Here is a 229,579-nt window from a genome sequence, read left to right as displayed (position 1 = left end):
TATTCAATTGCGTGGCGAGCCCCCGAAGCGCGGGCACCCGATCGCCGGGACGCAGGTGCCCGGCCGCGATCGCTGTCCTGAACCGCTCGCAAATCTGCAGATAGATCGGCAAGCGGTTCTGGCGATCGATTTCGATGGCCAATGGGGAAGTCAGTGCGGTCATGATGAGTTCGGGCAATGTCGGCAGAACAATGTCGGCAGAAAGGACTTGGCCTAGTCATTTCGACAATTCTTGGCCCTTATCCCTGGGGCATGATTGTTTCACAATGGTCTCACACGATGCGACAGGGACAGGCACCTACATGCGATGCCGCCCGACCAGCCGCACCGCGCATTTCACTACTCTCATCTGGAGAATCTGCCATGAAGATCGTTGTAATCGGTGGTTCCGGCCTGATCGGCTCCCAACTTGTCGCGCTGCTCACCAATGCTGGCCATGCGGCGGTCGCGGCGTCTCCGCGTACCGGCGTGAACAGCGTGACGGGCGAAGGATTGGATCTGGCGCTCAAGGACGCAGACGTCGTTGTGGATGTGGCGAACGCACCATCCTGGGAGCCACAGGCGGTACTCGATTTCTTCCGCACCTCCGCGCGCAATCTCGGAAAGGCCGAAGTGGCCGCGGGCGTGCGCAATCATGTCGCGCTATCAATCGTCGGCACCGACCGCATGCCGGGGAATGCATATTTCACGGCCAAGGTCGCCCAGGAAGAGGCGATCGAAGCTGCCGGCGTGCCGTACACGATCGTGCGCGCCACCCAGTTTATGGAGTTTCTCGGCGGTATCGCGGACTTTGGCACGGACGGCACCACCGTGCGCATGGGCGATGGGCTGTTTCAGCCGATCGCTTCGCAAGACGTCGCGGCATTCCTTGCGCAAGTCGCACTGGAAGCACCGCGGAACGGCACCATCGAGATTGCCGGCCCGGACCGCGCCCCGTTCGCGGAGATCGTTGCGCGCTATCTGAAGTCGACAGGCGACGCCCGCTCGGTCGTGACGGACCGCGACGCCCTGTACTATGGCGGCCACGTCGAAGAACTGTCGCTCGTACCGCTCGGCGACGCGCGGATCGGTCGCATCAGCCTCGGCCAGTGGCTCTCGCAAGCCAATGTGGAGTAATGCCATGAAAGCAATCGTGTCATTTGTGGCGGCGCTGATGCTGTCGTGCCTGATGGCGGCGCAGCCTGCGGTGGCCGCACCGGAAGCGAAAGTCACGCCGCTGCGGACGGAACCGTTGCCTGAGTATCCGGGCAAGGAAGTTCAGATGATCATCGTAGAATATCCGCCCGGCTCGGTCGACCCTGTGCATCGACATGATGCACACGCCTTTGTCTATGTGCTCGAGGGGAGCATTGTCATGGCGGTCAAGGGTGGCAAAGAGGTGACACTCAAGGCCGGGGATACCTTCCACGAAGGCACCAATGACATCCATACCGTCGGGCGCAATGCCAGTTCCACACAGCCGGCCAGGTTTGTTGTGTTCTTGATCAAGAATAAGGGAGCACCAATTCTGACTCCCGTGAAGTGAGACAGCTGGTCCACCGCTGCTCGGCGCGCTGCATCTGATCCTGAAGGAAGTGTTCGGCCTGGCGGCCGCACGCCTGCGCGCGCGGGCCCGAGTGGGCGGCGCAGGCCGATGTCCTGGCCGGTGCCTCGGCCCACTGGCTGCGCCACACCGCCGGCTCGCACATGACCGACCGGCAGGTTGATTTGCGCTATGTCAGGGATAATTTTGGGCATTCGTCGATTTCGACGAGCGGGTACCTGCGCAGCGAGGAGGATGCTCGGCACGAAGCCCGAGCGGCATCGGAACCGCTGGGCCAGCAAGACGTAAGGTGCGACCCGCGGCTTATTCACGGGCTTCAGCTAATGAACGCCGCATCACTCCACAGTGACAACCGCCCCAGATCGACGGGCTAGAGGGAATCGGCTTGCGCGCCGGCAGACCGCCAAGTGCAGCACTTTCCAAGGTCCCTCCAGTTCAGTCGGACGCTCCATCTCAGCGAAGTGCCTTCCCAAAATGACCCCTTCCACGGCGCAACACTCGCTGGCAGGCAGGCGCTACCCCCTACCTGCGTCGCACTTGCACCGACTGGATCGTGCCAATTCGAGGGGCAGGATCTTGGCGATCCGAGGCGGGACCGGCGGGCGAAGGAATTGCTCAAGCGGTTTGCGGCCAAGCCGACGGCCAGCATACCAGGCGCATGCGATGGATGGTCGGAGACCATTGCGGCGTATAGATTTCTGGGTTACGAAGAGATCGAGTGGACAGACGTGATGCAGCCTCATTGGGAGCGCACTGCGGTCAGGGCAGGCCAATTCCCGGTGGTGTTGTGCATCGCCGATACGACCGAGCTCGCTGGTGCGCGTCCGCACCGAGATCGCGGCGTACGCCGATCCGGTCGGGGCAATGCGCGAGCACATGGCTTCGGCCAACCACCAGCAGCCCGGCGATCCTGCCAAGCTGGCTACGGCCCTGCTGACCCTGGCCGACAGCGAAACCCCGCCGGTGCGCCTGCCGCTGGGCTCGGACACGGTCTACCGCATCACCGAGAAGAACCGCCAGGTAGAAAGCGAACTGGCCGCGTGGCAGGCGCTGGCGGTGTCGACCGACCACGACGACGTGCGCCACTGATCTTGCTGCAATGCACCAGCGCACGGTTTGGTGCAGTTGCAGGCAAGCCGGGCCGACCAAGCGCCGGCCTCACCACTTGCAGCCTATCCTGCGTCAGGCATTGCACCAAGTCGGGCATCCGCATATGTCACTTCCGGCGAATTTCGCCAACAATGCCCTGAGAGTCATTGCCGGACGTGCCGTGGCTCCCCGTGTTGTGCGCGGCGACCGTAACGAAATCATTCTCCAGCGTCGGCTGGCCTATCTTTGCATGTAGCGCCTTCAGGTCCACGGGCGACTCGACCGCAGTCTTGATTTTGCCGCCCGCCGAACACGGCCGCGGCATGCGCCGCCAACTGCTGCTTCCACTCCGTGATCTGGCTCGGGTGCACGTCATACTGCAGGCCAGCTCCGCCAGAGTCTTGTCGCCCTTGAGCGCGGCCATGGCCAACTTGGCCTCGAAGGTTGCCGAGTGGGTCTGCTCAGGATCCGGCCGGTCGGACTCAGGAGTCTTGGGCGTGGCGCAAGCTCAAGCTGTTCTTTCGGTCCTACGACAGCCTGCCGGTAGTGGCACGGCTGCTCGTCGACCACGTGTGCCCATCGGCCCGTACGGCGGCAAGCTCCGCCAGCCCGCGCCCGGACTAGTCGACGGTGGCGCCGGCCGCCTTGACGATTGCCGACCAGCGCGGCAACTCGTCACGAATTAGCGCCTCGAACTGCGGGGCGCCGGACGGAAACGGTTGACATCCCTGGCGTGCAAGGGTGTCGCGCACATCTGGACTGTCAAGTACCTTACTCAATGCGGCCTGCAGGCGGGACACCACGGCGGGTGGCGTTCCAGCGGGCGCGAAGAGTCCATACCAAGGCGTGGCGCCAAAGCCGCGGAGCGTCTCTCCCACAGTCGGCACCTCCGGCATGGAGGCCAGGCGCTTCTCGTTGGTCACCGCAAGCACCTTCAGTTTGCCTGCTCGAATGAAGGAAAGTGCGGATGGAAGGCTCTGCACCGACAAGGGCACCTGACCGCCCACGACATCCGCCACGGCAGCGGAGGCGCCTTTGTAAGGAATGTGGACGAGCCGGATGCCGGCGCTGTGCTGTAGCATTTCACCGATCAGATGATTGAGGGTGCCGTTGCCTGCCGACGCATACATGATCGTGTCCGGCTTCGCGCGCGCCGCGTCAACCAGTTCCTTGACATTGTTCGGCCCGAACGAAGGATTGGCGACGAGTACGTACCCCGCGGTCGCAACGCTGCCCACCGGCGCGAAATCTCGTACGGGGTCAAAGCCCGTGCGTTTGTAGAGAGCAGGATTGATGACATGGGCGCTACTAACGGTGAACAACAGCGTGTAGCCATCGGCGGCCGACTTACCCACGTAGGCCGTGCCGATGTTGCCGCCGGCGCCCGGCCGGTTCTCGACGACGAACTGCCGCCCGAATTGTCCGGACAGCTTTTGGGTGACGATACGGGCGATGGCATCGTTGGCTCCGCCTGGCGCCTGGGGAACCACCACGGTCACCGGCTTAGACGGATATGATTCCTGCGCAACCGCTGCCGTTGCCACACTGAACGCAAGGAAGGTTTGCAAGAGTTGTCTGACTGCCATTTTTTTGTCTCCTTTCATGGAAATGGTCACCGGTTGTACCGTCATACGGCATACCTGAACGCCTTCTTTGATGGTGACTGACTGGCAGGCTGTCGCAAAACAGCATTTCGCGATTCCACCATCGCGAATTCAGATGGCTAGCTTGTACGTCAGATGCCATCGGCCGGAAACTGCGCTACTGAATTCGCGATTGAACACATCGGGCACGACGGCCAGTACAGCTAGCCTTCGCCGGCCCAGACGTAGGTCATGCCCGCAGCAGGCGGCATGAAGTTGCATGGAGCCGGCTTGGCGCGCTCGGCAGCGTCCTATCCCCATACCGCGCCACCAGAGCAACTCTTCGCGGCATCGAAATTGGCTTTGAACTGCCTTCTGGTGCCGGGAGCGATGAGACCAAGACTGCTTCCGTGCCTTCCCGCCTCACGTTTGAGCGGCCCTGGCTCTGGTCGGAATGCCCACGAGTCCCGAGGCGAAGACCACACCCAGGATGACCGCCACCGCTCCGACCAGTTGCCATGCGTTGGGAGGTACACCCAGCACGGTCGAGACCAGCATCGTGAAGACCGGGGCGAGATTGAAGAAGATCGAGGTCCGTGCCGCGCCGATCTGGTGGATGCCGCGGAACCACAGCAGGTAGGCCAGCAACGATCCACCAACGGCGAGGTACAGCACGGCGGCATGGATGTTGCCGGGTGTTGCGGCAATGCTCGCCAGCGGACGCTCGAACATGAAGCCGAGGACGATCAGGCCGATGGTGCCGAACAGCATCGAGAACGTGGTGTTTTCCAGTGGCGTGGCCTGCTTGACGAAGCGCCGGGTGCCCACCATGTTGGCGGCCCACGCGAGACTGCCGGCGAGGATGATCGCATCGCCCCGCGCCACCTTGAGCGCGAGCAGCATCTGTACGTCGCCGCGCGTGATGACCAACCCCACGCCGAGTAGCCCGAAGAACAAGCCGATGGCGCGCGCGGTATCGATGCGCTCGCGCTCGAAGACCACGGCAAGAAGCATGGTCCACAGCGGCGTAGTGGCGAGAATCAGCGCTCCATTGATCGGCGTGGTCGTTTGCAGGCCAAAGAAGGTGGCGAGATTGAAGGCGGTAAAGCCAAGCAGCCCGAGGCCCACGTATGCCCACAAGTTTTCGCGCAGCACGCTGAGCCGAAGCTTGCCTTGCAGCCCGAAGATCAACAACAGCAGGGTCGTCGAGATCAGGAAGCGCTCGATCGATGCGCTGATTGGCGTCATATGCCGGATGATCAATGCGCCGGCGTTGAAGTTGGTACCCCAGAAGAAGGTCGAAACAATGATGCCGACATAGGCGAGGCTGTCTGGCTTGCGCATGGCTGACTCCTTGTCTTTGCGTGCGCCATGCAGGCCTCGGGCCGGTCTGGGCAAACATGGTGGACGATGGCCGGCGGCAAGGCGGAGGAACCGCTTGGCAATTCCCGCCCCGCGACGGCATGGGTGCCATTTTGCGAGTTTTCTAACTTGTGTAGAATTCCCTATTTATTCACATCATCTGTGAAAAATTAACCATGTTCGACTGGGAGGATCTTCGCCATTTCAGCGTCTTTGCGCAGGAAGGCTCACTGTCCGGCGCGGCGCGGCGGCTTAAGGTGGACCACGCCACGGTGGCCCGGCGCATCTCGGCGCTGGAGGCAGCGCTTTGCCTCAAGCTGGTTGACCGGCGTCCGCGTGCCTATCTGCTGACCGGCGAAGGCGAACGCGTAGCCGCGCTGGGCGCCCGCATGGAGCAGGAATCGTTCGCGGTGGAGCGTACGGCGGCGGCCGGGCAGACCGGCGTCAGCGGCGATGTCACGATCAGTGCGCCGCCTTCGATGGCCGCGGCGGTGATCGCGCCCCAGCTAGGCCGCTTGCGTGAACAGCATCCGGCTCTGCGCATCTGCCTGACGGGGACCACGCACATGGCCTCGCTGTCGCGGCGCGAGGCCGATCTGGCCGTACGGCTGACTCGACCCAGCGAAGGCGATCTGGTGGTGCGCAAGCTTGGTGTCGTCGTGTTTTCACTCTATAGCTCCGCCAGCTACCTGAGTGCCACCACGCCATCCGACTATGGCTTTATCGCCTACGACGACAGCATGGAGGGCTCGCCCCAGCAGAATTGGCTGAAGCAGCAGGCGGGAACCCGGCCGATCGTGATGGTCAGCAACGAACTGGAAATCCAGGCCGCGGCGGCACGCGCGGGTGTCGGCATCGCCGCGCTGCCGTACTTCCTGGGCGACCGGGACGATGGTCTCCAGCGCGTGAGGAGCAAGGGCAAGCGCTTCGAACGCGAGATCTGGCTCGCCGTGCACGCTGACATCCGACGTGCGCCGCGGATCCAGGCTGTCATGCAGTTCCTGGGATCATGCTTCACGGAGAACGCCAGCCTGGCGTAGCGACGGCCGCCAAGATGTTCAATCAACATGGCGCCCAAGAGGGCGTGGACAGCCCGGCTATCGGCGTGTCTGCGTTCCCAGTGGAGACTTCCTTGGCATTGCGCGTGATGTCGTTAGATAGGAGCGCCCCCGCGCGCGCTTTCGTAAGCGACGCATGCGACTTCGCTGGGCTTCCCGTCGCCACGAATCCGCCCAGGCCCGCACGATCCTGATTTTGCATTCGCACACGATCGACGAACTGCCACTCGCCAGTCCCCCCGGAGGAGTTTTCGAACTCGTGATCACCCACATGACTGGCCATGGGCCTCCGCAGCCAGTAGCTGACTTCGCGCACCGCAATGCAATAGGTCCCAGCAGCGAGTCGGATGGGCATGCAGCCCCACCCTCACCATCATCCTCAGTCAGTCCACCACATTGGTCAGTGCAATCATCGAGAGCGAGCGCGGCATGGCAATCGATGAAATCCGACAGATCGTCACTGCCGTGGTGATCTCAGAGCCTTTGGCCGATAGGCTTGGCGTAGCAGCTAGATCAGCCGGTCTGCACCTGGTTCGTCACTATAAACGGGCCGGCAAGATTCTCGAGATTTCGGGCACAATTTATCCGGCGGATCGCGTATCCGTGGCGTTCCAACTCAAGCGAAACATTGTTTGATGGCTGCGCTCGACTCAATCATGGAAGCGTCCGCTGCCGGTGCGTGCATTTGCCCATGGGATGCGAACCCGACATCGTGTCTTCGAGACCCGAAGACGCAACAGCCTGATCGTCGGCGGACATGTCGGTCGAATGCCACGCGCCGTGCCATCGCCATCGGCGATGGCAGGCTCTCGATTCACTGATTTCCTGGCAGCGGTTCCGGTGCCATCATCTGGCTACCTTCCCTACCTTCACGAGGATGCCAGATGGAAAACACCGAGCCCAAGCGCTACCGCTTTACCGGACATGAGCGGGTCATCCACAATGTTTCGGCCATCGAGGCCTTGCCTGACGTCTTGACGCTGTTCGGATACCATCGCGTCTTTGTTGTGTGTTCCCGCTCAATCCGGACAAAGACCGCATTTATCGACCGGTTGCAGGCGCGGCTTGGGGAGATGATCGTCGGGCTGACCGACGAAGTGGGCGAGCATTCTCCGCTGTCCAACGTCCTGCGGGCTGCCAGGCAAGCGCGCGACGCCCGTGCGGATGTCATTGTCTCCGTCGGTGGCGGCTCGGTCATGGACATGTGTAAGGCGATGCAGTTGTGCATCTCGGAGAATGCCTACGACCGCGATAGCCTGCTCAAGCTGCAGTTCGTCGTGTCAGCGGACGGCACTGAGATGCTGACGACATCGCAGGCGCCTGCTGCCATCCGCCAGATCGCGATCCCGACGACACTGGCTACGTCGGAATGGACCCCGGTCAGCACGCCGATCGACGACGAAACCCGGCTGAAAGCCCGTTTCGTGGTGCCCGACGGATCGCCCGTGGCCGTCCTCTATGACCCGGACCTGTTGCACCAGACACCGGTGCGGCTGTTGTGGTCTACCGGTATTCGCGGCCTGGACCACGCCATCAACACGGCCTGCTCGTCGTCGCCGCATCCCTTTACGAGCCTGCTGGCCGAGCGAGCCATCGCGCTGTACGTGCAAAACCTGCCAAAGCTCGGCGACGCGAGCGCGACCGAAGCCTTCACGCAGTGCCAGTTGGCCACCTGGTACACTGGCATGGGCCAGATGTCCGTGCCGCACGGCTTCAGCCACTGGATGGTCCATATCATCGGTCCCTATGGTGGCATTGCGCACAGCGATGCGGCATGTGTGCTGATGCTCGCCCAGTCCAAATGGCTCGAGGGTTGGATCAAGCCGCAGCACGAGCGCCTGGCCGCCGCCATCGGCCAGCCAGGCATGCCGTTTCATGCCATCCTTCACAACTTGCTGGTTCGCCTGGGCATGCCAACCACGCTGGACGATCTGGGCCTGACGCGGGCACAAGTCGATGCCATGATCGGGCCTGCGCTCGAGCATCCGATGGTGACGCGCAACAACGTCAGGCCAATCACGACCGAAGCCGACCTGCGCGCTATCCTGGAACTTGCGTGGCGCGCATAATGCCAGCTATCTGTCGCCCGGTCCGCTGACGTCATGAAGATAGACCCCCTTTCGCTGCGGCTATTCCTTGCAGTTTCCGAACTCGGTACGATCGCGGCCGCCGCGGAACGGGAGCATATCGCCGCCTCAGCAGTCAGCAAGCGCATCAGCGATCTAGAGGATACCTTGCGCACACAATTGCTCGAACGCAGCAACAAGGGCATCGTGCCGACGCCGGCCGGCATCGCCCTGCAGAACCTGTCGCGCGGCATCGTCAACGACCTCGAGAATATCGCCGCGATGATGCAGGACTACGCCACCGGCACCCGCGGCCTGGTTCGCATCTATGCCAACGTCTCCTCGATCGCCCAGTTCCTGCCCGCGGATCTGCATGGCTTCATTGAGAAGTACCCTGACGTACAACTGCAGCTCGAGGAGCGCATCAGCACCGCGATCCTGAGGGGCGTCGCAGAGAACGCGGCAGACATCGGCTGCTTCGCGGACCTCGGCACGTCGCCGCAAGGCGTGATCACGCTGCCGTATCGCGAGGACGACCTCGTCGTGGTAGTGTCGCGGCGTCATGCGCTAGCCTCGCGCAAGAAGCTGACCACAACAGAGGTACTCGATCACTACCTGATCGGACTGCAAACCGGCAGCTACATCAATATGCAATTGCTGCGCTTTGCCAGCGAGAACGGCGTCCCAGTGAAATTCCGCATGCAGGTCAACAGCTACGATGCCGTCTGCCTGATGGTGGAAGCTGATATGGGAATCGGCATCTTGCCCATCAGCCTGGCCCGGCGCTATGCCAAGACACTGGCCATTCGCGTAATCGCATTCGATGCGCCCTGGGCGCATCGCAAGTTGAACCTTTGCATACGGTCCTATGAGGGCTTGCCCGTCGCGGCACGGCAACTCGTCGATCACCTGTGCTCGTCAGCGCGAGCCATTGTCGGTTGCAGCGGGTAGTGAGTGAAGTCGGTAGAAAGACCCGGAAGGTCGGCGCGCAGCAGAGCCTCACAATTCCGATCAGCCATGCAGGTTCTGTGGGCCGATCATCTACGCCTTGCTCGCTTCCACCAGCTGGTTTCAAAGCGCGCGCCTTCTCGAGGTGGCGATAACCCAGCATCATGGATGTAGGCTGTTGGCGATTAATTGCATTTTCTAAACATCCGGTCTGCTATTCCGTCAAGAATACCTTGTAGGTATGGAAGAAGACCTAATCGGTCTTGGACACGAGAAGGTTTGCCTGCACATACTCCGAGGCCAAGTATGCCTGCAGCGAACGGGCAGGAACGGCTCACGACAGATCCAGCAGGGTCCGGGCTTTCGGATGCCGCGCCGGTAGGCGCATTATGGCAGCGGGTCCGCTCTATAAACCTGCTTGAAAGCCCTCTTTCAGAACGCAAAATTGGCGCAAAGCCGGATATCGCCGATCCTTTGCGCCTGGCGCCGGGATGGCTATGCCGTATGAGCCACGAACGGGGCTCGCCATCCATATCTGGGAGACAAGGCACATGATGCAATCACGCACCCTTGGTGACATAAAAATCACCCGAATTCTCGAGTACGCTGGGCCGACGCATGATCCGGCCTTTCTCTTTCCGGACCTCGACCGGTCCGTGCTCGATGCGAATGTGGACCTGATGGCGCCACACCACTGGATCCCGCACATGAACAAGCTGATTGTGACGATCCAGTTCTGGATCGTGCATGCGGGCGACAAGGTCGTCGTCGTCGATACCGGCGTGGGCAACTTCAAGCCCCGCGCCGGTATTGCGCGCATGCACATGCTCAACACGCTGGTGCGTGAATGGATGATTGCGGCCGGCGCCGCACCGGAGCAGGTCACCCATGTGGTGATGACGCATCTGCATGCCGACCACGTCGGCTGGAATACCACCTGGCAGGACGGCCGCTGGGCGCCGACCTTCCCCAATGCGCGCTACTACATCCCCAAGGACGACTTTGTTTTCTGCGACGCGGGGCGCAACAAGGAGCCCGGCGTGGTGGACGTGTTTGGCGAGGCGTTTTTCGACAGCGTGATGCCGGTCGTCAAGGAAGGCCTGGCGGAGATGATCGTGCCAGGGCAAGAAATCGCCGGGTGCCTGCAGGTAGAACCGGCTGCGGGACACAGCCCGGGACAGGTAGCCTTCCGCGTGCGCTCGCGGGGCGAGGAGGCGGTGTTCTGCGGCGACATCCTGCACAGTCCGTTGCAGATCGTGCGCCCGGATGTAAACTCCGGCTACTGCATCCGTCCCGACCTGGCGCGCACCACGCGGCTGGCCTTGCTCAATCAGGCCGCCGACAGCGAAGCGCTGGTCTTGCCGGTGCATTTCGGCCAGCCCCACTGCGGCTACATCAGGCGAGAGGGCCAGGGTTTCCTCTTTGAGCCCGCCACCTGGTAACGGCCCGCGGGCGGCCGTGCCGCGGCACGGCTTGACGCTGCCCGTCTCGGCCGACCGCTTCCCCGCCGCTGTTGCGCCCTGCCATAGCGGCTCTAACATCTCGCCGCGAGATCCGCAGCATGGCCGTCCCCTTCGACATCACCGATTTCCGCCTTTTCGTCAATGTCGCGGAAACGCACAGCCTGACCCGGGGCGCCGAGCGTTCGTTTCTCTCGGTCCCAGCGGTCAGCAACCGCATCAAGAACCTTGAGGATACGCTGGGGGTCCGCCTGCTGGAGCGCTCGCCCCAGGGCGTAACGTTGACGGCCGCCGGCGACGTCTATCTCCAGCATGCGCGCGTGGTGCTTGCAGAACTGGAACGGCTCACCGGCAATCTCCAGCCTTTCACGGCGGGCCTGAGCGGACAGCTCAAGCTGGTGGCCAATACCACGGCTATCACTGAGTACCTGCCGCCAGTTATCGGCGACTATCTCGCGACCCACCCCGACGTGCGCATCGACGTGCGCGAGCGGCTCAGCGACGACATTGTCCGCCTCGTGCGCGAAGGCGGTGCCGACCTGGGCATCATCTCCGGCAATGTGCCCACCGCCGGGCTGCAGGCTGTGCCCTTCGTCAAGAGCGGGCTGATCCTGGTCGCTCCGCTGGGGCATCCCTTGCTGGCAGAGGAAGAGGTCTGGTTCGAGCAAGCGCTGGAATATGCCTTTGTCGCCCTGCTCGAAGGCAGCGCGTTCCAGGTATTCATGACGCGCGCTGCAGGCGCCTTGCACAAGCCCATGACCATCCGCGTCCATGTGGCCAGCTACGATGCCATCTGCCGCATGGTAGCCGCCAACGCCGGCATTGCCATCATGCCTAAGGCCGCTTTCGCCCGCCTCAAAGGCAACCAGCCCATCGGAGCCTGCAATCTGCGCGATGACTGGGCCGTTCGCACCTTCCAGGTCTGCGCGCGCGACATTGAAGGCTTGTCCAGCTTCGCAAGGGAGTTTGCGAACCGACTGATCGGCCGCTACGCCCCCGGTGGTGATGGCTCGTAGAGCCGTGCACGTTCTGCCCTCTTACCCTTTCTCCGATTCACCTTGCTGCATCGAATGAGCAAGGTTGTCGCTCTCAATGAGAGAGCGACGAGCGCTGGTCTCATCACTCAATGAGACCGCGGTCACCCCCGAATTAACCCAGCGCTAAGGGCGCTTGCAAAAGGCAAAATTGAGCGCCCACAGGCTGCGTGGCAATCTAGCTTCGCCAGACAACAATCGAGCGAAACATGATCGACAAGCTTTACACAACGGCGCGCGATGCCATGGACGACGTCCAAGACGGTGCCACGATCGCGATCGGGGGCTTCGGTGGCGCCGGCATGCCTGACGAACTGATTGACGCCCTGATCGAACAGGGCGCCAAGGAACTGACAGTGATCAGCAACAACGCCGGCAATGGCGACACCGGGCTGGCGGCGCTGCTCAAGACCCGCCGGGTGCGCAAGCTGCTGTGCTCCTTCCCGCGCCAACGCGATGCGTACGTATTTGAAGAACTGTACCGCGCCGGCCAGATCGAACTGGAAGTCGTGCCGCAAGGCACCCTGGCGGAGCGTCTGCGTGCCGCGGGCAGCGGCATCGGCGCCTTCTACACCCCCACCGGCTACGGCACGCTGCTGGCGCAGGGCAAGGAGACTCGCCAAATCGACGGTCGCGGCTACGTTCTCGAACACCCCCTCCATGTCGATGTCGCGCTAATCAACGCTGCGGCCGCCGACCGCTGGGGCAATCTCATCTATAACAAGACCGCGCGCAACTTCGCGCCCGTCATGGCGATGGCGGCAAGCCAGACGATCGCCGCCGTGGCTCGCGTCTGCGAACTGGGCGAGCTTGACCCCGAGGACGTCGTGACGCCTGGAATCTTCGTCAACCGCGTGGTGCTGCGCGGCGCCGTAGCACAAGCTGAAGCCATGCTGGCAGGGTGAGCGTAATGGATCACGTGGCAAGAAGCCTGCTGGCCGCGCGCGTGGCGCGCGACATCCCGAACGGGTCCTATGTGAACCTCGGTATTGGTTTGCCCACCCTGGTGGCCAACCACCTGCCCCGATACCGGGAAGTCATCCTGCACAGCGAGAACGGTGTGCTCGGCCAATGGTCGGCTGCCGAACCCGGGCAGGAGGACTGGGACCTGATCAACGCGGGAAAGGAGGCGATTCGCCTCGAAAAGGGCGCCGCATTCTTCCACCACGCCGACGCGTTCGGGATGATGCGCGGCGGCCATCTCGACATCTGCGTGCTTGGCGCATTTCAGGTATCGGAGCGCGGCGACCTGGCCAACTGGCACACCGGCGCGCCGGATGCCATTCCCGCCGTGGGCGGCGCGATGGACCTAGCCATCGGGGCCAAGCGCGTGTTCGTCATGATGGACCATCTGACCAAGGACGGGACGAGCAAGCTGCGCCGCGAGTGCAGCTATCCGTTGACAGGTCTCGCCTGCGTGAGCCGCGTGTACACCGAACTCGGCACCTTCGCCATCGGCCCACACGGCGTTTCGGTCATCGAGATTGTCGGCGACATGTCGCCGCAATCGCTTCAGTCCCTCACTGACGTGAAGCTCGAGTTCACCTCCATGGTGATCGGCGAATACGCCTAGCCTCTCACATCCCACTGCCGTCCTGGCGCAGATCCAGCGAGCGTTGGCAAAGCACACACAATATTCGACAGACAAAGGAGACAGGTATGCTTGATTGGTACAAGAATGGGACACCCCAGCAGAAAAAGACGTTCTGGGCCTGCTATTCGGGCTGGGCGCTGGACTCGTTCGACATGCAGATGTTCAGTTTCCTGCTGCCCGCCCTGACGATTGCGTGGGGGCTGACCAAGCCGGAAGTTGGCGTGCTCGGCACCGTGGCATTGATCGTCACGGCCATCGGTGGCTGGGGCGCCGGCATCCTCAGCGACCGATACGGCCGCGCCCGCATCCTGGTGCTGGCCATCATCTGGTTCACGTTGTTCGGCGTGCTTGCGGGCTTCGCCCAGACGTATAACCAGCTGCTGATCGCTCGCACACTGCAAGGCCTCGGCTTTGGCGGTGAATGGGCGGTGGGCGCGGCGCTGATGGCCGAGGTGATCGATGCCAAGCATCGCGGCAAGGCTATGGGCTATGTGCAATCGGGCTTTGCCCTGGGCTGGGCGCTATCAGTCGTCGTGGCCACCCTACTGCTGGCGTGGCTGCCCTCGGAAATGGCGTGGCGCGTAGCGTTTTGGAGCGGCATCATTCCGGCCTCGAGCGTGCTGTTCATCCGGCGCCATATCAAGGACGCGCCGATGTTCGAGCGCGCCCGGCGGAGCTGCGCACCGCGCGCTTCGCTGGCCTCGGTGTTCAACCGCAAGTACGCACGTTCACTGATCCTGTCAAGCGTGCTGGTGATCGGGCTGCAGGCAGGCTGCTACGCCATCCTGATCTGGCTGCCTTCCTTGCTCAGCCAGCGGGAGGTCGCTGCCGCATCGAAAATCGTCACAGTCTTCATCATGGCCTTCGGCTCGTTCTGCGGTTTCGCAGTGGCGGCCGATCTTTGCGATCGAATCGGTCGGCGGCCCACGCTGATTCTGCTATCGGTCTGCGCATGGATCGTTACGGTCAGCTATATGCTGCTGCCGCTGAACTCCACCCTCACCGCCATCCTGGGCTTCCTGGTCGGCTTCTCGGCGATTGGCATGTTCGCTGCCCTGGGGCCCTTCCTCAGCGAACTGTTTCCCACCCATGTGCGCACCACGTGTATGGGCTTTTCCTACAACGTGGGCAAGTCGGTAGGCGCAGGATCCGTCGTCGGTGTCGGCGTGCTGTCTACCCACATCGGCTTGGCCAATGCCATGGGCGCATTCTGCCTGGTTGCCTATACTTTCGCGGTGTTCGGCATCCTGCTACTGCCGGAGACGCGCGGCATTGCCATCGAGAACATCGGGGAAGAAGACAATCACTATGAGGCCGGAGCGCTGGCACACTCGGTGCGGGCGCAAACCTGAAGTACGGCGCTATCGCAGTAGAAAACGCAGAACCAAGATACCAACCTATTCAGAGACAGGGGAGCCAACATGATTCGCATGCTGTACCTGCTAGTCAAGCCAGAGGGCATGTCCGACGATACCTTCCGCGCGGAATGCCTGCGCCACGATGAAATGTCGCGCGGAGTGCCGGGCCTGCACAAGTATGAAGTCCGTCTTGTCGCCGAGCAGCCAACCGACACCCATGTACCCTTCTTCGACATCGGGCACGTCGATGCCATTGGCGAATGCTGGTTCGAGAACGAAGCGGCTTACGAAAGCTATCTTGCGTCCGACATCCGCAAGGAATGGTTCGAGCATGGGAAGACCTTCATCGGCCAGCTCAAACCCTTCCGTACCGCGCCGGTTTCCGGCGACGACAACGTCGCTGGCTGAGCGCCGATCCGACGGAAAGCGCCACCACAGCAGGCCTGTTCGGGACCGGACTGGCCTCGCCACAACAGTCGACAGACAAGGAGACACCATGCTTTACTGTGTTCAAATGGACGTAAAGATTCCTGAATCCCTCCCGGCAGACCGGGTCGACACCCTCAAGGCAGCAGAGAAAGCCCGTGCCATCGAGATCCAGAAAGCGGGCAAGTGGCCGCACCTCTGGCGCGTCGTTGGGCGCTATTCCAACGTCAGCGTTTTTGATGTCGAGAGCAACGACGAATTGCACGAATTGCTCTCATCGCTTCCGCTGTTTCCCTATATGACGATCCAGGTAACGCCGCTGGCGAAGCATCCGTCTGCCATCTGAACGCCGCGCTTTCTACCACTGTTTCAGAATGGTAGTGGCCGTAATGGCGCGCGCGTCCACAGGTGCGTATATGGTCTTCCCGGGCGAGGCGTTCGACGTCGTTGCAACCATGTCGGCGGTGCGCGAGGAACGCAGCACGGCCCTGCAAGACGTGCCGACGATGTTCATCGCCCCAGGTCGATCACCCGGAAGTTGATTTCTCTTGCCTGCGAATCTGCGTCATGGCGCATTACAAAATCCCGCGCTACATCTGCTTCGTCGCCGAGATGCCGATGACCATCACGGGAAGGTGCAGAAGTTCGTCATGCGCGAAGCGATGTCGAGGGAACTCAGTCTCACCGAAAATGGGACCGCCTGACCAAAGGCCGCGTCAACCATTGAGCATTGGCAGGATAACGCCGGCGTATACATCTAGCGATCTGCAGGTAGAGAACGGCGCGTCGCCTACGCTCCTGGCGTGGGCGCGGCTACACGCGGTTGAGATAACCGTAGATGTATATCTTGCGCAGTACCGCTCTGTCATGAACAGACATTCCGGCACAGAGAAAAACCCGCCTGCCCTAAGGTATGGAGACACGGAGGTAGAAATGGGCAGGCGGGGGTGAAAAAAAAAGCTGCTGCTCCTATCCGGCTACGGCGTGGGCGCGATGCAAATGAATTGAAACCAGGGGCAATGTGGCGGGCAGATACCCTTGCAGATCACCATTACTCGGGCACCAGTTCTGCGGCGGGCTGCGCGGTCTCGTGCCGATCGCGCTGCGCATCGGCCGCGTTGCCGGGCCGGATCCTGAACCAGATGGAGTACATGGCCGGCAGGAACACCAGGGTCAAGATCGTCCCCGCAAACGTCCCGCCGATGAGCGTGTAAGCGAGTGCCCCCCAGAACACCGAATGGGTCAGCGGGATGAAAGCCAGGATGGCGGCCAATGCGGTGAGAATCACAGGACGCGCACGCTGGACGGTGGCTTCCACGACGGCCCTGAACGGATCCAACCCTTCCTCCTTGTTGTGCTGAATCTGCCCGATCAGGATCAACGTGTTGCGCATCAAGATGCCCGACAGGGCGATCAAGCCGACCAACGCGTTGATGCCGAATGGCTGCCCAAACAGAATCAAGGTCGGCACCACGCCAATCAAGCCGAGTGGGCTGGTCAGGAAAACCATCACCAGCGCCGGGATGGACCGCACCTGAAAGATGAGGATCAGCAGGGTCACCGCCAGCATGATCGGGAACAGCGGTAGCATGGCTTTCGTCGCCTTGCCCGACTCTTCAATGGAGCCCGCTTGCTCAATACGATATCCGCTCGGCAGTTTCTCGATGATGGGCTGAAGCTGCTTGCTGATCGCCGTCGACACGTCGGGCGGCTGCAGCCCATCGGCAATATCGCCGCGCACCGTGATGGTCGGCATGCGGTCGCGCCTGCGCATGATGGGCTCTTCCATGCGCACATCGATCTTTCCCACCTGTGAGAGCGGAATGCGTTGCCCGTTGGCGCCTGCCAGCGTGAAGTCGCCAATCTTGGCGGGGTCGAGTCGAACGTCGCCAGCCGAGCGGGCCGTCACCTGCACGGTACGGATGTCCTCGCGCACGGCCGTCACCGGAATGCCGTTGAGCAGGAATTGCAGTTGTTGCGCGACGGCGCTGGAGCCCAACCCCACGGCCTGCAAACGATCCTGCTGCAAGGTGAAGTGCAGCGTGGGCACACGCATGCCCCAGTCGGTATTGACGGTGCGCATCATCGGGCTTGCGTCCATCACCTGCTGGACATCGGCCGCGATGCGGCGCAACGTCTGCGCATCCGGTCCGCTCACGCGGTAAGCAACCGGGAACGGCGAATATGGACCGAACACGAGTTGCGTGACCCGCACGCGCGCCTCGGGGGCAAGACCGTCGGCAATGGCCTGGCGCAGGCGCTGCTTCACCGCGTCGCGCTCTTCCTGGCTATCCGTACGGATCACGATCTTGGCGAACGACGGATCGGGCAGTTCCGGCCCCATCGCCAGATAGAAGCGCGGCGCGCCCTGGCCAACGTAAGCCGTCACGATTCTGGCTTCCTTCTGTTTGGCCAGCCACGCTTCCAGCTTGGCCGTGGCGGCGCTGGTCTGGTTGATCGACGCGCCATAGGGCATCTGCACTTCGACCAGCACTTCGGGTCGATCCGAAATCGGGAAGAACTGTTTCTTGACCACCGCCATGCCGAGAATAGCCAAGGCGAAGAGCCCCACCACCGAGCCAGCGACCAGCCATTTGCGCGCAATCACGCGCCCGAGCAGCGCACGGAAGCGGTTGTAGCGCGGGGTGTCGTAAATCGCATCGTGGCCGCCTTCGACCTTCTTGAAGTCGGGCAGCATCTTCACGCCCAGATAAGGCGTGAACACCACCGCGACAACCCACGACGCGATCAGCGCAATGCCGACAATCCAAAACATGTTGCTGGTGTATTCACCCGCGGTGGAGCGGGCAAAGCCGTTGGGCATGAAGCCGACGGCGGTCACCAGCGTGCCCGACAGCATGGGCGCGGCGGTGTGGCTCCACGCATAGGCCGAAGCGGCCACGCGGCTGTAGCCCTCTTCCATCTTCACCACCATCATTTCGATGGCGATGATGGCGTCGTCCACCAGCAGGCCCAGCGCCAGAATCAAGGACCCCAGCGTGATGCGGTCGAAGTTCTTGCCCGTTGCGGCCATCACCACGAAGACCACCGCCAGTGTCAGCGGAACGGCTGCGGCTACCACCAAGCCGGCGCGCCAGCCCATGCTGACGAAGCTCACCAGCATGACAACCAGGAGCGCGGCGAAGAACTTGAGCATGAACTCGTCGACGGCAGAACTGATGTTGACTGCCTGGTCCGTCACCTTGGTCAGGCTCATGCCGAGCGGCATGTCGGCATTGACGGCGCCGACCTCCTTGTCGAGCGCCTTGCCCAGATCCAGACCGTTCCAGCCTTCGCGCATGACGATGCCCAGCAGCAAGGCAGGCTGCCCACCATTGCGCACCATGAGCGTGGCCGGGTCTTCATAGCCGCGTTTGACCGTGGCAATGTCCGACAGCTTCAACGTGCGGCCCTGCGACACAACCGGCGTATCACGAATCTTCTGTAGCTCGTCGAACGCACCGTCCAGACGGATGAAGACCTGCGGACCTTTCGTTTCTACCGAGCCGGCCGCCGTCAGGGCATTCTGGCTGTTGAGCGCGGCAAACACCTCTTGCGGACTCAAACCAAGGGTTGCGAGGCGCTCATGCGAAAACTCGACATAGATGCGCTCCGACTGCTCGCCGATGATGTTGACCTTCTTGACGCCGGGCACGTGCAGCAACCGCTGGCGCAGTGTCTCCGCGTCGCGCACGAGCACGCGTTGCGGCTCGCCCTGTGCCTTGAGCGCAAACAGCGCAAAGGTCACGTCTGCATATTCGTCATTGACCATCGGCCCGATCACGCCGGGCGGAAGGTTGGCCACCTCATCGCTGACTTTCTTGCGCGCTTGATAGAACTCCTCCTGGACTTCCGACGGCGGCGTGCTGTCGAGCAAGGTCAACGTTGTGAAGGCCAGGCCAGGCCGGGTATAGGTCTCCGTGCGGTCATACCAGCGCAGCTCCTGCATGCGCTTTTCGATCTTCTCGGCCACCTGGTCCTGCATTTCCTGCGCGGTGGCGCCAGGCCACGCGGTGATGATGGTCATCACCTTGACCGTAAACGCCGGGTCTTCCGCGCGGCCCAGCTTGAAGAAGGAAATGAGTCCCGCCAGAGAGATCAGGCAGATGAGGAACAGAGTAACGGCGCGCTCGCGCACGGCGAGTGCCGATAGGTTAAAACGAACTTGGCTCACGGGCGCACCCCCGCGATGGCAGTGCTGGCGCCCTGGCCTGCCACACGGACTTGTTGGCCTTCACGCAGCAGTTGTGCGCCAAGCGCGACAATCCGGTCCCCTTGCTTGACTTGGCCGGCAACCCGTGCCCCTTCGTCGCCGAGGCGCACGATGGTGACGGATCGCCACGACACCTTGGCCGGATCCCCCTGGATGACCCACACGCCGGGGCCCTTGCCCGCATCGAACACGGCGCCCAGCGGCACCTGCAGATCGCCTTGCGCGATGGCAAGGCGATCGGGAATCTGGATCGTCACGGTGGCGCCCAGCGGCGCATTGGCCAGTTCCCCATCCAGCACATAGCGTGCTTCGAAGGTGCGGGTAAGCCGATCGGCGGCATCTGACAGCTGCCGCAGCTTGGCAGGTACGCGCGCGCTTTCCCCACCGAAAAGCGTGGCCTGTGCGAGAGAGCCGATCGCTGGCCGCAACGTTTCCGGCAACTGGACCACCGCTTCACGGCGGCCAGCGTGGGCCAGGCGCACAACCGCCTGCCCCGCGTTGACCACCTGGCCGGGCTCGGCCAGCGTTTCCATGACCACGCCTTCGCCATCGGCAACAAGCTCGGCGTAACGGCTGGCGTTACGCGCAACATCGGCCTGCGCTTCTGCCGCGCTCAACTGGGCTTTGGCCGCGTCCGCCGCGGCCTTGGCCTGGTCATAGGCCGAGGCAGAAATCGCGCCCGTTCCGCGCAGATCACGGTAGCGGGCTTCGTCTTCCGCCGTCTGTTGCGCGCGTGCCCGTGCAGCGGTCACGGCTTCTTGCTGCGCATGCGCGGCGAGCTTCAGATCGACAGGGTCGATGCGCATGAGCGGCTGGCCGCGCTTGACGCTTTGGCCCGCGTCCACAAGCCGTTCCAGCACCTTGCCGGGCACGCGGAAGCCGAGGTCGCTCTGCACCCTGGCAGCGACGACCCCAGTGAATGAACGCGATGCGGAAGCGACTGGCTGGACGAACGCGGCCCGCACCAAGGGCGCCTCGGTGCGCGGATCGGCAGGGGCCTTTTCGCCGCAAGCGCTCAATGCGAGCGGCAACGCACAAACGGTAGAGGTAACAAAGCGACGCGAAAGCATGAAAGCCCCATCGACAGGATGATCTGGCTTTCATTCTGGTTCGTGTGACCATTTTAGTCAATAGTCACAAAGAGAAATCCGCGCGTCAGGGGGAAAGACTCCGAAGCACGAGGCTGGAGAGCAGCCCGGGCGCACTTTCCGTGTAGTCAAAGCTGTGCTGCAAAAGCAACGGATTCAGGTACGGGCGCATGACAAGGTAGATGGCCGTCGTGGCCTCGTCCAACGGCGTCTTGCGCTCGAAGTCTCCCGTCTCCCGACCTTCCTGCAGCACATCGCGCAGCACCTTCTGGATGCGCTCTTCGTAGGCGATCACCGCTTGCCAGCGCTCAGTCGCTGCCGAGGCGGCGATCTCGTACAGCTTGCGGTCGTGGGAAAACAACCGGAGGCTGGCCTCCGTCAAGGCTTTGAACATGCGCCGGAGCTTCTCCGGCGGGGAGTCGGCCTCGGCCAGGGCGGCACTCACGTCGGCCTCGATCTCGCGCAGGCAGTTGGCGCAAATCATCTCGCCAATGGCCTGCTTGGACTCGAAGAACTTGTAGATGTAAGCCTTGGAATAACCAATGGCCTTGGCCAGATCGGAAACGGCGGTCTTCTCGTAGCCGTAGCGGCTGAAGTGCTCGGTGGCGGCAGCGACGATCTGGTCTCGCACGTCATGGTCCGCCGGGCCGCGGGCGGGAACGGGGTAAGGGGTGGTCTTCATGGGCTCCAGCTTACGCGAGTCGCGATAGTTGAACAACTTGTGACCATTTTGTACTATAGTCACTTGAGATTCAGATGGAAGAACCCATGTTGCCAAAGCGCTCCCTTGCGGCCCTCTTCGTTGCCAGCCTGGCAACCGGTTGTGCCGTCGGCCCAGACTATGTGAAGCCCGATATGCCGGTTTCCGAACGATTCCAGGGCCAGGCCGCCGTTGAGCAGCGCATTGCCAATGCCGAAGCCGATCTGTCCGCATGGTGGGCTGGCTTTGGCGATCCGCAACTCACGCGGTTCGTGCAGATCGCACTGGAACAGAACCTGGACCTTGCACAGGCCTTCGCCCGCGTCACGCAAGCCCGTGCGGGCTTGGGCGCTGCCAATGCCGCGTTGCTGCCCTCCGGAAATATCACTGGCCAGGCCGCGCGTGTGTATCAGTCCGTCGAAACCCCTTTGGGCCGCGTCTTGAATTCGAGGCCCGGCTTCGATCGCTACGGCAGCGCTTTTGAGGCCGATGTCAACGCAAGCTGGGAGTTGGACGTATTCGGCGGCCTGCGCCGTGGCCGCGAGGCGGCACTTGCCGATTACCAAGCCTCCCAGGCGGGCGCAGTCGCCACACGGCTGGCCGTGGCCGCACAGACTGCCGATATCTACATCACCATCCGCGGCTTGCAGACGCGCCTGAAGGTGGCCCGCCACCAGGTACAGACGCAAGAGGAATTGCTCTCCACCATCAAACTGCTGTACGGCAAGGGCCTGGCCGCTGAACTTCAAGTCAGGCAGGCCGAAGGCGCGCTCGCTCAGGTTCGTGCGTCGATCCCTCAGCTTGAAGCCGGCCTGGATGCGGCAATGAACGCGCTAGACGTGATGCTGGGCTCGCTGCCTGGCACGCACCGAGCCGAGCTTGCGCAAGGCGGTGATGTCCCGGCCGCTCCGCAGATTGCGATCAGCGGATCGCCTGGCGAATTGCTGAGGCGCCGTCCCGACCTCATCGTCGCCGAGCGGCGCCTTGCGGCCTCCAACGCACGAATCGGCGTCGCCATTGCGGAGTACTACCCGAAGTTCTCGCTCAGCGGGCTCCTTGGCAGCGCAACGTCGGTGGGCGCCGGAAGTCTGTTCGGCAGCGGCGCAAGTCAATTTGCCGGCGTGCTCGGTCTGCGCTGGCGCCTGTTCGACTTCGGCCGCATCAACGCGCAAATCGATCAGGCCAAGGGTCAAGAGGCTGAGATGCTCGCCGCGTACCGGCTCGCCGTGCTGCGCGCAACAGAGGACGTGGAAGACGCTTTCTCCGCCCTGGTCAAGCGCGAGGAGCAAGCGGCCGTGCTCGCGCAAGGCGTGGATTCGCTCAATCGCGCGAGAAATGCTTCGTTTGCCGCCTACCAGAAAGGCGTCGTCAGCCTGATCGAAGTCCTGCAAGCCGACGAAAGCCTGCTGCGCGCATCGGACGCGCGAGCGCAGGCACAAACGGAAGCGGCACGCGCTGCGGTCTCGGCATTCAAGGCGCTCGGTGGTGGTTGGCAACCCGATGAATCCGCCGTCGTGGCAACCAAGCCGCCAGAGTTCGCCCAATAGCGCCCTGTGCCTCTCATGAACCGGAATGAATGAGGTCGCTCATCAAGCAGGCCTCATCGGTAAAGCTGAACTGCCGCCATCTCAATTCCCGCATACAGAAAGGAACTGCCGTGTCGAATTCCAAAGTTGTCGTGATTACCGGCGTGTCATCGGGCATCGGCCGCGCCACCGCCGCGAAGTTTGCCCAGCAAGGCTACCGGGTATTCGGCACTGTGCGCAACTCCGCAAAAGCGCAGCCGATATCGGGTGTTGAACTGGTCGAGATGGACATCCGTGATGAAGCGTCGGTTCAACATGGAATCCAGGCCATCATCGCTCACGCCAAACGCATCGACGTGCTGGTCAACAGTGCAGGCGTGACCCTGCTCGGCTCGACCGAAGAAACGTCGATTGCCGAAGCCCAGTCGCTGTTCGACACCAACGTTTTTGGCATCCTGCGCACAACCCAAGCCGTTCTGCCGCACATGCGCGCGCAACGTTCGGGAAGAATTGTGAACATCAGTTCGGTGCTCGGCTTTCTTCCGGCTCCGTACATGGGGCTCTATTCGGCATCCAAGCATGCCGTTGAAGGGATGTCCGAGACCTTGGACCATGAAGTGCGCAAATTCGGGATCCGCGTGGTGCTGGTCGAACCTTCCTTCACCAAGACCGGCCTGGATACCAACGCGCCCCATGCGGCTTCCAAGATCTCAGCTTATGACGATGAGCGCAACATCGTTCTCCAAGCCATTCAGAAAAACGTCAAGGACGCACCGGACCCCGATGGTGTCGCAACCACGATTGTCGATGCCGCCGTGGGTGCATGGGGAATGCGACGTCCTCCGAAAGGCCAAGCCTATCTGCTGAGCAAACTGCGCCGTTTCATGCCTGCAGGCCCGGTCGACGCAAGTCTGAGGAAGACATTTGGACTCTCCTGAAATCGATCTCTGCTCTCACCTCACGAGCGAAAAAGCTTTGTCCAGAGGGATCCGTGCACACCGATATTCGGAAGAGCCCCATGACCAATCCTGACCGCCCCGCAACCGCGCTCTCTGCCAGCGTTGCTCTGGCTCTACAAAATGCGCACCCCGCATCACCGTGGCCGGTGTTCTGGGTGGCCAGCGTTGCGGTGTTTCTTGTCTCAATGGACGGCACGATGCTGTTCGCGGCCTTCAGCGCCTTACGCGCGGGTTTTCCTCACGCAACTGCGGCAGACCTCTCCTGGGTTCTCAATGCCTACACCGTCGCCTATGCTGCAACACTCATCCCGTCTGGCGGATTGGCTGATAAGCATGGGCGCAAGAAGATATTCCTGGGCGGTGTTGGGCTATTTCTGGCGGCGTCCGTTGCATGTGGTTTAGCAGTTAGCGTAGGGTGGCTCGTTGCGGCAAGAGTACTGCAGGCCATAGGCGCCGCATTGTTGACACCCGCATCTCTCTCGCTCGTGCTGGCGGCGTTTCCGACAAGCAAGCGTGCTGTGGCTATCAGTCTATGGGGAGCGGTCGGTGCCCTGGCTGCAGCGGTGGGCCCCAGCCTCGGGGCATTCGTGATCGCATCGGTCGGCTGGCAATGGGCTTTCTACCTGAACTTGCCTTTGGGCATTGTTGCAATGTGGCGCGGCGCAACACTGCTCACCGAGACAAAGCAGCAAGCCAGCACTCGCCCACTGGATCTGTTCGGTATGAGCCTATTGATTGTTGGTACTGGCGCCTTGGCACTATCCATTGTGCAATCGGAGTCGCCTGCCTGGTCACGCCATGAACTGCTGGGTGTTGCGGGCGTCGGGTTAATGAGCATAGTCGGATTTGTGGCTTGGGCTCGGGTCGCCACTTCACCGCTGGTGGACTTGGCCTTATTTCGCAACCGAGCTTACCGTTACGCCAATCTCGCAACGTTGAGTTTCGGCATCGCGTTTTCGATGATGTTTTTCGCCTTCTTTTTCTACATGAGTTCAATCTGGCACTACTCGCTGCCACTGGCGGGTCTTGCCATAACGCCGGGGCCGCTGCTGGTGATCCCGGTCGCCGCCATGTCAGGTCGAATCGCGAGTCGGCACGGCCATCGCCCGCTGTTAGTGGCGGGCAGCCTGCTCTACGCGACCAGTGCACTGTGGTTCTTGCTGGTGCCAGGAATTGAACCCGCTTATCTCTCGCAGTGGCTGCCGGGCATGCTGCTCAGTGGGGTCGGCGTGGGCATGGTGTTGCCGTCGCTGGCGGGCGCTGCAGTCAGCCGCTTACCCGCAGACCATTACGCTGTCGGCGGTGCTATCAACCAGGCGATACGGCAAATTGGTTCAGTCATGGGGGTCGCCCTCACGGTACTGCTGCTCGGCAGTACCGGTTTGCAGCGTGCCGACTTCAATGCAGTCTACCTGTGCCATATGAGCTTGGCACTGGTGACCGCAGCCTTGTGTCTGCCCGTCAACACGTTGTCCGCAGCCATCGCCAAAACCAAAACCCGTGACGCCGGGTCCAGTCCAGAAGCCACAGCGTGAAATTCGCGCATACCGTGTTGGAGACATCGATGGAAAACAATCAAGAATCACTTGTTTGGATAAGCCAGCAGTCAGACGCAAAGCAGCGCATACGTAAAGGCGGTGGAGCGCCTGGCCTCGCCCGAATCGATCAGGTCGCCGGCAAGAGCGGGCTAGAGATTCTCGAGGCCATGATGTCTGGCCAATTGCCATATCCACCCATGAACGAAACCATGAACATGACGTTGCTGGAAGTGGACAACGGCCGCGCCGTGTTTCAAGGCATCCCGCTGCGGCAGCATTACAACCCACTGGGGACGGTGCACGGGGGCTGGTTTGCCACGCTTCTGGACTCAGCGCTTGGCTGCTCAGTGCAAACTATGCTGCCAGCCCGGCGTTCCTACACGACGGCCGAACTTAGCATCAATATTGTGCGGGCGGCTTCTCACAAGACCGGTCCGTTGCGCGGGGTCGCCACGGTTGTCCACTCGGGTCGTCAGATAGCGACTGCGGAGGCGCGTGTCGAAGATGCGAAAGGCAAGCTCTACGCTCATGCGACCACCACCTGCTTTGTCTTCGATGTGCCAGCGGCTTGACAGCAAGGCGCAGCAAAGCCGCTTTTGAAAAAGCCGGAGGGTCATGTAATGAAATTCGGATCATTGGAACTGGCAACATCGGCGGCACGCTTGCCACCGCAAGCTCAGTGCCGTTGGACATCAAACGCGTGCGGCGTTGAAGGCGTCCGCGTGCTTGCTCGAGAAATCGGAGCAGAAGCCACGGGATGGAATTGAGCTCGTTCCGATGCGCCGCGCGGGACCGCGCCAACATGACGCCCGCAGCGGGATGGGGAACGACGGTGGCGAACTCGGCGTTCATTGCACAGATTCGGGTAAGCCCCCACAAGGCAAAACCCCAGGATTGTCGTCGCAAGGACAATCCGGCGTCAAACTCGTTGCCAAACTGCACTGCGGACAGTTTGGCGCGCGCCATCTTGCTTAACGGCTTCAACTTTTGACGCTTCATTCACAGCGTCTTGCCGGTCATGGCCGGCGCAAGGAGACAGACATGAAAGTAGGCAAAGCGAAGTGCGACGACGTCAACGTCGGAGCGGCATCCGGGACGGCGGACCTAGCAAGGGCGGCGTCTTCCGGGCACCGCAAAGGGTGGCGCGGTTGCAGGGCTGCCTTTCTGATGGTCGCGCTTTCCATTGGCGTCGTCACGGCGTCATCGGCCCAGATCATTCCGCAGGACTACTTCTACGTGCCGCCGAATCCCCTGCCGCCCGGCAAGCCCGGTGACGTGATTCGAACCCGCACGATCACCGCGCCGCTTTTCCCGAATGCGCTCATACAGCAGATCATGTATCTTTCGTCGACCGCCTCGGGCAAGCCGGTTGCCGTGACCGGCGTTGTCGCCACGCCGCTACTCCGCGCGGCCGGTCAGCCCCTCGTGGTCATGACGCCCGGGACACGCGGGACTGGTGATCAATGTGCACCGTCCAGGCAGTTCGGCGTCACGAGCGCTTCGCCCGATGGGCTCGATTACGAATCCGGAACAACCCAGCAATTGCTGGCTCGCGGCATCTCGGTCGTCCTGACCGACTACGAGGGCCAGGGCACACCGGGTCTGACGTCGTACCTGGTCGGCCGGTCCGAGGGATACAACGGCCTCGACGCCTTGCGGGCTGCGCAACGACTGCCCGGCGCGGGCGTGCCCGCGGGCGCGCCCGTCGGTGTCGTCGGCTACTCTCAAGGCGGGCAGGCGGCCGGCTGGGTCGCAGAACTGCAACCAACCTATGCGCCAGAACTGAACTTCCGCGGCGCGCTGGTCGGCGGCGTGCCGACCGACATGCTGGTGGAGGTCAACCACTTGAACGGCAACCCCACCGCGGGAGCCGGATTCGGCCTTGCCGCCCTCTCCGGTCTCGACCATGCGTTCCCCGAATTGAACCTCGATGGGCGTCTCACTGACTTCGGTCGCCAAGTCATGCAAGACGTCCGCACGTCGTGCTTCGACAAATACCTCACAGCGTATGGAACCACATCGGCGGCCGACGTGACGCAACCAAATGCCCTCTCCGACTCCCAATGGCAGCAGCGATTCAAGGCCTCTTTGCTCGGCACCAAGGTTCCGGGAGCACCCGCCTTCATCTATCACGGCACCGCGGACCAGGTCGTTCCGTTCGCGCTGGGACAATTGCTGTTTAGCAGCTGGTGCTCGCGCGGCGCCGACGTGACGTTCAAAGGGCTCATCGGGCTTGAGCACGGAACCGGCAACTTTGCAGGACCGCCGGACGGGATCGACTGGATAGCGCAACGACTGGCCGGCGTCGCTGCAGCGCACGGTTGCTTCGATGTGACGCTGCCCTGAGCGGCTCGGGGCCGGCGCCAAGCCTGTGTGGGTACGTGCCCAGCGCGCCCACGGCATTCAGACACGCATTGGGATTTGGTTCTGGCCCGACCTTCTGGCAGTGTTTGCGCGACTGGCAGAGGGCGGGCGTATGGGTCCGACTACATGAGTTGCTGCTCGCGAAGCTGCGCGAGGCCGGCCAACTCGATTTCTCACGAGCGGCCGTCGATTCGTCGTCGGTGCGAGCTGTCGGGGCGGGCGAAACTGGGTGGTCGAACGCACTCATGCGTGGTTCCACAAACTCCGTCGTCTTCGCATTCGCTTCGAGCGTCGGGCTGATATTCACGAAGCATTCCTGAAGCTTGGCTGTTCCACGCAGTGATTCACACCCGGCGCCGTGAAGTACTCGACGAACTTGTCCGCTTCCGCCTGCCCCCCAGCTTGAGCCACGACCTTCGTGTAGTAGTCCGTTGGGCCTGCGGGGTTGCCATGGAGGTGCTGTCCGACGGCGGTGGCGCTGCCGCGCCCTTGCCTTCGTCGGATCCGCCGCAACCGGCAAGACTGCCGATGACGGCGGCACAACCTACAGACAGGAACAACGAACGCGATATTTCGGTACGGCGCACAGTAGTCTCCTCAGATGTCGTGAGCAGGGATGCACCCTACTCGGTTCGGTAGCCCCTTTTTGGCAAAGGCTAGACATTGAAGTGCAGGACAACTGTCATATGCGGGACATTTGTGCGCGGACGTGTGCCGGTGGTTGCGCGGCGCTAGCATGTCGGCCCGGCCGGGCGTGGCATAATTGGCCGCAAAGGTGCCCACGCGTTCAAGGCGGGGAAGGGCCCTAGGCAAGCGGACTGAGATGCATGATCTACTGACTTCTCCCAGGGTACGCCTTCGTCGACGGGGCGCCGACAAGCATCCCCTTATCCTGAAGGCCGCACGCACCCTCATCGCGCAGTCGGGGTTCAGGGAGGCCCAGATGACGGCGATCGCGGAGGCGGCTGGCCTAGCGATTGGGACGCTGTATCGGTATTTCCCGTCTAAGACCGAACTGCTTGTCGAGGTCGTCAAATTCACGGCACAGCGGGAAGTTGATGTCGTGGCCGGCATCGCCATGCGAGACGGCACCGCTTGCGACCGGCTGGGCATTGCAGCGTGGACTTTCGCGAGCCGGGCCTTGCGTGGCCGGCGGCTGGCGCACGCGTTGGTGGCCGAACCGGTTGAACCGGAGGTCGAGGCAGCGAGGCTGACCTATCACCGTGCGCTCTCGCGGGTGTTTCGCACCATCATTGAACAGGGCATTGCTGCAGGCGAGTTTCCCGAACAGGATTCGACTGCCTCGGCAGACTGTATCGTCGGGTGCCTTTTCGAGGGCCTCGTCGCTCCCTTGAGCAGCGAAGCAGCGTTGGCGGGCGTCCCAATGCAGAGTCAGGCCACGTCCATTATTACTTTCTGCCTGCGTGGCGTCGCAGGAACCTCCGTCACGTTCGTTCCACCGGCGTGAAAATCTGAATGTGATGAAGAAGGCGTAAATAAGTAGAAGCGCAATTCATGTTCGGGCCCATTGGAAGATGTTGTCACTTCCTATGTCAGGTCGGTAAGTAATTACCCTGCCGAGTCAGTCCTTGACTTCTCGAGGCGGCCATCTTAGCCTTAAGTGAATCATGATTTCACTTAAGGCTGGAGCCAACCGGCCACCGTAGTAGGAGACGGTCGCCGTGGAAATCCTTTCCCCTTTAGCCGAGTTGGGCGAGCGCGTCAGCGAGCTCATCGATCACTATGCCGATTCTTCGGCGAGCCTGGCGTGGATGTTGTGCGACCGGCATGATCCGGCCAGTGTTGCCTACGATATCGTCGATGCGAATCTCAGGGTCGAGCGGCTGACATACGGTGAGCTGAGAGTCCAATCCGAAGCCTTTGCCGCCGGCCTGCTCGACCTGGGTGTCAGATCCGGCGATCGTGTGGCGACGCTTGCGGGCAAAAGCTTGGAATACCTCGTCGCGCTGCTTGGCATATGGCGGATCGGTGCCGTGCACGTGCCGCTGTTCACCGCGTTTGCGCCACCGGCGGTCGCGCTGCGCCTGGAGGGCAGTGGGGCGAGGGTCGTGGTCTGCGATGCCTCACAACGCAGCAAGCTTTCTTCTTCCGAGGACGGGGAGCCGGCGCCGAGGTACGACATTGTGGTGATAAGCGATGATGAGCTTAGCCTCGAAGAGCCCGCGCTGCATCGATATCAAGACGTTCTGAAGGCCGGTCATCGCGTAAGTCCCGCTGCGCTCGGCGGCGATGCCCCCTTCATTCACATTTATACCTCCGGAACCACAGGCAAGCCGAAGGGCGTGGTTGTGCCGTCGCGGGCGATTGCAGCCTTTCACGCCTATGTCGAATTCGGCATCGGCCTGCGCGCTGATGATGTCTACTGGTGTGCCGCCGATCCTGGCTGGGCTTACGGTCTGTACTTCGGCGTGGTGGGGTCTCTGTGCACCGGGGTCCAGAGCGTCTTTCAGAAGGGGGGCTTCGATCCTGCCCTTACCTACGACGTCCTGCGTCAGTGTGGCGTCACAAATTTCGCGGCGGCCCCTACCGTCTTTCGATCGCTGATGTGCGCTGACGTGACGGCGCCTGCTGGCCTGCACCTACGCTCGGCATCGAGCGCAGGCGAGCCGTTGACCCCCGATGTCAACGAGTGGGCCGCGCAGGCGCTCGGCGTCAGTGTCTACGATCACTATGGTCAGACCGAAGCGGGGATGTTGATCAATAACCATCATGACCCCCGCCTCGTGCGCCCCATACAATCTGGCTGCATGGGAATTTCGATGCCTGGCTGGAAGGCTGTGGTGCTGGATCGGACCGAAGACGTCGAGGTGCCCCCTGGTACGGTCGGGCGCATCGCTTTCAAGTTAGCAGACAGCCCGCTTGCCTGGTTCGCGGGGTACGACGGCTTGCCGGAAAAGAGTGCCGAGAAGTTTTCCAGAGACGGCCAGTACTATCTTTCCGGGGATCTAGCGCGGGCCGATGAGACCGGGGCCTTCTTCTTCTCATCGCGCGAAGATGACGTGATCATCATGGCTGGCTATCGGATAGGTCCGTTCGAAGTGGAATCCGTGCTCACGGCCCACCCTGCAGTCGCAGAATGTGCGGTCATCGCAGTTCCGGACAAGGTGAGGGGAGAGGTGATCGAAGCGTATGTCGTGCTACGTCCTGGCTTTGAGGCGACTGACGAAGCGGCTGTGGAACTCCAGCAATGGGTGAAGACCCGATACGCCGCACACGCCTACCCGAGGCGCGTCACGTTCATCTCGGAGCTACCGAAAACACCGAGCGGCAAGGTTCAACGGTTTGTGTTGCGCGAGGCGCGAAAAAACGCGGACTTGGACGGCAAGGGCGATGAAAAGCACTAGCCCAGACACTATGCAAAGCCAAGGAGTTGCCATGCGGACGATTTCCTACGCTGAAGCAAGCAGCGCGGTCCATGTCCACACGCTCTACGGCTCGACGCGGTCACGCCATCGCACGCTTGAGGACTTCCTGCAGGCGTCAAGCTGGTTCGCCATATTGACCGACGAAGAGAAGGCGCGCGTCAAAATCGAGACGTTCGAGCGTTACTGCGCCGCGGGTGGCATGGCATGTCATCGAGGCGATCCGGCCGATCACTGGCTGGGCGTGATCGAAGGCATCATCAAGGTAGACACGGCCTCGGCTTGCGGCCGCGCCGTGACCTTTGCCGGTGTGCCGGCTGGTTCCTGGTTTGGCGAAGGGGCAGTGCTGAAGTCGGAGATGCGGCCGTATTCGGTGGTGGCAATCAAGGACAGTCGCATTGCCTATGTGCCGCGCGAGACTTTCCTATGGCTGCTTGGGCGCAATCATGGCTTCAGCCGCTATGTCATTGACCAGCTCAATGCACGCTGCGGTTACTACGTCGGGCTGGTGCATAACTTCCGGCTCCACGAGGCCGCCGCCCGCGTCGCTTTCTGTGTGGCCGAGTTGTTCCATCGGCAGCTCTATCCTGCCACGGAGCGCACCCTCGCGCTGTCGCAGGAAGAGCTAGGCAGGCTATCCGGTCTTTCCCGCCAGAACACCAATCGCGCACTCCGTGAGTTGGCTAAAGCGGGCATGATCGAGATGGAATATGGTGCCATTGTGGTGATTGACCTGGATGGACTGCGCCGGTACGCGCATATTGGTGACTAGCCCACCCCAGGATCCCTTGCGGCCATGGCAAGGTGGCAATCGCCATGGCGCCCACCTGCTACAGCATCTCCACCGCCATCGCGGTTGCTTCACCACCCCCGATACACAGGCTTGCGACGCCGCGGCGGCCCCTGGTCTTGCGCAGCGCACCAAGGAGCGTCACCAGAATCCGAGCACCCGAAGCGCCAATCGGATGCCCGAGCGCACAGGCGCCGCCGTGAAAGTTGACGCGAGCGAGGTCGAGGGACAGGTCCCGGATGGCAGCCATCGTGACCACGGCAAAGGCCTCGTTGATTTCCCAGAGATCGACAGAATCCGTGTCCCAGCCAATGCAATTCAGCAGCTTCCCTATGGCACCGACGGGAGCGGTGGCAAACTTCGCCGGAGCCTGTGCATGAGTGGCATGGCCAACCACGCGGGCGATCGGGCTCAAGCCAAGGCTCTCAGCGATGGAGGCCTTCGTCAGCACCAACGCTGCGGCACCGTCCGAAATCGAACTGGAGTTGGCCGCGGTGACAGTGCCATCCTTTCTGAAGGCGGGCTTCAGCGACGCAATTTTATCGACATTTGCCTTGAGAGGTTGCTCATCATCGGCAACGACGGACGTCGCGCCCTTCCGGTCCACGATCGGTATCGAAGCGGTCTCCCACGCGAAGCTCCCATCCCGGATTGCCGCCTGGGCACGCTGCGTGGAAAGAACCGCCCATTCGTCTTGCGCTTCACGAGAAAATTGGTACGCCCCTGCACAGTCCTCGGCGAAGGTCCCCATGAGCCGGCCCCTTGTCTCGGGACTGTAACGGTCTTCGAGGCCGTCAAAGAACATGTGGTCGAGCATGGTGCCGTGTCCCAGCCGGTAACCGCTGCGCGCCTTGGGTAGGAGATAGGGGGCGTTGGACATCGATTCCATACCGCCCGCCACCATCATGTCGTTGGTGCCAGCAGCGAGCAGGTCGTGCGCCAGCATCACTGCCTTCATGCCGGAGCCGCACACTTTGCTGACGGTGGTGCAGGCCGCCGAGAGCGGCAGCCCACCATTAATGCTTGCCTGGCGAGCGGGCGCCTGGCCAACGCCTGCAGGCAGTACGCATCCCATCAACACTTCCTGCACTGCATCGTTCGCAATGCCTGAACGTTCGACTGCCGCCCGGATGGCAGCGCCGCCCAAATCCGGGGCGCCCAGGCTGGACAGCGCGCCCTGGAATCCACCAATGGGAGTCCGGGCAGCCGAGGCAATGACGATCGGGTCTTTCGTGGTCATGGTTGCTCCTGAATCATTTCGGCGGCATCCGGATCGCGCCATCGAGACGGATCACGTCGCCATTGAGGTAGGCATTGCCAAGGATGTATTCAACAAGTCCGGCAAACTCGTCGGGCTTGCCCATGCGGGGCGGAAATGGCACCGCATCGCCGAGCGCCTTCTGCACTTCTGGCGGCATGGCCAGCAGCATCGGCGTCTCCATGATGCCCGGCGCGATGGTCATCACGCGGATGCCGAAGCGGGCCAGTTCACGGGCTAACGGAAGCGTCATCGACACGATCGCACCTTTCGATGCCGCGTAGGCGGTTTGTCCGATCTGGCCATCGAAGGCTGCGATTGACGCCGTATTGATAATGACGCCGCGCTCGCCGGTTTCCACCGGATCCTGGCTTGCCATGATGTCGGCCGCAAGGCGCAGAAGATTGAAGGTGCCCCCGACATTGATTTGCATCGTTCGCATGAACGAAGACATGGCGTGGATGCCGCTCTTTCCGATGATCTTTTCCGCGGGGGCAATGCCGGCGCAATTTACCAACCCCCGCAATTTTCCGAGTCCGCAGGCAAAGGCATACATCTCTTTGACGCTCGCCTCGTCGGAAACGTCGGTCCTCCAGAAGACGCCACCCGTGTCCTTGGCGATGGCTTGGCCCTTCGTGGCGTCGAGATCGACGATGACGACTATTGCACCTTGCTGTGCGAGTACCTTCACTGTGGCGGCGCCGAGTCCGGATCCGCCGCCGGTTACGATAAATACATTGCCGGAGATATTCATGATGGTCGAGCTTCAGTTTTTCAGTGGTTTGTCGGCTGATGAGCGGCTACCGGCGCCAGCGGCTCTTGCGAGACCACCTGACCTGGGCTTTGTCGCGCGGCGGCGCTCTTGCGATGGTCGACCAGGATGACGGCGAGCGTACCGACGAGGCCGGCAACGCCGATGGCCAGGAAGTTCTGTTCCAACGGCAGCTTCATTCCCACCAGCGTACCGATGAGGACCGGGGCGATGATGGCACCCAGTCGTCCGATCCCGGAGGCAAATCCCACGCCTGTCGAGCGAATGGGACCGGGGTAGAACTCACCCGCGTACGCGTAGGCCAGCAACTGCGTACCGAGGGTAGAGGCGCCCACGACAAATACGAGGACAAAGAGCAGTTCGGTCGACTTGGTGTGGCCCATCAGGGCGAGGGAGACGGCTCCGGTGGCATAGAACGCCACCAGCACGTGCTTGATATTGAATCGGTCCCCCAGCCATCCGCCGCCAATGGCACCGCAGACCGCACCGATGTTGAAGACGAGCACGAAGTTCAGCGCCGAGCCCAGGCTGTAGCCGGACAACGCCATCAGTTTAGTCAGCCACGAACTAAGCGCGTACACCATGAAGAGGCCAGTGAAGAACGCCACCCAGATCATCAGCGTGCTAAGCGCTCTCCCCTGCGAGAAGAGCGCAGCCACCGGGGCATTGGAGGCGAGTGCCTCGGACGGAACAAAGAACTGATAGCGCTCACCCTGCTTCAACGCCGGTGCCAGGCGACGCGCTACACGCTCCAGTTCGGCATGGCGTCCCTTTTTTGCGAGGAAGGCGAGGGACTCCGGCATGGTCCACAGAATGAACGGGATGAAGAAAATCGGAAGGCCCGCGACGAAGAACACCGCTTGCCATCCGTACGTCCCGATCAGTTGCTTGCCGGTCAGCGCCACGAGGATGCCGCCGATCGAATATCCGGCAAAAACGAGGGTGACCAACCGGGCACGCATCCTGCTTGGTGCGAATTCGCCCATCTGGGCCGTGACAACGGGCAGCACGCCGCCGATGCCCAGCCCTGCGAGGAAGCGTGTCGCGCTGAATGTGACGGGATCCGTGGTGAGCCCGGCCGCGGCCGTAAACAGGCTGAACAGCGCGACACAGATGCAGATGGACAGCTTGCGCCCGATCCTCTCGGCCATTGTGCCGAGGTAGATCGCACCGACCATCATGCCGAACAGCGCGGAACTGGCCATGAAGCCGGCCTTGGTGGCGTCCACGCGCATTTCTTTCATGATCGAGGGCAAGGCCGCCCCGACCACTGCAAGGTCATAGCCGTCGAGAATCAGTATGGCGACACACCAGAACAGGATCCCGGCGTGGAATCGAGAGAATCGCGCGTCTTCCGCCAACTTGTGTACATTAATTTCGGTTTTCATCTGTCTCCTCCATGCGGTGATGGATGGGTTGCTTTGTCAGTAAGGCTTCATGCCTGTTTATGTGTGGACGACGGTGAAGCTGGATGCGGGCGCACGGTCCGACACCAGTTGGTTTTCCACACGCTCGTCGTCGGCGTACCCCAGGCTCATACCGACCAGGAACTTCTCCTCTGCCCCCAATGAAAGCTCCCGGCGAATAATGGCGTGGTACTTCATGAAGGCAGCCTGCGGGCAGGTACTGAGACCATATGTGCGTGCCACGACCATGAGGTTCTGAAGGAACATCCCGTAGTCGATCAGGCTGCCTTCATTCATGAGCCGGTCGACGGTGAAGAACAGGCCAACGGGTGCGTCGAAGAACTGATAGTTCCGACCATGCTGGGCATGCATGCGCGCCTTATTTCCCTTCTCGATGCCGAGCAGGCCATAAAGCCTCCACCCAACTTCACGGCGCCGATCCAGATACGGTGCCACCCACTTGTCCGGGTAGTACGCCCACTCGTCAGAATGGGCGCCGGACTGTGCGGGGTCATCGTCGACCTGCTTGATTGCCGCGCAAATGCGGTCTCGTGCCTGCCCGGTCACGACATGCACTTGCCACGGCTGGATATTCACGCCCGTGGCGGCAAACCGGGCGACATCGAGGATCTTGTGGACGGTTTCCACGTCGACGGGCTGCGGACGAAAGGCTCTGACGCTGCGGCGGGTGACGATCGCCCATTCAACAGCCTCGCGGACAGACTGGAGTTCTGCGGGTGGGGGTGCAACTCTGTTCATGCTTGCTCTCTCGACATGTCGTAGACATCTGACGGACTCAGGGAAGAGAGTAGGAGCAAGACAGGAGGCGCACTGTCATGTGCGAGACATTCACCCCTGGGAAGCGATACGCAATTGGGAAATCGGGGCATTGTCTCGTGCGAGACATTCTCGACCGTGGCCAGTCGCTACATTTTTATTTCCACAACTAGCGATAGCTGATGAACCAGCTGCGGCACGTCAGGCAGGAGACAAAAGATGAACGCCAACATTTACCAGACACGACTTGAGCGCAACGCGGCCAACCATGTGCCGTTGACGCCTTTGCAGTTTCTTGATCGGTGCGCCGAGCAGTATCCTGAACGCACGGCGATCGTCCATGGAGGCCTTCGTCAATCCTGGCGGACGACTCGAGACCGTTGCCGCCGCCTTGCCAGCGCGCTCGTGAAGCGCGGCGTCCGGGGTGGCGATACGGTTTCCATTCTGGCGCCAAACACTCCCGCCATGGTCGAGGCCCATCATGGTGTCCCGCTGAGCGGTGCGGTGCTCAACGCCATCAACTGCCGGCTGGACGCGGAGGGCGTGAGATTCATCCTGGCCCATGGCGAAGCCAGAATCCTGTTGGTAGATAGCGAATTTGCCGCGCTCGCTGCAACCGCTCTGCAGGGCTTGGACAATCCACCCTTGGTGGTCGACATTCTCGACACTGAAGGCCCGACAGGGACCCGACTGGGAGCGCTCGACTATGAGCAGCTTCTCAGCGAAGGCGATGTCGACTTCGGCGGCATCTGGCCCGATGACGAGTGGGATGCGATCGCACTCAACTACACATCCGGCACGACTTCGGATCCCAAGGGTGTGGTGCCGAGTCATCGAGGCGCATACCTGATGAGCATGCTTCAGCTGACCGACTGGGGCATGCCGCGTGCGCCGCGGTATCTCTGGACGCTTCCCATGTTCCACGCAAATGGCTGGTGCTTCGCGTGGGCCATTACTGCTGCGGCGGGCACGCACGTCTGCTTACGCAAGGTCACTGCGGAAAACATCTTCCACGCCATCGACGCGCATAAAGTGAACCACTTCTGTGCCGCGCCCATTGTCCTGGCATCTCTTGCGACGGCATCGGAATCCGAGCGTCGCCTGTTTTCACATGCGGTCAGGGTACGCACGGCCGGATCGCCGCCGCCCGCAAGTGTCTTGAAGGCCGTGATGGAAATGGGCTTCGATGTGGAGCATGTCTACGGCATCACGGAGGCCTCTGGAACGCCGGTCAGCTCGTATCGCGATCCGGCCTGGGATGACAAGCCTATCGAAGAAAAAGCCCGACTGATGTCGCGCCAGGGCAATCGGGCCGCCGCCCTGGAAGGGCTGCGCGTTGCCGATCCCGACACCATGGAACCGGTACCTTGCGATGGCAAGACGCAAGGCGAGCTGCTGCTACGCGGCAATATCGTGATGAAGGGTTACCTGAAGAACCCCCAGGCGACCGTAGCCGCATTTAGTGGCGGCTGGTTTCACACTGGTGACGTCGCGGTCATGCATCCCGATGGATATATACAGATCACGGACCGATCCAAGGACGTGATCATATCGGGAGGGGAAAACATCTCATCGGTGGAGGTTGAAGATGTCTTGCATCGACACCCCGCGGTATTGATTGCCGCCGTTGTCGCCCAGCCTCATCCGAAGTGGGGGGAGTCGCCCTGTGCCTTCATCGAACTGAAGCCCGGAGTCGACGCACCCACAGAAAAGGAAATCATTGACTTCTGTCGTGATCGGTTGGCCCATTACAAATGCCCGGTCAGGGTCGTATATGGCCCGCTGCCAAAGACGGGCACTGGCAAGATCCAGAAGTATCGCCTGCGAGAACTCGCGAAGAGCCGCGAGGCCATTACCGAAATTGATGGACAGCGGCGGACTCGGGGTTCATTGCACAGACTCGGGTAAGCCCCCACAAGCGAAAACCCGAGGATTGGCTACTCGTCGCTCTGCTCGCGCCAGGAAAGTGCGAACACATCGATAACGGTGAGCCAATTATGCCACCGGATCAGGGCAAGCCGCTTTCGCCGGTTTGCACCATCGCGACCGCGGTCAGAACCCGTGGGCCGAACAGGTGTTAGCAGTAGCTGACATTCCAGGGGCGCGAGCCGGGACGTTAGCGTTCGGCAATGTCACGTGCGAGACATTCTGGGGTGTAGTGAGCCGCTAGATTCGGCAGTCTATGGCGACAGTCAGCCGGACCAAGGCTGGTATGCAGGAGGAGCGACGATGTCCACAAAGGGCCGTTCCGGTTCTGATCAGCCCGGCTGCACCAAAAAAACCATGTTCAAGGAGACATCATGACCTTCGCTCGTAACACGTTCGCTGGCCTTCTAGATCGATCACAAAAGAGCCGGCAGGCCATAAACCCAAGGACGCTCACTCGTTCAACCCTGATCCTGACTGCAACTGCTGTGTTGCTCGCTTCCTGTGGTGGTGGTGACTCACCGCCGAAGACGGCTGAGGCAGCTTGCAACGAGCTATTGAATCAGGAGTTTGAAGGGGCCAGGATTACACGGGCAACGCTCGCGCCCGCCAGGGGTAATGTGCCAGAGTCCTGCGTAATTCGCGGTGAGATGCCTAAGGAACTCGCATTCGAAGTGAGAATGCCAACGACCTGGAACCATCGTGTTCTCTTCATGGGCGGAGGCGGTTTCGACGGTGCCATATATCAGAGCGCGTATAGCCCGGGCGTTGCGGAAAGCGGCTACGCCACCATCGCAACAAATCATGGGCACGATGGGGAGAAACATCCGCAGGGTTCATTCGCGCTTGACCCTCAACTGTTGCAAGACTATGCGGATGGCGCTGTACCGAAGGTGCTCGCATCCGCCAAGGCAATTCTACGCAAGCGCTATGGTGATTCCATCAGCAACTCCAAATTCGTTTATGAGGGATGCTCCGGTGGTGGTCGACAAGCCCTAATTCAAGCGCAACGCCATCCCGACCTTTTCGATGGCATCATCGCGAGAGCCCCTGCGAACGCATACACAGGCCAGTTCCTCTGGTATCAAAAGATCCTCAAGCAAATGGCCAAGCCTGGGGCTGGTCTCAGCGTCGGCAAGGTGCGAACAATCGCCAAGTTCTCGCAGGCTCAGTGCGACGAGCTGGATGGCCTGAAGGACAACATCATCAGCAGGCCCGCATCATGCAACGTCGACCTAACGGCCCTGCGGTGCACCGGTGCGGAATCGGATTCCTGTCTGACGGACGCGCAGTTGGAATCGGCGAAAGCCCTATATGAGCCAACAAGCGTCGCAGGTGGGCGCTACACCTGGGCCGCATTCCCGCATGTTGGCGGCGAAACGGCAGATGACTCTTCATGGCAGGCTTTGGGGGGGACGACCTACCAGATCCTGGGGAGCGACTACATGAGGTACTTTGTTGCTCAGGATCCGTCGGTCGACCCGCTTAATGTGGACCCGCAACAGTACACAACTCGGCTTGACTATCTAGCTAACCTCATCGATGCAGTGAATCCGGATCTCAGTAAGTTCAGCGCCCGCGGTGGCAAGCTGATTCTGTTTCATGGAACTACGGATTGGCTGATCACATTGAATAACACGACGGAGTACTACAATAAGGTCGTTGCTTCGGCAGGAGGACAGCCTGCTGCGGACCGGTTTGTCGAATACTTTGTTCTTCCCGGCAACGATCATTGTGCTGCCACACCAAATGGTGGGAATGGGCCGGACATGGTTGATCTCGTAAGCCCAATGTTTGAGTGGATAGAAAAAGGCGCAAAGCCGTCGAGCCGAAAGATCGTGGCTACCCGGAGCGTAGAGCCTGGAACGGGCATGCAACGCCCTCTTTGCAAGTATCCCCAGTATCCCAAGTACAACGGAACTGGTGATCCCAATGCAGAGACCAGCTTCACCTGCGTATCTGCAGAATAGCCGGTGCTTCAGGGCCGCTGGCCCGTGCTGGCGGCCAACTGACGACATGGCGGAATTGCTATCCGAGGGGGACGAAAACAAGGTGGGGAAAATGAGGCGTAGCGGTCGATGCAGGATAATCGCGAACCTCGTCCCACGAAGCCAATTCTAGCGAGCCGGTGTTCGATTGTCGGCGCTGCTGCACCGTGGGCCGCAGCAAGGCGGTAGGCTTCCGTTCTGCCTTGGTAAGCAATCGCCGCTGACGATTGCTGGGGGCTACTAGAGGATTGCAGGGACGCCAGTAGAAATCGAAACGCGCTTGCCACTACTCCATCGGTAGGTGACCGATTCCAGCTGACACGATGAAGTAGCCAAAACGCAGTCGGATCGTCGGACCGCACGTCTACTGGAAGCGCCGTTGGCAAAACGGGCACATAAACCGCTCGGTGGGCTACCTGCTGGATCTGCAGCCGCACAGCCGATAGATGCAACGACCGATCTTCTAATCCAATCAGGCGGCTAGCGGAGATGTGGCGGACTTTTTTCTTTTTCCCGGTCAACCCTCAAGAGCCAAGCACGCTGTACACCCAGGAACAGCGCTGCCCGCCTGGCTACACCATATCACCGCCACCCTGGACGGCAACCTATCGACTTAGAGACTGTTTCAAAAAGACGGCTCAGCGCGCCTGAAGATGTTCCAGCAGACGAGAGAGCAGCCGAGTTTGAGGAACGCTTCGTGAATGTCGGCTCGACGTTCGAAGCGAATGCGAAGACAACGAAAGTTGAAGCCACGCATGAGTACGTGATGGGGACGCATTGCATCGACGAGGATGTGATGCTTGGAACCTGGTCGCGAGCGATCCGTGGGGTTCGGACCAGTTTTTCGCCCGCCCCAACGGCTCGCACCGACGATGAATCGACGGCTGCTCGGGAGAAATCGAGCTCGCCGACCTCGCGTAACTTCGCCAGCAGTAGCTCGTGCAATCGCTCCAAACGCCGGCCTTCTGCCAATCGCTCTCCGCTTGCTTACGCGTAAGAGCAGCCATCCCAAGCGGACGTAAGACCCTCGCAATTGCCAGTTTGCGCTTCGTTGCAACCCTCATCGCAAGCTCAGGGGTAAGTGTCTTACCTACATTAGGCGAATTACTGGACAAGCGACCCACGTTGGCGGACTTAGTGAACGCGATGTCCAAAAATTCGTTGCCTGGGAATAACAGTGGTAGAAGTCACAATGGAATATAAATCACTTACGAATAAGTAGGTTAGATCATGTGATCGTTAGCGAATATAGCGGCCACCGTTAGCCGAATTGGCGATCTGCAACAGCTACTGCTGTGTGCCGTGCTGCAACTGGGCAAGCCGTTGTCGTCGTTGACGCACGAAGATCTGCTCATTTATGAACGCTTCCTCGTCGACCCGCAGCCCGCGGCGCGCTGGGTGCTCGCCAGCAGCAAGAAGCTTGCGCGCGGCCACTTCGACTGGCGGCCGTTTGCCGGGCCCCTGTCGCCGGCCAGCGTGCGCCACGCGCTGGTGATCCTGAACGCCCTGTTCGCCTGGCTTACCGAAGCCGGCTACCTGGCCGGCAATCCGCTCGCGCTGGCGCGCCGGCGGCGCGCGCCGACGCAGCCACGCATCACGCGCTACCTGAATCATGAGTTGTGGGACCCCGTCAAAGACGCCGTCGCAGCGATGCCGCGTATGACCGACACCGCCACCGCGCGCGAGCGGCTGCATGCGGCGCGCTGCCGCTGGCTGTTGAGCGTGCTCTATCTGGGCGGATTGCGCGCGGCGGAAGTCACCGGCACGGCGATGGGGGCGTTCTTTTGCCGGCGTGATGCCCAGGGCGTCGAGCGCTGGTGGCTGGAGGTGACCGGCAAGGGCGACAAGACCGGGCTGGTGCCGGCCACCGACGAACTGGTCGCCGAACTGGCACGCTATCGCCGCGCCCACGGGCTGGCGCCCACCCCGCGACCCGGCGAGACGCGCCCGCTGCTGCTGCCGGTGATTGGCCGCAAGGACCGGCAGCACGACGAAAAAGGCCTGTCACGCGGCGCGCTGCACTTGATCCTGAAGGAGGTGTTCGGCCTGGCGGCCGCGCGGCTGCGGGCGCGTGGGCCCGAGTAGGCGGCGCAGGCCGATGTCCTGGCGAGCGCCTCGGCTCACTGGCTGCGCCACACCGCCGGCTCGCACATGACCGACAATCAGGTCGACCTGCGCTATGTCAGGGACAATTTTGGGCGTCGATCTCAACGACCAGCGGCTACCTGCACAGCGAGGAGGATGCCCGGCACGAGGCCACGCAGGCGCGGCACCGCATCGGTTGGGGCCGCTCATAAGAAGGAAGGCCGCTGATTCCCCAACTTCCCCGCGTGCGTGTCGGGCGTGCAAGAGGTTCGCGCCGGCGCATGGGCACCTTTAATGGGTTTCAGTATGAAATTGCATATTGCCGTTTTATACTGAAACCGATGAATCCGTGGATCGAGTTGGATGTGGATGCTCTGCGTCAGTACATCGCTGTCCTCGCGGCACCAGGTCTTGATCGCCTCGCGCAATTCGGCCTCAGGCTCGACGTCCGCCATAGCTCATGAACGGCGAGCAAAATCCCTGCACAAGACTCAGGTTGTTATTCGCCAAGTCGCTGGTGGAGGGAATCATGTGTGAACTCAGCAACATCCGGACGTCGCCCGCCAATGAATAGTCAATCAGTTAAGGGTCGCACCTGCCTGCTTCACGATTTTGGCGTGCTTATCCAATTCCGCCTTGAAGAACGAGGGAGCACCCTCAGCGCTCGACGTCGAGATGATCACGCCCTGCTGCGCAAGTTGTTCCTGGACGTCCTTTTCTTGCAGAGTCGTCTTAATCTTCGACTGCAACTGTGTAACGTTTTGGGGTTGCATGCCGGCCGGGCCCACAATCGCAAGCCAGGCGTCAAAGTTGTACTGAGGCAGTCCAGATTCTGCGAGCGTCGGCACGTCGGGCAAGCCAGGCACGCGCCGCGCCGTCGACACTGCAATGGCCTTCAGCTTGCCGCTCTTAACTAGAGGCAGGACGGTCTGAAGAGTCAAGAAGCCGAACTGAACCTGACCACCGACCAAATCAGTCGTATAGTTGCCCGCCCCCTTGTACGGGACGTGGCTGACATTGACCTTTGCCTCGCTCGCGAACAGTTGCCCAGCAAGGTGCAGAACCGTCCCGTTACCCGACGAGCCATAGTTGTATTCGCCCGGGTTGGACTTCAGCACTGCAATGAGTTCCTTTGTGTTGTTCGCGCGTACCGACGGATTCACAACAAGGACCAGCGGCAACGTGCCGATGACGGTGATAGGAGTTATGTCCTTCAACGCGTCATACGGCACGTTCTTGTATATGAACGGATTGATGACGTGGTTCGAGGAGATCAATCCTAGCGTCGAGCCGTCTTTCGGCGCACGAACAAGTTGCTGCGTCCCCGGCACGCCTCCAGCTCCAGGCAAATTCTCGATCACAACGGAGTGACCCAAATTCTTGGACAGTGACTGGCTCATAGCGCGGGCAACAGCATCTGCTTGTGAACCAGCCTGTGTAGGAACAATCAAGCGGATGGGTGTTTGCGCAGTTACAGGAGAAAAGATCCCTGTAACGAGCGCACACGATGTCACCACAACAAATGCATTGCGCACTTGCTTCAGAAGCGAGATGGGCATTTATGTCTCCGTCTACTGTGTGGCACCGCGTGTCCGCGATGACCTATTGGACGGAGTTTAGTGCGGTAGTCTGCCGTAGCAGAGTGCTAATGCGGTAGACCCGCTATCGCACCCGAGCATATCCACTGTTACCCTTGCTGTTTCAGCGCCTCAACCAACGCTGACACCGCGCGGAGCCGCGGATTCTTATAGGGGGCGTAGATAAGTAAGCGGCGGTTACTCCACGTTTCTTGCAGCGGTATTCTGACGAATCTGTCCGAGCCGGCATATGCCGCACTGGCGCTATTTGGCAGCACGGCTATGCCCAATCCGGCCTCCACCATTCGACAGCCGGCTTCAAAGCTGGAAACAGCAACGCTTTGGTTAAACGGCACCCGAAGATTTGTTGCCTGTTCACGGAGTTCCTGCGCCAATGCACCTCCAGGCTGCACGACTACCAAAGGATGGTCGAGAATCTCCGCATACCGAAGTCGCTTGCGTTTTGCCAGCGAGTGATTCACCGGCACTACAACGTTGAGCGGATCAATGGCGAAAGGCCACGACTCTAAACCAGGCGGAGCGTTAGCTGCGACGCCAATGCCCACATCTACGACATCGTCCAAACAGGCGCGAATCGACTCGGACGTCGATCGTTCAAACAGCGCAATTTCGACGAGCGGATGCGCCTGCTTGAACCCATGCAAGCGCTCAGGAAGAAAACCGATAATAGCCGAAGGACTTGCAGACAGTCTTACGACGCCTGCGACCTTGTCCCCAAGGTCCTGCACCTCACGAGTGAAGGCAACGATGTCCGCATTGAGCTTCCTACCCAACTCCAGCGCACGCTCCCCTGCGTCTGTAAGCGCCACGCCGGTGGTGGAACGGATAAACAGCCCGACCCCCAAGTTGCGCTCCAGTTCCGCAATTCGTCGGCTCAGGGCCGACTGGGCGATGTGCTCGAGCTCCGCCGCACGCTTGATGGAACCTTCTCGCGCGACGGAAAGGAAAAGTTGAATACTGACAGGGTCTATGCGGTGCATTGTTTGTGAGCGCAAGTGCAGTGTCGGACAGCCGTGCACGGCTAGGGTTTTCCCGATATCTTCTGCCGCGATACCGGGAATGCTACATCAGCGCTTGGTCTTAGGGAACAGACCGACTTAAAGTCCAATGAAATCCCACAGGAGATCCCCATGAACGTCCTCGAGCCGAATGGCCGCGTCTTGTATCTGGTCCACTCGACGGCGGCAATGGAAAAGCAACTGCAAGGGGAGAGACTGACTCCCGCCGACTGTGAGCCGCTTCGAAATGATGTTTCCACCGACGAAATTACGCCGGTGCCCATTCTCACCCACTACGACGACGCACTAGGACGGTATCCGTACACTGGATATAAGGTCGGTGCGACGCTGCCGTTTAAGCCCGATTCCGTTCGGCAAGGTAAGTTCTACATCACCGTCGCCGGCAATCGCTACGGCAAAGGCTCCTCCCGTGAACACAGCCCGGCGGCCGAAAAACTCGCCGGCATCCGGCTAGTCATCGCGAAAAGCTTCGAACGGATTTATCGCCAGAACGCGGACAACATTGGCCTTTACACGTCCACGGACTTCAGCCTGGTTCCGCGCCTTGAAGCTGGGGAAGCAATTCCACTTGATGAACTCGTGGGAGGTCGAGATGCGCTGGCAGCTTCCATTTTGAAGCATGGCGGCCTGCTCAAGTTTGGCCAGCAGTACCTTACCAACGTCACGCCGGCCGCGAAGGTCGACGCACAGCGTCCCCAAACACTTTTCGAAAAGATTGTTCGACGCAACTTGCTGGCGACGCCAGTTACGTCTTCCGACCCCAAGCCTGGCGACGGTATCTTTGTTCAGGCCCACTGGCGATTCATTCACGAGTATTACACCGGCATGTGCGCTCATATGCTGCACGCGACATTCGGCAAGCCAGTGAAGTTGAAACATGCTGACCATATTGTCGTCTTCGAAGACCACACTTCGTACGTGACAGAAAGCCCCGCTCACGTTCGCAATGGCCTCGTCGAGAACGTCGTGCAGATGCGATTCGCGCAGCGCGACTTCGTGAAGACCTATGGGCTCACGTTTCACCGTACCCTTACGGATGAAGAGCTATCGAAGGACGATGGAAACAACGTCGCCGGCATTTCCCACGCCATGATGGCCGAGCAGTATGCCCTGCCCGGTCAAGTGGTTGTTGGCACGGATTCTCATACGCCTCACAGCGGCGCCCTGGGTTGCGTAGCCTTCGGCGTTGGCACCACCGACATGGCCAACGCCTTCGTTACCGGTGCTGTGCGCATGACGCTGCCAGAGTCGATCCGCGTGCATCTCGGTGGCAAGCTGCAGGCAGGCGTCACCGCCAAAGACGTTGTTCTCCAACTGCTGGCCCAGCCCGCAATCAAGGCGGGTGCCGGCGTTGGGAAGGTCTTCGAATTCGCCGGCCCGGTAGTTTCCGCCATGAGCGTGGACGAACGGGCAACGCTTACCAACATGTGCGCCGAATTGGGTGGGTTCACTGGCATCGTCGCGCCAGATGCCGAGACTGTTCGCTTCCTCCTGGAACGGCGTGGCGTCGAGTTCCAACTCGAGCCCTGGATGCACAGTGACGAAGGAGCGAAGTACGCCGCAAATCTTGAGGTCGATTGCAGCGTTCTGTCTCCGATGGTTGCACGTCCTGGCGACCCTGGCAACGGCTTGCCGCTCGCTACACTCGATGAGACTGTGAAAGTCGACATCGCCTATGGAGGCTCTTGCACTGCAGGTAAGCGCGAGGACTTCGACCAGTATCACGCGGTATTCCAATGGGCCGCCGAACGTGGCCTGAGAATCCCCGAACACGTGACCCTCTATCTCCAGTTCGGCACGACCGACGTGCGGGACTATTGCCAGAACAAAGGCTACCTTAAGGCCTTTGAAGCGGTAGGTGCACGCATTCTGCAGCCCTCATGCGGCGCATGTGCAAACTGCGGCCCGGGATCATCCACGAGCCCTGAGCAGGTAACCGTGAGCTCAATCAACCGAAACTTCCCTGGACGTTCGGGCCCTGGCCAAGTCTGGCTGGCGAGCCCTCCTACTGTGGCTGCCAGCGCCATCGCAGGCAAGCTCGTTTCGTTCAAAGAGCTGCAGCTGAACCAACCCGCTTCATCTCACTGAACACGTACAGTACGATCTCGAAGTGCTGGAGTCTGTCGCCCATCTCGTAACGGTAAAGTATTAGGCCCGAACGTATGTTGTGCCCCGATCTTCCTGCGCTGATTCTCACTGCAGCGGACCACTACTTTAACGACGAGCGTACTGGTCATGATCCGTGGAGTCTCGTGGGCTCTGCCAACCATGTTCTGTCGGAGCGCACGGACGCGTTCCTGAATGTTGGGTATGCCCGCAACAAGGAAGGTTCGAGGCGCGGGTTGAATGGATTTGATACAAACATTACGCCGGGAAGCAATCAAACCGGCGTAATGCTTGGGCTGCGCCACAAGTTCTAATCGTGGTACGCGGCCGCCGTGCTAGCGACCACAGCGTAGCGACACTCGCACCTCGACCGGCCGGAGACTTGCTTGGCCGCCGGCAGCTGCTGCCGTTCCTGACGGATTTGCCCCCCGCTTTTTTGCCACTCCCCCAGCAAGACGTAAGGCGTGTCCGCGTTGCAAGCAACCCGCATTTTCGAACCGATGCAGGTTACAACGCCCCCAGCAGTTCATCGCTTGCCTTTCCAAATTAACTCGGAAAATGCCATCAAGCGCTCGTAGTCAGCGTCGAATAGCGGTTCGGTGCGGTAAGCGTTTAGACGCCTTTCACCAACTATCGCGTGGACGCGTAGCCCCCGCTCACTCCGCGACGATCTTGCGGTCCGCCGCGATCCGTTTCCACTGCGCAAGATCCTGCCTGATCCGGACGCCGAATTCGGCAGGCGACGCTGCCAGCGGATGCGAGCCATCCGGCTCCAGCACCACGCGCACGTCATGCGATGCAGCGATCTCGGCGATCTCGCGATTGAGCCGCTGTACCAGCGCAGCCGGCGTGCCGGCCGGGGCCAGCACACCTACCCAAATCTCGATGCCATAGCCCGGCACCGAAGCCGCCAGTGGCGGCAGGCCAGGGAACGCGGGGTTCGGCGTGACAGAGGTAACGGCCAGCGGCTTGACTTTGCCGGCCTTGATCTGCGTGGCGATTGAACTGTAGTTCGACATCATCACGTCAATCTGCCCAGCGGCAAGGTCGATCAGCGCATTGGCCGCGCCTTTGTACGGCACATGCATCATCTGCACCTTCGCTGTGTCGCACATCAACTCGGTCGCGAGCTGTCCAAGCGAGCCCACGCCCGCCGAGCCATAGGTGATGGTCCCTGGCTTCGCGCGTGCGGCTGCAATCAGATCTACCGGCGTGTGGATCGATTTCGACGATGCAATCGTAGACGACACCGCCAGCAATAGCGGCCCGTCAGCCACTAGCGCCACCGGAGCAAACGCGGACAGCGGATCATAGGGCGAGCGCGCCTGCGTCGCAGCCGCGGTCAGGAAGGTTGACGACGTCAGCAGCAGCACTGAGCCGTCTCGCGGCGCTTTGGCGACGTAGTCCGCACCGAGCACGCCGGCCACGCCGGGACGGTTTTCCACGATCACCGTGTTGCCAAGGCGCTTGGCCAGCGCCGGCGCGATCGCGCGGGCGATCACATCATTGCTGGCCCCTGCGGAGAACGGCACCACAATCCGCATCAGCGGCGGCACGGCGGTTGCGCTCTGCGCACGCGCCGCGCCCGCCGGCCAGGGCGCAACGGCAAGCGTCGCCAAGATGACCGTCCCAGGCAGGCTACGTGCCAGCAGGGTCCAAATGCGCTTGAGAAAGGTCTTGTCCATATGTGGATCCGAATTCATCGTAATGCAGGAAAACTGCGGGACGCAACTGCGGAAGCCGCAATGCGAAACGGTGCGCACTTCCGGGCATCTGGCCGCGGCCGGCCCTTGGGGGCGGGCCGCGGTAAGGTGCACTCGTATCAGGCTGGGATCTCGAGTTCCAGCAACGGCGCGTACTGCTGCGCGCCGAAGATGTCGCCATCGCCCGCGCTGCCGCTCGGACGCTTGCGGTACATCGTGAACTTGATCGCGAAGGCCGGATCGTATTCGACGAAGTCGGAGATGCGCTCCACCGGAACATGGAACAGCGCGGCCATGCTTTCTCGGCTCAGCACGCGGGACCGCTTGACGCGTTCATATTGCGCTGCCTCGCGGAAAATAACGTCGAAGGTGATCTTGTTGACCCCGGCGTTCTTGCTGCGGATGGTCTTGGCCAGCTCGTGCAGCTTCTGGGTCGGCGCCAGGCTGGGTGCGGATGGATTGGCAGTGGTCATGATGGGCTTCCTAAGGAACGGTGGCGCGTCAGACGCCGGCCTCTACGAGATGCGTGGGAAACAGCGCTAGCGGATCGTGCACCTCCACAGTGTGATTTAGCGTCCAACGATAGGCCGAGCTGGCGTGCAGTACCTCGTCGAGCGGAAACGACACCGAGCCGGCGGTGCCTTTGACGTCCGGCAAGCGCGCATAGAACATCTGGCGAAGGCCAATCATCGCCACCTCTTCTGCCATCTCGCGGGTGGGCGCCACCCCCTGCACCATGACGCACAGCTCATGGCCGGGGCGGTCGCGCAGCGGCTCCAGTTCGCCCATCACGCCATCGCGCCCATAGACGTTGTAGTGGAGCTCATAGCCGGTCTCGCCGAAGCGCGCGCGCACCTGATCTTTGGCCCAGGCGATCACGCGGTCCACGTTGGCGATCGTGTACGGATCACGGATGCCGCACAGCCCCACATAACGCTCGCCGACTTTGCCCGACCCCTCCAGCTTGACGCGGATGACCTCGTCGGGCTCAAAGCGGGAGCCGGTGATGCGGGTGGTGCGCGGATCCACCTGTTCGTAGTGGCATTGGCTCATGTCGAGTCTGCCGCCCGCGACGAATTCCTCGAACGGGTTCGAGCGTTCATACATCGCGTGCCCGGCCACCGACGCGACGGTGCAGCGCTGCTCCGGATGCATCGCGGTGACGCGCACGGCGTCGCGTGAGATCTCGCCCAGCACCGTCTCCTTGCCACCGTAGGGCTCGGCGCAGAACGAGGCGCATTCGAGCACCTTGCCCAGATAGTAGGCATGATCGGCGGCGAACCCGTGGTGCAGAGCCGGCGCTGCGAACACCGCTGCGTCGGAGCTGCGCCCGCCGATGATCACGTCCGCACCTTGGGCCAGCAGTTCGAGATAGGGATGCACGCCAGCCATTGCCACGATGCGGTCGGTGCCGTCCAACTCCGACAGCGTCAGGTCGGCAAAGCCGTCCAGCCCGCGGATTGTCTCGCCCGCGCCGAGCTTTTCACGCAACAGCGACTTGGGCACCTCGGAGTAGAAGTAGCCGATGCGAAAGCGCTTCAGCCCGTGCTTCTGCGCAAGCTCACGGATGATGTTCACGTAGAGGTCGACCCGGCTGTTGGTGCCAGTATCGCCGGCCGAGCCGATGATCATTGGCACGCCCAGCCGCCGAGATGCCAGCAGCATGTGCTCAAGGTCGTGGCGCTGCCACGCCTCGGGGCTGGTCGACGTATCCGAGCCCAGCGGCACTGGGCCCACGTCATCGCTGCCCGAATCGGCCGCGATATAGTCCGGCCCGGCGGCCACTCCGATCTCAAAGCTTCCCGTGCGCAAGGGAGCAAAGCCGAGGTGGCCATTGGGGCAAATGATCTTCAGCGACTGCATTCAACGTTCTCCAGTTAGGTGACGCTTCCTTAAAGAGAGTCACACGACACATACTAAGCAGAAGCTGTGCCAGGAGAACGGGTTGATTTTTTCCCTTTTAAATCAATGACTAACAATCGACACCTCTGGGAATCGCGTGACTAGCACGCGTATATGCGGCGGCCCGCGTGAGATGCACACTACGGCGCGTGATTTTCACGCGAATCAGTTCGAGGCTAGTCCCAACTTGATCATCTGGTGCCGCAGAGCGTGGCGGCTTAGGCCGAGTCGCTGCGCAGCCCGCGCGACATTGCCTTTGCAGGCGGCCAGGGTCTGCTCGATGAGTTCTGCCTGAAAGCGGGCCGTGGCAGAGTAGTAATCCAAGCCGTCATCCGTCGCTGCAGTTGCTAGCGACGCGTTGACTTCGACAACGGTTGCCGCTGCGTCAGCCGGGTCTGCCGGCGCCGCCGCCATTACTCCCACTGCCCGGAGGATGCGTGCGGGCAGATGCACAGGAAGCACGCAATCGCCCTGCTCCAGCAGGCAGATCCGCTCGAGCAGATTCTCAAGCTCGCGCACATTGCCCGGCCAAGGGTACGCGCGGAATATCCGCTCGACCTCCGGGTCCAACTGCTCCATCCGACTGCCGTACTGGAGGTTGTAGCGATGCAGCGCGCTATGCGCGAGCAGCAGGATGTCGTCGCCGCGCTCTCGCAGGGGCGGAATATTGATCGCGATTACCTGTAGCCGGTAGTACAGGTCTTCGCGGAACTTGCCGGCATTGACCTCGCTAAGCAGGATCTTGTTGGTGGCGGCGATGAAGCGAACATCCACGCTGATGGGCTTGACCGCGCCAACGCGACGGAAGCGCCGGGTATCTAGCAGTGTCAGCAGCTTGGACTGCATCACCAGATCCAGCTCGCGCACCTCGTCGAGAAAGACGGTGCCGCCATTTCCGGCCTCGATTAACCCCTCTTTCTTCCCGACCGCGCCGGTGAAGGCGCCGCGTTCGTGGCCAAACAGTTCCGATTCAAGCAATTGCGCCGGAATCGCCGCGCAATTGATATCGATGAATTCTGCCCAGGCGCGGCTCGATTGCTGGTGCAGCATGCGAGCCACCAAGCTCTTGCCAGTACCGGTTTCTCCATACAACAACACTGTGCGCGCTTGGCTCGCTGCCACGCGTGCGATCAGGTCGCGCAGAGCGGCGATCGACGGATGGTCTCCGACAAGTTGCAAGGGTGCATTCATCGCGACGCACCCAAGTAGCCGACCGCACCCAAATAGTCCGACACATCGTAGCCCATGAATTGTTGATTTACCGGATTTGCGAGTGCCGTGTGTGAGAGGCCAAGAACGGTTAGCCAAGATGGCTCGCGGGCGGCGCATCTCGTTGTCATGGCTGCTCCCATGCAGCCAACTCGCCGGTCTTGAGCGCATGAGCCGCTGCCTGTTCGAGCCAAGGCGCATGAGTCTTGGGAACGACCAGCATCGTCAAGCCTAGTCCGTCCATCACACGCAGGGCGCGCTCGAGATTGACGCCCTTGCCGTTCTCCAGCTTGGACAGCATTCCAATGGAGACACCGCAATGCCTCGCCGCCTGGTCAATGGGCATCCCTTCCCCTGCGCGGGTGGCTCTGGTTGATGGCATTGGAAAGTCCGGATCTCAGGGAATCATCATGCTGCGCTCAAAGCACGCTCACCCCCATCTGAAGCAAGCTGTCGTCCTCGGCGTAATCGCCCTTTTGCTGCATGTATGGACTCGACGCCTGCGGTCGTACGTTGAATGAATGGGCGCGGGCTCAAGCGATAGGGCTATCTAGGGACATCGTCGAGCATCCCGGCGCTGGCCATGAGCGTTGCTAGGCCGGTCTCCTCGAGCGCATAGACCCCACGGGCCGCGCGCCATACAAGCGCCTTCTCCTGCAGCGCCGCAAGCGCTTGCTGAGCGCCAGATACGTCGATCTTAGCGTCGACATTGGGTGATGTCGCTTGCAACACAGCGTTGTACGACTCAATGGTCGCGGCTTCGAATGGCGCAAATTTCTCACCGCGGACCGCCATGACGCGAAGAACCGTCGATTGCGGTGGCGTCAAATTATGCACCACTCGCAATTGCTCGCGCTCGCTCTCTGCGATCTGCTCGTCGATGGCCTCGGCGAAGCGCGTGCTTACCTGATCCGGCGGCAACCCAAACTCAAAGCGTACCGCATCCGCTGCGGCCCCGAGTAGCTCAGGACGGAAGGAAGCGCGCTTAAAGAGTTCGTAGACTCGGGCAGGGTCAAGGGGGGCGCCGAGGTTCAGCCGATGGCAGAACCACTGCACGTAATCCATACCGAGGGTGGGAAAATTAATGAGCGGCGCGCCCATGAAAGCCTGATCGCGACCGGCACGCAGCATCGCCAACTTGTCGCGGTTAGAACCTGTGGCCACGACACGAAGGCCGAAATGGCGGCTGCTATTGAGCTCGTCCCTCGCAGCTTTAAGCGCAAACAACGCATCGTTGCCCTTTTCGCTCGCGATAGCTTGCTGTGCTTCATCGATGACCAATGCGATCGGGCGCTTCACCTCGTCAGACAATTCGGCCAGCGCGGTCGACAATGAAATGCCATCGCCAAGACCGATGCGATCCAGCGAAAACGAAAGTCCCCCCACGGCGACCTTCTCCATGCCAGCAGATCGCGCGAGTCGGGTAATGACGCCCTCGTGCTTCGCCAGCTCTGCGCGCACCATGTGCACGATGGTTTCGCCAGGATCTGCGCTCCGGTCTTCCCACAGATCAACGTAAAGAACCAGCGCGCCTTCCTTTTCGAGCGCTGGCCGCAGATCCTCTCGCAGGAACGTTGACTTGCCCGTGCGCCGCGGAGCCGCCAAAAACAGCCCCGAACTTGAAGCGGATGTCGGCGACACTTCCAAAACTTTCTTGGCGAGGTTGGTTGCAAGCTCCTCGCGCCGGAAGAATTCCATGTTGCTTTCTCTGCTCTATTATCAACTATAGGAAATTATAGACAATTATAGAGCCGCTATCTGATGAATCTTCCTCGCCGCTACAATACATCGCCAAGATAGGTTTGATGCACATCTTTGGCGGTGTTGCGGTGGCGCAGCCTCCTTCCTATCGGGCTTCACCGTACTCCGGGCAAAATCTCTGGCAGCGAGCAACTGGAGTCCGCTGCTGTACCGCACGCTGGCCTTCGACGCCCCCGCGTGGCCAGCGCGCTCTCTCTTATACCCGGTAAAACTCCGCGCTCTGCCCCGCATTGACCGCCCGCCGCAGCCAGTCCGGCATCTCGCCGGCCCCGTCCCAGCTCGGCCCGCGGCGTTGCGGTAACAGACCACCGGCGGCGGCGCTGGCGGCGCTGGCGGGGGTGCGGGCGGCACCGGCGCCAGCGGCGGTGGTTGGGGGCGGCCGATCAAAGCACCCTGCCGCCCGCAGTTTCTCCATGGTCAGGTCGTAGTCGGCCATCCGGTCCTGGATCCAGCGGACCGCCGCCGCCCGCTCAATTTTTGCTGTCATCGTTTTCGTTGTCGTTGCGGTCGCTGCTGTCGCTGCCATCTTCCGGGTTCGAGCCGGTCGGCGCCCCGTGCTCGTCGGCCGGCTTTTCGTCTGGTGCTTCGCTATCGGTCGATGCCGGGCCGCCGAATTTGTGCCGCCGTTCCTGCTCGCGCGGCAGGCGCAGTTCTGCCAGCAGCTGGCGCGCCAGCACGGCTTCCGCCTCGGCGCGCTCGGCCCGGCGCTGTGCTGCCGCCAGTTCCGTCTGCGCCGCGTCCCGCTCGCCGGCGGCCTGGCGCTGCGCCGCCTCGGCGGCCGCGAGCCGCTCGTTGAGCCGCTCCGCGAGCGCCGCCGCCTGGGCTTCGAGTCGGGCCCGGACCTCGGCCTGCGCGACTGCGGAGTCGCGGGCCTCCTGGCGTGCCGCTGCCAGTTCGCCGCGCAACTCTTCGGCGGCGCGCTCGCTCTTCTGGCGCGCGGTACGCTCCGCATCCAGTCCGCGTAGTGCCCGCCGCTCGCTGGCCTCGGCCCGTTCCTGGGCAATGGTCACGTGCTCGCGGGCGCGTTCCAGCCCGGTCGAGAATTGGGTACGCAGCTCCGTCAGCTGGCGGCCCGCCGCCTTTTCTGCCCGCCCCGCTTCCAGCCGGGCCTGGGTGGCGGCGTGCGCCTGCCGCTTGCTGCCCTTGCGCACCAGGCTGTAGAGCTTGTTGGCGGTGGGCGTGACGCCATAGCGGAAGAACAGCAGGCCGCAGACCTCGCGATACAGCGCGCGGGTCTCGGAGAAGCGCCCGCGCAGTTCAGCCAGGTCGGCCTGCAGCGCGGCGCCGGTCAGAGCTCCCGATCACCCCCCTGGAAAGCTTGGCGGCCCCGCTGCCCAGCCCGCTCGAACGCCTGCAGCTGCCGCCGGCGCTCTCCGGCGCCGCCGGCAGCAAGAAGCTCGGCCGCGGCCACCGCGACTGGCGCCCCTTTGCCGGGCCCCTGTCGCCGGCCAGCGTGCGGCACGCGCTGGTCATTCTGAATGCCCTCTTCGCCTGGCTGACCGAAGCCGGCTATCTGGCCGGCAATCCGCTCGCGCTGGCGCGCCGCCGGCGCGCGCCGAACCGGCCGCGCATCACGCGCTACCTCAGTCACGACTTGTGGGACGCGGTCAAAGAGACCGTCGCGGCGATGCCGGTCGCGACCGAGCGTGAACGCCTGCACCCGGCGCGCTGCCGCTGGGTGCAGACGGTGCTCTACCCGGGCGGGTTGCGGGCCGCCGAGGTGACGGGCACCCCCATGGGGACGTTCTGGACCCGCACCTCAGGGGTTCTTCACTTCTCGACCCACTTACTGCGACAGAGCCTCTTTTCGCACCGGGTGGAACTTGGCGCGGCATTCAATGGCATCGTATTTTTCCAGAGTCACCTGCAAACGCCCCTCTCCACCTATTCCAGCCTGGATCAGTATGCACGGCAGTATGTCGAGTCGGTCAGCGCGCGCAGCGGGCAGACGGCGGACGAGAAAGTGCGTCAAATGATTGTCGCGTTGATGCCCTCGGGGGAATGTTCCCTCGCCCGTATTGCTGGCCTGCTCGGCGTGGATGTACGGACCATCCGGCGCCGGCTCGGGGCACGTCGTACAACGAGCTTCTGAACGAGGTACGCAAGGATCTGGTGGTGCGATACCTGAGTGAGGTGTCGCGCAAGCATGCGGAAATTGCGTTGCTCCTTGGTTTCAGCGGCCCCAGTTCATTCTCGCTCTCGCGCTGGTTCAGGCACGAGTTTGGGTACAAGGTCCAGGACTGGACCGGCGGCAGCACGCCCTCTGTCTGAGCAGCCGCCCCCCCCCCGAGCATTCTGCTCGGCGTGTCAGTTCGGAACGGCAGAGCCGGCAGGGAGGTCTGCACCGCGTCGCGATCCGCGAGGGTGCCAGTCACATCGGGCAACTGACATAGAATGATAAATGCCTGTCACGTATTGACAAGCGGGAGAAACTCGCGACGCCCAAACTCTCAATGATCGATCGGCCTAATCGACAATAGGAGACAGGGTTCATGATTCAGCGCCTCAAAGCGGCACCCGCAGTGGTCCGCGCAACCTCTCTGGGCAATTCGATCCAGGTCGAGCAAGTCACTTGCACGATCGGTGCGGAGCTCAGCAACGTCAACCTCGGTGCGGCTGCCGAAGACGACCAACAGATGGCGGAAATCCGTGCCCTGCTCCTGAAGCATCGCGTGCTGTTCTTCCGCGACCAGGACATCACGCGCGCGCAGCACGTGGCCTTTGCACGCCGCTTTGGCGAGTTGGAGGACCATCCGGTGGTGGGCAGCCATCCCGATTACCCGGGACTGGTTCAGATCTACAAAACCCCGGACAGTCCTCCCGATCGTAACGAGAATTCCTGGCATACCGATGCCACCTGGCGCGAAAAGCCACCGCTAGGCTGCGTGCTGCGCTGTATCGAGTGCCCGCCCGTGGGCGGCGACACGATGTGGGTCAACATGGTCGAGGCCTATAACCAGTTGCCCGAGGAGATCAAGACGAAGATCGCCGCATTACGCGCGCGCCACGGCATCGAGGCGAGCTTCGGTGCCGCCATGCCGATCGAAAAGCGTCTTGCACTGAAGGCTCAGTTCCCGGATGCCGAGCACCCGGTTGTGCGCACCCATCCTGAAACCGGAGAGAAGATCCTGTTCGTCAACGGAAGCTTTACGACGCACTTCACCAATTACAACGTGCCGGCCAACGTGCGCTTCGGCATCGACAAGGCGCCGGGTGCCGCCAATTTGCTTAGCTACCTGGTCAGCCAGGCCACCATCCCCGAATACCAGGTGCGTTTTCGCTGGAAGAAAAACAGTGTTGCGTTCTGGGACAACCGTTCGACCCAGCACTACGCAGTGATGGATTACCCCCCGTGCCACCGAAAGATGGAGCGCACCGCCATCATCGGTGACGCACCTTATTGAAAGACCGATATGACCGCTACGGCACCGACCGTCCTCATCGTCCCTGGCCTGCGTGACCATGTGCCGGAACACTGGCAGACCCTGCTGGCGGCGAAGCTGCCTCGCGTCGTTAGCGTCGCCCCGCTTGAGCAAGACAAGCTGAGTTGCGCGGCCCGCGTCGACGCGATCGATCGCGCCCTGGCCACCATCGAGGGGCCAGTGATCATCGTGGCGCACAGCGCTGGCGCGATGATGGTCGCCCATTGGGCGGCTCGGGGCGCCACCCGCGAGATCCTCGGGGCACTGCTTGCAGCACCGGCGGACCTCGAGACGCCCATGCCGCTAGGCTACCCCACAACCGACACACTGAGCGACCACGGCTGGCTGCCGATCCCGCGCGGGCCATTGCCGTTTCCGAGCATCGTTGCGGCAAGCAGCAACGATCCGCTGACGCGTCTCGATCGCGCCCGCGACCTGGCGCAGGCGTGGGGCAGTCGCTTCGTCGAACTCGGCGAAGTCGGGCATCTGAATCCCGCTTCAGGCTATGGCGAATGGCCCCGGGCCGAAGCCTTCATTCGCGAACTCTCCTGACCGCACCACGGCCGATTGCCATCGGCCGGGAAGACGCAACGAGCACGATCCGCATGACTGCCTGACGGACGTGCCGTAACGGTAGACACCCGGTCGGGTGACTACCGTAGCGCCGGCGACCGGCGCACACGCTGAAACAATATCGCGATGTCAGCCCGGAAAACCGGGACTGGTATCCAACCAGCTCTTTCTCTTATGGAAGGGCTTCCATAGTCACCAGGCATGGCTCCTTGCAGGGGTGATGCTCACACGCAGCGCCCGTGACGTCGAGCCATATGCGTACCTGCACCGCTTGCTCACCGAGCCGCCGCAGCGTGCGCGTTGCGGACGTCCGCTCTATCTTGCAACTCCCCTATCCGCGTTATCCGGCAACAAGCCGCGCTGCAACATTACGGGTAAGAACCGGCTCCTCGAGGTGTGTTGAATTTGGCACTAGGTGATCCGGTGCTCCCTGCGCCAGCGGATGACTGTCATAAAAGGCCAAGTTCATGGCGTGCAAGGTAAAGCGGGATGTCGCGCCAGGCTAGATGATCCGATGCAAGAGTCCCATATCAGGGATCGTGTCGCCGAACGTGATGCAACCTTACTCGTCGGCCGCGATCTGTTCACGCACCTGCCTGGAGGTTGCCCGCCTTTTTCTGCGCAAGCAGACCTGTGATGCTTGTTCCGCAACTGTGCGCCGATGCATGGCGAAATCGAGACGATAAGCCATGGCGCGGCAGCTGGCATCAGCGACCACGGCCTCTCATGACCACTGCCAGCCCTGCCTGAAGGCCTTGCCTCACAGGGGTCACACGACAACTGGCGGCACTACTAGTCATGAGTTTCAAGAATCATTAGAGGAGACAGAATTGAGCACGTATACAAGTAACGCGATGCCGGCTGAGCCGGCTGCGGCTACCACTGGCGCCCGCCCCTACGCGTGGGTGGTATTTTCATTGATGTTCTGCCTGTTACTGTCTGACTACATGTCGCGGCAGGCGATCAATGCCTTGTTTCCGCTCTTGAAGGTGCAGTGGCAGATTTCCGATACGCAGCTCGGCTCGATTAGCAGCGTGGTGCCGTTGATGGTCGGCGTACTGACCCTCCCGTTCTCCATACTCGCCGACCGCTGGGGACGCGTCAAAAGCATTGCCCTAATGGTTTCGGTGTGGAGTGTTGCCACGCTCGGGTGCGCTATCGCCGCTAACTACCACGAGATGTTCGTCGCGCGCTTGTTCGTTGGCGTCGGCGAGGCTGCCTACGGCAGTGTCGGATTCGCTATGCTTGTGAGCATCTTTCCAAAGCATATGCGGTCTACCATTGCCGGCGGCTTTACATCTGCCGCTGCTTTTGGGTCCGTGCTCGGTGTCTCGCTTTCCGGCCTCATTGCGACGCACTTGGGCTGGCGCTGGTCGATGGCTCTGATGGCGATCATTGGCTTTGTGCTGGTGATCATTTACTGCTCCGTGGTTACGGAAAAAAAACTCGCAAGTGTCCGACTGGACAATGGGAACAGAACTCCGGCATACGGGCATGTGAAACTGACACCGCGTGCGTTCTTCTCTGGCCTGTTTCCGTCCCCTTCTGTCTTTTGTGCGTACCTCGGCTGCGCCCTGCAGATCTTCGTCCAGGGCACTCTTTTCGTGTGGCTGCCCAGCTACCTGAACCGCTACTGGGGCATGCCGGTCAGCGAGGCGGCCGTACTGGCTGCCGGCCTTGTCCTTGTCAGCGGCCTGGGCCAACTCCTGTGCGGTGTGATGACCGATCGGATCAGCGGGGATTCGTTGCTCAAGAGGTGGAACATGGCCATTGGCTATTGCCTCGTGCTAGGCACGCTGCTGGCGATCGCGTTCCGCATGCCACAGGGCAATCTGCAACTCGCGCTCCTTGCGCCCGGGGTGTTCTTCCTTGCCAGCTCGTTCGGCACTTGTAGCGCGATCATTGCCGGTGCCACACCGCCAGCCATTCATGGCTCGGCATTTGCCACCCTGACGTTGTTCAACAACATACTGGGCCTCGCAGCAGGCCCATTTATCACCGGCATGGCAGCGGACGCGGTAGGTCTTCAGGTCGCCTTGCGATGGCTACCGCTCGCGGCAGTTCTTCCCTTCACCGTGTTCCTCATTGGCAGATGGTGTTACCTCGCGGAAACGCGACGCGGCTGAGCGCGCTGCCCGCGTGTCACCTGCAGGAGAGCGACCTGACGATCGGCGAGGTCGCGCGCCTGATGGGACCTTCAAGCCAGAACAGTTTCGGCCATTGGTTCCGTGCTGCTTTTGGCTGCACCATGACGCAATAGTGCAGGCAGCCGGCCGATCATTCTCGCCAACGTGACAATGCCCTCAGGAGGGAACGCCCTTGACCGTATCGAAAGCCATCTATCTGGAGCCACCCGGAGGGCTCGACCGCCTGGTCCCGGGGACGGTAGAAACCCGCCCGCCCGGCCCCGCTGAGATCACGGTGCGCATCCATGCAAGCTCGCTGAACTATCACGACTTCGGTGTCGTCAGCCGCGGGGTGGGGCCTGTGCGGTGCATCCCGATGTCAGATGGTGCGGGGGTCGTCACCGAAGTGGGTGCGGGGGTGAAGGAGTTCTCGGCCGGCGACCATGTGGTCAGCACGTTCTTCCCGACGTGGCTGGACGGTGAGCCGAGCCTGTCCGACTTCGCCACGGTTCCCGGCGACGGTATCGACGGCTTTGCGCGCGAAACCGTGACACTGCCCGTGACGGCTTTCACGCATGCGCCGGCTGCCTACAGCCATGTGGAAGCGGCGACGCTGACGACCGCGGGGCTGACTGCCTGGCGGGCACTGTTTGTCGATGGCGCGCTGAAGCCCGGAGAGACCGTGCTGATCCTGGGAACGGGCGGTGTCTCGGTGTTCGCCCTCCAGTTTGCCAAGGCGGCAGGTGCCACCGTGATCGCGACGTCAGGCTCGGGCGACAAGCTTGCGCGCCTGCGCAGTCTGGGCGCGGACCATGTGATCAACTATCGCGACGACCCACGGTGGGGCCATACGGTACTCACGCTGACCGGCGGCGCCGGCGTGGATCACGTCATTGAAGTCGGTGGCGCGGCAACGCTGGAGCAGTCCGTTGCCGCCGCGCGCACGGGAGGGCACGTGGCGATCATCGGCGTCTTGTCGGGCGCGGATTCGCCGTTCAATGTCAGGCAGATCCTGCGCAAGCAGCTACGCATTACCGGCCAGCTGGTGGGCAGCCGGCGCCACCAGCTCGACATGGTGCGGGCGCTGGATGCCACCGGCATCCGTCCCATTATTGACCGGCACTTTCCGCTGGACGAGATCGCCGACGCTTTCCGCTACCAGGCGGCGCAGAGGCACTTCGGCAAGATTGTGCTGAGCATCTGATGCCTGGGCGAGCGGACAGGCCAAGGCCCCGGCCGCCGCCACACTCGACGGTCGCGCGTATCGCTGCGATGACGGCCCTCAACCGCCAACGTGACAATGCCGTCTACGGTGGCTGGTCGATTCCTGCAACGTCACGACGACGTCAATATATTGATGTCGACACCAAAAATGCGACTGCTATGATCGGGCTCACGATAGCACGAGGCGGCGTCCAGAACGATCTGCAAGTCTGGACGAAGATCGCCAACGACGCGGGGATCAGGATCGATGAATATGATGTGTCGCGCGCGGCATCGCGGCCTGCCTGGGACAAAGCCGCCATTTCTCAGCCTGATAGCAGCCAGCCGTCACGGAGCCCTGGCCAGGTTCGGACGGCGCATTCAATTGGCGGGGGACCGGGGTGCTCGGCTTGTCGGCCTTGGGCATGTCGGTCACTTCGACCTTGCATCCGAATACGGCCCCTGGCCGACCACTAAGGAATGATTGCGTGAATTGCTCTGAACTTTCGGGTGCGGTCCCTGCCCCTGCACCGTCGCAAACTCTGCGCGTTGATTTTTACCTTGACCTGATTTGCCCCTGGTGCTGGATTGGGTTGCGAAATCTGCGTTCGGCATGGGCAAGCCTGCGGCAGCAGCACCCCGGATTGGCGCTGGAGACGGTATGTCATGCCAATGCACTGCTGCCGCAGATTCCTGCCCAAGGCATTCCCTACCAGGCATTTTATGAGGCACGGCTTGGTGGCCAACGGGCGGTGGCGATGCGCCGCGCACAGATTCGCGCCGTGGCAGAATCGGTTGACCTGTCGTTGAACTTCGAAAGCATCGCGACCTTTCCGAATTCGTCGCTGGCATGTGCCTTGGTCAATGCGGCCCAGTCCAGGCTGATGCCGGAGGCCATGTACCAGTTGGTAGAGTCCATCTACTGCGCTTTCTTCTCTCAAGGGCAAGACATCGGTTCAGCGCAGACACTGCAGGCCCTGGCTCAAGCGTCTGGGTTCAGTTGGGACGCCAGGGCGTCCTCTGCGCTCCAGTCCTCAATGGGCGCCGACCCTGCAGAAGGGGTTCCTCATCTCGTCTTCAATGGGCAGTGGCCGGTCACTGGCGCCGTACCGGCCAGCGAGTTGGTTCGCGTCATGCAGCAAGCCGTGTTGACCGGGCGTTTGCACAGCGAGTGCAAATCCAATGCCTGATCCCGGATGGATTCTGCTCGGGCCTCCGGAGTCACTGGCTCCAGGCGCCCGCAAACTGGTCTTCTTGCCAGACGGTCAATCGGCAATCGTGCTCAACCTTGGCGGCCAATTCTTTGCCATGGAAAACAGTTGCCCCCATGCCGGAGCCTCCCTCGCAGGAGGTTCGTGTGTGGAGCACATGATCAGCTGCCCTGCACACGGCTTGCGATTTGACATTCGCAACGGCCAGTGCACCGCATCTCCGAGCTTGCGTATCCGCACCTATGAAGTCGTGATGGAGGACAAGCAACTTTGGCTACGCCCGCCAGGGCTCAATTGCTGAGAGTTCCCTGAAACAGGGCGACTGCTTCCGCGGTGACATGAGAAGGAATGAAGATGAGCAATGGCTTTGACACGGAGTTTTTCGCCGAGCGCTTCGGCCTGCGCGGACTGACGGCAATCGTTACCGGCGCTGGCTCGGGACTTGGGCGGCAGGCGGCAAGGACGCTGGCCGCCACCGGCGCGCATATCGCCCTGCTGGGCAGGCGGCCGGAGCCGCTGCAGGAAACTGCAAAACTGATCGCACAAGCCGGCGGTACAGCGCGGGCCGTTCCCGTCGATGTTGCCGATCAGGAAGCCGTGCGGCTTGCCTTGGATGACATCCAGCAAAGCATGCCGCCGCTATGGGCGCTTGTGAACAATGCGGGCGTCGGCGGGCGCGCGGCGCTGTTCGACGTGGACGAGAAGATGTTCGACCGGGTATTCGACGTGAACACGAAGGCCGCGTTGCTGATGTCTACCGCCTTCGCACGCCGGCTCATCGACAGGCAGTTGCCGGGACGCATCATCAACATATGCTCCCTGGCCGCGCAGACGCACTCGCCGCACCTGGGCATCTACGGCTCCAGCAAGGCAGCGCTGGAGCACTTGACCCGCACGATGGCCCATGAATGGGCGTGCCACGGCATCAACGTCAACGCCATCAGTCCCGGCTACATCGAGACTGACATCAACCGCGCCATGTTCCAGAGCCCCGCGGGCAGGAAGATCGTCGAGGGCCTGCCTCGCCGGCGCCTCGGCACGCCCGAGGCGCTCGATGGCGCGCTGCTGACGCTCGCTTCGCCGGCCAGCGCATTCATGACTGGCTCGACGCTCGTCGTCGATGATGGGCAAGGCTTCAGCATCTGCTAAGTCCGGTCTCTCCGTCCATTTCGTGACGCTGCTATCGAAGCGGTCGCTGAGCCATCTGGAGAAGGTGCTGAGAGAGGCGAACCGCCGCGGCGTGCCCGACGCACTCTCACTTCGTCATCAATGCGCCTGCTTTGGTAGTCGATGGTCCAGTGCTCCTGCGCCAGCCGATGACTGTCATAAAAGGGAAAGCTCAATGCGTGCAAGGTAAAGTGGGAAGTGGCGCCAGGCCAGATGATTCAATCGTCGCAAAGGACAGCCGTTCCCGCTCAAGCATCCCTGCTACCCGGGAGAGGCCACAGGCGGCTTGAGCAAGCCGCCTGTGGCAATTTTTCTATCGCCTGACCAGCTTGCCGCGACATGGATTTGTCCCTTGGCGAGCCGCGGGCGTATTGTGATAGTTGATACCGAACAGGAGACAACATGGCGAAGGCCGTTAAGTTCTATGAAACGGGCGGACCCGAGGTCCTTCGTTTTGAAGACGTTGGCGTTGGTGAACCGGGACCGGGAGAGGTCCGCGTCCGCCACGTGGCGGCAGGCCTGAACTTTGCCGATACCTATTTCCGCAGCGGCACTTACAAGGTTCCGCTGCCCAGCGGTATCGGCAACGAGGCTGCTGGCGTGATCGAGGCCGTCGGTGCCGGCGTCACCCATCTGGCGGTCGGCGACCGTGTGACCTATACGGGATTTACCAACACGCTGGGCGCCTACAGCACGGAGCGGCTGATCTCTGCCGATCCTCTGATCAAGCTGCCGCAGGCAATCAGTTGCGAAATCGCGGCGGCCATGACGATGCGGGGCTTGTCAGCGGCCTACCTGATGCGCCGGATCTACCCCTTCAAGGCGGGCGACTCCATCCTGCTGCATGCCGCGGCAGGTGGTGTTGGCCTGATTGTTTCGCAGTGGGCCAAATTGCTGGGGCTGACGGTGATCGGCACGGTTTCCACCGATGCCAAGGCCGAAGTGGCGCGCGCCCACGGCTGTGACCACACCATCAACTACAGCCATGAGGACGTGGCCAAGCGCGTGCGGGAACTGACGGATGGCGTGGGCGTGTCCGTGGTCTTCGATAGCGTGGGCAAAGACACCTTCATGGCCTCGCTCGACTCCCTCAAGCGACGCGGCCTGCTGGTTTGCGTGGGGTTCGCCTCCGGTCCGGTCACGGGTTTCGATCCGGCAATTCTGGCCCGCAAAGGCTCGCTATTCCTGACGCGCCCGGGCCTGGCCGACTATATCGCCGATCCTGCCGAGAAGGCGGAACTGGTCGGCGAGCTGTTCGGCCACGTGGCGGCTGGCCGCATCCACATCGGGATCAATCAGCGCTATGCCCTGGAGGATGCAGTGCAGGCACACCGGGACCTGGAGTCTCGAAAGACCACGGGCTCGTCCATCTTCGTGATTTGAGCGCTCCCCCTCCTGGGGGAACCGGAGCCGTCAGGCCTGGCCGGCAAGACGGCTCCCGGTGATTTGGCAGTCGGGCCAGGTTGTTCGGGACCCGCTGTCGGTAGCGCTCTGCGTTGTACGCGGCGCGGGGATCCGCATATTCCACGCCATCGCGCAATGTGCTGACATGGCTGCGCCCTTGCGCACGCTTCCGGTTGGTGGCGCGCTGCATTACGGCACAGATCAGGAGATCAAAGGGTGTCGGCAGTCATTGATCGCCGACAACCTTGCTTTTTTAAGCTTCCGCGATTCCGATAGGCAGCAAGGCCGGTCAGAATGTCGCGCACATTCGCGCATCGGACCGGGTTGGCTTACCCCGACGTAACTCGGCCGGTTCCGTGGCCCTGGACGATGACGGTATCGTTCACGTCTGCGATGGTCGTCGCGCCAAGCATGGCCATGTTGCGATCGACCTCATCGCGCAACAGCGTGATGGCGTGGCGAATGCCTTCGGCTCCTCCAATGGCCGCAGCGTAAACAAAGGGCCGCCCTAGGAAGACAAAGCGGGCTCCCAGTGCCAACGCCTTCAGAACATCACCGCCTCGCCGGATACCGCTGTCCATCATCACGGTTATCTTATGCGCGACTGCCTCACAGATCTCCGGCAGGACAGCAAGCGGTTCCACGGCGCCGTCCAACTGGCGCCCACCGTGATTCGAGACAATGATGCCGTCGGCGCCCAGGGCGACAGCGCGTTCGGCATCGGACGTATGCAAAATGCCCTTGATGACGAGGTTGCCGCGCCATCTTTTCCGGATTCGCTCGATATCCGTCCAGTTCAGGTGATCCCGCCCCGCCGTATCGCGAATTGCGGAGGCCGACAAGATCGGTGCGCCGCGAGATGCAAAAGAATTCTCAAAATGCGGCATCCCACTCGAAATAAGCGTCCTGGCGAACGTCCCGGCCAGCCAACGCGGCCGGGACACGCCATCGAATGCCAGACGCACAGATGGTCGCAGAGGCAAGGAGAAGCCCGTACGGACGTTATTCTCCCGGTTGGCCCAAACGGGAATATCAACCGTCAGGACAAGCGTTTTGAACCCGGCCGCTTCAATCCGGTCAATCAGCGCGTCCCTGCGTGTGGCGTCACCTGGCAGGTACGCCTGGAACCACGTGCCCGGCGCGGCCGCGTGAACGGTTTCCATCGGAATCAGGGACGTACCGCTCATGATTGCGGGTATCTGCTCTTCCCGTGCCGTTTGGGCGAGGACCACATCGCCGCGGTAAGCGGCAATCGCACTGATTCCGACGGGCGCCACGCCAAAGGGAGCAGCGTAACGTTGCCCGAAGATCTCGGTCGCTTGCGACCTTCCCGATACGTCGACAAGGACTTTTGGACGAAACCTGACCTCGTCGAAAGCGGTCCTGTTCGCGGCAAGCGACTTTTCATCCTCCGCAGCGCCGGCAATATAGCCAAAGATGGGGCGCGGAAGCACCCGCTTTGCCGCGACCTCAAAATCGGCAAGCGAGAGGATCGGCCGCAGTCGTCGAGGAAGCTGACGGTTGACGCCATAGGCAGGCTTGGCAGGTGTTCCGGCGCCCGGAACGGCCTGGCTTCTTGCAACTTCGGTTTGAGATGTCATCATGATTTGAAGCTTCTATCAGGCCCAACCGCTGTCACTGTCAGCCACGCCGGATCACATTGATAATTAGGCGAACGTGCCTCGCTGGCGCATCAGCTCACGGAACAGGGCCTCACTCTTCTCGAACGGCGCACGCCCGTGGAGGTAGAAGTAGTTGTTCAGGACAACCAGGTCGCCGACGGGCAGCGACACTTCCCTGGTTCCCGGCGAAGCCTCCATGGAGGTCGACAGGTCGTTCAGGAATGCAGCCTCCTCGCGATTGCGAGGCTGTACAAACTGATCGATGAAGGACATCGACAACCCAAACTCGTTCTGGAAGAAGAGCGGGCGCTCGACCTTGTCGCTGACATTCTTGGACCCCGGCGCCTTGTAGAGGAAAGGCTGCGTCCCGAGACGGTGACTGACAAAGCGGTCACGCCCTTCCCAATCGTCCAGATGCAGGAACCGGGACTCGCCGCCAACTGCATTCTGTTCTGCAAACTTCATCATCAACAGCCAGTCCGTCGCTTCGGTAACGAAGGTGCCGTCGGTGTGCATCGTGAAGAGCCGATAGGCCTGGCGCAAATAGGAGTCGCTATTGTCCGTATGCTTGACCACGAAGCGCGCATAGTAAGTGCCCGACATCGAATCGTGGTTGCTGGGGCCCAGCAGGTGCCCGATGGCAGTGCCGAAGCGAACGAAATCGTCGGCGTCCGTCGTCAGTCCCTGGAGGCCTACCGTAAAGCCACCGTGCTGCCGGTCCTTCACAATCTTGTTGATGGTTGTAGCGAAGTCCTCCCCGACATGCTTCGCGAGCACGTCCGCGAGTTCATAGCGCATGAAGGGGACATACTCCAGGTTCTGGACATCGACCTTGCGTACGTCATGCAGGAACCCAAGAAGTGCATCGCGCTCAACGGTCACATGCAGGATGCGATGGTGATCAGGGTGGGCAGACAACTGGAAGCGGCACTCATCTTGGCTGGCAAGCACTGCAGCGGGAAGCGGGGCATTCATCGATAGCTCTCAGGAATGTGGTATGGCGCTATTTCATCTGGATTCTTTGATATGATCCAGATAGACGTGTGTAATATTTGTTCCGAAATTGAGATTAAAACGATGATCGACGTTCGCCAACTGCAGTGCTTTCTCGCCGTGGCGGAAGAACTTCACTTTGCGAAGGCGGCAGATCGCCTGGGGGTCGCACAGTCAGGGCTCAGCACCCAGATCCAGCGCCTTGAGCAGGATCTGGGAGTCACTCTGCTGAACCGAAACAAAAGGAAGCCGGTGTCACTTACCGACGCGGGGCACCTGTTCCAGGCCGAGGCTGTCGCTGCATTGCGACACATTGAGCGCGCCGACCAGGTGGGACGCCTGGCTGCCCGAGGACTGGCCGGCGTCATCCGTGTCGGCTATGTGGCATCTGGCGCAAGCAGCGGCCTGTTGTCCATGATGCTGAGCGAGTTTCGGAAATCACACGAAATGGTCCGGATCGAAGTCGTGCCAATGGAAACGCCAAGGCAGCTTGAAGCGCTCAGCGATGGCCAGATTGATGTGGGAATTGTCAGGCCCAGGCGGCTCTATCCGGCTGGCGTGGTCACCAAAGTCGTACAGACCGAACGTCTGCTGGCTGCCATGACAGAAAGCCATCCCCTTGCAAGGCGAACGACAATTCCAGCGCGCGCGCTGGCAGATCAATCGTTCATCGTCCCTCAGTTTGCAGACGAGGAAGGATTCGGGTCCGCGTTATCCGCCCTGGGCGAAGTCGGAGGGTTCACGCCGCATCTGGAATATCGGGTCCAGGATTTCATCTCGGCAATTTGCCTTGCGTCTGGGGGATACGGAGTGGCCATCGTGCCTGAGTCAATGCAGAACTTCTCCCAGCCAGGAATCTTCTACGCACAGATCTCTGACTTTAAATTCTCAGTGCAACTGGTGCTGGCTCACAGGCGTCGGGAAATATCCCCAGCAGTACGCGCATTTGTGCAACTCGGAACTCAGATGTTCAATGGCCGGGCGTCCTAGCCTCGCCATTTGCACCAGCGCCTGATCGAGGAGGACGAACCCTGCCGGATACCTGGCCACCACAAGGAGAGAAAATGGAAGACAACAGCGACGACCTGCGCATCGTTCTACATGCGCCCACCGTCGCCGCGCTAGCCCGGGCGCGTAGACTCGCCCCAAACGACCGTTAGCATTGTCGTGAATTCCGAGGCCGTGGAGGCCGCGCTGGACGTGCCGGATTCCGCTTCCGACGCCCTCACCCTGGTCTGTCCCAACACGCTGGCCAAGATCGGCCGGGAGGCGCGAGCGCCATTTACCGTCGGCCTGCCAGCAGCAGCGTCGGATTGGGCTGGTACTTGGCCGTGCGGAACAGGCTCTCCACAAAGGCGTTATCGTCGCTCACGCGTGGGCGCGAATACGAGGGCTTGACGCCCAGCCAGTGCAACATCGCCAGCACCGTGGTGGCCTTGAGCGTAGCACCATTGTCCCCGTGCAGCACCTGCTTGGTCGCCATGGCGTGAATACCCTCGGCCAGCGCCGTGCGCTTGACCAGATGCGCCGCGTGGTTGGCGTCGTCCCGATCGTGGACCTCGAAGCCCGCGATCTTGCGGCTGTAGACGTCCAGGATCAGGTACAGATAAAACCAGCGCCCGGCGACCTCGGCCGGCAGGTAGGTCATGTCCCAGCACCACAGTTGGCGCGGCCCCGTGGCCACGTGCGTGGTGGGTGGGCGGCTTTGGCGCGGTGCCTTGGCGCGTCCTCGATGCCGGGTCTGCCCATGGGCGCGCAGCACCCGACCAAAGCTCGATTCGCTGGCCAGGTAGACACCCTCATCGGCCAGCATGGGCACGATGCGCGCCGGCGGCATGTCCGCGAAGCGCGGCTCATTGGCAACCGCCAGAATGCGTTCGCGCTCCTCGATGGTCAGCGCATGCGCGGGCGTGGGACGCTCTGCCCCGGGGCGGGGGTCTCCGACCACCAAGCCATCGTGGGCCTTCCAGCGTTGCAGAGTGCGCACGGTTATGCCAGCGACCTCGCACGCCTGGCGCAGGCGTGCGCCGCCTGCCTGAGCGGTTTCGATATGGCGGACCATCGTGTGGCGATCTTCCAGGCCGATCATGCGTCCTCGTCCTTGTCCTTCGGAAAGATCCCCTCTAGCTTCTTTGAGAGTATCAACAAGGCGGCGGCTTCGGCCAGGGCCTGCGGGGGGCGACCGGCAGGAACTTGCGCAAGGTCGCGACAACCTGCCGATATGGCATTTGCGCCTAGTACGGAGGCTCGCAGAGGCAGGACACGATTCGGGCACTTTGACGTCCTTATATGAACACCGCCCGGATGCCAAGGTAAATTGAAGGGCTTTGGCTTGTAGGTATGGGTTGCTGTCTTATATCCGACCTTGCTGCAGGAACGTGCCTGCGGGCCTTGATGGAATCAGCCGGGAACGTCCCCATCTCCCACGACGGGCTGTAAGCCGCTTGGACGTCATCGGGTTTGCGTTCCCGCGGTCCGACCTAGTTTGCCATCACACCTTATCTCCTTACCCTGTGCAACCCTGAAGGTATTCGTTTGTGCCCTGCTGTGGTCGTGCTTTCGCTACGCAGGCCGTGCGCTGATATAGCCGGGTTCATAGACGCGGCGATGGGCAAGCAATGCCCAGGCGGTGCGCGCCATCTTGTTGGCTAGCGCGACGATGGCAACATTGGTCGGGCGCCTGACCAGCAGGGCCTCAGCCCAGCACGGGCGCCGCTTCGAGCGGGTCAGCACGATGCGTGCGCCATGGATCAGCAGTTTGCGCAAATAGGGATCGCCACGTTTGCTGATATGGCCGAGGTGAACCTTGCCGCCGGTGCCACTCTGGGTTGGTACCAGGCCCAGGCTGGCCGCGAAGGCTCTGCCTGAGCGGTAAGCCTGGGGAGATCCCATGGTGGCAACCAGGGCCGTGGCGGTGATCGGGCCAATTCCCGGAATCGCATCCACACATTGGGCGGCAGGCTCGGTTTTTAGCCATGCAGCGATCTCTTGCTCGGCCGCGAGGATTTCAGCGTCCAACTGCCTGAGTCGCTGTAACTGGCGCGACAACAGTCGCCACAAGGGAGCCGGGATGGTTTGCTCGATCTCGCTCAGTCGGGTGACAAACTGCGCCATGGCAGCCTTGCGACCAAGCACGAAGTGCAGGCCGTATTCGCCCAGCAAGCCGCGAATCTGATTCACTTGCCGCGTGCGGCTGTCGACTAGTTCCGAGCGAATTCGGTGCAATCCAAGTAAGGCTTGCTGTGCCTCAGTCTTTACCGGTATCGGTCGCATCCCAGGTTGCTGCGCGGCTGTCCAGATCGCGCGCGCGTCGGCCGCATCGGTCTTGTTGGTCCGCACGAACGGTCGCACGTACTTTGGGTGGAGTAGGATGGCTTCATGGCCCAGGCTGATAATCTTTCTTGCCCACCAGTGCGCGCCGCCACACGCCTCCAGTACGAACTTGCCGGGGGTGCGATTGCTCAGAAAGGAAATCAGTTGGGTCTTGCTGAGGCGCCGGCTGTGCGTCTCGCCCGTCTCTGGGTCGACCCAGTAGAGCTGGAAGATCGACTTTGCAAGATCCAGCCCATATGTCGTAGCATTCATTTGGGCTCTCCTTACCTCAAGTGATGGTTCGGATCTTCACTTTGGCACATCGATGCCGTCGGTCAAGCGAGAGCCCTTCATCGTGGAACCCCCGCTAGCGTTACTGACGGGCGGTGTTCATTCCATCTCCCCTGCCTAAAGGCAGGGGATTCCCACACCTGGCGATGCACGTCCGCATCGGAGAATGTTTAACGCAGCATTGGTATCACGGTCATGCACGACACCACATCTACTGCAGGTCCACTCTCTTATTCGCAGTCCTGCGATACCTTTCGGCCGCGTCGTGCTGTCCTTCGAACCGCACGCCGAACAGGACTGGGTAGAACCGCTTTCGTTCACTTCCTCAAACGTGGCTCCGTGCGCAATCGCTTTGTAGCGGAGCTTGTCCCGGAAGGACGACCAGGATGCGTCGTAGACGCTCTTCGCCATCTTGGTTTTGGCGAGTTTCAAAGCCGACACGTTGCCGACCGCGATGTAATCGAAGCGCCGGACGAGCTCGAGCGCAAGCTTGTGTTGGAAGTCGGCGCGGGCATTCGCCACCTTGGCATGCAGCTTGGCAATATGCCGCTTGTGCTTTCGCGCACGCTGCGCCTTCGCCAGTCGTTCGGCGGCTTGCCGGCCAAACCGGTCATTGGGGAGCTTCTCGCCGGTCGAAAGCGTCGCGAAGTCCTTCAAACCAAGATCGATGCCGACGCCAGTTTGAATCGGGCGTGCCGGCATATCAGCAACTTCTATCACGATGTTGAGAAACCAGTTCCCGCGCGAATCCTGCGCAAAGTTGCTGCCGTCCCTGACCTTGCCTTCGGGCAACAGGCGACTATTGAAAACGCGGAAGGTATGCCCGGCAAAGCGAAACGCCTCGCCCTCTCGTTTCAAATCGCGGCCCTTCATGGGCACCCATCCAAGGCTCTTCCTACCGCGGTATCGCAAGTAAGGACGGCGATGCTGGCTGCGCGATTTCGCGTACTGCTCGCATGTCGCGTTGACCGTGCCGGAATGGATGCCGAGTTCCTTGCTGCTGCCCGTGGTCAGCACGTTCAGATCGAACCCGCTCGGCCACGTCTTCCCCCATTTGAGCGCGTGCTTCTGCGTGTCATTGCAGAAGTTCCAGACGTAGTTCACCGCGCGGCTCTGCTTGTTGAGCAGGCCGTTGAGCGACTTCACCCGGTAGCGGTAGACACGAATCATGCCGCTCATTCTAACGTGGGAATGCCGCCTTTCGGCGGCGCTCCTTTCACTCCCCGCCTTGAATGGCGAGGTTTCTCGGAGCAAATCTGATGAAAGGCGACCTTACCGAAGACCGTTGTCAACTTTGCGTATCCGATAGTCCTTGAGTGGAAGCCAGAGGCCGCATCGAGAACAGACCCGTCGCAACTCGCAAATCTCTTCGGATTGCTCGGCGACCATGATTTGTTGCAGCTTATGCAGAACCTCTTTCCCGTCCGCCAGTGACAACCCAACTGTCTCCGGCGTCAAATCACCGATTGGCCGCTCGGACCGACAGAGCTCGTGTGTGCTGGAGCCCCCCCAATCGGTCTGGACTTCGGGCTGTGGACACGACAGATTGTGGCCACGCTCATCGATGAGAAATTTGGTGTGAAGATGGGTGTCACAGCAGTGGGCAGGCTGCTGGCGGGACTGGACTTGAGCCCGCAAAAGCCATGGCAGCGGGCGTACCAACGAGATCCGCAGGCCGTCGAGCGCTGGCAGCGTGAATCATTTCCGGGCATTGCGGCTGCGGCCAAGCAAAGCGGTGCGGACATCTACTTCTGGGACGAATCAGGATTTCGAGCCGACGCGGTGCATGGCAAGACCTGGGCGGTCAAAGGCGAGACACCGGTGATTGAGCGCCCCGGGCAGCGCCAATCGAATTCCGCCGCGTCCGCGGTGAACGCCGAAGGTGCCTTCTGGTTTGCGACCTACAAAGGGGCCTTGACCGCGGAGCTATTCATCGAATTGCTCAAGAAGATGATGACGGGCCGCAACCGCCCAGTGCATCTGATCGTTGACGGACTGCCAGCACACAAGAAGGCCAATGTGCGCGAGTACATCGAATCGACCAAGGGAAAGCTCACGATGCATGTGCTGCCGGGTTACGCGCCCGACCCGAATCCCGACGAGTTCGTGTGGAGTCATCTCAAGCGAACTGGTGTGGCGCGCGATCCGTTGCGAGCGGGCGAGAAACTGGAAATCCGCGTTGAGCAGCACCTGCACGACGTGAAGAAGAACCGCCGGCTTGTGCGCTCATTCTTCGACGCCCCATCTGTCGCCTATATTTCGGACCGCTGAGTAGAAGGCACCCATCAAGCGGTCGATCGCCGTCACGAGTATGACCGCTTCCACGCCACGGCGCCACGCGACGCTACTAGCTAAGCATTCTGGTCCCACGCCACATCCTCGCCAATCTTGGCCGCATGGGCCGCTGCCTGTTCGAGCCAAGGCGCATGCGCCTTGGGAACGACCAGCATCGTCAAACCCAGTCCGTCCAATACACGCAGGGCATGCTCGAGATTGACCCCCTTGCCGTTCTCGAGCTTGGACAGCATGCCGATGGAGACACCGGAATGCCTGGCCGCCTGGTCAATAGGCATTCCTTTCCCTGCCCGGCTTGCTCGAATCCGGTCGCCCAGTTGGTGAATGGTGCGAATCGTCGCGCGCGACGGTGGAGTCGGATCAGGTAGTGACCGTGGCATGGGGGCCGTTCGTGCAGAAGGAAAGCCAGCGAGGAGGCGGTTTTCCATGTTGTTTCATAAATGTGAAATTATACTCTCACAATGGCGGCCGGGATGCCGGCAAGAATCCGCGCCTGCTAATAAGCACTTCGCAGAGGCCCGTAGCGGAGGGATGGCCATGGCCAAGTCACGCGGGGCACCGAAAAGGATCGCCAAGGAGATCACCCTGCGGCAGTTTCGCTACTTCGCCGCGGCCGGCTTCGGCGTGCTGACCGATATGGTGTACCGGCCGTGGTCGCTGGAGGGCAAGCAGATCGAGGTCAGGGCCATCGCCTCGGCGGTGCCGGACATGGAGGTCGGCATGATGTGGCAGGCCGGCCGCAAGCTCGACAAGCCGGCCGACGCGCTGCGCGAGTTCCTGATCCACGCTTGCGGAAGTCGAGCACGCTGTTCCAGGTCTGCGGGCGCGCGGGCCGGCCGACTGCCGAGGGCCACTGTGGCAGCCATGCCGGTAGTCAACGCGAGCTGAAGGTAGGCAAGGGCTCTGTCAACTTGCCGACAGCGAGACAAGGCAATCACGGGTGGGCCGGTGGCTGTTCTCGGCCCGATTGTTCACGCGGGCGGTCGCCTTCACGAACACGTGCTTGACGCAGGCCAACTCCGGGATGTCGGCTTTCGCCGCCGGGTAGCTGCGCAGCTGATCGGTGACAATCTTGCGCGGCGCCGGGCAAGAGCACAGCACGCGCAGGAAGAAACGTTTAGCGGCAGCCTTGTCGCGCCGCTTCTGCAGCAGGATGTCGAGTTCGGCGCCATGTTCGTCGACCGCTCGCCATAGGACGTAGGGCTCACCGCGCAGCTTCACGAACATCTCGTCCAGATGCCAAGTGCTGCCTGGCTTGCGCCGTGCGACCTTGGCGCGATGCGCGAAGCCGGCGCCGAACTTTTCGCACCAACGGCGAATGGTTTCGTAGGTCACGACGACACCGCCCTCGAACAGCAACTCCTCGATGTCGCGCAGACTCAGGTTGAAGCGAAAATACCAGCGCACCGCGCAGCTGATGATCGCCGCCGGAAACCGGTGGCCATGAAGAGCGATTTCTTCTTCATCTCGCCTCATCTTACCCGACCGCTTCGCCAACTTGACAACGCCATTAATCGGTCTCAGTACACAATAGACCCCTTTCCTGACGGATTTGCCCCCCGCTTTTGGCTCACTCCCAATACCTCATCAACACGAACGTCCACTTCAGCCTTGATGGGCAGGGTGTCGGCTTTATGGTTTTGAGTCTTTTTGCAAGAGCTTCTCGTGCAACTCGACGGTCAGCGTTTCGACACGCACAGTTAATTTTTGGGTAAGTTCGGTCAGTTCCGTATTCCGCTGCAGCAACTCCAGCAGTTGTGCCGCGTTCTGCGCGGCAATTGCCTGCCGCTGCTCGTTAGCGACAGCAAGGGCCTCCCTGTGTTGCGCGTCAGCCTCGGCGTGTGCGTTGTCTCGCGCTGCCTGTCGCGTCTGAGCTAGCAAAATGAGCGGCGCGGCATAGGCCGCTTGGAGACTGAATGCCAGATTAAGGAGAATGAATGGGTAAACGTCGAACCTGGTGAAACCGAGGGCGTTCACCCCAATCCAGATGGCGACGATTACCGTCTGTGCCCCTAAAAAAACGGGCGTCCCAAAAAAACGCGCGAAGGCTTCGGCCTTGAGCGCGAACCTGTCGTTGCCGAACGCCGGGGCAAGATGCGCGTGAGGCCGGTGGAAGCGAAAGTGATCAACGTTCGGAATGTCGAACGGAGCGGCATGGGAGCCGGAGTTCGGTATTTTCATACATTCCCCAAGTAAGTAATCGTTCGAGACCAGTCCGCAGCGACGTCTGCGGCACTATACCGAGGAAGAGACACTCAATGAACAACGGAAGCCTATCGTCAGCCCATTCCTCACCGCAGGCAACGCGGCGTGGGAACGAACAGAGTGTACGAAACACCCCCAGACGATTTCACCAATCCGTTGCATCCACCAGTTGAATCCACAGCGGTCAGCGGTCATTCACGTACCCCAAACGGGCACTCCGACTTGAAGGCTGGCTGCAACGAGGTAGTAAAAATCGCCGCGTTGAAGTACGCAAGAGAGTGGCTCTGGCGGCGGACTCTGCGGGCGCGCGAGCAGCGCCGCCCCTTGTAGCGCGCCCATCAGGGGCCAGGGGGGCACGAGTTGGCAGCAGACGGTTCGCCCAGGCTCAACGGCCCATGCTTGCGCATCCATGTAGCGCTCAGCCCCGACTGGTACAGCGCAGCCGCGCTTGCAGATCATCCATTTCTTCCAGCAGGTCGGCCACCAGAGCAGCCAGTTCCGGTATGGCGTCAAAGTCACGCTCCAACTGACGCATGCGCCGCGCCCGTCGAAGGCTGGCGCTGGAAAACCGCCAGACGCCAGCGACGCTTACCGCATGGGGAAATAAGCCCTCATTTACATGCTGCATGAGCCACTCTGACTCTACCTTGCAGGCTGCCGCCACTTGCTCCAGAGTCAGCCAAGCTTCATCCAACAGGCAGCCGATCAGAACGTCATCATCAGACATGGGTCAGGCTCTCCTATTCGGGCGCGGATTAAAAATCATTTCCCGCGCCATGGTTTCATAGAACTCCCGCGCTTTGGGGGTGTTTGCCGGCGGCAACACCACTTGGATGTCCAGCAGCAGATCGCCCGGTGGATTAGCGGGGATGCCCTTGCCGCGCACACGTAGCTCGCTGCCGCTCTGGGCGCCAGAGGGAATGCGCACCTTCAGTTCGCCCCCGGGCAAATTGATCGGCACCACCGCCCCCAGCGCCGCCTCCCATGGCGCCACCGGCAGGGTGAGGTGTAGATTGCGCCCCTTCACTTTCAGTCGGTCGTGCGGATTGAAATGCACCTCCAGAAAAAGATCCCCCGCCGGCGCGCCGCCCATCCCCGGCGCCCCCTGCCCGGCCAGACGGATGAGCTGACCTTCGCGCACGCCTTTGGGAATTTTCACACTGAGGGTCCGGCTCCTCAACTGCACCACGCCTTGGGCGTCCATGCTTGGCAAGCGCAGCGAAAGTTGGCGGGTGGCGCCGGTAAAGGCGTCTTCCAGGTCCAGCAGCACCTTGGCGTGGTGATCCACACCGCGTGACTGGAAGCTGCCACCGTGTGCATGGGAGCCGCGGTGTCTGCCCCCCACATGGCCAAACAGCTCGGCGAAGAAGTCGCTGAAATCGGCCTCTTCCTGGGGCGAGAAACCCCGACTGGAAAACTCGAAGCCGGTGTCCCAGTCCGGCGGCGGACGGAACTCCTGGCCGGGCTGATAGCCTCGCCCCAATTGATCGTACGCGGCGCGCTTGTCCGGGTCGGAGAGCACGGCGTAGGCCTCGTTGAGCTGCCTCATGCGCAGTTCGGCATCGGACTCCTTGGAAACGTCCGGATGGAACTTGCGCGCGAGCTTGCGGAACGCTTTCTTGATGTCCTCCGCCGTGGCATCGCGTGCCACCCTCAACGTCTTGTAGTAGTCATGGAACTCCATGCGTGTTCCCCTTTTCCGGTCTCGAGGGCCTGCCCTTCTTCTCGGAAGAATGATGTCGAATACCAGTCAAATCAAGACCTTGAAATCCGCAGGCGAAGCCGTACCATTGCAACCGGGGGCGTCCGAATATGGCGCCCACGCGAAAGCGAATGGAGGCAAACATGATGTATCGATCGTTGTTTCCCCGTGACATATTCTCAGAGCTGGAACGCCTACAGCGCGAGTGGCAGCAGCCATTCGAGCTGTCTCCCAGCATTCGCGGTCGGGTCAGTTTTCCGGCCATGAATGTAGGCGGCACACCCCACTCGGTGGAAATCTACGCCTTTGCCCCTGGCGTCGATCCGGCCAGCATCGACGTGCAGCTGGTGCAGAGCGTGCTGACCATTGTCGGCGAACGCAAGCCCGATCTTCCCGACAAGGACGAGCAAACCTCCGTGCATATCGATGAACGCTTCGCCGGCCGCTTCCGCCGTGTGGTGAGCCTACCAAGCGACGTGAATCCCAAGGCGGTGGAGGCCAGGTACCGCGACGGCGTGCTGCACATCAGCATCCAGCGCCTCGAGGCCGCGCAGCCGCGCCAAATCAGCATCCAGTGAGCGAGGAGGATCTGGCCATGAGCGAAAATACTGCTGTCACCAAGCAAGCCGAAACTGCCAGCCCTGAAGCAGCCCTGATGCCGCCGGTGAATGTGTACGAGGACGCCGCAGGCATTACCCTATACGCCGATCTGCCGGGTGTGCCCAAGGACAAGCTGGCCGTGCAGGTGCAAGGCGGTATCCTGACCATCAAAGGCGAAGTCGTCCTCGATCTGCCGGAGGGCATGGAAGCCAGTTACACGGAGGTTTCCCTGCCCCGTTACCGGCGCGTGTTCACGCTATCCAAGGAACTAGATGCCGAAAAGGTTGTCGCCGAGTTCAACCACGGCGTGCTCAAGCTACGCATCCCGAAAGCCGAACTCACACAACCGAGCCGCATTGAGGTCAAGGTGGCGTGATGTAAGCCGAGCGGGCAGTGGGCTTCACCCAATACTGCCCACACGTAGGAGGGCTGAAATGAAACTGGAATCGTTGAAAGTGAGTTCCGGTATTCGCCCCTTTGAACAGCGAGGGACAAACGATGCGACTGATCGAACCGGATGAACAACAGGACTTTCTTGCGACCTTGCAGCGTAATGGTCTGGCAGCAGATGATTTCGAACTCGTGGAGACGGATACGACTGACCCAAAAGGCGACGAGAACATCGGTTTACAGGGCTACGTCACGGTAACCAGACTATCGACACAAGTTACAAGGGAATACCCAATCGGCGATGAAACCGATTGGGTTCAGCATTTCAGGAAAGATCTCGAAGCCGGCATCTTCGATAAGTCGGAATGAGATCCTGCGTGCTATTGGGGCGGCGGGTGAAAGATGACTACCTGCCCGATTGGACGCCTGGAAACAGGCATATCCAGACGATGCCGGCATCTTCGATAAGTCGGAATGAGATCCTGCGTGCTATTGGGGCGGCGGGTGAAAGATGACTACCTGCCCGATTGGACGCCTGGAAACAGGCATATCCAGACGATGCGCATGTATCTGGAGGAACAGATTCTCCTGCGAGATCCCTGTGGTCGGGTTCAAACGGTTGCTGCCGGTAGTGCCGTTCAGATGGCTTCTTTGTTGCGGTGAAGGACGGCGTAGCCGGGGAGCCTGTCAGATTTCTTGTGTGTTGAGGTCATGAGACGATATCGAAAGAATCGCCCTTATGACCGAAACAACAAGCATGACCAAGAAAAGCAAGAAATCGAGCGCGCCGAAGCTGTTTCCGGATGAGTTGATCGATCAACTGCTGGCTCAGGTACAGAACAAGGACGCCGAGTCGATTCTCGGTGAATCAGGCTTGGCCGGCTTGCTCAAGAAGCAGTTGGCCGAGCGTATGCTTGCCGCCGAACTGACGCACCATCTGGCCAGCGAGGCCAAGCAAGGCAAGAGCGGCAATCACCGCAACGGCAGCAGTGCAAAGACCGTCATCACGCCCAACGGCGAGCTGGAACTGGACATTCCGCGCGACCGGCAAGCCACCTTCGAGCCGCAACTGGTCGCCAAGTACCAACGCCGGCTGTCCGGCTTCGACGACCACGTAATCAGCATGTATGCACGCGGGATGAGCGTGCGTGAGATTCAGGGCCATTTGCAGGAACTGTATGGGCTGCAGGTCTCGCCTGACCTGATTTCCACCATCACCGACGAAGTGCTGGCCGAGGTCGAACAATGGCAGCAGCGCCCGCTGGAGGCGATGTACCCCATTGTCTACTTCGACGCGCTGCGCCTGAAGATCCGCGACGAAGGCACCGTCAGGAACAAGGCGGTGTACCTCGCGCTGGGCATCCGCGCCGATGGGCGCAAGGAAGTCCTAAGAACCGCGGCCTGGAGGACATCCTGATCGCCGTGGTCGATGGCCTGCGCGGCTTCCCCCAGGCCATCGAGGCCGTCTACCCGGCCGCGCAAATCCAGAGCTGCATCGTCCACCTGATCCGCAACTCGCTCAACCTGGCGAGCTGGAAGGATCGCAAGGGCCTGGCGACCGCGCTCAAGCCGATTTACCAGGCTGCCACGGCCGATGCCGCTGCCACTGCGCTGGATGCCTTTGCCGGCAGCGACTGGGGCCGCAAATTCCCGACGGTGGCCGACATGTGGCGGCGGCAATGGGAGGCAGGTCATCCCGTTCTTCACCTATCCGCCGGAAGTGCGCAGAATCATCTACACCACTAATGCCATCGAGAGCATGCACATGCAGTTGCGCAAGATCGTCAAGAACCGGGGCCACTTCCCCAGCGACGAAGCCGCCAGCAAGCTGCTGTACCTGGCCTTGCGCAACATCGAGAAAGATTGGAAGATGCCGCCCATCACCTGGAAACAAGCGGCCAACCAGTTCGCCATTCTCTTCGGTGACCGCTTCACCAACGCCCTACGCTGAGATTTATTTAACCGACCTCAGCACACAGAATTCCTGACACCTCCGCCCCGCCGGCCGCATGTGGCGTACGCGCAGGGTGCACACGCCTGGCTCCGCGCCGAGCATCCCTTGGGAAACCTCATGCAAAATCGCTCCAGCGCGTTGCAAACGGATCGCCCCCGATCTCACGAAGAACCTTACGGTACCCGGGATGGCATCGATCCGGCGCACGTCCCACCCGGCCTGACCACCGCGCAGGCTCGTGCGCGGCTGGCGGAGGTGGGCCGCAATGTGCTGCCTCAGGCGGCCCCGAGGTCGGTTGTCGCGGTGTTTCTGCGCCAGTTCCTCAGTCCGCTTATTTACATCCTCCTGGCCGCGGCGGCGGTGTCGCTTGCATTGGGTGACCTGAAGGATGCACTGTTCATTGGGGCAGTACTGCTGATTAACAGCGTCATCGGCACCGCACAGGAGCATACGGCCGACAAGGCGACCGTGGCGCTGCGCAAGATGGAGCAGGTCCGTGCTTCTGTCCTGGAACCTTACGCAGGAAAGAGCTTGCATTCCAATCACGGCCAACGCGTCATCATTGGCCAGCGTCTCATGCAGACTGCTAGCGACGTATTCCTGGGGTGGATCCGGGGAAAAAACGGACGCGACTTCTATATACGCCAGTTGCGTGACATGAAACTATCGGCGGTCATCGAAGATTGGGATACCGGCATGCTCAGGCAATACGGCCGGATGTGCGCACACGCCCTCGCCCGAGCGCATGCCCGTTCCGGCGATGCCGCTATGATCGCTGGTTACATGGGGTCAGGACAAACCTTTGACGACGCGATCTGCGAGTTCGCGACCGAGTACTGCTCTCAGAATCGGAACGACTATCGAGCATTCCTGGCCGCCATTCGCAAAGGACGCATCGAGGCGCGAATGGACCAAGAGTAGGACCGTACTCCCCTGCTGCGCAACAGCGCGCAGGAGGAGCCGGCAGGATGTATACGGCATCAAGCTTGCGATGCATCAATGGGCCAATGCGCATACGACCTACGCTTCAGAACAGGCGGAGTTATATTGCGCGCCTTTTCTGCCAAGGCAGGAGGATTGCCATGACCGTGATGCTGCAGTCTGGAAACGAGGAAAGCCATCATCGATCACTTGCCATGCACGATAGCAAGGTTATGCGTACGGCTGCCGCTGCGTTGGTTCTTGCTACCGCGCCGCTTCTCCACGCACAGGCCCTCGCGGCGCATCCAAAGCCGCCGGAAATCCACCAATCCTCTGGCGTCCGGTATGTCTCGGGCGGGATCGGGCGCGAAGCCGTGCGGCAAATGCAGTCTATCGCCGGCCAATTCAATGTGCGGCTCAGCTTCCAGGATCCTTCGGAAGGCAGGCCCGTTTCGGGCGTCATGCTGATCCTGGCCAACGAGAAGGGCAAACGTCTGCTACGACTGGTCACGGACGGTCCCCTGGCCTATCTCAAACTCCCTCATGGCAGCTATTACCTGACGGTGATCTATCAAGGGGCCGATCATGAGCAGTGGATCACGGCCGAAGACGAACCGATGGATCTCACATTTCTCTTTAACCTGATCGATCTGGAACAATACTGGCTACAAGCAGGGACACACACGCCCCAGTATCCGACTCCGACATAAACAGGCCTCAAGGCGAAGAACACCGGCGGCCAGGCCGGCGCGTGCGGTGACAGCATAACGCATGCAAAGCCGACACCCCTTATTGCGGGCGAATGGCCGGCCATTTTGATGATGTAACCAAAATTCCGGGATCTTTCTCATCCTATAGTCGGTGCCTTGCCGAAAGTGGAGACTGCAATGGTAGGTTCAAGAATGAGCATCGCGTCGCCGGCCCGTTCCACTCCGAACGGATTGATCACCCTGCTGTTTCACCTGAGTCACGCAGCCTCTCAGGGACAGCTCGATCCCGTTCTCGTGCGTGATCTTGGCAAACGCATCTACATCGAGATTGATGCATGCAGGACAGACGAAGCCAAGAGCCAGGTCGAGTTGAAACTGCTGTCCGAGGCAATGTTCAGGTTCGAGGATACTTTGCTGGCGGCGCGAAGCCACATGCTGCTCGCGTCGATCCGGCGTTTAGGGAGCACTGAACGTCCGCATCCTGAAGCGGATCGAGGTGCCGGCCAACATGAAGGTGGCCCACCAATCCCGACCAACCGGCCGCCCAATCCTTCGCCCGTCACTGCCCGCTGCACGGATTATCTCGAGCCGCTCGCCACTCTCGATCAAGGTGATTCCCCCTTGTGATAACGCATGGATCAGCTCTCTCGCCGGGCGACGTAATCACTGCAGGGCGGAAAGAGGCTTTTGCGATTCGTCAGGAACGGTTCGGAGTATTGTTTGATATGAAACACGAGGGTGAGGTCCCTGCGCCCTTCAACTGGCTCCTGGCAGCAGCAGCATTGTGGGACGCCGATCCCTTCAACCATTTGGCTGATAAGAAACGCCTGCCGGCGTTGTTTGATTCTGGAGAATTATCATGGTCACGACCACTGTGTCGCTCGCGCCCACCCTCATTTCACGAACGTACGCTGTCGGTCGCGCCCTTCTCGGCTCTCTTTTCTTATTTTCCGGTCTCCTTAAGATTGGCAGCTTCGCGGCGTACTCTGCGTGGATTGCCAGCGCTGAACTGCCGAGCCCGGATCTGCTGCTGGTGCTAACCATCGTGATTGAAATTGGTGGCGGACTGACCGTGATATCGGGCTGGAACGCGCGGTTGGGCGCGCTGCTTCTTGCACTGTTCCTGGTGCCGACGACCATCATTTTCCACGGCTTTTGGCGCGCCGATCCCGCAGATTTCCTGAATCAGCTTAATCACATTCTGAAGAATGTCTCAATCCTGGGCGGCATGCTCGTCGTATTCGCCATTGAATCGTCACGTATGCAAGCAAGAGCCGCATAGCCGCTAGGGATGGTGTTCTGAAGTCGACATCACCGACGCCGAACTGGACCGTCTGGTGGAGATGGGTTTCGACTGGCTCTGGTTGCTGAGCGTTTGGCAGACCGGGCCTGCCGCGCAGCGCATCTCGCGCAGCAGCGCGGCGTGGCGGCATGAGTTCGAGCAAACGCTGCCCGACCTGCGCGAGGCGGATATCGCCGGCTCCGGCTTTGCGATCACGCGTTACTCCGTGCACCGCGACCTCGGCGGCGACGAAGCGCTGGCGCGCTTGCGCACGCGCGCGCGACAGCGCGGGCTGCGCCTGATGCTCGATCTCGTGCCGCCCCGGATCACGCGTGGACCGACGAGCACCCGGACTATTTCGTCCATGGCAGCGAGGAGGATCTGGAGCGTTCGCCCCGCAACTATTGCCGCGTGGCAACGAAGAACGGACCGCTGCTGCTTGCCTACGGCAGGGACCCATATTTCGACGGCTGGCCAGACACTCTGCAGCTCAACAACGGCAATCCGCACTTGCAGCAAGCGATGATTGGCGAACTGGAGCGCATCGCCGACCAGTGCAAAGGCGTGCGCTACGACATGGCCATGCTGGTATTGTCCGAGGTGTTCGAGCGCACTTGGGGCATCCGGCCCGACCTGTTCTGGCCGAAGGCGACGGGGTCAGTGCGGCGCCAGCATCCCGGCTTCCTGGTCATAGCTGAGGTCTACTGGGATATGGAATGGACGCTGCAGCAGCAGGGCTTCGACTACGCCTATGACAAGCGCTTGTACGACCGCTTGCGCGAACAGCGCGCCCGCCCCGTGCGCGAGCACCTGGGCGCGGACATGGCATATCAGAACAAGCTGGCGCGCTTTCTGGAGAATCACGACGAGCCGCGCGCGGCATCGACCTTTGCACCCAAAGTCCATGCGGCTGCCGCGGTGCTGACCTTCCTCTCGCCCGGCTTGCGCTTCTTCCACCAGGGACAGTTCGCGGGCCGGCGCACGCGTATCTCGCCGCATCTGGTCCGCGCCCCGGAGGAAGCGGTGGACGGAGTGCTCGCGCAGTTCCATGAACTGCTGCTTGCCGTGTTGCGCCAACCGCTGGTTCGCGATGGAAACTGGTCTTTACTGGAATGCGTTCCGGTCCGGGCCGACAACACTACGTCGGACAATTTCATTGCGTTCCGTTGGGTACCGGCTCCTCACGAGTGGATGTTCGTGGCCGTGAACTACTCGCCGCAGCAAAGCCAATGCTTCATGCGTGCGCCCTTTGCCGAACTGGCGGGGCGAACCGTACGACTCCAGGACCGCCTCAGCCCGGCTGTCTATGATCGACCGGGCGAAGACCTGCGCGCCCGTGGTCTTTTCCTGGACGTGCCGCCCTGGGGCTACCATGTCTTTGATGCAATGGATTGATTGACGGGGTAGTTTGCCGCAGGGACGGCATCAACCCTCCGGCGTGGTCGCCCACCAACTGGCCGCGAGGGGCCGGACGCACCTTACTGCTGCTTACCTCCCTTGATGTTGCCTGCAACACCCCCGGCGACGGCCCCTATTGCGGCACCAGTCCACCCGCTTCCTCCCGCGATGGCGGCAATGCCTGCACCGGCTAATGCACCCACGCCCGCGCCGGTCACCGTCCCTTGTTGTTGCGGCGTCATGTTCGTGCAGCCGACAACGCCGGCGAGGACGAGCGCCATGCCAATTCCTTCGAGTCGTTTCATTGTGTGTCCTCTACTTGTTGCTCTGCAGCCCCGGCACGACCATTTCGAACCATATCGTTTCGATGACCGGCCGCTGCAGGCGATCCGAATGCGCGGCGTACCAGCGGTCAAGTCCTTCGCGCACCGTGTCGAGCGTCTGGCCCTTCAACCCTTTCGCAAGACGCGGAATGACGCTTTGCGAATCGGCTGGAGGTTTGCCTGCATGAAAGGCGATATCAACCTGGGCAAGATTGGCGATGCCGACGAGGTAGGCCTTTTTCGTCTGTTCCGATGACTCGGTCCACTGCTTGCCGGTAATAAGCGGGATTTCTTCCGCGCGGAGAGTACCCGATACCACCGCCAGCGTCACGCATCCCACGGCCATCGCCGCGCGCAGTCTCAGTTTCATCAACATCGCGTTCTCCTCGGGACCCTGTACTGCAATGGTCCCATATAGCGGGCTGGACCCTGCGATACCCCAAAGCGCGCTTGCGCAGGTTCCAGGCCGAGGTGACAAGATAGCGCGTCCAACCGGCCAGCCCCGTCGACGCTCTCAATCCGCAAGCTCATTTCTTCGACGCGGGCTCGACCGACACCACCACCGCTTCGGTATAAACCGCCTGAACCTGGTCTCCCTTCTTGATGTTCTTCAACTGGTCTGGATCCTTAACATTCAGGTCGACCGTATTGCCTTTTGGTCCGCGCAGCGTCACGAGTTGCCTTCTCGTGTCCACTGCGACGACGCTCGCAACGAGCGTCACCTCGCGGGTTGCGCTCCCGCCCGGCTTCGCGCCGAGAGGAGTGCGATCCGCCGACTCGCGCTCAGTTTGTCCGGCAACGCTGCCACCACCTTTCTTGAGATCCAGCGACAGCGCCTGCTTGTATTCGGCGACAACCTTGTCGCCTACCTTGAGTTGATCGAAGTTTCGTACTTCTTCGCCCGCCACGAGATTGGATACCCCTTTCGATCCCTTCAATGTGATGATCCTCGTCGCCGGATCGATGCCCACTACGGTTGTCGTCTCTTTGACGGTTTGGGAGAAAGCGGCCTTACCAGGCGCAGTCATCGACTGGCCCGTGGTTTCCTGCGCCGATGCGATCACTGGCTGCGTGAGCAAGGCAAGCGTGGCGAGGGTGGAAAGTATCCTCCTCATCCTCATTTTGTTCTCCTTTGAATAACCGGCCTCGAGTTCTACCGCCTTCGCCACACGTGAGTCATGTGGCAATGCGCTTAAGGCGGCGAACGCTTCAAGTCCGTACGATGGCCCTGGCACATCGAGACAAGAAGCGATCTCATTGAGGTCGCACCGAATTCCAGGCCATGGGATGGATTTTCCTCCACGTTTAACTATAGGAGCCAGTCAGCGCGCCGAGCCAATAAATCGCAAGGAGATAAACACGCGGCCCCGAACCATTGATATGACGGCGACGGTACGCGACATCCCGATGCCGGAGAAGCGCCGTGCGTAGTACGTTTCGCTCGCCTGCCAGGCCGATTGAGCCCGCGCGGTGATAGCGTGGCCCCCACTGCGTCGTGAAACTCTGAATCCACCGCGCGTCGGGGCATCACTTACTGTTCGCGCCATACAAAGGAGGACGCCTTAAACGGCTGCGCAGCGGGAAATCCCGCCTGATCAACTGGCGGAAGCCCGGTAATCGCCATGTTCTGGACTCAAGGCATCGATGGCCAGGCGCGGAATGGTTGACGGGCGCGCAGGGGCTGTCGCGGAAGGCAGGCGGCGCCCACCGTGGCTGGGCGTTGCCGCGGTGCGCACGGAGGTTTTCGTTAGAACGCGTCCCGGCTGTTCCATACCGTTGCTGGATTCCTGTTCATGCTGGCAGCCTTTGCCTTACAAGGTGTCCAGGGCGCTGAACCGCAAGCGCCGGCAGACGCCTCAGCACCGGCCTCTGCCTCACCAGCACGTCAGTTCAACCTGAAACTGCGCCTTCAGCGCTGATGGCGCTGGTGTCTGCGACCGCGGCCGTGCGCCACACAAGTCGCGGGCAGACCCCGCATGTCTGACACGCGTCTGACCTGGCATGTTGGCATGCGTGCTGCCCTATCCGTCGCTCTGGCATACGGTATTGCGCGCGTGCGCGCTCAATGTCTTCATCCACACGACTTGCCGCCCCCTGGGGCGCGTCCCCCCACGATGGTGGCGTTGCTCGAGCGCACCGGTGGCGCGGATGTCGCAGCGTTCGCACGCTTGCTCGGCGAGACGCCGGAAGTATTTCAGTGGTCGACGCTCGGCGCGCTGCAGTCTTGGCTGAGCGCGGCGCTGGTCGTGCCGCAGCCGCGCCTCTGCTTCGCCTCTCTCGCTGCCGGCTACCACACGGCGCATTTTTCCGTCGCGTTGCTCGACGCGTGCCCGATCCACGGGACGCCGCTCGTTAACCGCTGTCACTGCGGCGCGCCGTTTCACGCGACGTTGCACTCCCTGGAAGACTACGCAGCGGCCGGCAGCTGCCGCTGTGGTCGGTTGCACTTTATTGCGCACGAAACCTGCCGTCGGCCGACGCTAGCGCCGGAGACAACCCATGCGCTCGATCCGGTCGCCGCCTGGCTGGACGCCATGTCGAGGCTCATCCGCTCCGCGCGGCTGGACGAAGCCTTGTGCCAACACGCTCCCGGCGGCCTGGAGTGGGTGATCACCGCCGCGCAAGCGCTGGGCCTCGCCTATCCCGCGTGCTTGCGGCCGATCCGTCTTGTACCGCTCCCAATCGGCACGGTGTGGTACACCCCCCGCCCACGGCAAACGCCATCTCGAGCTCATGCGCCACCACCACCGGGCAAACGCGAGCAGGGGAAGCCGTCGTATTGGCAGCCGACGCCCGCCACAACGCTGTATCGGGCGCTCGCCCGCCACGTGCGACGACACCTGGCGCCCGGCGGCGCGAGATGGATGGCTCGGTTCATCGCCTCGTGCGATCCGTTCGCGATCGGCACGTGGATCGGCGGCAGTCCCCGCGCGCGGCAGGCGTTCATCGACATGCTGTGGGGACGTGCGGCCGAACCTGGCATTGAACAACGGCGTTGACCTGATCGCTCGCCGCCGGCAGGGACCGCGGGTCAGCTTGCTGAACCCGTGCGAGCCGATTGTCAGATGCGCGGCGCGGACCATGCCGATGCCGCGGCGCGACACTGGCTCGCCTGCCATGCGGCGCGCGTGAGTCTGGGCACGCTCTGGCGCGATGCGCAAGCGCGCGACCGTGGCCGTACGCTCGGGCGTCACCGCGTGGGCAGACGCGGCGCCCAGCACATCGTGGCGTGACAGCGCCTGGCTGGCGCGCATCACGCCCCGCGGACTCGGCTTCGCGGCGCCGATCCTTGCAGACTGGACGGCGTCCGCGCATGCGAACAAGGCGATGCGGCAGGTGGCAAACGCCGCGCGCCGACAGGCGCGCCGGGACACGATGTGGGCGGCCAGCCGGGGCGCGTGCCCGACCTGGTCGGTAGCGACCGGTTGGGAGGTGATCGAGGCGATCGCGCCGGCCGATTGCGATGTGCAACGTCGCCGCGTGCTGGCCCTGCAGGACGGGCGTCCGTGGTGCTGGCTCTATCGCGCGTCCGATGCAGGAAGGGTTCTGGCAGGAGGCTCATGACCTGACCGAGGTGGCCCTGCTACCAGCGGGCACGCGCCCTGCCCGATGTTGCCGGGCGCTGATCTGCCCTTCTCTTTTTGGCCCGCGCGACCCATCATGCGGTCAGGTCCGCGTCGGGTTGCGACGAGCTAAATATGGCGATTCAGCCACCCTGGCGAGGGGTTACAACTTTAGTTGAAATATTGACACAACCTTAGTTGTGCGTGCGGCCGCCAACTTACGGGCGCTGCATGACGGGGCCCACACGAATCGCATGCGCAATACAATGCTCCCGTATAGGCGCGGGTCCTGAGGGAGTCTCCAGATGGCCGACAGCAGAGTGAAATCCAATCTTCGCAATACGTGGGAGTCGGCAGCACCCGGCTGGTCGAAGTGGGAGCACGTGTTCGCCACCAATCTTTCGTGCGCCACGGACACGCTCATCGATATGGCCGGTATCCGGCCGGGCATGCGCGTTCTCGATCTGGCCTGCGGTGCCGGCAGCCAGAGCATCCAGGCAGCGATGCGAGTGGGCGCCGGCGGCGAAGTGGTCGCCAGTGATATATCGGGCACCATGCTGGAGCATGTCCGCCGAAATGCCGCTCGTGCCGGTCTTCAGAATATCCAAACGCTGGAATGCGCGGCAGACGAATTGGACGAGACACTCGCCCCGTTCGACGCGGCGATGTGCCGATTGGGATTGATGCTTTTCCCGTCACCGAGTGAGGCATTGGAAGCTGTCCGACGCGCACTCAAGCCTGGCGCGCGTTTCGCGGCACTGGTCTTCACGACGCCGGCCAACAATCCCTTTATGGCCCAGCCGATGGCGATCCTTCTGCGCCACGCGGGCAAGTCCCCTCCCGCGCCCGGACAACCTGGAATCTTCGCACTGGGAGGCGATGGCGTCTTGGAACGCCTGATGAACGACAGCGGTCTTAGCGATGTGAAAACACAGCACGTTCGAGCGCAGCTCGTCTTGCCCAGCGCGTTCGATGCTCTGCAACTGATGCAGGAAGCCGCCGGGGCATACCGGGCTGTGATAGCGGACCTCGACGTCGCGGCGAAATTGAGTGCCTGGAACGATGTTTATGAATGCCTAAAGCAGTTCGACGTCGGTGAAGGCTTCAAGGCCGAGCTTGAACTCATCATCGGGTCGGGCGCCAGACCAAGATAGTTTTCGCCCGTTGGAGACTGAAGGTCGCCTACGGGTCCAAATCGCGTCGCCTCATGCTCGAAACTGTACGACAGGAACGGGCACAAGAGTCCACCGCTCGCGACTGACCGAAATCGCTTGCCGGCCCGATACGAACGTTCATGGTTAGTCGGCGTACGTCCGAATTGCGCTGCGGATTCAACAGGCCGATGCAGATCGGGAGAAAGCTTGAGTCCTGTCCGCGCGACCAAGTTTGCAGGTGTGAGCGAATGACGGCTCAACAACTATGGACGGCCGTACCAGACACGAAGACTTGATTGACGGCGAAGGGTCGGCAAGAGACGACCGGGCTGCGACCGAAGCACGCCCTGCCCCGCTTGATTAGAGCGATCGAAACTGCGGCGGAGACCGTGGGCCGGTCGCGCGACATAATCGCTAATAATGTTCCAGGAAGTGGAGGCATCGATAGGACGTTCATCTTGGGAAGATTCAGAGCGTGCTCTTGAGCAACGCCTTCAGTTGCGAAACGTAGGCTGGTGCCCACGTCTCAGCTGATGCAATCGCCTGAATCAGCGCACGGTATTCTCCATATCGACGATTGCGGTTGAGTGCCGCGACGCCTGGCTGCAGTGCCGGTATGCCAGCGTGATGTCATATCGCGACGCTGGAGGCAGAATGCGGCGGCAATACCTAACGCCAACCGTGCTGCCAGCTGTGCTGGCTACCGCCTTCCTCCCTAGGTCAGCGTAGCCCTTGATGCCAGAATCGCGCTTGGTCAGCAGGCGAGTTCCGAACGAGAAGGTATTGAGAAAGTACAGCGCCGATAACAACATCGATATCAAGATAGTCTCCGGCAAAGACTATGCAGACGCCCTGCAGCTCGTTGAAAGCGAGCGCGCGTCCGCACTGGTCTTGGATGACGTTCTGCTGTTCGGCTTGCGCGCCAATTCGAGGAACCCATCTTCGCTTGTGATTGTGGGTGATCCGCTTCAGGTGGAACCGTATGCCAGTATGGTTCGTAAGGACGACGCGGAGTTCAAGAAGCTGGTGGATGGAACCATAACGCGACTGATAAGATCGGGGGAATTTACACGACTCTATAAGAAATGGTTTGAATCGCCGATCCCACCCACCGGCGTGAACCTCAATATGCCAATGAGCGAGCCATTGCGGGCTAACCTCAAGTCACGTAGCGACAAGCCGGCGCAGTGATACTGCTGCATTGATCACATCGGCGGAATGTGCAGGCGGCACACAAGGATCCCGCTGGGGCAGGTTCAAGACTCTTGCCAACCGAGTTAATCACGACATAGAGGCCGGCAATCTTCGACGTTGTTTTGGTAGGAGGCAGATATTCTCAGACGCCATGAAGCACACGCGCATCATAGTCACACATTACGGCGGGCCTGATGCACTACAGGTGGTGGAGGAAGAGCGTCCCGAACCCAAGGCCGGCGAAGTACGGGTGAGGGTGCTGGCAGCAGGCGTGGGTCAGCCAGACCTGATGATGCGTGAGGGCTTTCATCCGGAAACGCCGCCGCTCCCGTTCACGCCGGGGTGGGATCTCGTTGGCTTAGTGGATAAGCTCGGCTGTGACGTATCTGGCGTTGAACCAGGCCAGATCGTTGCAGCCCTGCCGATCAACGGCGCGTACGCTGAGTTCGTCTGTCTAGCCCAGCGTGAACTGGTTCCTGTGCCCTCAGGGTTGGACGCGGCCGAGGCTGTCAGCCTTGTACTGAACTACGTCACCGCGTACCAGATGTTACATCGCTGCGCCATAGTCAAGCCGGGCCAGCGCGTGTTGATTCACGGTGCGGCAGGCGGGGTCGGCTCAGCACTAATGCAGCTTGGAAGCCTCGTAGGGCTGGAGATGTACGGTACCTGTTCATCGCAAGATGCGATCGCAGTTTCGGGCTTGGGCGGTATTCCAATTGACTACCAAAAGCTCGATTTCGTCGGGGAGATTCGTCGCCTCACGGGTAAGGGCGTGGACGTGGTCTTCGACGGCATCGGCGGTACCCACATCTGGCGTTCCCGCGACGCTCTCCGTCTTGGCGGGAGGGTAGTAGCCTATGGCCTTACTGCCTCGCTACGTGGGGGGCGCTTAGCATCAGGTCGTCCAGGTCGCCGTAATCGCTTTCAGCGACTCGCAATTTTCGGTTTGTACATTGCTGGCAGCTGGCTTCTCCCGGGCCGGAAGCGGGTGGTCCCCTACAGCATCCAGTGGCTCAAGCGGCTGAAACCGGCATTGTTTCGACAGGACTTGATTGCCCTGTTGGACCTTCTTCAACAGAAAAAGATCAAGCCGCTAATTGCCCGGAAGCTTCCTCTTGTCGAGGCACGACTTGCACACGAGTTGCTCGGCGAGAAAGGCGTGGCTGGGAAAATCGTGCTTGTGGGCAATGAGACCTTGATGCGGTGAAGAACGGGTGAAACAGCCGAGACCCTGCCAGCCGACATGACTGCTGAAAAGCTGCCGTTGGGGCTGCGCGGGGCCGAATGGCATAAGAGGCTCGGACAGCAACCGTCCAGAAGAGCGCAACTCGAATCTCCTTTCGTAAGAAAGGAGATCACCATGGAAACGCTGTATTCCCCTGCTGGCAATCGCGCGCCATGGAACAACGGCAAGATCACCGGTCGTAGGCGTTGAAACCTTTGCGGGTGAGATAGCCATGATGAGCCTCCTGCCTGCGGCGTTGAGAGCGTGTGCAATGTCCCTATTGGTCGAGGAGCACGCCGTCGGTGGCCTCTTTGACGATGCGCGTACTCCGCCGCAAGGCTTCGCGCTAGGTGGGGTTAGGTTCCGGATAGGCCAGTAACTGCGCCCCGCTGCCATTGACCACCATCGGCAGCGACAGACATAACTCTGGACCTGGCCAGGAACATTTCGAGTGGCATGCCGGAGACCGTCGCGCCGGACCAGTCGACACCCGGCGACCCGATCGCTTCTCTCCGAGCGGCTGCGCGTCGTAGCGCCTGCGATTCACGCCTACGTTCTTGGTGGACACGGCGAATCCGCGGTGATCGGGTGCGCCGGTGCTGATGGCGCGCTCGCGCGCGCAGCGCAGGCGGTCAGATATGACCCGGGCGTTGGCGACCGGCCTCCCATCGAGCGGGAGGATGGCAGCGCAGTTCCTGCTGCCTTCGTCACTTCGAGAGTGAGACCATCATGACGGCACTACGTCCGCGCATGCCTCGTAAAACGAGCCAGCATTAGTGTCGCGGCCGTCTAAGACGCAATGCCACCCGGCAAGCCGGCCAACAGAGTCCCCTGCCGTGACTCCGTGAGCCGCATGGCCACGTATCTGGCCATGGACAGCCAAGCTGGCGACGCGCCCCCTTTCCGCAAATTTGCGTTCATGCCAACCACGCTCCAGACCAATCAGGAGGCCAATAGTTAGCGCAACTGCCTGACCCATGGCTTCAGAGAGAATGCAGTCGAGGTCAAGTCCGCTGCGTTTCGCTAAGAGACCGACCTCCCCTATTGGGCAGGCTCCAGAATCACAGAACAACTGGCTTGTTGCTCAATTCATTCTTGCCGCTGTCTCGCACAGGGAAATGCTGTCGCAAGTGCTGGCTGATGGCCAGGATGCCATCGATGAGACCGTGCTGATACTCACCGCGTCGGAAGGTGGCTTCCATTTCCCTACAGATTGCGTCCCAGTCGCTGGCGCCGACCTTCGCATGGATGCCACGGTCGGCAACAATCTCGACGCTCCGGTCTGCCAGCAACAGGTAAATCAGGACGCCATTGTTGTGTTCCGTATCCCAGACACGCATCTGAGAGAAGACCTCGACAGCACGGTCACGCGCCGATTGCCCCGCGAATAGGCTCGCCAAACTCAGCGCACCCTCAACAACAAAGCAGAGTTGTCCGAAATGGCTGGATTCGCTCTTCGCAATGGCTTGTTCGACTTCCCTCAGTACATCCTCTGGGAAGGAACGCCCGACCCGCCAGTGCGTCATCAACAGATGTCTCACGATGCGTTTGACGTTTTCCATCACCATTTACCCGAAGCCCCACCGCCGCCAAAACCGCCACCGCCCCCGCCGAATCCACCCCGTCCGGACCGGCCACCGAAGCCGCCCCGACCGCCAATACCTCTCCAGCCAATGTGTGAGCCGCCGAACAGCGTAAAGAAGAGCGCGATAGCGCCAGCCATAAGCCCGACTGCAAGGGCGCCAGACAAGAGCCAACCGATGAATCCGACCGCACCGCCGGCGGCCACCGCCCCCGGGCCTCGCCCCAAGAAGGACCGCAGCAGTCCGCCTAATACAACCGTGAGCACAAGGATCACCGGCATGAGTTGCCGCACTGGGTCGCGCTCACCTCCTTCACGCCGTGGTGTCGGCAACGGCTCCCCGCTGATAACACCCATGATGCGTTCCACACCGGCTGTCACGCCGCCATAGAAATCACCCTGCTTGAATCGGGGAACGATGTCGTCGCTGATGATGCGCTTGCTCATAGCATCCGTGAGAACGCCCTCAAGGCCATAGCCAACTTCGATTCTGACCGTTCGGTCGTCCTTTGCAATGATGAGCAGCGCCCCGTCATCCGTCCCTTTTCGCCCCAGTTTCCATTTCTCGACGACGCGAATTGAATACTGCTCAATCGCTTCGGGTTGCGTAGTTGGCACCATGAGAACGGCGACCTGGCTCCCTTTCTGCTCTTCGAATGCTTGCAGTTCTTGCTCTAGGGCCGCCTGTTGCGCGCTCGTAAGCGTGGCGGTCAGGTCCGTCACGCGTGCCGTCAGGGAGGGAACGGCAACGTCGGCTGCGGCGCCCAGAGACGCGAACACCAAGAAGACAAGAAACAAGCCTCTTGCGGCCGACAGCCATTTCACTTGGCACCCCCAGGCGCGCTTGCCGGCGCGGCACCGAAGTCCACCAGCGGCGGCTTGGCAATTGTCGCTTCGCTAGCGACGGTGAAGTTGGGCTTCTCCTTGTAACCGAAGACCATTGCCGTCAGGTTTGAGGGAAACGACCGCACGGTGACGTTATAGGCCTGAACTGATTGGATATACCGGTTTCGCGCTACGGTTATCCGATTCTCCGTGCCCTCAAGCTGAGACTGCAGGTCTCTGAATCCCGCATCGGCCTTCAGCTGGGGGTAATTCTCGGAAACCGCCAGCAGCCTCGATAGGGAGCCGGAGAGCGCCTGCTGTGCCGCCTGAAATTGGGCAAAGGCCTGCGGGTTGTTGAGCAGCTCAGGTGTGACCTGGATTGCGCCGACACGCGCCCGCGCCTCGGTCACCTGCGTCAGGACTTCACGCTCATGGCTGGCGTAACCCTTCACGGTGTGGACCAGGCTAGGGACCAAGTCAGCACGGCGTTGGTACTGGTTCACCACTTCCGACCAGCCTGCCTTGACCTGCTCGTCCTGGGTCTGGATCGCGTTGTATCCACAGCCCGTCAGACCAATTGCGAGCCATTGCCGCAAGTGCCACCCATAGCTTGTGCACGAGACACCTCCATCCTTTGGCAATCTTCAAACGCCGGACCACATGAGCCTAATAATGCCCCAGTAGCCCTGACGCGACTAGCCCGCAATCGAAAGTCCAGTTTTCAGCATTTATGCTAGGCAGCGCGAAAGGCCGTTTGCTTGTTTTGCCTCAACAACGCTTGTTGGCCCAGTCGGGAGCCGAATGGTTCGCGACTTGACCCAGCGCCGCTACATAGAATGACTACAGGGCGACGGCGTGAAAGGGGTTCGAGATGTCTATCATGGAGAACATTGCGATTTCTATCTCGCGTTGGTCGTCGTGGCGAGGCGAGCAGACGGAAATGTGCGAGCACAAGGGCATCGGACATCCCGATAGCCTATGCGATGGAGCTGTCGAAGCTGCGGCACGCGCCTTGTGTCACGCCTACCTTGAAGCCTATGGAGCAATCCAGCACTTCAATCTGGACAAGGCCCTACTCATCGGCGGCATAAGCACGCCAAAGTTCGGCGGTGGCAAAGTGCTGCGCCCAACGCGGTTGATACTGTCCGGCCCTGTTACCGAACTTCCATCGGCCAAGGCCGAGCTAGTTGTCGAGCAGGCCATTCGCGAGTACCTGGCAACATCCTTGGGCAGTATTGGCAATGACATCCGCATCGAGCCAATCCTCCGGCCCTCAGCCCCGAACCTCCGGCGAGTGACCAACGCAGCGTCTCTTCCACTATCCAATGACACATCCTTTGGCGTCGGCTATGCGCCACCCTCATCGCTTGAAAGAGCGGTGCTGTTGGTTGCCGACCTTCTACGCTCACGTGCCGCCAGGGGAGTGTTTGAGGCGGCGGGCCTCGATTACAAGGTGATGGGGTGTCGGCTGGGTGAGCATCACCGTCTGACTCTTGCACTGGCGTTTGTCGACCGACGCGTACACGGCGTCGACGAGTACTTCATCCTCAAGGGGCGAATTGGGCAGTATCTGGCCGAGCGCATCGGCACTGAGTGCGAGATTGCAATCAATACCCTCGATAGCCGGGATGCCTGCGACGAAAGTGGGATCTACCTGACGGTCACTGGCTTGAGCGCTGAGCACGGTGATGACGGCCAGGTCGGTCGCGGAAACCGTGTCAATGGCCTGATCACCCCCTATCGGCCAATGTCGCTGGAGGCCGCAGCGGGCAAGAACCCGGCGTCACATGTCGGCAAGCTCTACAACGTGCTTGCCCACCGGTTAGCCACTCATATTCAAGCAAGCGTGGATGGTGCGGATGAAGTCATCGTCCGGCTTCTCTCCGGAATTGGACGCCCCATCGACCAGCCCCAACTGTTTGCCATTGATGTCGTGGCCGAGCGCGGCCTCTCGAGCGCCCAGGCGCAGCAAGTTCGTGAACTCGCGAGACAACAGCTGGCGGAGTTCCCTGCCTTGGTCAATGAGCTGATCCATGGCACGGTAGCGGTCTTCTAGGCCCGCAATACGGGGAGCACAGCAACCTCGGCTCCGGCATCAGCTGTCCCAGCGGCTTCTGCAGTCTTCAAACACGTGCTTCGTGTGGCGTTCGACATTCATTCCCGAACCGGCACCCCACTGCGTCCCTGATCTCCCATGAACGCTTGATTGAAATCAAGAAGCAAATCGACTGGTCGCCCAGAATGAAAATGTAATTATGCGCTGCAGATCCTCCTAATCGCCCCAAGGAGAGGATGGAATGCCGACCAAGTCCACCACCCCTAATGGGAGGAATTACGGCATTACCGACGCCCAGGCAGTTCCAACGGCCGCCGCGGGCCCAGCCGCACCCCAGCAGTTCGTGCGTGACCCAGTTTGTGGCATGGAGATTTCCCCACAGGAGGCCGCTGCCAGCACGGAAGTCGACCAGAAGCGATATTGGTTCTGCTCCCCACACTGTGAGCAGGCTTTCCTCGCCAACCCGGCGAAATATATTCTTCACCCCGTAGATAGGCGTAGCTCGGCTGGGCCTTCTAGCAGTCCTAGCCCACCGGACGTCGCTCCTATCCCTGCGGCGAGGCCCGCGCTTGCTTCCCGCGCCGCTAAGCAACTCGCCAAGGACCCCATCTGCGGAATGATGGTGGACAAGGCTACGGCCCTGTCCGCCGAGCGTGGCAACCGCGTCGCTCGTTTTACTTTGAATCGGAGGCGTCGCGAACGGTTTTTCAGCAACACCCGACGAGATACATACATCGGCATCATCGGCACCACGGCTGCTGCTAGGCGATACCGTCTTCCCTTTAAAGGAGGAAAACATGAACCACGACCACAACGGTCATGAGCGGCCTGGCGACGCGCTGCGCACCGTGGCTAGGTCCAAGCAGCCTTCGAGGAATTCACGGCCGACGCGTAGCCCGACCTAGTTATTATCGAATGGCTTTTTCTCTGCGCCGCATGTGTACTAGCTGCATTGCCTGGCTGAGCACGGTCCCGCTTTCTACCCGACAGGTACCTCGCAAATGAAAAAGACCTTTACTTGTGTCGCTCTGGCAGTTGCTGCCTCGACCGTCCCGCCGCTTGCCAACGCTGCCGATGTCCAGCGCCAAGTCGAAATCGCCGAGCGAGGCAAAAACGTCATGCCGTTCAACCTCAAGGCTACAACCCATATATTTACCAAGACTGCTTTCCCTCCTTCAGGTGTCGCCACTGTTGCCCATGCGGCATCACAGAACCTCAACACGCCTCCGCTCTTTGCGGGCTGTCGTCATGCGGTCGGTCGGCGGAGCAAGATTGCATAGGCAGTCGGATTGGCTAACCAACTGGCTCGCCTGCGGTTGGCTCCGTCGCTACGGATGGTGCGTCGTGCTACTTGGCTGCCCGCCAGCATGTAGTCAACGGCGGCTTTCACCTCCTCATCGGAGGCGCTTCAGCCACCCCTGGGGTAGCCTCATACCGAGACCGCCCAGCGCATGCGCATACAACGTTGCCAGGCCCAGCTTAATGCGGGGGCCCATGAGGCCTCGTCGCGAAATCTCGGTGCAGTCATTATTTGTTGGAGGCCGATATACCCGGTCATTCATGTATTGCCGCTGCTTTAGCTGCTCCGGTGCTGCATCGCGGATATCGATGAGAACTACCGTTTTTCGGACTTCAACAGATCCGACAGCTCATTGGACTCCTCGGGGATCGTCTCAGGTCGAAATTTGATGCGCTGGCGGTGGTGCCCAACGTGTCAACCAAGTCTGATTGCGGCATAGCACGGGCCGGAAGCGAGGCCAATGCGTCGGGTGAGTTCCCAAACACTTACTGACCCGTGCACTAAATAGTGCGTAAATCAGGCTGCGTAGCAAACATGCTTTTCCTGAAAAAGGTTACGGATGACATGAGGTTGCTTCTGCAGGCGATGCAGATGGCGACGCACGCTATCGATCATTTCCGCCTTGCTGGTCGGCCGGCCCTTGCCCATCGCGTCGGTTTTCACATCCTGATTGAGCAACTCATCGGGGTTCAGCTCGGGACAGTATCCGGGCAGCCATATCAGGCGCAGCCGCTCAGCATTTTCCGCGACGAATTGCCCAACTGACGGACCTGAAGCCGTGGTATGCAGCGAAGCCGTCATTCCGCGGCAAATATTGATACGCGATCTTCTTAGTTTGCAGCGCCTGCTACGCGGCCTACGATTCTGGCTTCCCTGCTTTCAGAACGCCGAAATCGCGGGTAGCCGTCACGCGCTGACCAGCCCGCGCTGCAGGGCGGTTTTGAGCATTGAGAAGACATGCCGTGCAACAGGATTGACCGCATTGGGACGCGCCCAAAGGTAGTAGGTGACATCGGGCAACCGCGGCAAGCCATCGTTCTCGCCCAGGATACGCATGTCCGCCGTCAGCAGGTCGATGCTGCGCGCCGTAATGCCCAATCCACCGCGCAGGGCCGCCTTGATGCCGATCAGGCTCGGTGCCAGATAAGCGATACGCCAGGGTACACCAGCATGCGTCAACGCCTCGAGCGACAGCTTGCGGAACAGGCTCGGCTCATCGGCCAGGATCAGCGGTACCGGCGTGCCGTGCTCGTAGACAAAATCCGCCGAACACACCCAGATCGTAGGCGTGGTGCGCAGCACAATGCCTTCGAGCGTATTGTCCTCGCGCGTGGAAACGGTCAGGTCAATTTCGCCGCGCCGCAGCGATTCCATCAGGAATGGGCTTCTGCCGACATGGATCTCCAGCCGCAGCGCCGGCGACGACCGAGCAATATGCGACAGCAGCACCGGAAGGATGGTATCCGCCACATCATGCGGCGCGCCAATGCGCAGCGAGCCGGTCAGGTCTCCCTCGCGCAGCATTCGGAGCGTCTCGTCGTTGATGGTCAGCAGCTGCCGCGCGTATTCCAGCAGCTTCTTGCCATGCCGCGTCATCTGCTTGCCACGGCCCTGGCGCTCGAACAGCGTCAGCCCAAGCTGTTCTTCCAACCGCTGCATCTGCTGGGTGACGGCCGATTGCGTGCGTTGCACGGCTTCGGCGGCGGCGCCAAAGGTCTCATTGTCGGCAATGGCCACCAGTGTGCGAAGCAGGTCCAGATCGAGGTTACGCATTCATTAGTCCTGCTAATGGGTTTTCGTCGCGCATTAAGTGGTTTTCAGAGCTGATGTTCATTACAGTGAAACACGAAAGACCGTTCTACCCCTCAAAAACAGAGATTACAAGGATCGATTGCATCATGTCCATCACACAACAGCGCCAGGCAGCCGTCGGAGAGACCATCGAATCCATTAAGAATATCGTAGATAAAGGCGCCGTCACGCGCGCCAGCTTGGCCGATGTCCTGTCCCATGTGGAAGAACTGGCCGCCCGCACCGAACTGTGGGGCGAGACCGACTTCCCGCCGCCCGAGCCCGGTGAACGCCAGGCGCGTTACCTGATCGCCGAGGATCCTGACCAGACCTATGCGCTGTACCTGAACGTAATGCGTCCGGGCAAGCGCATCCCGCCGCACAACCACACCACCTGGGCCTGCGTAGCCGGTGTCAGCGGCATCGAGTTCAACGATGTCTACACCCGCACCGACGATGGCAGCCAGGCCGGCGTGGGCACGCTCGAATACTCGCATACCGTGGAAGTCGGCCCGCGCTGCGGCATCGCGCTGCTGCCTGACGATATCCATTCCGTGGAAATCCAAGGGGAAGACGTCATCCGCCATCTGCATATGTATGGTCGGGCGCTGGAAACGCTGACCGAACGGCTAACGTTCGACCTCGAGACCGGCCGCTGCCAGATCATGAACGTGGGCGTACAGACCCGCCGCTAAAAGAAAGCCTGAACGGGGGCCTGAGCCATACCGTCAGGCCGCCCACTCCTGAGATCCGACCCGACGAATTTCCTCTCCGCGGAGAGGGCGGCCACCCTTTGCCCAAAATTTCATGAGCCAAGCTTCCTATACCGCTGCCGACGCCGTCACCCTGAAGGGCTGGCTGCACGATGCCGACGAGATCGCCCTGTTCGATGTGCGCGAACACGGCCAGTATGGCGAGGGCCATCCCTTCTATGCCGTGCCGCTGCCCTACAGCCGGCTCGAACTCGACATCGGCCGCCTGGCACCGCGTACCGATGCGCGCATGGTGCTGGCCGATGACGGCGACGGCGTGGCGCAGGCCGCAGCCGCCGCGCTGGCACGCCTTGGCTATACGAACCTGTTTGTCCTCGATGGCGGCATGCCGGCCTGGCAGGCCGCCGGCTACGCGCTGTTTGCCGGCGTCAACGTGCCGTCGAAGACCTTCGGCGAACTGGCTGAGCACCACTACCGCACCCCGCGCGTCACCGCGCAGGAACTGGCAGCCATGCAGGCCGGTGCCAATGCACCGGTGGTGCTCGATGGCCGCCCGACCGGCGAATTCCGCAAGATGAACATCCCGGGCGCGATCAGCTGTCCCAACGGCGAACTCGCCTATCGCCTGCGCGACCTGGTGCCCGACAGCACCACGCCGATCGTGATCAACTGTGCGGGCCGTACGCGCAGCATCATCGGTGCGCAGTCGCTGATCAATTTTGGCGTGAGCAACCCGGTCTATGCGCTCGAAAACGGTACGCAAGGCTGGTACCTGAACGATTTCACGCTCGAACACGGCGGTACCGCACGCTATCCGGAGAACGCGTCGCCACGCGAACTCGATGCCGCGCGCAACGCCGCGCAGGCGCTGGCCGCCCGCTTCGATGTGCCGCGCATCGCCGCCGCGCAGGCCATTGCATGGCTGGCCGACAGGTCGCGCACTACATTCCTGTGCGACGTGCGCACCCCCGAGGAATACGCCACACAGACGCTGCCCGGCGCGCAACACACCCCTGGCGGCCAGCTTATGCAGGCTACCGATCAATATGTCGGCGTGCGCCGCGCCAGGCTGGTGCTGTTCGATGCCGAAGGGGTGCGCGCCATCGTAGTGGCCAGCTGGCTGCGCCAGATGGGCCATGACGCTGTGGTACTCGATGGCGGACTGCAGGCAGGACTCGCGGCCGGAGTCAAGGCTGCGCACGGACCCGCATATCAGGTGACCACGCCGGCCATCATCAATGTCGCCCAGTTGGCCGCCGGAATGGCCACGCAATCGATGCTAGCGCTGGACCTGCGCGGCAGCATGACGTACCGCGCCGGCCAAATCGCCGGCAGCTACTGGTCTACGCGTGCGCGATTGGCACAAGACCTGCGCGGCGTGCCGCACGACACCACGCTGGTGCTGATCGGCGATGCCGACGGCGATGATCCCGCTGACCTGGCCTTCGCTGACCTGCACACGCTCGGCTATCGCGATGTACGCCGGCTGCACGGCGGCTTCGGCGCATGGCGGGATGCCGGCCATGCCGTGAGCCGGGGCGCCCAGACGCTCCCCGATGCGCGCTGCATCGACTACCTGTTCTTCGTGCACGACCGCCACGACGGCAACAAGGCCGCAGCCCGCCAATACCTGGCCTGGGAAACGGGGCTGATCGGCCAGCTCGATGCGCAGGAATTGGCCACCTTCCGTTTCAAGCCTCTCGACTGATTCCCACCCGAACCTGCAAGTCCGCCACGACAAACCTGCCAAAAGAGAACGAGGTCGCCCCATGTCACGCCCGATGTCATCACGCTTTCCGCAGCTTCTGGTTGCAGCACTCACCTTCACCATGTTCGGCGCCGCCACGGCGCAGCCGCTGGCGCCGGTCAACGATTATCCGTCGCAGTCGCTACGCATCGTGTCGCCGTTTCCCGCCGGCGGCGGCAATGATGCCGTGACGCGCGTGGTGGCCACGCGGCTGTCACAGGTGCTAGGCCAGAGCGCGGTGACGGACAACCGCGGCGGCGCCGGCGGCAATATCGGCACGCGCTATGTGGCGGAGTCGAAGCCCGATGGCTATACGGTGCTGACGTCGCAGGTATCGATCATGGCCGTAAACCCGACGCTCTATCGCGCGCCGGGCTTCGACCCGATCAAGCAGTTCATTCCGGTCACGCAGATCAACGCTGCGCCGCTGGCTATCGTCGTCTCCAGCAACGCCCCCTGGAAGTCGTTCGAGGAACTGGCAGCACAGGCCAAGGCGCAGCCGCAGAAGATCACCTTTGCCACGCCCGGCAACGGCACGCTGTCGCACCTTGTGGGCGCGGTGCTTGACAAGGACAGCAAGGTCTCGCTGCAGCATGTGCCATACAAAGGTGCCGGGCCGGCCATCAACGACCTGCTCGGCGGACAGGTAGATGTGCTGATCACGTCCACCTCGTCGGTGGCCGGTTTCATCCAGACTGGCCGCATGCGGGCATTAGCCGTCACCAGCCCGCGTCGTCTCGGGGTATTCACTAAGGTGCCGACCCTTGAAGAACTGGGCTATCGCAATGCACGCTTTGAGGACTGGTACGGCTTCTTCGTGCCGGCCGGCACGCCGCCCGAGCGCGTGGCGCTGCTGAATCGTGCCATCGTGCAGGTGCTGCAGATGCCCGACGTGGTGAAGACCATCCGCGACAGCGGCAGCGACGTCATAGCCAACAGCTCCGAAGCATTCGCCGTACAGCTCAATCAGGACATCTCCCGCTGGTCGCAGATCGTCAAGCTGTCCGGCGCTCATGTCGACTAACGGAAGGCACGAACCTTGCGACGTCTCCCACAATCGTGAGCCACCCCACAGGCCAACCATGACGAAAGCGCTCCCAACACGCCTTGCCCATGCCGGGCGCATATCCGCTGTGTCCGGCGGCCAACCGGTCAACCCAGCCGTGGTGCGTGCGAGCACCGTGCTGTTCGAATCCGTTGCCCAGCAGCGAGAGATGCGCGCGCGTCGCGATACCGAGCGCCTGTTCACCTACGGTGCGCGCGGTAACCCCACCAACTTCGCGCTCGAAGACATGGTGACGATGCTTGAAGGCGGCTATCGCACACGCCTGTTCCCGTCGGGGCTGGCTGCGGCGGCGATGACGATCCTAGCCTATGTACGCCCCGGCGAGCATGTGCTGCTACCCGACTGCGTCTATGAGCCAGTGCGCAACCTGGCCAACGGCTTCCTGCGCCAGCACAGCATCGCTGCCGACTTCTATGCGGCGGACGGCTCCGACCTCGATGCGAAGCTGCGCCCGGAAACGCGGCTGGTCTATGCGGAAGCCCCCGGCTCGTTGGTCTATGAAATGTGCGACCTGCCCGCGCTGGCGGAACGTGCACATGCAAACGGCGCACTGGTCGCCGCCGACAACACCTGGGGATCGGGTCTGCTGTATCGCCCGCTGGAACTCGGCGCCGATATCTCCCTGATGGCCGCCACCAAGTACCTGTGTGGCCATTCCGACGTGATGATGGGCACGGTCTGCACCACCGAGGCCGCCTGGCAACCACTGGCGACGATGTCCGACTCCTTCGGCATGGCCGTGAGCCCCGACGATTCCTATCTGGTCCAACGCGGGATCCGCTCCCTGGGCGCGCGTCTCGCGCAACATCAGGAAAGCGCATTGGCGGTGGCGCAATGGCTGCTCGATCGCCCCGAAGTCGCACAGGTCTTCTGCCCTGCCCTGCCGCACGATCCCAATCACACGCTGTGGCAACGCCACTGCCATGGCACCAATGGCCTGCTCTCTTTCACCTTGCATTCGCAGGCGCCGGTGGCGCCCGAACGCTTTGTCGACAGCCTGCAGCTGTTCGGCATCGGTGCCTCATGGGGCGGCTTCGAAAGCCTGGCGGTACTCGCCGACATGCGCCGCGCGCGCAGCATCAGCGACTGGTCATCGCACGGCACCGTGATTCGGCTGCATATCGGCCTGGAGGCCGTGTCCGATCTAATGTCCGACCTCGATCAGGCATTCGCCGCCATCGCTCACATTGAATCGACTGAACAGGAGTCCTCCCATGCCCATCATCGGTGACTGGTTGCGCCAGCAATCCGGCCCCGCCCGCACCAGCGGCCAGCTGCCTGTCGGCTCGATGGCCTCGGGCGTGAGCGTCACGCTGCCCTATGTGGCGATGCGTGGCGCGCAACCGGCGCGAGGCCTGGGCACGACCGCAAACGGTGATTGTGCAGGACATCTGTTGGACGGCCACGGCACGCCATGCCGATATCGTGCTGCCAGTGACCACAGCATTGGAGCGCAACGATATTGGCGGTTCTTCGCGCAACCGCCATGTGCTGGCAATGCACCAGGCCATCGCGCCGCTGCATCGGGCACCCGCGGCCACCAGCCTGCGGCGCGTCAGGCGGCGCGGCCGGATCACCGCCGATGAAGGCGGCCTGTTCATTCCGGCCACGCGTGCCGGGGATCTGGTGCATGAGGGTGCGTCGATCGGGGACACGCTCAAGCTCGATGCCTCGCTCACGGCCGTCAAGCCGTTCACGCACGACGGCATCCCAATCGGCCTGCGCAGCGATCCGGTCGTCCACACCGGCGAACGGCTGGCCTTCGTGGAAACTCAACTCGTAAAGCACTTCATACAGAAAAGATGATGCTCAACCATATCGGTTGATATGGAGATAGCATGGGCAGAACGGAGATAGACCGACTGGTTGTTGTGGTGGGGCACGCGATTGCCAGGCACCGCATAGCAGCCAACCTCACTCAGGAACAGGTGGCGGAACGGTTGGGGATTGGCAACGAGGCGGTCTCCCGAATGGAGCGTGGCGTCGTCATGCCCACGATCGCGCGCCTGGCCGAGTTGGCTGACATCTTCCAGTGCGACACCTCGGAACTGCTGACCGAGGCCAGCACCCGCTCCAGCGATCAGGCCAACCATCTCGCCCGGCTACTGACGAAGGTCAGCAGCCCGGACCGCGCCATGATCGTGGCCATGGTCGAGACCCTGACCGCGCGACTAGCTCGTCGCTGATCCGCTCCACTTCCGTTACCCTCAGTACCCCTCCGGTAAGAGCAGGGTCGTGACCGAGCGATCTGCCGGGGCGCGTTCATATAAGTTGGGGAGGCCTCCAAGGGAGCGGGCGCTAGAGCATCCGGGCACCGCGCCGGCGCCCAGCGATTGATGGTTGCAGGCGAAGCTTGGCGATTAATTGCATTTCAATTTCGGCGTAACGGCTTGGCCTGGAACGGGGGCGCCGCCACTGGCGGAAGAGCGCAACCACGGCGACCGCCAGGAAATCCCGTCCGTCGCGCCCATCGATGGCCTCCGACCTCTTCGCCGCTCAATTCGTTATCCCGATGCCATGCCTCGACCTGCGCGCCAATTTCGTCGACCTGACGCTCCAGCATCCTTCAGATGCTCCAGCAGCCGCTGGATGAGCAGACGGAACGAGCCTGGCAACTCATTGGTCGCATCCTCGATCAGCTCCGGCACCTGCCTGGCAATACTCCCGATACCCTGGGGAACTACCAATCCAAACTCGGCCAGCAAACCACGAATCTGGTTGGCCTGCGAGGTGTGCGCCTTCACGAAGCCCTGACGCGCACGATGCAGCGCCGACACCGCCTGCTGCTCAACGTACTTGATCGGCACAAACCTCATGTTCGGCCGTGCTACCGCTTCGCAGATTGCCTCGGCATCGGCCGCATCGTTCTTGTTCGTCTTGACATACGGCTTGACGAACTGCGGCGCCATCAGCCGCACCGTGTGACCGAAGCTCTGCAGCTTTCGAGCCCAGTGGTGCGCGCTGCCACACGCCTCCATCCCAATCACACCCGGCGGCAGAGTCGCAAAGAACTCGGCCACCTGGGCACGCTTGAGCTGCTTTCTCAACGTCGCTTTGCCCAGCTCATTCACACCGTGGATCTGAAACACATTCTTCGCCAAGTCGATGCCAATCGTCGTGACCTGCATGAGGGATGCTCCTGTTTGAGAAATTGCCACGCTCACCAGTTTGGCACTCATGTACCTTCACGGGGAGGGGGCGTCCATCCCATTAACGCCCCGATGAAGATATGGAACGTATGATGTCAAAAACAGCCAAGATGCGGCGCAGGCGATACCCGCAAATGGGGCTGTGCCACAACGTTCCATGGGACTAAATTACAGCAATGCCGAGACCCCTTTCTCCTGCCTCTGAAACAGCCGGCACCGGACGCATGCCCTACCGGATCGACCGGGAGTTCGCGCGTGGCCTAGTCTGGTTCCGGCGCGACCTGCGCGCCGACGACCATGCAGCGCTGCACTATGCCCTCAAGCACTGCCGCCAAGTGTGGTGCGTGTTTGTCTTCGATCGCGAAATCCTTGACCCGCTGATTGCCCGCGGACGCAAGGTCGATCGGCGTGTAGAGTTCATCCTGAGGTCGTTAGAGCCGTTACGCAGGACGCTGACCGATGCGGGCGGTGGCCTGATCGTGCTTGACGATACCGCGCGCGATGCCATTCCTAGGCTGGCGGCCGAACTCGATGCAGAAGCCGTCTTCACGAACCACGACTACGAACCTGCGGCGAAGCGGCGTGACACGGCCGTAAGTCAGGCACTGGCTTCCGACTTCCGGGTGCTGTTCACATTCAAGGACCAGGTTATCTTCGAGGCTGACGACCTCATGACCGGCCAGGGCCAGCCGTTCAGCGTCTTCACGCCGTACAAGAATGCGTGGTTACGCGGAGTGCAGCCGTTCGACCTTCGACCGTATCCAGTCGACAAGTATCTGGGCGCGCTGGCACCGGTGCCCCGCCAGTATCAAAAGGTTTCGCCAATGCTGGACGATCTCGGCTTCGCTGTCAGCAATCTTGTCGAGATTGCGATGCCCACTGGCAGTGATGGCGCCCGTGCACTATTCGACGAATTCATCGACCGCATCGGCGACTATGGCAACCGGCGAGATTTTCCCTCGCTGCGCGGCCCGAGCTACCTGTCGGTACACCTGCGCTTCGGCACGATCTCGATCCGCACGCTGGCGCGAGCCGCGCTCGACGCCGTACTGCGCGGCGGCAGCAAAAGCGCCGGCGCGGCCGTCTGGCTGTCCGAACTGATCTGGCGCGACTTCTATTTCATGATCCTCCACCACCATCCCCGCGTGGCCGACGGAAAGTCTTTCCGCCCCGAATACGATGCGCTGCGCTGGGTCGACTCTGTCACGGGCGACAGATATTTTCAGGCATGGTGCGACGCGCAGACCGGCTATCCGCTGGTCGATGCCGCGATGCTGCAGATCCACCAGAGCGGCTACATGCATAATCGTCTACGGATGGTGACTGCAAGCTTTCTCGTCAAGGACCTCGGCGTCGACTGGCGACGCGGCGAGCAATATTTCGCCGACCAGCTCAATGATTTCGATTTCTCGGCAAACAACGGCGGGTGGCAGTGGGCTGCATCAACGGGCTGCGATGCACAGCCGTACTTCCGTATCTTCAATCCGGTCATGCAATCGGAGAAATTTGATCCGCAGGGGCGATTTATCCGCAAGTACTTGCCGGTGCTGGCACAGATGCCGGACAAGTACATTCATGCGCCATGGACGGCGCCGGTGAATGTGCTGGCTACAGCGGGGGTGAAGCTTGGGGAGAACTATCCACCCCCGATCGTGCAGCACGACGTTGCGCGGAAAGAGACCCTTGAAAGGTATGCGGCGATAAAGAAATAGATGCGCACCGAGTTCTAGATCGGCGAACTTCAGCGCGCTCGTCGGGTGGCGCCGCTGCGCCGGAATCTCGATGCCTTCGAGCCAGGCGTTCAGTTCGGCCGGCGAGAAGCCGCCCTGGGCCAACGCCGCCAGCGAGGGAAAGCGGCGGCGCTCGAGTCGCTCGTACCACAGCACGAAGCCGGTACGGTCCCAGTAGAGGATCTTGACCTTCGAGCGGTCGCGGCCACGAAGACGAACAGGTGACCCGACAACGGGTTCTGTCCTAGCAGCGGCTGCACCAGATATGACAGAGCGTCGATGGACTTGCGCATGTCGACCGTATCGCGGCAGATGAAGGCTCGCACATCGCCGGTGATCAGCACCGTCCGCCTCCCAGTTGCCCGAGCACAAAGCGTACGATGCGCTCGGCATGCGCGCCGGTGAGTTCGATGCGCGCGCCGGCCAGTGCGATCACTACATGGTCACGCCCCCTCGATGGCGCGATGTCGGCCACCGCTTGCACGGCGGGTGCTGTGCCCGTGGCCGCCGCGATGAACGCGGTGTCGGCGGTCACCGTCAGAGGCATCACAGCCGGCTGGTCGTGGTCCACGCGCTTGCGCCACAGGCCAGAGGTGCTGACCGCCAGGCCATGCTGCCGGCAGAAAGCGCGGATGCCCAGCCCGCTATTGTTCCACTGCGCCACCATCTCCCGCCAGAAGGCTTGATCATGCCGGTAATACCTCGTCCCTTCGTGTCCACTACTGCCGTCTCGATGCTCGGCCATCGCTTCACTCCTCATACCGTGAAGCCGCTACCTTCTCATCGCTGCTCCTGCCTCACCAGATGGGTTCCGCTGACGCTTACGATCGCGCGGGAGAGGCATGCGGCGCGCTGTCGCTGGCTCTGCACGGTGCTCTATCTGGGCGGGCTGCGGCCTTTGGATTCACCGGCACAGCCATGGGCGCATTCCTCGGCCAGCGCAACGCCCAGGGCGTCAAGCAGGACGGCCGGCCCAGCGACAACTATCTTGGCCGGTTGGCCGGGATGGTTGTCCGAAAGCTTTAGTTCATGGTTGTCGGCGGCGCTGACCGAACCTTAAGTCAGCATGACTTTCGTCGAGGCAATGGCTGGCCTGCCAAGCGTATCAACGTTAAGGCACACAATCATGCTAGGCAGAACATCCACGCTTTGCCGGTCGACAATGTTTGGACAATCGGTAACCGTACAAGTATTGCTTACCGCTTGAACAATTGAGACGGACCAAGACGGCAGGCGGACCCCTATCAGGTCACTCTGCGATCGCAATGATCTGGTTTAGTTGCTCACAAGCCGCAGCAAATACCTCCAAGGGAGCCTGTCTCCAGGTCTCACGGCCACCTTGCGGATTGCAGTCGATCCAGATGATGTCACGTCGCTCAGGCACCCATAGCTTGCCCGCCATTAGATAGCCTCCGCGCCGATGCGTTGCGTGACCATGGATTCGCCGCCGTGCTTGATTGGGTCAAACTGAAGGATATGCATCCGATGCTGGTCCTGTCCCGCGGCCGTTCAATGAACGGACCAGCATCGTGATTGGCTTGCCGATGACTACCGCAGCCTACAACGAGACCAATCCGTTTGCGATCAAGTTTCAAGGACCGAAGGAAAAGGTCAGCTACGTTCTGGCTCATCAACCCAAGTCGTTTGACTGGCGTGCCCGGAATGCAAAGGCTCACAGCCAGACGCCCCGGCGCTCCGCGCGTGCTTGTTGTTGGCGATCAATATTTCTGCTAGCGACGCCCCTATGTGCGCTAACAGGCCAATCGCAGGCCGCTGCGTCCGGGCCACAGGAGCGCAATTGATCGATCAGCCGCGTCGCTCGCAAGGGCCGAAACGCTGCGGTGGCCGCAGACCTCAGCACTTGCACGTGGCGATTCCCCTTGGCCAGCTGCTGGCAGCATGTCCGACCTACCTTCACAAGACAGCGGGCTTCCGGCAGAATCATCTGTAATAGGCACCGCTTTTGGCGTCCAATTTAATGCTGGATAAAATCCAGCAAATTGGGCGGAGCTATAGATGCGTCAACGAGTTAGGGTCTCCCGGCCTCCCCGTGTGCGACATGGGTGGTGATAAACGGCACTTCGGTGCCCATTACAATACGTTAGAGCACAGGAGGCCGCCACGTGCACCAAACTTGGCTACAGATTCGCTCACTGCTGGAGACTCGAAGCTGTCTCTCGTTGTTTGACCTGAACCCACCCGCATCTGCTGACGCTATCCGCTCCCTTGAGCGACACATCAGACTATCATTACCGCAATCGTTCAAGGAGTTGCTCGCTTTGCATAACGGGCAAGGTCCGGGCCGGAAGTGTGGCTTGTTCTTCGGAGACGAGTTCCTGTCAATCACCGAGATTCAAACCCAGTGGGACAACTGGAAATCTCTCGAGGACGAGAATCTGAACGAAGAGTTGGCGTCCTCCATGTCATCGCAACCACCCGGGGTAGTCAAGCCGCATTACCTCAACTCAAGGTGGGTTCCCTTCACGCACGATGGGGGAGGCAACCACAGCGCCCTGGACTTTGACCCTGATTCAGAAGGTCACATTGGGCAGGTCATCGCCTTTGGGCGCGACGAAGATGAGAAGAAGCTGCTTGGCAGTTCCTTCGAAGACTTTCTCAGTCAGTTTCAGCGGCGCCTTCTCTCTGTTCGCTGGAGCTTGGTGGAAGGCTACTGGAAATTTGAAGAACCTCAATACCGCTGCCACTACCATGCGTGGCCTGTGCTCTAACCCGTATCGAGCGGACAGCCACATGCGTCTTCGCCCGCTTGCGTCTGCCGCTCATATCGAACGTTAGAGATCATGAAGAGCATCGTCCTACTCATCGCATTGTTAGTTGGGCCAATAACAGCTATGGCTGAATCTGTCCTTGAAACATATCCCATTCTGACAATTCCTCGATCCGATAACTCTGATGTCTTGCTTCGGTATAAACTCACCGCTCGCGAAAAGACTCTGTTCAAAGAGATCGATTCGGAAACCGCAAAGCTCTCCCCGACTGCGGAATTGTCCGAATACCATGACGTCGCAATTAGGGTGAGCAGAAAATATGGTCTTAGCACAGACCAGAGCGTCGCATTCTTCACGCGGACAACATTCAGTGAGTTTGAGCAATGATCTCTTACAATTCACTGCGGGGACGACTGCCCTGACGGGCCGTGCCTGAGCTCAAACGTTTATGCGCGAAGGCGAGGAGTCGACTATGAGCGAAACGAGCAAAGACGCGAGAGCCGAGCTGATGGCAGTTCTAGCCAAGCTCGATCAGGTTCTTCCTGCCGAAGTGCATACGACGCTTCGAGCGCCAGTGCAGGCAGCTGACCTGGCTGGACTGGCCCGTACCCTTGCAGAAGGCGTCCAACTGCCAGATGACCTTCAAGTACTGCTCGGCTGGCATGATGGGCAGGTTTGGAATTCGCCACTCAGTCGGAAGAACAATCGTCGGCTTCTATCCGTTAGGGAAATTCTCAGCGAGCGTTCGTTTTTCGCTGATCCGATGTCGGATTTTATAGAGCCTTGGTGCGCTTCATGGCTCCCGGTTCTGACCAACGACGCAGGAGACTTCGTGGTGTACGAAACCGTCGGGGATCTCAGGGGTAAGTTGCTGCACTACTGGCACGACGATCCATCGAGGAGCGTCGCACACTCGTCATTGCTTCAATGGGCCGAGAGGCTACTTCACGAATATGAGCGGCCCGAAGCCTAACCCCTCCATCGAGCGGCAGCCGCAAGCTGCGCTTGAGGCTGCCGCTCATGTCGAACGTTGAGTGAGCGCATTTGCCGCGCGATCCCGCGCCACGAATGCCCGCTCTGGGTCGGTCAGAGACCGGCGGCCAGGAGCAGCGTTCCTGAAGGTGACTCGGGTAGCAGCTACCATTCGGAAAGCCATCCCTACAACGACGGTGAGAAAACGATGGGTTCAAAAATGACCGAGCCAGATCTGACGCTTTATCGAATAGTTGACGAGATTCTCTATTATCTCTGGGATCCCATTGGCGTCGCGAACTCTGCGGGTCCTCGGGATGAATATCGCATGTACGTGCCAAAAGTCTTTGAGCTGGTGATATTGGCTGATGGTCCCACCCTGTTGGCATACCTTCTGTCAGTCGAGCGAGACGGGATGGGCCTCGCTGGGAATTCCGCATCCGCCCAGCAGATTGCCGAACTACTGCTCGCCTGGCGAGCAAAGCTTTCCGAAGCTTCCCTTTCGTGACAATGCGTGCCGCTGTCTGGTTGGCCGCATCCGGCCATCTACAGACGTTCGGCCACGCTTGCACACGGACGTCCGAGCGTCGGCTCCGCCCAGACAACGGACCTTCGCGCGCGGATGATTTCGGTCGCGTCGGCCACCGCGGCCATACACCCGACGTGGTGGATTTGCCTTGCCAAGGCTCGGTGGACGCTGGCCATATGCATAGTCGCAGACTCCAAGAAAGTTCTGACACGCCGGAATGTGGCGCGTCGCGTGTGGCGCGCCAATGTGCCTCCACAATTCTGCCCCCGCAACCCACACGAGTTCCGAAGCCTGGATCGCGGTATCCTTGCCCAGCGGAGTCCGAAAGCTGATGGATTGGCGGAGTCTTCCCGGAACAGCACTTCCGGGTCAAGCCTGAACCTCATACGGTGCAAGCGTCGACAAGCGTTGATCGACCATGGCGCAGCCAACGGTAAAGTGATACAGGCTTTGCCATGTGTGATCCTTGATGCCGAGCACGGCATGCATTTCATCGTCGAAAAAGCAGCCGATCCCCGTGGCGCGCTCTCCGGTGGCTTCGGCTTCAAGATAGAGTGCCTGGCCGAGAATGCCGCATTCCCAGAAAAGATGGCGATAACGCCATGGCTGCTTCAGGGCGATTTCGAAGTTTGCGAGCATGCCCAACGCGAAGTAGGAATCGGCGGCGATATCCTGGTGGCAACAGATCAGTTTTGCCACTGCGCGTAAATCGTACGGCAGCAGAAGATAGAGTGGCAGATGGTCCGGTCCGATTCTCTGCCACAGCCATTCCGGGCGCATAGCCTGCTTGAGTCCATGCAGCGCCCCGGAGTTTCTCACCAGCACGTACAGGCCCGGCTCCAGTCCGTCCACGCGGTGAACCAATAGCGCCAGATGCACCGCAGCAGGAGACATCAGCGCGTTCCACGGTGGCGTGTCGCGACGCGCCAGCAGGCTTGCCAGCATTGTAAAGAAGGCGGTAGCGGTAATGTGCGCCGTGCCATCGAAGCTCGTGGCGCTGCGGCGCTGCCGGGCGATCCGGGCAAAGCTCAGGTCGAAGGCGGGCGCCGCAGGCCGCAGTGGCGGCTCCGGATTCAGCGGGGTCGGTTCGCTAGTCAGAGACTTGCGCGTGGCACGATCGACCGAATCGATATCCGGCCAACTTACGTGTCCCGCGCTTAGTTGGTTTGCGTAGCCGTACCAGTGCGCCTTATCGAGAGTGGACCACAGGCGCTCCAGGTCAGGCCGTGTTTCCGCATTGCCGATCCATAGCACGACATCCGGCACCTCCCGCTCGGCCGCTCCGAAATCGTCGCTGCGATCCAATCCAAGCAATGCGGCCAAGGCATCATCCGCAGCAGTCTCGATCAGCCGCGTCTGCCATCCGAGAGCCGCTGCCGCGTAACTGACTGCGGCAATGGCATGGCCGCAGTCATGCTGGCAGTAGCGCCAGGCGCGCATTCCGTATTTCCATGCCTCGCGCCAATGGATCGAGCTGATACCAACTAGGATACCGCCGCCCGGGAACGCCTCAGTCCATCGTGGATCATCCAATGCAGCCCGCTGTTCAAGGACGTGGTCGCGGCTCAGGTAATGGTAGACCCCGCCCGGCAGATCGGGCAGGGCAGGACAAAGAAGATAGCCCTCGGTCGGATGCAGATTGCCGCTCGAGGGATTGCAGCGCAGTGCCCACCGCTGAGCGCCAAAGGCTTTCCACGCTGACAAGCCGAGCGAAAGCTCAAACAGGATTGCGAGGGTACGAAGGCTGAAGCCCTGCGCGGGCGGCAGGGCGCCGCAGCGCAACGCGTTGTAGCGTGTGGGCAAGGTGTCCGCGGCCAGTGGCAGGACAATCCGCGGTGAGCCATGGAACGCGCGGAACGGATCTGGCTGGGTTGCCCAGTCAAGCCATCCGGGGCCTGGGGCGTAGCGGTTGACGCGGTGCTTGCTGCGTTCGTGATACTCAAGCAACGCTTGCGCAGATCGGTTCATGTTCCTTCTGCCCGAGAATGCCCGACACCCCCGCTGCCAACATCAAATAGCTCACCTTGTCATGCAGTCGTTACCGACGGCACCGGACGGGGGCTCAATTCGCACTTTAGGTGGTTTTGAAGGTATTCGCTGCCTATCGCCATGCAGCATTTCTTCGTAAGCGAATGTAAGAATAGTGACTACCGGCAAATGGACTGCGCGAACGTCCACTTCGGCCGATAACGCGCCGTCCGACGCGGGTCAGCGAAGTCAGCGAATGGCCGTTGTCCCGTACCGGACGTTCAGGCATATGCTAGCTGCGCACGCGCAGGCAAGCCGCTCAGCGCCCCAGTCCCAGGAACGAAGGCTGTCGTTTGTCGAGGAAGGCCGCCACCCCCTCACGGAAGTCGCTGCCCTGCAATGAAGCCGCGATCTCGCGCTCAGCCAGCGCCACGCTTTCACCTAGCGTCTGGCCAAGCGCGAGGTACGACTGCCGCTTGGCCGCCGCCATTGCGCTGGGTGAGCATAGCGTCGCCAAAGTAGCGGCACGTTCGAGCACCGCCGGCAGGAACCCATCGGCTTCGAGTACCGCGGAAACCAGACCGGCCTGATCGGCCTCCTGAGCGGACATTGACCTGCCGCTAATTAGCCACTCGAGCGCACGTGACAAGCCAATCAGCCTGGGCAGGATCCAGGCAATGCCGTGCTCGGCGGCCAACCCGCGCCGCACGAACGCCGGCACCAGTCGCGCGTCGTGACTGGCGTAGCGGATATCGCAATAGAGTGCGAGCACAAGGCCAACCCCGGCTGCGGCGCCGTTCAGGGCGCAGATGATGGGCTTGCCGATGGCCAGCAGATAGCTGTAGCGCTGGTCAAAGTCTTCCCTGGCGGTGGCATCGTCAGGCATGGGAGCCGCCGTGCCAACGGCGCATTGCGGGCCGGACGCTGTCAGCCGCGCGCGCGCCGCCGACAGATCGGCGCCGGCACAGAAGGCCTTGCCGGCCCCCGTCAGCACGATCACACGGACCTCGCGGTCGTCCCGGCAGCGCTCGAGCGCTGCGCGCAGTCCCGCTTCCATTTCGGCGTTCCAGGCGTTGAGCCGGTCTGGCCGGTTGAGGGTGATGACGGCAATCTGGTCCGCCACTTCGCAGCGTATGCTCGCGGTGGGGCTCGGGCTGGTCACGCTCATGATTTGCTCCCCACGCGTTCCGTCAGCAAGCACAGTGCCTGGCGGTGCGCTTCGGTCGTATGCGCCAGTGCCTGCATGCTGGCGGAGAGGTCGAGCACGGCGTCGAGCGTGTTGAGCAGGGACGCGTCCACCAGGCGTTTTGTCATCCTGACTGCGTGCCCCGGGTTCGCAGCGATCGCACGCGCAAGCGTCAGCGCAGTCTCCATCAGTGCTTCAGGCTCGGCCAGGCGCGACACGAGACCCCATTCCATTGCCTGCTGCGCATCGATGGCGTTGCCGGTGAGCGCCATTTCATACGCGCGCGCCAGCGGCAGGATTCGTGCCAGCAACCAGGCGCCGCCGTCGCCCGCTACCAGGCCAAGCTTGACGAAACTCTCGGCAAAGGTAGCGCGGGTCGAGGCAATGCGGATGTCGCGCATGCAGGCGAGGTCCAGTCCGGCACCAATGGCGGGGCCGTTGACCGCGCGATCACCGGTATGTCGATTTGCTGGAAGGCACGCGGAATGCGCTGGATGCCAGTGCGGTAGCGCTGTTCGTTGACGATCGGCTCACCCGCTGCGAGCTGACCCAGCGATTGCAGGCTGCCGCCGGCGCAGAACGCGGGCCCGGCGCCGGTCAGAATGGCCGCGCGCAGGGTCGTATCGGCGGAGATCTCCGCAAGTGCCGTGACGATCGCCTGGATGCTGGCGTCGTCTGCAATGGCATTGCGGGTCTGGGGGCGATTCAGCGTGAGGATGGCAATGCCATCCTCACGGACAGTCTGGACGAAATCAGACATGGCTGGAAGTCTCTATTGGCAGACGGCCGGTTTTCACTTCAGAACGCTCCTTGCTGGCGCAGGGTGTCGATCGCGGCGGCCGACAGGCCGAGCAGCTCGCTCAGCACCGCGTTGTTGTGCTCGCCCAGGCCCGGGTTGGGCTTTAGCACCAGCGGCGCAGACTGATGAAAGCGCAGAGGGCTGTTGGGCAGTACCACCTCGCCCAACTCGGGATGATCAACATAGCTCAGCATGCCGCGCTCGTGCATATGGCGGTCGTGTACCACCTCATCGAGCGTGCGTACTGGCGCGCAGGGAAAGCGATAAGCCTGGCTCGCCGCCATGATCTCGGCTCGGGTCAGGTTCGACGTCCAGGATGTGACCAATTCGTCCACTTCGCTCATCACCTCGCAACGCGAGGTGTGCGTCGCGTAGCGTTCATGCTTGCCCAGTTCGGGGTGACCCATCGCTTCGCACAGCGCCGGCCAATGGCCTTCGGTGACACAGATGATGGCGATGTAGCCGTCCTTTGCCAAATAGCTGTTGTAAGGCGCCATGGCGAGCGCCCCGTGCTTGTTCCCGGTGCGCGGATTGCGCTTCGGGTCCTCGTAGTACAGCGTCAGGTTGGAGGCCAGCGTGGGATACATCGCGTCCTGCATGGCGATTTCGGCAGTTCGTCCGCGGCCGGTCCGTTCGCGCTCCAGCAAGGCTGTAACGATGGCGCCATAGAGGTGGATACCACCCAGGAAATCGCTGATGGCCGGCCCTGCCTTGACCGGGGGGCGATCGGCATAGCCGGTCACGTGCATCGCCCCGCTCATGGCCTGAATGGTCAGGTCCATGGCGAGATGATCGCGATTCGGCCCGCTGGTGCCGTAGCCCGAGGCAGACGCGTAGATCAGGCGAGGATTGATCTCCAGCAGCGCCTCGGCGCCGAGGCCGAGGCGTTCCATCACGCCCGGCATGAAGTTCTCGAGCACTACGTCTGCCTTAGCCACCAGGTCGCGAAAGACGCTGCGGCCTTGCTCGGTCTTGAAATTCAGCGTGATGCCACGCTTGTTGGAATTGAGCATGGCCAGGGGCAACAGCGACTCGCGACGCGACCGCACCGGCTCTCCATGTGGCGGCTCGATCTTGATCACATCGGCGCCCGCCATCGCCAGAAGGAAGCCGCAATAAGGTCCCTGGTAGATCTGGCCCAGGTCAAGCACGGTCAGGCCTGCCAGCGGAAGGTCGCGCGCCGGAAGGTCATTGGTCACACTCGTGGTCGGGTTCGTCGTCATGGTATGGATCTCACTGTTTCTGCATTCCGGCCTGCCGGGCTGCCTGCTCCCAGCGGCTGATTTCCTCAATTTGGAAGCGTCTGAGCTCGTTGGCATCGCCAAAAAACGGCTCGCCATAGGATTGCCGCACCTTTGCCACGCCTTCGGGCAAGCGGTAGATCGCCTGCAGATGCTCGCCAAGGAGATTGGCGATGGGCGCCGGCGTACGAGCCGGCACGAAGGCCGCAGTCCAGTTGATCATGTAGTAATCTCGGAAGCCCGACTCCTGCAGCGTCGGCACCTTGGGGAAGGCATCGACGCGCCGGTCGGCACTCACGGCCAGCATGCGAACCTTGCCGGACTGCAGGAAGGGAACAACGGCGCCGAGGTCGGCAAAGGCAAAATCGAGTTGGCCGCCGGCAAGGTCCGACAAAGCTGGCGCCACACCCTTGTAAGGCACGGGCGTAGCGCGGCCACCCGCAAGGTGAAGGAAGAGTTCGGTGGCAATCTGGTACGAGGCCGCACCGGCGCCGTAGTTGAGCGTGCCAGGCTGGGCCCGGCTGCGCTCTGCCAACTCACCGATAGTTATCGCACCCGAAGAGGCCGGCACCACCACCGCCATCACGCCACGCGTCAGCCGAGCCACCGGTGCGAAGTCCTTCACGGGGTCGTAGGGCAAACGCTTGAAGATGGCAACATTGGTCGCCATCGGCGAATTGCTGGCCAGGAAGATCGTGTGGCCGTCGGGGTCAGCACCGGCCACGGCCTGGGCGGCAATGAAGCTGTTGGCACCGGGCCGGTTCTCCACCACCACCGGCTTACCCAGCCGCTCACCGAGCTTCTGTGCGACATAGCGCGCGGTGGTATCGGCGCCGCTGCCGGGCGGGAAGGACACTACTAGGCGGATTGGCTTGTCAGGGTATGCGCCAGCGCTGAAAGGCAATGCCAGCGAGAGCAGCGAGGCCGCTGCGGCAAGGCGCAGGGAGGTGCGTCTGTTCATCTTGTCTCCACGCTAACTTATCGAGGGCGAGCTCTGTCTGGCCCGCATGGCTGCAGAATAGGCAACCATAGACATGACACCAATCGCGGTGGGTCTATATCAGTCATACCACTACTGGTATGACCAGGTGGCCCTTATCGGGCGGGGAGTGCGCGCCTGATCTCGGCTCGCAGCCAATCGCAGGCTGCATCGCGGTGGGTGAGGTTGTGCCAGTACATGGAAACATCCGTGGCAGGCGCCTCAAAAGCAAGCTCGGCCACGACGACGTTGTCGGGCAACGCCAGCCGCCTGGCCGTCCTGGCAGGGATGGCGCAGATCATGTCGGTCTCGCTGACGATCTGCGGCGCCGCCATGAAGCTGGAAATGGTGTACACCACTTGCCGTGAGCCGCCTTGCTTGCGGATAGTTCGGTTGATCAGTTCACCCAGCAGGGTCAGACCCGTTGGCGAGACATCCAGGTGCGGCAGAGCGCAGAAGTCCTTCAGGCTGATCCGCACCTTTCCTCCGGTGTGGCGCGGCTTTCGCATTACACAAACGAACGCCTCGGAGTAAAGCAGCGAAGTGTGAATTCCGGGCGCGGAGGGGATGGCCGAGCCAATGCAGAGATCGAGTTCGCCGCTTGCCAACGCATCGACTGCGCCGCTCCGATGCAATGGACTGAATTGCGCCGTGATGGAAGGGGCGGCGGTGCGCAGCGCAGTCAGCAAGGAAGGGGCCAGCGAGAGCTGGATATGCTCATTGCAGGCCAGTGAGAAATGTCGCACTTGGGTCGCGGCATCAAAAGGTGCATTGACGCCGGCCAATTGAGCCGTCGTCTCCAGCAGTTTTTCCACGATCGGCAGCAACTCCTTGCCATGCGCAGTCAGCAGCATATGGTTCCCCTCACGCACCAGCAGGGCATCCTGGAATACGATGCGCAGACGGTCGAGGGTTCGACTCATAGCCGGCTGTGAGACTTCCATCTGGGCCGCCGCGCGCGATACGCTTCGCCCCCGTAACAGGGCTGCAAGCGCAAATAGGGTATGGAAATCAACGTTGCCCAGCCGATCCAGAGCAGATGGCGAGATAGATTTGCCTGATTTGATTTCTGGCTCCACGTCACCATTAAGATGTCCACATGATAGTGCCTGTCGGAAAAGAGCTACGCGGATTCGGGTGAAGGAACGAAAAACCAGTGTCGCGACTGCCATAGGGTATCGAACATTTTGCAGTCCGATGTACGTTCGCTTCGTCCGAAGACCTGCCGATCACGGTAAGGGGGGCGATGTCGGTTGTACTTCGGAAGCGGCCATTCGTCTTCCGGTACTCGCAACGGCGGAGAAGGGTCGTTCTGAGACGGATGCTCACAAGATCTCCAGCGGCGTGAATCCCGCTTGCGTAAAGGTCTGAAGCGACCGAACGGACGAAATCCTCTCGGCTGGCCAGGGCAGTGATTGAGGGGGTTCGAATTGCCGAGAGCCAGAAGCCCAGTTAGCTGACGGTCACTGCCTCAGCGCGACGCCGCATCGCATGCTATATGGCGCGAAGAGATATGCGTAGCGGGTACGACCTGCGCCTGAGGCGCGTTGCGCCCCGTACCCCAGTCTCAGGCCCCCGACCTGCTCAGCAACACGGGATCATTGCGATAGAGATCGGGAAAGATCTGCTTCAGGTTGCCGATCTTGGGAAGGTCGTTGATCACGATGTATGGGTGGCGCGGATTCTTCGTCAGGAAGTCCTGGTGATAGGCTTCCGCCGGGTAGAACCCTTTGTAGTCCTCCAAGCGCGTCACAATCGGTGCGCGGAACGACTTGGCTGCCCCAAGCTGGGCGATATAGGCCTCGGCAATCGCACGATGCGCCGGCGTGACCGGAAAGATCGCGGAACGGTATTGGGTGCCGTGATCGGGCCCTTGGTAGTTGAGCTGGGTCGGGTTGTGTGCCACCGAGAAGAAGACCTGCAGCAGCTTGCCGTAGCTGACTTGCGCCGGGTCGTAGCGGATCTCGACGGATTCCGCGTGGCCCGTCGTGCCTGAGCCTACCTTCTCGTACTGCGCCGTGCTGGCCGCGCCGCCGGCATAGCCTGATGTCACACGCGTCACGCCGCGTACGTGCTGGAATACGCCCTGGACTCCCCAGAAGCAACCGCCAGCAAACACGGCCGTCGCGGCGTGGTCATCACCGGGCTTCTCGTCCTGCGAGGGGGCGGGGATGCGTACCGCGTCCTCGGCGGACAGTGCGGGCCGCCCCCAGATGGCGGCAACGGCCACCAGCATGACGACGCCCATGAGCTTGAGCGCGGTGGCGTGTGTCCAGCGCTGCAGTGCTGCAATCGCGTTCATGTTAGGTTCCTTGGGTTCGAAGGGTTAGCCAAACGTGAAGGCATAGGCCTCCACGCCGGGATCGAGGAATTCGATGGCAAACGTGCGGTCCCTGATCTCGCCGTCCTGCCGCACCAGTTGGTAGAGGCGCTGGGCGGTGACCTCGCCGGTTCCATCCGGTGCGGTGTCGGTGCCGTGCGACGTGCCTGGCTCGGCGCCGTCGATCGTCACGCGGAACCTGACCGGCTTGTCGTCCTGGGCCGGACCGAGCACGAGGTGCAGATCGCGTGCGTGGAAGCGGTAGACGATGCGTCCGTTCGGGCGGTCAAGCGTGGCGCGCTCCGCGCCGATGCGCCAGTTGCCGGCAAGGCCCCATTGATTCAGGTCGGGCTTCGCGGGCGCCGTGTAGTCCTTGGGCCGGTCATGCGCCGCGCCGCCAGGCGAGCCGAAGTTCTCCGCGCGTTCGTATCCAACATAGGTCTCCGGCGATCGTATCGCACCGTTGTCCGCCGCCATCTGCACCCCACCGCCGGTCTTGTCGTTCAACGTGGCCGGCATGGCCATCGCGATCTTCGCCACATCGGCGTGGCCGGCTTCCTCCAGCAGTTGGCGAATCACGGCTTCCGAGTGTTCGTATTCACCTTCGCCGAAATGGTGGAAGCGAATTCGGCCCTGCGCGTCGATGAAGTAGTGCGCGGGCCAGTACTGGTTGCCGAAGGCGCGCCAGATGGCGAAGTTGTTGTCAATCGCCACAGGATAGGTCACGCCGAGCTCGCGGGAGGCCCTCTTCACGTTGTCAATATTGCGCTCGAACGCGAATTCCGGTGCGTGGACGCCGATGACGACGAGCCCCTCGTCCTTGTACTTGTTGGCCCACGCCTTCACGTAGGGCAGCGTGCGCAGGCAGTTGATGCAGGAGTAGGTCCAGAAGTCGACCAGCACGACCTTGCCGCGCAGGCCCTCGGCGGTCAGCGGCGGGGAGTTCAACCATTCGACGGCACCGTTGAGTCCCGGGAACAGACCTTCGACCGGAAGCGCCGCTGCCCTGCCCCCGGCACGTATCATCATCGCGCCGCCATTGGCGTCGCCCGGCACCGGGCCTTTCGAATTCGCGCTCATCATCATCGTGCCGTCCTGCTTCTCGGCGGCCTTGTTGCCGGCCAGCCTGTTGACGAGGTGCTCCTCCAGTCCGCCCGTGGCGATCGTCGAGACACGCGCCAACACGCCGGTATCGAGACCTAGCCCGATCGCCACCACGCCGACGAGCATGGCGGCACCAATGCCGCGGCGTATCCATTCGCCAGTGTCGAGCGAACGCTTCATGGCCGCGAACACCCGTCCCCCGATCAGCAGGGCCACCGCCAGTGACGTCGCCGCGCCAGCCGCATACGCCAGCAGCAGCAGCGTGGTACCAAGGTTGGCGCCTTGCAGTGCCGCGCCGGTCAGGACGAGGCCCAGGATCGGTCCCGCGCAGGGCGCCCAGAGCAGCCCAGTGGCGATGCCCAGCAGAAACGACGAGGCCGGGCTGGCTGCACGGCCATCGGCTTGCGCGAAGTTGGACAGGCGGCTGCCTGCGCTGACCAGCGGGCGCATCAGCCGCTCGGCAAGCTGAGGTAGCAGCAGCGTCAGGCCGAACACGGCCAGCAGCGCAATGGCGAGCCAGCGTCCATACTGGTTGGCTTGCGCCACCCGGCCGCCGCCCACGGCGGCCAGCGTGGCCACCAGCGCAAAGGTGATGCCCATGCCGGCCAGCAGCGGCAGGCCGCTGCGCGCGAAGGGCTGGTCCGCGCGTGCGAATACGAACGGCAGTACGGGCAGGATGCAGGGGCTCAGGATGGTGAGCGCACCGCCGAGATAGGCAAGGATCAGGAGCAGCATGGTTCTGTACGTGTCGACAGGGAGGGCTTCACGGGAGTCGTCAGGCGGCGGGCCGGAATGTCATGGCGACCCCGTTCATGCAATAGCGCAGGCCGGTCGGCTTCGGGCCATCGTCGAAGACATGTCCCAGGTGACCGCCGCAGCGCCGGCAATGGACCTCGGTGCGCAGCATGCCGAGGGTACGGTCCTCGGTGGTACCCACGGCATTCTCCAGCGGTGCCCAGAAGCTGGGCCAGCCGGTCCCGCTGTCGAACTTGGTCTTCGAGGAGAACAAGTCGAGCTCGCAGCCAGCACAGGCAAAGATGCCGTTGCGGTGCTCGCCGTTGAGCGGGCTGCTGAAGGGTCGCTCCGTGCCCTCGTTGCGCAGCACGGCGTACTGGGCCGGGGACAGCTTCCGGCGCCACGCCTCGTCGCTCATGGTGACCTCGAAGCGTTCCGCTGCCTTGCGGGTCTCGCCAGCAATCGCCGCGCCGCCGGCCAGCGCACGCCAGCCGCCCATGGCGGCAAGCGTGGCGGCCAAGGTGCCGCCGGACAATAAAAAGCGCCTGTTGATGCGCATGATGGCCTCCTATGCAGGTGAGGGCGGCGCAGGTCTGGCAAGCACTTCCGCTGGCTGTTCCTGTCGCGCTTACTGCTGCATTTAAGGTGACCGGTGTATCTGGCCTGTAGTGCCTTGCGACGCGGGTTGTCAGCGCAAGTAGCTAGACTCCAGCTTGATACACAGCGATACAAGAATCCGATGGGACCGCCCTGCATGTGACGCCGGCACGATGTAGCGGCCGCCGGTCATCCGCGGCCGCATGATGACGATTCTGGCCCTTTTCGGAGTGGCCGTCTCTACAGGCCAGCGGCTCCCTTCGGCTCGCCCGGAATCTCTTCAGTGAAGTGACTGTTGCCTCGAATCGAGCAACCACTCCAGTTCCTGCACCTTCAACGAAATTGGAACATCAGAACATCCCTTATGTCCGTTCGTTGCCGGTTCGTGTGGTCGGCGGGCTACGGCCTGAGCCGGCCAAGAGCGGGCGCTGGGGATCGGCAAAAATCAGTCCGTTGAGCAGCCGCGAACGGTCATTCGGGCCGCGCACGGGGACAGTCTAACGCTACCGATTGACGGAAAATCTACCACTCCGGCCGTTCGGCGTTGAGTCGCTGGACGGCAGAGACGGGTCCGAAGTCGCTTCTGGCGCTGCAGAGTCCGGTCCCAAATGGTCAGCGGGTCGAGACCGGCCAGAAGCGGCCTGTACCTCGCCATCAAGGCCTCTAGCTCACTAATGGCGGCTTCCAAGCTTGGAGGGACATCAATTTGGCCGGCCAAAAACGCCCCACTCCACCGAGCGGGGGCGTCTCCCTGTTTAATCCCTGTCAGCCTACCGGATTGCGTGCCATGACGATCCACGCCGCGCCGTTGATCATCACCGACCGCTCGCCGGGGAGGCCCGCGAAGGCGGCACGAACTGCGGCCGAGGCGCGGGCGCGGATGTCGTCGGGCTGATCAGCGAGCGCACGCGACAACGGGCCGACCTCGAGTGTCATCTTCACCGCGTCGTCGATCGCAGCGTCCCGCGTCCCGCCCTCGCCGAACGGGACGGAAGCGTCGAAGGGGGCGATAGCAATATCGGTGAAGCCTGCCGCCGTCAGGATGCGTGCCACGCGCCCCCGGTCGCCGAAGGAAAACGGGCCGGGCGCTTCGGGATCGGGCAGCGCGCTCGGCGGGACGATGCCCTTGAGCGCGCCCATCGGCAGGCGCACCCAATCGTTCTCGGCCGCGCCGCGCCAGCAGACGAAAGCGACCCGCCCGCCGGGCCGGAGCGCGCGTCGCATGTGGGCGAACGCCGCTATCGGATCGTCGAAGAACATCACCCCGAAACGCGAGAACAGGATGTCGAACGCGGCCTCGGGCAGCTCTGCGCTGCTGGCGTCGGCCACCTGAAACAGGGCCGGCGTATCCCGTTGCGCAAGCGCGCGCGCTCGGCCGATCAGCGGTTCGGATATATCCACGCCCAGCACTTGGCCCCCTGCGCCGACGCGGGCTGCGAGAGCCAGACTCGACGCGCCCGCGCCGCAGCCGATGTCCAGCACGCGCTCACCCGTCGCGGGCGCGGCGGCTTCTATCGCGGCCTGGCCGAACACCGCCACCATAGCGTCGAGCCGGGCCTGGTTGGCAACCCAGCGCTCCCCGCTTTGACCATTCCAGTCACCGACCTGATCGGCACTTTGCTCTGCCATGTCATCTCCTTGACTCGACGATCCGTCCTTCACCGCGCCGATCTACGCCAACCTTTTCGAAGGCGACGACGCAACGGGAGAAAGGAATCCGTGCTCTCAAACAACCATCGACTGCTGGGCGAAGATACCCGCCATCGCGCCCTGCGATGATGCCTGGGTGACCGAGGGCAAGAAGGGCGTGGCGAGGTCGCCAGCGGCGTAGATGCCGGGGATGCTGGTTTGGCGGCGCTCGTCGACTTTGAGGACGATGCCAGTGGGCGTATCGACCGTGGCAAGGCCCAGTGATTCATGCAGGCTTGCGGACGGTTTGTTGCGCGGATGGGCGAACAGGACGTCGACCGCGACATTGCGGCGGGTATCGAGATTGACCGTGGTGATATGGCCCTTGTGATGGGCGATCTCGACGATCCGGCCATCGACGACAGGTATGTTGCGGCGCGCCAGATCGGCCTGGATATCGGCCGCAATGTCATGACCATCGGCGAAGACAGTCAACTTGTCAGTCCAATCGCGGAACAGCCTGGCAGACTGGTGCGACTGTGGGCCGGACCAGACGAGGCCCCAATGCTGGCCGGCGACTTCAAAGCCGTCGCAATAGGGGCAGGGCACGATGGACGTGCCCCAGCTTTCGGCAAAGCCCGGAACATCAGGCATCTGGTCGGCTACGCCATAGCTCAGGATGAGGCGGCGCGCCCTTAGGCTTTCGTGATCGTCAGTGACGACGCAGAAATCGTCGATGGCGCCAGACACGCTCTCGGCCCGAGCATTGACCAGCCTGATCGTTGGATAGCGCGCGAGCTGCTGCCGCGCCTCGACTAGGATGTCCAGCGGCGGCTTGTGATCGTGGCCGAGCAGGCCATGCGAGTGGCCGGCAAAGCGGTTGCGCGGCCGGCCGGTATCGAGAACGGTGACCTTGCGGCGCGCACGGCCGAGCTGCAGGGCGGCGGCGAGGCCGGCAAAGCTGCCGCCGATGATGATGACGTCATTCATGGTGATGGGCTCCGTGTTGTGGATAGAGGGGTGGCTAGGCCTGGTGCGCAATAACGTCCGGAGATAAGCACTTGAGACGGTCAGCGAGCAGGGCTTCGGCATTGGCAGAAAGTTGCCCATGGCTATTGACCGGCTGGACAATGCCGCATTCGTTATCGCCGGGCGGCCCGGGGAAAGCTGATTTGGACAACCGGTTGGAACCTACCCTTGGCTTGCACATTTTCGATACTCCGTGGTATCGTAGTGCAAGAATTTGAATACTGTCAAGTACTGGAATTTTCGTGACCGAAAACAGCCAGGGCCGGCGCGGTCGGCCCGCCAACGAGGCGCTTCGCCAAACGATAGTCGACACCGCCTGCGAACTCTTCGTGGAACTGGGTTTTCAAGCGACGACCATGGACAAGGTCGCCCAGCGGGCGAAGATATCCAAGCTAAGCATCTATCGGCACTTCGAGAACAAGGAGGCGCTGTTCAGCGCGGCCATGGTGGCCCGCTGCGAGCAGTTTGCACCGCAGGCTCTTTTTGAAGGCGTCGACGGTTCGGCCGAAGATCAGCTCATGGCGGTGGGGTCATCCCTGCTTCGCACGCTGTTGAGCCCGGACGTCCGCAGTGTCGAAGCCATGGTTTTGGCCGACAAGACGAATCAAAAGTCGTTAAGCAAGCTCCATTACGAAGCCGGCCCCGCCCATGTCATCGCCCAAATCGAGGCCGTGTTGCGTCAGTTGCACGCGAAAGCGATTCTGAACGTACCCGATGCTCTCCAGTCCGCCCGCTTGTTCGCCGCGCTTTTCAAAGGATCCGATCTCCTGCTTATCGCCCGCTTCGACGAGGCGAGAGCAGAGGACGACAACGAAATCGAATCCTATTGCCGGTCGGCCGTCGCCATGTTCATCGCCGCGCACGGTGGCATCTAAAGATGCCATCGCGGCCGATGAAGAACACGCAGCAGTTGCATACGCTGTTCGCCCTGAGCAACCTATGGATGATGCGTGGACGACTGATGGGCGAGGCCATTGCATGAGCGCAAAAGCCGTCCGCGCGGGCAGGCAGAGGCCGCTTTACACACGATAGCGGCCGCTACTGCGGCCCAAGTGGAACGACAGAGTCACGCCCTGAGGCAGTCCGTCAAGGCCATTTAGCGATTTAATTTCGTATCCGGTCGGGCCTCGAGGTGCCCAATGAGTGGCGAACCACGCCTCTTCAAGGCGTTGAGGTACAGGTCTTCGTCATACCTGGTTCCTGTCTGCCAGCAGCGGTACAGGATACGTATCCATTTGAATGCTAGTGCGCGGACGGCCGCTTGGTACGAACTGCCCTTGGCCCGCTGTTGGCGGTAGTAGGCCCCAGCCCAGGACGATTTGTTGATGGTCTGTCCCGCCCATTCGACGAATGTCTGCCGCAGGAAAGTCGGGCATTGCCAGCGCCAATGCACCCAGCGCTTCTTACCGCTGCGCTCAGTGACTGGCGCAATGCCGGAGTACTTCTGCAGTTCCTCCGCCCCGTTGTAGCGATCACGTTGCTCACCAAACGCGGCTAGCAGCCGCGGCGTCAAATGCGGCCCGGCGCCAGGCAAACTATCAAATAGGTCGAAGTCAGGCAGTGTGCGTGCGATCCTCGCAATCTCCTTGTCGAACACGTCGATCGCTGCGAGCACTGTCCGTAGCTGAGCTACCAACATCAACGCGAGCAAGCGATTGGGTGCGACAACGCCGGGATCGTCCGTCATAGGCATAGCACCCCGGATAGACGCCAAACGCCTCTCGATTAGTTGGGCCCGTCGACAGTTGTGCGCATGGAAGAAGTCTTCGAGGGTCGTCCTCCGCGCGCGTTTGGCTGCTGGCAGCGTGGGCCAGCGAGTGAGGAAATCACAGAACTGTATGGTGTCAATGTCCTCAAACCATTCCAAGGCTTGAGGATAGTACTGCTTCAGAGCATGGGTCAGTCGGTTGGTGAATCGAATCTTATCGCCGACCAGTTCGCGACGCTGCTCAATCAAGCTCAGCAAAGAGCGCATATCAGCGCTCTGCGGATTAAGTGCACTGAACCGATCAGGATGACGAAGCAAAAGGTCAAGTGCCAACTCTGCATCGGTGGGATCGTCCTTGGCTCGGCTCGGTTTGAACGCCTCGCGGTACTTTGCGAGCATTGAGGGGTTGATCGGAAACAGCGTCAAGAATGAATGTCTCTGTAGCACAGAAACGATCGGACCTCGGGATAACTCAAGTGCAACGGCGATGGGGCCCCCGAAGCGCTTATGCAACGCCGCGACCCATTCATCAATGCGTGCAACCTGATGAGGGATGCACGCGAACTCTCTCGTATCGTCACCTGCCGGCTGCAGGCAGATATCATGCTTAGCATCAGCCCAGTCGATACCGACGAATGCTCTGAACTGCTGACTCAACAGAGGTGTCATGCGAGCCTCCACAAGTGATAGATTACTTGGCAGGGACATGCATGCTTGCGTTCAGCGAAGGCAATATAGTGAGCCGGTGCGACGGCGAACCCTGAGTATTCGTTTGAGCGCAAGCGCACCCGCGGGCTCGAAGCTAACTCCGCAATCGTCTGGCGTTTGGGTCGGGATATTCGTAGCCCGCAGGTGCATGTCCCGCCTTCACTGGCAGCGAAGCTGCCAGTCCCAAAGTATCGATGAAAGCGGGACGGACTACCTATAAAGGGTCGGGAAGCGACGCCCGGGATCAGGAAGGCCAAGGCTGCTGATCGGCCATCAGGGCCATTTACCGAAGGCCATTGTGGTAGACGAAGTCGGCGGCACCTGGGGATCGAAACGCACGCATCCCACCTATTCCCACGCGAACTCCTTTCCCCTGGGCATTGGAACCATAGATACATGCCAGCACTGCAATTCACACGAGGATCCCGCGAGCCCAGATCCGTGAAGGTACCCCGCCAGATCGAAGACCTATGACCTCGACCGCGAATTCGCTGCGCGAGCAACGTAAAGTTTGGCTCTGTGTGAGCTAGGTGTTGCGGGAGCAAGCGTAGGCTCCCACGGAGGACAGGCAAATGAGAACTTCTTAGGTCCTACGTTCTTAGGAGCCGTTTTGCGAGTATTGCTTTAAGGTCTCGCCTGGTGTCGCTTATGATGTGTATGTAAATGGTGTCGTTTGCAATCTGGTAGATGATTCTGTTCATGCCGCTGATGACTTGATAGTATTTCGTTGGTTGGAAATCTATCAACTCGGGTGGGTTGCTACCCTTCAGTGGGAAATCTTCTACCTGCTTGATTGATTGTTGAATCTTGCTTCTGGTCTCAAGCCAAGTCTTGTTGCCAAATTTATTAATGATGTACCGTCGCAAGTCTTGCAAGTCGGACTTGGCAGGCCCGAGAATTACAGACTTCATTCGATCCCTTCCTCCCTGTCCATGCGCTCCAATTCGGCAAACACTTCGTCCGTCGGGGTGAAGTTGCCCGTCTCGATGTCATTCTGACCCATCGCCAGAATCTTCAGAAGGGCAACCGTCTGTTGCATGTCCTCATAGGATTGGGCATCCTGCACGACTACCTTTGCCTCGCCGTTCTGTGTGATCAGCATGGGCTCGCCGCTCTCGGTGATGTCCCGGACGATTTCTGCTGCGTGGCTTTTCAGATAGCTTATGGGCTTGACCTGACTCGGTTTCATATCCGCTCCCTAGGCTTGAGACTACCGGTCCAAATATAGACCTGAATTCAGTCTGCGTCCAGCACAAGGAATTTCCTGCGCTATGCAGTGGCGCATAGGGCAGGCAATCGATGCATGTCCTCGGTGAGGAGCCGACTCTACCAGTGGGCGCCAGACCCAGCCCAGACAGCCGCGTAAAGTTTTCCGCCCCGTATAGGTCAGGCAGCCATCGCTGTGGGCCAATAGTCCACTCATTAGACGCTCGACGTTACCTAAACTGCATTGGCCGCCCGGCTTGGGCGGGGAAGGAGTGCGTTTTTAATCACGCATAGATATGCGGAACGTTCTTCGACCAGTACAGTCATCCCGAGAACAGACTGACGCATGTCCATGTCGATGATCTGCCGGCTGTAACGCAGCGTTGAATGACCGCTGTACTTCAGAAGTTGACGCCGGAGCCGTACTGGGGCGAACGACGGCAGCGGGTCGCTATGCGACCTTCGTTTTTCCCGCAGGTTGGGCGGGGGAATCCGTGGACCCCTTCCTCGCGCGCGGCTGCAATGGCGCTGGCTCCGCGGCCATGGATTCAGCAGGCGCGAGGGTCAAGAAGATCCTTGCCACCTCCGGATCTCGACACCCAAGCCAGTCCCGCCACAGGCCAGCAATTCCGAAGGCCCGCTCGCCGGGGAGCCGTGCGGCCATGAGACAGGGGGATAAATTGCGATAACGTTGCCAGTCATACGGGTCGGAAGCGAGGATGACTTCCTCAACACCTTATCGCCAGCCTATGATTGTGACAATAGGATGACAGTCTGGTGACTGGGCCGCGCGGCCCGCTCAGGCCTGTCTGAGCAGGTTCACGGACGCCCCCACAGTGGCGGAGCCCGCGGCGAGCTGCGCGCAGAGGTCAAGCAGCGACCCCAGCCGCGTCATGCCGTCCGGACCCGGACGTGGCCGGGGCACTATGTCGAGGTCGATCACCGGGCGGCCAAGGCTGTCGAGGTCTTCGTCCTGATGACTACCCCCGCCACCGGAAAAGTCGAATCCGGGGATCGGCGCGCCCAGGCTGTCCAGCTCCTCTCCCGTGCTTCCGATCGTGCCGCCGGCCGCCACGACGGCCCTGAGTGCACCGAGCCAGCGTCCGTAGCGGGCATTCGTATCGCCCAGGCTGTCGACCCCTTCCTCGCCGCGCCACGCACGTCCGACCAGGGCGAGCAGCGTGTCCCGATCCATCCCCGCCAGGCGGCCGTCCGGATTGCCCTCCTGGTCACCGTCGTCCCCGTCGCCCGCTGGCAGGCCGGTCTGGGCATCCGCATCCGGGTCGGGATGGTCGTCGTCGGGGGGGCCGGAGTCGTTGGCGTTGTCCGCCACATTGCTATCAGCGTTGTCGTTGTGATCGCCGTCGCCGGAGTCATCCGAGCCTTCCGAGCCATCGGCATTGCCGGCGGTGGGGCCGGCCACGATCTTGCCGCCCTTGACGGTCTTCGGCTCGCCGTTCGTGATCTTGCCGTCCTTATCCACCGAGTCCGTCTGCTCCGTGCCGTTGCCGTTCTTTTCAACGGTACGCGTCTTGATGGTGTAGCTCCCGTCCGCGTGCCTGGCCACTTCAGTCGTGGAGGTTTTACGGATATGGTGCGTACTATCCAAGCAAAGATTTCCAGACTGCCACTACATGGTAGCTATCTACGCATTGGGTCGAAATATATCGCATATGTATTATAAAGAAATATGCGATGAGATTGACATCAATCCAAAGAAATTATTGAGAGTCTGATGAGTATCGGCAAGAGCAGCATGGGTTTATTAAGTGAATCCAGAAATCGCATCAAGTTAATTGATTATGTGTCTCCAGACACGGAAATCTCCGGGTACGAGTTTGCTCTCATGTTCGGCAGTCGGCATGCTCAACCGGAGCTGGTTGACGCCGCATTGGAGCTATTTCACTCCGGATACTATGAAACCCTGATCATAGCGGGAGGGAAAACCAGAAATCGCGCAACCAGCGAAGCGAGTGAGATCGCAGAGCGGCTAATTTCCGCAGGCCTGAGCAGCACAAGAATAATTCTGGAAGAAGACTCATCCAACACTGCCGAAAATGTGCTATATGCGCGCACCCTAATGAAGAGCAGTAGTGTTCGGGAATTGCTTCTAATCGGAAAGATATACGCCAAGCGCCGGTACGTAATGACCATAAAAAAGAACTGGCCGGAGATTGAGCGAGTTTCATGCTTCGCGGTTAACTATTTTGGTGTCAGTCGGGCTCAATGGTGGAAATCTCCAGCGCTAAGAATGCGAATCCTGCAGGAGATTAGGAAGATCGAAAGATATCTGGAAATGGGCTACCTCTCTGAAATAGAGGTAATTAAGCGTGAATTCAGGCTGTGGTCGCCGTCACAACCTCTAATGTCCAACGAGTAAATGCGATGAGAATTGGAATAATCGGCGCTGGCCATGCCGGCCTCGCACTGGCAGCCATGCTGCTTCGGTCCGGAAAGCACGAGATACGTATTTATTCGGACGGACGCCATAGCGAGAAGCTGTCTGCGATAATGGACGGCGGCGGCCATATGCGATTCGTAGATCAGCCAAATAATGTTGACGCTGCAGGGCAGTGAAGTCCGGCCCGGGCCCGAAGCCAACCAAGAGTTGTTCCTGCTGCGTCGCGAAGCCGACGGTTAGTGGCGATTCGCCCGCTACATTTTCACGACCACCCACTCGCCGGCCCGCCCCGAGTGAACGGCCATGGCCACCTACGCCCTACCTCATGGCTGGTCGCCTTGTGCAGCTCGCCAGCGTTTGACCGGTCCGGCTCAGCGTGAACACCTGAGGGACGTCCCCGTGACTGGACCGCTGCAAAAGCCCGTAAAGCGCGCCACCTTGCGGCGAATGCCTCGCCGCGCCACCCGGCGCCTTGCGGTTTCCGTGAGCGTCAAAATGAGAATCTCATGACAAAGGCACGAATGAACTGAGGTAGCCTTACGTCCCGCGGACGTCCGGTGTTTGCAGACTGCACGCCCTTATCACGGGTTTCCACCTGAATCTCGAATTTCGAAGGTGCAGGATGCCATTACAAGGATCGGCCTGATCCCGCAGCCGCCCAAAGTTGCGGATTGCCAGCTGGGCCCCGTGCAAACGCATCGTATAAACTGGTCAGGCCATCAAACCGAAGGAGTTGACTTGCTGTTCAATCTGGAAGCCGTCTCAGCGCAGCGCCTTTACCGGCTAATCGCTGAGAAGATTGCCGAGAAGATTCGCGCCGGGGAGTTCCCCGTTGGCAGCCGACTGCCTGCAGAACGGGATCTGGCGGAAGCCTTGAACGTCAGCCGCTCGTCGGTGCGCGAGGCTCTGATCGCCTTGGAACTCAGCGGCTACGTCGAAGTGCGCCTAGGGAGTGGCGTTTACGTCACAACCCCGAAGGAAGGAACAGCTGTGGGTTCACCGCCTCCGACCGAGTCCACGGCTTCTTCATCCTCCCGACCCGCGGGCGATGTGGGCCCTTTCGAGTTGCTTGAGGCACGCCTGCTCGTCGAGCCCGAAGTTGCCGCGTTGGCAGCCCAGCATGCCAGCAACCAACAGCTCTCGGTGATTCGGGAAGCCCAAGAGGCCATGTCGGCGAGCGGAGCACCTAGCCATCTCGACCGCGTATTCCATGCAGCAATCGCGGCCGCCTGTGGCAATGCGGCGCTCGAAGCCGTGGTCCTCTCGCTACGCGATTTGAGTGAAGCCAGCCCAGTCTATCAGCGCCTGGACAAGCACTTCATCGGCCGCAAGGCCTGGAATGCTGCGTTGGTCGAGCACGACCGCATCACTAGCGCGATCCTTGAACGGGACCCAATCCGCGCGCGTCATGAAATGTACGCTCATCTGATTGCTATCATGGCGCGGCTGCGCGAGGACTTCGGTGACAGCCTGTCTTCATCCAGGCGCAAGGTTACTCCCAAGAAACGCGCGCCCAGTGTCAGCGACCGGAGTTCCAGAAACGCAACTACCGAAGTGGAGGACGCCACCGACCTGGTCGACGCTGAGGCACTTGCGCGGCACGCGTCTCGGACCGCCGCCCGGCGCAAGGTATGAGTCCCACGTAGTGCTTCGCTCCGTGTGCCCGCCGGCCGTTCGCTCAATGCATCTTCACGCGTGGTCGTGTACCTCGAGAGAATAATCGCGCCAGCGTGTCAAGCGCCGCTCTAGGTAAGCCATGTAGCGCTCGCTGGTGCATCTGGTACAGCGACATATACATCAGCCTGGCGAAATAGCCCTCCAGCCACAGGTTGCCGCGAATCAAGCCCCCCATGAGATTACCGACCGTACTGTGTCGACCGAGCGAGACGAGGGACCCGAAGTCTCGGTATCGCCAGGGCTTCAATGGCTTGCCCGCGAGCCGCCGGATGAGTCCCTCGGCCAAGTGCGAGGCCTGCTGATGAGCCGCCTGTGCCCGAGGGGGCACCAATACTCCAGCCTCGCGCCCTAGCCACGGACAGGCCGCGCAGTCTCCAATGGCAAATACATGCTCGTCGAGCGTGGTCTGCAGCGTCGGGCCGACCCGTAGTTGATGGATTCCGTTGACTTCCAAGCCATCCAGACCGCGAGCAAACTCCGGCGCCTTAACCCCAGCCGCCCAGACCACCAACTCTGCGGCAATGCTGCGCCCGTCTGCCAGCTGGACACCGTGCTGCCGCACCTCCGACACGCGCGCGCCTGTGTGGATCGTCACGTTGAGCGCGCGCAACTGCTTCGCCGCCCCGGCTGATAATCGTTCTGGCAAAGCAGGAAGAATACGTGGGCCGGCCTCAATCAGATGGATCCCGAGTTGCGCCGGATCCAGGCGCTCCAGACCGTAGCTCAGCAACTCACGTGTGGTGTGCTTCAGTTCGGCCGCCAGCTCTACCCCCGTCGCGCCAGCGCCAATAATGGCCACCTGCAACTGGTGGGGCTGAAGCTGCTCGCTCTGGGCATGCGCTCGGATGCACGCGTTGACCAAGCGCCGGTGAAACCGCTCGCCATCCGCGGGAGTCTCGAGCGCGATCGCGTGCTCCCGCACGCCTGGAGTACCAAAATCGTTCGTCCGGCTTCCCACCGCAAACACCAAGGTATCGTAGGGGACATCGCGCAGCGGCGTAACGGCATCGCCGAACTCGTCCACATGAGGTGCCAGATGCACGACGCGCCGGCTCCGGTCCAGCCCAATTACCTCACCGATGCGGTCGGTAAAGCCGTGCCAATGGCCTTGCGCCATGTAGCACAGCTCGTGCATACCAAGATTCATGCTGCCTGCCGCAATTTCATGCAAATGCGGCTTCCAGAAGTGCGTGCGTTTCTTGTCGATTAGTGTGACATGTGCCTGCCCGCGCTTGCCCAGTCTGTCGCCCAGCAATGTGGCAAGCTCCAGGCCGCCGGCGCCACCGCCGACGATTACGATGCGGTGCAGCCCGTCGGGTGCTGTGGTCTGTGGTATTAGGGACATGTCTCAGCTCAATAAGTCGAACTTCGATTGGCGCCGGCTGATGACTGCTTGCTTCATAGGCTCGGTCTCCAAGGAAATCTCGTGTGGCGGCGCTTACATATAGGACCGGCGTTTGCTCATCTGGCCCACACCGGGATTGAAGGTATTCGTCGGATCCACATCCCGATAGAACGCAGCCAGCGCCGGCTTTGCGCAATAGACGTGCCCGACGTTGTGTTCGGCGGGATACTCGCCACCCTTGGCGGCAATGAGGTCTAGCACCCGCTGCTTGATGGCTTCGAGGTTTCCGCCCTTCTTGACTATGTAGTCATGGTGGAATACGTGACACAAGAAGTGCGCGTAGCGGTAGCGCCCAACGAGTTGGGCTTCGATATCGGCCGGCAGGTGCTCGACCCAATCGCTGCTATTTCGAGGCAAAGCAAAGTCAAGCGAGAACACGCCTTCGACGTCTGAGCGGTGAATGGCGTTGTATCGAATGGCTGCCCCACCGGCAACGAAGCGGTGCAGAAATGCTTTCTGGCCTTCTTGCGGGTCGCAGGCGAACCATTCGCCGTCGTCCGGATCGCGTAACAGCCGTGCCAGCTGCTCCAGTATCGGCGCAACGTCACCGCCCGCCACTTTCAGGAGCACGATATGCTCGTACCGCTCGCGCAATGTCCGCAGCCGGACTGGCACATGCTCGGGCAGGAGTTGCCCCACCATTTGTGCGATCCGGTCCGCGGGATTGGCCGGGAGGAACCTGAACCGGCCCAGCAAGCGGTCAATCTGAGACTTCCACGCGAAGATGCTTGGTATCGCATCGGTGCCGAAGCGCTCGATGACAGAGAACATGTCCTTTGCATAGCGTGCGGACAAGTCGAAGATGTCCCGATGCATGTACTCGCAGGCCACTGGCAGCGCCATCTCGGGGGCCAGTAGCCGGTGCCTCAGCACGCTCAACATGGCAGGGTCGCGCACACCAATACAGAAGACCTGCGTTTGCTCGTCTGCCTCGAAGGTGTCCACTCGCACCGCAAACACCGCCAGCTTGCCAGCGCTGCCGGAGGTCTCGTACAGTCGAGCGGGATCATTGTTGAAACGCGCCGGTGTCGGCGCCGCGAAATCGCGCACACGGGCTTCATAGTCGGAGCATGAGCCCTTCCCGTTCACAGCGCTATCGATATCGGTCTCGGTAAAGTCGCCGTGGTCCAGGCGCGTGAGAATGGATTCAGGCGTATCGCCTAGCCGTATGCCAAGGTGATTCACCAATTGCAGCACTCCCGAGGCGTCGACACGGGCGAACAACGCCAGTTCTGTGTAGGCCGGCCCCCGGCGGACCAACATGCCACCCGAGTTGTTGCAGATACCACCGACGACGGAGGCACCGATACACGATGAACCGATTTCTGAATGCGGTTCCCGCCCGAAGGGCTGGAGTGCACGTTCCAGGCCATGCAAGGTGGCCCCCGGGAAGCAGATCGCCTGCCTGCCTTGGTCGATCACCCGGATAGTCGTCATCAACAATGTGTTGATGACGACTACCTGCCGCCCGTAGTCCTCGGCTCCGCCGTGCGGCGTGGAGCCCTCGGTGAGGCCAGTGTTGGCCGCCTGCATGACCACAGCCTTGCCGGCGGCGACACATGCCTGCAGCACCTGCCATTGCTCCAGCAGCTTCGTGGGAAACACCACCGCCAGCGCCTCGCCCTCGCCGGAGCGAAAGCCTCGGCGATAGCGCTGCGTGCGACGACGTTCAGTCAGCACGTTGCGTGGCCCGACAATACGACGCAAGCGCTCGACAAACTCCGCGTCGTTTGCCTGATGTGGCGGAAAAACAGGCAGATGCATCTGGGCCTCCCTTGATTGACCCGCCGCTCAGGCGGCGATGTCCCCCAGGCAGAGGTACTTGAGCTCGACATACTCCTCAATGCCATGCTCCGAGCCCTCGCGCCCTAGACCCGACTGTTTGACGCCACCGAATGGCACATGTTCCATGGAGATCATGCCGGAATTGACCCCTACCATGCCGTATTCAAGCGCCTCACCCACGCGGAAGATGCGGCCCACGTCGCGGCTGTAGAAGTAGCTCGCGAGGCCGAACTCCGTGTCGTTAGCGGCGTCGATGGCTTCCTGCTCCGTGCCAAAGCGGAACACCGGCGCAAAGGGGCCAAAGGTCTCTTCACGCGCGCACAGCATGTCCGGCGTGGCGTCGGCCACTACCGTCGGCTGGAAGAACTGTCCCGCGCCCAGTTGCGCTAGCCGATTTCCCCCAGTCACGATGCGGGCGCCCTTGGCCAAAGCGTCCGCCAAGTGGCGCTCGACCTTGGCGACGGCCGCCTCCTCAATCAACGGACCCTGCTCGACACCGGCCTCGAAGCCGTTGCCGACCCTGGCTCGACGCACGCGATCGGCGAACTTCCGAACGAACTCGTCGTAGACGCCGTCCTGCACATAGAACCGGTTGGAGCAGACGCAAGTTTGGCCGGCATTGCGGTACTTGCTCGCGAACGCGCCCTCAACGGCACTGTCGATGTCGGCGTCATCGAAGACAATGAAGGGTGCATTGCCGCCCAGCTCGAGCGAGAGCTTCTTGACCGTCGGGGCGCACTGCGCCATCAGGATGCGGCCCACTTCGGTCGATCCAGTGAAACTGAGGTGGCGCACCACGTCGCTCGCACACAGCACCTGGCCTACAGCGATGCTGTTACCACTATCGGCCGTGACAATGTTGAGCACGCCTGCCGGGATTCCAGCGCGAATCGCCAGCTCACCTGCAGCCAGGGCCGTCAGCGGCGTCAACTCGGCCGGCTTGACGACCACGGTGCAGCCTGCGGCAAGTGCAGGAGCGACCTTGCGCGTGATCATGGCCAGCGGGAAGTTCCACGGCGTGATTGCCGCACATACACCGATGGGCTGCTTGAGCACCAGCTGACGGCGGTTCTCGTCAAACTGCGACAGGGTCTCGCCGCTTACGCGCTTAGCCTGCTCGGCAAACCATTCGACAAAGCTTGCGCCATAGGCCACCTCGCCCCTGGCCTCGGCCAGAGGCTTTCCTTGCTCGGCTGTCATCAGGTGCGCAAGATCGTCCTGATGGGCGATAAGCAGGTCGAACCATTTGCGCAGAACCTGGCTGCGCGCCTTAGCACCCAGGCGCCGCCAGGCCGGCCAGGCCGCGTTGGCGGCAGCGATGGCGGAATGGGCATCAACCGCCTTGAGGTTGGCCACATCGGCCAGCTTCTCGCCGGTGGCAGGATCGTGCACGTCAAAGCGGCTCGCACCCGGCACCCATTGACCGTTGATCAGCGCATCGGTCTTGAGCAGGCTCGGATCGGCGAGCCCGTCCAGCGTGAGATGAATCTTCGTCATCATTCCTCCCTCAGGCCTGGACGGCGCGCTCGATGATGTCGAGCGCCTTAGCGAACAGAGCGTCGTCGATGGTCAGTGGGTACAGGAAGCGGATAGCGTTGCCATGCATGCCGCAACTTAGCAGCAGCAGACCTTCTTCCATGGCGTTGCGCTGGACTTGTTGAAGTCGCGCCGCGTCCGGCTTGGCGGTCTGCGGGTCGCGAAATTCGATGGCGACCATGGATCCTAGGCCGCGCACCTCGGCGATGACTGGGCAGCGCTCGCGCAGAGCTTCGAGGCGTTGGGTGAGCTGCGCGCCCAGCTTCTGCGAACGCTCGCACAGTTTTTCTTCGGCCAGGACGTCCAGCACCGCATGGGCCGCAGCGACAGCCAGGGCGTTGGCCGCGTAGGTGCCACCGAGTCCGCCCGGCGCCGGCGCATCCATAACCTCGGCACGACCGCACACGCCAGACAGCGGCAGTCCACCCGCCAGGCTCTTGGCCATGGTAATCAGATCAGGCCTGACGTCGTAGTGCTCCATGGCGAAAATCTTGCCAGTACGCCCGAAGCCGGTCTGGATTTCATCGGCAATGAGGAGGATACCGTGCTGGTCGCACAGTGTACGCAGGCCACGCATCAGTTCGGCAGGCGCCACATTGAACCCGCCTTCACCCTGCACCGGCTCCAGGATGATCGCGGCAACGCGCTGTGGGTCAATGTCGGTCTTGAAGAGACTCTCAATGGCAGCCAGAGCGTCATTGGTGCTGACTCCCTGCAGTGCGGCCGGGTACGGTACGTGAAACACATCGCTAGGGAAGGGACCGAAGCCGAGCTTGTACGGAGCCACCTTACCGGTCAGCGCCATGCCCATCAGCGTGCGGCCGTGAAAACCACCACCGAAGGCGACCACGCCCGGACGGCCAGTGTGGGCACGTGCGATTTTGATGGCGTTCTCCACAGCTTCGGCGCCCGTGGTGAAGAACGCAGTTTTTGCCGGCCCTTCAATCGGCGCGAGTGCGTTGATTCGTTCGGCCAGTGCTACGGCGCTCTCGTAGGGAACGATCTGGTAGGCCGTGTGGGTGAAGCGTCGCAGTTGTTCTTCCACTGCCTGCACGATCCGGGGATGGCGATGCCCGGTGTTCAACACGGCGATGCCGGCGGCAAAGTCAATGTACTCGCGCCCCTCGACGTCCCACAGCAACGCGTTCTCGGCGCGGTCCGCATAGAAGTTGCACATCACGCCTACGCCGCGGGGCGTGGCCGCCGTACGGCGCTGCTGCAAGTCGGCGTTCATAGGTTTGCTCACGATAAATACTCCTTTTTTGAAGATGGCAATGGGCGCATTACATCGGCAGCTTGATCCCTTCTAAAGAGCCAATCTGAGGTTCCTAAAGGGGCCAATCCCATCGTTGGACGGGTGCGCCTAACCACGTTGGTCTCAGGCACTCCGCCAATCGCGCTCGGAAAGACAGCTGGACCCCCCAATTGCTCGAGCACAAGAGCCGTGCATTGGTACTAAGCGATTAAACGTCACATCGCAAATTGGCCGGACCAGTAGTCCACTTTAACGGCACTCCGCGCACCTCGCACCACCCATAGTATGCGCTAGTGCATTGTTTTTATAGTGGCTTTTCCGCTGACATTGAAAGCAAGGGAAAACACCTACGTGACCTTGACCGAAGAAGAACATATTCTCCACTGGCCTGACCACTAGTCCAAACCAGCGTATCATGCACCATCTGGAAGCTGTCTCTGCTCAGCGCCTCTACCGACTGATTGCGGAGCGCATCGCCGAAAAAATCCGCTCCGGCGAGTTCCTTGTCGGAACGCGTCTGCCCGCGGAGCGGGACCTCGCAGACATCCTGCAGGTCAGCCGCTCGTCTGTGCGTGAGGCCTTGATCGCACTGGAACTGAGCGGATACGTGGAAGTGCGAGTGGGCAGTGGCGTCTATGTGATGGCAACGCGCGGCAACGAAGCCAGCTTCGTAACGGACGCTGCTCGCTGTATCACCGAGCTGGCCAGCGACATTGGCCCCTTTGAATTGCTCGAAACGCGTTTACTGATTGAGCCCGAATGCGCTGCACAAGCCGCGCAGAAGGGCACGGACCAACAGCTCGCGAAGATTCGCGAAGCACAGGAATCGCTCTCAGAAGCCGGCGCCCCGAGTCACTATGACCGGGCATTTCATGCCGCCATCGCAGCCGCTTGTGGCAACGCCGCCCTGGATGCGGTGGTCTCCCATGTCTGGGACCTTGCGGAAGCCAGCCCCGTCTACGAGCGCCTGGACAAGCATTTCGTCGACAGCAAAGTCTGGGATGTCGCGCTCCTCGAACACGACCGAATCGCGGACGCGATCCTTGAGCGGGACCCAATCCGCGCACGCCATGCAATGTACGCACATCTGATTGCCATCATGGCGCGCCTACGCGAAGACCTCGCCGGCAGCCTGCCTGACATCGCCGCACGGCCTGCTGCCAGCGGCAAGGTGCACCAATTGCGGTTGTCCCGATGAAGCCTCGACCCACTACCCCAATTCGAAACAAACCCTTCCTGGAGTCACCATGCGTCTTCTAAAGAGTCGATTGAGCACCTTGCTTGCCGCCACGGCATTTGCGGTCGCTACGCCGCCCGCGCACGCGCTCGACATCAAGCTCGGCCATGTACTGGCCGCCAGCCATAGCTGGCACAAGGCCGCAGAAGGATTCGCTGCCGAGGTCAAGGACAAAACCGCTGGCCGCGTCAATTTCATCCTGTTCCCCAGCGGTCAACTCGGCAATGAGAAGACCATGGTTGAAGGCATGCAGATCGGCAGCCAGGGCGCGGCGGTTATCGGATCGGGCTCGTTGCAGCCGGTGGACGCGCGCTTTGGCGTGGTTGAACTGCCATACACCTGGAACAACGCCGCACAGGCCTACAGAGCCTATGACGGCGACCTCGGAAAGGCGCTGGAGAAGATTGCCGATGGCAAGAACCTGGTGCTGTTGTCCTGGTGGGAGAACGGCTTTCGCCACATCACAAACAATCGCGGTCCTATCAAGACGCCGGCTGACCTGAAGGGCCTGAAAACGCGCGTCACGCCCGACAAGATGCGGCTCGACACCTTTACCCTACTGGGAGCCGCGCCCGCGCCGCTGGCATTCGGCGAGCTCTACTCTGCGCTGCAGCAGAAGGTGTTCGACGCCCAGGAGAACCCGCTGTCCATCATCTACACCTCGTCGTTCTTCGAGGTGCAGAAGTACCTGTCGCTGACGGGCCACGTGTGGAGCCCCGCGAGCCTGGTCGTGTCGAAGTCAGTCTGGAACCGCATCTCGCCCGACGACCGCAAGGCCATCAAGGCTGCCGCGGATCACTGGCGCGACGAACAACGCCGCATGATCACCGAAAGCGACAAGCAATACCTAACCCAACTCAAAGACAAGGGGATGTCGATTAACGAAGTGGACAAGGCTCCGTTCGCCACCGCCATCGCCCCAGTATGGAAGTCGTATGAGGCGACGTTCGGCCCGGAACTCATGGGTCTGGTGAAGAAGTACCGCGAGACAAAATAATGCTCACGCGCCTTTCATACGCCCTCTCCGCGCTGAGCAAGGCATTCGTCGCCGTCGCCTGCGCTGTGCTCGCGGTGCTGGTTACCGTCGTGGTATTCCAGCGCTTCGTCACGCACGACACACCGCGCTGGGCCGAGGAGCTGCCGCGTCTCGTGCTGGTGTGGTCCGCTTTCATTGGTGGCGTGGCCTGCAGCCGAGACCGCAGCCACCTAATGGCCGGCCTCCTGCCTTTCATCGTCAAGAACCCGCGAGTGCTAGGCATGGTAGACCGAGTCAACCATGTGCTGATCATCGCCGGACTGGTGGCCCTGGGTTGGGCTGGCTGGCAACTGGCGCAAATGACTATGGACCAGATGCTGCCCGCCATCAACGTCTCGGCCGGCGTGGTCTACCTCGCGCTGCCGATCGCCTGCGCGCTGACGGCTGTCGTCCATGTCGCCCAGCTCTTCGAGCCTTGGCCCCCGGCGCATGCCGAGTCTTTTTCCCTGGAGTAATGCGTGTCGAGCGGAGCTCTCTTTCTTATGGGCGTCTTCATGCTCACCATGCTGGTGGACTTGCCCATTGTCTATGGCATGGTGCTCTCGGGGCTTGCTTACCTGGCGCTTTTCGACGCCGCGCCGGTCGCCGTGGCCGCGCAGCAGTACGTCTCGGGCCTAGACAGCTTCACGCTGCTGGCCATCCCCCTGTTCATTCTTGCCGCCCAGTTGATGAACGGCGCGGGCCTCACGCAACGCATCGTGCGCCTGTGCGCGGCCATCGTCGGCGATATCAAGGGTGGGCTGGCCGTCGTCGCCGTTATGTCCTGCCTAGTCTTCGGCGCCCTGTCTGGCTCTGGGGTTGCCGACGTCGTGGCCATCGGCAGCCTGCTGCTGCCGGCAATGGCGCGCGCGGGCTACGACAAGGGCTTCAGTTGCTCGCTCGTAGGATGCGCCGGCACCACCGCTACCATCGTGCCCCCCAGCATCGTGCTCATCATCTACGGCACAACCACCAACACCTCGGTGGGCAAGCTCTTTATGGCAGGCATCGTGCCGGCCGTACTGCTGAGCCTGTCGTTGATCGTCATCGCTGTCTGGCAGGCACGCAAGTACAACTGGAGCGGCGGCAAACCCTTCGAGTGGGCCGAGCTTCGTGCATCGCTGGTCGATTCTCTGCCCGCGCTCATGGTGCCGGTTCTGATCATCGGCGGGATCCGTCTCGGTGTGTTCACGGCCTCGGAGGCCGCTTCCAGCGCCATCGCCTATTCGCTGTTAATCGGATTGTTCTGGTACCGCACGCTATCGCTGAGCGCCATCTGGAAGAGTCTCAAGTCGGCAGGCGAAGGCAGCGCGTCCATTTTGCTGATGATTGGCGCCTCGGGCTTTTTCGCGTGGATCCTGGTTGCAGAACAGGTGCCACAGGCATTGGCCTCGCTGCTGGCGAACTGGACCGACAGCCGCACCACGGTGCTGCTGCTCCTGACCGCCGTCTTGCTGTTGCTCGGCACGTTCATGGAGGCAATCCCAATCATCATCATCGTCGCTCCCGTCGTGATGCCGGTGCTCGCGCACTACCAGATCGACCCGGTGCACTTCGGCATCCTGCTGACTATCAACATGGCCATTGGCGCGGTCTCGCCGCCCGTGGGTGTGGATCTGATGGCCGCCTGCAAGGTGGGCGGCATCACGATGATGCAGACGTTGCGACCACTGACATGGATGATGCTTGCGATGGTGGGCGTGCTGATGCTCGTCACCTTCGTGCCTGATCTCGTGATGTTCCTCCCGAGGCATGTGCAATGATAATGCGCCCTACCCCCTCCCGCCGCCCGGTTACGCTGCGCCGAAGCTGGCTGTTCACCTCAGGCATGGACGAGCGCGCGCAGGCGGCCGCGCTTGCCAGCGGCGCCGACGTACTGGTTCCCGACCTTGAGGAGTTCACTGCGCCGGCCGACCGTCTCGTGGCGCGCCCACGCGTGGCCGCGCTGATGTCGCGCTGCCGCGCGCTGGGTATTGTCGCGGCGGTACGCATCAACCGACTAACTGGTGACGGCTGGGACGACCTGCGCGGCGTCATGCCTGGATCGCCGGACGCGGTTTTTCTACCCTACGTAGAGAGTGCCGACGAGATCGCCACACTGGATCGCGCCATATCGGCACTCGAAGCCGAGTTGGGACTGCCGAAAGGGACCACCGAGATCGTCCCGACCATTGAATCGGCGCTTGGCTTCATTCATATCCAGCACATCCTGGCAGCAAGCGAGCGCGTTCGTGCGTGCCTGCTTGCGGCCGAGGATCTCACGGCCGATCTCGGCGCCGAGCGCGGCCCCGACAGCCTAGAACTCAACCATCTGCGCAGCCGCTTCCACGTTGAGTGCCGGGCCGCCGGCCGCGTGGCCATCGACTGTCCGTACAACTACCGAGATATGCAGGCGCAGGCTGAGGATCTTGCCTGGGCCCGCCGCATCGGCCTCAAAGCCAAGTGCGCAGTGTATCCGGAGCAGGTCGCGCAGATCCATGCAGCATTCACGCCATCCATCGCGCAGGTTGAACTCGCAAAAGAACTGGTGGCGCGTTTCGAAGCAGCTCGCCGCGGCGAACCCATTGGTGACGCGCTCGTGGAGAGTCCCGACTACCACACGGCGCGGCGCCTGTTGACCCGTGACGCCGAATTTAAAACCTGGACCGCCTAGGCGCGGACCGAGACAGACTACGGAGAATCCCCTTGACATCGACTTTGCATTCAACGCCTGCTACCCTGCCGCGCCGCAACGGCGGCCAGATCCTGATGCAGCAACTGCGCATCCACGGCACCCGCCGCGTGTTTCTGGTGCCTGGAGAGAGCTACCTGCCCTGCATCGACGCGCTCAATGAGCACAAGGGTGCCATCGAACCCATTGTCTGCCGCCAGGAAAGCGGCGCTGCCTACATGGCCGAGGCAATGGGCAAGCTCACCGGCGAACCGGGCATCTGCTTCGTGACGCGTGGCCCCGGCGCGACCAATGCCAGCATCGGCGTGCACACCGCCTTCCAGGACTCGACGCCGATGATTCTATTCATCGGCCAGGTGGGCAACGACTTCTACGAGCGTGAGGCCTTCCAGGAGATCGACTATCGCCGCATGTTCGGCCAGATGGCCAAGTGGGTAGCGCAGATCGACCGTACCGAGCGCATTCCTGAGTACATCTCGCGTGCGTTCTCGATCGCCACCAGCGGCCGCCCCGGCCCCGTCGTACTGGCACTGCCGGAAGACACGTTGTGGGGCACAGCCGAGGTGGCCGACCTGCCGCGCTACACCCGCGCCCACAGCCACCCGGGTGCGGACGACATGCAGCGGATGGCGGAGCTGTTGGAGACCGCCGAGCGCCCCTTCATGATCGTGGGCGGCACGGGCTGGACGCGCGAAGCCATCAGCCATGTCGAGGACTTTGCCGTGCGCTTCCAACTGCCCGTGGGCACGGCATGGCGTCGCCTCGAGTGCTTCGACCAGCGCAGCCCCAACGCAGCCGGCCATGTTGGCTGGGCGATGACGCCCGAGTTGCGCCAGCGTCTTCGCGATGCCGATGTGGTCCTGGCCGTAGGCACTCGATTGGGCGAGGCAACCACCGAGGGCTACACCGTCATCGAAAGTCCAATGCCGCGTCAGAAGCTGATCCATGTCTACCCGGACGCCAGCGAACTTGGACGGGTCTTCGCACCCACGCAGGCCATTGTGGCGGACGTGTCAAGCTTTGCGAACGCCTTGGCGTCCCTCACGCCCCTCCAGCCCCTGCAGCGCAAGGCCTGGGTTGATTCTGCACGCGCGGAGTACCTGGCGAGCCTGAATCCACTGCCGGCCAAGGGCCCGTTCTCCCTTGACGAGGCTGCGGCCATCGCGGCCGAGCAGCTTCCGCGCGACGCCTGCATCACCGTGGGCGCGGGCAACTACGCGCTCTATCCGCACCGCTACCGCCAGTACACAGGCCCCGGTACCAGCCTGACGCCGACCGTCGGCTCCATGGGCTACGGCCTGCCTGCCGCGATCTCGGCCAAGCTCGAGAACCCGGACCGCACCGTGGTGTGCTACGCCGGTGACGGCTGCTTCCAGATGAACCTGCAGGAGTTGGGTGTCGCGCTCCAGTACCGCGTGGGCGTGGTCGTGCTGGTGTTCAACAACGGCATCTGGGGGACCATCCGCGCACACCAGGAACGTGAGTTCCCGGGCCGCGACATTGCACTGTCCTTCTCCAATCCGGACTTCGCGGCCCTGATACGCAGCTATGGCGGCCACGGTGAAGTGGTAGAGCGCACCGAAGACTTTTCTGCGGCACTGGCGCGGGCGTGCGCCTTCGCCGACCGGGAGAAGCTGCCAGCGCTCATCGAGCTGCGCTACGACGCTGACGGCATCGCCCCCGGTGAAACCCTCGCCGGCATTCGGGAGGCTGCCTATATTCGGCAACAGGCGGCCACATCCTCGAACTGACGCAGGAGCACCACATCATGAGTACATTCGATAACACTCAGAGTCTCGCCATCAACGGTCAGCGCCTGTGGCAGTCTTTGATGGACCTGGCCCGCATCGGCGCCACGCCCAAGGGCGGCAACGCCCGGCTGGCGCTGACCGCCCTGGATGGCCAAGGCCGCGACCTGGTGGTCGGCTGGATGAAAGACGCCGGCCTTGAGATCCATGTTGACCAGATCGGCAACATTTTTGGCCGCCGTGCCGGCCGCAACAACGCCTTGCCCCCTGTCATGACCGGCAGCCACATTGACACGCAACCGACGGGCGGCAAGTTCGACGGCTGCTACGGCGTGATGGCGGGACTGGAAGTGATGCGCACTCTCCAGGAGCGCGGCGTCCAGACCGAGGCGCCCCTGGAACTGATTATCTGGACCAACGAAGAGGGCTCGCGCTTCCTGCCAGTGATGATGGGCTCGGGCGTCTTCACTGGGCGCTTCACCCTGGACACCGCGCTCAACGCCCGCGACAGCGCCGGCCTGAGCGTGCGCGACGAGCTGGCTGCCATCGGCTATGCAGGCACCGAGCCTGTGAGCGAGCGCCCGGTCGGGGCCTACTTCGAAGCCCACATTGAGCAGGGCCCCGTGCTCGAAGCCCAGAACAAAGTAATCGGAGCCGTTACGGGTTCGCTGGGCGTGCGCTGGTATGACGTCACGGTCACCGGGATGGAGATGCACGCGGGCCCCACGCCAATGCCCGTGCGCAAGGATGCGCTCGTTGCCGCCTGCGAGATGGTGCAGACGGTGATTGGCATCGCCAACGACAATCTGCCGCATGGCCGTGGCACCGTGGGCGTGCTCAACGTGCACCCTTCGTCGCGCAATGTGGTGCCTGGCCGCGTGGATTTCACTGTGGATCTTCGTCATATCTACGCGGAAACACTGTCGGCGATGGACCGGCACCTGCGCGAGTCCTTCGCAACGATCGCGCAACGCCACGACGTGGAGCTCGATCTGCGCCTGGCTCAATACAACATGCCCACCCCATTCGCGCCGGAGCTCGTGGACAGCGTTCGCGAGAGCGCCGTGCGCCGCGGCTTGTCCACCATGGACATCGTCACCGGCGCGGGTCACGACGCCGTGCACATGGCCATGGCCCACCCCACGGCCATGATCTTTGTGCCATGCAAGGATGGCGTGAGCCACAACGAGATCGAGGACGCCCAGCCCGCGCATCTTGAAGCCGGCTGCAACGTCCTGCTCGATGCCATGCTGGCGCGTGCCGGCGTCGCGGCCTGATGCTGCTTCCAATCGGAGAAAACACATGGAACTGCACAACCTCGCCTACTGGCGGAGCAGGGCCGAAGCGATGCGCTTCGATGGCCTGGCGTACATCGACGGGGCCTACACTCCCGCCACCGACGGTGCCACGTTTGCCTGCATCAGCCCCATCGACGGCCGCAAGCTAGCCGACGTTGCGGCCTGTGGTGAAGCCGACGTGAACCGGGCGGTGGCAGCCGCGCGGCGCACCTTCGAATCCCGGGTCTGGTCTGGCCTGGCGCCGCGCGAGCGCAAACGGCGCCTCCAGCGCCTGGCCGCACTGATCGAGCAGCATGCCGAGGAGCTCGCGCTGATCGAGGCCCTCGACATGGGCAAGCCGGTGCGCGACGCCCTGCTGTTCGACGTGCCCGAGACCGCGCGCTGCTATGCCTGGTACGGCGAAGCCGTGGATCAGCATTACGACGAAATTGCCCCCACCCACGAGGGTGCGCTCGCCACCATCACGCGCGAGCCCGTCGGCGTGGTCGCGGCCGTGGTGCCGTGGAATTTCCCGCTGATGATGTCGGCCTGGAAGGTGGCGCCGGCATTAGCCGCAGGCAACAGCGTGGTGCTAAAGCCTGCCGAGCAGTCGTCGCTTAGCGCGTTGCGCCTGGCGGCGCTCACCGCCGAAGCTGGCATTCCTCCGGGCGTGTTCAACGTGGTGCCCGGTCTGGGCGCAGTAGCCGGCCAGGCTCTGGGCCTGCACCCGGACGTAGACTGCCTGGCCTTCACCGGCTCGACCCTCACCGGCAAGCGATTCATGCGCTATTCCGCCGACTCGAACCTCAAGCGTGTCTGGCTGGAGTGCGGCGGCAAGTCCCCGCACATCATCTTCGACGACTGCCCCGACCTCGACCGCGCGGCGCTGGTCGCCGCCCAGGCCATCTTCGTCAATCAGGGCGAAGTCTGCATTGCCGGCTCGCGGCTGTACGTGCAGGAAGGCATCTACGACGCTTTCATGGAGCGCCTCACGGCACACGCTCAGGCGATGGCCCCGGGCGACCCGCTCGACCCCGAGGCCCCAATGGGCGCGATCGTCGATGAACGGCAGATGCAAGGCGTACTGGCCCGCATCGAGGCCGGTGTGCGCGAGGGCGCACGGCTTCGCACCGGTGGCCAGCGCGTGCGCAACGAGACGGGCGGCTACTACATCGAACCGACAATCTTCGACTGCGCCACCCAAGACCTGTCGGTGGTGCGCGAAGAGATCTTCGGGCCGGTGCTCGCGGTGCAGCGCTTCGCGACCGAGGAAGACGCCATCCGGCTGGCCAATGACTCGGTCTACGGCCTCGGTGCCGGCCTGTGGACCAGCAGCGTCGGCCGCGCCCACCGGCTCTCGCGCCGGATGCGCGCCGGGCTAGTGTGGGTCAACTGCTACGCCGACGGCGACATCACCGTGCCGTTCGGCGGCGTCAAGCAGTCTGGCTTCGGCCGGGACAAGTCCTTGCATGCACTGGAAAAGTACAGCGACCTGAAAACTACTTGGATCGATTTGCGGGATTGAACCTGAACCACGACGTGCCCTCCCCCGGGGGGCACGGTTGCCACACAACAAGAGATACTGAGGAACTGCCATGAACCGCCCCGTAGCCGCTGGAGAGCCAGCGAAAGCAACCCACAGCATCAAGCGCATCGCCGTTGCGAGCGTCATTGGCACCACTGTCGAGTGGTACGATCTGTTTATCTTCGCCACAGCGTCCGCGCTGATCTTTAACAAGATCTTTTTCCCGGCGTTTGACCCACTGGTGGGCACGCTGCTGGCTTTCGGGACTTTCGCCTCGGCCTATGTCGCGCGCATTGTGGGCGCGGCGCTGTTCGGCCACTTCGGCGACAAGGTCGGGCGGAAGTCGATGCTGCTGGTCTCCCTCGTCATGATGGGCATGGCGACTTTTGCCATCGGCCTGCTGCCGGACTACAAGACGATCGGCGTCTGGGCCCCGATCCTGCTCCTGACGCTGCGCGTTATCCAGGGCCTCGCGCTGGGGGGCGAGTGGGGCGGCGCCGTTCTGATGGCCGTGGAGCATGCGCCCTCCAACCGCAGGGGATTGTATGGCTCATGGGTGCAGATCGGCGTCCCGCTCGGCACCTTGATCGCCAACCTGGTCTTCCTGGTCAGCAATACGTTGATGCCCGCCGAAGACATGCTGTCCTGGGGCTGGCGCATTCCCTTCCTCGCCAGCATCGTGCTGGTGGGGGTGGGCATGTATATCCGCTTGAACATTGCCGAGACCCCGTCATTCAATAAGGTCAAGGCAGCGGACGAGCAGGTCAAGGTCCCGCTGTTCGAAGTCTTCGCACGCAACTGGCGCCAGGTGCTGCTCGGCGGCGTTGCCACCATGTCCACCGGCACTTCGTACAACCTGCTGGTTGCGTTTGGACTGACCTATGGCACGCAGACTCTGGGCCACACCCGCAATGAGATGCTTGTGGTTGTGCTGGCGGCCTGCGCACTCTGCGTCGCCCTGCTGCCGCTCTTCGGCCGCCTTTCGGACACCTTTGGGCGCAAGCCGGTGATCCTCGCGGGCATTGCCGCTGAGGCTCTGCTGGCATTTCCGCTGTTCTGGCTCATGGATTCGCACGGATTCGTCGGGGCGCTTTTGGGCTATCTGCTGATGATGACCGCATTCGCTGCCAACTATGGCCCCATTGCCACCTTCCTGGCCGAACTGTTCGGCACCAAGGTCCGCTATTCGGGCCTGTCCATCGCCTACATGCTGTCGGGGCTGCTGGGTAGCGCCGCAACGCCCATCATCACCACCGCCCTTCTGTCAGCGACGGGACGTGGGTCGTCCATCGCCTGGTACATGATCGGCTCGGCCATCCTGTCCGCCATTTCGTTGTGGCTGCTCGCAGAGACGCTGGGGCGGGAACGCGATGAAGGTGCCGTCACGCACTCGGCCGCAACGGTGGGGAGGGTGTCGTGAGCGTATCCCCCATCCCTCCTGAACTGCTCGCCCGCCTGCGGGCGGTGAGCTTCCCCACCCTGGGTCATCTGCTGGAAGATGGGTTCGTCGACTCGGGTATCCGGGCACTCGTCCCGAACGTCAAGGTCGTCGGCCGGGCAGTCACCCTGCAGGTCACTGACGCCGATGCCGTGGCCGTGAACCAGGCGTTGGCCAGCCTCACCCCCGGTGACGTGCTGGTGATCGACATGGGGGGCGACCATACGCACGCCCCCGTCGGTGCCGTGACCGCCTGCGCAGCAGCCAGCGCGGGCGCTGCGGCCATCGTGGTTGACGGCGTCGTCACCGACATCCTGGAGCTGCGCGAAACGAAGCTCCCGGTCTTTGCACGCGGCACGAGCCTGCTGACGACCAAGCGCCTGGGCGCCGGACGTAGCCAGCTCAACATCCCGGTGCGCTGCGGGGGCGCTGTCGCGCGGCCTGGTGATCTGGTCCTTGCGGACGACAACGGTGTGATGTTCCTGGACGCCGACACTGCCGCCCGCGTGGTCGACGAGGCGCTGGCCTCCGACCAGGCCGAGCCAGCCACCCTGGCCAGGCTGCGCGCGGGCGAACCAGTTACTCGCGTGTTGCTTGGCAGCTAAGACGACTTCCCCTTGCACTCCATCAGGAGAACCCCGATGTCCTCTCTATCCCTTTCCTCCCTGCGCACGGTGCCCGCGCTGGCATTCGCAGCGGCCCTGCTTTCTGCCACGTTGGCCCCGGCAGGCAATGCGCACGCTCAGACGCGCGGCGGTACGCTGTCGGCCATCGTCCAGCCCGAGCCGCCAGTGCTGGTCAGTGCGATCAATTCCCAGGCACCCACCCAGTACGTTGCCGGCAAGATCTACCAGGGCCTGCTGACCTATAGCCCAGATCTCAAGCCGCAGCCCGAGCTGGCCAAGAGCTGGACGATCTCGCCGGATGGTCTGACCTACACCTTCGAGCTGCAAAGTGGCGTGAAGTGGCACGACGGCAAGCCGTTCACGGCTGCCGACGCGGCATTCACCATTGGTCAGCTACTGCCTGAAGTGCATGTGCGCACGCGCGCCGTGCTCAACAAGTACGTTGCCTCCGTACGTGCCGTGAGCGCATCCACGCTCGAGATCAAGCTGAAGGAACCGTTCCCGCCCTTCATCATGATGTTCGAGGTCGGCACGATGCCGATGATGCCCAAGCATCTGTATGAGGGCACGGACTATCGCAAGAATCCGGCCAACCAAACGCCGGTAGGCACCGGCCCCTTTATGTTCAAGGAGTGGAAGAAGGGTGCCTACATCAAGCTCGTGCGAAATCCCAACTACTGGAAGAAGGGGCTGCCCTACCTCGATGAACTGGTGTTCAACGTGATTCCGGATTCGGCGTCGCGTGCCGTCGCCTTTGAACGCGGCGACGTGCAGGTGCTGCGTGGCGGCGACGTTGACAACGTGGACGTCAAGCGGTTGCGCGCGATCTCTGGCGTCGAGTATACGACCAAAGGCTGGGAACTGTTCTCGCCGATGGCCTACCTCATCCTGAACCAGCGCAAGCCCCCGTTCGACAACGTCAAGGTACGCCAGGCCGCGATGCATGCGCTCAACCGCAAGCTCATTGCCGAGAACATCTTCTTCGGGCTGGGCAAGCCAGCGACAGGTCCCTTCACCTCCAACACGCTGTTCTACGACAAAAACACGCCGACGTTCGACTTCAACCTGAAGAAGGCCCGAGAACTCGTCAAGGAATCTGGCGTGGACGTGGCCAAGTATCCGGTCAAGATCCTCTCCACCTCCTATGGTGCCAACTGGGACCGCCTTGATGAGTACATCAAGCAGATGCTGGAGAGCATCGGCCTGAAGGTGAGCATCGAGTCGTCGGACGCGGGTAGCTGGTCCGGCCGCGTGAGCAACTGGGACTTCGACATGACGGTCACCTTCGCCTACCAGTACGGCGACCCGGCACTGGGTGTGGAGCGCTTCTACCGCAGCAGCAATATCGTCAAGGGATCGCCCTTCGCCAACGTGCAGGGCTACAACAATCCCAAGGTAGATCAGCTCTGGATGCGCGGTGGCTCCACGCAGGTAGCTGCCGAGCGCCAAAGCGCCTACAGCGAGATACAGAAGCTGCTTACCAGCGAAGTGGCCAATGCCAACCTGCTGGAGATGGAGTTCCCCACCCTCTACCGCGCCAACGTGAAGAACCTCGTTACCACGGCAATTGGCCTGAACGAGTCGTTCGACAAGGTCTACATCGACAAAAAGTGAGCCCAGCCGTGGGCCGCAGTTGGTCGGCCCGCGGCTCCTACCTTGCGCCTGGAGCCCTCGATGAACTTCCTCTCCTTTCTGTCGTCCCGACTCGCAAAGGCCCTCGTGGTCGTGCTCGGTGTCGTCATTCTGAACTTCTTCCTCGTTCGCATGGCGCCCGGCGATCCGGCCACGGTACTGGCCGGGGAGGCCGGCGCTGGCGATGAGGTCTTCGTCAGTCAACTGCGCGAGCAATTTGGACTCGACAAGCCGCTCGTTATCCAACTCGGTACCTACCTCAAGGGAATCGCCCAGCTTGATCTCGGCTATTCCTACCGAAACCGGCTGCCGGTGCTGGATCTGATCCTCGACCGGCTGCCCGCGACATTCCTGCTCATGGGCAGCGCCTTCCTGCTCTCCATCGTGATGGGCGTGGCACTTGGCGTCCTGGCCGCCCGGACACGTTACGAGAACCGGCGCCGGTGGCTTGACAGCGCACTGATGTCCGGCGCCCTGCTGCTCTATGCCACGCCGTTGTTCTGGTTGTCGCTAATGGCCATCATCCTGTTCTCGGTCGTACTCGGTTGGCTGCCGGCTTTCGGCATGGAATCGATCGGCGCCAACCTGAGCGGATTCGACCGTATGCTGGACATCGCCCACCACATGGTGCTGCCCACGTTGTCGCTCGGCTGCTTCTTCATGGCCGTCTATGTGCGTCTCACGCGAGCATCGATGCTCGAAGCGATGGGCATGGATTTTGTGAAAACCGCGCGCGCCAAGGGCGTTCCGGCACGTCGTGTGATCCGCGTACATGTGCTGCGCAACGCCTTGCTGCCGGTCATCACCTTTGCAGGCATCCAGCTCGGCCAGATGGCAGGCGGTGCGGTACTCACCGAGACCGTATTCGCCTGGCCCGGCATCGGCCGCCTGATGTTTGATGCGCTGCTTCAGCGCGACTACCAGCTTCTGCTGGGCATCTTCTTCATGACCTCGGTCCTGGTCGTGACCTTCAACCTGGTGACCGACATCGTCTACCGGTTCGTCGATCCCCGCATCGCAGCCGGTCAAGGAGCACCCGCATGAAATCCTTCCTTCGCCGCTTCTCGCGCAACTACGGCGCGCTGTTTGGGGTATTCATCTTCCTGGCTGTCCTATTCTTCGCAGGAACCGCCTCGCTGTTCTACGAAGAGTCGCCGTGGACGATGGTCTCCTCGCCGCTGGTGGAACCGTTCACCGACCCGTCGCTGCCCTTCGGCACCGACATGTTGGGCCGTGACGTCACGGCCGGCATGCTCTACGGCGCGCGCGTGTCGCTGCTGGTTGGTGTTGTCTCCACCATCGTGGCCCTGGTGTTCGGCATCCTGATAGGCGCGGTCGCTGGCTACAGCGGCGGTCGGATCGATGATGGGCTGATGCGCTTCACCGAGTTCTTCCAGACCATCCCCCAACTGGCGATGGCGGTGGTGATCGTGGCCATTTTCAGCCCCTCGCTGGTGACAATTGTGGGAGCCATCGCGGTCGTGTCGTGGCCGCCGGTGGCGCGGCTCGTGCGTGCCGAGTTCCTGAGCCTCAAGCAACGCGAGTTCGTTCAGGCTGCCGTCGTGATCGGCCAGAAGCCGCTGCGCGTGATCCTCACTCAGATCCTTCCCAACGCGCTTTCGCCCATCATCGTCACCGCTTCGTTCATGGTCGCCACCGCCATCCTCACCGAGTCGTCGTTGTCCTTTCTCGGCCTGGGCGACCGCAACATGATGAGCTGGGGCTTCATGATCGGCGCCTCGCGCACCATGCTGCGCGAGGCCTGGTGGATGAGCGTGTGGCCCGGTGTCGCCATCCTCCTGACCGTGCTCGCCATCAACTTGATTGGCGAAGGCCTCAACGATGCCCTGAACCCGCAACTGCGCAAGCGCGGCGAATAGGAGATCCCCATGCCCCAGAAAGATCCATCCCAGGCGCCGCTGCTGTCGATCCAGCAGCTCAGCATCCCACTGCCCCCAGGTGCGGACCGCTCCTATGCGGTAAAGGACATCTCGTTTGACCTGTTCCCCGGCGAAATCCTTTGCATCGTCGGTGAGTCGGGTTCGGGCAAGTCCATGAGCTCCAACGCCATCATGGGCCTGCTTCCCCCCGGCCTCGTGCCCGAAAGCGGCCGGATTCTGTTCCAGGGCCGTGACCTGCTCCAGCTCGACGAAGCCACCCTGCTGTCCATGCGGGGCAAGGACATGGCCATGGTGTTCCAGGAGCCGCTGTCCGCGTTGAATCCCCTGATGACCGTGGGCGACCAGATCGCCGAAGTCATGCGCGTGCATCGCAGTCATGAGCCCGAGGCCTGCGAACGCCGCGTACTGGAGCTGCTCGAGTTCGTTGGTCTGCCTGATCCTGCGACGCTGCGCCACAGCTACCCGTTCCGCTTGTCGGGCGGCCAGCGCCAACGCGTCGTCATCGCGATGGCCCTAGCGCTCGAACCCGGCTTGCTGATCGCCGACGAGCCGACCACGGCTCTGGACGTGACGACACAGGCGCAGATCCTCGCGCTCATTCGCCGCATCCAGGACGAGAAAGGCATGGGGGTGATGTTCGTGACCCACGACTTTGGCGTGGTGGCTGAAATTGCCGATCGCGTCGCTGTCATGGAAAAGGGCCGCCTGGTCGAGATTGGCCCCGCCGAGCAGGTGCTCAACGCGCCCCGGCACCCGTACACTCGGCGACTTATTGGCGCCGTACCCCGCGGCCGCGCACAGCGGACGTCGTCGACGCAGGCGGAAACCGTGCTGGCAGTGCGCAACCTGCGCAAGACCTACGCCACCGGAGGCGGCTGGTTCGCGCCTAAACGTGTGGTCCACGCGGTGAATGACGTGAGCTTCAGTGTTCGCCGTGGTGAGACGCTAGGGATTGTCGGCGAATCGGGCTCGGGCAAGTCCACCATCGGGAAGTGCCTGTTGCGCCTGACAGATATCGATGGAGGAGAGTTGCTGTTTGACGGCTGCAACCTCGCCACGCTGAGTGAACGCCAATTCCGTCCTCTGCGCCGCGACGTGCAAATGATCTTCCAGGATCCTTTCGCCTCGCTGAACCCCCGGCACACCGTCGGCCGGATCATTTCCGACGGGCCGGTCGCTAATGGCGTGCCCGTCGCCGCGGCGCACCGTCGCACCCGAGAGCTGCTGGAGTTGGTGGGTCTGGAGGCGTCGGCCTTCGACCGCTACCCCAACCAGTTTTCGGGCGGCCAGCGCCAGCGCATTGGCATCGCACGTGCGCTGGCGCTTGAGCCGAAGCTCATCGTCGCGGACGAATCCGTCTCAGCTCTCGACGTGTCGGTCCAAGCCCAGGTGCTGGAGCTGCTGGGCCGGCTGCAAAAGCAGCTAAACCTCGCGTTGATTTTCATTACACACGACCTGCGGGTTGCCGCCCAGATCTGCCACCACGTCATCGTCATGCACCGCGGCGGCGTGGTGGAGTCCGGCCCGCCCTCGCGCATCTTCGACGACCCGCAGCACGAATACACCCGCCGTCTTATTGGCTCCATTCCTGGACAGACTTGGGAGCCGCCAGTCGATGCTCCTGCTGCGGCCTGCGCGTGAACGGCCATCTATCGACAATCTCCCCCTCTTGAGGAGTGCAAGTGACCCTCTCCAACTTCGGCATCGCTGGCGTCCAGATGTACGTCTCCGCCTCACAAGACAACGTAGAACGCATGGGTGGCTACATGAAGCACATCAGCAAGCGTTTCCCCTGGGTGCGCATGGTGCTATTCCCGGAGTTGTGCCCGCTCGGTCCCAGCCGCGAGAAGGCTGAGGCGCTGCCAGGGCCGACCGAAGAGCGCCTGCGCGAACTGGCCCGCGAGACCGGCCTGTGGCTGATCCCCGGGTCGATGTTCGAATCTGTGGCGACACCCGACGGCACCGTGGTCTACAACACCACGCCGGTCATCGATCCGCACGGCAATGTGGTGACTCGCTGCCGCAAGCTGTTCCCGTTCCGTCCCTATGAAGCCGGCGTCGACGGCGGCACTGAGTTCTGCGTGTTCGACGTGCTGGATGTTGGGCGATTCGGGGTCTCGATCTGCTACGACATGTGGTTCCCCGAGACCACGCGGTCCCTGGTCGCCCTCGGTGCGGAGGTGATCCTTCATCCGACCATGACAGACACGATCGACCGCGACGTCGAACTGGCGATCGCCCGAGCCTCGGCAGTGACCAACCAGGTCTATTTCTTCGACATCAACGGTATCGGCGACGGCGGCGTCGGCCGCTCCATCGTCTGCGATCCGTCTGGATATGTGCTGCACGAGTCCCAGGCGGGTGATGAGATCATCGCCATCGAAATCGACCTGCAGCGCGTGCGCCGGGAACGGGAACGCGGTCTGCGCAGCTTGGGCCAGCCGCTGAAGAGCTTCCGCGACCGAGCGTGTGAGTTTCCCGTGTACGCGCGCAATGGGGCGAACGGCTATCTCCACACCCTTGGCCCGCTGACCAAGCCCGTCTGAGCATGCCTTGCCGTTGTCAGAAGAAACGTGGAACCAATCCTATGAGCCAGAAGATCCGCACCATCGCCGACATGCTGTTGATGTTCCACCGCAACGAGCGTCCCATCTATTTCATCAGCGCCACCAATTTCAACCTGCTCGGTGTAGATCGATGGGTCAACCGTTTCCGCTACATCAGCTACATCGACTGCTTCGACGGCAGGCACCCCAACGTCTTCGTTCCCAGCGAGACGCCCCATGAGGAGTTCGAGTCCATTGAGGACATTAACAACTACCTGCTGCAGCACAAGGAAGTGATCGACCTCATCGAGCGCCGCGGCGGCCGACCGGTGGCCACCTTCCTGATGTTCGACGAGAAGACCGAAGCGCTGGCTAAGGAAATTGGCATGGACGTATGGTTCCCGCCCGCAGCCCTGCGCCAGCGCTGCGACAACAAGATGGAGACCGTGCGCATCGGCAACAAGGCTGGCGTCCAATCGGTACCGAACACGCTCCAGAAGGTCACCAGCTACGAGGGACTCCTATGCGCCGCCGGTGCGGCGGGTCTCGGAACAGATCTCGTGGTGCAGTCAGCGTTCGGAGACTCCGGCCACACGACCTTCTTCATTGCCAGCGAAGCTGACTTTGAGAAACACAAGGACGACATCGTCGGCGAGGCCGAGGTCAAGGTCATGAAGCGCATCAACTGTCGCGGCGCTACTCTGGAAGCCTGTGCCACACAGTCCGGTACGCTGGTTGGTCCCCTCCTCACCGAGGTCGTGGGCGCGCAGGAGTTGACACCCTACAAGGGGGGCTGGTGTGGCAACGAGATCTTCCCTGGCGCGTTCTCGGAGGAGGTGCGTGCCAAGGCGCGCGATATGGCTGAGCGCTTTGGCAACCAGTTGCTCGAGGAGGGCTACCGCGGCTACTTCGACCTTGATTTCCTGGTTGATCAGGACACGGGAGAAGTCTATCTGGGTGAATTGAATCCGCGTATTTGCGGCGCCAGCCCGATGACCAACCACGCTGCCTTCGCCTACGCCGATGCCCCTCTGTTCCTGTTCCACCTGCTCGAGTTCTCGGGTATGCCCTTCGACCTCAACGTCAAGGAAATAAATGACCGCTGGGCGCAGCCGCAATTCATCGACTCGTGGTCGCAACTCGTCATTAAGTCTACGCAAATTCAGGTGGACGAACTCGTTAGCGCGCCGCCGACAGGAATCTACCGGATGGCCGACGACGGCACCATTGGTTACCAGCGCTTCGATTATGAGCGGCGCGCTATCGACTCCGAGCGCGAGGCGTTCTTTCTGCGCATCTCAGGCCCGGGCGACTACCGCTACCAGGGGGCCGATCTCGGCATCCTCATTACCCGCGGCCGGGCGATGAAGGACAACTTCCGTCTCAATGTACGCTCGCGCGACTGGATCCGGGGGATCCAGCAGCTCTACGCCGGCAAGCCGTTCGTTCCCGCGGCCAACGAACCCGCCCCCGCCCCGGGCACGTTCAAGATCCTCTAATGTCATGACCCTCCATGCCGTTCACATTCCGGTGCGCTTCGAAGCGTGGGTGGAGGACCAGCCAGGTCCCCAATGGAGAGCGCGCTTCGACCGGTACTGGCCCGCCTACCGCACCTGGTTCCTGCGCACCGGTACGGTTGGCCGCCCGAGCTATCTCGATTGTCGCCGCGCACTGCGCAAGCACATGCCAGAGCTCGTTTCAGTATGGGAATCGCTCGTGGACCTGGCCGGCGGCGGTGACATCGAAGCGCGCTTTCTGTCCTTATGGTGCCCGCCGCCGTACATCGGCGGCTGCACGCAAGCCATATGGACGGACCCTGCAGGCCACGAGGAGCCGGCGCTGGTGCGCAACTACGACTATGCGCCCGCCCTGCTTGAAGGCGACTGGGTGGCGACCCGCTGGCGTGGCCCGCGCGTCGTCGCCATGAGCGACTGCTTGTGGGGGGCGCTTGACGGCCTCAACGAAAGTGGGCTCGCCTGCTCGCTGTCCTTCGGCGGGCGCACCGTATCCGGCGAGGGATTCGGGGTCCCTCTGGTACTGCGCTATGTGCTGGAGGTCGCCACCACGACCCGCGAGGCCATCCGTCTCCTCGAGCGCGTGCCCGTGAGTACCACCTACAGCATCACGCTGCTTGATCGCCAGGGCGACTGGGCCACGGTATTCGTGGCACCGGACAGGGCTACAGAAGTCCACCGGCTGGCCGTCGTTGCGAACCACCAGAAGTGCGTCGAATGGCCCGAGCACGCCAAGGCGACCCGATCCGTGGAGCGCCAGCAGTGGCTCGAGGGCCGCATGACACAGCCGGGAAGTGCCCGCGACATGGCGATGGCGCTGACGCGTCCCCCGATGCTTCAGGACTCGTACCAACGCGGCTACGGAACACTCTATACCGCCACCTACTGGCCTCGCAGCGGCGCGGTCGAGATGCAATGGCCAGGGAGAGAACCGTGGATGCAGTCGGTGGCCACGTTCGCCGAGAGCGAGCGCACTGTCCTCTTCTCGTTTGCGCCCGGTGAGCCGCGCCAGCAGTGGCCGGCCGATTTCAAGACTAACCAAACGAGGGCTAGGGATACCGCGACTGGTGACCGTGATATCCCAACACCTTTCCTCTCATGAGACCACAGCCGCATGCCCGTCAAAGCTAGTCTGCTCTCCGAACTCCTGTTGCAAAAACGCGCCTGGACCCCTGGGGCGGGCACTGGCGACTGCATGCATCGGGAGCTCTATGAATTCATCAAGCGGGAGATTCTTGAAGGAAGCCTGTCGGGCGGCAGCCGGCTTCCACCGTCCCGTCTATTGGGGCAGGAACTAGGCGTCTCTCGAAATACGGTCCTCAACGCCTACGATCAGTTACTGGCCGAAGGCTACGTCACCGCCACCGTGGGACGCGGGACTTTCGTGGCGCATGTCCCGCTTCGAACCGCCCACCCTGCACCTGATCCCGCGGGCCGTATTCATGGGCAACTCACAACTCAATCCCCGAGCCTGTCTGCGCGAGGCACCCAGTTGCTGGCACACCGGGGGGCCTCGAACCGGCAATGGGGCGCCTTTGTCGCGGGTGTTCCCGATGTTTCGCTCTTCCCTCGCCAGATCTGGTTGCGACTACTGAACCGGCACTGGCGTCGCCCCGGCGCGGAGACGCTCAGCTACAACACGGTCGGCGGCCATCCAGCGCTGCGGCGTGCGCTTGCTGAGCACCTCCATCTTTCACGTTCCGTGCAATGCGATCCAGAGCAGATCGTGATTACCTCGGGTATTCACCAGGCCATCGATGTCGTCGCTCGTCTGCTGGGCGACCCGGGAGACCGCGCTTGGGTGGAAGACCCCGGGTACTGGGGAACGCGCAGTGTGCTCACCAGCAATGGCATTGAGGTTGTGCCGGTCGCCGTCGATGCCGACGGCATGGCACCCAGCGACGCGCACCTCAACGGTCAGGCGCCGCGCTTTGTCTTTACCACCCCCTCCCATCAGTATCCTCTGGGAATGGCGATGAGCGTGTCGCGCCGGTTGATGCTGATTGACTATGCACAGCGTGCGGGTTGCTGGATCATTGAGGACGATTACGACAGCGAGTTTCGCTTCGAGGGCCGTCCGCTGGCATCGCTACAAGGACTGGACAACAATGAGCGGGTCATCTACATGGGCACGTTCTCGAAAACTCTGTTTCCGGGCATGCGAACGGGCTACATGGTGCTGCCGAGATCTATCGCGAAGTGTGCCATGCATGCATTGGCGGAGCTGTACCGCGAAGGACAGCTCGTCCAGCAAGCGGCATTGGCTGATTTCATGACGGAGGGCCACTATGCGGCGCACATCCGCCGCGTGCGGCATGTTTACGCCAAGCGCCATGGACTGCTGCGCCAGTCCATCGCTGCGCATCTTGGGCCCGACTGGCCGGTCGCCGCACAGGATGCCGGTCTCCATCTGGTCTTGCTGCTCCCTGACGACATGGACGACGTAGAGATCAGCCATCAGGTTCAAGCCCGGGACGTTGCCGCGAGACCGCTGTCGCATTACTATCAGAGCCAGAATGCGCACAACTTCCGCAAGGGGTTGCTCCTGGGCTATGCCTGCGTTCCCGACAATGCCATCGACCAGGGGGTGCAAGTCATCGCTCGCGCCATCCGCGAAGCACAGGTGCCGCGCTGCACTACTGCCGGGCACACCCAGTATCACTATCCCTTCCGGAGCGAAAGGTCGCCACAGGAGTCTTGGCCGTCGCCGTCGCCCCTGTGATTCTTCGCCTCGCTTAGCTCAGTGCAAGCGGCCGTTTGTTCGGACTCAGCAATGGTCGCGAACATCGAATCGTTGCTCGCCAGCTAGCCCGCGATAAAGTCAAGACTGAACTTTCGGATCGTGGAGCTCCACCACCATCTCGATTTCCACGCAAGCACCTAGCGGCAATTGTGCCACGCCAAACGCGCTCCGCGCGTGACGACCGACCTCTCCGAACACCTCGCGCAGCAGCTCCGAAGCGCCATTGGTCACCACGTGCTGCTCCGTATAGTCCGTCGAGGAGTTCACCAAGCTCATGACCTTGACGATCCTCTTCACGCGGCACAGATCTCCGAGGAATTCATGCAAAGTAGCTACCAAGTCCACGGCAGCTGCCCGCGCCGCCGCTTTGCCTTCCTCTGTGCCGATGCCGGCCCCGAGCTTTCCTTGCCACGATGCGCCGCTCCTGCGCGCGATATGGCCAGAAACAAACACCAGGTTGCCGCTTTGGACCGCCATCTCGAACGCGGCGCCCGGCACCAGTATCGGATCGAGCTCTATGCCCATTGCTGCGAGTTTTTCGTAGGGTGTGAGCATTTCGATTGTCTGAGTGGTCATAGGGTAGTGTTCCTTTCAATCTGGCCAGGCGAAGGCCTTCTCGTCGGCACGCCTGGCATTTATTTGTAAACTTCGAGTTCGGGGATCAGTTCACCCCGCAACGCCTTGAGATGCTTGTAGACGGTTGCCCGTCCCATTCCGAGCAGGTTCGCCACATAGTTCGCTGCGCTCTTTCCCTTGAAGGCCCCCTCGATGTAGAGCGCTTCGACAAGTTCGCGCTTGTGGTCTCGGCTCAACGAATTGATCGCAAGCTGGCGCTCTTGCAGCCATCGGTGCAGAAACACGTTGATACGCTCCTGCCAGTCATCCTTGAACAGGTCGAGAGGATGCGAAGGCGCTACTCCGACACCACGTACGAAGAGTTCCAGTACATTACCGATTTCCTCGAATACCGCGATATTAAAGTTCACGCACATGACCCCGGCCATCGCCCCCTTGTCGTCCTCCAGCGTGACGCTCACCGAGCGCATCCGACGTCCATCCCAATTGACCTTCTCGTAGGGGCCATAGAGCCTCTTGGCCGGGTCGATATCGAGTTCATCGATCGCCGAATCGTCCCCCACTTCCCGCCGCGAAAGATTGTTGGCGATGTAGACCACCTTCTTGCTGGCAGTATCGTGGATGACGACCTCAGCATAGGGGAAAAAGAGCAAGGCCAAGCCATCCGAGATCGGCGCATATCGCTTGACTAACACATCTGCATTCCCGGTCTTCCGCTTCCGATTCATTGTTGTTCCTTTTTGCCAACACTGACTTCGCCAACAAGATACCGCAATCGCGGTCGACGAATTGCCATGGCAGCCTGAAACGCCTATTTGAGGTTGCTCGACAGAAACTGCCTGAGTCGGTCCGACTGGGGATTGGCAAACAGCTTCTCTCCTGACCCGGACTCTTCGACCTTGCCACGGTGCAGGAACATGACTTGCGATGAGACCGAGCGCGCAAAACCCATTTCGTGGGTAACCACCACCATCGTGCGACCCTCGGCGGCCAGTTGCTGCATTACCTTCAGCACTTCGCCGACCAGTTCCGGGTCGAGCGCCGACGTCGGCTCATCGAAGAGCAGGACGTCCGGCCGCATGGCCAGCGCCCGGGCAATGGCAACGCGCTGTTGCTGGCCGCCGGACAGGTGGGCGGGATACGCCTGGCGTGTACGGGCGTTCAGGCCAACCTTGTCCAGACAATGCGCCGCCCACTCCTCCGCTTCTTTTCGCGCTACACCCAACACATGGCGCGGAGCTTCCATCACGTTCTGCAGCACTGTCATGTGCGACCACAGGTTGAAGTGCTGAAAGACCATGGCGAGCCGGGTACGAATCCGCCGCAGTTGCCTAGCATCGCTGACGTACATCTTGCCGTCCTTGCCGCGATGCATGCGAATCGATTCGCCGCTTACAACGATGTCGCCGGCATCGGGCTGCTCGAGAAAGTTCAGGCAGCGCAGAAACGTGCTCTTGCCCGAGCCGCTGGATCCGATGATCGAGATCACATCGCCTGACGCGGCAGCCAGTGACACGCCGGATAGTACCTCGTGGTCGCCATATCGCTTGTGGATGCCAGTAGCGGCAAGCGCCGGCATTACAGCGGTGGACCGAACCGGAACAGGTTCCGGCGTAGCCATCTTCAGTGCTTGTGTCGACATCATGTCTTCTCCGTCGGCCGCAGAAATGCGAGCCATTTGTACTCTGCCTTTTTGAACAGGTGGACCACCGCCAGTGAGATCACCAAGTACAGTGCCGCGGCTAGGCCAAACGCTTCGAACGAGCGATAGGTGGCGGCATTGACATCGCGTGCCACCTTGAGTAGGTCGGGTACCGTGGCAACAAAGGCAACGCTGGTAGCATGCAGCATCAGAATCACTTCGTTGCCATAGTTTGGTAACGCCCTGCGCAGCGCCGAAGGCAGGATCACCCGCAGATAGAGTTTCCAGCGCGACATGCCGTATGCACGCGCTGCCTCGACCTCGCCGTAGGCAGTGCTCGCGATGGCGCCGGCAAAGATCTCCGTCGTGTACGCGCAGGTATTCAACGCAAATGCGAGGATTGTGCAGTTGAATCCATTGCGGAAGAATTGGTTCAATACGTCGATATCTCGCACCGTGGCCAGCCCGTATACGCCCGAATAGATCAGCAACAACTGCACGTAAAGCGGAGTGCCGCGGAAGAGATAGGTATAAAGGCGTACCGGCGTTGCCAGCCAGCGGTTTGACGATGCTCTCGCCACGGCCAGCGGCACTGCTGCCATGAAGCCAATGGCCAGCGACAGCACCAACAGCCACAGGGTCATTGCCAGGCCGGTCATCTTGCCGCCGTCGGTATAGAGATATACCTTCCAGTATTCGAATAACATGTCCATCAGAGTCTTGCCTCCCTGACACCGAGTGAGTAGCGCTTGCCCAGCCAGATCAACACCAAATTAGAAGCCGAGGTCAAGGCCAAGTAGATCACTGCCGCGACCAGGATGAAGTGGAACATGCTGAAGGTGCTCTTGCCTGCGTCTTGCGCGACCTTCACCAAGTCCGTCAGGCCAATCAGTGACACCAGTGCGGTCGCCTTCACTAGGACCTGCCAATTGTTGGCAATGCCCGGCAACGCAAAGCGCATCATCTGAGGAAATAGAATCCGCCGAAACACCTGGAATCCCGTCATGCCTACCGAAACCCCCGCCTCGAGTTGGCCGGCTGGCACGGAGAGGAACGCACCGCGGAACGTCTCGGTAAAGTACGCGCCATAGATGAAGCCAATGGTCAGTACGCCGGCTACAAACGGATCGATGTCGATTTGGCCGATCCCGGCGTAGTCGGTCAAATGATTTAGCCACATCTGGATGCTATAGAACAGCAACAACATCAGCACCAGATCCGGCACACCGCGTATCAGCGTGGTGTAGAGCGCGGCGACCCGATTCAGGCCCTTGCGTCTAGCCACCTTGGCGCTTGCACCTAGCAGGCCGATGAGAACCGCCAGTAGTAGGGACAGGAAAGCAAGCTTGACGGTCTGCCAGGTCCCTTCGGCAATGACCGCACCATATCCATGAAGCATTTGTAGTCTCCCTAGTTATGCCATCGGGCGCTCACCCGAAGCGGGCCGGACGGTACGGCGTGGGATCCGTGAACGGCTTCTCGCCGGTCATCATCTCCGCCAGCAGCCGGCCAGTAACCGGGCCGAGCGTCAGCCCGTGATGGTTATGGCCGAACGCGAACCACAGCCCGAGGTGGCGCGACGCCGGGCCAATCACCGGGCGCATGTCCGGCGTACAGGGTCGATTTCCCATCCAAGGTTCATCGTCCAGCCGCCTGCCCAGTCCAAAGATGGGCTTCGCCTGGCGCTCTGCCCGGTCAAGCTGGATCGTGGTCGGCGGACGGGATGGGCTCGTCACTTCGACGCCCGTTGTAAGCCGCAGTCCCCGCTGCATGGGCGCCACCACGTAGCCGACTTCAGCATCGGCGATTGGATATCGTTGCGGATGGCGGGTCTCGGCCTGGTAATGCATGTGATACCCGCGCTTGGGGCGCAATGGGATCCGGTAGCCAAGCGGCGCGATCAGCTCCGTGGACCAGGGTCCCTGCGCCACCACCACCTCAGCGGCTAGCATGTCGCCACCGGCCTGCAAACGGACTTGCCAACCTTCCGCGCGCTTGCTAAGCGCCTGTACGGTGTCGCGTTCGATACGGCCGCCCAGCGATTCGAACAGGCGAGCATAGCCCTGCGTCAGCCGGCCTGGGTCGGTCACACTGCGCGGGTCGATCCAATGAATTCCGCCGATGAAGCCCGGGCCAAGGCCCGGCTCGGTCGCCTCCAGTCCGCGCTGGTCCAATGCCGCCATCGCCAGCCCGTGCGCATCCCCAAGTGCCCTGCACACTTGAAGGCGACGCTCGAGCGCAGCCTCGGTCCGGTACGCCTCAATCCAGCCGTCAGGTTTCACCAGTCCCCCGAGGCCTCCCAGCTCGATCAGTTTGTCGTGCTCCGTGACACTATTGGCAACAAGGGGCAGCATATCGGCGCTTGCGCGGGCCAGCCTCGCCGGCGCAGATTCGCGCCAGTATCTGAACAGCCAGGGCGCAAACGACGGCAAGGATCTCGTGTCGTAGCGCATGGCTGTCTGCCGGTTGGTCGCGTAACGCACGATGGTGAGCAGGTCACGCGGGAAAGCATAGGGTACGACCGAGGCTCGCTCGATCAGCCCCGCGTTCCCATGGCTCGTTTCTTCGCCGGGCAGACGGCGGTCGATTACGACCACGCGCCGCCCGCGCTGTGCGAGGTGAATGCCGACACTCACACCTACAATCCCGGCTCCGATTACAACGACATCTGCGTCCACGCTGTCCCCTCCAATCCGCTTCTTTTGCCACCGACAAACGACAAGGCTTACCGTCAATCTTTGACAATGATGTCTCGCTTGAAGTACTTCTGCGAAAGCGTCGACAGCGTACCGTCCTGCTTCAGTGCAACGATTGCGCCCTGCAGCTTCTCGCGCAACGCGCTGTCGCCCTTACGGATGCCAAGGCCGGTACCGATCCCAAGCGTCGAGGGATCAACCAGCGGCTCGCCGGCGAACTCGAAGTCGCGCCCTTCGGGCTTGCTCAGTAACCCGTCCAGTGCCGTCTGCGATTCTTGAACCGCGCCGTCGATGCGCCCGGCAATTAGGTCCGCAAAGACCTGCGCCTGGTCCTGGTAGGAAACGATTTCAGTACCTGTCTTCGACCAATGTTTCTGCAAGTAGGCCTCCTGCGTCGTTCCACGCATCACGCCCACCGTCTTGCCCTTCATCCCGGCTGGCGTGGGCTGCAGTTTTGTCGACTTGCGCGCTACCAACTGAATCGGCACCACGTAGATCGGCGCAGTGAAGTCAATGACCTGCTTACGCTTCTCGGTAATGTTCATCGCCGAGTTGACCACGTCGAACTTGCGCGCCTGCAGCGCGGGAATCAGCCCGTCGAAGTCGTTCTCCACCCAGACGCATTTCGCATTGAGCTTCTTGCAAATGGCGTTACCAACATCGATGTCGAAGCCCTGCAATTCGCCGGAAGGGGCTTTGCTTTCGAATGGCGGATACGTCGGGTTCAGGCCCATGCGCAACACCTGAGCCGATTGTGCGCCCGCTGTGCCGGCGAATCCCAAAGCAGCCAGAAGGCTCGCCAGCAGTTTCGTATTCCAGTTCATCGCGTCTCCTTTGATTGTTTCGCTGGCGGCTTCCGCCAAACCAGCATGACGATTCGTGGAAACGAAATATAGACAATTAATCTATTCTGGACAATCGGGTATACGATAGAGCAACTCGCCAATCGGGCGCAAATGCAGCACAGACGCGGCGCGCGAGCATTGGTCTGGTACCTGCACGTGGAATTGGCTCTTATCAGCGCCACGCCCAATGACTACCATGGACGCGGAACGACCTGTATTCGCGAAGAGGAACGGCATTGAGCACCGGCATGGACGCACCGCACGGGGGATCGCCCTGGCACCGAATTGTCGGTGCCGCGTCGATTCATGTGTTCCTGCCCGGGGATCCGGCATACCTGCCGGCGGACGTGGCCCTGCTGCGACAGATTCTGGAATTGGCAGGTACCGAGCATGAGGCGCTGCGTGTCTCAACTCTGACGCCTCAGGCCGCGACGCTAGCCCCGCCGGATGTACTGATCCTATGGCAACAAGAGCCGGACTGGCTTGCGGCGCCGCAACTCGAGTCACTGGTCGAGCGCGCCACGTATGTCATCGCCGTTGGCGCGGCGGTGTTATGGATGATCCACACTGGGCGCGCCAAGGGCATCCGCGTCGCGCCGCACTGGATGCAGGCAGCCCAACTCGTGGCCGAATCCGACAGTATTCTCTCGCCAGCCATCATTGAGCACGCAGGTCGATGGACCACCTGCTGCGGTGGTGCGGCGGTCATCGACCTAGCTTTGATTTTCCTGCGCGACGTACTGGGAACGCGTGCCGCTGCCGACCTCCAAGCTCGCCTCTGCGTCGGGCAAGTGCGTGCGCCCGCCGACCTGCAACGCCCCGCCGATCCAGTGTCTGCGGGGCACCCGCCGGCCTTGGTCGAAGCTATCGCGCTGATGGAGGCAAACCTCGAGGAGCCGCTGCAGGCTGACGAGATCGCACGATTAGCCGGCGTTTCTCGGCGGCAGTTGGAACGGATTTTTCGGCAGTGTCTCGGCACTGCACCGTCGCGACATTACATGGAACTTCGCCTAGCCCATGCACAGCGGTTGATTCGCGATTCCCGCCACTCGCTGCTGCAAATCGCACTGATGTGCGGCTTCTCCTCCGGCCCGCATTTTTCCACGGCGTACCGTACGGTGTATGGCACGACGCCACGTGAGGAGCGGCAGCGCATCTTGGCTGGCGGCGCGCCCTGAAGGCTAAGGCACGACGTCAACTGCTTTACGCAACGACGCAACGACGCAAAATCTCGTCGCAATCCTGAACGGCAACCGCGCAATTTATCCGTAGAGTGACATCCGGATAGTTGATGGAGCTTCCCCGCCATGTGGATTGCACGCCCCGCCGCCGATGACGATGTGCCAAGCCTGATGGCGCTTGCGGAAATGGCTCCCCCGCATGTCCATACACTCCCCCGTACGCACGACGCCATTGAAGAAGCCATCGCGCACACGCGTGAGGCCCTGGCCCGACTGGTTGATGCCCCTGCAGACGAGCACTACCAACTCGTACTGGAAGACGACACCGGTGCCATCGTCGGGACGGCGGCCATTGCCGCCACGGCAGGATCCGCAGGCGCCTACTTCTCTTATCGCAACGATGTCGTACACCACGTCTCTCGCGACCTGCGAATCGCCAACAATGTCCATGTACTGACACTGAATTCAGACCTGACGGCGCATTCCCAACTGTCCGGTCTGCAGGTTTCGTCCGGGCATGCCGCTGCCGCAACGCTCTTGTCGCGGGCGCGGCTGATGCTGGCGGCGGCCGACCGCCGACGCTTCGCCGACAGCTTCTTCGCCTGCCTGCCGGGGCAGACCTTCTCCGACCATACATCGCCCTTCTGGGACGCAATCGGTCGCAAGTTCTTCAACATGGATTACCTGTCTGCCGAGCGCGCGGTGCGTGGCGCCCGCAATGGGACTCTGATTGTGGAGCTGATGCCGCACTACCCAGTCTACGTACCACTTCTGCCCGAAGCCGCTTGTGAAGTCATAGGCCAGCTCCATCCGGCAGCGAGCACCGCCTTCGACATCCTCGCGGGGGAAGGCTTCGAGGTGGATCGCTACGTCGACATCTTCGATGGAGGCCCCGTGCTCGAAGCTCACGCGTCGCGCCTGCGCACCCTGTCGACGACCCGCACGCTGACCGTCGCGGAAGCCGTCGATAGCCGTCCGGGCGAAACCTGTCTGATTGCAACGGCCACCGCGACCCAGGCCTTCCGCTGTGCGATGGCACCGGCTACGGTTGAACTCGATCGGGGCCGAATCCTTCTTTCCGCCGCGACGCAGGACGCGCTCCACGTCGGCACCGGCGATGCCGTCATCGTTGCATCGGCCTGATGCGTCAGGGGAAACAAACATGCTAGTACTGCGTGCGATCCGTTTTGCTGACCTGCCCGCCCTCCTCTCCCTCGCCGGCCGTGTCGGGCCAGGAATGACGACACTGAAGGCCGACCCTGACGCGCTCGCGAGGCGCATCGTAACGGCCGAGGCCTCCTTTGCCGGCACGATTGCCCCCACCGAGCGCGACTATGTGTTCGTACTCGAGAACACCCGCAACGGCGACATCGCCGGCGTCAGTGCGATCAAGGCCGCGGTCGGCCTCGACGAAGCGTTCTACAGTTTCCGCCTTGGCCAGCTCGTCCATTCGAGCCGGGAGATCGGCGTGTACTCGAACAAGAAGACACTTTTCCTGTCGAACGACCTCACTGGCTGCGCCGAACTGCGCACGCTCTTTCTCGACCCTTCGCACCGGCAGGGACACAACGGCAAGCTGCTGTCCAAAGGTCGCTTGATGTTTGCCGCCAGCTTTGTCGATCTGCTACCGGACGTCCTCTGTGCGGAACTCCGTGGCTACCTGCGCCCGGATGGCACCTCGCCATTCTGGGAAAGCCTAGGCCAGCATTTCTTCAAGATGGATTTCTCTGTCGCCGACGACCATAGCGGCGGCGGGGCGAAGTCGTTTATTGCCGAACTGATGCCACGCTTTCCTATCTATGCGGACTTCCTGACCGAGGAAGCACAAGCGGTCATCGGGCGTGTCCATGCATCCACGGAGCCCGCCCGCCGCATGCTCGAGCAAGAAGGGATGGCCTATGAAGGGCTGGTCGACATCTTCGATGCCGGCCCGGTTGTACAGGGCCACATCCGGCACCTACGAATTACCAAGGAAAGCACATTAGCAATTGCGTACCCGGTGCCGGATGGGACGCGCGCGCTGCACGCCGGGGCTCCGCAGCTAGTCTGCAATACGCGTCTGGCGGACTTCCGCGCTATCGTCACCGATGCTGCACCTGCATTTGGGAGGCTATCGCTTACGCACGAGGAATGCGCCGCCCTAGCCGTCGATGCAGGCAATCCGGTGCGCGTCGCCACGCTCAAACCAGGAAACATCGCTCATGGCCAGCCTACTTGACACTTCCACTTCATCGACCTGTGAGGCCCGAGAATTCAACTTCGACGGACTGGTCGGCCCTAGTCATCACCATGCCGGGCTAGCGAGCGGCAATGTCGCCTCCATGCGCCATCGTGGCACGGTATCGAACCCACGCCTGGCAGCGCTGCAGGGGCTGGAAAAAATGCTCGCACTTCATCGTCGCGGCGTTCCCCAAGCTATCCTGCCCCCACTGTCGCGCCCAAACCTGCGCCTGCTGCGCCAACTGGGCTTTCGCGGGAATGATGCCGCGGTACTCGCCGAAGCCGCACACGCGGACCAGAGACTGCTTTCCGCGGCGTATTCCGCTTCCTCAATGTGGGTGGCGAACGCGGCAACGGTCAGCCCTGCAGCTGATTCGGCCGACGGCAAAATGCATTTCACCCCGGCCAACCTGAGCGCCAAACTGCATCGATCCATCGAACACCCCGATACTACCCGACTGCTTCGCGCAATCTTCGCTGATCCGGCGCGTTTCGTCGTGCACGATGCGGTCCCGGGAGCCACGTCGCTCGGCGATGAAGGCGCGGCCAACCACACGCGGCTAACGGCGGGTCACGGCCTGCCCGGCGTGCAGTTGTTCGTCTACGGGGGAGAAACCTTTGGCGCAGAACCCAGTGCTCGTCAGCGCTTTGACTCTCGCCAATATGATGAGGCCAGTCGCGCCGTTGCGCGCCTGCATTGCCTCGATTCGTCTCGTGTGCTCTTCGGCAAGCAGTCCGCCGCGGCGATCGACGCCGGCGTGTTCCACAACGATGTGATTGCCGTTGGCAACCTCGACACCCTTTTCTACCATGAGGCCGCCTTCGAGGACGAGTCTGGCCTAATTGGCGCGCTCAGACGGAGTTGCGAGGCCGTCGGCTTCACTCTGCGAGCCATCCGGGTCGATTCCCGGGAAGTTTCGCTCGACGACGCCGTCTCCACGTACCTGTTCAACAGCCAACTGCTGCGCGATGCGCAGGGTCGCACACTGATTGTCGTGCCGCAGGAGTGCCTTGAGCTGCCTGCGAGCCGGCACTACCTCGAGGCGATCTCTACCCCCGGCGGCGCGGTCGACGAGGTGCTGTCGTTCGACTTGCGTGAAAGCATGCGCAATGGCGGTGGTCCGGCTTGTCTGCGGCTTCGAGTCGTGCTCGATGACGGCCAGGCGGCAGCCATCCGTGCCAACGTCTTCTTCAGCGAGGAACTTCACGCGCGCCTCACAGACTGGGTCTGCCGTCACTACCGCGACCGCTTGCTGCCGCAGGACCTCGCGGATCCAGCTCTGCTTGACGAGATTCGGCGCGCGCTACAGGAACTGGAGACGATCCTCGCGCTTCCGGGCTTTTACGCCGAATCCTGACATCCGACGCATCGATCTACGGGCGCCGCAATTCGAAAACATCTGCAACACATCGACATGGAAAACAACGCATGGGTGGAGGTGGACCTCGGCAAGTTTGAGGCCAACGTCCGGGGCATACAGACGCGTATCGGCGATAGAGCCGAGATGTGTGCCGTGATGAAGGCGGATGCCTGCGGGCACGGTATCGCGCTGCTGGTGCCTACGCTGGTTGCTCTTGGTGTGTCGTCAATCGGCATCGCGAGGAATGACGAGGCGCGGCAGGTCCGCCAAGCTGGCTTCACGGGCCGTCTACTGCGCGTACGCGCCGCCACGCTGGCTGAAATTGAAGACGGACTGCCATATGGTCTGGAAGAAATTGTCGGCAACCTCGACTACGCCCGGCACATCGACGCCCTTGTGCACCGCTACCGGCGCGTGGCCCGCGTGCACCTGGAACTGAACTCCGGCGGCATGAGCCGCAATGGCTTCGACCTCGACTCGCAACCGGAGCGCGAGAAGTGCCTGGCCGCCGCCGCATTGCCACACCTACGGGTGGTCGGCATCATGACCCATTTCCCCGTACAGGAGGTTAGCGACGTCGAACGCGGCCTCGCGCGTTTCCGGGATGAAGCCGCATGGCTGATTGCCAGCGCCAGCATGGTGCGCAGTCAGATCCAGCTACACTGCGCCAACTCTTTTACCACGCTGGAAGTGCCGGCTGCCCACCTGGACATGGTACGCACAGGTGCCATACTGTTTGGCTGCCTGCCAGCCTATCCGGACTTCCAGCCAATCGCCAGCCTTAAGTCGCGCGTGGCGTCGGTGAATGCCTATGCCGCTGGCAACACCGTAGCCTACGACCGCACCCTGTGTCTGTCGCGCGATTCGCGGCTTGCCAATATCCCCGTCGGATATGCCGATGGCTATCGGCGCGCGTTATCGAACCGCGGCCAAGCACTGATTCGCGGCAGGGTCTACCCTGTGGTGGGGCGCGTGACTATGAACACGCTGATGGTCGACGTCACCGAAAGCCCCGACATCCTGCCCGGCGACGAGGTGGTGCTATTCGGAACACAGGGCGGCTCGCGCATCGACGTGGCCAGCATCGAAGCCGCAGCCGGCACGATCTATCCGGATCTTTGCGTTGGCTGGGGAAACTCTGTCACGCGAGTCGCCGTTCCGGCCAATCACTAGCAGCTTGCGACGCAAGGCCAGCTCCTAACCAACAATCTGCACACCATGCAAAGTATTCACATTCCCACCGACAGAGTTCCCACCGAGCAGGCTATCGGCCAGCCCGCTTGCCCCGCCGAAGCAGCCAGGGAGACAGACGTCGCCGGTATCACGAGATTCTTGCAGGTCGTCGACGAGGATCCACTCGAACACATCGCGGTGCTCGGCTACAACTGACGACAGCGTGGTGCAAAGCAAGAATTCGATGATCTCGGCCTCAGCATAGGCGAGCACGCAATGACTGATGCGCGTCAGCTGTCGCGCCACTTTACAGGCGAGGCCTCCGAGGACCGCGGACCCTCCGCTGGACAATGCGTCCATGCCGGGCGAGCCATGATGCCAGCTCTCTCGCTGGCTGGCCGACGTCATCGGGCAATACACGCCAGTTCTGGTGGATTGGCACCTATAAGGAGAAGGAAATGGCACTTGAACTGCTCGTACTGACGCTAGACGACACGGTGTCGTGGCATGACGACCAGAACGAGGATCAATTTAACGGCGCTCGCCCTACCACGGGCGCCATCGACGATCGGCACGCGGTTTCGGCCGCGAAGGCTTTGGCTGACGCCTTCAGGCAATATTGCCACGAGGCGCATCTGGCAAGAGGCGAGTTGGCTCGTGCGCATGCCAAGTCCCTCATGTCCGCCTGTGAGGAGAGCTTCATTGCTGCGTGCGAAGAAGGCAATTTCCATATCCAGCGACAGGCGCTCGCGTGGATGGAAGATGCCGAGCGTACCGGCGGACGCCTCGCGCTCGCCTCGATGCTTTCGTCCCGAATGGTATGCGCCATTATGGAAAGGGCGCTGGGACGGGATTGGTCCGAACGATTCTCTGTTGTAGCCACTGCCGATGCCATGTCCGCCCACCAGGCGGAGGGCGAGCAGTATGGCCTGATTCTGCGCACAACCGCCATACCGGCACACCAAGCCTTGCTCGTTACAGCGTCAGCGCACTGTGAAAAGATTGCTCGCGGTATCGGCATACATGCCGTACGGGTCAATGCGCAGGTGCCTGTAGCCGCGCCATCCCAAAACAACGAGTTGTATCCTGGCTAACGGATGACGCGGCGACGCAAGCCCGTAGCAAGGACACGGTCGAACCCGTGGTTGGTTAAGTTCCCGACTCTCGCGAAAGGTCATGAAGGTGACTCTTCACGTCGGCGACAGCGCTGCCGGGATGTAAATCGCCAGCCAAAATCGCATGCCATGGAAGCGCAGGAGTGCCGTAGATGGACGGTATAGCGAATTAATATAGGACGCGTCAGATTCGCCATTCGTCCCGCTGGGAGAACGACCATGAATTTCAATTCCGACGATTTCCGAGTGCGTGAGGGCGACACGGTTTTGCTTACGAAATGGCCGACGCGCGTGACTCCCCTCCACGGGTCGAGGGACCAGTATCGTACTCTGCTAGCCGAGCACATCGAGAGGCTCAGCAAGCTACAAAGTTTGCTCTATGCGGACAACCGCTACTCTGTTCTCCTCATCTTCCAGGCAATGGATGCGGCGGGCAAGGACGGCGTCATCAAACACGTCATGTCGGGCGTCAACCCGCAGGGATGCCAGGTGTTCAGTGGCCTTCGGCCACGAACACGAGCCGCGCGGCATCGACGCGCAGGCTGATGGGGCGGTTGGCAAACGAGGCGGGTACGCTGTAGCGGTTGCGCTCGAAGGTCACCAAGCAGGTCGGCGAGACGCGCGTGGTGTGCTCGACAAAGCCGTCGAACGGCTGCCCGACCGGCATCAGATGTGGTCGCTCGGAGCGGCTCGAACGCGCGCTGGCATTGTTCATGGTGGCGGCCTGGCGCATCGCACGGCTAAATGCGGCTGAGGCGCGCCTGCCCGGAGCTCGAAGCGCAATTGCTGTTTGAGCGAGATGAATGGCAGGCGGTGTTCATTCTCAGCAGGAAGGGGAGCCGCCCGAGACGCCGCCAAGCCTCAATGAAGTGGTTCGTCTGATTGCCAGGCTCGGCGGCTTCCTCGCTCGCAAGGGTGATGGCGAACCGGGAGTCAAGACAATCTGGCAGGGCTTGCAACGCGTCATGGACTTCGCCGCCGGCATCAAGTACGCCAGGGAAATTGGTCACGAGTGACTTGTGTGTAATGCAATGCTTTAAGCGGTCACACGGCTCCGTGAAGAATCAGAAAAGAGGGCCGCATTGCTGTGGCCGAACGCATGAGTCAGTAAGGCCGGTTGCCACGCGTCAGAAGATATGCCTGATACCCAGCGCCGCGCCAAACATGCTGTTCTTCCCTGCCCCGAGGTAGTAGCCGGTTCCCAGCCCACCGACAGAGGTATCGAAGTTCAGGGACGCGTTCTTGGCATAGGCAGTAGTCAGATAAAGGTTAGTGCGCTTCGACAGGTAGTAGTTGTTGATTACCTGCACCTGCCATGGATTGGCGATATTGCCCAGTAGCGCATTGGTAACCGGATTGGCGACTTGCTTGACGTTGTCATAGTAGTAGCCGGCCCTCACCTGCCAGGTCTGGGTCACATGGGGGATGGTTCCGGTTTGCTGCGGCAGATCGGCGCATAAATTCTAGACTTTGCGTTGGGCCTCATTCCGACTTTTACGGCATGCGCGCGTCCTCGTTCCGGCCACTCCCGCCCTCAAATCGCGTGTCGCTGTGGTCCTCTACAGAGGAGTCCTCGCTCAGAAAAGAGCGTCACGGTGCAATAGGTTGGGCCGCAATGTGGAATTCTCAGGCCCACCAAGGAGTCATGACTTCAGCAAAGCGGCCAGGTACTGGCATCGCACGACCCTATGGCTTGCATCTCAGATGCAGACCGACCTTTGCGCTCCAATCCATTGCACCATACAGCCCGCCGCCGCCGCCGCTGCCGCTGCCGCCAATAATTTCGTGATCGTGAAATTGCAGATTAGGCCCCGCTGATATGCCGCTGTGCATGCCAGGCCGACCGTATGCGGCGTGGAGGTCCGAAAGTCCTGTTGCTATTCCCTTGGGCTCGACCTCTTTGGCGACGCGTCCTCGTTGCTCAGCGCGTGCTGGCGCGGCCCCTCTGGCGGCGGTCGCCGACCCACCAGGCCATCGTGAGGCTTGCCAGCGTCCCACCTCAACAACGCAAACTGACGATGACGCGGTGATGTTCAACAAACTAGTCTAATTTCCGTATTTTGACTAGAATACTGAACATATGCCAGCCTTCACTGATACTACTTCCGTCCTAGAACGTCACTTGCTGCTGCAACTCGGCGACCGCATCAAGCGTCTGCGGAAGGCCCAGAACTTCAGCACGGTCGAGATGGCCAAGCGCGTTGGCATCTCCCGGACGACCCTCGCTTCCGTTGAGGCAGGCGACCCCGCGCCGACGATGGGCACTTACCTTCGCGTCATGTCGGTCCTCGGCGTGGCCGGTGACCTCGCCCTGTTGGCCAGCGACACCTTCCAGCCGCCGCCGGCAAATTCAGCAGCCGCCTCGTCCAAGCGTACCAGACCGCAGGTGCAGGTTATGGTGACGACGGATCCCAGCCGCCATCAAGCTCAGGATTTGCAGAGCATGGCGCTCCACAAGGAGGCGATCCGCATGATTCATGAGGATCCTGCGCTACTGGGCCGGACCCAAGAGATGCTCAGGCGATGGCGCTCGCAGGGAGACTCACGGTCTGATTCACTTTGGTCCGAGTGGGAAACGATTCTTGCGAACCAGTCGTGGCGCAAAGCGCTTGGCCGAACTCGACGTGCTCAAGAGCTTCGCCAGGCCTCTCCCCTGCCGGCGATTCTACCCGACGCCCTTCGGCAGGACGTGCTTGCACAGATCCAGGCGTTGAAGAAAGGCGTTGTGATCGGGGATCAGGAATGAACCGGGAAGATCTGGAACACAACATTCGGGCTGCGGCCGACGTCACGAATGAATACGAGTTCGTTGTCGTTGGCAGCCAATCGATCCTAGGCCGATCCCCAACCCTCCGGCGGTTTTCACGATGTCTGCGGAGGCCGACATCTACCCGCTCAATGCCATCGACAAGGCGGATGCGATTGACGCGGCCATCGGAGAAGGCTCGCGTTTTCACGAGACGTACGGTTACTACGCGCAGGGCGTCGGGCCAGAGACCGCCTGCCTGCCGGCCGGATGGCAACGCCGCCTGCAGCGCATCCAGACGGCGGACACGAATGGACGGGTTGGCTATTGCTTGGACGTCGTTGACCTCTTTATGGCGAAGGCGGTAGCGGCTCGCGACAAGGACCGCGTCTTCTGTATGGCCCTAATTCAATACGGCTATGTTTCGCCGCGCGCAGCGCTCAGCCGCGTCGAGGACATGCCGATAGAAAAAGCTGCACAGGGACGACTGCGCGCACGCATCAAGCGCTGGACGAAGGCCTTGCGGGACCAAGGTCATGCGGTTCCCGATGGCGACGCCTAGTCGGAGCTATCCGTTAGGCGGCGTAGGTGCAGTAACAACGTTGCCCCGGTGCTCGCCAACTCGCCATAAAGCACCGTTATTCGATCTTATTGCCATGCCCCCGGCTCACGCTTTTCTCCCCGCCCATGCCTTGCGACGGACAGCGTGGAATGCAACGGCAGTAACCGGCCATCTCCTTCCATTCGCCAGCGCGCGCAGACGGACATCCAAACGGCGGCTCCACCAGACAACGGACATTCGTGCGCGGCCCATGTCAGTTGCATCTTCGGCCACCATAAGCGACATTCGTCCGCTCGTCTGACAAGCGTCCGTGCGTCAACTCGACTGAGCGAGCGCGGCGGCGACCGCATCGTCGACGCTGTAATGAACGTATGACGGGGTGCGACCAGGCATGCCTGCCAAAGTCAGCAACGCCAGCGCGGGCTCCTTCAGGCGCGCGAAGAACAACCTCTTGCCGCGCGCTGCAGCAAAGCGTTCGAATTCCATCAATGCCTCCAAAATTTCGCTCTACGGGCGTTATGTTCAATATATCCACTTGCGTCGCCTCGATACGCCCATTCGTTGGATTCACCAACCACCTAGCGTATGACCAATTTGCGGTCACAACAAACGCGGACGGTTTGCTGTGACATGGATTTACGTTTCAGCCAGGAATCTCCGGGTGAAAGTGTCTCGCTTGACCGTCCCACCGAACCAACCTTGTCTTCATCATTGACTCTCCGAATTTACGAGACGCTCAAGTTCCTCGACGGCAGTGATCACCTTTGAAAAGGCCGGGACTTCACCGAAAATCATGCCGCTCATCGCCTGATAGTCCTTTTCCAAAGCCTCTCGCATATTCTCCGTTGGCGCTAGCATAAAACTTCCCCGCCTTGCTTGGTCCAAGCCCAGGTCAGGGCTGCCGAAGAACATGTCCGCGTGGGTGGCACAGTCATTGGCCAAGTCATCACGCAAATGCCATCCGCTGCGCTTGGCCAATTCGAGCATGCTATGTAGATCATAGTAGTGTCGTGTCACCCGCTGACCACCATGCCGGATTTCCCCTCTGTGCCCGTGCCATTGCCGAAGGCCGTGCGCAATGATCACTTTGTCCCAGAACGTCCGTTCGGGCGCCACAGTCGTGACGTTGGGCACGGCGAGATCGAGATGAGCAAGCTCATTCGCGACATATGGCGTGATGGAGGCCGTCACATGCGGGTCCAGGGCCGACTTAGCTCCCGCTTCGATCTTCACTGCAGAACGGATGTACGCATTGACGTCGGCGGTGACCGCGGGATACCAAAAAAGGATCGTCTGGTTGTCCCTGTCGGCGGGGTCAAGCTCGATCCGGTAACGCCCTGCTGGCATCTGGTCTAGCACCAGCGCTTCGAATTGTTCACGCATCGGGCCTGCGATGTGGGCTTGCGCGGCTTGCCGAACTTCCTCTAGCCGCACGCGCCGCTTCTTCCCACTTAGCGCGGCGAGTTCCGCTACCTGAACTGGCTGCCCGAGATCTTCCCGGAACACCGTTATGTCGATGTCCTCGGAGAATCTTGTGATCAACGAGAACGCTTTCGATAGCGAAGTTCCTCCCTTGAACAGGATGCGGGGCGGCTGAGATACTCCATTGAACAGCACATCTAGGGCCCAACACACCCAAAAATCCTTCTCGATATGCTGGACTGCTGTCCCGAGCCTTGTCGCCGTAGTTAAAAACAGGTCTCGCCGGTCCGTGTCGGATGCCTCGATGATTTGACGATAGTCAGCCTTCATGGGACACCTTCCCGTTCTTCGCATCGCATTCGCCAGTGGCCGCCCCTGTGCCATTGCAATCCAGGAGATCGCGAACAAAGGTCCGCATCCATGCTGGCATGGCACCGAAGCCTGACATCAGGTCCTCGCGGATTGACTGACCATGGTCGGGGTGTTCGAGCACGTTGCGAAGCGCAGCTGCTATCCGCTCGCTGTCAGAGGCAAGAGTGTCTTTAAGCCAATGCAACGCTTGAACGACGCGCATTGCAGGACGTCCTGCCCAATACAACCGGCTTGGTGCGGTCTGCTTGAAGACGATCGTGAGGTTGTCGAGCTTCAGCGAACGCCGACGGCTGTCCGTATGAATGGTGACGCGTGCCGATACCGCGTCGGTCAGCCCCAAGTCGTTGGCCGCGGTCATGCCGTCCACCAGCAGGCGCAGATTGTCGCGCCTTGCGATCGCTTCAACCACAGCCCGATAGTCGGGCATGGTGGGGCGTCCGGTCAGCCGATTGAGTTTGGGCAGATCATAGAGGCCTCGGTCAATTCGACGGAGTTGGCCGGCCCGTACAAACCGCTGCAACGTCTTGTCGATCGCATCTCGGCTGCCAAGGTGAGCGAAATCGGTCGGTACCCAGACCTTGCCTGGGCTGGCCTGTTCGATAAGTGCAGAAATGTTCTCTCGTAGGTCAGACATGGGCGTATGAGTCCGCAACTTGCACACATTTTTCGGACAACCACTTTAGCGCCTCCGAAAAGTGTAGTCAAATTTCGGACATATGGCCTTTCGACCGCTCGGGCGAGCGCACGCGCTCTCCCGCGTATTTATGACGTAAACAACACAAATCCGTTCAGCCTTGAGGCAGTTCGTCGCAGCATGTGAACTGGCGGCGGGCGCGGGCCGACGAGGTGACATCGGGCGCTGCCGACTGATGGACCGACGAAGCCAGTAGCAATGGGCCGAAAGGCAACGAGTTACCGATTCCACCGCCCTTCCGTCGGTCGCAATAGCTTCCGGAGCAACGCAAGGGGGCATAAGACTCTGAGTGCTGACGACGCGCGACAAGGCCCGTTATCGGATCTTATTGCCATGCCCCCGGCTCACGCTCTTCTCCCCGCCTATGCCTTGCGACGGACAGCGTGGAGTGCAACGGCCGTAGCCGGCCATCTCCTTCCATTCGCCAGCGCGCGCAGACGGACATCCAAACGGCGGCTCCACCAGACAACGGACATTCGTGCGCGGCCCATGTCAGTTGCATCTTCGGCCATCATAAGCGACATTCGTCCGCTCGTCTGACAAGCGTCCGTGTGTCAACTCGACTGAGCGAGCGCGGCGGCGACCGCATCGTCGACGCTGTAATGAACGTATGACGGGGTGAGACCAGGCATGCCTGCCAAAGTCAGCAACGCCAGCGCGGGCTCCTTCAGGCGCGCGAAGAACAACCTCTTGCCGCGCGCTGCAGCAAAGCGTTCGAATTCCATCAATGCCTCCACGCTGGTGCTATCCAGATCGGGGGACTCTTCCAGACTGAGAACAATCGATTGCGCGCTGTCGCCCGCGTTGACGACCAACGTCCTCACATGCTGCATCATGACTTCGACATTGCCAAAAAAGAGCGGTGCCTCCGGACGCAGGACGATCACGCCCGGGACCGGTCGCGCATCAGAATGCGCTGCGAGAACAAGGAAATCGTGTCCTTCGCCAAGGCGGCCGAGGGTGCTCACGTTCGGAACCGAGAGCCCTCGCAAAAGCATCAGCAGGCTGAGCCCAATCGCGGCGAGCAACCCGTAGAGCACGCCTAGTACGAGCACTGCCAGCACGGCGGCGGCGACGAGGATGCGGTCGCGATGCAAGCGCAAATACGGGGTGAATACTGATGGGTTCAACGCGTGACTAAGCGCATGGCAAACGACAGCAGCGAGAACCGCGGTGGGCGTGAGCGCCACCAATGGCAGCAAGGGGAGCATGATGACGGCCACCACTACCGCAGCGAACCAACCTGCCCAGCGCGACTGGGCACCAGCCGCTTCGCTAGTGGCACTTGCCGAATAGCCCGCGCCTACAGGCAGACCATGAAAGAGCCCTGAGAGCATATTTGCAGCGCCGAGCGCGAGCAACTCACGGTTCGGCACCGTCAAGTCTCCATGCTTGAGTGCTAACGTGCGGATCGAGCTATACGATTCGGCGTAAAGGATCAGCGCCAGCGCAAAGGCGAATTCGCCAAGTTGGGCCCATTGGTGGTGATCAAGGCTGGGCAGGGAAGGCATTTGGCCCGATAGTTCGATTGTGCCGACCACCGACACCCCATGGGCGTGAAGGCCGAACCAACGACTGGCGACGATGCCTAGCGAGATGACGACGAACGCGCCCGGCACCTGGCGTGAGCGACCGAAAGCGAATAGCAGGACCAGCGCGACGAGCCCGGTTGCTAACTGCCAGACGTTCCACTGCGGGTAGCTACGGGCAAGCTCAATCAGGAAGCCGGCAGAATCGGTGTGCTTGAGGCTCACGCCGAGAAAACTCGGGATCTGTCTTATAATGATGACAATTGCTAGACCGAACGCGTAGCCTCGCAGCACGGGTTTGGCGATGAACTCAGAAGCGCTGCCCAAGCGTGCGAGCGACGCGCTCACGAAGATCAACCCGGTAATCAATACGAGCCCGGCGGCCAGCAGCATGCGCATCGGCAGGCTGTCACCGGCCATTCCCACTGCTACGGCTGCAACGACGGCTGCCGACGATGACGTGGCCGACACAATCGCAAAGCGGCTGTTGCCCAGCAGGCCGTAGGCGACGAGTCCCGCGAGCAGCGCTATGACGCCCGTCTGAGGTGGTAGGTTGGCAATGGTTGAATACGCGATTGCCTCAGGAACGAGCAGGCCAGCGACAGACAACCCGGCGCGCAGGTCAGGCAAGTAATGGCCCGCGAGAACGCGCGCGGACGCCTTGCACGGATACTTTTTCATACCCTTCCGGTCGTTTTGCATTAGCTATGCAGAATAACGGTATCACGTTGGTTCGAAGGAACTGGCGAAGTACCACTGCTCTTCGCGGGGGCGCTTCAGATTACTAAGATGAGCCAGAACATCGCTGGGCCGCCATAGGACATTCCCCGACGTACTGAGCGAGCGCGTGTCCCGCATGCGGCATGTGTAGTGGTCAAGTTATTTCGGACAGGCAGATAGGTTCTTTTTCTGTCGATTTCGCCTCGTAGGCAGCGGGCGACAGATACCCCAGGGTTGAGTGCAAGCGCACCGGATTATAGAAACCAACGATGTACTGGGTGATGTCGCGCCGTGCCTCGGCGTGGTTGGCGTATTGACGCTGCCACACGCGCTCCATCTTCAGGTTTAGGAAGAACCGTTCCGTCACCGCGTTATCCCAGCAATTGCCTTTTCGACTCATGCTGCAAACAATCTGATGGCGTGCCAGCAAGGCCTGATACTCCGCGCTCGCGTACTGACTGCCCCTATCCGAGTGCAGCACCAGTCCCGGCGCTGGCCTTCGCTGCTGCAGCGCCATGCTCAGTGCCGACATCACCAGGTCGGCCGGCATGGTCGGCGCCATCGACCAGCCCACGACCTTGCGCGAGTACAAGTCCAGCACGACAGCCAAATACAGCCAGCCTTGGGCCGTGCGGACATAGGTGATGTCCGAAGTCCAGGCCCGATTCGGCTCGGCCACGTCAAATTGCCGGTTCAGCACGTTCTCTGCCACTGGCAGAGTGTGTTTGCTGTCAGTCGTCGACACGAACTTACGCTTCCAGGTCGCACGCAAGCCCGCTTCGCGCATCAGCCTACGAATCCGGTAGCGGCCAAGGCGCACCCCTTGTTCCCGCACCGCATGCATGACACGCCGGCTGCCGTAGCTCGCGCCGCTCGCAGCGAACGCCGCTTTGACGTGGGTCTGCTCCTGCAGAGTCTTCATGCTTGGCTTGGCGCGGCGGTGCGCATAGTAGCCCGAGCGGCTCACCTGCAATACCCGGCAGGCGTTACTGACCGATACGGCCTCCTGTTGCAAGTGGGCTACCACCCGGTAGCTCACTTCAGTTCCCGCGCAAAGAAGGCCGAGGCTTTTTTTAGCAAGGCGTTATCCTCGCGCAGTTGCCGATTCTCCGCCTCCAGTTGCCGGATGCGCTGCTGTTCCGCCGTCAGCGGCTTGCCCACGCCAGGCCCGCCGGCGCACTCTGCATCGTACTGCGCCATCCAGCGCCGAACGGCCGTCTCACCAAGCTCCATCGACCGGCAAACCTCGCTGACCGATAATCCTTGGTCTCGCACCATCCGTACTACTTCCAGCTTGAAGCTGGCGTCAAATTGTCGGCGCCTTCTTGTCATCTATCTTTTTTCCTCGTCGATTCCGGATTGTCCTCCTATCGACCTGTCCGAGGAAATTAGACCACCACAGGCATGCCGTTGCAGTTCGTGATCGCTCATCCTCTATTCGGCAGTAGGAATGCAACCGAGACCCCGAAGTGTTCCAGTGGCAATATTGCTCAACTGGACAAATTGCGATAATGCCGTGACTCGGCTATTTTTCATAGTTAGTCGATCGCCTATTATTTCCGACACCGCGATTGCGAAGACCTGCGGAGATTGCAGGCAACCGCCAGTTCGATCGTCGTCGCGCGCGACAGCCGCATCCCTCGCGCGCGGTGAAGAACATGCCGCAGTCTGAGTTCGGCCAGGGGGCACTTTCGGTCTCCGGATCGACGGCCGGAGCAAGGCGGCGGTGCGCGCATATTGCCGGAACGCGGCCGCATCGGCATCTTCAACCGCTCTTACTATGAGGAGGTGTTGATCCTTCGCGTGCATCCCGAGATCCTTCGCGGCGAGGGTCTATCGCTTGTGTCGGGTTCTGGCGAATCCCTCTGGCATGGCCGCTACCGTTCGATAGCTGATTTGGAAGCCCATCTTTGCCGTAACGGCACGCGTGTCGTGAAGTTCTTCCTGCATCTTTCGAAGGAGGAACAGCGTAAGCGCTTTCTCGCGCGCATTGACGATCCCAATAAGAACTGGAAATTCAGCATGGCCGATGTCGAGGAGCGAAAATTCTGGACGAAATACATGACGGCGTACGAGAAATGTCTGAGCGCGACTAGCACGGAACTCGCGCCTTGGTACGTAGTACCCGCCGACGACAAGGAGGACGCCCGGCTGATCGTGTCGCAGATCATCCTCGACACCCTCGGTGAACTGAAATTGCAGTACCCGAAGACGACCGCCGAGCGGAAAAAGGAATTATCCGAGATCCGCGAGCAACTCACGAAGCAGAGAGACTAATCGGGCAGGCCGACGAAACACGTCCTTGGCAGCAGCTGATTGTTTAAGGCTTACGCATCGTGGGAAGAACGTCCAGTTTCGGGCTTCTCGAACGGCCGCAACAGGTCGATCACGCACCTGTGCACGATACTGGACATTGCGGACCGGCTGCAACGGGGAATGCACGAATGGCGAGTTTGGCGGATGATCTGCCGACCGACCCGAAGACATGAATGACAGCTGTACCCTCAAGAGCTGCCGATGAGGTGGTGTCTGGTCCAGCGGCCGGAGTGCAGCCGGCAAGAGCCGACCGCCACCCTCCCCTCAATCGACCGAGGTCGGAGGCCAGCAAGCTGTTCGCTTGCGCTGAAGTAGCGTGTCGCGACTTCTGCAACGTAGCCGACCCTCAATTTAGTCATGACCCAAAGACACATTCGATACCATACAGCCGCACTATTCGCAGCGGCGCTCTTTCTTATTGGACGACCCCTCCTATGAGGTCGCGTTGAATCGCGGAAGAGTGGTCGCAAGCGCCGGCGTGTCTAGCCCCTCATCCAGGCTGCACACCGAAACCGAATCGCATTACTGGCCCTCGCGCGCCAGACGGCGCCATTCCCCCGGCGTCATCCCCATCGTGTCGGTGAACACACGCCGGAACGCTGCCACGGATCGATACCCGACTGAGTCGGCCACGGTCTCGGTGGTCATCATCGGCTTCTTCAGTTCGTTGGCGGCCAGGCTCATGCGGATATCGGTCAGCAATTCGATGGCCGAGCGCCCCAGCTTGTCCTGAAAGTGCCGCATGAAGGTGGCGCGCGACATGCTGCACAAGTCGGCCAGATCAGGCAGGTTCCAGGGTCGCGCCGGATCGGCGAACATGGCCGAAATGGCCGGAGCCAGCCGTGGATGGCCGGCAAGCGCCAACAAGCCTGCTGGGGCCTGCTCGGATTCGCTGGCTGCGCGCAGTACCAGTGTGAACAGCGCCGAGGTAAGCGCGTTGAGCATGGCATATCCGCCCAGTTTGTCTCCGGTGGACTCTATGCGCATCAGCCCCACGAGACTGGCCAGGTGGTTCGAAGCGGACCCGATGGCGTCATCATCATGGCCGTCCATGGCCCGTACCACCAGATTCGTGGGTAGATAGTTGCGAATCAGCCGATCATGGGGCGGCTCGATGAAAAATCGCCCGCACAACAGGTCCAGATGATCGCCCTGGCCGTCATTCTGGCTAAGCATCCATCCTGCAGAACCTTGGCGATTGTAGGTAAGACCCGGCGCATGTCCGCTGCCATCGTGCAGGACGTGCGCCGACCCGTGAGGTAACAGCACGACATCTCCTCCCACCAGCTCCATGGTCGTCTCGGTCTCCGGATTCTCGATAATCGCCCGGCCCTTGAGCACGACGTGGTAGGGAATCTCGTGCGCTGCGGACTGGGGCCAGGCCACACGCCATGGCTCGCCGTAGACGCAACGGACCTCCAGCCGGCCAGTGATGGTGATCATTTGCAGGAGCTGGCTCAGCCAGTCGACTTGGGACATAGGACCTCGAGAATTTGAAACGCTCAAGCATCATATTGCGATTGCACACCGGTTGTGCGAAGCAAATGGCCTCAGTGCTCGAGCTGATCGGACACGTAGCGCGCAAGCTCGTCCGGGCAACTGGACGCCAAGGAATTCCTTCGCGTGCGCGCCGCCATCCAGGCACTTGCATGCCGGCTGGAAAGCCCGAGCGATGAACGATGCGGTCTTAAAGCCGCATGCCGTTCTTCGCGGACCCTGCACCTATGCTCCGATGGGTTTCACCCTGTACTTTTGATGGTAGGTGCTCCTGATTTCGTCCTGACTTCGAGGAGGGCGGGCAAAGACATGGGCTGGAGACAGTAACGGGATGATCGAAGTGGTTTCGATTTTGACGACGTGATTGACGGGATACTCTGGGCCATTCGTCGCCCGAACCCAATCGGCGATCATCAAGTACTCACCATCGCCTGGCGGCAGCACCAACGCGCGACCCTTGAATCGATAACCGCGTCTCTGGAAGATGTCGACCACGTTAATTTCGATGGCGGGATTTCGCCTCAAGTTCAGTATCGTTCGGGGCGATGCGATATCGGCGAAGTAGAGAACGCCGTTCGTGACCGTCAAGGACGCCTTCGGCGAAAGATTGGGCGTTCCGTCCGCGTTGACTGTCGCGACGAACGACAGCATCGTCTGCTTGATGATCGCCTCCATGTCGGCGGTGATTTTAATCATAGATATCCTCGCTTGAATAGAATTTGAGCGGCTCCGTGCGTCGCCGGCCGTTGCGGTATCCATCTACATGCACTCAGTCGCGAGGCGGAATATTGATTCCCATTTGAACGGCTGGGCGCGCGAAACCGCGATCGAGCCATGCCTGCACATGAAGGAAGCGATCGAAGCCGACGAGCTCACGCGCCTCATAAAAGCCGATCAGGTTACGCACCCACCCGAGCAGCGAAATATCGGCGATGCTGTAGTCAGCGCCCATCACCCAGTCGCGGCCCGCGAGACGTTCGTCGAGGACACCGAGCAGCCGGGCTGATTCGGTTGCGTAGCGGTCGCGTGGGCGCTTGTCTTCATAGGCTTTGCCGGCAAACTTGTTGAAGAAGCCGACCTGGCCGAACATCGGCCCGACACCGCCCATCTGCCACATCAACCACTGGATCGTTTCGTAGCGCGTGTTGGGATCGGTGGAGAGGAACTGCCCCGTCTTGTCTGCGAGGTAGATCAGGATCGCTCCGGATTCGAACAACGCCAGCGGCCGGCCGCCCGGCCCTTCGGGATCGTAGATCGCCGGAATCTTGCCATTAGGATTGAGTGCCAGGAAGGCCGGATCGTGGTTTTCGTTCGCCATGATGTCGATGCGGTGAGGCTCATAGGCAAGGCCTGTTTCCTCCAGCATGATGCCGACCTTCACTCCGTTGGGCGTCGGTAAGGAAAAGAGTTGCAGCCGATCGGGGTACTGCACCGGCCAGCGAGCAAAAATTGGATGATCGAGTGTCACATTCTTTCTCCTAGACTTGTCGGGTCATACGAAAAGCCCGGACGCATTCCCAAGAATCTTTCCCGGGTGCCTCCGGGCTTTGGCGTAGCGCTCGCATCAAACCTTCAAGCCCCTCGGAGAGGGTCGATGCGACCGGATAGCGTTCAGATCGAGCCAGCCGGCGTAACGGCGGGAAAGTCCTTCTCGGGATCGAACACGTTATTGAAGAAATTCGTCAGGGAGTACATGGCAACCAGCGCGACGATCTCCATGACGTTCGCATCCGTGTAGCCGGCTTCGCGGACGGCTTTCAGATCGGCGTCAGTGACGTTGCCGCGGGCCTCGATGACTTTGCGCGCAAACTGGACGGCGGCGTCGCGCTTCGGGTCGTTGGCACGGCCCTTCCGAGCGAGAATGATTTCATCGGTCGACAGCTTGGCCAGATGCTCGGCCGTATAACTGTGAACTGTCAGGCAGTAGTTGCAGCCATTCACTTCGGAGACAGCGAGGCCGATGCTGTCACGCGTCTTCACGTCGAGCGCCTTACTCAAGGAGCCAAGCAGGGTGGCCCATGAGTTGAACGCGACGGGGCTCTGCGCGAAGGTCGCCATCATATTTGGGGTGAACCCGATGTTCTTGGTAATTGCATCGAGGGTCGGTTTCGAATCGGCCGGCACCTGTTCCGGCTTTAGAGCAGCAGTTCTTGGCATCGTAATCTCTGTAAGTTGCTAGTTTCACTAATTGGGGAATGTCCATGTGGGAACCATCCCCCGGCTTACTTCGTGCCCAAGTCTTGGGTCGAAGCTGGTCAGGCCTTCAAGTGGGAGGTACCTTGTGTTTGCCTCTCACTTGGCAGCCGCTTGGTCGTTCGGCGTGATCACTGCCGCGGCGACGCGCCTATACCAAATCCAACACATCGGCCACTGGCAGGCGCGGCTTCTGCGGCCAGTTTCCGAGACGCTCCGCTCCTACGGACAACAGCAGGACCGGCACTTCGTCTTGGGCCAGTCCGAACTCGCGGTGCACCCCTTCGGCATCGAAACCAATCATCGGCGTCGAACCCAGGCCCAGCGAGCGGGCCGCGTAGATCATCGCCGCCGCGCCGAAGGTGGCAGTGCGTACTGCCTCGTCGCGCTGGCGCTGCGGGTACTCCATGTACAGATTGCGTGCGGGGATTTCCCATTCCGGCACCATCTCTGCCGGCATGACGCCCGCTTCCACCAGCGGCGCCAGGCGATCTGGTATTACGCTGGAATCGGCCAACTGACCGCAGACGATGAAGGTAACGGCTGCTTCGGTGATCGGGGGCTGGCTCCAAGCGATCGGACTCAGCCGAGCCTTGGCTTCAGGCGAGCGTACGGCGATGAAGCGCCAGTTCTGCATGTGGAAGGATGTCGGCGCGCTTGTGCCGATCCGCACCAGCTCGCGGATTTGCTCGTCGCTCAAGGTTGCGGTGGGGTCGTAGTACTTGGCCGCGCTGCGGCTCAAGATACAGTCGATGACAGCGTTGGTCATGGTGGTTCCGTTGGTCATGGGCGCGAGACTCATTCATCAGGTGGTTAGGAGCCTCAACTTTAGGTCTACCGAATGCAGATTTCGAGACTCCATGTACTCAAAAGAATGCCCAAAAGGATCAAAGCAACAAGGCAATCCATCCGGCATCGGCGGCACGGCTCAGGGAAAATCGCCGCGTCGGGATCAGCCGAGCGAAACTTCGAAGTGTGATGTCGTGCTCGCCCGGCAAGGCGGTTTACTCGATGGGTGGAAAGTCAACGTCGGTACAGACGGTGAGCGCGATGGCCAGCGAGATCTCAGCCAAATGGGTGTCGGTGTAGCCGGCGGCATGATGGATGAGGCCGGGGCGAGGTGGCCCAATGCGGTAGGCAGCACTGCCTTGAAGACGGCCTCGATGAGCTGCTCAGGAAAGGCCAGCCTCGATACACCAATCAAATAGCTTCCGCACTGAGATCGAATAGTCGTCTTCCGCAGGCACACCATGAGAGGCCACCTCTTTTCCATTCGCTGCGGTCGTGTTGGTCACATCTGATCTCCTGTTGAATGACCCGGCCCGGAAAGCTTGTCGCGCCGAAACTCCGACTACGCAAACTACGCGGCCAGTTGCCGCCGTGCCGCGCCGAAGCGCGGATGCCGCGAGAAAATCTCGGCAGCCCAGTTCACGAATACGCGCACCTTGGCCGACAAGTGCCGGTTCTGTGGATACATCGCGGAGATTGGCAGTTCGTCGGATTGCCACTCGGTCATGATTTCCACCAGCCGGCCACTGTTGATATAGGGATCGGCCATCGCTTGCGAGATGCGGGCGATTCCGTGGCCGTCCAATGCGCAGCCCAGGTAGACGTCGGCATCGTTGGTGGAGATCGCCGAAGGCGGCAAAACTTCGCTGCGTTCGCCGGCACGGATCAGCGGCCACGGCGTTTCGCGCCCGGTGCGGTTCGACAGGAAGTTCACCGCCTTATGCAGGGCCAGTTCTGTGAGATCGTGAGGTGTACCAAAGCGGCGCAGATAGATCGGTGATGCATAGAACGCCAGCTTCACCTGGCCGATGCGACGTGCCACCATCGATTCGTCTAGCGCACCCACGCGCAGGACCACATCCACGCCTTCCTTGAGCATGTCGATCGGCTTGCCGTTGGTGGTCAGCTCGAGCTTCAGTTCCGGATACGCATTGAAGAAGTCGCGCAGTCGCGGCATCAACACCATTTGCGCGAGTACGCTCGTGGTGTCCACTGCCAGTGTGCCGCGTGGCGAGTTGTTGTGATGCGTCAACGACTGTTCCGATTCCTCGACGTCGGCCAGGATGCGGACGCAGCGTTCGTAATAGGCAGCGCCTTCGGTGGTCAAACTGATGCGGCGCGTGGTCCGGTGCAGCAGCTTGACTCCAAGGTGAGTCTCGAGATGCTGGATCTGGCGGGTGAGCGTAGGCTTTGGCAGGTCGAGCGACTCCGCCGCGCCCGCAAAGCTGCCGACATCCACCACCCGAGTGAATGCCTGCATTGAGACTAGACGATCCATGATGAAAGCTATCGAAAGGAGTAAGACCTAAGCTACGGGGCGGGCCGTATCGCGCAGTGTCGAGGCACCCCGCGACGGCCTGATCCGGCTCTTTTGCGCGAGCAGGCTGAAGCAGGCCCGTACCGCCGATCACGACCATCTTCTTGGGCCTTCTCTTTCTGAGTATCGGTTGGTTTTCGGCGATGCACCGCACGAGTCCTGAGGACGGACCCGAACCAGCGTGTCACGCAAATAGTTTTCGGTACTGGATGAACTCCGAGCGATCAGCGATGCAGTCGTAAAGCTGCATGGCCCCATGGTTGGCTTCGTGCGTCAGCCAGTGCACACGGGACGCCCCGCGACGTTTCGCATCCGCATAGACATGCTCGATCAGCGCGCGGCCAATTCCGCCGCCACGCGCCTGGTCGGCAACAAACAGGTCCTGCAGGTAGCAGTAGTCGCCGGTTTCCCAGGTGGATCGGTGGTAGATCGAATGCACCAGCCCCAATGCTTTCCCCCCAACCATGGCAAGCGCTGCATGCATCGGTTCCGCTGGGTCCAAGAAGCGTGCCCAGGTCCGGAGCGTCACGGACTCGGGAATATCCACATCGTAAAACCTCTGATAGCCTTTCCACAGCGGAAGCCAAAGATCAAAATCGTAGTTTTCAATGGCTTTGATCTCGACTGATTGCATAGAATGCTCCCGAAATAGAGGATGCTGGCCGCCCGGCTGCTGCTCGCGGACGGCGCGCGGACGTGGCCCAATACCTCCAACGGGCGATTTGCAGGCACCGATGATCCGCCGCATTCCGCGCGTCGGCAGAACTTAGCGCCAGCGAATCGCCCTATCCACTCAGGACTTCTGATCGCTGAGCCACGGACCACGTAGAGATGCCAGGAGAAGAGAAAGCGATGCAGCCAGTAGAACAAGATCCTTAAGAAGGAACTGGCCCGGTGCTGCGGAAATCGCCGGGAATCCACCCGCCGTCGCTTCTGCCACGCCAGGTGTGCTCACGAAGAAGGTGAGCGTTATAAGATAGGTCGTGGCGGACATCGCCGCTCCCAATGCTGAAAAAATGGGCTCGAAGGCCCCAAGAATAAGAGCCGCAGCGGTGGATAGCTCAAGTACGCCTATCACGTAGCTTGCCCCTTGAACTCCAAATAGGGCGTGCAGCCAGCTCATGATCGGACTGTGTTCGATAAACGGAGCGATACCGGCTGCTTCGTATGCGGTGAACTTCATTCCGCCGAACCAAAGAAAGATAACGACCAAAGCCCATCTAAGCAGGGCCAAGAAGTTGAGTGAACCGGCGCCCTTTTCAGCAATTTGAAGAGGAATCGGACTGGCCATTTGCGAACCTCCTTGAGTTGAATGTGCCTCTGACATATATGCAGTGCACCGCCCTTCCCTCACAGCGCTCGCGGGTCTTGCACCGTGCAAGCCTTCAATACCTGGCGCTGTCGAGTGCGTCTGAATGTCTATTTGATGGGCGTGATCAGCAATTAAACGAGGTCCAACACATCGGCCACTGGCAGGCGCGGCTTCTGCGGCCAGTTTCCGAGACGCTCCGCTCCTACGGACAACAGCAGGACCGGCACTTCGTCTTGGGCCAGTCCGAACTCGCGGTGCACCCCTTCGGCATCGAAACCAATCATCGGCGTCGAACCCAGGCCCAGCGAGCGGGCCGCGTAGATCATCGCCGCCGCGCCGAAGGTGGCAGTGCGTACTGCCTCGTCGCGCTGGCGCTGCGGGTACTCCATGTACAGATTGCGTGCGGGGATTTCCCATTCCGGCACCATCTCTGCCGGCATGACGCCCGCTTCCACCAGCGGCGCCAGGCGATCTGGTATTACGCTGGAATCGGCCAACTGACCGCAGACGATGAAGGTAACGGCTGCTTCGGTGATCGGGGGCTGGCTCCAAGCGATCGGACTCAGCCGAGCCTTGGCTTCAGGCGAGCGTACGGCGATGAAGCGCCAGTTCTGCATGTGGAAGGATGTCGGCGCGCTTGTGCCGATCCGCACCACCTCGCGGATTTGCTCGTCGCTCAAGGTCGCGGTGGGGTCGTAGTACTTGGCCGCGCTGCGGCTCAAGATACAGTCGATGACAGCGTTGGTCATAGTGATCCCTATGGGTGACGGGACAGATGTAGGTATGCGAGTGCTTCGCGTTCCGAGGCGATGCTTACTTGAGCGGCGTGGTCAGTTCTTTGTCGTTGCTATCAACGACGAATACCGCCAACAGCTTTGCTGGTTCGGTTTTGCTCGCGTTCCGGCTCACGGGATGGCGTGAGCCCGGCTCCTCGAAAAACGCCTCCCCAGCCTTGTAGACGCGTTCCCGCTCGTCATTCACCTTGCTGGCGATGCTGCCCGAGACAACATACGCATAGATGAACGCCGACTTGGCATGGGTATGAGGTAGCGAAGCGCCTCCGGGTGGATAGATGACTTCCACGGTAACGAGCGATTTACCCGGGATGTTTTGTATGGCGCGCGAAAAGTTCGGCTTGACGACATCGCCAGGGCCGCCGGTTTCCGCGCCATGAGCAGCAGCGACCCCGGAATAGGCCACGCTGGCAGCGACAACGAGAGAAAGAAGTGTGCGTTGACGTTTCATGTTCAGCTCCGTGTTGGCTAGAATCATGAACGTCAGGCGGTTCGCATAAAAGAACCAAAAACCTGAAATCCTAATGCACCACGAACCATGGCGAAAATCCTGGATTTGAAGGTCGACCGCGCGTCGAAGACAGCACTTGCAGAACAGATACGCGCGGGAATCACCGTCGCCATTGAGAGCGGGGTACTGCTTCCAGGTGCCAGGCTGCCGTCGTGGGTGGACCTGGCAGCGCAGCTGGGCGTGGCGCGCGGCACCGTCAAGACCGCCTACGAGCGGCTGACCGACGCGCAGTTGATCGTCTCGTCGCGTGCCGGCGGAACAAGAGTTTCCGAGCACGCGCCGGCAGTGCGCCCGAGCACGGACCGGACGCGGTCGATCGAGACGGATCTGCAATCCGATCTATACCAGCACTTCCTGCCCGGCCCCGCAGTGTTTCAGATGGGCGTGCCCGCATCGGACTGTTTTCCGACCACATTGTTTGCACGACTGCGCGCCCGTGCGGCGCGCGATGAAGTCGAAGCGCCGGCGTCCTATCCGGACCCGCGCGGCGAGCATGAACTCCGCCGGGAAATCGCCGCGCATCTCGCCTTGTCACGCGGCATCGAATGCCAGCCCTCGCAGATCTTCATCACGGCAGGTTTCTCGGGAGCGCTCGGTATAGCCTTACGCGTGCTCCAGGCCGAAGGCCGCAAGGCATGGGTCGAAAATCCGGGCTTTCTTCCGAGCCGCAGGGCCTTGTCCATTTCCCAGCTCACGACTGTTCCCGTGCCTGTCGATGATGAAGGCATCGACGTCAGCTACGGCGAAACGCACGCACCGGATGCCGCGCTGGCGCTGGTCACTGCGGGACAACAGGCGCCCCTGGGCCCGACGTTGTCGCTGGCCCGCCGGGTGCAACTGCTCGAATGGGCGATCCGCTCGGAGAGCTGGATCATCGAAGACGACTACTTGGGTGAACTCCAGCTCAAACGCCACGCGGCGCCGGCGCTGGCATCACAGGATCGAGCGGGGCGGGTCATTCATGTCGGGACGTTCAGCAAGACGATCAGCCCGACGCTGCGGCAGGGCTTCGTCGTGGTGCCACCGGCCCTGGTATCCCGTTTCGATGAAGCTGTGGCCTGCCTGGCTTCCGCACCTGGGCCGGCCGTGCAGATGGCGACGGCAGAGTTCATGCGAGACGGCCATTACATGCGGCACTTGCGGCGCATGAAGCGCATCTATGCGGCCCGAAGCCAAGCGCTGCTGGCAGGCCTCGAGTCCCGGGAATTCGAGGCCTATCCGGCTGGACTGGCTATGGTGGTGCGGCTCCCCGACGACGCCGACGACAAGACGATCGCCCGGGAAGCCTACGCCTATGGGCTCGCGCCCGCGGCGTTGTCGGGCTGGTACTGTTCCACATCTACGCAGCGATCGGGGCTGCTACTCGGGGTGGCGACAGCGATTGAACAGCAGATTCCAGCCGCTTGCGATCGCCTGCACCACCTGATCCGAAAGTTCACCTGATCGCAATGGGTCGGGAGCGGAAGTTCGACGCGACAGCGGCGTCGGCGACCTGATGGATTTCCGGTTTCGGCCATGAAGCGTAGTTGGTCCACGCGATCACTCGGCCAATCGAACGTCGGCTCCAGCCAAGCTAACGGACTTTCGCTGGCCAGCGATGCAAGTCGCTCCATCGGCGGAAGCGGAACGCTCTGGTCATCTCAGAGACTTATCATGAGAACGATTTCTATTTCTAGATAATCCAGATACCGGTTGATTAGATACTGATATGACTTCCGTTGTCAATCGGATTGGTTCGGTTTCTGGTCAGTGCATTTGATCTGAATTTCCTGAGGGCGACGTAGCAGTAATTCTCGACGGTGGATCACACTGATATTCGCGGGTTGGCTACCGCATTACAGAGGTCCGTCCAACGAGCCTGCCGCTACCTATGGTCGCAAATCGGATGACATTCCTTGCGTAGTATCTTCGCGGGTTACTCGGATGCCCGGGCTACGCCGCCTTCAGGAAACTCTTCCAGTGGGTTGTGGGGTGGTTGACGAAGCGCTGTGTTACACGGCGGGCGCCTCTTCCGATACGGCCAAGGACATGGACAGCTGGCTGATGTCCCAGATGAAGCCGGCCAGTTCGCGAGCCGTCGCGACTACCGCGATGTTCGCGTTTTTGCCTCGCGCGGCCAGCTTGCGATAGCGCCGGCATAGCCGGACCTGCGCGTCCCAGGCGCGATCGATGATAGCCTTCGGGATGCCTTCGTGCCGACGTTGAATGTCGGGACTTACGCGTGCCGGATGCCGGTAGCTCCAGGCGGCCTCCACGAGCAGCTTCCTTGCATAGCTGTTGCCGGTCTTGGTGATGCTGCCCTGACGGCGCCTATCGCCGGAGGAGTGTTCGGATGGTGTCACCCCCAGCCATGCCATCAATTGGCGCGGATGCTCAAAGCGCGAGAGATCGCCCAACTCCGCGAGCATGCCCACTGCTGTGGTGAATTGCACGCCGCGCATCGTTTGCAGGCCGAGCACGGCCGGATAGAAGTGCCAGTTGACGACCGCCTCGCGCAACGCGGCCTCCAGCCGGGCGCATTGCGCGAGGCGGTCCTCGATCGTGCGTCGATGCTCCTCGAACGCCAGTTGCTGCCACGCGCTGTCGAACGCATACGTGCTCAGCCAGCGCCGGTGCGCCGGCCCCCAGTCGGCCCGGCCCGCATAGCGCACCCCATGCGAGAGCAGAAAGGCCTTCAGCCGTTGCCGGGCACGCTTCAGATCGTCTTTGGCACTTACCCACGCACGTGAGAGATCGCGGAACGCTTCGTCCTCCACGGTGGGCACATAGACCCTCGACAGGTCGCCCGCGCGGAGCGCACGCACGAGCTTCACGGCGTCACGTCGATCAGTCTTGACGCGTTCACCCGGCTTTTTGGGAATCAACGACGGTGCGCACACCATGCAGTCGAATCCCTTCCCTGCAAGCTGTCGGTAAAGACCATATCCGCATGGGCCCGCCTCGTAGACGACCCTGACCCGTCGCGCTTTGGACTGCAGGCGCTTGCACAAGCGTTCGACTTCCGCCTTCGTCGTGCCGATCTTGCCGAGCAGTTCAACCTCGCCCTCGCCGAGCGCATAGGCGACCGTGATCGATTCCTTGTGAACGTCGAGCCCTACATAAAGCGTGCTATCGTGGTCCATGCTGGCCTCCGTGCCGGAAATCGCCGGGTGCGGCCCTGTCCGCACCGTGCGGCTCTGGCAGCAATGCTAACCCGCGTTTGATTCCTCGCGGCAGGCCAGCCTCTGCCTCACGGAAGTCATACTGTCTATGGAAGGGCTGGACAGATAAGCCCCCTGGAGTAAAACGAAGCTTCACGAACCCGTTTTACGAAAGGAGCCTGCAAATGAATGCGCCCGACACAGCCCTTCAAGGACAGGATAGGGCAGTTATTGGTCGACTGTATATGGCCTTCGAACTGGGCGAGAAGAGTTGGAAGCTGTCGCTTGGCGACGGCGTACGCGGGCCGAGCCGGTATACGGTGGCGGCCGGTGACAAGGACGCGGTCCTGCGAGCGATTGCCAAGGCCAAAGCACGCTGCGGACTGACATCGCAGGTGCCGGTCCGCAGTTGTTACGAGGCTGGCCGCGATGGCTTCTGGCTGCACCGCTGGCTGACCGAACAAGGCATTGATAACCTGGTGGTGGACTCGTCCAGTATCGAAGTCAACCGGCGTGCACGACGTGCCAAGACCGACCGGCTCGACGGCGACAAGCTGCTCTCGATGCTGCTGCGTTATCACGCGGGGGAGCGACGCGTGTGGGGCGTCGCGCGGGTTCCCACCCCGGAGCAAGAAGACGAGCGGCGGTTGCACCGGGAACTGGGGCGACTCAGGCAGGAACGCACCGCCCTCAGCAACCGAATTCGCTCGCTGCTGGTATTGCACAACCTGCGGGTCGCCCACGTCGGCGGCCGTTCCTGGGCGCACTGGTGGAACGATCATGGCGCGCAACTGCCTGTGGGGCTGCGCGCCGAGATCGAGCGCAGTGTCGCGCGACTGTCACTGGCGGTTACGCAGATCAGGACGATCGAAGCCCAGCAGCACGCGACCGTAAAGGCCGGCGCGCAGCCGGCGATCGCCCTGCTCGCGCGGCTGCGCGGGATTGGCGTCGGCAGTGCCTGGATCCTGGTCAAGGAACTGTTTGGCTGGCGGAACTTTCACAACCGGCGCGAAGTCGCCAGCTCCCTGGGCTTGGCGCCGACGCCCTACAGCAGCGGCGAAAGCCAGGTCGAGCAAGGCATCAGCAAGGCTGGCAACAAACGAGCCCGCTGGCTGATGATTGAACTTGCGTGGAGCTGGTTACGCTACCAGCCTGCAAGTCAGCTCACCCAATGGTTCAATGAGCGCTTTGCGCCAGGTGGCAAGCGCATGCGGCGCATCGGTATTGTGGCACTGGCACGGCGATTGGCTATTGGCCTGTGGCGCTATCTCGAGTACGGCGAGATTCCAGTCCAGGCCAGCTTCAAACCAGTCGCAACGTGATGCCGCCTGAGTATGGAAGGCTAAGCGGTAACGATCGCAGGTCAGCGCGCCCGTAACAGACTCGGGCTGCCCCCAGCGGGTAGCCGTTCTTCTAGATGGGGCGCGCGCAGGTAACAGGGGTGTTCCAGCGCCTCGCGCATGCGGTATGTGGTGACCCGGCCTTGCGCCGGGCACGGATAGAAGGTAGACCGGGGCTGGGTCCCGGCCTTACGTAACCCCGACCTCGGTTTCACGCCGTGTCAGCCCACGAAGATTCGAGGCTTGCAAGGAGAAAGCATCGCGCCAGTCATGTCTATGGAAATTCAATCCCGGAGGAGCTTGACATCCTCGCCCTCATAGAAGGGTCTGTTCAGGTCCGGTCGGCCCCGGCGCGAATGCCCGCTGCGATGAAGGTCACCAGGTACTCGGACTTGCGCCGCACGTCGCCGGCCTTGACCTTGCCGCCGGAGATGCGCTCGATACGGCTGTCGAACACGCTCATTACCAGCGCCCCCACGGCAAACAGATAGGCCCAATGCGCATAGCCGGCGCTGTTGCCTGGCAGGGCCTTGCGGATCGCCTTGACGAATTCCATGGCAAAGGGGTCGAAGTAGTCCGCAACAATGCCTCGCTCAGCTTCTCTTGGATCCGATGCCTCGCGTGCGACGAGCTTGGCGTAGGCAATGCCGGCCTCCGTGTCCTGGATCCGCATTACTGGCTGCACGAACGCACGCACGATGTGCTCCACCGGATCCTCGCCGGCGATGAGGGGTTCGTGTAGCGCCGCCAGCCGGGCCTCGAAGAGCGTCTTACGCCGTTCAAAGAGCGCGCGGTACAGATTTCGTTTGGTCTCGAAGTGGTAAACGATCAGCGGCAAGCCAACGTCCGCGGCCGCCGCGATATCACGCATCGACACGCCGTCAAAGCCGCCCTCGGCAAAGAGCCGCTCCGCTGCATCGAGCACGCGTTCGCGCTTGCTCGCTTCCGGGATCGGCAGCCCCTGCACTTCTTCCCGCGCCCTGCCCCGCGCCCCGACCGCCGACTTCCGCGCTTCCCTGCCTTCCATGCTGCCTCCATATAGACGCGCCATTGTAGCGAACCTCACTTCGCCACATTCGCACCCGAGTTTACCCCAGTGTAACGTTTGACTGTACGAGCGTACAGTCCGTTCCGTTCGAGACTGCACGATCGTACAGTCAGTGCAAACGGGTGCGTCACCTGCTTCGGCCAGGGGCGCCAAATCAGGAGACCCATCATGCCCCCCAATCCTGCTTCGCTGAAGTGGCGCGTGCTTATCGGCTGCTTCCTGAGCTATATGTTCGACGCGGTGGACATCATCATCCTTGCCATCGCCATGCCGGCAATTACCGCATCCCTTCACATCACACAGGCGCAGGCCGGCTTGCTGGTCACAGCCACGCTGCTCGGCATCGGGCTGAGCAGCGTGGTGATGGGGAGGCTGGCGGATACCATGGGCCGCCGCACGGCGCTGCTACTGTCTCTGGTGACTTTCGGCGCGCTCACGATGGCAATTTCCGGCGCCACAGACTGGCGCCAGATCCTCTTCCTGCGCTTCCTCTCAGGCCTCGGCCTGGGCGGGGTCTGGAGCACGGCCGCGGCTCATGTCAACGAGACCTGGCCGGCGCACCAGCGAGGACGGGCCACTGCCTTCGTGCTCAGTTCCTTCTCGGCGGGCGCAACCGTGGCCGCCCTGGCAGCGGCCTACCTGCTGCCGGCGCATGGCTGGCGCGTGTTGTTCTTTCTCTGCGGCGGGGCCGTGGCCATCGCCATTTTCTACGTCTGGCTGCGCGTGCCGGAATCGGAGGTCTGGCTCGCGCAACGCTATGGCGACCAGTCCGCCAGAGCAAGCGCCGGCCGCGCCAGCCTTGCTGAGTTGTTCGCGCCGAGCTTGCTGCGCATTACCCTGCTCGGCACCGCGACCTCGGCCTTGGCGCTGTCCGCGTACTGGGGCGCTTCGACCTGGCTACCGACCTTCCTGGTCAAGGAGCGGGGGCTCGATGTCACCACCATGGCAAGCTTCGTTGCCGTGCTGAATGTCGGCATGTTCCTTGGCTATAACGTCTTCGGCCTGCTCGCAGACCGCATCGGGAAACAGCGTGCCGTGATCGCGTCGCTGGTCGGCTCCGGACTGACGCTACCGGCCTACGCTTTCGCCACGGACCATGCGACCCTGCTCGTCCTCGGCCCGGTATTCGCCTTCTTCATGGCCTTCGCCGGCCTCGTGGGCTCCTACTTCGCCGAACTGTTCCCGACGCGCATCCGCGCAACCGGCGCCGGATTCTGCTTCAACGTCGGCCGTGGCATCTCCGCCTTTGCTCCGCTGGCGCTGGGCTGGGCGGCGACTGGGTTCGGCTTTGCGCCCGGTATCGCGCTGTGCGGCGGCTTGTTCCTGCTATCCGCGATCGTGGTTGCCCTGCTGCCACGCGAAATTGCCGAGCAGGATACCGGTGTGGGCGCCCGCAAGGCGCCGGGCACCGCGCCGTCCCTCGATGCCAGTTGAGCCCGCCTTCCCCCTTTTCATGCATCTCCAAAGAGGACCTCCCACCATGACCCGCCGCTTCGTCGATCTCTCGATCTACCTGGAAAACGATGTCGTCTCCGATCCTCCCGGCTATGGCCCCCGGATCGAATACCTGTCGCACCGCTCGACCGCCGAGCAGGTCACGTCTTTTTTCCCGGGACTGAAGCCGTCCGACCTGCCGGACAGCGAAGGCTGGGCGATCGAGCGCATCCAGCTCAATACGCACAATGGCACCCACCTGGATGCGCCCTATCACTTCCACAGCACCATGAACGAGTCATTGGGGCAGCGCGAGCGCGCCATCACCATTGACGAGGTGCCGCTGGAGTGGTGCTTCCAGCCAGGCGTGAAGCTCGACTTCACCGGTCTGGACGACGGCTATGTGGTGACCGCTAACGACGTTGATGCCGAACTCGACAGAATCGGGCACGTGCTCAAGCCGCTGGAGATCGTGGTGGTCAACACGCGTGCGGGCAAGCGCTACGGCCAGCCTGACTACGTCTCGTCCGGCTGCGGCATGGGGTTCGACGCCACCATGTACCTGCTTGAACGTGGCGTGCGGCTGACCGGTACCGACGCGTGGAGTTGGGACGCGCCGTTCGTGCACACGGCCCGCAAGTATGCCGAGACACAGGACGCCTCGCTGATCTGGGAAGGCCACAAGGCGGGCCGCAACATTGGCTATTGCCACCTGGAGAAGCTGCACAACTTGGAGGCGCTGCCGCCGCATGGCTTCTACATCTCCTGCTTCCCGCACAAGATTCGCGGGGCCTCGGCCGGCTGGACCCGCGCCGTTGCCATCTTCGACGATGCCCTGAATGCCGCCTGATACCACCATGGAACTGAACCACACCCATGATGCCTCCCGCCACAGCTGGCTGGACTCGGCCAATGCTGCAGGCTGCGATTTTCCGCTGCAGAATCTTCCGCTCTGCATATTCCGTCGGCTTGGCCGCGCGGAGCCCTGGCGTGGCGGCGTTGCGATCGGTGACCAGATCGTCGACCTGGCCGCCTTGCATGGCAGAGGCTGCCTGCAAGACCTGGCCGCCGAAGCCACGCGGGCCGCCGCAGCGCCGACGCTAAATGCACTGCTGGACCTGGGTCCGAGCGCCTGGCGCGCATTGCGCCACGGCATCTTTGCGCTGCTGGAGGCAGACAGTGTGCATGAGCGTCCAGTACGCGAAACGCTGGTGCCGCAGGCGGCGGCCGAGTTTGCGGTCCCGATACGCATTGGCGACTACACGGATTTCTATACTTCGCTCGACCACGCCGTGAACTGCTGTCGCCAGTTCGGGCTGGAGGTGAACCCCAATTTTGATTGGCTGCCGATCGCGTATCACGGCCGGGTGTCTTCCATCGGCGTCAGTGGCCAGCAGGTCTACCGGCCGATGGGGCAGTACCGCGCCGATCCGGGCAGCGCACCTGTGTATGGACCTTGCCAGCGTCTGGATTACGAACTGGAAGTGGGCGCGGTGATTGGCATCGGAAATGCACGTGGTACGCCTATCCCGCTGGCAAAGGCACAGCAGCACATATTCGGCCTGTGCCTGCTCAACGATTGGTCCGCGCGCGACATTCAGACTTGGGAGATGCAACCGTTAGGGCCATTTCTGGCCAAGAACTTCGCCACCACATTGTCGCCCTGGATCGTCACGCTGGAAGCCCTGCTGCCTTACCGTACAGGCTGGACGCGCTCCCCAGGGCGCCCGCAACCGCTCGACTACCTTCGCTCGGCGGACAATGCCGCGGCCGGCGCCTTCGACATCCAACTGGAGGTCTCGATACTCAGCGCGCGCCAGCTAACACAGGGCCGGCAACCGCGCACGCTGACCCATACCAGCTTCCGACACCAGTACTGGACGCTGAGCCAGATGATTGCGCACCACACCATGGGCGGTTGCAACCTACAGAGCGGCGACCTGCTGGGCAGCGGCACGATCTCGGGCCCCGCCCCAGGCGAGGCGGGTGCGCTGATCGAACTCACAGTATCCGGGACGCAACCGGTAGATATCGGCGACGGCGAACAACGCGGCTTCCTTGAGGATGGCGATACCGTCGTGTTCCGTGGCTGGTGCGAGCGCGACGACTATGCGCGGATCGGCTTCGGCCTCAACTATGGGACCGTGCTGCCGGCCCCTGCGTCCGCCTGACCGTCTCCAACCCACTACTGCCGCGCGCGCCACTCCCCGCCGATTATGGGCTGCGATGCTGTGGTGAGTGGGGCCTCGCGCTCAGCTCCCTCGGGCGAATACCGGCATTCGCAATGCCGCAGAAAAGGACGACCGCCCCCGTCAGTGAGGCTGCTCTTGCGCCAAGACCACGCTGTTCTTTTGAGGTGATCGAAGTAAGTAAAACGGAGGAGATCAATTTTGTACAAGGAACGACAAGCAAGCTTTGCCGTCTATGGTAAAGCTGGTAGCGAACCGGGTGGCTCACGGAGGGCGCAACCGATAGTAAGGTTGTATGCGCTGGCACTCTTTGCGCTGCCTTGCGCGTCCTACGCGACCAACGCACAGCTATATGGACTCGCGGACGCATATGTCGGCGTTACCCATCTCAGTGGACAACGTTCTGCAACTGGCGTGGAAAGTGGAGGTCTGCAGACGTCCTTCTGGGGCATGACAGGAAGCGAAGATTTGGGAGCCGGTCTTAAGGCGAACTACCGCCTCGAGGGATTCTTCCAAATGGACACGGGTGCCAATGGGCGCGCTCCCACGGATGGCCTCTTTTCCCGAAATGCCTACGTCGGCCTGGAGGGCGGTTTTGGCGAAGTGCGTCTCGGGCGACTAGCAAATCCGACGTTTCTGGCGACCGCGCTCTTCGATGCGTTTTCCGGGTCGACCAAGTTTTCGCCGCTCCAGAACGTGCTGTGGACGCCCCAGCAGGGCCGATTCATTGCCGGCGATACCGCGTGGAATAACGCGATCGGCTACTACTCACCGGAATTCGCTGGGATTTCGTTCCGGGGCTTGTATAGCCTTGGCGAGCAGCCGGGCACGAATTCGCAGAACAATGCTGTCGGTATGCTGCTCTATGATCGCGGGCCATTGTCGGCAAGTTTTGGCATCCAGAAAACCCGGCTCGGTCCCGGACTTCCTGCGGGAAGTTGGGCGCAGACAGCGATGGTCGGGGGATTGTCCTATGACTTCAAGGCCATCAAGCTGCTGACCGAGTATGCCCACACAAGTACCAGCGGTGCATCAACGACGACCGACGCGCTGCAGGTGGGTGCCCAGATTCCGGTCGGCAGCGGGAAGATCCTGGCCTCTGCAGTGTCTTCACGCGTACGTAGCGATGTCATGGCGGACTATCGGCGTCACGGACTTGCCGGTGGTTATGACTATGCTCTGTCGAAACGCACGGACGTATACGCTGTGACGATGTTCGACAAGGTTACCGGAAAAGGCAGTGGCACCAGCTTTGCGCTGGGCATGCGCCACAAGCTTTAGCCGCTTACAAGATAAACCGATCAGGAGACAGACATGCAAATCGATTGGGACGTTGAAATCCCCATGGACGATGGTTTGGTGGTTCGGGCCGACGTCTTTCGCCCGAAAGAGGAAGGACGCTACCCGGTGTTGATGTCCTACGGGCCATACGCAAAAGGCCTGCCATTCCAGGTGGGATTCCCCGCACAATGGCAATCGCTCACTACTAAGCACCCGGAAATTCTGAAGGGCAGCAGCGGCAAGTACGCGAACTGGGAAACCGCGGATCCGGAGAGATGGGTGCCGTTGGGTTACATCTGCATTCGCGTGGACTCGCGCGGCGCTGGCCGATCGCCGGGCGTCATCGATTGCTTCTCCCCGCGCGAGGCGCAGGACTTCTACGATTGCATTGAATGGGCAGCGAAACAACCGTGGAGCAACGGGAAGATCGGCCTGGCCGGCGTTTCCTACTACGGAGCCACCCAATGGCTGGTGGCGGCGAAACGTCCTCCGCATCTGGCCGCGATCTGCCCGTTCGAGGGGTTCTCCGACTACTATCGCGACGCCTGCCGGCATGGCGGCATCCTCAACACGTTCATGGTGGCCTGGTATCCGAAGCAGGTGGAAAACGTGCAGCACGGCCTCGGACGGCGTGGGCATGTGAATCCCAACACCGGGTTGCCTATCTCCGGGCCAGCCGAGCTCAGCGACGAGGAACTGCTCGCCAATCGCGTGGACATCAACGCGACGCAGTTGAGCGCCGAGCTCATCAGTGATAGCTACTTCGACGGCCGCCGTGCGGACTTGGGTGCAATCGAGGTACCGGTGCTTTCCTGCGCAAACTGGGGTGGCCATGGCCTGCACCTCCGCGGCAATGTCCAAGGCTACTTGGGGGCCGGCTCGAAGCATAAGTGGCTCGAATTGCACGGGCTCGAGCATTGGACGGAGTTCTATACGGACTACGGCGTGGCGCTCCAGAAGCGGTTCTTCGATCATTTCCTTAAGGGTGAGGACAACGGCTGGGATCGGCAGCCGCCCATCAAGATGCAGGTGCGCCACGTGGATCGTTTTGTGGAGCGCGACGAGCATGAATGGCCCTTGGCGCGCACCGCATGGACGCCCATGTATCTGGACGCCGGCGCACAGAGCCTGCGATCGGAGCCGAGCGTGACAGCTTCGCGCGTCTCGTTTGACGGCATGGCAGGCAAGGTAAGCTTCAGCACTGCACCCTTCGAGCGCGAAACCGAGGTGACCGGCCCGCTGTCTGCCACGCTCTGGATCTCCACGACGGCCCGCGATGCGGATCTGTTCCTGACGCTGCGGGCTTTCGCTCCGGACGGCAAGGAGCACCTGATCTTGGGGGCAGTCGAACCCAATGCCCCCCTCGCGCAAGGCTGGCTTAGAGCGTCGCACCGAAAGCTGGATCCTCAAGCCTCCAGGCCGTATCAGCCCGTGCACACGCACCAGGAGATCCAACTTCTCGAACCGAACGAGATCTACGAGCTGCAGGTCGAGATCTGGCCCATGTGCTTCGTCTTCCAGAAGGGCTACCGGCTGGTGCTGACTGTGGGCAGCTCGGACTTCGAGCACGACCTGCCCGGGCCCTATCCGCAGATTTATGGCAAGTCGATGCGCGGCTCGTCGGTGCTGCTGCACGATCACCCCGACGACCGCAGGTCTGACCGCTTCGCCGGTCAGACCACCGTTCACACGGGCGAGAAGTACGCGTCGTTCCTGCTTCTCCCCGTCATTCCCGCAACATGCTGAACGGAGGCGCCATCAGCACGACGCGTCGGAAATTCCTCGCGCGCACCGCTGGTGCATTTGCGGCCGCCGGCCTCCTGCCGCGGCACGCCGCCAACGCACAGCAGGCATGGCCGGCCAGAGCGGAGGTTCCACCAAGATGACGCCGAAAGAGCGGCTTGCCCCGCCGCTGCGTTTCAGGCCCGAGATGGCGTCGCTCAACAGGGCTCGATGAACTTCTCGATCCATCCAGAGGCCCGGGCAATGCTTCTTCGCTCGGGAACTTGCAGCAGCTTGCGTTGCATGCCCCCCATTCGGACGGGTGCGTATCAGAGGGAAAGGGACGCGCTGACGATAGCAGCTCTACGAGCTGACCGTAGTTCGGCCCGAAGCGGCCATCTGTCGGCGTGATTGCGAATGGCAGAGAGGGGTCGGAAAGCGCCGGTCGCCCCCTCCCCTCAACTTACGTCCCTCAGAATGAGGCAGAGTTAGCCGCATGCATGACCGATACACGCGCTCATGTCGGTTTGATCATGTCACGCGCGTATGCGAGCCCCGTGCCATACCCACCACCATGCTCAACCACGATCGAGCGAGCCTTCTCATATGTGTCATGACGCGTCCAGTCTCTCTGAAATTCGAGAAGGAGTTGGAGCCAGGATGTCATGACTGCGCCAGCGGAAGCCATCCGTCGCAACGCAAGGTCATGGCTTGTTGGTGTCAGTCCACCGCAAGCATCGGCAACCACGTAGACTTGATATCCCTCGGACAGCGCTGAAAGAACCGGGAAGCTCACGCAGGCCTCCGTCAGCATGCCCGCGATGATCAGCGTACGCTTTCCGGTAGCCGTAATCGCGTCGCGGACCGCATCGTCTTCCCAAAGGTTCATGTTGCGGCGTTCAATCGGCGTGACGTTTGGCAGCACTTCCCGAAAAGCCGGCATCAATGGGCCGCTGTAGACCTTCGAGGCCGAAGTGGAGACCACAACCGGCAAGTCAAAGGCGACCGCCGTCTTCGCGACCGCAAGGCCATTACTGCGCAGAATCTGGGGGTCCTGAGAACCCGCGGCGAACGCAAGGCCCGCCTGTTCATCAACGAGGATCAATGCACAATCCGCGGGTTCGAGCAACGGTAGTTTGGACATGGGAGTTCTCCTGTTCATTTGAGACCGCGATCTTGCTTCAAGCCGCGGTCTGAGTCAGTCGGGATTGAAGTAGGCAGTTGGCCCCGTTTCTGAAATGACTGGACGTCCTATGGAACGTCCAGCCCGCGAATGCAGAATTACCGCTCGATCACCTGTGCATGGACCGGAGCCAGCGATTCGTGCTTCGTGGCGGTGCGCTGCTCGGCCTTGTGGACCATGGTGTAGGCGTAGTCCACGCCCATGCCGTAGGCACCCGAGTGTTCCTTGGCCACATTCATTACCGCGTCGTACGTGTCGCGGTTCTTCCAGTCGCGCTGCCATTCAAGCAGCACCTGCTGCCAGGTCACCGGCACCACGCCGGCCTGCACCATGCGCTGCATCGCGTAGTCGTGCGCTTCCTTGGTGGTGCCGCCCGAGGCGTCGGCCACCATGTAGATCTCGTAGTTGCCTTCGAGCATCGCGCAGAGCGCGAACGTGGTGTTGCAGACCTCGGTCCACAGGCCGGCGACGATCACCTTCTTGCGGCCGTTGGCGGCCAGCGCGTCGCGCACCTTCTGGTCGTCCCACGAGTTCATCGAGGTGCGTTCGAGCGTCTGCTTACCCGGGAACACGTCGAGCAGTTCGGGGTAGCTATAGCCCGAGAACGAGTCAGACTCGACCGTGGTAATGGTGGTCGGGATGTCGAAGATCTTGGCCGCCTTGGCCAGGCCGACCACGTTGTTCTTCATGGTCTGGCGGTCCATCGACTGCACGCCAAAGGCCATCTGGGGCTGATGGTCGATGAAGATAATCTGGCTGTTGTGCGGGGTCAGGACTTCCAGTTTGGAGTTCGACATAATGTTCTCCGGTATATGTTGATTCAATGATTTTGAGCTTCCGTCTGGCGGCGCTGCTTTCGCTCTTTGCGTTGTTGCGTCTTCCATGTGCAGAACTATAGCGGCGATAGCGTTGCTAAAAGTGATCCATTCGCTGATATGTTATTCAAATATTTTGAATATTTGAGATTCACCAAACGGACACTCCGGAGGTGCAGTGAGGGATGCGACTAGGGAAGCGCCAACCGGGCACGGGTCGACCTATGGCTCTTCCCGGCCCAGTCGCCAAGGGCATCTCTCGGGTAGGCTGTTTCCTCAGTCTCAGTATATTCATCCGCCCGGCTCGATCTAGATGCCAATTCCCCCAAATACGCGACACCGTTGAAAGAGGGACCGAAGGACATGACAGTCAAGCGAATGGACAACGTCCTGATAGTTGTCGACGATCTCGAAGCGGTGAAGGCGTTCTTTTTCGAGTTGGGCCTCGAGCTTGAGGGCCAAACCACGGTTGAAGGGCCTTCTGTTGGGAGCCTCATAGGACTTGGAGACGTCCGAGCCACCCTCGCGATGCTGCGGACTCCCGATGGGCAGGGAATTGAACTGGACAAATTCCACACGCCAAACGCAGTCAGGTTTGGGCCCGTGGACGCGCCAGTGAACGCTTTGGGTCTTCGTCGCATCATGTTTGCCGTCGATGACATCGATGCTGTCGTTGCGCGGATGCAGGCCCATGGCGCAGAACTCATTGGCCAGATGCAGTACGAGAAATCGTACCGGCTCGCCTATATTCGCGGGCCTGAGGGCATCATCGTCGGGCTTGCCGAGCAACTCGGCTAAGGGCGGGCGGCTCGATCGCGCGCACGACAATCACCGCGCAGGCAGGCAGCACCTAACCCCTTGTATGCCGGCTTTCCGGCCGTCTGGCGAGCCGGAACGAAGTTCGCCTTTGGGTCGATTGCGGAAGTTCCGCGGCGCAAGAGGGCCAACGGATCACCGGCCCACGACGGACTTCCGAGTTCGGCCAGTCACGGTCATTGGCGTCTAGCCAGACGAATAGACGAATGACCGAAGTCCCCCTGACTTCCGCCTTCAATTGCTGACTCCATCGCGCTCTTTTTCGCACGGCTTTGTGATCCAATTTTTTGCAGAACAAAACGTGAAGTCCAACTGCCTGACCTGCGGCGGGATTGTGTAGCCAATCAGGCCCCACACGTCCTACCCATCAAACTCGATCGTCGGCTCTTCGGAGACCGGAGCCGAAAGCGGACAGTCGTGCTCGCTGTCTCACGCCCCCTAATCAAATGCTCGCAGCGTCCCAGGGATTCTGACCAGCCACCACCCCGCGTCATGCCTACGTCCACTTCACGCCTCGCTTCCTGCGACATCCCTTGGCATTGCTGACCGAGCAAACGCTTGAATCGCCATAGCCCGGCGCACCACATCGCTGCATCCCGCGGTTTCCTCCCCGAGTCGGGAAGCGACGACCGGGATCAGGAAGGCCAAGGCTGCTGATCGGCCATCAGGGCCATTTACCGAAGGCCATTGTGGTAGACGAAGTCGGCCTGCACCTTGGGATCGAAACGCACGCATCCCACCTATTTCCACGCGAACTCATTTCCCCTGGGCATTGGAACCATAGATACATGCCAGCACTGCAATTCACACGAGGATCCCGCGAGCCCAGATCCGTGAAGGTACCCCGCCAGATCGAAGACCTATGACCTCGACCGCGAATCGCTGCGCGAGCAACGTAATCTGTGTGAGTTAGGTGTTGCGGAAGCAAGCGTAGGCTCCCACGGAGGACAGGAAAATGAGACCTTCTTAGTTCCTACGTTCTTAGGAGCCGTTTTGCGAGTATTGCTTTAAGGTCTCGCCGGGTGTCGCTTATGATGTGTATGTAAATGGTGTCGTTTGCAATCTGGTAGATGATTCTGTTCATGCCGCTGATGACTTGATAGTATTTCGTTGGTTGGAAATCTATCAACTCGGGTGGGTTGCTGCCCTTCAGTGGGAAATCTTCTACCTGCTTGATTGATTGTTGAATCTTGTTTCTGGTCTCAAGCCAAGCTTTGTTGCCAAATTTATTAATGATGTACCGTCGCAAGTCTTGCAAGTCGGACTTGGCAGGCCCGAGAATTACAGACTTCATTCGATCCCTTCCTCCCTGTCCATCCGCTCCAGTTCGGCAAACACTTCGTCCGTCGGGGTGAAGTTGCCCGTCTCGATGTCATTCTGACCCATCGCCAGAATCTTCAGAAGGGCAACCGTCTGTTGCATGTCCTCATAGGATTGGGCATCCTGCACGACTACCTTTGCCTCGCCGTTCTGTGTGATCAGCATGGGCTCGCCGCTCTCGGTGATGTCCCGGACGATTTCTGCTGCGTGGCTTTTCAGGTAGCTTATGGGCTTGACCTGACTCGGTTTCATATCCCGCTCCTTAGGCGTGAGACTTCCGGTCCAAATATAGACCTGAATTCAGTCTGCGTCCAGCGCAAGGAATTTCCTGTGCTATGCAGTGGTGCATAAGGCATGCACTCGATGCATGTCCTCGGTGAGGGGCCGACTCTACCAGTGGGCGCCAGACCTAGCTCAGACAGTCGCGTAAAGTTTTCCGCCTCGTATAGGGCAGGCGCCAATAGTCCACTCCTCAGACGCTCGACGTTACCTAAACTGCATTGCCGCCCGGCTTTGGCGAGGAAGGAGTGCGTTTTTAATCACGCACAGATATGCGGAACGTTCTACGACTAGTACAGTCATCCCGAGAATAGACTGACGCATGTCCATGTCGATGATCTGCCCGCTGTAACGCAGCGTTGAATGACCGCCGTACTTCAGAAGTTGACGCTGGAGCCGTACTGGGGGGAACGACGGCAGCGGGTCGGCAGCGGCTGCATTGGGTCGATAGCGAATGCAGGTCAACCGCCGGTTCGACATGGTCCACCGCGCGTTCAGCCGCTTGTCCGACAACGCGTCGAATCGGATCACGAGATCCACGCCGCCTTCCACGAAATCGATCGGCAGTCCGCCCTGTCGAACTTCCACCAGATCACCCACGCATCCGCAACAGATCAGCGTAAGAGACCAGCTTGCGTTTCTCATTAGCAAGCGTCTTTCGTTTGGACGCCGAGCGGGTTGGTTGGCCGCGCTCGAACTTGGCGCCGGCGCGTGCGTCCTCCCGCGTGTAGGTCCGCGCAGCCTTGGCTTCCGCCTTCAGGCGTTCAGCTTCTAGCCGCGCAGCAGTGCGTTCCTCTCGCGCAACTTCTTGCACGGCCGACATGATTTCGGCTCTTAGTAGATCGCGCCTTTGCTTGGCAGCGGCACGGGCAGCCTGCAATTGCTCTTTCCTCTGCCGCAGCCAGTCTTTCCCGTTGACCGGCGCAGGCCTGGCATCTGGCGGCACGCTCAGGCGCAAAGCCCTGCTGATTGAAACTCTCTCAGTCCGTAGCGTGCGCCGCGTTTCCTGCTTCGCATCACTCACGCTGCATCACTCCCCCGGCACCACATAGGTGCGGCCCATTGCAACACCAGTTGAAGTCCATGAACTCATCCCGGCAACCTTACCATAGGACTCCATCTCGGGCTTGGATGAAGGCGCCTAGACACCGGCATACCGCAGCGACCGGCCGATCCCGGCCATTTTCGGCCTCTCGCCCAATGCGCGCCAAATGGCCGCTGCTCCTAGTTCTTCGGCCATTCGGACCGGTTCATCCGCCAGAGAGCGAACGTCCGGCGACAGGCGTTCTGCGGCATCGTGCCAGCTTAAACCGAAAGAAAGCACGAGTGTGCGCGCAAGTTCTGTCGTAGGCAACATTGTTGCCGCGCATATTTTTCCGGCTGGTGGCGCCACGGATCGGAAGAGTTCCGTTCATTTCGGAGATTGAGGACGAGCCCCTCGGCGCATCTCGAGTCTGTACAAGCTACAAAATAGGGGGTTGTTCAACCAGCCTCACGGAGCTTTCACCGCGGCAGAGTCGAGAACGCATAAAAAAACAGCCCGCGTACGTGCGGGCTATGAACTGTGGGTCAAGCTATCACTGCTCTAGAGCAAACGGCTCATCACGTAAAACACGTTCTTTCACTATTCCTTACCAGAAATTCCGATCGCCGGACAGATCGTCCGCCGCATAGGCCAGGCTGGCACTAGCTACACTGCCCAAGCTTGGCAGTTGCTAGCCGGTGTTTCGAAGTCCTGCTGCCACACCGTTGATAGTCAAATGGATGCCTCGCCCAACGCGCACCCCGTCGGCGTCCTTGCCGGCGCGGTAGCGCTTGAGTAGTTCCACCTGCAAGTGGTTCAGCGGGTCCAGGTAGGCAAAGCGGTTCTTGATCGAGCGCGCCAGCAGCGGGTTCTCGGCCAGGCGCTCAGTGCGGCCCGTGATCAGCGATCAGCATGTCGCAGGTCAGGTGCCATTCGGCGCCGATGCGCGAGAACACGGTCTTGCGCAGCGCCGGGTCCTCGCACAGCGCGGCGTAGCGCGAGGCCACGGCCAGGTCGGTCTTGGCCAGGACCATGTCCATGTTCGACAGCAGCGTGCAGAAGAACGGCCAGGTCTTGACCATGCGCTTCAGCGTGGCCACGGCGGCCTTGCGGGACTTTTCGTCCGGCGCCGCGTCCAGCATGGCTTGACCGCGCTGCCGAATCCGTACCAGCCCGGCAGCAGCAGGCAGCACTGGCCCCACGAGAAGCCCGACGGAATCGCGCGCAGATCCTCGATCTTGCGGTTCTTCTTGTCCATCAGCTTGCGCGATGCCGGCCGCGAACCCAGGTTCAGGTCGGCGATCTCGGTGATCGGCGTGGTGGCGAAGAAGTAGTCCTTGAAGCCCGGCGTCTCGTAGACCAAGTGCCGGTACGCGCGGAAGGCGTGGTCCGATAACTGCTGCATGATGCCTTCGAACGTGGCCAGCCCGGCCGGCGCGTTCTGCGTGGGCAGCAGCGACGCCTCCAGCGTGGCCGCGATCACCGTTTCCAGGTTGCGCCGGCCGATTTTCGGATTGGCGAACTTGCTATTGATGATTTCGCCCTGCTCGGTCAGGCGGATCTGGCCGTTCACAGTGCCCGGCGGCTGCGACAGGATGGCCTCGTAGGTCGGGCCACCGCCCCGGCCCACGGTGCCGCCACGGCCATGGAACAGGCGCAGCTTCACGCGGCGCTCCTCGAACAGCTTCACCAGCGCCAGTTCGGCCTTGTACAGCTCCCAGTTCGACGTCAGGAAGCCGCCGTCCTTGTTCGAGTCCGAATAGCCGAGCATCACCTCCTGCTCGACGTCATGATGCTTGATCACCGAGTCGAAGCCGGGCAGGTCCAGCAGCGACTGCATGATGCCGGCCGCGTTGCGCAAGTCCTCGATGGTTTCGAACAGCGGAATGACCATCAGCTCCATGCGGGCCGGATCGGTCTTGCTGCCCAGCGCGCCGCGCAGCATGCTGTTTCCTTCTGCAGAAGCATCACTTCCACCAGATCGGACAGCGTCTCGGTGTGGGAAATGATGTAGTTGCGGGCCGCGCGGTTGCCGTAGCGGGCGCGCAGGTCGCGCGCCATCGAGAAGATCGCCAGTTCCTTGCGGGTCTGCTCGGAATAGTCGTGCCACGGCAGCGTCAGCAGGCGCGGCTGGCGCAGTCCGGCCAGCAGCAGTTCCACCTTGCCCACCGATGCCAGATGGAAGCCGAAGATGGCGATGGCGCGCACCAGCGAATCGATACGGCCACGGGCCAGCGCTTCGCCGTGGTGCAGGCGCAGCGAATCGAGCACGACCTGCACGTCGGCGGCAAATGCCTCGGCGCTGTCGTACGGCGCCACGTCGGCCACCGGATGGCGCTGGGCCACATGGCCGGTCAGGCGTTCCGTGGTGGCCGCCAGGCGGGCATAGATGCCGATCAGCGCGCGGCGGTACGGCTCGTCGGCGCGGTGCTCGGAATGGTCGGGAGAGGCCTCGGCCAGCGCCAGCAATTCAGGGCTGGCGTCGACCACAGCGACGACAGCGGCAGTTCGGCGCCCAGCGCGTGCACCTCTTCCAGGTACCACAGCATGATCAGCGTGGATTGCTGCTGCGCCGCGTGCTCCAGCGTTTCGGCCGTCACGTTCGGATTGCCGTCGCGGTCGCCGCCGATCCACGAACCCATCTGCAGGAACGGCGCCAGCGGCGCGGGAAGACTTCGGCGATGTCCTCTTCCATTTCCGCCATCAGGCTCGGAATGCCCTGCAGGAACGTGGTGCGGTAGTAGGACAGCGCGTTCTCGATCTCGTCCACCACCATCAGCCGCGTGTTGCGGGTCTGCCACAGCGTGGTCACGCGGGCGCGCAGTTGCGCAGTTGCGCAGTTGCGCAGTGTTGTGGTCGCGTTCGCGCGCCGTCATCGGCAGGTCGCGCTCGGCCAGCAGGCGGGCAATCTCGCGCTCGGCGTCGAGGATCGACTTGCGTTGCACTTCGGTCCGGTGCGCGGTCAGTACGGGCATGATCAGCGCATCATCCAGGAAGTCGCGCAACTGCTTGCCAGTGACGCCGGCCGCGTCAATCACCTCCAGGGACCGATGGATGGTGCCTGGCCTTGCCGCCGAACCGGCCAGAGCATGCATACGTCGTCGCCGATTGTGATGGTGATCCTCGGCAATATTTACCAGATGAGAGAAGTAACTGAACGCACGAACCACGGAATTGCTCTGGTCGCGTGACAGCCCTTTCAGTAACCGGTCGAGTTCGGCAACTGCAGTCCGATCGTTTTCGCGGCGGAAACGGACAGCGGTCTGACGAATTCTCTCCACCAAGTCGAAGGCTGCGTCCCCTTCTTGAGCTCGGAGACATTCCCCCAACAGTGTCCCCAGAAAGCGAATGTCTTCTCGCAGTGGCCCATCCTTCGCATGCACGCGCAGCTTTGCGGCCGCTGCTGCAGAAGCGTTTCGTCTCCTTGTCCGTATCGGAGAACCAACTACATTGTCGTCACCACTTCCACCGCCACCACGTTCAGTCATTTGTTCACCAACTCTGGCAACACTTCGGGCAGAACCTGAGCCCCCACTCATATCTCTCAGACCCCATTCGACCTCGCCGCCCTGGAAGATCCAGCCCGGCCAGGCACACCGAGTTACTTACGAAGCTACTCCAACGAGATCTTCCCAATCTCGGCCACGCGCTTCCACTTTGCATACTCAGCACGCACGTCTTCGGAGAATGCCATCGCAGTACCTCCCACAGGCTCCGCTCCGGTTGACTCGATGTTTTGCCGCACTTCGGGACGCGCAAGGGCCTTGGCAACTGCCTTTTGCAACCGGTCTACGACAGCGGAGCTTGTTCTGGCCGGCGCTACCAAACCGAACCATGCTGGCCCATTGAGATCCGCCATGCCGAGCTCCCCAAAAGTGGGGATGCTCGGGAGTTGGGTCACCCGAGAAGGCCAGGCTACGGCCAACGCACGCAGCTTTCCCGACTTGATATGAGGAAGGGACGCCGGGAGGTTGTCGCACAGCACCTGCACCTGGCCCGCGACGGCATCCTGCAGAGCCAGCCCCGCGCCACGATAAGGGACGTGGAGCATCCGCCCACCGGTCTGCTGCATGAGCAGCTCACCCATCATGTGTCCGAGCGAACCTACCCCCGGCGAACCGAAGCTGAGGTTCGATTTCGGGTCACGAATCAGCGCGATGAACTCTCGCATGTTGCTCGCAGGCACGGACGGGTGCACCGACACCACATTCGGAACGCGTGCAAGGTTGCTAACGTAGACGAAGTCCTTCAGAGGATCATATGGAGCCGACTTGGAAACCGCGGGAAAAATGCAGTGCGTACTGACAGTGGCCACGCCAATGGTGAGGCCGTCCGGCGAAGAACGACTGACGTAGTTCGCCCCAATGCTTCCGCCTCCGCCTGCCTTGTTTTCAATAATCACAGGTTGGCCCAAGAGCTCCGATATGGATGGCGCTACCATACGGGGAATCATGTCTCCGGACCCACCAGGTGCAAAAGGCACGACAAATCTGATTGGGCGCTCCATTGCGAAGCTCGGTGCGATGTACGCGCCGAATCCACCGGCGATCATGGCACCACAAAAACGTCTCCTCTGCATATCCACCTCCGGGCAATTGCGTGGTAATCCGCGTCGGTCAGCGTATGACTTAACTTTCCTAGTGCCGACGCTTTTGATGTGTCTCAACAAGATTTGGAGTCTCAGTCTACGAACTGAGAAATTCACCCTCAATTGAAGTTGAATTCAAGGTTGCCGGCAGCCCATTCGAGGGGCGTAGCGGCACTGAAGAGGTGCCTTGGGCGCGCGCAGAAGCCTGGCGTGCGCTGAATTAGTGCAGTGCTACGGAGCCTGTCAGATTTCTTGTGTGTTGAGGTCATGAGACGATATCGAAAGAAACGCCCTTATGACCGAAACAACAAGCATGACCAAGAAGAGCAAGAAATCGAGCGCGCCGAAGCTGTTTCCGGATGAGTTGATCGATCAACTACTGGCTCAGGTACAGAACAAGGACGCCGAGTCGATTCTCGGTGAATCAGGCTTGGCCGGCTTGCTCAAGAAGCAGTTGGCCGAGCGTATGCTTGCCGCCGAACTGACGCACCATCTGGCCAGCGAGGCCAAGCAAGGCAAGAGCGGCAATCACCGCAACGGCAGCAGTGCAAAGACCGTCATCACGCCCAACGGCGAGCTGGAACTGGACATTCCGCGCGACCGGCAAGCCACCTTCGAGCCGCAACTGGTCGCCAAGTACCAACGCCGGCTGTCCGGCTTCGACGACCACGTAATCAGCATGTATGCACGCGGGATGAGCGTGCGTGAGATTCAGGGCCATTTGCAGGAACTGTATGGGCTGCAGGTCTCGCCTGACCTGATTTCCACCATCACCGACGAGGTACTGGCCGAGGTCGACCAATGGCAGCAGCGCCCGCTGGAGGCGATGTACCCCATCGTCTACTTCGACGCGCTGCGCCTGAAGATCCGCGACGAAGGCACCGTCAGGAACAAGGCGGTGTACCTCGCGCTGGGCATCCGCGCCGATGGGCGCAAGGAAGTCCTCGGCCTGTGGATCGAGCAGACCGAAGGCGCCAAGTTCTGGCTCAAGGTCTTCAACGAACTGAAGAACCGCGGCCTGGAGGACATCCTGATCGCCGTGGTCGATGGCCTGCGCGGCTTCCCCCAGGCCATCGAGGCCGTCTACCCGGCCGCGCAAATCCAGACCTGCATCGTCCACCTGATCCGCAACTCGCTCAACCTGGCGAGCTGGAAGGATCGCAAGGGCCTGGCGACCGCGCTCAAGCCGATTTACCAGGCTGCCACGGCCGATGCCGCTGCCACTGCGCTGGATGCCTTTGCCGGCAGCGACTGGGGCCGCAAATTCCCGACGGTGGCCGACATGTGGCGGCGGCAATGGGAGCAGGTCATCCCGTTCTTCGCCTATCCGCCGGAAGTGCGCAGAATCATCTACACCACTAATGCCATCGAGAGCATGCACATGCAGTTGCGCAAGATCGTCAAGAACCGGGGCCACTTCCCCAGCGACGAAGCCGCCAGCAAGCTGCTGTACCTGGCCTTGCGCAACATCGAGAAAGATTGGAAGATGCCGCCCATCACCTGGAAACAAGCGGCCAACCAGTTCGCCATTCTCTTCGGTGACCGCTTCACCAACGCCCTACGCTGAGATTTAATTAACCGACCTCAGCACACAGAATTCCTGACACCTCCGTGCTACGATGCACTGCACTAGCTCGCTCCCCGACCTCAAACGGCTACTGCAAGAAATCGCTTTACTGACTCAAAGCGTCGAGCATCCTTCGAACGAACCGATTCGCGGCTGCAAGCTGCGACCGCTCGATGTACTCATCAGCAGTATGAGCTTGAGCAATGTCTCCAGGACCACAGATGATGGTGGGAATGCCTGCCTGTTGATACAGACCACCTTCGGTTGTGAACGCCACATTGGCTCCACGCTGCGCACCCGCGCGTAGTGCCATTTCGGCCACTGCATCGCTGCCTGACTGCTCCGCGAGTGCCGGCACCGCGGTCCGCCTTTCGATCCGAACACTGGCGTCTTCGACCTTCGTTCGAAGTTCTCCCTCAATGAGGGTGGCCGCGTTAATGATCGGCGCCATGACGTCGTCAGGATCTGTGGAGGGGAGGAACCGGAGGTCGAAGTCAAACTCCGCCGCCTCGGGGATGACATTGTTGGCGTTGCCAGCAAGAAGCCTGCACGGAGCCATCGTGGAATACGGAACGTAGAATCCTTGATCGTTCTCGTGATTCTTCAGCATGTCTGCACGATGACTGACCAGGCCAACCACCCTACTCGCTGCCACTAACGCATTGATACCAAGTCCAGCCAGTGACGAGTGTGCTGCTCGTCCACGAACATGGCATCGGTAGGAGTGTCGCCCCTTGTGTGCCCGGACAACCTGCAATCTCGTTGGCTCTCCGACCACGCAGGCGGCAGGACGAATCCCTGCAGAACTTAGATCGGCGAGCAGCCCTCGAACGCCCACGCATCCGATCTCTTCGTCATAAGTCAGCGCCACATGCAGCGGACTGCGAAGATTCTCCAGCGGGAAACTCTCCACTGCAGCGAGTACTGCAGCGATGTACCCCTTCATGTCGGTTGTACCGCGACCATAGAGCCGGTCCTGCTCTTCCGTCAAAGTGAACTCGGGGCGGGACCACTCCTGTCCGGTCGTAGGAACGACATCGGTGTGCCCAGAAAAGAGAAGACCGCCATCACCCCGCCCGATCGATGCAAAAAGGTTCGCCCGTGCCCCGTCAGGTGACCGGCTGTAGCGCACCTGAAACCCTCGGGCTAAAAGTGTTGCCTCGACACATTCGAGCAACTCGAGGTTCGAGTCACTGCCGGACACTGTCTTGTATCCGATCAGCGTCCTCAGCCATTCCATCGTACGGGTTGAAACCTGCGCAGAGTCTTGAGCACTCATAATCTCCTCCTTACCTATTCATCCCAGGAGCAAGCGACGCGCACTTGACTCCTGGTGGCTGTGAAATGCATGAGTACTACTGGAGGCCGCCAATACAAACGTACTTGACGTTCACATAGTCATCCAGACCCCAGACCGATCCCTCTCGGCCGTATCCCGATTCCTTTACCCCGCCAAACGGTGCTGCTTCCGAACCGATAGCACCTTCATTGACGCCGACAATGCCAACCTCGAGCGCATCGGCCACCCGATGTACAGTGCCAACATCGCGAGAGTAGAAGTACCCTGCCAGCCCGTATGCAGTATCGTTAGCAAGGCGGATAACTTCCGACTCTGTGGCAAACTGCGTAACGGGCACGACCGGCCCAAAGGTCTCCTCTCGCGAGAACATCATCGTGTCGTCCACGTCGGCGAGAACGGTCGGCGCGTAGAAATTCCGCCCAATCTCTTCCAGCCTTCGCCCGCCCGCCAATAGCCTTGCACCGCGACTGATGGCGTCGCTGACATGCTCATCGATCTTCCTCACTGCACCCTGGTTGATCATTGGGCCGATCTGCGAGGCAGGATCCTCCGCAGGACCAACCTTCAGGGCCGAGACCCGCTTGACCAGCTTGGTCGTGAAGGCGTCGATGACGTCGTTGTGGACAAAGACCCGGTTAGGCGAGACACAAGTCTGACCGCCGTTTCTGAGCTTCGCTGCGATCAGGCCTTCGACTGCCGCGTCCAGATCCGCGTCCGGGAAGACGATGAACGGTGCGTTACCGCCAAGTTCGAGCGAGAGGCGCTTAAGAGTTGCCGCGGAACGCTGAGCGAGGAGCTTGCCCACCGCAGTCGATCCTGTGAAAGAGATCTTTCGCACACGAAAGTCTTCCAGCCACGCACTTACCAGCTCGGGGGTTCTTGCCCTTGACGCCGTGACGATATTTGCTACGCCGGCTGGCGCCCCCGCTTCTGCCAGCAACGCCAACGAAGTGAGAGGCGTATCTTCCGCTGGCTTGCAGACCACCGTGCATCCAGCCGCCAAAGCGGTCGCGATCTTTCTCGCGATCATGGCGGCAGGAAAGTTCCAGGGTGTAATGACGGCAACGACTCCGACCGGCTCACGCCTGACCTGTAGTTGCCGACTGCTAATCGGCGATGGAATCAGATGCCCATTCAAACGCGGCCCCTGCTCCGCGAACCATTCGATGTAGCTTGCCGCGTACTCGATCTCGGCAGTCGCTTCGAGAAGCGGTTTGCCTTGTTCCGACGAAATGATCCGAGCCAGATCATGCACGTTGTCCAAAACCAGACGACGCCAACGCTTTAGCACTTTTGTTCTCGCCTTCGCGGAAGTTTGCCGCCAGGCGGGAAGCGCCGCCTCTGCTGCATCGACCGCGCTTCTCGCCAGCGCCGGCGTGCAATCAGGAACGTGCGTAATGACCTCGCCCGAGGCAGGATCCGATACTTCAAAGGTCGTCTCAGCTTGCGACCATTTTCCGTCGATCAGAACCTGGCTGCGGACCAGATCGCTTCGAATCAGTGTGAAGGACATGATTTCGTTCTGTTTGGGTCATGGAGCCGTGGGCAGGTCCCTCGGCCCATGTCGCAATGGGGCGCAATGCTCCCCATCAATGGTGATATCAGCTATCGAGCGTTACTGCGTCAGATCCGACCGTCGTATGCCATCCGCGGGATGTGACACGAGATGACGCTGAAGCAATCTGCGTCGAGGCTTTCCTGGATTGCGCGCGCCAGCTCGTCCCGCGACCGCACATCGAAACCCTGGCCACCGAGTGCGCGACCGACGGCTGCAAAATCGGTCGCGTCAAAGTCCACACCGAGGTTCGGTTGACCGTTTGCGCGCTGCTTGATCTCGATGAGCGACAGCGACTCGTCGGCGAAGACAAACACGATCACTGGCGTCTTCGCATCACGCGCCGTGGCGAACTCACCGAGCGTCATCTCGAGGCAGGCGTCGCCGGTGAAGACAGCGACCGCCCGAGACGGCTCGGCAAGCTTTGCGCCGATGCCGAGCGGCAGCGAGCAGCCCATCGTGCAAAGTCCGGAAGACTGCATCAGCCCGCGCGGCTCGTAGCATTTCCACGTTTGGCTGAGAAGGATGCGGTGCGCGCCGCTATCTACAGATGCAACGGTGTTATCCGGCAAGAGCCGCCTTGCAACATCAACGATTGCGGACGGCCCCCATTCTTCGTCTGTGCGATAGATCGCAGCCAGCTTAGCAGTGATCTCCGCGACTTCACCGGGGGTCCATGTGGATGCACGCGACGTGTCACCACGGAATTTGCGCAGGCCCTCCTTGATGCTGCCGACGAACGAATGGGACGCCTGGTGAACATAGTGAGTATTGCGGGTCGCGGCGAACTCGACAACGCGTTGCTCATCACTCCACACGTTACGCCAGTTGACACGCATTTCAATCGGATCGTAGCCAGTCAGGAGCACCAGATCCGCCGCTTCGATCAGAGGAAGGAGAATCTTGTCAGCCATAGGCGACAGCCCTGCGCCACCGATGACCATCTCGTGGCGCTCATCCACAATGCCCTTGGCCTTGTAGGTGGTAATCAGCGGAATGCCGAGCTCTTCCACGAACGCCTGGATCTCATGTTCGGCGCCATGGTGAAGGGCTTCCACGCCAGCGATCATGATCGGCCGCTTGGCTTCCGCTAGCCACCTTCTGGCCTCTTCGAAGGCCGGCGAGTTGGCGGGAACCACAGGAGCCGGTTGCGATCGCTTGGCACCGGCAGCGGGCTTCACCGTCTGCAGGGCTACGCTGATCGGTACGTCAATGTGGACTGGGCCCGGGGGATCGTCCATCGCAATGGCAATCGCCTTGTCAATGGTCACCTCGGCTGCATCTGCCGTCATTCGCAACGACGCCTTCGTGATCGGACGCATCAATTGCGCATGGTCGAATACCTGGTGCGTGTAGGTGGCGGCTTCGCTTTCGTCGACGCAGCCCGTCAAGAAAATCATGGGCACGCGGTCTTGCCAGGCATTGGCCACAACGTTGATTGCGTTTGCCACGCCCGGACCCAGCGTTGCCACCAGGACACCAGGCGCACCGTCGCGGTGATGCACCCCTTCCGCCATAAAGCCACCCGAGTTTTCGTGCTTCACCAGCGTGAAGTTGACGCCGGCGTCATCCAGGCCTCGCATAACAGCCAACACTTCGCCGCCGGGAATACCAAAGGAGCGACGGCACCCTACCGCATAGAGACGCTCGCCAATCAGTTCGGAAACGGTAGTCATAATTTGTCTAAGCTAGGAAGTTTGAATAAGTTTTTCGTCGAAGCGAGTGTTGACCTAGCTCAGACGCTCCACCGCGGCCTTGATTCGGCAAGCTGCTTGCTCCAGCTTTTCATCCGAAGTCGCATAAGAGAGACGCATGAAGCCCGGCATGCCGAATCCCGATCCCGGAACCACGGCAACACCTGCGCCAAGGAGATAGGTCGCGAAGTCGACGTCGTTGGCGATAACCTCACCGTCTGCCTTGCGCTTCCCGATGAACGTCCGGATATCGGGGAAAACATAGAAGGCGCCTTCGGGGGTAGGAGTACGCAGCCCTTCAATCTCCGAGAATCGCGCCAACAGCAAGTCTCTCCGTGCCTGGAAAGCTGCGCACCGGCGCACCACTTCGTCTTGTGGGCCCGTCAATGCGGCCACTGCAGCCGCCTGCGAGATTGACGAAGTATGCGAGTTCACCTGCATCTGGATCTTCGTCATGGCATCGATCAGCGCCTTGGGGCCACATGCGAACCCGACGCGCCACCCCGTCATGGAATAAGCCTTCGATACGCCGTTGACCGTGAGAATCCGCCCAGCCAGATCGGCGGCAATGTTGGCAAGGGTGCAGAAGGTCCTGCCATCGAACAGGATGTGTTCGTAGATGTCATCCGCCAGGATCAGGAACTCCTGGTTTGCGCTTCGTCGAATGACTTCACAGAAGGACTCGATTTGCGTGCGCGTGTAAGCCGTACCGCTCGGATTGCTAGGCGAGTTCAGCACCAGCCATTTGGTTTTGGACGTGATGGCTGCTTGCAGCGACTCCGGTTGCATGACATAGCCCTGCTCCGGGGTCGTACCGATCGGTTTGAGCACCCCGCCATTCATCGTGACAATGTCGCCGTATGATGCCCAGTACGGCGCGGGAATCAGGACCTCATCCCCGGGATTCAGCGTTGCCAAGAAGGCCTGGTAGATGACTTGCTTGCCACCGCAGCCGACACTGATATCGGCCATGGAGGTCCGAATACCGTTGTCTCGCCAGAACTTCTCGACGATGGCTTCGCGCAGACGTACCGACCCGTTGATGGGTGTATATCGGGTCTGCCCTTCTGCAATGGCCCGGACTGCAGCTTCGCCGATGTGCGACGGCGTGGGAAAGTCGGGCTCGCCAAGCGTCATGTCGACGATATCGTTCCCTGCGGCGGTGGCGCGGCGGCTGAGTTCCGCCATTTCCTGGATCGGAGATGGCCTCAGTGACTCCATCATCTTCGCGAACATGATTACGGTTGTCTCCGTGGGGTGGTTACTTTGAAAATTGGTCTAGCGGACCGGATGGAACGCAGTCTAGAATTCAAGTGAATCACCTACAATTGAAAGTAAATTCAATGTCGGACTTCACAAGCAACCCACCAACCCTGCGGCAGCTCGAGTTGTTCCTCTCGCTAGCTTCCTCGGAAGGAATCGCCACGGCAGGCGCGCGCCTGGGGATGACGCCTTCGGCCACGAGTCACGCGCTGCGAGCACTTGAGACCATCCTTGGGACGCCAATCGTCGACAGAAGCGGGACACACCTTTCCCTCACTCACACCGGCGAATTAATCCTACCCCACGTACGTGATGTATTCAGCTCTCTACATTTGGTCCAGACTACTGCGGCCGCCAGCGCCGGGCTTAAGACCGGCAAAGTGCGGATCGGCTCGTTCGGGCCAAGCTCGTCGCTGAAGCTACTGCCGCCCTTGCTGGAGAAGTTCAACGCGCGATACCCCGGGATCGACGTGTACGTCACCGAAAAGCCCGATGCAGAGATCGAGCAGGATCTGCATGAGAAGCGCATTGAGATCGGCGTTGTGACGCTCCCAAAGGCCCAGTTCGATACCCACCCACTCGCCGTCGATGAGTTCATTGCCGTCCTGCCAGAGAACCATCCCTTGGCGAAGAATGAATCGGTTTCCCTTCAAGACTTGGCAAAGTATCCGCTTGTGCTGACGCACGCCGGTTCCCAAGACCTCATTACCAGATTGTTTGAGCGGTCCGAGATCAAGCCACGCGTCACCCATGAGCTTTCGCAGCTCTTATCCATTCTGGAGTTTGTGTCTCGTGGGCAAGGTGTTTCGATCATCGCGTCGCTGGCAGCTCCATCAAAGTATGATGGTGTGGTCTATCGAAGCCTGACGCCGCGAGCATCCAGGCGGATCGGGCTCGCATGCCTGAATGAACAGCGATTGTCTCCAGCAGCTCAGGCACTTTGGCAACAAGCAAAAAAACTCCAGGTTAAAAAGACTCCCTGATGTCATTGAGACCCCTAAGAACGCTAGTGGCAATCGTTCAACACGGGACGTTCGCCCGTGCTGGGGATGCGATCGGCTTGACGCAATCCGCGGTCAGCCTGCAGGTAAAAGCGCTGGAGGAAGAGTTCGCCGTCAAGCTGTTCGACCGAAGCCGGCGAAAGCCTGTTCTTACTGAAGCAGGTCGAGTGCTTCTCGCGCAGGCAGAGCAGGTCTTGTCGCTGTACGACGGCATTCCAGGCGCGCTGCGCGACGAGAAGGCCCTTGTAGGGCGTCTGCGGGTCGGAGCCATTCATACCGCGCTGTCCGCCCCACTTCCAGAGGCCCTGCTCTCCTTGCGCGCAGCCCATCCACTACTGCGCGTCCACGTCACGGCCGGCATGTCTGCCGAGCTCGCCCAACGTGTAGCGTCTGGTGATCTGGACGCGGCCATCACGACTCACCCAGTTGGCGCACACCCTCCTGACCTGGTTTGGCACATGCTATACGAGGACAGGTTCTGGGTACTGGCTCCCCCGCAAGCGAAGGAGAAGAAGACCAGTGAAATCCTGGCCAATCTTCCGTTTATCCGCTTTGACGCGCAGGCATGGGCCGGACGGCAGATTGCGAACGAGCTACGCCGACTCGGCGTACGTGTCCGGGAAGAAATGGTCCTGGACAGCCAGGAGACCATCGTCAGAATGGTCGCCCGCGGGCTCGGCGCAGCCATCGTGGCGCTTCCCGACGCGACGTTGGCTCAACTTCCGGCTGTCGCCAAGTTCCCATTCGGCCTGCCGCAGATCCACCGCTCGGTCGTGATGCTCGAACATCAGTCTCGGCCAACTGGGCAATTCGCAGACGTACTGGCCGATTCGATCCGCTCCGCAACCTTGAGTATTTCTCATCAGATCCACAATAAATAACAATATTTGCTGGTGCATCGCGTGCTTAACTAGGACTCACGACTGAGCTAGGTTCACGACGATGGAATGCATACTTCTTCCCCACCTCTTGATCGCCCAGATGTTTGAGCACGCCGCAACAGCAGCGAGGCGGCCATGACCTGGTCCGTTATTTTTGCGCTGACGCCAGTGGCCGCACTGGTGGCCCTGGGCCAACTGCTTCGGCGAAGTGAGTTCCTTGCACCCACCTTTTGGCCGCAGGCCGAACGCCTCTGCTACTACGTCCTCCTGCCAGCCCTCTTTGCACATGGCTTGGCGGAAGCGCATCTGCAGTCGATTCCAGTACTACCTCTGGCGGGCGTCCTGATTTTCTCGACTGTCGTCGTTGCTATCATTCTCGTCTTGGTACGCCCACTGGTTCGCGTGGATGGCGCATCCTTTACATCGGTATTTCAAGGTGCGGTGCGCTTCAACAACTACGTAGGCGTAACGCTGGCTGCAGGACTGTTCGGAGCCAAGGGCGTCGCTTTGGCCGCTGTATGTAACGCGGCCATCGTCCCAACGGTGAATCTGCTGTGCGTACTAGTATTTGCCCGGTACGGTAGCAGCCAGTGCAAGGGAACCGCATTGCTGCGCCAGATCGCCACCAATCCGCTCGTTGTCGCATGCTTGGTTGGCATTTCGATGCAGATGTTTGGTGTGACATTCCCACGCATCATAGAACCGGCCATCGGCGCCATTGGAGCCGCTTCTATGCCCCTCGGCCTGCTCTGCGTGGGTGCCGCGTTGAACTTCGAGGGAACCAAGCAATGGGCAGAACCGGTGGCGGTCGCTTCAGTGGTCAAATTCCTGGTCATGCCTGTGTTGACCCTCGCCGCCGCGCGCATTCTCCACCTCAGCGATCCCGCTCTCACCGTCGCCCTGCTATTCCAGGCACTTCCAACGGCGTCGTCCTCCTACATCATGGCCAGACAATTGGGCGGCGACGCTCCATTAATGGCTGGCATCACGGCAGCACAGACCGTAATCGCCGCTGGTGCCATGCCGGTCGTACTCGCGACTCTCGTGGCCGTCCAAGTAATATGAAAAATGGGCTACAAAGATCTCTTTGTAGCCCACCTCCCACCATCGTTCCACGCTGAGCATCGACGCCGAACGCTCAGAGTCGCGCCTATTCGATGCGGATGTTGGCCTCCTTGGCCACACTACTCCAGCGGTCCACTTCGCTGATCAGGAGTTTCTGAAGCACGCCAGGTTTGCCACCGCCCGGCTCTGCACCCTGGTTACGCCACTGGGTGACGAAGGCCGAATCTTCGAATGCCCTTGCGGTCGCCGCATTAACTTTGGCCACGATAGGAGCCGGGGTGCCTGCCGCCGAAAAGAGGCCATACCAACTGGCTGCGTCGTAGTTCGGAACACCCGATTCCGCAATCGTCGGCAAGTTGGGCAAGCTTCGAGAGCGCTGTTTGGAGGTCACCGCCAAAGCACGCACACTTCCATTGCGAACATACTGAAGCGCAGACGGCATCGTCTCGAAATAGACTTGAATCGTATCCGAGATCAAGTCCACCATCGCAGGGCTCGATCCCTTGTACGGAACATGCATCATCCGAGTACCCGTCACTGCCTTGAACTGCTCCGCCATCAGATGATGAAGCGTGCCACTACCTGGCGTCCCATACGCTACGGTGTCCGGATGGGCCTTAAGGTAAGCGACGAGTTCGCTGACGTTCTTGACAGGAAGCTTGTTCGTGACAAGCAGCACATGATCGACGCGACCGAGGAAGCTGATCGGAGTCATCTTCCGGATGTCATACGGAAGCGACGGATAGACTGTCTGCGCAATGGCGTGGTGCGCGGCGCCGAACAGGATCGTATAGCCGTCCGGCTTGGATCTCGCCACGGCGTCAGCACCAATGGTCCCTCCTGCGCCGGCTCGGTTCTCTACAACCACGCTCTGCCCCAACTCACGAGTGAGTTGAGCAGAAACAACGCGGGCCAGAATGTCGACCGTGCCTCCAGGAGGAAACGGCGCGACGAGACGTACAGGGGCGGTGGGAAATGCAGCCGCATCTGCGGCTGCATACGCCCCCGTCGCCCGCGCCGCCATACCGGCACCGATTACTGACATCGTTTGAATGAATGCTCTGCGTTTCATCGTTGTCTCCCCATCTATTATTGTCAGTCGTAATCGGTGCGCGGCTTACTTGGGCAGGAAACCGCCGCGCGTCTGCGGCAGCTTCATATCCAAGATGCTGCCGGCAACTTGCGTGCGAAGAATTTGCGCCGTGCCCCCCGCGATTGTGAACATCCGCGCGTCGCGAACATGGCGCTCCATCGGGTTGTGCCGCCCATAACCCGATGAACCATAGATCTGCAACGAGTCGTTCGTGACTTTGTTCGCTGTTTCCGCTGCGAAGATCTTTGCGCGCGCAGCCATCGCGATATCGGGGAAGGACTCTCCGCTGCACGCAGCGGCATGCAGCAGAAGGCGAGCAGCCTCAAGCTGGATGGACATATCGCTGATCATCCATTGAAGTCCTTGGAATTCAGCAATTGGGCGACCAAACTGCTGGCGCTCTTTCGCGTAAGTCACCGCTTCCTCAAACGCTCCTTGCGCAATGCCAAGTGCGACCGTTCCGGCGCCGACACGCTGCGCGTTATATGCGTTCATGAGCGACGCAAAGCCCCGCTTCAGGCCGCCAGGCGGCACCACCAACATGGATTTGTGCACTTGCAGGTCACGGAATTCCAGATGAGTTTCGGGAATTCCCCGGACACCCATTGCGTAAAGGCGGCGACCAACCACGAGGTTCTCGGGCGAGTTGCCCTCCCGCACACAGATGAACGCGCAAATGCCCTGATCGACACCGTCGTCGAACACTCGGGCGAAGATGAGGTGAAGACGCGAGACACCGCCGCCGGTGATCCAGTACTTCTCCCCGTTGAGGATGTAGCGATCACCCTTGCGGTCGGCACGGGTCGTCATTTCGCTGGCAGCGCTACCGGCGTTGGGTTCGGAGATACAGATCGCAGGTTTGTCGCCACTAAGTACTGCGGCAGCGGCGATCTTCTTCTGCTCCTCGGTGCCGTAGTTCATGATCGCGCCGATAGCACCCATGTTTGCTTCGACAGTGATGCGGCCCATCGTGGCGCATGCCTTTGCCATTTCCTCGATGACAATGACGGTGTCGTGGTAGCTGCGGCCCTGTCCACCATACTCCTTGGGAATGGTCATTCCCATAAAGCCCTCGGTCAGCAGGCGGTCAACGTTGGCCCACGGATAGGCTTCAGTCACGTCCGTGTTGGCCGCCGTTGGCGCAAACGCGCATTGCGCCAAATCGCGGGCCTTCAGTTGGAGATCCTTCTGCGCGTTAGTCAAGCTGTACATAACTCTTCCTCTTACTTATTTGTTAGACGACAACCAGTCTTTGAGAACGTCTTCCCGGTGCTCATCAAGCCGCGGCGGTGGGCGCCGGTAGCTCGCAGGCGTCTTCGAGAACTTAAGCGGATTCGCTAGCAGACGGACGTGTCCGTCCCTGGCCCAATCGCACGGCACCTCAATCCGCGCGCCGCGCGCTTTTACGTGCGGATCACTGAATACGTCCTCGAGGTTGTTGACGGGCCCGCACGGCACCCCCACACCCTCCAATTCGGAAAGCCATTCGATGCGCTTCCTTTTGCGCAGCGCCCCCTCAATGAGTTCGCACACCTCCTGTCGATGCGCGACGCGCGCAGGGTTAGTACTGAACTTCAGATCCGTGGTGAGATGCAGGAGATCGGCGACCTTGCAGAAGCGAACAAACTGACTGTCGTTACCCACAGCGAGGATCATCGGCGCGTCCGCAGTACCAAATACCTGGTACGGAACGATGTTCGGGTGCCCGTTCCCAAGCCGAGTCGGCAATTTGCCGTCGGCCAGGTAGTTTGTGGCACCATTCACCAGCCATGCGATCTGTGCGTCCAGCAACGAGATGTCGATGTGTTGGCCCACACCCAGACGATCCCGGTGATGCAAGGCTGCAAGGACCCCGACTGCCGCGTACATGCCCGTCATCACGTCCGCAATGCCAACCCCAACCTTCATCGGCTGGCCTTCAGGTTCACCGGTGAGGCTCATGATGCCGCCCATCCCCTGGATCAGGAAGTCATAGCCTGGACGCTCCGCGTAAGGTCCGGTTTGCCCGAATCCGGTAATGGAGCAGTAGATGAGTCGGGGATAGCGATCCTTGATCTGCTCGTACGAGAGCCCGTATTGGGCAAGCCCGCCAACCTTGTAGTTCTCTACAAGGACATCAGCGTGGTCGAGCAACTCGAAGATGAGATCACGACCGTCTTCCGAGGCAAGGTCGATGGCAATTGACCGCTTGTTGCGGTTTGCGCTGAGGTAGTAGGCACTCTCGTTTGTCAGTTCGCCATCCTTATCAGCGACATACGGAGGCCCCCACTTTCTGGTGTCGTCGCCGGCGTCTGGCCGCTCCACTTTCACGACGTCGGCACCGAGATCGCCGAGAAGTTGGGTGGAACTAGGGCCCGCGAGGATGCGTGACAGATCGAGGATCTTTACGCCGGCCAGCGCCATATTCGGGATGCTGACTGTCATTGCGTCGCCTTCCCGCCGGCCGGGGTGCCGTAGGCATTGCAGGTAACGCTGGGTACAAGGAGGGGCTGGAGTGCCCCGAGGTCGGTGCTTGCCGATCGCATGCTACGTCTCCTTTCTTAGCATGCGATGATTCTAAAAATCTACACCCATCAACCTCAATTGAATTGCTCTGCAAGGGCAGGGTATTCCCTTGGAAATCCGAGTTCAGCCTCCCCAACGTCGCAATCAGCTTCCCCCGAGTGCCGTAGCCACAGTGAGTTTTCTAGCGGCTTGCCAAAGCGCGCGTGCAGCGGGCGAAAGGCGGTTCTCGCTCAGGCAGGCGATACCAATACTGCGCCTGGTGGTCGGACGAAGTGGCACGTACTTGACACCCGGATAAGCAGTAGGCAGGGCCAGACGAGCCAGAATGGAGACACCCTCGCCTCGGGACACGTATTCGAGGATGGACATCAGTTGAAGTAGCTCGTGCGCTACAGTTGGCCGCACGTCATGCCTGGCGAACAGGCGGGCAATGAGCGGTTGCGAGCCGGCGCGCGTCATAAGGAATGGGTGACAAATCAGATCTGGGAGATCAATCACCTCTTTCCCGGCC

At 61.3% G+C, this 229,579-nt stretch carries 204 protein-coding genes and 27 pseudogenes (2 of these 231 only partly in view); 122 read left to right on the top strand and 109 right to left on the bottom strand.

Annotation, left to right across the window (positions count from 1 at the left end):
- On the bottom strand, positions 1-163 hold the 5' end (the start) of the coding sequence (gene pdxR, locus CNE_RS31510) for a MocR-like pyridoxine biosynthesis transcription factor PdxR (protein WP_013958769.1). The gene continues 1,355 nt to the left of window position 1, outside the view; only the first 163 of its 1,518 coding nucleotides appear in the window; the start codon lies at positions 161-163; its stop codon lies off the left edge, out of view.
- Between the two features lie 200 nt (positions 164-363).
- Between pdxR (CNE_RS31510) and CNE_RS31505 the strand changes: the two genes are divergently transcribed.
- The 5 genes and pseudogenes from CNE_RS31505 to CNE_RS31495 form a co-directional block, all read left to right on the top strand.
- A complete protein-coding gene (locus CNE_RS31505; RefSeq protein ID WP_013958768.1) occupies positions 364-1,116 on the top strand; it encodes an SDR family oxidoreductase in 753 nt (250 codons plus the stop codon).
- 4 nt (positions 1,117-1,120) lie between these two features.
- Positions 1,121-1,525: a cupin domain-containing protein gene (locus tag CNE_RS31500; protein WP_013958767.1), complete on the top strand. Its 405-nt coding sequence runs from the start codon at positions 1,121-1,123 to the stop codon at positions 1,523-1,525.
- A gap of 161 nt (positions 1,526-1,686) precedes the next feature.
- Positions 1,687-1,917: a hypothetical protein gene (locus CNE_RS43165; protein ID WP_013958766.1), complete on the top strand. Its 231-nt coding sequence runs from the start codon at positions 1,687-1,689 to the stop codon at positions 1,915-1,917.
- Between the two features lie 33 nt (positions 1,918-1,950).
- Positions 1,951-2,244 (top strand): annotated as a pseudogene (locus CNE_RS43340) (IS4/Tn5 family transposase DNA-binding protein); the annotation flags it as partial.
- Positions 2,245-2,350: 106 nt separating this feature from the next.
- Positions 2,351-2,632: pseudogene (locus tag CNE_RS31495) on the top strand (short-chain dehydrogenase/reductase); the annotation flags it as partial.
- A 187-nt stretch (positions 2,633-2,819) separates the two neighbouring features.
- Here CNE_RS31495 and CNE_RS31490 read toward each other — a convergent pair.
- The 3 genes and pseudogenes from CNE_RS31490 to CNE_RS31480 form a co-directional block, all read right to left on the bottom strand.
- Positions 2,820-3,056: pseudogene (locus tag CNE_RS31490) on the bottom strand (transposase); the annotation flags it as partial.
- 196 nt (positions 3,057-3,252) lie between these two features.
- Positions 3,253-4,218: a Bug family tripartite tricarboxylate transporter substrate binding protein gene (locus tag CNE_RS31485; RefSeq protein ID WP_013958763.1), complete on the bottom strand. Its 966-nt coding sequence runs from the start codon at positions 4,216-4,218 to the stop codon at positions 3,253-3,255.
- Positions 4,219-4,638: 420 nt separating this feature from the next.
- The gene (locus CNE_RS31480; protein ID WP_013958762.1) at positions 4,639-5,559 is read right to left on the bottom strand and encodes a DMT family transporter; all 921 of its coding nucleotides are present in this window, start codon (positions 5,557-5,559) and stop codon (positions 4,639-4,641) included.
- A 194-nt stretch (positions 5,560-5,753) separates the two neighbouring features.
- Here CNE_RS31480 and CNE_RS31475 point away from each other — a divergent pair, with 194 nt between their 5' ends.
- The 12 genes and pseudogenes from CNE_RS31475 to CNE_RS42355 all read left to right on the top strand — a co-directional run.
- A complete protein-coding gene (locus CNE_RS31475; protein ID WP_013958761.1) occupies positions 5,754-6,617 on the top strand; it encodes a LysR family transcriptional regulator in 864 nt (287 codons plus the stop codon).
- Between the two features lie 414 nt (positions 6,618-7,031).
- Positions 7,032-7,271, top strand: a complete 240-nt coding sequence (locus tag CNE_RS39725) for a UTRA domain-containing protein (protein WP_013958760.1) — start codon at positions 7,032-7,034, stop codon at positions 7,269-7,271.
- Between the two features lie 248 nt (positions 7,272-7,519).
- Complete coding sequence (locus tag CNE_RS31470; protein ID WP_013958759.1) at positions 7,520-8,704, top strand: iron-containing alcohol dehydrogenase; 1,185 nt, start codon at positions 7,520-7,522, stop codon at positions 8,702-8,704.
- A gap of 33 nt (positions 8,705-8,737) precedes the next feature.
- The gene (locus tag CNE_RS31465) at positions 8,738-9,652 is read left to right on the top strand and encodes a LysR family transcriptional regulator (RefSeq protein ID WP_013958758.1); all 915 of its coding nucleotides are present in this window, start codon (positions 8,738-8,740) and stop codon (positions 9,650-9,652) included.
- 548 nt (positions 9,653-10,200) lie between these two features.
- Complete coding sequence (locus tag CNE_RS31460; protein ID WP_041228989.1) at positions 10,201-11,091, top strand: MBL fold metallo-hydrolase; 891 nt, start codon at positions 10,201-10,203, stop codon at positions 11,089-11,091.
- A 119-nt stretch (positions 11,092-11,210) separates the two neighbouring features.
- Positions 11,211-12,125, top strand: a complete 915-nt coding sequence (locus CNE_RS31455) for a LysR substrate-binding domain-containing protein (protein ID WP_013958756.1) — start codon at positions 11,211-11,213, stop codon at positions 12,123-12,125.
- A 227-nt stretch (positions 12,126-12,352) separates the two neighbouring features.
- Entirely contained in the window at positions 12,353-13,048 is a 696-nt protein-coding gene (locus tag CNE_RS31450; RefSeq protein ID WP_013958755.1) for a 3-oxoacid CoA-transferase subunit A, read from the top strand.
- 5 nt (positions 13,049-13,053) lie between these two features.
- Positions 13,054-13,716 carry a 3-oxoacid CoA-transferase subunit B gene (locus CNE_RS31445; RefSeq protein ID WP_013958754.1) on the top strand — a complete coding sequence of 221 codons (663 nt, stop codon included), beginning with the start codon at positions 13,054-13,056 and terminating at the stop codon, positions 13,714-13,716.
- An 86-nt stretch (positions 13,717-13,802) separates the two neighbouring features.
- Positions 13,803-15,089: an MFS transporter gene (locus CNE_RS31440; RefSeq protein WP_013958753.1), complete on the top strand. Its 1,287-nt coding sequence runs from the start codon at positions 13,803-13,805 to the stop codon at positions 15,087-15,089.
- A 69-nt stretch (positions 15,090-15,158) separates the two neighbouring features.
- Positions 15,159-15,503 carry an EthD domain-containing protein gene (locus CNE_RS31435; protein WP_013958752.1) on the top strand — a complete coding sequence of 115 codons (345 nt, stop codon included), beginning with the start codon at positions 15,159-15,161 and terminating at the stop codon, positions 15,501-15,503.
- A gap of 88 nt (positions 15,504-15,591) precedes the next feature.
- Positions 15,592-15,867, top strand: a complete 276-nt coding sequence (gene catC / locus CNE_RS31430) for a muconolactone Delta-isomerase (RefSeq protein WP_013958751.1) — start codon at positions 15,592-15,594, stop codon at positions 15,865-15,867.
- A gap of 10 nt (positions 15,868-15,877) precedes the next feature.
- A pseudogene (locus CNE_RS42355) lies at positions 15,878-16,109 on the top strand (AMP-binding protein); the annotation flags it as partial.
- 463 nt (positions 16,110-16,572) lie between these two features.
- Here CNE_RS42355 and CNE_RS31425 read toward each other — a convergent pair.
- The 3 genes from CNE_RS31425 to CNE_RS31415 form a co-directional block, all read right to left on the bottom strand.
- Entirely contained in the window at positions 16,573-19,695 is a 3,123-nt protein-coding gene (locus tag CNE_RS31425) for an efflux RND transporter permease subunit (RefSeq protein WP_013958749.1), read from the bottom strand.
- Positions 19,692-20,804: an efflux RND transporter periplasmic adaptor subunit gene (locus CNE_RS31420; protein ID WP_013958748.1), complete on the bottom strand. Its 1,113-nt coding sequence runs from the start codon at positions 20,802-20,804 to the stop codon at positions 19,692-19,694. Before CNE_RS31420 ends, CNE_RS31425 begins: the two co-directional genes overlap by 4 nt.
- A gap of 85 nt (positions 20,805-20,889) precedes the next feature.
- Positions 20,890-21,504, bottom strand: a complete 615-nt coding sequence (locus CNE_RS31415) for a TetR/AcrR family transcriptional regulator (RefSeq protein ID WP_041229177.1) — start codon at positions 21,502-21,504, stop codon at positions 20,890-20,892.
- Between the two features lie 86 nt (positions 21,505-21,590).
- Here CNE_RS31415 and CNE_RS31410 point away from each other — a divergent pair, with 86 nt between their 5' ends.
- From CNE_RS31410 to CNE_RS31375, 9 genes and pseudogenes are all read left to right on the top strand, one after another.
- On the top strand, positions 21,591-23,069 hold the full coding sequence (locus CNE_RS31410) for an efflux transporter outer membrane subunit (RefSeq protein WP_041229176.1): 1,479 nt from the start codon (positions 21,591-21,593) through the stop codon (positions 23,067-23,069).
- A gap of 110 nt (positions 23,070-23,179) precedes the next feature.
- A complete protein-coding gene (locus tag CNE_RS31405; protein ID WP_041228988.1) occupies positions 23,180-23,986 on the top strand; it encodes an oxidoreductase in 807 nt (268 codons plus the stop codon).
- Positions 23,987-24,066: 80 nt separating this feature from the next.
- Complete coding sequence (locus CNE_RS31400; RefSeq protein ID WP_041228987.1) at positions 24,067-25,542, top strand: MFS transporter; 1,476 nt, start codon at positions 24,067-24,069, stop codon at positions 25,540-25,542.
- 29 nt (positions 25,543-25,571) lie between these two features.
- A complete protein-coding gene (locus tag CNE_RS31395; RefSeq protein ID WP_013958743.1) occupies positions 25,572-26,117 on the top strand; it encodes a PaaI family thioesterase in 546 nt (181 codons plus the stop codon).
- 469 nt (positions 26,118-26,586) lie between these two features.
- On the top strand, positions 26,587-27,891 hold the full coding sequence (locus tag CNE_RS31390) for a lipase family protein (protein ID WP_013958742.1): 1,305 nt from the start codon (positions 26,587-26,589) through the stop codon (positions 27,889-27,891).
- 68 nt (positions 27,892-27,959) lie between these two features.
- Positions 27,960-28,252: pseudogene (locus tag CNE_RS39715) on the top strand (IS5/IS1182 family transposase); the annotation flags it as partial.
- Between the two features lie 480 nt (positions 28,253-28,732).
- Positions 28,733-29,377, top strand: coding sequence for a TetR/AcrR family transcriptional regulator (locus tag CNE_RS31385; protein ID WP_013958740.1), 645 nt, complete (start codon positions 28,733-28,735; stop codon positions 29,375-29,377).
- 214 nt (positions 29,378-29,591) lie between these two features.
- Positions 29,592-31,274, top strand: a complete 1,683-nt coding sequence (locus CNE_RS31380; protein WP_013958739.1) for an AMP-binding protein — start codon at positions 29,592-29,594, stop codon at positions 31,272-31,274.
- Positions 31,275-31,305: 31 nt separating this feature from the next.
- Complete coding sequence (locus tag CNE_RS31375) at positions 31,306-32,064, top strand: Crp/Fnr family transcriptional regulator (RefSeq protein WP_013958738.1); 759 nt, start codon at positions 31,306-31,308, stop codon at positions 32,062-32,064.
- Between the two features lie 58 nt (positions 32,065-32,122).
- Here CNE_RS31375 and CNE_RS31370 read toward each other — a convergent pair whose 3' ends face one another.
- Genes CNE_RS31370 through CNE_RS31355 form a run of 4 tightly spaced genes read right to left on the bottom strand, consistent with a single transcriptional unit; the run spans position 32,123 to position 36,277 of the window.
- On the bottom strand, positions 32,123-33,322 hold the full coding sequence (locus tag CNE_RS31370) for an acetyl-CoA C-acyltransferase (RefSeq protein ID WP_013958737.1): 1,200 nt from the start codon (positions 33,320-33,322) through the stop codon (positions 32,123-32,125).
- 13 nt (positions 33,323-33,335) lie between these two features.
- Complete coding sequence (locus CNE_RS31365; protein WP_013958736.1) at positions 33,336-34,094, bottom strand: SDR family NAD(P)-dependent oxidoreductase; 759 nt, start codon at positions 34,092-34,094, stop codon at positions 33,336-33,338.
- A gap of 20 nt (positions 34,095-34,114) precedes the next feature.
- Positions 34,115-35,500 carry an MFS transporter gene (locus CNE_RS31360; RefSeq protein WP_013958735.1) on the bottom strand — a complete coding sequence of 462 codons (1,386 nt, stop codon included), beginning with the start codon at positions 35,498-35,500 and terminating at the stop codon, positions 34,115-34,117.
- 57 nt (positions 35,501-35,557) lie between these two features.
- Positions 35,558-36,277 (bottom strand): nitroreductase, encoded by a 720-nt coding sequence (locus CNE_RS31355; RefSeq protein WP_013958734.1) that lies wholly within the window; start codon positions 36,275-36,277, stop codon positions 35,558-35,560.
- 237 nt (positions 36,278-36,514) lie between these two features.
- Between CNE_RS31355 and CNE_RS31350 the strand changes: the two genes are divergently transcribed.
- Positions 36,515-38,203 carry an AMP-binding protein gene (locus tag CNE_RS31350; RefSeq protein ID WP_013958733.1) on the top strand — a complete coding sequence of 563 codons (1,689 nt, stop codon included), beginning with the start codon at positions 36,515-36,517 and terminating at the stop codon, positions 38,201-38,203.
- Positions 38,204-38,595: 392 nt separating this feature from the next.
- A complete protein-coding gene (locus tag CNE_RS31345) occupies positions 38,596-40,191 on the top strand; it encodes a tannase/feruloyl esterase family alpha/beta hydrolase (protein WP_013958732.1) in 1,596 nt (531 codons plus the stop codon).
- A gap of 643 nt (positions 40,192-40,834) precedes the next feature.
- Here the strand turns inward: CNE_RS31345 and CNE_RS39710 are convergent.
- Positions 40,835-41,183 (bottom strand): annotated as a pseudogene (locus tag CNE_RS39710) (hypothetical protein); the annotation flags it as partial.
- 301 nt (positions 41,184-41,484) lie between these two features.
- Here CNE_RS39710 and CNE_RS31340 point away from each other — a divergent pair.
- Positions 41,485-42,506, top strand: a pseudogene (locus tag CNE_RS31340) (tyrosine-type recombinase/integrase); the annotation flags it as partial.
- Positions 42,507-42,872: 366 nt separating this feature from the next.
- Here the strand turns inward: CNE_RS31340 and CNE_RS31330 are convergent.
- Together CNE_RS31330 and CNE_RS31325 are read right to left on the bottom strand one after the other, a co-directional pair.
- The gene (locus CNE_RS31330) at positions 42,873-43,853 is read right to left on the bottom strand and encodes a tripartite tricarboxylate transporter substrate binding protein (RefSeq protein WP_013958729.1); all 981 of its coding nucleotides are present in this window, start codon (positions 43,851-43,853) and stop codon (positions 42,873-42,875) included.
- A 128-nt stretch (positions 43,854-43,981) separates the two neighbouring features.
- Positions 43,982-44,872 (bottom strand): LysR family transcriptional regulator, encoded by an 891-nt coding sequence (locus CNE_RS31325; protein WP_041228985.1) that lies wholly within the window; start codon positions 44,870-44,872, stop codon positions 43,982-43,984.
- A 150-nt stretch (positions 44,873-45,022) separates the two neighbouring features.
- Between CNE_RS31325 and CNE_RS31320 the strand changes: the two genes are divergently transcribed.
- Positions 45,023-46,999: an aconitase family protein gene (locus tag CNE_RS31320; RefSeq protein ID WP_013958727.1), complete on the top strand. Its 1,977-nt coding sequence runs from the start codon at positions 45,023-45,025 to the stop codon at positions 46,997-46,999.
- A 674-nt stretch (positions 47,000-47,673) separates the two neighbouring features.
- On the opposite strand, the gene CNE_RS31310 is transcribed toward CNE_RS31320, so the two are convergent.
- The 8 genes and pseudogenes from CNE_RS31310 to CNE_RS31275 form a co-directional block, all read right to left on the bottom strand.
- Positions 47,674-48,702, bottom strand: a complete 1,029-nt coding sequence (locus CNE_RS31310; RefSeq protein ID WP_049800698.1) for a tripartite tricarboxylate transporter substrate-binding protein — start codon at positions 48,700-48,702, stop codon at positions 47,674-47,676.
- A 137-nt stretch (positions 48,703-48,839) separates the two neighbouring features.
- Positions 48,840-49,193 carry a DUF4387 domain-containing protein gene (locus tag CNE_RS31305; protein WP_013958725.1) on the bottom strand — a complete coding sequence of 118 codons (354 nt, stop codon included), beginning with the start codon at positions 49,191-49,193 and terminating at the stop codon, positions 48,840-48,842.
- A gap of 28 nt (positions 49,194-49,221) precedes the next feature.
- Complete coding sequence (locus CNE_RS31300) at positions 49,222-50,583, bottom strand: acyclic terpene utilization AtuA family protein (RefSeq protein ID WP_013958724.1); 1,362 nt, start codon at positions 50,581-50,583, stop codon at positions 49,222-49,224.
- A gap of 204 nt (positions 50,584-50,787) precedes the next feature.
- Entirely contained in the window at positions 50,788-51,813 is a 1,026-nt protein-coding gene (locus CNE_RS31295; protein WP_013958723.1) for a sigma-54 interaction domain-containing protein, read from the bottom strand.
- A gap of 145 nt (positions 51,814-51,958) precedes the next feature.
- Positions 51,959-52,177 (bottom strand): helix-turn-helix domain-containing protein, encoded by a 219-nt coding sequence (locus tag CNE_RS31290; RefSeq protein ID WP_013958722.1) that lies wholly within the window; start codon positions 52,175-52,177, stop codon positions 51,959-51,961.
- A 200-nt stretch (positions 52,178-52,377) separates the two neighbouring features.
- Positions 52,378-53,529 carry a P-loop NTPase family protein gene (locus CNE_RS31285; protein WP_013958721.1) on the bottom strand — a complete coding sequence of 384 codons (1,152 nt, stop codon included), beginning with the start codon at positions 53,527-53,529 and terminating at the stop codon, positions 52,378-52,380.
- 259 nt (positions 53,530-53,788) lie between these two features.
- A pseudogene (locus CNE_RS31280) lies at positions 53,789-54,079 on the bottom strand (H-NS histone family protein).
- Entirely contained in the window at positions 54,063-54,857 is a 795-nt protein-coding gene (locus tag CNE_RS31275) for a hypothetical protein (RefSeq protein ID WP_041228983.1), read from the bottom strand. The pseudogene CNE_RS31280 and the gene CNE_RS31275 overlap by 17 nt, the downstream one beginning before the upstream one ends.
- Positions 54,858-54,910: 53 nt before the next feature.
- On the opposite strand from CNE_RS31275, the gene CNE_RS43160 reads away from it, so the two are divergent.
- The 10 genes from CNE_RS43160 (at position 54,911) to CNE_RS31235 (ending at position 64,677) form a co-directional block, all read left to right on the top strand.
- Positions 54,911-55,684: a hypothetical protein gene (locus CNE_RS43160; RefSeq protein ID WP_013958718.1), complete on the top strand. Its 774-nt coding sequence runs from the start codon at positions 54,911-54,913 to the stop codon at positions 55,682-55,684.
- A 400-nt stretch (positions 55,685-56,084) separates the two neighbouring features.
- Complete coding sequence (locus tag CNE_RS31265; RefSeq protein ID WP_013958716.1) at positions 56,085-56,996, top strand: TauD/TfdA dioxygenase family protein; 912 nt, start codon at positions 56,085-56,087, stop codon at positions 56,994-56,996.
- Between the two features lie 9 nt (positions 56,997-57,005).
- The gene (locus CNE_RS31260) at positions 57,006-57,566 is read left to right on the top strand and encodes an RBBP9/YdeN family alpha/beta hydrolase (protein ID WP_013958715.1); all 561 of its coding nucleotides are present in this window, start codon (positions 57,006-57,008) and stop codon (positions 57,564-57,566) included.
- An 875-nt stretch (positions 57,567-58,441) separates the two neighbouring features.
- On the top strand, positions 58,442-59,713 hold the full coding sequence (locus CNE_RS31255; RefSeq protein WP_041228982.1) for an MFS transporter: 1,272 nt from the start codon (positions 58,442-58,444) through the stop codon (positions 59,711-59,713).
- 193 nt (positions 59,714-59,906) lie between these two features.
- A complete protein-coding gene (locus tag CNE_RS31250; protein WP_013958711.1) occupies positions 59,907-60,917 on the top strand; it encodes a zinc-dependent alcohol dehydrogenase family protein in 1,011 nt (336 codons plus the stop codon).
- Between the two features lie 267 nt (positions 60,918-61,184).
- The gene (locus CNE_RS43155) at positions 61,185-61,400 is read left to right on the top strand and encodes an alpha/beta hydrolase (RefSeq protein WP_080569623.1); all 216 of its coding nucleotides are present in this window, start codon (positions 61,185-61,187) and stop codon (positions 61,398-61,400) included.
- A 4-nt stretch (positions 61,401-61,404) separates the two neighbouring features.
- Entirely contained in the window at positions 61,405-62,106 is a 702-nt protein-coding gene (locus CNE_RS31245; RefSeq protein ID WP_049800697.1) for a DsbA family protein, read from the top strand.
- Positions 62,099-62,428: a Rieske (2Fe-2S) protein gene (locus tag CNE_RS39695; RefSeq protein ID WP_080569622.1), complete on the top strand. Its 330-nt coding sequence runs from the start codon at positions 62,099-62,101 to the stop codon at positions 62,426-62,428. The genes CNE_RS31245 and CNE_RS39695 overlap by 8 nt, the downstream gene beginning before the upstream one ends.
- Positions 62,429-62,475: 47 nt before the next feature.
- A complete protein-coding gene (locus tag CNE_RS31240; RefSeq protein ID WP_049800696.1) occupies positions 62,476-63,276 on the top strand; it encodes an SDR family NAD(P)-dependent oxidoreductase in 801 nt (266 codons plus the stop codon).
- Positions 63,277-63,696: 420 nt separating this feature from the next.
- Entirely contained in the window at positions 63,697-64,677 is a 981-nt protein-coding gene (locus CNE_RS31235; protein ID WP_013958707.1) for a quinone oxidoreductase family protein, read from the top strand.
- A 350-nt stretch (positions 64,678-65,027) separates the two neighbouring features.
- On the opposite strand, the gene CNE_RS31230 is transcribed toward CNE_RS31235, so the two are convergent.
- Together CNE_RS31230 and glaH are read right to left on the bottom strand one after the other, a co-directional pair.
- Entirely contained in the window at positions 65,028-66,302 is a 1,275-nt protein-coding gene (locus CNE_RS31230) for an alpha-hydroxy acid oxidase (protein ID WP_013958705.1), read from the bottom strand.
- A 63-nt stretch (positions 66,303-66,365) separates the two neighbouring features.
- Positions 66,366-67,295 (bottom strand): glutarate dioxygenase GlaH, encoded by a 930-nt coding sequence (gene glaH, locus CNE_RS31225; RefSeq protein ID WP_013958704.1) that lies wholly within the window; start codon positions 67,293-67,295, stop codon positions 66,366-66,368.
- 51 nt (positions 67,296-67,346) lie between these two features.
- Between glaH and CNE_RS31220 the strand changes: the two genes are divergently transcribed.
- Positions 67,347-68,303, top strand: coding sequence for a LysR family transcriptional regulator (locus CNE_RS31220; RefSeq protein WP_238553189.1), 957 nt, complete (start codon positions 67,347-67,349; stop codon positions 68,301-68,303).
- 325 nt (positions 68,304-68,628) lie between these two features.
- Here CNE_RS31220 and CNE_RS31215 read toward each other — a convergent pair.
- The 3 genes and pseudogenes from CNE_RS31215 to CNE_RS31205 form a co-directional block, all read right to left on the bottom strand.
- Positions 68,629-69,494 (bottom strand): annotated as a pseudogene (locus tag CNE_RS31215) (DDE-type integrase/transposase/recombinase); the annotation flags it as partial.
- Between the two features lie 381 nt (positions 69,495-69,875).
- Positions 69,876-70,898, bottom strand: coding sequence for an IS110 family RNA-guided transposase (locus CNE_RS31210; protein WP_013953603.1), 1,023 nt, complete (start codon positions 70,896-70,898; stop codon positions 69,876-69,878).
- A gap of 135 nt (positions 70,899-71,033) precedes the next feature.
- Positions 71,034-72,086: an RNA-guided endonuclease InsQ/TnpB family protein gene (locus CNE_RS31205; protein WP_041229160.1), complete on the bottom strand. Its 1,053-nt coding sequence runs from the start codon at positions 72,084-72,086 to the stop codon at positions 71,034-71,036.
- A 345-nt stretch (positions 72,087-72,431) separates the two neighbouring features.
- On the opposite strand from CNE_RS31205, the pseudogene CNE_RS31200 reads away from it, so the two are divergent.
- A pseudogene (locus tag CNE_RS31200) lies at positions 72,432-73,187 on the top strand (IS630 family transposase); the annotation flags it as partial.
- A gap of 80 nt (positions 73,188-73,267) precedes the next feature.
- Here the strand turns inward: CNE_RS31200 and CNE_RS31195 are convergent.
- Positions 73,268-73,639, bottom strand: a complete 372-nt coding sequence (locus tag CNE_RS31195) for a helix-turn-helix domain-containing protein (protein WP_013958699.1) — start codon at positions 73,637-73,639, stop codon at positions 73,268-73,270.
- Positions 73,640-73,817: 178 nt separating this feature from the next.
- On the opposite strand from CNE_RS31195, the pseudogene CNE_RS40690 reads away from it, so the two are divergent.
- Positions 73,818-74,009, top strand: a pseudogene (locus CNE_RS40690) (hypothetical protein); the annotation flags it as partial.
- Positions 74,010-74,144: 135 nt separating this feature from the next.
- Here the strand turns inward: CNE_RS40690 and CNE_RS31185 are convergent.
- From CNE_RS31185 to CNE_RS31170, 4 genes and pseudogenes are all read right to left on the bottom strand, one after another.
- Positions 74,145-74,677: pseudogene (locus CNE_RS31185) on the bottom strand (IS6 family transposase); the annotation flags it as partial.
- Between the two features lie 166 nt (positions 74,678-74,843).
- Positions 74,844-75,392 carry a DUF1003 domain-containing protein gene (locus CNE_RS31180; RefSeq protein ID WP_013958696.1) on the bottom strand — a complete coding sequence of 183 codons (549 nt, stop codon included), beginning with the start codon at positions 75,390-75,392 and terminating at the stop codon, positions 74,844-74,846.
- 442 nt (positions 75,393-75,834) lie between these two features.
- The gene (locus CNE_RS31175) at positions 75,835-76,143 is read right to left on the bottom strand and encodes a chaperone modulator CbpM (RefSeq protein WP_041228980.1); all 309 of its coding nucleotides are present in this window, start codon (positions 76,141-76,143) and stop codon (positions 75,835-75,837) included.
- A 3-nt stretch (positions 76,144-76,146) separates the two neighbouring features.
- A complete protein-coding gene (locus CNE_RS31170; RefSeq protein WP_013958694.1) occupies positions 76,147-77,100 on the bottom strand; it encodes a DnaJ C-terminal domain-containing protein in 954 nt (317 codons plus the stop codon).
- Between the two features lie 161 nt (positions 77,101-77,261).
- Between CNE_RS31170 and CNE_RS31165 the strand changes: the two genes are divergently transcribed.
- The 11 genes and pseudogenes from CNE_RS31165 to CNE_RS41895 all read left to right on the top strand — a co-directional run bounded on the left by CNE_RS31165 (position 77,262) and on the right by CNE_RS41895 (position 84,370).
- The gene (locus CNE_RS31165; RefSeq protein WP_013958692.1) at positions 77,262-77,696 is read left to right on the top strand and encodes an Hsp20/alpha crystallin family protein; all 435 of its coding nucleotides are present in this window, start codon (positions 77,262-77,264) and stop codon (positions 77,694-77,696) included.
- A gap of 17 nt (positions 77,697-77,713) precedes the next feature.
- Positions 77,714-78,094, top strand: coding sequence for an Hsp20/alpha crystallin family protein (locus tag CNE_RS31160; RefSeq protein WP_013958691.1), 381 nt, complete (start codon positions 77,714-77,716; stop codon positions 78,092-78,094).
- A gap of 122 nt (positions 78,095-78,216) precedes the next feature.
- Positions 78,217-78,477: a hypothetical protein gene (locus tag CNE_RS31155; protein ID WP_013958690.1), complete on the top strand. Its 261-nt coding sequence runs from the start codon at positions 78,217-78,219 to the stop codon at positions 78,475-78,477.
- Positions 78,478-78,865: 388 nt separating this feature from the next.
- Positions 78,866-80,059: pseudogene (locus CNE_RS31150) on the top strand (IS256 family transposase).
- A 120-nt stretch (positions 80,060-80,179) separates the two neighbouring features.
- Positions 80,180-80,416 (top strand): annotated as a pseudogene (locus tag CNE_RS42350) (cation-transporting P-type ATPase); the annotation flags it as partial.
- Positions 80,417-80,422: 6 nt separating this feature from the next.
- A complete protein-coding gene (locus CNE_RS42345) occupies positions 80,423-80,983 on the top strand; it encodes a DUF2252 family protein (RefSeq protein ID WP_404997163.1) in 561 nt (186 codons plus the stop codon).
- Positions 80,984-81,144: 161 nt separating this feature from the next.
- Positions 81,145-81,693, top strand: coding sequence for a hypothetical protein (locus tag CNE_RS38740; protein ID WP_049800694.1), 549 nt, complete (start codon positions 81,145-81,147; stop codon positions 81,691-81,693).
- Positions 81,694-81,885: 192 nt separating this feature from the next.
- Positions 81,886-82,320 (top strand): hypothetical protein, encoded by a 435-nt coding sequence (locus CNE_RS31135; RefSeq protein ID WP_041228979.1) that lies wholly within the window; start codon positions 81,886-81,888, stop codon positions 82,318-82,320.
- Between the two features lie 232 nt (positions 82,321-82,552).
- Positions 82,553-82,975, top strand: coding sequence for a DoxX family protein (locus CNE_RS31130; protein ID WP_013958686.1), 423 nt, complete (start codon positions 82,553-82,555; stop codon positions 82,973-82,975).
- A gap of 55 nt (positions 82,976-83,030) precedes the next feature.
- Positions 83,031-83,501: an alpha-amylase family protein gene (locus tag CNE_RS41900; protein ID WP_193351113.1), complete on the top strand. Its 471-nt coding sequence runs from the start codon at positions 83,031-83,033 to the stop codon at positions 83,499-83,501.
- Positions 83,498-84,370 (top strand): alpha-amylase family protein, encoded by an 873-nt coding sequence (locus CNE_RS41895; protein ID WP_193351111.1) that lies wholly within the window; start codon positions 83,498-83,500, stop codon positions 84,368-84,370. Before CNE_RS41900 ends, CNE_RS41895 begins: the two co-directional genes overlap by 4 nt.
- 83 nt (positions 84,371-84,453) lie before the next feature.
- Here the strand turns inward: CNE_RS41895 and CNE_RS31120 are convergent, their stop codons facing one another.
- The 3 genes from CNE_RS31120 to CNE_RS31110 form a co-directional block, all read right to left on the bottom strand.
- Entirely contained in the window at positions 84,454-84,678 is a 225-nt protein-coding gene (locus CNE_RS31120) for a YMGG-like glycine zipper-containing protein (RefSeq protein WP_041228978.1), read from the bottom strand.
- Between the two features lie 10 nt (positions 84,679-84,688).
- Entirely contained in the window at positions 84,689-85,072 is a 384-nt protein-coding gene (locus CNE_RS31115) for a hypothetical protein (protein WP_013958684.1), read from the bottom strand.
- A gap of 151 nt (positions 85,073-85,223) precedes the next feature.
- Entirely contained in the window at positions 85,224-85,817 is a 594-nt protein-coding gene (locus tag CNE_RS31110) for a hypothetical protein (RefSeq protein WP_013958683.1), read from the bottom strand.
- Between the two features lie 993 nt (positions 85,818-86,810).
- Between CNE_RS31110 and CNE_RS31105 the strand changes: the two genes are divergently transcribed.
- The 3 genes from CNE_RS31105 (at position 86,811) to CNE_RS31095 (ending at position 89,413) form a co-directional block, all read left to right on the top strand.
- Positions 86,811-87,695 (top strand): hypothetical protein, encoded by an 885-nt coding sequence (locus tag CNE_RS31105; RefSeq protein ID WP_041228977.1) that lies wholly within the window; start codon positions 86,811-86,813, stop codon positions 87,693-87,695.
- Between the two features lie 154 nt (positions 87,696-87,849).
- Positions 87,850-88,260, top strand: a complete 411-nt coding sequence (locus CNE_RS31100) for a hypothetical protein (RefSeq protein WP_013958681.1) — start codon at positions 87,850-87,852, stop codon at positions 88,258-88,260.
- A gap of 304 nt (positions 88,261-88,564) precedes the next feature.
- Complete coding sequence (locus tag CNE_RS31095; protein ID WP_013958680.1) at positions 88,565-89,413, top strand: class I SAM-dependent methyltransferase; 849 nt, start codon at positions 88,565-88,567, stop codon at positions 89,411-89,413.
- Positions 89,414-90,093: 680 nt separating this feature from the next.
- Here the strand turns inward: CNE_RS31095 and CNE_RS42340 are convergent.
- Positions 90,094-90,192 (bottom strand): annotated as a pseudogene (locus CNE_RS42340) (amino acid ABC transporter substrate-binding protein); the annotation flags it as partial.
- On the opposite strand from CNE_RS42340, the pseudogene CNE_RS31090 reads away from it, so the two are divergent.
- The 3 genes and pseudogenes from CNE_RS31090 to CNE_RS41215 all read left to right on the top strand — a co-directional run.
- A pseudogene (locus CNE_RS31090) lies at positions 90,185-90,604 on the top strand (transporter substrate-binding domain-containing protein); the annotation flags it as partial. The pseudogenes CNE_RS42340 and CNE_RS31090 sit on opposite strands and share 8 nt — an antisense overlap.
- A gap of 154 nt (positions 90,605-90,758) precedes the next feature.
- Positions 90,759-91,814 (top strand): medium chain dehydrogenase/reductase family protein, encoded by a 1,056-nt coding sequence (locus CNE_RS31085; protein ID WP_013958678.1) that lies wholly within the window; start codon positions 90,759-90,761, stop codon positions 91,812-91,814.
- A gap of 36 nt (positions 91,815-91,850) precedes the next feature.
- Entirely contained in the window at positions 91,851-92,042 is a 192-nt protein-coding gene (locus CNE_RS41215; protein WP_148271727.1) for a hypothetical protein, read from the top strand.
- A gap of 851 nt (positions 92,043-92,893) precedes the next feature.
- Here CNE_RS41215 and CNE_RS31080 read toward each other — a convergent pair.
- The 3 genes from CNE_RS31080 to CNE_RS31070 are packed head-to-tail and all read right to left on the bottom strand — an operon-like array spanning position 92,894 to position 94,835.
- A complete protein-coding gene (locus CNE_RS31080) occupies positions 92,894-93,400 on the bottom strand; it encodes a TPM domain-containing protein (RefSeq protein ID WP_148271725.1) in 507 nt (168 codons plus the stop codon).
- A complete protein-coding gene (locus CNE_RS31075; RefSeq protein WP_013958675.1) occupies positions 93,394-94,239 on the bottom strand; it encodes a TPM domain-containing protein in 846 nt (281 codons plus the stop codon). The genes CNE_RS31080 and CNE_RS31075 overlap by 7 nt, the downstream gene beginning before the upstream one ends.
- Positions 94,236-94,835, bottom strand: coding sequence for a LemA family protein (locus tag CNE_RS31070; RefSeq protein WP_013958674.1), 600 nt, complete (start codon positions 94,833-94,835; stop codon positions 94,236-94,238). The genes CNE_RS31075 and CNE_RS31070 overlap by 4 nt, the downstream gene beginning before the upstream one ends.
- Before the next feature lie 275 nt (positions 94,836-95,110).
- Between CNE_RS31070 and CNE_RS31065 the strand changes: the two genes are divergently transcribed.
- The 3 genes and pseudogenes from CNE_RS31065 (at position 95,111) to CNE_RS42960 (ending at position 97,575) form a co-directional block, all read left to right on the top strand.
- The gene (locus CNE_RS31065) at positions 95,111-96,295 is read left to right on the top strand and encodes a methionine adenosyltransferase (protein WP_013958673.1); all 1,185 of its coding nucleotides are present in this window, start codon (positions 95,111-95,113) and stop codon (positions 96,293-96,295) included.
- 364 nt (positions 96,296-96,659) lie between these two features.
- Positions 96,660-96,959, top strand: a pseudogene (locus CNE_RS43150) (YHS domain-containing protein); the annotation flags it as partial.
- Positions 96,960-97,296: 337 nt separating this feature from the next.
- A complete protein-coding gene (locus tag CNE_RS42960) occupies positions 97,297-97,575 on the top strand; it encodes a hypothetical protein (protein WP_319609742.1) in 279 nt (92 codons plus the stop codon).
- Between the two features lie 536 nt (positions 97,576-98,111).
- On the opposite strand, the gene CNE_RS39655 is transcribed toward CNE_RS42960, so the two are convergent.
- The gene (locus CNE_RS39655; protein WP_013958671.1) at positions 98,112-98,396 is read right to left on the bottom strand and encodes a transposase; all 285 of its coding nucleotides are present in this window, start codon (positions 98,394-98,396) and stop codon (positions 98,112-98,114) included.
- 105 nt (positions 98,397-98,501) lie between these two features.
- The gene (locus tag CNE_RS31055; RefSeq protein ID WP_013958670.1) at positions 98,502-99,368 is read right to left on the bottom strand and encodes a LysR substrate-binding domain-containing protein; all 867 of its coding nucleotides are present in this window, start codon (positions 99,366-99,368) and stop codon (positions 98,502-98,504) included.
- A 125-nt stretch (positions 99,369-99,493) separates the two neighbouring features.
- Here CNE_RS31055 and CNE_RS31050 point away from each other — a divergent pair, with 125 nt between their 5' ends.
- The 6 genes and pseudogenes from CNE_RS31050 to CNE_RS31025 all read left to right on the top strand — a co-directional run bounded on the left by CNE_RS31050 (position 99,494) and on the right by CNE_RS31025 (position 105,098).
- Positions 99,494-100,081, top strand: coding sequence for a cysteine dioxygenase family protein (locus CNE_RS31050; RefSeq protein WP_013958669.1), 588 nt, complete (start codon positions 99,494-99,496; stop codon positions 100,079-100,081).
- Positions 100,082-100,193: 112 nt separating this feature from the next.
- Positions 100,194-101,807, top strand: coding sequence for a rhodanese-like domain-containing protein (locus tag CNE_RS31045; protein ID WP_013958668.1), 1,614 nt, complete (start codon positions 100,194-100,196; stop codon positions 101,805-101,807).
- A 61-nt stretch (positions 101,808-101,868) separates the two neighbouring features.
- Positions 101,869-102,870, top strand: a complete 1,002-nt coding sequence (locus tag CNE_RS31040) for a Bug family tripartite tricarboxylate transporter substrate binding protein (protein WP_013958667.1) — start codon at positions 101,869-101,871, stop codon at positions 102,868-102,870.
- Between the two features lie 58 nt (positions 102,871-102,928).
- Positions 102,929-104,143, top strand: coding sequence for a cystathionine beta-lyase (gene metC / locus CNE_RS31035; protein ID WP_041228974.1), 1,215 nt, complete (start codon positions 102,929-102,931; stop codon positions 104,141-104,143).
- 119 nt (positions 104,144-104,262) lie between these two features.
- Positions 104,263-104,442: pseudogene (locus CNE_RS41195) on the top strand (molybdopterin-dependent oxidoreductase); the annotation flags it as partial.
- A 308-nt stretch (positions 104,443-104,750) separates the two neighbouring features.
- Positions 104,751-105,098 carry a helix-turn-helix domain-containing protein gene (locus CNE_RS31025; protein WP_013958664.1) on the top strand — a complete coding sequence of 116 codons (348 nt, stop codon included), beginning with the start codon at positions 104,751-104,753 and terminating at the stop codon, positions 105,096-105,098.
- Positions 105,099-105,406: 308 nt separating this feature from the next.
- On the opposite strand, the pseudogene CNE_RS31020 reads toward CNE_RS31025, so the two are convergent.
- A pseudogene (locus tag CNE_RS31020) lies at positions 105,407-106,040 on the bottom strand (IS110 family RNA-guided transposase); the annotation flags it as partial.
- Between the two features lie 197 nt (positions 106,041-106,237).
- Between CNE_RS31020 and CNE_RS31015 the strand changes: the two are divergent.
- Positions 106,238-107,773, top strand: coding sequence for a cryptochrome/photolyase family protein (locus CNE_RS31015; RefSeq protein WP_013958662.1), 1,536 nt, complete (start codon positions 106,238-106,240; stop codon positions 107,771-107,773).
- Between the two features lie 114 nt (positions 107,774-107,887).
- On the opposite strand, the pseudogene tnpB reads toward CNE_RS31015, so the two are convergent.
- A pseudogene (gene tnpB / locus CNE_RS41890) lies at positions 107,888-108,084 on the bottom strand (IS66 family insertion sequence element accessory protein TnpB); the annotation flags it as partial.
- Positions 108,085-108,128: 44 nt separating this feature from the next.
- Positions 108,129-108,536 carry an IS66 family insertion sequence element accessory protein TnpA gene (gene tnpA, locus CNE_RS31010; RefSeq protein ID WP_013958661.1) on the bottom strand — a complete coding sequence of 136 codons (408 nt, stop codon included), beginning with the start codon at positions 108,534-108,536 and terminating at the stop codon, positions 108,129-108,131.
- Between the two features lie 799 nt (positions 108,537-109,335).
- Between tnpA and CNE_RS43145 the strand changes: the two genes are divergently transcribed.
- From CNE_RS43145 to CNE_RS30990, 5 genes are all read left to right on the top strand, one after another.
- Positions 109,336-109,593 (top strand): protein PemK, encoded by a 258-nt coding sequence (locus CNE_RS43145; protein ID WP_404997155.1) that lies wholly within the window; start codon positions 109,336-109,338, stop codon positions 109,591-109,593.
- 321 nt (positions 109,594-109,914) lie between these two features.
- Positions 109,915-110,520, top strand: coding sequence for an SMI1/KNR4 family protein (locus tag CNE_RS38735; RefSeq protein WP_148271723.1), 606 nt, complete (start codon positions 109,915-109,917; stop codon positions 110,518-110,520).
- Between the two features lie 72 nt (positions 110,521-110,592).
- The gene (locus CNE_RS41180) at positions 110,593-110,907 is read left to right on the top strand and encodes a hypothetical protein (protein ID WP_148271722.1); all 315 of its coding nucleotides are present in this window, start codon (positions 110,593-110,595) and stop codon (positions 110,905-110,907) included.
- A gap of 85 nt (positions 110,908-110,992) precedes the next feature.
- Positions 110,993-111,493 carry an SMI1/KNR4 family protein gene (locus tag CNE_RS41175; RefSeq protein ID WP_148271721.1) on the top strand — a complete coding sequence of 167 codons (501 nt, stop codon included), beginning with the start codon at positions 110,993-110,995 and terminating at the stop codon, positions 111,491-111,493.
- A 57-nt stretch (positions 111,494-111,550) separates the two neighbouring features.
- A complete protein-coding gene (locus CNE_RS30990) occupies positions 111,551-112,000 on the top strand; it encodes a hypothetical protein (protein ID WP_148271720.1) in 450 nt (149 codons plus the stop codon).
- 390 nt (positions 112,001-112,390) lie between these two features.
- Here the strand turns inward: CNE_RS30990 and CNE_RS30985 are convergent, their stop codons facing one another.
- The 11 genes and pseudogenes from CNE_RS30985 to CNE_RS30935 all read right to left on the bottom strand — a co-directional run bounded on the left by CNE_RS30985 (position 112,391) and on the right by CNE_RS30935 (position 125,569).
- Positions 112,391-113,989, bottom strand: coding sequence for a SagB/ThcOx family dehydrogenase (locus CNE_RS30985; RefSeq protein WP_013958655.1), 1,599 nt, complete (start codon positions 113,987-113,989; stop codon positions 112,391-112,393).
- A gap of 319 nt (positions 113,990-114,308) precedes the next feature.
- Positions 114,309-115,157, bottom strand: a complete 849-nt coding sequence (locus CNE_RS30980) for an enoyl-CoA hydratase-related protein (RefSeq protein WP_013958654.1) — start codon at positions 115,155-115,157, stop codon at positions 114,309-114,311.
- Positions 115,154-115,935: pseudogene (locus CNE_RS41170) on the bottom strand (enoyl-CoA hydratase-related protein). Before CNE_RS41170 ends, CNE_RS30980 begins: the two are co-directional and overlap by 4 nt.
- A gap of 38 nt (positions 115,936-115,973) precedes the next feature.
- The gene (locus CNE_RS30970) at positions 115,974-117,197 is read right to left on the bottom strand and encodes a CaiB/BaiF CoA transferase family protein (protein WP_013958651.1); all 1,224 of its coding nucleotides are present in this window, start codon (positions 117,195-117,197) and stop codon (positions 115,974-115,976) included.
- A 10-nt stretch (positions 117,198-117,207) separates the two neighbouring features.
- Positions 117,208-118,176 carry a Bug family tripartite tricarboxylate transporter substrate binding protein gene (locus tag CNE_RS30965; protein ID WP_013958650.1) on the bottom strand — a complete coding sequence of 323 codons (969 nt, stop codon included), beginning with the start codon at positions 118,174-118,176 and terminating at the stop codon, positions 117,208-117,210.
- Positions 118,177-118,310: 134 nt separating this feature from the next.
- Positions 118,311-119,366, bottom strand: coding sequence for a LysR family transcriptional regulator (locus CNE_RS30960; protein ID WP_013958649.1), 1,056 nt, complete (start codon positions 119,364-119,366; stop codon positions 118,311-118,313).
- A gap of 395 nt (positions 119,367-119,761) precedes the next feature.
- Positions 119,762-120,496: a peptide-methionine (S)-S-oxide reductase MsrA gene (gene msrA, locus CNE_RS30955; protein WP_013958648.1), complete on the bottom strand. Its 735-nt coding sequence runs from the start codon at positions 120,494-120,496 to the stop codon at positions 119,762-119,764.
- Between the two features lie 24 nt (positions 120,497-120,520).
- Positions 120,521-122,353, bottom strand: coding sequence for a cytochrome c biogenesis protein DipZ (locus CNE_RS30950; RefSeq protein WP_013958647.1), 1,833 nt, complete (start codon positions 122,351-122,353; stop codon positions 120,521-120,523).
- A gap of 40 nt (positions 122,354-122,393) precedes the next feature.
- Positions 122,394-122,912, bottom strand: coding sequence for a peptide-methionine (R)-S-oxide reductase MsrB (msrB, locus tag CNE_RS30945; protein ID WP_013958646.1), 519 nt, complete (start codon positions 122,910-122,912; stop codon positions 122,394-122,396).
- A gap of 803 nt (positions 122,913-123,715) precedes the next feature.
- Positions 123,716-124,579, bottom strand: coding sequence for a class I SAM-dependent methyltransferase (locus CNE_RS30940; protein WP_013958645.1), 864 nt, complete (start codon positions 124,577-124,579; stop codon positions 123,716-123,718).
- Between the two features lie 96 nt (positions 124,580-124,675).
- Positions 124,676-125,569, bottom strand: a complete 894-nt coding sequence (locus CNE_RS30935) for an NAD(P)/FAD-dependent oxidoreductase (protein WP_013958644.1) — start codon at positions 125,567-125,569, stop codon at positions 124,676-124,678.
- A gap of 281 nt (positions 125,570-125,850) precedes the next feature.
- Here CNE_RS30935 and CNE_RS30930 point away from each other — a divergent pair, with 281 nt between their 5' ends.
- Together CNE_RS30930 and CNE_RS40820 are read left to right on the top strand one after the other, a co-directional pair.
- Positions 125,851-126,483, top strand: coding sequence for a TetR/AcrR family transcriptional regulator (locus CNE_RS30930; protein ID WP_013958643.1), 633 nt, complete (start codon positions 125,851-125,853; stop codon positions 126,481-126,483).
- Positions 126,471-126,590: pseudogene (locus CNE_RS40820) on the top strand (IS5/IS1182 family transposase); the annotation flags it as partial. The gene CNE_RS30930 and the pseudogene CNE_RS40820, both read left to right, overlap by 13 nt.
- Positions 126,591-126,704: 114 nt before the next feature.
- On the opposite strand, the gene CNE_RS30925 reads toward CNE_RS40820, so the two are convergent.
- From CNE_RS30925 to CNE_RS30910, 4 genes are all read right to left on the bottom strand, one after another.
- Entirely contained in the window at positions 126,705-127,985 is a 1,281-nt protein-coding gene (locus tag CNE_RS30925) for an IS110 family RNA-guided transposase (RefSeq protein WP_013958642.1), read from the bottom strand.
- Between the two features lie 629 nt (positions 127,986-128,614).
- Positions 128,615-128,935, bottom strand: a complete 321-nt coding sequence (locus tag CNE_RS30920; RefSeq protein WP_041228970.1) for a type II toxin-antitoxin system RelE/ParE family toxin — start codon at positions 128,933-128,935, stop codon at positions 128,615-128,617.
- Entirely contained in the window at positions 128,932-129,213 is a 282-nt protein-coding gene (locus CNE_RS30915) for a type II toxin-antitoxin system Phd/YefM family antitoxin (RefSeq protein WP_013958564.1), read from the bottom strand. The genes CNE_RS30920 and CNE_RS30915 overlap by 4 nt, the downstream gene beginning before the upstream one ends.
- An 816-nt stretch (positions 129,214-130,029) precedes the next feature.
- A complete protein-coding gene (locus tag CNE_RS30910; protein ID WP_013958641.1) occupies positions 130,030-130,839 on the bottom strand; it encodes a hypothetical protein in 810 nt (269 codons plus the stop codon).
- 126 nt (positions 130,840-130,965) lie between these two features.
- Between CNE_RS30910 and CNE_RS30905 the strand changes: the two genes are divergently transcribed.
- The 3 genes from CNE_RS30905 (at position 130,966) to CNE_RS30900 (ending at position 133,266) form a co-directional block, all read left to right on the top strand.
- Positions 130,966-131,610 (top strand): YdcF family protein, encoded by a 645-nt coding sequence (locus CNE_RS30905; protein ID WP_041228968.1) that lies wholly within the window; start codon positions 130,966-130,968, stop codon positions 131,608-131,610.
- A 5-nt stretch (positions 131,611-131,615) separates the two neighbouring features.
- Entirely contained in the window at positions 131,616-131,807 is a 192-nt protein-coding gene (locus CNE_RS43140; protein WP_080569617.1) for an NAD(P)-binding domain-containing protein, read from the top strand.
- 562 nt (positions 131,808-132,369) lie between these two features.
- Positions 132,370-133,266, top strand: coding sequence for a FadR/GntR family transcriptional regulator (locus CNE_RS30900; RefSeq protein ID WP_013958639.1), 897 nt, complete (start codon positions 132,370-132,372; stop codon positions 133,264-133,266).
- 43 nt (positions 133,267-133,309) lie between these two features.
- On the opposite strand, the gene CNE_RS30895 is transcribed toward CNE_RS30900, so the two are convergent.
- From CNE_RS30895 to CNE_RS30880, 4 genes are all read right to left on the bottom strand, one after another.
- Positions 133,310-134,653, bottom strand: a complete 1,344-nt coding sequence (locus CNE_RS30895) for an NAD(P)/FAD-dependent oxidoreductase (protein WP_013958638.1) — start codon at positions 134,651-134,653, stop codon at positions 133,310-133,312.
- Between the two features lie 93 nt (positions 134,654-134,746).
- Positions 134,747-136,477 carry a D-lactate dehydrogenase gene (dld, locus tag CNE_RS30890; protein ID WP_013958637.1) on the bottom strand — a complete coding sequence of 577 codons (1,731 nt, stop codon included), beginning with the start codon at positions 136,475-136,477 and terminating at the stop codon, positions 134,747-134,749.
- 27 nt (positions 136,478-136,504) lie between these two features.
- Positions 136,505-137,995 carry an NAD-dependent succinate-semialdehyde dehydrogenase gene (locus CNE_RS30885; RefSeq protein ID WP_013958636.1) on the bottom strand — a complete coding sequence of 497 codons (1,491 nt, stop codon included), beginning with the start codon at positions 137,993-137,995 and terminating at the stop codon, positions 136,505-136,507.
- A gap of 10 nt (positions 137,996-138,005) precedes the next feature.
- The gene (locus tag CNE_RS30880) at positions 138,006-139,268 is read right to left on the bottom strand and encodes a 4-aminobutyrate--2-oxoglutarate transaminase (protein ID WP_013958635.1); all 1,263 of its coding nucleotides are present in this window, start codon (positions 139,266-139,268) and stop codon (positions 138,006-138,008) included.
- Positions 139,269-139,704: 436 nt separating this feature from the next.
- On the opposite strand from CNE_RS30880, the gene CNE_RS30875 reads away from it, so the two are divergent.
- The 18 genes from CNE_RS30875 to pdxR (CNE_RS30790) all read left to right on the top strand — a co-directional run bounded on the left by CNE_RS30875 (position 139,705) and on the right by pdxR (CNE_RS30790) (position 161,141).
- Complete coding sequence (locus CNE_RS30875; protein ID WP_013958634.1) at positions 139,705-140,487, top strand: FadR/GntR family transcriptional regulator; 783 nt, start codon at positions 139,705-139,707, stop codon at positions 140,485-140,487.
- A gap of 49 nt (positions 140,488-140,536) precedes the next feature.
- A complete protein-coding gene (locus CNE_RS30870) occupies positions 140,537-141,523 on the top strand; it encodes a TRAP transporter substrate-binding protein (RefSeq protein WP_013958633.1) in 987 nt (328 codons plus the stop codon).
- On the top strand, positions 141,523-142,017 hold the full coding sequence (locus tag CNE_RS30865) for a TRAP transporter small permease (RefSeq protein WP_013958632.1): 495 nt from the start codon (positions 141,523-141,525) through the stop codon (positions 142,015-142,017). The genes CNE_RS30870 and CNE_RS30865 overlap by 1 nt, the downstream gene beginning before the upstream one ends.
- Before the next feature lie 3 nt (positions 142,018-142,020).
- A complete protein-coding gene (locus tag CNE_RS30860) occupies positions 142,021-143,304 on the top strand; it encodes a TRAP transporter large permease (RefSeq protein WP_035827125.1) in 1,284 nt (427 codons plus the stop codon).
- A complete protein-coding gene (locus tag CNE_RS30855; protein WP_013958630.1) occupies positions 143,301-144,194 on the top strand; it encodes an HpcH/HpaI aldolase/citrate lyase family protein in 894 nt (297 codons plus the stop codon). The genes CNE_RS30860 and CNE_RS30855 overlap by 4 nt, the downstream gene beginning before the upstream one ends.
- Before the next feature lie 95 nt (positions 144,195-144,289).
- The gene (locus tag CNE_RS30850; protein WP_049800748.1) at positions 144,290-145,963 is read left to right on the top strand and encodes a thiamine pyrophosphate-binding protein; all 1,674 of its coding nucleotides are present in this window, start codon (positions 144,290-144,292) and stop codon (positions 145,961-145,963) included.
- A gap of 17 nt (positions 145,964-145,980) precedes the next feature.
- Complete coding sequence (locus tag CNE_RS30845; protein ID WP_013958628.1) at positions 145,981-147,237, top strand: Zn-dependent hydrolase; 1,257 nt, start codon at positions 145,981-145,983, stop codon at positions 147,235-147,237.
- Between the two features lie 25 nt (positions 147,238-147,262).
- On the top strand, positions 147,263-148,762 hold the full coding sequence (locus CNE_RS30840; RefSeq protein WP_013958627.1) for an aldehyde dehydrogenase: 1,500 nt from the start codon (positions 147,263-147,265) through the stop codon (positions 148,760-148,762).
- A gap of 70 nt (positions 148,763-148,832) precedes the next feature.
- Positions 148,833-150,182 carry an MFS transporter gene (locus CNE_RS30835; protein WP_013958626.1) on the top strand — a complete coding sequence of 450 codons (1,350 nt, stop codon included), beginning with the start codon at positions 148,833-148,835 and terminating at the stop codon, positions 150,180-150,182.
- Positions 150,179-150,805 carry an RraA family protein gene (locus CNE_RS30830; protein ID WP_013958625.1) on the top strand — a complete coding sequence of 209 codons (627 nt, stop codon included), beginning with the start codon at positions 150,179-150,181 and terminating at the stop codon, positions 150,803-150,805. The genes CNE_RS30835 and CNE_RS30830 overlap by 4 nt, the downstream gene beginning before the upstream one ends.
- Positions 150,806-150,841: 36 nt before the next feature.
- Positions 150,842-152,440, top strand: a complete 1,599-nt coding sequence (locus CNE_RS30825) for an ABC transporter substrate-binding protein (protein ID WP_013958624.1) — start codon at positions 150,842-150,844, stop codon at positions 152,438-152,440.
- Positions 152,441-152,500: 60 nt separating this feature from the next.
- Positions 152,501-153,502, top strand: a complete 1,002-nt coding sequence (locus tag CNE_RS30820; protein WP_013958623.1) for an ABC transporter permease — start codon at positions 152,501-152,503, stop codon at positions 153,500-153,502.
- The gene (locus CNE_RS30815; RefSeq protein WP_013958622.1) at positions 153,499-154,338 is read left to right on the top strand and encodes an ABC transporter permease; all 840 of its coding nucleotides are present in this window, start codon (positions 153,499-153,501) and stop codon (positions 154,336-154,338) included. The genes CNE_RS30820 and CNE_RS30815 overlap by 4 nt, the downstream gene beginning before the upstream one ends.
- A gap of 9 nt (positions 154,339-154,347) precedes the next feature.
- The gene (locus tag CNE_RS30810) at positions 154,348-156,000 is read left to right on the top strand and encodes an ABC transporter ATP-binding protein (RefSeq protein WP_013958621.1); all 1,653 of its coding nucleotides are present in this window, start codon (positions 154,348-154,350) and stop codon (positions 155,998-156,000) included.
- A 41-nt stretch (positions 156,001-156,041) separates the two neighbouring features.
- On the top strand, positions 156,042-156,905 hold the full coding sequence (locus CNE_RS30805; RefSeq protein ID WP_013958620.1) for a carbon-nitrogen hydrolase family protein: 864 nt from the start codon (positions 156,042-156,044) through the stop codon (positions 156,903-156,905).
- A 2-nt stretch (positions 156,906-156,907) separates the two neighbouring features.
- The gene (locus tag CNE_RS30800; protein WP_013958619.1) at positions 156,908-158,404 is read left to right on the top strand and encodes a biotin carboxylase; all 1,497 of its coding nucleotides are present in this window, start codon (positions 156,908-156,910) and stop codon (positions 158,402-158,404) included.
- Positions 158,405-158,408: 4 nt separating this feature from the next.
- Positions 158,409-159,521, top strand: a complete 1,113-nt coding sequence (locus tag CNE_RS30795) for a C45 family autoproteolytic acyltransferase/hydolase (RefSeq protein ID WP_013958618.1) — start codon at positions 158,409-158,411, stop codon at positions 159,519-159,521.
- Between the two features lie 12 nt (positions 159,522-159,533).
- Complete coding sequence (gene pdxR / locus CNE_RS30790; protein WP_013958617.1) at positions 159,534-161,141, top strand: MocR-like pyridoxine biosynthesis transcription factor PdxR; 1,608 nt, start codon at positions 159,534-159,536, stop codon at positions 161,139-161,141.
- 99 nt (positions 161,142-161,240) lie between these two features.
- Here the strand turns inward: pdxR (CNE_RS30790) and CNE_RS30785 are convergent, their stop codons facing one another.
- The 7 genes from CNE_RS30785 to CNE_RS30755 all read right to left on the bottom strand — a co-directional run bounded on the left by CNE_RS30785 (position 161,241) and on the right by CNE_RS30755 (position 166,900).
- Positions 161,241-161,717 carry a RidA family protein gene (locus tag CNE_RS30785; RefSeq protein ID WP_041229141.1) on the bottom strand — a complete coding sequence of 159 codons (477 nt, stop codon included), beginning with the start codon at positions 161,715-161,717 and terminating at the stop codon, positions 161,241-161,243.
- Positions 161,718-161,797: 80 nt separating this feature from the next.
- Positions 161,798-162,466 (bottom strand): helix-turn-helix transcriptional regulator, encoded by a 669-nt coding sequence (locus tag CNE_RS30780; protein WP_013958615.1) that lies wholly within the window; start codon positions 162,464-162,466, stop codon positions 161,798-161,800.
- Positions 162,467-162,549: 83 nt separating this feature from the next.
- Positions 162,550-163,317, bottom strand: coding sequence for an ABC transporter ATP-binding protein (locus tag CNE_RS30775; protein WP_041228966.1), 768 nt, complete (start codon positions 163,315-163,317; stop codon positions 162,550-162,552).
- A gap of 62 nt (positions 163,318-163,379) precedes the next feature.
- Complete coding sequence (locus tag CNE_RS30770) at positions 163,380-164,093, bottom strand: ABC transporter permease (protein WP_013958613.1); 714 nt, start codon at positions 164,091-164,093, stop codon at positions 163,380-163,382.
- Positions 164,093-164,779, bottom strand: coding sequence for an ABC transporter permease (locus CNE_RS30765; RefSeq protein ID WP_013958612.1), 687 nt, complete (start codon positions 164,777-164,779; stop codon positions 164,093-164,095). Before CNE_RS30765 ends, CNE_RS30770 begins: the two co-directional genes overlap by 1 nt.
- Positions 164,780-164,810: 31 nt before the next feature.
- Positions 164,811-166,058 (bottom strand): NAD(P)/FAD-dependent oxidoreductase, encoded by a 1,248-nt coding sequence (locus tag CNE_RS30760; protein WP_013958611.1) that lies wholly within the window; start codon positions 166,056-166,058, stop codon positions 164,811-164,813.
- A 53-nt stretch (positions 166,059-166,111) separates the two neighbouring features.
- On the bottom strand, positions 166,112-166,900 hold the full coding sequence (locus tag CNE_RS30755; protein ID WP_013958610.1) for an ABC transporter substrate-binding protein: 789 nt from the start codon (positions 166,898-166,900) through the stop codon (positions 166,112-166,114).
- Positions 166,901-167,157: 257 nt separating this feature from the next.
- Here CNE_RS30755 and CNE_RS30750 point away from each other — a divergent pair, with 257 nt between their 5' ends.
- The 5 genes from CNE_RS30750 to alr all read left to right on the top strand — a co-directional run bounded on the left by CNE_RS30750 (position 167,158) and on the right by alr (position 172,856).
- Positions 167,158-168,099, top strand: coding sequence for a GlxA family transcriptional regulator (locus CNE_RS30750; protein WP_049800692.1), 942 nt, complete (start codon positions 167,158-167,160; stop codon positions 168,097-168,099).
- Between the two features lie 129 nt (positions 168,100-168,228).
- On the top strand, positions 168,229-169,245 hold the full coding sequence (locus tag CNE_RS30745) for an arginine N-succinyltransferase (RefSeq protein ID WP_013958608.1): 1,017 nt from the start codon (positions 168,229-168,231) through the stop codon (positions 169,243-169,245).
- Positions 169,246-169,264: 19 nt separating this feature from the next.
- On the top strand, positions 169,265-170,320 hold the full coding sequence (astA, locus tag CNE_RS30740) for an arginine N-succinyltransferase (protein ID WP_013958607.1): 1,056 nt from the start codon (positions 169,265-169,267) through the stop codon (positions 170,318-170,320).
- On the top strand, positions 170,304-171,680 hold the full coding sequence (gene astB / locus CNE_RS30735) for an N-succinylarginine dihydrolase (RefSeq protein ID WP_013958606.1): 1,377 nt from the start codon (positions 170,304-170,306) through the stop codon (positions 171,678-171,680). Before astA ends, astB begins: the two co-directional genes overlap by 17 nt.
- A gap of 57 nt (positions 171,681-171,737) precedes the next feature.
- Positions 171,738-172,856 carry an alanine racemase gene (alr, locus tag CNE_RS30730; protein WP_013958605.1) on the top strand — a complete coding sequence of 373 codons (1,119 nt, stop codon included), beginning with the start codon at positions 171,738-171,740 and terminating at the stop codon, positions 172,854-172,856.
- 24 nt (positions 172,857-172,880) lie between these two features.
- Here alr and CNE_RS30725 read toward each other — a convergent pair whose 3' ends face one another.
- On the bottom strand, positions 172,881-173,264 hold the full coding sequence (locus CNE_RS30725; RefSeq protein ID WP_041228964.1) for a hypothetical protein: 384 nt from the start codon (positions 173,262-173,264) through the stop codon (positions 172,881-172,883).
- Positions 173,265-173,314: 50 nt separating this feature from the next.
- On the opposite strand from CNE_RS30725, the gene CNE_RS30720 reads away from it, so the two are divergent.
- Together CNE_RS30720 and CNE_RS39620 are read left to right on the top strand one after the other, a co-directional pair.
- Positions 173,315-173,950 (top strand): hypothetical protein, encoded by a 636-nt coding sequence (locus CNE_RS30720; protein ID WP_041228963.1) that lies wholly within the window; start codon positions 173,315-173,317, stop codon positions 173,948-173,950.
- 240 nt (positions 173,951-174,190) lie between these two features.
- Positions 174,191-174,517, top strand: a complete 327-nt coding sequence (locus CNE_RS39620) for a polyphosphate kinase 2 family protein (protein WP_013958602.1) — start codon at positions 174,191-174,193, stop codon at positions 174,515-174,517.
- On the opposite strand, the pseudogene CNE_RS30715 reads toward CNE_RS39620, so the two are convergent.
- Positions 174,471-174,653: pseudogene (locus CNE_RS30715) on the bottom strand (Mu transposase domain-containing protein); the annotation flags it as partial. The gene CNE_RS39620 and the pseudogene CNE_RS30715 overlap by 47 nt on opposite strands.
- On the opposite strand from CNE_RS30715, the pseudogene CNE_RS39615 reads away from it, so the two are divergent.
- Positions 174,619-174,987 (top strand): annotated as a pseudogene (locus CNE_RS39615) (IS4 family transposase); the annotation flags it as partial. The pseudogenes CNE_RS30715 and CNE_RS39615 sit on opposite strands and share 35 nt — an antisense overlap.
- A gap of 111 nt (positions 174,988-175,098) precedes the next feature.
- Here CNE_RS39615 and CNE_RS30705 read toward each other — a convergent pair.
- Positions 175,099-175,389: a porin family protein gene (locus CNE_RS30705; RefSeq protein ID WP_013958599.1), complete on the bottom strand. Its 291-nt coding sequence runs from the start codon at positions 175,387-175,389 to the stop codon at positions 175,099-175,101.
- A 662-nt stretch (positions 175,390-176,051) separates the two neighbouring features.
- Between CNE_RS30705 and CNE_RS30700 the strand changes: the two genes are divergently transcribed.
- Positions 176,052-176,717, top strand: a complete 666-nt coding sequence (locus CNE_RS30700; protein WP_013958597.1) for a helix-turn-helix transcriptional regulator — start codon at positions 176,052-176,054, stop codon at positions 176,715-176,717.
- Positions 176,714-177,279, top strand: a pseudogene (locus CNE_RS30695) (DUF6036 family nucleotidyltransferase). Before CNE_RS30700 ends, CNE_RS30695 begins: the two are co-directional and overlap by 4 nt.
- 315 nt (positions 177,280-177,594) lie before the next feature.
- Here the strand turns inward: CNE_RS30695 and CNE_RS41165 are convergent.
- The 5 genes from CNE_RS41165 to CNE_RS30675 form a co-directional block, all read right to left on the bottom strand.
- Positions 177,595-177,765 carry a hypothetical protein gene (locus CNE_RS41165; protein WP_238553187.1) on the bottom strand — a complete coding sequence of 57 codons (171 nt, stop codon included), beginning with the start codon at positions 177,763-177,765 and terminating at the stop codon, positions 177,595-177,597.
- 222 nt (positions 177,766-177,987) lie between these two features.
- The gene (locus tag CNE_RS30690) at positions 177,988-179,031 is read right to left on the bottom strand and encodes a nucleotidyl transferase AbiEii/AbiGii toxin family protein (protein WP_013958594.1); all 1,044 of its coding nucleotides are present in this window, start codon (positions 179,029-179,031) and stop codon (positions 177,988-177,990) included.
- Positions 179,021-179,707 carry a DUF6088 family protein gene (locus CNE_RS30685; RefSeq protein WP_013958593.1) on the bottom strand — a complete coding sequence of 229 codons (687 nt, stop codon included), beginning with the start codon at positions 179,705-179,707 and terminating at the stop codon, positions 179,021-179,023. Before CNE_RS30685 ends, CNE_RS30690 begins: the two co-directional genes overlap by 11 nt.
- Before the next feature lie 614 nt (positions 179,708-180,321).
- Complete coding sequence (locus tag CNE_RS30680; protein ID WP_041229137.1) at positions 180,322-181,977, bottom strand: SulP family inorganic anion transporter; 1,656 nt, start codon at positions 181,975-181,977, stop codon at positions 180,322-180,324.
- A 193-nt stretch (positions 181,978-182,170) separates the two neighbouring features.
- Positions 182,171-183,348 (bottom strand): IS3 family transposase gene (locus CNE_RS30675; RefSeq protein WP_238553147.1). Its coding sequence is split into 2 segments (ribosomal slippage): positions 182,171-183,081 and positions 183,081-183,348, totalling 1,179 coding nucleotides; the frame shifts between segments, so codons are not numbered across the junction.
- Between the two features lie 399 nt (positions 183,349-183,747).
- Here CNE_RS30675 and CNE_RS30665 point away from each other — a divergent pair.
- Positions 183,748-184,293, top strand: a pseudogene (locus CNE_RS30665) (polyphosphate kinase 2 family protein); the annotation flags it as partial.
- Positions 184,294-184,854: 561 nt separating this feature from the next.
- Here the strand turns inward: CNE_RS30665 and CNE_RS30660 are convergent.
- The 5 genes from CNE_RS30660 to CNE_RS30640 all read right to left on the bottom strand — a co-directional run bounded on the left by CNE_RS30660 (position 184,855) and on the right by CNE_RS30640 (position 188,809).
- Positions 184,855-185,811, bottom strand: coding sequence for an AraC family transcriptional regulator (locus CNE_RS30660; protein ID WP_013958587.1), 957 nt, complete (start codon positions 185,809-185,811; stop codon positions 184,855-184,857).
- A gap of 243 nt (positions 185,812-186,054) precedes the next feature.
- Positions 186,055-186,525, bottom strand: coding sequence for a pyridoxamine 5'-phosphate oxidase family protein (locus CNE_RS30655; RefSeq protein WP_013958586.1), 471 nt, complete (start codon positions 186,523-186,525; stop codon positions 186,055-186,057).
- 73 nt (positions 186,526-186,598) lie between these two features.
- A complete protein-coding gene (locus tag CNE_RS30650; RefSeq protein WP_013958585.1) occupies positions 186,599-187,297 on the bottom strand; it encodes a glutathione S-transferase N-terminal domain-containing protein in 699 nt (232 codons plus the stop codon).
- A 143-nt stretch (positions 187,298-187,440) separates the two neighbouring features.
- Entirely contained in the window at positions 187,441-187,986 is a 546-nt protein-coding gene (locus CNE_RS30645) for a carboxymuconolactone decarboxylase family protein (RefSeq protein ID WP_013958584.1), read from the bottom strand.
- A gap of 187 nt (positions 187,987-188,173) precedes the next feature.
- Positions 188,174-188,809, bottom strand: coding sequence for a nitroreductase family protein (locus tag CNE_RS30640; RefSeq protein ID WP_041228962.1), 636 nt, complete (start codon positions 188,807-188,809; stop codon positions 188,174-188,176).
- Positions 188,810-188,882: 73 nt separating this feature from the next.
- On the opposite strand from CNE_RS30640, the gene CNE_RS41590 reads away from it, so the two are divergent.
- A complete protein-coding gene (locus CNE_RS41590; RefSeq protein ID WP_158310030.1) occupies positions 188,883-189,230 on the top strand; it encodes a hypothetical protein in 348 nt (115 codons plus the stop codon).
- Between the two features lie 152 nt (positions 189,231-189,382).
- Here CNE_RS41590 and CNE_RS30635 read toward each other — a convergent pair whose 3' ends face one another.
- The 5 genes from CNE_RS30635 to CNE_RS30615 all read right to left on the bottom strand — a co-directional run bounded on the left by CNE_RS30635 (position 189,383) and on the right by CNE_RS30615 (position 192,905).
- A complete protein-coding gene (locus CNE_RS30635) occupies positions 189,383-190,309 on the bottom strand; it encodes a LysR family transcriptional regulator (RefSeq protein WP_013958581.1) in 927 nt (308 codons plus the stop codon).
- 223 nt (positions 190,310-190,532) lie between these two features.
- On the bottom strand, positions 190,533-190,982 hold the full coding sequence (locus tag CNE_RS30630) for a GNAT family N-acetyltransferase (protein ID WP_013958580.1): 450 nt from the start codon (positions 190,980-190,982) through the stop codon (positions 190,533-190,535).
- A gap of 159 nt (positions 190,983-191,141) precedes the next feature.
- On the bottom strand, positions 191,142-191,639 hold the full coding sequence (locus CNE_RS30625) for a YkgB family protein (RefSeq protein ID WP_013958579.1): 498 nt from the start codon (positions 191,637-191,639) through the stop codon (positions 191,142-191,144).
- 152 nt (positions 191,640-191,791) lie between these two features.
- Positions 191,792-192,409: a nitroreductase family protein gene (locus CNE_RS30620; RefSeq protein WP_013958578.1), complete on the bottom strand. Its 618-nt coding sequence runs from the start codon at positions 192,407-192,409 to the stop codon at positions 191,792-191,794.
- Between the two features lie 64 nt (positions 192,410-192,473).
- A complete protein-coding gene (locus CNE_RS30615) occupies positions 192,474-192,905 on the bottom strand; it encodes a cupin domain-containing protein (protein WP_041229135.1) in 432 nt (143 codons plus the stop codon).
- Between the two features lie 87 nt (positions 192,906-192,992).
- On the opposite strand from CNE_RS30615, the gene pdxR (CNE_RS30610) reads away from it, so the two are divergent.
- On the top strand, positions 192,993-194,408 hold the full coding sequence (pdxR, locus tag CNE_RS30610) for a MocR-like pyridoxine biosynthesis transcription factor PdxR (RefSeq protein WP_013958576.1): 1,416 nt from the start codon (positions 192,993-192,995) through the stop codon (positions 194,406-194,408).
- Positions 194,409-194,956: 548 nt separating this feature from the next.
- Here the strand turns inward: pdxR (CNE_RS30610) and CNE_RS30605 are convergent.
- Positions 194,957-196,087: an IS110 family RNA-guided transposase gene (locus CNE_RS30605; protein ID WP_013958575.1), complete on the bottom strand. Its 1,131-nt coding sequence runs from the start codon at positions 196,085-196,087 to the stop codon at positions 194,957-194,959.
- 203 nt (positions 196,088-196,290) lie between these two features.
- Here CNE_RS30605 and CNE_RS30600 point away from each other — a divergent pair, with 203 nt between their 5' ends.
- On the top strand, positions 196,291-197,427 hold the full coding sequence (locus tag CNE_RS30600) for an IS110 family RNA-guided transposase (RefSeq protein ID WP_013958574.1): 1,137 nt from the start codon (positions 196,291-196,293) through the stop codon (positions 197,425-197,427).
- Positions 197,428-197,776: 349 nt separating this feature from the next.
- Here CNE_RS30600 and CNE_RS30595 read toward each other — a convergent pair whose 3' ends face one another.
- A complete protein-coding gene (locus CNE_RS30595) occupies positions 197,777-198,472 on the bottom strand; it encodes a TetR/AcrR family transcriptional regulator (protein WP_041228960.1) in 696 nt (231 codons plus the stop codon).
- A 189-nt stretch (positions 198,473-198,661) separates the two neighbouring features.
- Between CNE_RS30595 and CNE_RS30590 the strand changes: the two genes are divergently transcribed.
- The 5 genes from CNE_RS30590 (at position 198,662) to CNE_RS30570 (ending at position 205,143) form a co-directional block, all read left to right on the top strand.
- Complete coding sequence (locus CNE_RS30590) at positions 198,662-199,927, top strand: MFS transporter (RefSeq protein WP_013958572.1); 1,266 nt, start codon at positions 198,662-198,664, stop codon at positions 199,925-199,927.
- Positions 199,928-199,973: 46 nt separating this feature from the next.
- The gene (locus CNE_RS30585) at positions 199,974-200,777 is read left to right on the top strand and encodes a cyclase family protein (RefSeq protein WP_041228959.1); all 804 of its coding nucleotides are present in this window, start codon (positions 199,974-199,976) and stop codon (positions 200,775-200,777) included.
- Positions 200,778-200,784: 7 nt separating this feature from the next.
- Positions 200,785-202,098 carry a fumarylacetoacetase gene (gene fahA / locus CNE_RS30580; RefSeq protein ID WP_041228958.1) on the top strand — a complete coding sequence of 438 codons (1,314 nt, stop codon included), beginning with the start codon at positions 200,785-200,787 and terminating at the stop codon, positions 202,096-202,098.
- Between the two features lie 219 nt (positions 202,099-202,317).
- Positions 202,318-203,397 carry a porin gene (locus CNE_RS30575; protein ID WP_013958569.1) on the top strand — a complete coding sequence of 360 codons (1,080 nt, stop codon included), beginning with the start codon at positions 202,318-202,320 and terminating at the stop codon, positions 203,395-203,397.
- Between the two features lie 33 nt (positions 203,398-203,430).
- On the top strand, positions 203,431-205,143 hold the full coding sequence (locus tag CNE_RS30570) for a CocE/NonD family hydrolase (RefSeq protein WP_013958568.1): 1,713 nt from the start codon (positions 203,431-203,433) through the stop codon (positions 205,141-205,143).
- A gap of 493 nt (positions 205,144-205,636) precedes the next feature.
- Here CNE_RS30570 and CNE_RS30565 read toward each other — a convergent pair whose 3' ends face one another.
- A complete protein-coding gene (locus CNE_RS30565) occupies positions 205,637-206,263 on the bottom strand; it encodes a hydrolase (RefSeq protein ID WP_013953086.1) in 627 nt (208 codons plus the stop codon).
- Between the two features lie 137 nt (positions 206,264-206,400).
- Positions 206,401-207,099: a hydrolase gene (locus tag CNE_RS30560; protein WP_013958567.1), complete on the bottom strand. Its 699-nt coding sequence runs from the start codon at positions 207,097-207,099 to the stop codon at positions 206,401-206,403.
- Between the two features lie 381 nt (positions 207,100-207,480).
- Between CNE_RS30560 and CNE_RS30555 the strand changes: the two genes are divergently transcribed.
- On the top strand, positions 207,481-207,915 hold the full coding sequence (locus CNE_RS30555; protein WP_013958566.1) for a VOC family protein: 435 nt from the start codon (positions 207,481-207,483) through the stop codon (positions 207,913-207,915).
- A gap of 991 nt (positions 207,916-208,906) precedes the next feature.
- On the opposite strand, the gene CNE_RS30550 is transcribed toward CNE_RS30555, so the two are convergent.
- The 9 genes and pseudogenes from CNE_RS30550 to CNE_RS30525 form a co-directional block, all read right to left on the bottom strand.
- A complete protein-coding gene (locus CNE_RS30550; RefSeq protein ID WP_035825719.1) occupies positions 208,907-209,227 on the bottom strand; it encodes a type II toxin-antitoxin system RelE/ParE family toxin in 321 nt (106 codons plus the stop codon).
- Positions 209,224-209,505 carry a type II toxin-antitoxin system Phd/YefM family antitoxin gene (locus tag CNE_RS30545; RefSeq protein WP_013958564.1) on the bottom strand — a complete coding sequence of 94 codons (282 nt, stop codon included), beginning with the start codon at positions 209,503-209,505 and terminating at the stop codon, positions 209,224-209,226. Before CNE_RS30545 ends, CNE_RS30550 begins: the two co-directional genes overlap by 4 nt.
- Before the next feature lie 234 nt (positions 209,506-209,739).
- Positions 209,740-210,120, bottom strand: a complete 381-nt coding sequence (locus CNE_RS30540; RefSeq protein ID WP_148271716.1) for a hypothetical protein — start codon at positions 210,118-210,120, stop codon at positions 209,740-209,742.
- A gap of 4 nt (positions 210,121-210,124) precedes the next feature.
- The gene (locus CNE_RS30535; protein ID WP_013958562.1) at positions 210,125-210,556 is read right to left on the bottom strand and encodes a hypothetical protein; all 432 of its coding nucleotides are present in this window, start codon (positions 210,554-210,556) and stop codon (positions 210,125-210,127) included.
- Positions 210,557-211,247: 691 nt separating this feature from the next.
- Positions 211,248-211,406, bottom strand: a complete 159-nt coding sequence (locus CNE_RS43335) for a phosphoenolpyruvate carboxylase (RefSeq protein ID WP_455423805.1) — start codon at positions 211,404-211,406, stop codon at positions 211,248-211,250.
- Positions 211,407-211,440: 34 nt separating this feature from the next.
- Complete coding sequence (locus tag CNE_RS43330; RefSeq protein ID WP_167540196.1) at positions 211,441-211,656, bottom strand: phosphoenolpyruvate carboxylase; 216 nt, start codon at positions 211,654-211,656, stop codon at positions 211,441-211,443.
- The gene (locus CNE_RS43325; RefSeq protein ID WP_167540195.1) at positions 211,644-212,501 is read right to left on the bottom strand and encodes a phosphoenolpyruvate carboxylase; all 858 of its coding nucleotides are present in this window, start codon (positions 212,499-212,501) and stop codon (positions 211,644-211,646) included. Before CNE_RS43325 ends, CNE_RS43330 begins: the two co-directional genes overlap by 13 nt.
- Positions 212,450-214,044, bottom strand: a pseudogene (locus tag CNE_RS43320) (phosphoenolpyruvate carboxylase). The gene CNE_RS43325 and the pseudogene CNE_RS43320 overlap by 52 nt, the downstream one beginning before the upstream one ends.
- A 125-nt stretch (positions 214,045-214,169) precedes the next feature.
- Positions 214,170-215,063 (bottom strand): tripartite tricarboxylate transporter substrate binding protein BugE, encoded by an 894-nt coding sequence (locus CNE_RS30525; protein ID WP_269148758.1) that lies wholly within the window; start codon positions 215,061-215,063, stop codon positions 214,170-214,172.
- Positions 215,064-215,457: 394 nt separating this feature from the next.
- Here CNE_RS30525 and CNE_RS30520 point away from each other — a divergent pair, with 394 nt between their 5' ends.
- Positions 215,458-216,711: an IS256 family transposase gene (locus tag CNE_RS30520; RefSeq protein ID WP_148271715.1), complete on the top strand. Its 1,254-nt coding sequence runs from the start codon at positions 215,458-215,460 to the stop codon at positions 216,709-216,711.
- Between the two features lie 106 nt (positions 216,712-216,817).
- Here CNE_RS30520 and argE read toward each other — a convergent pair whose 3' ends face one another.
- The 4 genes from argE to CNE_RS30500 form a co-directional block, all read right to left on the bottom strand.
- Positions 216,818-217,990, bottom strand: a complete 1,173-nt coding sequence (argE, locus tag CNE_RS30515; protein WP_013958559.1) for an acetylornithine deacetylase — start codon at positions 217,988-217,990, stop codon at positions 216,818-216,820.
- A gap of 76 nt (positions 217,991-218,066) precedes the next feature.
- Entirely contained in the window at positions 218,067-219,524 is a 1,458-nt protein-coding gene (locus tag CNE_RS30510; protein ID WP_013958558.1) for an NAD-dependent succinate-semialdehyde dehydrogenase, read from the bottom strand.
- A 110-nt stretch (positions 219,525-219,634) separates the two neighbouring features.
- A complete protein-coding gene (locus tag CNE_RS30505; protein ID WP_013958557.1) occupies positions 219,635-221,242 on the bottom strand; it encodes a thiamine pyrophosphate-binding protein in 1,608 nt (535 codons plus the stop codon).
- Positions 221,243-221,296: 54 nt separating this feature from the next.
- Positions 221,297-222,496, bottom strand: a complete 1,200-nt coding sequence (locus CNE_RS30500; protein WP_013958556.1) for a pyridoxal phosphate-dependent aminotransferase — start codon at positions 222,494-222,496, stop codon at positions 221,297-221,299.
- Between the two features lie 107 nt (positions 222,497-222,603).
- Between CNE_RS30500 and CNE_RS30495 the strand changes: the two genes are divergently transcribed.
- The 3 genes from CNE_RS30495 to CNE_RS30485 all read left to right on the top strand — a co-directional run bounded on the left by CNE_RS30495 (position 222,604) and on the right by CNE_RS30485 (position 225,470).
- Positions 222,604-223,506: a LysR family transcriptional regulator gene (locus CNE_RS30495; protein ID WP_013958555.1), complete on the top strand. Its 903-nt coding sequence runs from the start codon at positions 222,604-222,606 to the stop codon at positions 223,504-223,506.
- A complete protein-coding gene (locus tag CNE_RS30490) occupies positions 223,506-224,405 on the top strand; it encodes a LysR family transcriptional regulator (RefSeq protein WP_013958554.1) in 900 nt (299 codons plus the stop codon). Before CNE_RS30495 ends, CNE_RS30490 begins: the two co-directional genes overlap by 1 nt.
- Before the next feature lie 135 nt (positions 224,406-224,540).
- Positions 224,541-225,470 carry an AEC family transporter gene (locus CNE_RS30485; protein WP_013958553.1) on the top strand — a complete coding sequence of 310 codons (930 nt, stop codon included), beginning with the start codon at positions 224,541-224,543 and terminating at the stop codon, positions 225,468-225,470.
- Between the two features lie 85 nt (positions 225,471-225,555).
- On the opposite strand, the gene CNE_RS30480 is transcribed toward CNE_RS30485, so the two are convergent.
- The 4 genes from CNE_RS30480 to CNE_RS30465 all read right to left on the bottom strand — a co-directional run.
- The gene (locus tag CNE_RS30480; protein ID WP_013958552.1) at positions 225,556-226,542 is read right to left on the bottom strand and encodes a tripartite tricarboxylate transporter substrate binding protein; all 987 of its coding nucleotides are present in this window, start codon (positions 226,540-226,542) and stop codon (positions 225,556-225,558) included.
- Positions 226,543-226,587: 45 nt separating this feature from the next.
- Positions 226,588-227,775, bottom strand: coding sequence for a 3-sulfinopropanoyl-CoA desulfinase (acdA, locus tag CNE_RS30475; protein WP_013958551.1), 1,188 nt, complete (start codon positions 227,773-227,775; stop codon positions 226,588-226,590).
- 15 nt (positions 227,776-227,790) lie between these two features.
- Positions 227,791-228,987 carry a CaiB/BaiF CoA transferase family protein gene (locus tag CNE_RS30470; RefSeq protein WP_013958550.1) on the bottom strand — a complete coding sequence of 399 codons (1,197 nt, stop codon included), beginning with the start codon at positions 228,985-228,987 and terminating at the stop codon, positions 227,791-227,793.
- Between the two features lie 225 nt (positions 228,988-229,212).
- On the bottom strand, positions 229,213-229,579 hold the 3' end of the coding sequence (locus CNE_RS30465) for a LysR family transcriptional regulator (RefSeq protein WP_238553185.1). The gene runs 569 nt beyond the window's last position; only the last 367 of its 936 coding nucleotides appear in the window; its start codon lies off the right edge, out of view — the gene reads right to left on this strand; it ends in the stop codon at positions 229,213-229,215.

The organism is Cupriavidus necator N-1, from assembly GCF_000219215.1.
Lineage (GTDB): Bacteria > Pseudomonadota > Gammaproteobacteria > Burkholderiales > Burkholderiaceae > Cupriavidus > Cupriavidus necator.
Note: the sequence above shows the minus strand (reverse complement) of the source record. Positions and strands in the feature narration are given on the sequence as shown.

What these genes read in the sequence shown, in the direction of transcription:
- pdxR (WP_013958617.1), top strand. Translation starts at nt 159,534, where the DNA reads ATGCCCGTCAAAGCTAGTCTGCTCTCCGAACTCCTGTTGCAAAAACGC.
- CNE_RS30825 (WP_013958624.1), top strand. Translation starts at nt 150,842, where the DNA reads ATGTCCTCTCTATCCCTTTCCTCCCTGCGCACGGTGCCCGCGCTGGCA.
- CNE_RS30850 (WP_049800748.1), top strand. Translation starts at nt 144,290, where the DNA reads ATGCAGCAACTGCGCATCCACGGCACCCGCCGCGTGTTTCTGGTGCCT.
- CNE_RS31460 (WP_041228989.1), top strand. Translation starts at nt 10,201, where the DNA reads ATGATGCAATCACGCACCCTTGGTGACATAAAAATCACCCGAATTCTC.
- CNE_RS30820 (WP_013958623.1), top strand. Translation starts at nt 152,501, where the DNA reads ATGAACTTCCTCTCCTTTCTGTCGTCCCGACTCGCAAAGGCCCTCGTG.
- CNE_RS30645 (WP_013958584.1), bottom strand. Translation starts at nt 187,986, where the DNA reads ATGCCAAGAACTGCTGCTCTAAAGCCGGAACAGGTGCCGGCCGATTCG.
- CNE_RS30940 (WP_013958645.1), bottom strand. Translation starts at nt 124,579, where the DNA reads ATGGCAGAGCAAAGTGCCGATCAGGTCGGTGACTGGAATGGTCAAAGC.
- CNE_RS31300 (WP_013958724.1), bottom strand. Translation starts at nt 50,583, where the DNA reads ATGCAGTCGCTGAAGATCATTTGCCCCAATGGCCACCTCGGCTTTGCT.
- CNE_RS30525 (WP_269148758.1), bottom strand. Translation starts at nt 215,063, where the DNA reads ATGGAGCGCCCAATCAGATTTGTCGTGCCTTTTGCACCTGGTGGGTCC.
- CNE_RS31295 (WP_013958723.1), bottom strand. Translation starts at nt 51,813, where the DNA reads ATGAATGCACCCTTGCAACTTGTCGGAGACCATCCGTCGATCGCCGCT.
- CNE_RS39655 (WP_013958671.1), bottom strand. Translation starts at nt 98,396, where the DNA reads ATGACGGCTTCGCTGCATACCACGGCTTCAGGTCCGTCAGTTGGGCAA.
- pdxR (WP_013958576.1), top strand. Translation starts at nt 192,993, where the DNA reads ATGGCGAAAATCCTGGATTTGAAGGTCGACCGCGCGTCGAAGACAGCA.
- CNE_RS30470 (WP_013958550.1), bottom strand. Translation starts at nt 228,987, where the DNA reads ATGACAGTCAGCATCCCGAATATGGCGCTGGCCGGCGTAAAGATCCTC.
- CNE_RS30550 (WP_035825719.1), bottom strand. Translation starts at nt 209,227, where the DNA reads ATGAAGTCTGTAATTCTCGGGCCTGCCAAGTCCGACTTGCAAGACTTG.
- CNE_RS30595 (WP_041228960.1), bottom strand. Translation starts at nt 198,472, where the DNA reads ATGGAAGGCAGGGAAGCGCGGAAGTCGGCGGTCGGGGCGCGGGGCAGG.
- CNE_RS31015 (WP_013958662.1), top strand. Translation starts at nt 106,238, where the DNA reads ATGCCGAGACCCCTTTCTCCTGCCTCTGAAACAGCCGGCACCGGACGC.
- CNE_RS30950 (WP_013958647.1), bottom strand. Translation starts at nt 122,353, where the DNA reads ATGCTGCTCCTGATCCTTGCCTATCTCGGCGGTGCGCTCACCATCCTG.
- CNE_RS41590 (WP_158310030.1), top strand. Translation starts at nt 188,883, where the DNA reads ATGTACTCAAAAGAATGCCCAAAAGGATCAAAGCAACAAGGCAATCCA.
- CNE_RS31455 (WP_013958756.1), top strand. Translation starts at nt 11,211, where the DNA reads ATGGCCGTCCCCTTCGACATCACCGATTTCCGCCTTTTCGTCAATGTC.
- CNE_RS30520 (WP_148271715.1), top strand. Translation starts at nt 215,458, where the DNA reads ATGACCAAGAAGAGCAAGAAATCGAGCGCGCCGAAGCTGTTTCCGGAT.
- CNE_RS31055 (WP_013958670.1), bottom strand. Translation starts at nt 99,368, where the DNA reads ATGCGTAACCTCGATCTGGACCTGCTTCGCACACTGGTGGCCATTGCC.
- CNE_RS31475 (WP_013958761.1), top strand. Translation starts at nt 5,754, where the DNA reads ATGTTCGACTGGGAGGATCTTCGCCATTTCAGCGTCTTTGCGCAGGAA.
- CNE_RS31255 (WP_041228982.1), top strand. Translation starts at nt 58,442, where the DNA reads ATGCCGGCTGAGCCGGCTGCGGCTACCACTGGCGCCCGCCCCTACGCG.
- CNE_RS30510 (WP_013958558.1), bottom strand. Translation starts at nt 219,524, where the DNA reads ATGTCCTTCACACTGATTCGAAGCGATCTGGTCCGCAGCCAGGTTCTG.
- CNE_RS30960 (WP_013958649.1), bottom strand. Translation starts at nt 119,366, where the DNA reads ATGGCAGTCGCGACACTGGTTTTTCGTTCCTTCACCCGAATCCGCGTA.
- CNE_RS30780 (WP_013958615.1), bottom strand. Translation starts at nt 162,466, where the DNA reads ATGAATCGGAAGCGGAAGACCGGGAATGCAGATGTGTTAGTCAAGCGA.
- CNE_RS31240 (WP_049800696.1), top strand. Translation starts at nt 62,476, where the DNA reads ATGAAGATGAGCAATGGCTTTGACACGGAGTTTTTCGCCGAGCGCTTC.
- CNE_RS41895 (WP_193351111.1), top strand. Translation starts at nt 83,498, where the DNA reads ATGATTGGCGAACTGGAGCGCATCGCCGACCAGTGCAAAGGCGTGCGC.
- CNE_RS31160 (WP_013958691.1), top strand. Translation starts at nt 77,714, where the DNA reads ATGAGCGAAAATACTGCTGTCACCAAGCAAGCCGAAACTGCCAGCCCT.
- argE (WP_013958559.1), bottom strand. Translation starts at nt 217,990, where the DNA reads ATGAGTGCTCAAGACTCTGCGCAGGTTTCAACCCGTACGATGGAATGG.
- CNE_RS31385 (WP_013958740.1), top strand. Translation starts at nt 28,733, where the DNA reads ATGCATGATCTACTGACTTCTCCCAGGGTACGCCTTCGTCGACGGGGC.
- CNE_RS30560 (WP_013958567.1), bottom strand. Translation starts at nt 207,099, where the DNA reads ATGTCGAACTCCAAACTGGAAGTCCTGACCCCGCACAACAGCCAGATT.
- CNE_RS30545 (WP_013958564.1), bottom strand. Translation starts at nt 209,505, where the DNA reads ATGAAACCGAGTCAGGTCAAGCCCATAAGCTACCTGAAAAGCCACGCA.
- CNE_RS31360 (WP_013958735.1), bottom strand. Translation starts at nt 35,500, where the DNA reads ATGAAAACCGAAATTAATGTACACAAGTTGGCGGAAGACGCGCGATTC.
- CNE_RS30845 (WP_013958628.1), top strand. Translation starts at nt 145,981, where the DNA reads ATGAGTACATTCGATAACACTCAGAGTCTCGCCATCAACGGTCAGCGC.
- CNE_RS30785 (WP_041229141.1), bottom strand. Translation starts at nt 161,717, where the DNA reads ATGCTCACACCCTACGAAAAACTCGCAGCAATGGGCATAGAGCTCGAT.
- CNE_RS30615 (WP_041229135.1), bottom strand. Translation starts at nt 192,905, where the DNA reads ATGAAACGTCAACGCACACTTCTTTCTCTCGTTGTCGCTGCCAGCGTG.
- msrB (WP_013958646.1), bottom strand. Translation starts at nt 122,912, where the DNA reads ATGCGCATCAACAGGCGCTTTTTATTGTCCGGCGGCACCTTGGCCGCC.
- CNE_RS30720 (WP_041228963.1), top strand. Translation starts at nt 173,315, where the DNA reads ATGGCACTTGAACTGCTCGTACTGACGCTAGACGACACGGTGTCGTGG.
- CNE_RS41165 (WP_238553187.1), bottom strand. Translation starts at nt 177,765, where the DNA reads ATGGAATTCGAACGCTTTGCTGCAGCGCGCGGCAAGAGGTTGTTCTTC.
- CNE_RS31350 (WP_013958733.1), top strand. Translation starts at nt 36,515, where the DNA reads ATGAACGCCAACATTTACCAGACACGACTTGAGCGCAACGCGGCCAAC.
- CNE_RS30570 (WP_013958568.1), top strand. Translation starts at nt 203,431, where the DNA reads ATGCAAATCGATTGGGACGTTGAAATCCCCATGGACGATGGTTTGGTG.
- CNE_RS31180 (WP_013958696.1), bottom strand. Translation starts at nt 75,392, where the DNA reads ATGAAAATACCGAACTCCGGCTCCCATGCCGCTCCGTTCGACATTCCG.
- CNE_RS31485 (WP_013958763.1), bottom strand. Translation starts at nt 4,218, where the DNA reads ATGGCAGTCAGACAACTCTTGCAAACCTTCCTTGCGTTCAGTGTGGCA.
- CNE_RS31310 (WP_049800698.1), bottom strand. Translation starts at nt 48,702, where the DNA reads ATGGACAAGACCTTTCTCAAGCGCATTTGGACCCTGCTGGCACGTAGC.
- dld (WP_013958637.1), bottom strand. Translation starts at nt 136,477, where the DNA reads ATGCATCTGCCTGTTTTTCCGCCACATCAGGCAAACGACGCGGAGTTT.
- CNE_RS30590 (WP_013958572.1), top strand. Translation starts at nt 198,662, where the DNA reads ATGCCCCCCAATCCTGCTTCGCTGAAGTGGCGCGTGCTTATCGGCTGC.
- CNE_RS30490 (WP_013958554.1), top strand. Translation starts at nt 223,506, where the DNA reads ATGTCATTGAGACCCCTAAGAACGCTAGTGGCAATCGTTCAACACGGG.
- CNE_RS30680 (WP_041229137.1), bottom strand. Translation starts at nt 181,977, where the DNA reads ATGAAAAAGTATCCGTGCAAGGCGTCCGCGCGCGTTCTCGCGGGCCAT.
- CNE_RS30725 (WP_041228964.1), bottom strand. Translation starts at nt 173,264, where the DNA reads ATGACGTCGGCCAGCCAGCGAGAGAGCTGGCATCATGGCTCGCCCGGC.
- CNE_RS30765 (WP_013958612.1), bottom strand. Translation starts at nt 164,779, where the DNA reads ATGCTTCATGGATATGGTGCGGTCATTGCCGAAGGGACCTGGCAGACC.
- CNE_RS30970 (WP_013958651.1), bottom strand. Translation starts at nt 117,197, where the DNA reads ATGACGACGAACCCGACCACGAGTGTGACCAATGACCTTCCGGCGCGC.
- CNE_RS43145 (WP_404997155.1), top strand. Translation starts at nt 109,336, where the DNA reads ATGACTACCGCAGCCTACAACGAGACCAATCCGTTTGCGATCAAGTTT.
- CNE_RS30795 (WP_013958618.1), top strand. Translation starts at nt 158,409, where the DNA reads ATGACCCTCCATGCCGTTCACATTCCGGTGCGCTTCGAAGCGTGGGTG.
- CNE_RS31065 (WP_013958673.1), top strand. Translation starts at nt 95,111, where the DNA reads ATGTCTATCATGGAGAACATTGCGATTTCTATCTCGCGTTGGTCGTCG.
- CNE_RS30920 (WP_041228970.1), bottom strand. Translation starts at nt 128,935, where the DNA reads ATGAAGTCTGTAATTCTCGGGCCTGCCAAGTCCGACTTGCAAGACTTG.
- CNE_RS31440 (WP_013958753.1), top strand. Translation starts at nt 13,803, where the DNA reads ATGCTTGATTGGTACAAGAATGGGACACCCCAGCAGAAAAAGACGTTC.
- CNE_RS31365 (WP_013958736.1), bottom strand. Translation starts at nt 34,094, where the DNA reads ATGAATATCTCCGGCAATGTATTTATCGTAACCGGCGGCGGATCCGGA.
- CNE_RS30870 (WP_013958633.1), top strand. Translation starts at nt 140,537, where the DNA reads ATGCGTCTTCTAAAGAGTCGATTGAGCACCTTGCTTGCCGCCACGGCA.
- CNE_RS30835 (WP_013958626.1), top strand. Translation starts at nt 148,833, where the DNA reads ATGAACCGCCCCGTAGCCGCTGGAGAGCCAGCGAAAGCAACCCACAGC.
- CNE_RS31375 (WP_013958738.1), top strand. Translation starts at nt 31,306, where the DNA reads ATGCGGACGATTTCCTACGCTGAAGCAAGCAGCGCGGTCCATGTCCAC.
- CNE_RS31175 (WP_041228980.1), bottom strand. Translation starts at nt 76,143, where the DNA reads ATGTCTGATGATGACGTTCTGATCGGCTGCCTGTTGGATGAAGCTTGG.
- CNE_RS30485 (WP_013958553.1), top strand. Translation starts at nt 224,541, where the DNA reads ATGACCTGGTCCGTTATTTTTGCGCTGACGCCAGTGGCCGCACTGGTG.
- CNE_RS30690 (WP_013958594.1), bottom strand. Translation starts at nt 179,031, where the DNA reads ATGAAGGCTGACTATCGTCAAATCATCGAGGCATCCGACACGGACCGG.
- CNE_RS31370 (WP_013958737.1), bottom strand. Translation starts at nt 33,322, where the DNA reads ATGACCACGAAAGACCCGATCGTCATTGCCTCGGCTGCCCGGACTCCC.
- msrA (WP_013958648.1), bottom strand. Translation starts at nt 120,496, where the DNA reads ATGAACGCGATTGCAGCACTGCAGCGCTGGACACACGCCACCGCGCTC.
- CNE_RS30865 (WP_013958632.1), top strand. Translation starts at nt 141,523, where the DNA reads ATGCTCACGCGCCTTTCATACGCCCTCTCCGCGCTGAGCAAGGCATTC.
- CNE_RS30660 (WP_013958587.1), bottom strand. Translation starts at nt 185,811, where the DNA reads ATGTCCCAAGTCGACTGGCTGAGCCAGCTCCTGCAAATGATCACCATC.
- CNE_RS30700 (WP_013958597.1), top strand. Translation starts at nt 176,052, where the DNA reads ATGCCAGCCTTCACTGATACTACTTCCGTCCTAGAACGTCACTTGCTG.
- astB (WP_013958606.1), top strand. Translation starts at nt 170,304, where the DNA reads ATGGCCAGCCTACTTGACACTTCCACTTCATCGACCTGTGAGGCCCGA.
- CNE_RS30855 (WP_013958630.1), top strand. Translation starts at nt 143,301, where the DNA reads ATGATAATGCGCCCTACCCCCTCCCGCCGCCCGGTTACGCTGCGCCGA.
- CNE_RS31445 (WP_013958754.1), top strand. Translation starts at nt 13,054, where the DNA reads ATGGATCACGTGGCAAGAAGCCTGCTGGCCGCGCGCGTGGCGCGCGAC.
- metC (WP_041228974.1), top strand. Translation starts at nt 102,929, where the DNA reads ATGACGAAAGCGCTCCCAACACGCCTTGCCCATGCCGGGCGCATATCC.
- CNE_RS43165 (WP_013958766.1), top strand. Translation starts at nt 1,687, where the DNA reads ATGACCGACCGGCAGGTTGATTTGCGCTATGTCAGGGATAATTTTGGG.
- CNE_RS30905 (WP_041228968.1), top strand. Translation starts at nt 130,966, where the DNA reads ATGAGTATCGGCAAGAGCAGCATGGGTTTATTAAGTGAATCCAGAAAT.
- CNE_RS31130 (WP_013958686.1), top strand. Translation starts at nt 82,553, where the DNA reads ATGGTCACGACCACTGTGTCGCTCGCGCCCACCCTCATTTCACGAACG.
- CNE_RS43325 (WP_167540195.1), bottom strand. Translation starts at nt 212,501, where the DNA reads ATGCTGCGCGGCGCGCTGGGCAGCAAGACCGATCCGGCCCGCATGGAG.
- CNE_RS31120 (WP_041228978.1), bottom strand. Translation starts at nt 84,678, where the DNA reads ATGAAACGACTCGAAGGAATTGGCATGGCGCTCGTCCTCGCCGGCGTT.
- CNE_RS30965 (WP_013958650.1), bottom strand. Translation starts at nt 118,176, where the DNA reads ATGAACAGACGCACCTCCCTGCGCCTTGCCGCAGCGGCCTCGCTGCTC.
- CNE_RS41175 (WP_148271721.1), top strand. Translation starts at nt 110,993, where the DNA reads ATGAGCGAAACGAGCAAAGACGCGAGAGCCGAGCTGATGGCAGTTCTA.
- CNE_RS30880 (WP_013958635.1), bottom strand. Translation starts at nt 139,268, where the DNA reads ATGAACGCCGACTTGCAGCAGCGCCGTACGGCGGCCACGCCCCGCGGC.
- CNE_RS30925 (WP_013958642.1), bottom strand. Translation starts at nt 127,985, where the DNA reads ATGACACCTCTGTTGAGTCAGCAGTTCAGAGCATTCGTCGGTATCGAC.
- CNE_RS31085 (WP_013958678.1), top strand. Translation starts at nt 90,759, where the DNA reads ATGAAGCACACGCGCATCATAGTCACACATTACGGCGGGCCTGATGCA.
- CNE_RS31025 (WP_013958664.1), top strand. Translation starts at nt 104,751, where the DNA reads ATGGGCAGAACGGAGATAGACCGACTGGTTGTTGTGGTGGGGCACGCG.
- CNE_RS41215 (WP_148271727.1), top strand. Translation starts at nt 91,851, where the DNA reads ATGACTGCTGAAAAGCTGCCGTTGGGGCTGCGCGGGGCCGAATGGCAT.
- CNE_RS30605 (WP_013958575.1), bottom strand. Translation starts at nt 196,087, where the DNA reads ATGGACCACGATAGCACGCTTTATGTAGGGCTCGACGTTCACAAGGAA.
- glaH (WP_013958704.1), bottom strand. Translation starts at nt 67,295, where the DNA reads ATGAATGCCCCGCTTCCCGCTGCAGTGCTTGCCAGCCAAGATGAGTGC.
- CNE_RS31170 (WP_013958694.1), bottom strand. Translation starts at nt 77,100, where the DNA reads ATGGAGTTCCATGACTACTACAAGACGTTGAGGGTGGCACGCGATGCC.
- CNE_RS42960 (WP_319609742.1), top strand. Translation starts at nt 97,297, where the DNA reads ATGAAAAAGACCTTTACTTGTGTCGCTCTGGCAGTTGCTGCCTCGACC.
- CNE_RS31325 (WP_041228985.1), bottom strand. Translation starts at nt 44,872, where the DNA reads ATGCACCGCATAGACCCTGTCAGTATTCAACTTTTCCTTTCCGTCGCG.
- CNE_RS30875 (WP_013958634.1), top strand. Translation starts at nt 139,705, where the DNA reads ATGCACCATCTGGAAGCTGTCTCTGCTCAGCGCCTCTACCGACTGATT.
- CNE_RS31415 (WP_041229177.1), bottom strand. Translation starts at nt 21,504, where the DNA reads ATGAAGACCACCCCTTACCCCGTTCCCGCCCGCGGCCCGGCGGACCAT.
- CNE_RS31450 (WP_013958755.1), top strand. Translation starts at nt 12,353, where the DNA reads ATGATCGACAAGCTTTACACAACGGCGCGCGATGCCATGGACGACGTC.
- CNE_RS31220 (WP_238553189.1), top strand. Translation starts at nt 67,347, where the DNA reads ATGATCCAGATAGACGTGTGTAATATTTGTTCCGAAATTGAGATTAAA.
- CNE_RS30630 (WP_013958580.1), bottom strand. Translation starts at nt 190,982, where the DNA reads ATGCAATCAGTCGAGATCAAAGCCATTGAAAACTACGATTTTGATCTT.
- CNE_RS38740 (WP_049800694.1), top strand. Translation starts at nt 81,145, where the DNA reads ATGACCGTGATGCTGCAGTCTGGAAACGAGGAAAGCCATCATCGATCA.
- CNE_RS30495 (WP_013958555.1), top strand. Translation starts at nt 222,604, where the DNA reads ATGTCGGACTTCACAAGCAACCCACCAACCCTGCGGCAGCTCGAGTTG.
- CNE_RS30480 (WP_013958552.1), bottom strand. Translation starts at nt 226,542, where the DNA reads ATGAAACGCAGAGCATTCATTCAAACGATGTCAGTAATCGGTGCCGGT.
- CNE_RS30755 (WP_013958610.1), bottom strand. Translation starts at nt 166,900, where the DNA reads ATGAACTGGAATACGAAACTGCTGGCGAGCCTTCTGGCTGCTTTGGGA.
- astA (WP_013958607.1), top strand. Translation starts at nt 169,265, where the DNA reads ATGCTAGTACTGCGTGCGATCCGTTTTGCTGACCTGCCCGCCCTCCTC.
- CNE_RS30885 (WP_013958636.1), bottom strand. Translation starts at nt 137,995, where the DNA reads ATGACGAAGATTCATCTCACGCTGGACGGGCTCGCCGATCCGAGCCTG.
- CNE_RS31040 (WP_013958667.1), top strand. Translation starts at nt 101,869, where the DNA reads ATGTCACGCCCGATGTCATCACGCTTTCCGCAGCTTCTGGTTGCAGCA.
- CNE_RS31210 (WP_013953603.1), bottom strand. Translation starts at nt 70,898, where the DNA reads ATGAATGCTACGACATATGGGCTGGATCTTGCAAAGTCGATCTTCCAG.
- CNE_RS31050 (WP_013958669.1), top strand. Translation starts at nt 99,494, where the DNA reads ATGTCCATCACACAACAGCGCCAGGCAGCCGTCGGAGAGACCATCGAA.
- CNE_RS30745 (WP_013958608.1), top strand. Translation starts at nt 168,229, where the DNA reads ATGTGGATTGCACGCCCCGCCGCCGATGACGATGTGCCAAGCCTGATG.
- CNE_RS41180 (WP_148271722.1), top strand. Translation starts at nt 110,593, where the DNA reads ATGAAGAGCATCGTCCTACTCATCGCATTGTTAGTTGGGCCAATAACA.
- CNE_RS39620 (WP_013958602.1), top strand. Translation starts at nt 174,191, where the DNA reads ATGAATTTCAATTCCGACGATTTCCGAGTGCGTGAGGGCGACACGGTT.
- catC (WP_013958751.1), top strand. Translation starts at nt 15,592, where the DNA reads ATGCTTTACTGTGTTCAAATGGACGTAAAGATTCCTGAATCCCTCCCG.
- CNE_RS30555 (WP_013958566.1), top strand. Translation starts at nt 207,481, where the DNA reads ATGACAGTCAAGCGAATGGACAACGTCCTGATAGTTGTCGACGATCTC.
- CNE_RS30915 (WP_013958564.1), bottom strand. Translation starts at nt 129,213, where the DNA reads ATGAAACCGAGTCAGGTCAAGCCCATAAGCTATCTGAAAAGCCACGCA.
- CNE_RS31465 (WP_013958758.1), top strand. Translation starts at nt 8,738, where the DNA reads ATGAAGATAGACCCCCTTTCGCTGCGGCTATTCCTTGCAGTTTCCGAA.
- CNE_RS31505 (WP_013958768.1), top strand. Translation starts at nt 364, where the DNA reads ATGAAGATCGTTGTAATCGGTGGTTCCGGCCTGATCGGCTCCCAACTT.
- CNE_RS30600 (WP_013958574.1), top strand. Translation starts at nt 196,291, where the DNA reads ATGAATGCGCCCGACACAGCCCTTCAAGGACAGGATAGGGCAGTTATT.
- CNE_RS30585 (WP_041228959.1), top strand. Translation starts at nt 199,974, where the DNA reads ATGACCCGCCGCTTCGTCGATCTCTCGATCTACCTGGAAAACGATGTC.
- CNE_RS30770 (WP_013958613.1), bottom strand. Translation starts at nt 164,093, where the DNA reads ATGGACATGTTATTCGAATACTGGAAGGTATATCTCTATACCGACGGC.
- CNE_RS31045 (WP_013958668.1), top strand. Translation starts at nt 100,194, where the DNA reads ATGAGCCAAGCTTCCTATACCGCTGCCGACGCCGTCACCCTGAAGGGC.
- CNE_RS30775 (WP_041228966.1), bottom strand. Translation starts at nt 163,317, where the DNA reads ATGCCGGCGCTTGCCGCTACTGGCATCCACAAGCGATATGGCGACCAC.
- CNE_RS31080 (WP_148271725.1), bottom strand. Translation starts at nt 93,400, where the DNA reads ATGGTGATGGAAAACGTCAAACGCATCGTGAGACATCTGTTGATGACG.
- CNE_RS30565 (WP_013953086.1), bottom strand. Translation starts at nt 206,263, where the DNA reads ATGTCCAAACTACCGTTGCTCGAACCCGCGGATTGTGCATTGATCCTC.
- CNE_RS30985 (WP_013958655.1), bottom strand. Translation starts at nt 113,989, where the DNA reads ATGAACCGATCTGCGCAAGCGTTGCTTGAGTATCACGAACGCAGCAAG.
- acdA (WP_013958551.1), bottom strand. Translation starts at nt 227,775, where the DNA reads ATGTACAGCTTGACTAACGCGCAGAAGGATCTCCAACTGAAGGCCCGC.
- tnpA (WP_013958661.1), bottom strand. Translation starts at nt 108,536, where the DNA reads ATGGCCGAGCATCGAGACGGCAGTAGTGGACACGAAGGGACGAGGTAT.
- CNE_RS31205 (WP_041229160.1), bottom strand. Translation starts at nt 72,086, where the DNA reads ATGATTCGTGTCTACCGCTACCGGGTGAAGTCGCTCAACGGCCTGCTC.
- fahA (WP_041228958.1), top strand. Translation starts at nt 200,785, where the DNA reads ATGGAACTGAACCACACCCATGATGCCTCCCGCCACAGCTGGCTGGAC.
- CNE_RS31165 (WP_013958692.1), top strand. Translation starts at nt 77,262, where the DNA reads ATGATGTATCGATCGTTGTTTCCCCGTGACATATTCTCAGAGCTGGAA.
- CNE_RS30500 (WP_013958556.1), bottom strand. Translation starts at nt 222,496, where the DNA reads ATGTTCGCGAAGATGATGGAGTCACTGAGGCCATCTCCGATCCAGGAA.
- CNE_RS31135 (WP_041228979.1), top strand. Translation starts at nt 81,886, where the DNA reads ATGAGCATCGCGTCGCCGGCCCGTTCCACTCCGAACGGATTGATCACC.
- CNE_RS30815 (WP_013958622.1), top strand. Translation starts at nt 153,499, where the DNA reads ATGAAATCCTTCCTTCGCCGCTTCTCGCGCAACTACGGCGCGCTGTTT.
- CNE_RS30505 (WP_013958557.1), bottom strand. Translation starts at nt 221,242, where the DNA reads ATGACTACCGTTTCCGAACTGATTGGCGAGCGTCTCTATGCGGTAGGG.
- CNE_RS43140 (WP_080569617.1), top strand. Translation starts at nt 131,616, where the DNA reads ATGAGAATTGGAATAATCGGCGCTGGCCATGCCGGCCTCGCACTGGCA.
- CNE_RS31395 (WP_013958743.1), top strand. Translation starts at nt 25,572, where the DNA reads ATGGAAAACAATCAAGAATCACTTGTTTGGATAAGCCAGCAGTCAGAC.
- CNE_RS30935 (WP_013958644.1), bottom strand. Translation starts at nt 125,569, where the DNA reads ATGAATGACGTCATCATCATCGGCGGCAGCTTTGCCGGCCTCGCCGCC.
- CNE_RS31285 (WP_013958721.1), bottom strand. Translation starts at nt 53,529, where the DNA reads ATGGAATTCTTCCGGCGCGAGGAGCTTGCAACCAACCTCGCCAAGAAA.
- CNE_RS31305 (WP_013958725.1), bottom strand. Translation starts at nt 49,193, where the DNA reads ATGACCACTGCCAATCCATCCGCACCCAGCCTGGCGCCGACCCAGAAG.
- CNE_RS30640 (WP_041228962.1), bottom strand. Translation starts at nt 188,809, where the DNA reads ATGACCAACGGAACCACCATGACCAACGCTGTCATCGACTGTATCTTG.
- CNE_RS31390 (WP_013958742.1), top strand. Translation starts at nt 26,587, where the DNA reads ATGAAAGTAGGCAAAGCGAAGTGCGACGACGTCAACGTCGGAGCGGCA.
- CNE_RS31235 (WP_013958707.1), top strand. Translation starts at nt 63,697, where the DNA reads ATGGCGAAGGCCGTTAAGTTCTATGAAACGGGCGGACCCGAGGTCCTT.
- CNE_RS30840 (WP_013958627.1), top strand. Translation starts at nt 147,263, where the DNA reads ATGGAACTGCACAACCTCGCCTACTGGCGGAGCAGGGCCGAAGCGATG.
- CNE_RS39695 (WP_080569622.1), top strand. Translation starts at nt 62,099, where the DNA reads ATGCCTGATCCCGGATGGATTCTGCTCGGGCCTCCGGAGTCACTGGCT.
- CNE_RS31155 (WP_013958690.1), top strand. Translation starts at nt 78,217, where the DNA reads ATGCGACTGATCGAACCGGATGAACAACAGGACTTTCTTGCGACCTTG.
- CNE_RS31110 (WP_013958683.1), bottom strand. Translation starts at nt 85,817, where the DNA reads ATGAGGATGAGGAGGATACTTTCCACCCTCGCCACGCTTGCCTTGCTC.
- CNE_RS30635 (WP_013958581.1), bottom strand. Translation starts at nt 190,309, where the DNA reads ATGGATCGTCTAGTCTCAATGCAGGCATTCACTCGGGTGGTGGATGTC.
- CNE_RS31195 (WP_013958699.1), bottom strand. Translation starts at nt 73,639, where the DNA reads ATGGAAAACCGCCTCCTCGCTGGCTTTCCTTCTGCACGAACGGCCCCC.
- CNE_RS31330 (WP_013958729.1), bottom strand. Translation starts at nt 43,853, where the DNA reads ATGCCCATCTCGCTTCTGAAGCAAGTGCGCAATGCATTTGTTGTGGTG.
- CNE_RS31400 (WP_041228987.1), top strand. Translation starts at nt 24,067, where the DNA reads ATGACCAATCCTGACCGCCCCGCAACCGCGCTCTCTGCCAGCGTTGCT.
- CNE_RS31420 (WP_013958748.1), bottom strand. Translation starts at nt 20,804, where the DNA reads ATGCTTTCGCGTCGCTTTGTTACCTCTACCGTTTGTGCGTTGCCGCTC.
- CNE_RS31435 (WP_013958752.1), top strand. Translation starts at nt 15,159, where the DNA reads ATGATTCGCATGCTGTACCTGCTAGTCAAGCCAGAGGGCATGTCCGAC.
- CNE_RS31100 (WP_013958681.1), top strand. Translation starts at nt 87,850, where the DNA reads ATGCGCAAGCGCGCGACCGTGGCCGTACGCTCGGGCGTCACCGCGTGG.
- CNE_RS30655 (WP_013958586.1), bottom strand. Translation starts at nt 186,525, where the DNA reads ATGATTAAAATCACCGCCGACATGGAGGCGATCATCAAGCAGACGATG.
- CNE_RS31105 (WP_041228977.1), top strand. Translation starts at nt 86,811, where the DNA reads ATGGTGGCGTTGCTCGAGCGCACCGGTGGCGCGGATGTCGCAGCGTTC.
- CNE_RS30620 (WP_013958578.1), bottom strand. Translation starts at nt 192,409, where the DNA reads ATGACCAACGCTGTCATCGACTGTATCTTGAGCCGCAGCGCGGCCAAG.
- CNE_RS31355 (WP_013958734.1), bottom strand. Translation starts at nt 36,277, where the DNA reads ATGAACAGAGTTGCACCCCCACCCGCAGAACTCCAGTCTGTCCGCGAG.
- CNE_RS31095 (WP_013958680.1), top strand. Translation starts at nt 88,565, where the DNA reads ATGGCCGACAGCAGAGTGAAATCCAATCTTCGCAATACGTGGGAGTCG.
- CNE_RS30685 (WP_013958593.1), bottom strand. Translation starts at nt 179,707, where the DNA reads ATGTCTGACCTACGAGAGAACATTTCTGCACTTATCGAACAGGCCAGC.
- CNE_RS31265 (WP_013958716.1), top strand. Translation starts at nt 56,085, where the DNA reads ATGATTCAGCGCCTCAAAGCGGCACCCGCAGTGGTCCGCGCAACCTCT.
- CNE_RS31480 (WP_013958762.1), bottom strand. Translation starts at nt 5,559, where the DNA reads ATGCGCAAGCCAGACAGCCTCGCCTATGTCGGCATCATTGTTTCGACC.
- CNE_RS30980 (WP_013958654.1), bottom strand. Translation starts at nt 115,157, where the DNA reads ATGAGCGTGACCAGCCCGAGCCCCACCGCGAGCATACGCTGCGAAGTG.
- CNE_RS30625 (WP_013958579.1), bottom strand. Translation starts at nt 191,639, where the DNA reads ATGGCCAGTCCGATTCCTCTTCAAATTGCTGAAAAGGGCGCCGGTTCA.
- CNE_RS31260 (WP_013958715.1), top strand. Translation starts at nt 57,006, where the DNA reads ATGACCGCTACGGCACCGACCGTCCTCATCGTCCCTGGCCTGCGTGAC.
- CNE_RS31230 (WP_013958705.1), bottom strand. Translation starts at nt 66,302, where the DNA reads ATGATGACATCTCAAACCGAAGTTGCAAGAAGCCAGGCCGTTCCGGGC.
- CNE_RS31345 (WP_013958732.1), top strand. Translation starts at nt 38,596, where the DNA reads ATGACCTTCGCTCGTAACACGTTCGCTGGCCTTCTAGATCGATCACAA.
- CNE_RS30800 (WP_013958619.1), top strand. Translation starts at nt 156,908, where the DNA reads ATGCCTTGCCGTTGTCAGAAGAAACGTGGAACCAATCCTATGAGCCAG.
- CNE_RS31320 (WP_013958727.1), top strand. Translation starts at nt 45,023, where the DNA reads ATGAACGTCCTCGAGCCGAATGGCCGCGTCTTGTATCTGGTCCACTCG.
- CNE_RS30895 (WP_013958638.1), bottom strand. Translation starts at nt 134,653, where the DNA reads ATGTCCCTAATACCACAGACCACAGCACCCGACGGGCTGCACCGCATC.
- CNE_RS31500 (WP_013958767.1), top strand. Translation starts at nt 1,121, where the DNA reads ATGAAAGCAATCGTGTCATTTGTGGCGGCGCTGATGCTGTCGTGCCTG.
- CNE_RS30810 (WP_013958621.1), top strand. Translation starts at nt 154,348, where the DNA reads ATGCCCCAGAAAGATCCATCCCAGGCGCCGCTGCTGTCGATCCAGCAG.
- CNE_RS31470 (WP_013958759.1), top strand. Translation starts at nt 7,520, where the DNA reads ATGGAAAACACCGAGCCCAAGCGCTACCGCTTTACCGGACATGAGCGG.
- CNE_RS31410 (WP_041229176.1), top strand. Translation starts at nt 21,591, where the DNA reads ATGTTGCCAAAGCGCTCCCTTGCGGCCCTCTTCGTTGCCAGCCTGGCA.
- CNE_RS31290 (WP_013958722.1), bottom strand. Translation starts at nt 52,177, where the DNA reads ATGCCCATTGACCAGGCGGCGAGGCATTGCGGTGTCTCCATTGGAATG.
- alr (WP_013958605.1), top strand. Translation starts at nt 171,738, where the DNA reads ATGGAAAACAACGCATGGGTGGAGGTGGACCTCGGCAAGTTTGAGGCC.
- CNE_RS31115 (WP_013958684.1), bottom strand. Translation starts at nt 85,072, where the DNA reads ATGTTGATGAAACTGAGACTGCGCGCGGCGATGGCCGTGGGATGCGTG.
- CNE_RS43155 (WP_080569623.1), top strand. Translation starts at nt 61,185, where the DNA reads ATGAATATGATGTGTCGCGCGCGGCATCGCGGCCTGCCTGGGACAAAG.